Source organism: Comamonas terrigena NBRC 13299 (assembly GCF_006740045.1).
In the GTDB taxonomy this organism is placed as follows: domain Bacteria; phylum Pseudomonadota; class Gammaproteobacteria; order Burkholderiales; family Burkholderiaceae_C; genus Comamonas; species Comamonas terrigena.
Window position 1 is genome coordinate 3,070,190 of sequence record NZ_AP019749.1, and the last position, 223,673, is coordinate 3,293,862.

Genomic DNA, 223,673 nt, shown 5'->3' on the forward strand with positions numbered 1-223,673 from the left:
TCTTTCTCGCGCAAACCATCGCGGAAAAGACCAATGAACTTCAGTGCGTTCTCGACCCTCCGCTGACGAAGATTCTGAAGATAGGCCGCAAGGGCTACAAAGCCGCCCAGCACAACAAAGAGCAGTTGCAACCAATCGCGGAGGTCTTTGACATTCATGACGGCTAACGTACTTTAGACGGCACCAAGCCGCAGGCCATATCTGGCGTTTGCGGTCTAAATTGGCACGAAAAGAACGCGGAAAGGGGCTTGTAGCCAAGCTCTTCGGCATACATGCTGTATGAAAATAAAGTATTAAATTTAGCCATGAAACCCGCCGCCCCCCCCTGTGTTGCGCGCCACACGGTTGCGGGACCAGGTCCGTGAGCGAATTCGTTACAAACACTATAGCCTGCGCACCGAACAGGCCTATTTGTGAAATGGCACGGTTTGCGGCATCGCGTGATATGGGGCGCGGCAGTAAGCCGATGTTTTTCAGGCCGTGCTGGCTAATGAGTGACGGCTTTCGAGCTTGTAGCTGGAGGCGGCTCAGGGTCGACAGCCGCCACCGCTGAAGGCTGCTGTCGGCTATCCACCGCCAGCATTGGCACACACGCAACCGAGCCGCTGCAGGATGCCAAGACATATCTCCACCAAGACGAGGGCAGAACCTGCTGCCCTCGTCTTGATGGCTCAATTTCGCAGCCCACGGTTTGGTGCGTGCAGAGCACACCCAACCGGACGCCAATCAGGAGCCAAAGAAAACAAGGTGCGTTGAAATTTCTGAATCCAGTCGTGCCTGGGCAGCGTATTCACATCAGCCGCAGCATCGCGGCGTTTGTTCCACCTTCCCAGGAGCTTTCCATGACTTCGATTCACAGCACACGCACACTGGCATCTTTCGGTCTGGCTATCGTGGTGTCCGCCACTTCGGTGGCCGCCATGGCGGATGTCATGGTCGGCGGTGCCCCCATGCTGCCGTCCAAGGACATCATCGACAACGCGGTCAACTCCAAGGACCACACCACGCTGGTTGCGGCGGTCAAGGCGGCGGGGCTGGTGGAGACCTTGAAGGGGCCCGGCCCTTTCACGGTGTTTGCCCCCACCAATGCCGCTTTTGACGCCCTGCCTGCCGGTACGGTGGATACCTTGCTGAAGCCCGAGAACAAGGGGACGCTGACAACGGTACTTACCTACCACGTGGTCGCAGGCAAATGGGATGCCGCGGCCCTGGGCAAGATGGTCAAGGACGGCAAGGGCATGGCCAGCATCAAGACCGTCAGCGGTGGCACGCTGGTGGCCAAGGCCAAGGGCTCGAAGATCACGCTCACCGACGAAAAAGGCGGCACGGCCACGGTGACCATACCGAACGTCTACCAGTCCAATGGGGTGATCCATGTGATCGACAAGGTGCTGCTGCCTAAGTAAGGGCAAGGGCTAGCTGCTGCAACGGGCTCAAGGCCAGCCCTTGCAGCAGCTTCAGGGAGTACCTGGCCGGTTGCAGCGCAGGCGCCTTGCGAACCACGGGCAGCGGCCCTCTGAAGCGCTGCCTACCAAACGCCAGCCCACTGCGGCTCGGAAAGAGGCGTGGACCAGCAATGGGTGTCGCAGCGACGGATTCGCAGGAAAAAATATTTTTTGATCCCCTGCATCCAAACCGCTCGCTGACGGGTAGTACCTGCAGCAGAACAAAAAAACTGCTGATCAAGTCCTTCAACCACCCTGTCAGGAGAGCCGAAATGTCCACCACACGCACTGCGCCCCGCCTCGCCGTCCTCGCCACCGTTGCAGGAGCTGCGGCCCTGCTCACTGCCTGCGGCACGATGCACCAGCCAGCCAGCACGTTTTCGCAAGCTTCGCTGCCCGCCCCCATCCAGGTCCCTGCGGGTCACAAAGTCGCCTGGGAAACCGTGGGCAGCGGCGACATCACCTATGAATGCAAGGACAAGGCCGGGATGCCCGGGCAGACCGAATGGGTCTTCGTCGGCCCGGAAGCCGTGCTGAAAAGCCGCGCGGGCAAGGCGGTAGGCCGCTATTTCGGCCCCCCTGCCACCTGGGTCGCCAATGATGGCTCCAAGCTCACTGCGACACAGCTTGCCGTGGCGCCTTCGGGCCCTGGCAATCTGCCCTACCAATTGGTCAAGGCGAATCCGGCCATGGACAGCGGTGAGCTGGTGGGCGTGAGCTACATCCAACGTGTGGCTCTGCAGGGCGGTGTGGCGCCGGCAGACAAGCCCTGTACCGATGCCACCAAGGGCCAGAAAGCCGTAGTGAAGTACCAGGCTGACTACATTTTCTGGAAGCCCATGTAAGCCTTGGGGACGGCACGGATACACTGGGGAAGGAAAGCCCTTTACGTCCTCTACGTCCCTGGACCCTTCCTCTCTTCGTGCTGCCCTCCACCCTCAACGACGACGCCTTCGACCATGACGCAGCCCTGATGGCCTGCGCGCACGGTGACCGCGATGCCTTACGGCGCATCTATGAGCGCGAATCGCGCTATTTGCTTGGCGTGGCCTTGCGCATCGTGCGTGACCGTGCCGCCGCAGAAGATGTGCTGCATGACGCCTTTGTGTCCATCTGGAGCCGTGCATCCAGTTTTGATGCCAGCCGCGGGGCCGGTAGAGGCTGGATCTATAGCGTGGTGCGGCATGCAGCACTCAACCGGGTGCGGGACAGCGCCCGCGAGACAACCCTGGACGAGCCCGCCGCTGCACACCATGACACCCAGGCTGCGCTTGCGGCGTGGAACACCAGCGGCGATGAATTGGCGCGGCACGCTGCGCTGGGCCGCCTTGGCCACTGCCTTGACGGGCTGGAGCCGACCCGTCGCAGTTGCCTGCTGTACGCCTACATCGACGGTTGTACCCATGGCGAGATTGCGCAGCGGGTGCAAGCGCCGCTGGGTACCGTGAAGGCCTGGATACAACGCGGACTGCGCGCCCTGCGGGAGTGCATGCAATGAGCAACGATACAAGCCCGGAACCGCCGATGGGCAGCGGAGCTTACGACGACTTGCAGACCCAAGCCGGCGAGTATGTACTGGGCACGCTTGAGGCAGCCGAGCGCCGCGCCATCGAAGCCCGCCTGCCCCATGAGCCAGCCTTGCGCGCCGCCATCGAGGGGTGGGAGCAACGCTTGCTGCCGCTGACCACCTTGGCCAACCCCGTTGAACCCGGCGCTGGCTTATGGCCACGCATTGCAGCCAGCATTGCGCCGGCTCGCCGTGCACAGCCTGCCGCCGCAGGCCGCCACTGGTGGCAGTGGGACAGCCTCGCGCTGTGGCACGGCCTGGCTGGTGGCGGTTTCGCAGCCGCTGCCGTACTTGCCGCCGTGCTGGTGGTGCGCGAAGCCGCTGCGCCCCCGGCACCCCGCTACTTTGTGGTGCTTGCCGCGCCACAAAGCCAAGCCCCGGGCTGGCTGGTGCAGGCACAGACCGAAGGCCGGCTGCGACTGGTACCGCTGGGCATTGATGCCGTGCCGGCCGAAAAATCGCTGCAGTTCTGGACCAAGGCCGATGGCTGGAGTGCGCCCGTGTCTCTGGGCCTGGTCAAGCCGGGTGAGGCAATCGAAGTGCCGGTCGACCAGCTACCGCCGCTGCAGCCCAACCAGTTGTTCGAGCTGACGCTGGAGCCTGCAGGCGGATCCCCCATCGGGCGGCCGACAGGTCCGATCCAATTCATCGGGCGGGCCGTGAAAATCTAGGGCAGGCATGACCTAGCCAGGGGCTGTGCCCCGCTGCGGACCTCGCTGGAGGCCCGCAGAGAGCCTTTTGGCGCATGCCAGACCCGGATGGGGCTGCTCCCCGACCACTGCACGTTTGCCATTGCAAGAAGAACTCGCGGAGTGCCTATCCGCACCTGGCGATCGACCGCACTGGCATCACGATGCGGGACGAGGGCGAGTGGAAAACCAGAAAGCAGGGAAAGGACCTAGCTGCAGCGAGTCTGTGCAGCAGCGCCTCGCAAGCCCTCGCGCACCGAGGGCTTGGAGGCCACGGCTGTGCGAGATCAGTAGCGCGCCTTCCTTACCAGCACAGGCTCCTTGCGGTAGCTGTCCGGGAACAGGCGCCGGAGATTTTCCACCTTGGGCAGGTCGTTGATGGCGATGTAGGGATGGCGCGGGTTCTCGGTCATGAAGTCCTGGTGGTAGATCTCGGCCGGATAGAAGCTGGGCTTGTCTTCCAGGCGGGTCACGATAGGCTTGCGGTACACACGTGCCCCATCCAGCTGGGCGATGTACGCCTGTGCCACCTGGGTCTGCGCCGGGCTGGTCGTGAAGATGGCAGAGCGGTACTGCGTGCCGGTGTCAGGCCCCTGGCGGTTGAGCTGGGTCGGGTCATGGGCCACGGAGAAAAAGATCTGCAGCAGCGTGCCGTAGCTCACCTGGGCCGGGTCGAACGTGACTTCCACGGATTCCGCATGGCCGGTGTTGCCCCGGCCGACAAGCTCGTAGGAGGCCGTGGATGCGCTGCCTCCGCTGTAGCCAGAGACGGCACGCTGCACTCCCTTGACATGCTGAAAGACGCCTTGCACGCCCCAGAAGCAGCCGCCGGCGAAGATTGCGCGTTGCGGTGCAGTGCCGCCCGGCGGCAGATCCTGCACCGGTGCGGGGATGCGGACCGCCTCTTCCGCGGAAAGCGCCGTGCGCTGCCAGAGCAGGCCGCCGCCCACCACGACGACACTGGCAGACAGGGCTTGGAGCAAGGTGCGCCGGCTGGGCACCAGGGGGGATTGGGTAAGCGTTTTCATGGCGGTCATCCAAAGGTAAAGGCGTAGGCAGAGACGCCAGGGTCCAGAAACTCGATGCTGAAGGTGCGTTCGGCAATGTCGCCCGGCTGCCGCACCAGTTGGTACAGCCGCTGCGAGGTCACGGTGCCGCTGCCGTCGGCAGCGACATCCATGCCATGCGCGTCACCCGGCGGCTTGCCGTCGATACGGACCTTGAAGCGCACAGGCTTTCCATCGGCCCCCGGACCCAGCACCAGGTGCAGGTCACGCGCCTGGAAGCGGTAGACGATGCCGCCGGACGGTGCCGACAGCGTGGCGCTTTCCGGGCCCACCAACCACCGGCCCTCCAGGCCCCAGGCGTTCAAGGCGGGGCGTGTGGGGCCGGCATAGAGGGTGGCCTTGTCGTGCACTGCTGGTGGGGTGGAGACAAAGTGTTCGGCGCGTTCGTAACCCAGATAGGTTTCCGGCGAACGCATCGCATCGGTGCTGGCGGCCAGCTGCACCCCCGTGGCGTCCACCTCCGTCAGGCCCATGGCGGTCTGCGCAGTCCCGGCTTCCTGCAGGAGCTGCTGGATCACGCGTTCCGATTCCGCATAGCCGCCTTCGCCGAAGTGGTGGTGGCGGATGCGGCCTGTGGCATCGATGAAGTAATGCGCCGGCCAGTACTGGTTCTGGAAGGCGCGCCAGATCGCGTACTTGTTGTCCACGGCGACCGGGTAGGAAATGCCCAGGTCCTTCATGGCCTTGGTGACATTGCCGATGTCGCGTTCGAAGGCGAATTCGGGCGCATGCACCCCGACCACCACCAGGCCCTGGTCGCGGTACTTCTCGGCCCAGGCCTTCACGTAGGGCAAGGTGCGCAGGCAGTTGATGCAGGAGTAGGTCCAGAAATCGACCAGCACGACCTTGCCGCGCAGGTCCCGGGCGGTCAACGGGGCGGAGTTGAGCCAGTGCGTGGCCCCGTCCAGCGACGGCGCCAGTCCTTCGTCCGGCAGGGTCGGCGCTGCGGCCCTGCGCATGGCGCCGCCGGCGGCCATCATGGCTCCGTTGTCCGCAGGCGCCATGGCGGGCCCCTGCATCATCATGGTGGAGTTCCCGCGCATGGCCATGGCATCGCCGGCCTGTGGCTTCTTGAGGCGATCGACGAGCTTTTGCTCGATGCCGCCGGTGGAGGCGGTCGACAGCTGTGCCAGCACGCCCGTATCCAGGCCCAGGGCAATGGCGGCCACGCCGGCCAGCATGGCGGCGCCCAGGCCACGGCGCACCCATTCGCCAAAGCCCAGCGAGCGTTTGAGCGCGGCAAACACCTTGCCTCCCAGCAACAGAGCGGCTGCCATGGAGGTGGCGGCACCGGCGGCATAGGCCAGCAGCAGCAGTGTGGAGGTGGCGTTGGCGCCTTCCAGTGCTGCACCGGTCAAGATCAATCCCAGGATGGGGCCGGCACAGGGAGCCCACAGCAGCCCCGTGGCCACGCCCAGCAGGACGGAGGAGCCGATGCGGGGCGAGTCTTCTGTCTGCGCCGTGTCCGACAGGCGCGACCCCATGGCCACGAGCGGCCGGGTCAGCCGTTCGGAAAGACCGGGCCACAGCAGGGCCAGCGCAAAGGCGGCCATGAGCGCCAGGGCCAACCCGCGCCCCAGCTGGTTGGCGGCCACCACCCAGCCGCCGCCAACGGCGGCCAGCGAGGCGACCACTGCAAAAGTGAGTGCCATGCCCGCCAGCAGCGGCAGTCCGCTGCGCATGAAGGGCTGGCTGGCGCGGGAGAACACAAACGGCAGTACGGGCAGGATGCAGGGGCTGAGGATGGTCAGCGCCCCGCCGAGGTAGGCAAGAACGATGAGTAGCATGGCGTGCTCCTTTGGGCAGTCTGCGGCTCAGGCCGCTTTGGGCGTGAAGGTGAGCGACACGCCGTTCATGCAGTAGCGCAGGCCCGTGGGGGGAGGACCGTCGTCAAAGACATGGCCCAGATGCCCACCGCAGCGCCGGCAATGCACTTCGGTGCGCACGGTGCCGTAGCTCCGGTCCTGGCGCGTGGCCACGGCGTTGTCCAGGGGCTTCCAGAAGCTGGGCCAGCCGGTGCCGCTCTCGAACTTGGTGGTGGAGGCGAACAGGGGCAGCGCGCAGCCGGCGCAGGCAAAGGTGCCGGGGCGATGCTCCTTGTTGAGCGGGCTGCTGCCAGGGCGCTCCGTGCCCTCGCGGCGCAGCACCGCATACTGCTGGGGACTGAGCCGCTCCTGCCACTGCGCATCGGTGTAATTGACTTCAAAGATTTCCGCCGCGCCCGCCGCCGTGGCGCGGCGGGGAAACAGGCTGGCGGACAGCAAGGCGGCGGAGGCAGAGGCGACGGAGGCGACAGTGCCCAGCAGCAGGTGGCGTCGGGTGGTGGTCATGGCATTGGCTTTCTGGATGCGATGTGTCCAGATTACGAAGCCGCCCTCGCGAAGTCCTCACGCAAAGTTAAAAGATTCGTGATAACTCCCTGCCCCGGTATTGCGGACAATAGGCCAACGATCACCTAAACAAGCAGGCACCGGCAGCATTGCCATGGAGCCTTCCAGCCTGTCCCGGAACACACAGCCATGACCACCACCCGCCGCATCCTGCTGGTTGAGGACGACGCCCACATTGCCGATCTGCTGGCGCTTCACCTGCGGGACGAAGGGCTGGACGTGGTGCACTGCGCGCGCGGCGATGACGGGCTGGCGCAGCTGCAGCGCGGCGGCTGGGATGCGCTGGTGCTGGACCTGATGCTGCCCGGCGTCGACGGGCTGGAGATCTGCCGCCAGGCACGGGCCATGACGCGGTACACGCCGATCATCATCATCAGCGCCCGTTCCAGCGAGGTGCACCGCATCCTGGGGCTGGAAATCGGCGCCGACGACTACCTGGCCAAGCCGTTTTCCGTGCTGGAGCTGGTGGCGCGGGTCAAAGCCCTGCTGCGCAGGGTGGAGGCGCTGGCGCAGAGTGCGCGCATGGAGTCTGGCAGCCTGCTGATCGACGGCCTGGCGATGGACCCGGTGACCCGCGATGCACGGCTGCACGGCGACCGCCTGGATCTGACGCCACGCGAATTCGATCTGCTGTACTTTTTTGCCCGCCAGCCCGGCAAGGTGTTTTCGCGCATGGACCTGCTCAATGCCGTGTGGGGCTACCAGCACGAGGGCTATGAGCACACGGTCAACACCCACATCAACCGGCTGCGCGCCAAGGTCGAGGCCGATCCGGCGCAGCCTGTGCGCATCCTCACAGTCTGGGGCCGTGGGTACAAGTTTGCGCAAGCTGGGGGCGGACAATGAAGCTGACGCAACGACTGGCGATTGTGTTCGCCGCCCTGCTGCTGCTGTGCAGCGGTACCTCGGCGTGGCTGCAGGTGCGTTCCAACCGCATGCACGAACTGGAGGTGGTGCAGGCGCTATCGCGCGATGTGGCCGAGAGCATTGCCCGCAACGCCCAGCTCACCGACGCCAACGGCCTGATGCCCAATGCGGTGCGCGACCTGTTCAACCAACTGATGATGCTGAACCCCAGCGTGGAGGTTTACCTGCTGGAGCCGGACGGGCGCATTGCCGGCCATGCCGCGCCTGACGGCCGGCTGCGCCGCGACCGCGTGGATCTGGCGCCGCTGCAGCGCTTTCTCGAAGGCCGGATGCTGCCCATTCTGGGCGACGACCCTCGAAGCGCCGATGGCCGCAAGGTGTTCAGCGCCGCCCCGCTGAGCGTGAACGGCCGGCAGGTCGGCTACATCTATGTGGTGCTGCTGGGGGAGGCGCACGACCTGCTGGCAGCCCAGGGGTCTGCGGATGCGGTGCTGAAGACGGCGCTGCTGTCGATCGGGATGGTGGGCCTGCTGTGCCTGGCCGCGGGCCTGGTGGCCTTCACCTTGATCACCCGCCCTTTGCGGCGCCTGACCGAGTCGGTGCGCCAGTTCGACATCCACGGCGCGCCCCCTGCCCTGCCGGTGCTTCCGTCCGATGCCCGTGCCAACAGCCGCGACGAGATTGCCGTGCTGGATGCCGCTTACCGGCAGATGGTGCAGCGCATCGGCGAACAGTGGACCGCCCTGACGCGGCAGGACCAGGAACGCCGGGAGCTGATTGCGAACGTGTCGCACGATCTGCGCACGCCGCTGTCGTCGCTGCATGGTTATCTGGAAACCCTGCTGTTGAAGGATGCCACGCTGACGCCCCTGGAGCGCAGACGCTATCTGGGCATCGCGCTGGAGCAAAGCCGGCAGGTGGGTGCCTTGTCCCAGAGCCTGTTCGAGCTGGCGCGGCTGGAGTACGGCTTTGTGCAGCCCGCGCTGGAGTCTTTCTCGCTGGTGGATCTGGTGCAGGATGTGTTCCAGAAGTTCGAGCTGCGCGCGCAGGCGCGCCATGTCGCCCTGCACGCGCATTTTCCGCCGCAGCTTCCCTCAGTCAGTGCCGATCTGGGCATGATCGAACGGGTGCTGAGCAATCTGCTGGACAACGCCCTGCGCTACACGCCGGAAGGCGGGTCGATCACGGTCAGCATCGCAGTGGCCGGTGACGCGTGCGAAGTGACGGTGCGCGACTCGGGCCCGGGCATCCCGCCGGAGCTGCGGGAGGGCCTGTTTCGCCGGCCCTTCACGGTGGGCGGTGCACGCCGTGACGGCGGCCTGGGACTGCGCATCGTGCACAAGATGCTGGAACTGCATGGCCAGACCATCCAGTTGGTCGAAGGGGACGGGGACGATGACAGCGGTGGTGCAGGCACAGGCGCCACGTTCAGATTCTCGCTGCCCCGGTCTGCGGCGGCCTAGCCCGGGCTGAACCTGGCTGGGTCGGAGCCATCGGCCCGCAGCGGGATGTCCCCGTCGCAGGCGGGAGGGACCAGGAGCGGACGTTTGCAGAACGTGCCTGCTTTCTGCTTGAGCCCCCGCACGATGCTCCCCATTCCATCGCCCTGAAAAAAAACCCCTGCGGCCTCGACTGCAGGGGATTTTGAGCGGAGGTGTGGGCAGGGCTCAGAACGACCAGCGCACGCGCACCTGGGCGGAGTGGTCGCGGTTGCCGCTGCCGAATTCTCCCTTGTAGCCCAGCACCAGCGAGGTGCTGCGGTTCAGCGCCATCTCGGCCTCCAGGGCCATCACGGCCGTGTTGCGGGCCAGCGGCACGCCGGTCACCGTGAAGTTCTGGCCGCCGGCAAAGGACATGGTGGTCTGGTTGCTCACGTCGCCAAACGCATGGCGCCAGCCCAGCGTGGCACGCAAACGCCCTTCGCTGCTGCCCCAGGCAAAGCCGCTGTGCAGGCGGATACCCAGGATGCTGCTGCTGAGGTTTTCGCTGCTGCGCTGGCCGTGCAGTGCGGCAAAGCCCCCGGTTTCCTGGAAGCCGCGCGTGCGCTGGTGGGCCAGGCTGATGCCGGCAAAGGGCTCTATCCCCACCTCGCCGTATTCGCCCAGGGCATAACCGACTTCGGCAAACAGCTGGGTGGTGCTGCCGCTGTAGTCGGACTTGAGGGTCTGGCCCAGCGCTGCCACCTGGCGTTCGGAGTCGATGTCGTGCCAGGTATAGGACAGCCCGGCCATCACATTCAGCCGGCCGCTATCCATTTCATAGCTCTTGCCGCCGTATACAGCCAGGCTGTAGTTGTCCGTGGTGGCTTTGGAGCTGCGGTGCGACACCCTGGCATTGGCACGGGTGTAACCCACGGCCGCCCCCAGGCGCCAGCCGTTGCTGCCCACTTCGGTATCGGCCCCGGCGAACACCCCACCGATGTCCTGCTTCAGCCCTGCGGTGTCGCTGTTGCCCGAGAAGGTCTGCCATTGGCCCACCACCTCGGCCCAGGCCGGGTGGGTGGGCATGCAGGACCATGCCGACCCGGATGCCGATGCCTCTGCCGACACAGGCCGCTGCCGGTCACACTGGCCGGAGGTGGACGCACCCGAACGCGGGCTGGCGCTGAGGTTGTCGTGCAGCCGCTGCATGGTGGATGCGCCGAACATCCGGGCGCCCACCCCCATGCTGGCCTGGATGGAGGCATGGCTTTCGCCGGACAGGCTGTTGAACACCTGGGGCGGCGCACCGTTGGGCAAGCGCTCCACAAAGCTGTACAGCGCGTTGCCGGCCCCCAGGCTTTCCACCCCGTTGGCGACTGCGGCCTGGTTGCGCGTGGTGGCCAGATCGGCAAACCCGATCACCGAGCCGTCGCTGTTGGTCTTGCGTTGCATGAGCAGGTTCACATCGGTGGTGCTGTACTGCAACGTGGGCGACACAAAGGCGAAGTTGGACGAGACATTGCCGAAACTGCCGTTCAGCTGACCAGCACTCAGGATGGTGTAGGTCTTGCCCACCTCGAATGCCGGCTGCGACCCCAGGCCCACCGTGCTCCCGCCCAGGGTGGCGCTGCCGGCCACCTGCAGGCTGGTGCTGGCCGTGCTGCCCGCCGTGGCCTGCACCTGGTAGGTGGAGCCCTGCTGCAGCACCAGATCGCCGCCGATGGTCAGCGTGCCGCTGGCGTTGGACGCACCACCGGGGGCGATGGTGCCACCGCTTTGCACCGTGGTCACCGTGCCCGGCGCGCCCACGCTGCCGCGGCCTGCCAAGGTGGCCCCCTGCGCCACCGTCACCGTACCGCCCAGCTTGGCCATGGCGTCCAGTGCCAGGGTCCCGCTGCGTACCGTGGTTGTCCCCGAGAAGGCACTGCTGTCACCGCCCAGGGTCAGCGTGGCGGTACCGGTCTTTTCCAGGCTGCCACTGCCGATGATGGTTGGCGCCAGTGTTGCATCGGCGTTTTGCACCAGTGTCAGTGCGGCGTTGTTGACAACGGTGCCTGTACCCAGCGCACCGGCAGAGGCCGTCACCTGGCCCGCGTTGATGGTGGTGCCGCCGCTGTAGCTGTTGCTGCCGCCCAATGTCAGGGTGCCCGTTCCGTCCTTGGTCAGCCCGCCGGCACCGCCAATGCTGCCGTTCAGCGCCAGGTCGTGCGAGCCTGCCACTTGCAGCATGCCGTCCAGCACCACGGCATTGGAGACCGCCAGATTGGTGCTGGTGTCCAGCGTGGTGCCTGCGGCCGCCCGCAGCACACCGCTGCCCAGCGCCGTGCTGCTGCCCAGGATCAGCCCACCGGCTTGCAGCGAGGTTTCCCCGGCGTAGCTGTTGTTGCCGTTCAGGGTCAGGGTGGCGGCGCCCTGCTTGGTCAAGCCGCCGGGGCCCGTTACATCGCCGTTCAGGGTCAGCGCATGCGAGCCCGCCAAGGTCAGCCCCCCGGTCAGCGTCACGGCGTTGCCCAGGCTCATGTCGCTGAGGTTGTCCAGCGTGGCCCCCTGCGCTGCGGTCAGCCTGCCGCTGCCCAGCGCCCTGGCCGAGCCCAGCATCAGCGTGCCGGCATTCAGCGCCACCCCGCCCTGGTAGACGTTGTTGCCATTCAGCGTCAGCGCGGCGTTGCCGTTCTTCACCAGGCTGCCGCTGCCGCTGATGGTTCCGTCCAGCACCAGGTCGTGACTGCCCCCGACCGTCAAGGCGCCATTGAGCGTCACCGCATTGGACAGGCTGACCTCCGTACTACCGCCCAGCGGATTGGCGTCCAGCGTGGTGCCATTGGCCGCCGTCAGCGTGCCGGTGCCCAGCGCTGCATCATTGCCGACCACCAGCGTGCCGCCGTTCAGCGCCGTGCCACCGGTATAGCCATTGGCGCCGTTGAGTACCAGGGTGCCGGTGTCCAGCTTGGTCAACGTGCCCGTGCCGTTGATGGCGACGTTCAGGGTAGCGGTGCTGCCGCTGTCGACCCGTACATTGGTGGTGCCGGCCGTCAGCAGTTCACCGTTGACACCGCCGCTGAGCACATAGCCGTCGCCGACAAACTGCATGCCGGTGATGGTCTGCGCGCCATTGACGGTGACCGTGCCCGCAGCACCCTGGAAGACAGCGAAGGTGTCATTCCAAGCCTGGTTCGCGCTGCCAGCGGCATTGGTCCAGTTGGTGTTGGAGACATCCCAGACACCATAGCCGCCTTCGATGCTGCCGTTGCCGACGATCTGCCCGCCATCCCAGAACAGCACGTTGCTGGCGCCGCCCACCACCAGGTTGACCTGGTGGTTGATGGCGGTCTGCAGCTGTGCATCGCTCAGCGGCACGCTGCTGGGCAACGAGTTGATCACCAGACCGGTGTCGGTCAACGTGCCACCATAGTCAAACAGGCGGTACACCCCTGCCCCGAAGCCCCCCGCATCGGTCACGTTGAGCTGGCCGCCCAAGGTCAGGTTCCCTGCCACGCTGACCAGCGAAGGCTGGCCTGGCAGCGCCACGCCCAGGGCTGCGTTGATGGTGGAGTTCGGATCCAGCACCAGCGATCCAACGTTAAGGGTATTGCCCCCGGTCAGCACCAGCGTTCCTCCGTTGTTCACGGTCAGGGCCCCCGTGATGTCCCCGCTACCGCCCAGGCTGGCTCCGGTGCCCACCGTGACCGTGCTGCTGGTGAGCTGGCCATTGACTATCAGGCTGCCGCCACTGACGGTAGTTGCGCCGCTGTGGGTGCTGGCGCCAGCCAGGGTCAGGGTGCCGGCTCCGATCTTGTCCAGGGTGCCTGTACCGCCCAGCGCACCGGCAAAATTGCCACCGCCTACGCTCAGGGTGGTGCCTGTGTCAATTTCCACATCGCCGCTGCCGACCAGTTGGGCCAGGGTGATGCTGCCCCCCAGGTTGAGGGTGGCACCACTGCTCAGATTGATCTCCGATAGAGTGCCCAGGACGGTGCTGGTCACCGTGGACAAGGTCCCGGAGAAGATGTTGAAGATGCCCGTGAAGTTGTGGTTGTTGCCGCTGAGGGTCAGCTCCGCCAGCCCGTTCTTGTTGAGGGTACCAGCGCCGCTGAGAGTGCCGGACAAGGTCAGGTCGTTGTTGCCGGCGACGGACAGCACACCGCTGACATCGATATTGTTGGCCAGCGCCATGGGGTTAGTCACGTCCAGCTGCGAGGAGCCAGTGACACTCAGAGCACCGGTACCCAGGGCGCCGGCATTGCCCAGCGTCAGATTGCCGCTGTGGAGCACGACACCACCTCCGAAGGTGTTGGCGTTCATCAGCGACAGCCGTGCCGTACCGTTCTGGACCAGACCGCCCGCACCATCGATCACGCCATTGAGGGCCAGGTCGTAGTTGCCGTCCAGATTCAGTGTCGAAGACAGCTGCAGGTTGTTGTTCAAGGACAGCGCGCTGCTGGTGTCCAGCGACGACGGGTTGCTGACGGTGAGCGTGCCGCTGCCCAGCGCGCTGCTATTGCCCAGTCGCAGCGTGCCGCCCTGCAGATCCAGGCCACCAGTAAAACTGTTGACGCCGTTCAGGGCCAGGGTGTTGCTGCCTTGCTTGACCAGGCTGCCGGCGCCATTGACCTGGCCATTGAGCGTCAGGTCGTTGCTGCCGAGCAGGGTCAGTTCACCCGCCAGGTTGACGGTGTTGGCCACGGTGATGGCTGCACTGCTGTCCAGTTGCGTGCCATCGACCGCGTTGAGGGCACCCAGGCCCAGCGCCGTGTCGTTGCCCAGCACCAGGGTGCCGGCATTCAGGGCCAGCGGGCCGCCAAAGGTGTTGGCGCCATTGAGGGTCAGCACGCTGGTGCCATTATTTTTCGTCAGACCGCCCGTGCCGCTGACCACGCCATTCAAGGTCAGGTCGTAGCTGCCGGGCAGGCTCAGGGTACCGGTCACACCGATATCGTTGGCAAGGACCACGGCCTGGTTGCTGTCCAAGGTGGTGCCGTCGGCGGCGGTCAGGCTGCCAGTGCCCAGGGCACTGTCGCTGCCCAGCACGATGGTGCCACCGCTCAGAATGGTACCCCCCGTGTAGCCGTTGTCGCCGTTCAACACCAGGGTGCCCGTATCCAGCTTGTTCAGGGTGCCGGTGCCGTTGACATCCAGGTCCAGGGTGGCGGTCACGCCCGGGTCGACCCGCACGGCAAAGTCGCCGCCATTGCGGTTGACCGCGTTCAGCGCATCGCCGGTCAGCACATAGCCGTCGGTGATGAACTGCATGCCGTTGACCGTCTGGGTGCCGTCAACCGTGATCGTACCGGCCGCGCCTTGGAACACCGCAAACTGGCTTGACCATGTACCGTTTGCCGTACCGTTGAGATCGGTCCAGTTGGCGTTGGAGGAGCTCCACGTGCCGCTACCGCCTTCGACGTTGCCGTTTTGCAGGGGTCCGCTGCCATCCCAAAACTGGATGTCTTGACCGGGCGATGCCACGAGCAGGTTGATCTGGCCGGGGGTGACCGTCTGGATCTGCAGGTCAGCATTGGTCACCGCACCGGGCAAGTTGCCAAAGTCCAAGGTGTTGTTCACCAGCCCGCTGGTGTAGTCAAACAGGCGGTAGACGCCGTTGCCGAAGCCCCCCGCATCGGTGATGTTGAGGGTCCCGTCCAGGGTCAGGCTGCCATTGACCTTGAACAGCGCCGTATTGCCGGTGACCAGCGAGCCCAGGGCCACATTCACATTGGCGTTCGGCATCAGTACCAGATCGTTGGTAAAGGTCAGCGTGCTGCCGCTGGTGCCGGCCAGATGACCACCGGGGTTGATGGTGGTTGTGGCTCCAATCGTACCGAGATGGGTGCCGATATTGTTACCTGTCAGGGTCGCGCCGTTGTTGACGGTCACTCCGCCGCTGTTGAACGCGCCGGTGACATTCAAGGTGCCAGCGTTGACCTGGGTGGAGCCAGCAATGGTGCTGATTCCGCTCAGTTCCAGTACACCGCCGCCGACCTTGGTCAATGAACCGTCTCCGCTGAACATGCCGGCGAATAGACTGTTGGCATTGCTGCTGCCCACCGACAGCGCGCTGCCGATGCCAATATTGGTCTGGCCGCTGCCGCTCAAGGCGCCAATACTGGTGTTGCCATTGATGTTCAAGGTGGTGCCGCTGCCAAGGTTCACCGCCACCGGTGTGCCCAGGGCCGTATCGTTCAACGAGGTGACACTGCCGCTCTGGATATCCCAGGTTCCGCTGAAGCTGCTGTTGCCCGACAGAATCAGCTCGTCGCCACCGGCCTTGATCAGGTTGCCGCTGCCGCTCAATTGACCGGTGTACGCCAGCGTGGAAGGGGTGCTGATGGTCAAGTCTCCGTTGACCACGATGGCGTTGCCCACGATCGAGGCTGTGCTGAGCAAGATTGCGCTGCCGTTGGCGGTCAAGGCGCCGGAGCCCAGAGCGCTGCTGCTGTTGATCGCCAGGGTGCCGCCGCTCAGTGTCGTACCGCCAGTCCAGGTGCTGTTGTTGCCGCTCAGGGTCAGCGTGCCGGTGCCGGACTTGATCAACTGGCCGCTGCCACTGATCACGCCGCTCAGGCCCAGGTTATTGGCGCCGTTGACACTGAGGTTGGCGTTGAGGCCAATGTTGTTGCCCAGCACCACGGCACCGTTGCCGCTGTTGAGGGTGGAAGCACCGTTGACCTGCAATGCGCCGGACCCCAGTGCACCACTCTGCCCGGCGACCAAGGTGCCGGCGTTCAGCACGGTACCGCCGGTATAGGAATTGGTGCCGCTGAGGGTCAGCACGGTGCTACCGTTCTTGGTCAGCGTTCCGGCGCCGTCGATGGTGCCGGCCAGAGTCAGGTTGGAGCTGCCCGCCAGCGTCAACCCGCCAAGCAGGTGCAGGTTGTTGCCCACAGTCAGGGCAAGGCTGTTGTCGAGCACGGTGTTGTTGCCAGCGGTGAGGTCACCGCTGCCCAGCGCGCCGGTGCTGGCCAGGACCAGTTTCCCTGCACTGAGAGTGGCACCTCCGCTGTAGCTGTTGGTGCCGCTCAAGGTCAGGGTGGCCGCACCGTTCTTGGTCAGGCTGCCAGCACCATCGATGTCGCCGTGCAGCACCAGGTCCTGTGCACCGGCCAGGGTCAGGCTGCCGGTCAGGGTGAGGGCGTTGTTCAGGGCAAGCGTCGTGGTGTTGTCCAGCGTACCATTGGCGGCGGTCAGTTTGCCGCTGCCCAGCGCGGTGGCCGAGCCGATGGCCAGCGTGCCGGCGTTCAGTTGGGTACCACCCAGGTAGGTGTTGTTGCCGTTGAGGGTCAGGGTGCCGCTGCCGTTCTTGACCAGCCCACCGCTGCCGCTGACAACCCCATTCAGGCCCAGGTTCTGGGTGCCGAGCACGGTCAGGTTGGCGCCCAGGGTGATGTTGTTGGCAGTGGTGATGGCAGCGCTGCTGCCCAGACTGGACGCTCCAGTGACGTCCAGCGCGCCACTGCCCAGGGCAGTGGCGTTGCCCAGCACCAAGGTACCGGCAGCCAGGGTGGTACCGCCCAGGTATGTGTTGCCGGCGCTGAGGGTCAGCGTGCCAGCACCGGTCTTCAGCAGGCTGCCGCTGCCGCCGACCACACCGTACAGTGTGATGTTGTTGCCGCCATTGACGGTCAGCCCGGCCCCCAGATTGACTGCATTGGCCAGGGTCAAGCCGGTGCTGCCAGCCAGGGTGGACGCAGCACCCACATTCAGCGCACCCAGGCCCAGGGCCAGGCTGTTGCCCAAGGTCAGGGTACCGCCATTGAGGTTGGTGTTCCCCTGGTATCCATTGGCGCTGTTGAGCGTGAGGTTGCTGCTGCCATTCTTGGTCAGGCCACCGATTCCGTTGACCGCACCGTCAAGGGTCAGGTCGTTGCTGCCGGTGAGGTTGAGGTTGCCGGTCAGGTTGATGGCATTGGCCAATGTGGTGGCCGTCAGGGTGTCCAGCGTGGTAGCGCCAGCGGCGTTCAAGGCGCCCCCCCCTCCCAGCGCGGCACTGCTGCCCAGCACCAGGGTGCCTGCGTTGAGTGCCGTATCGCCGGTGTAGCCGTTGCTGCCAGAGAGCGTCAGAACCCCGCCCCCGTTCTTGATCAGCCCCCCCACACCGTTGACCTGGCCGGTCAGGGTCAGGTTGTTGCTGCCCCCGATGACCAGACCGCCCAGCAGGTTGACATCGTTGCCCAGGGTCACGGCGGTATTGCTATCCAGCGTAGTGTCGACCGCTGCAGTCAACAGGCCGGATCCCAGCGCCGTGTTGCGGCCAACCACCAGGGAGCCAGCCGCCAGGGTCGTGCCGCCTTGGTAGGTGTTGGCATTGTTCAGCACCAGGGTGCCGCTGCCGGTCTTGTTCAGGCCCCCGGAGCCGTCGATGGTGCCGTTGAGGGTCATGCTGGCATCGACGGGCAGGCTCAGGTTGGCGCCGAGGTGGATGGCATTGGCCAATGCCAGTGGGCTGGCGCTGCCGAGGCTGGATGCACCGGTGACGTTCAGGGCGCCGCTACCCAGGGCGCCGCCGTTGCCGATGACCAGGCCGCCAGCGGCCAGAGTGGTGCCACCGGCATAGGCGTTGACACCATTCAGTGTCAGGTTGCTGGCGCCATTCTTGACCAGCGCTCCGGCGCCGCTGATGCCGCCGTTGAGGATGAGGTTGTTGCTGCCCGGTAGGGTCAAGGTTGCGCCCAGGTCGATCTGGTTGCCCAGGGTCAGCGGGGCGCTACCGTCCAGGGTGCCGTTGCCCGCCACGTGCAGGGTCCCGCTGCCCAGCGACTGGGCGTTGCCCAGCACCAGGCCACCCGCATTCAAGGTGGTGCCGCCCTGGTAGCCGTTGGCAGCGCCCAAGGTGAGGATGCCGCTGCCGTTCTTGACCAGGCTGCCAATGCCGTTGATGGCACCGCCAAGGGTCAGCGCGTTGCTGCCGGCGATGTTCAGCACACCCAACAGGTTCACGCTGTTGGCCAGGCTGATGGCGGTGCTGCTGTCGAGGGTGGTGTTGTTGGCTGCGGTCAGCGCACCGCTGCCCAGGGCGGTGTTGCTGCCCACCACCAGGGAGCCGCCGCTGAGGGTGGTGCCGCCGCTGTAGTTGTTGCTGCCGTTGAGCACCAGGGTGCCAGTGTCGGCCTTGTTCAGCAGGCCGGTGCCGGTCAGCCCGAGGTTGAGGGTGGCGGTCGCGCCCGGGTCGACACGGAAGGTGGCGCTGCCGCTGTCGCTGTTGACCAGGTTCAGCACGCCGGCCGTACCGCTGTTCAGCACATAGCCGTCGGTGACAAACTGCAGGCCGGTGACGGTCTGGGTGCCGTCGATCGTGACGTTGCCCGCCGTACCCTGGAACACCGCGAAGTAGCTGCTCCAGTCACGGTTGCCGGTGCCGTTGACGGTGGTCCAGTTGGTGTTCAGGGCATTCCAGGTCCCGGTGCCGCCCTGGATTGCGTTGTCGCTGGTCTGCTGGCTGCCGTCCCAGAATAGCACGCTGCCGTTGGCGCCCCCCCACCAGCAGATTGACCTGGTTGGATATGGCGACCTGTACCTCGAGGTCGCCGGGCAACACGCCGCTGGGCAGGGTGCCGATGACCAGGCCGTTGTCGATCAGCACGCCGGTGTAGTCGATCACCCGGTAGATACCCGCGCCGAAGCCGCCGATGTCGCTGACGTTGAGCTTGCCGTCCAGGGTCAGGTTGCCGCCCACGGTGATCAGCCTATTGCCGCCGGTGGCGGGCGAGCCCAGGCCCAGATCGAGGTTGGAATTGCTGCTCAGCACCAGGGAGCCGAGACCCAGGTTGGCGCCGCTGTTGACTGCAAGGTGGCCGCCGTCGGCCACGCTGACCGCACCGGCAACCTGGCCACTGCCGGTCAAGGTGGCGCCGCTGTTGACCTGCACCACCGGGCTGGCCAGCGATCCGCTGACGTTCAGCACACCGCCATTGACCTGGGTGCTGCCGGTATAGACATTGATCCCGGCCAGCTCCAGGCTGCCGCTGCCGAGCTTGATCAGACCCGCATCGCCTGCCACTGCACCGCTGAACACGCCGCTGAGATTGCCCGTGCCGACGCTGAGGTTGGCACCGCTGCCGAGGTGGATGGCACCACTGCCACCCAGGCTGCCCACACTGCTGCTGGCGCCCAGGTTGAGGCTGGCGCCAGCGCCGACATTCACCAGCGGCGTGTTGCCAAGCGCCCCTGCGCCCACGGTGGTCACGCTGCCGCTGAGGATGTTCAGCGCACCGCTGAAGCTGTTGCTGCCGCTCAGCGTCAGATCGGCCAGGCCGGTCTTGACCAGACCGCCGGTGCCGCTGATGGTGCCGCCAAGGCTGAGGTCGTTGCTGCCGGCCACGGTCAGGTCGGCGCCCAGGGCAATGGCGTTGCCTAGGTTGAGCGGCGCGCTGTTGTCCAGTGTCGCTGCCCCCGTGACGCTGAGGGTGCCGGCGCCCAGGGCCTCGGCGTTGCCCAGGGTCAGGGTCCCGGCAGCCAGGCTGGTACCGCCCAGGTAGGTGTTGACGCCATTCAAAGTCAGGTTGCCGGAACCGGTCTTGACGAGCCCGGCCCCGCCGTCGATGACGCCATTGAGCGTCAGGTCGCTGTGGCCCACCAGGGTCAGGTTGGCCCCCAGGGTGATGGCGTTGCTGAGGGCAAAGGCCGAGGTGGTGTCCAGGTTGGCCGCACCGCTGACATTGAGTCGCAGCAAGCCGCTGCCCAGTGCGGAGGCATTGCCCAGGGTCAGGGTCCCGGCGGCCAAGGTAGTGCCACCGGCATAGGTGTTGGTGCCGGTCAGCGTCAGGTTGCCCGAGCCGGTCTTGATCAGGCTGCCGCTACCGCCGATGACGCCGCTCAGGGTCTGGTCGACGCTGCCACCGACAGTCAGGGCCGCATTCAGGTTGATCTGGTTGGCGAGGTTGATCACCGCGCTGCTGGCCACGGTGGCGGCACCATTGACGTTCAGTGCACCGCTGCCCAACGACAGACTGTTGCCCAGCGACAGGGTGCCCCCCAGCAGGGTGGTGTCGCCCTGGTAGGTGTTGGTCGCATTCAGGCTGAGCGTTGCCCCGCCCTGCTTGACCAGGCCGCCTGTGCCGCTGACCACGCCATGGAGCCCCAGGTCGGCGCTGCCGCCGATGGTGGTGGTGCCACCCAGGTTGACCAGATTGTTGGTGGCCACGGCGGTAGTGGCATCCAGGGTGGTGCCTGCCGCGGTGTTCAGGGTGCCCAGGCCCAGGGCGGTGCTGCTGCCCAGCTTGAGGATGCCTGCATCGAGGTGGGTGTTGCCCTGGTAGCTGTTGGTGCCGGACAGGGTCAGGGTGGTGCCGCCGGACTTGGTCAGGCCGCCGCTGCCGTTGATGCTGCCGGTCAGCGTCAGGTCATTGCTGCCCAGCACATTCAGGTTGCCGGCCAGGGCGATGGCGTTGGCGACGCTCAGCGTCTTGTTGGCATCCAGCGCGCCACCGGTGACGGTCAGGGCTGCGCTGCCCAGGGCCGTGTTCGAGCCCAGCACCAGGTTACCGCTGGCCAGAGTAGTGCCGCCAGAGTAGGTATTGGCCGCGTTCAGGATCAGGCTGCCGGTACCGGACTTGGTCAGCCCGGCGCTGCCGTCGATCACACCGTTGAGGGTGAGGTTGGCGCTGCCCGGCAGGGTCAGGCCGGCGTTCAGATGGATGGCGTTGGCCAGCGCCTGGGCGCCGGCGCTGGCAAGGTTGGCGGCACCGGCAACCGTCAGGTCGCCCGCGCCCAGGGCCAGGCCGTTGCCCACGGTCAGGGTGCCGCTGTTCAGCGTGGTACCGCCCTGGAAGGTGTTGGCGCCACTGAGCGTCAGGTTGGCGGCGCCGTTCTTGACCAGACTGCCCGTGCCGCTGACCACGCCCGACAAGGTCAGGTCGGAAGACCCTCCTACCGTGACCGCACCGTTGAGGGTGACGGAGTTGCCCACCGCCAGCGCCGAGCTGGCGTCCACGGTGGTGCCAGCTGCCGCCGTCAGAGCGCCCTGCCCCAGCGCGGAAGCATTGCCCAGCACCAGGCGACCGGCGTTGAGCATGGTATCGCCCAGGTAGCTGTTGGCGACGCTGAGCAGCAGGTCGGCGGTGCCGTTCTTGGTCAGACCACCGTTGCCGTCGATGGCGCCGGTCAGGCCCAGGTTGTTGCTGCCGCCAATGGTCAGTCCGGCATTCAGATGGATCTGGTTGCCGAGGTTGAGCGCCGCACTGCTGTCCAGCGTGGCCGCGCCGTTGACGCTCAGTGCGCCGCTGCCCAAAGCCAGCGCATTGCCCACCACCAGGGTGCCGGTGTTGAGCACGGAGCCGCCGGTGAAGTTGTTGGCGCCGTTGAGGGCCAGGGTGGCGGTACCGTTCTTGGTCAGGCTGCCCACACCGCTGACCACGCCGTTGAGACTGAGGTTGGCACTGCCGCCCACGGTGGTGCTGCCGCCAAGGATGACCAGATTGCTCAGCGCCACAGCGGTGCTGGCATCCAGGGTGGTGCCTGCAGCGGTATGGAGGGCACCCAGACCCAGCGCGGTGTTGCTGCCGACCACCAGGGTGCCGGCAGTGAGGTTGGTGTTGCCCAGGTAGGCGTTGTTGCCACTCAGGGTCAGGCTGCTGGCCCCGGCCTTGGTCAGGCCGCCGCTGCCGGTGATGTTGCCGCCCAGGGTCAGGGCATTGCTGCCGGCCAGGTTCAGGGTGCCGGTCACGCTGATGGCATTGCCTACGCTCAGACCTGCGGTGTTGGTATCCAGCGTGGTGCCATTGGCCGTACTCAGCGTCCCGGTTCCCAGCGCGGTGACGTTGCCCAGCACCAGGCGACCGGCGTTGAGCAAGGTGCCGCCCTGGTAGTTGTTGGCGCTGCTGAGTGTCAGGTCGGCGACGCCGTTCTTGGTCAGGCCACCGCTGCCACTGATGACACCAGTCAACCCCAGACTGTTGCTGCCGCCGATGGCCAGGTTGCCGCCGCTGCCCAGGCTGACGGCGTTGCCCAGACTCACCGCCGTGGTTGCGTCCAGGGTGGTGCCTGCCACGGTGGTCAGTGTGCCGCTGCCCAGGGCCAGGGCATTGCCCACCAGCAGAGTGCCAGCGCTGAGCGTGGTGCCGCCGCCGTAGGTGTTGGCGCCGCTGAGAGTCAGGGTTGCAGCCCCGCTCTTGGTCAGGCTGCCCGTGCCACTGACCACGCCATTGAGACTGAGGTTGGCGCTGCCACCCACGGTGGTGCTACCGCCGAGGGTGACCAGGTTGGCCAGTACCACGGTGGTGCTGGCGTCCAGCGCGGTGCCCGTTGCAGTACTCAGGGCACCCAGACCCAGTGCGGTGTTGCTGCCGACCACCAGGGTACCGGCATTGAGGTTGACGCCGCCCTGGAAGTTGCTACTGGCTCCGGCAAGGGTCAGGGTGGTGCTGCCGTTCTTGCTCAGTCCACCGCTGCCGGTGATGTTGCCGCCCAGGGTCAGATCATTGCTGCCAGCCAGGTTCAGGGTGCCGGACACGCTGATGGCGTTGCCGACATTAAGGCCTGCGGTGCTGGTATCCAGCGTGGTGCCGTTGGCCGTGCTCAGGGTGCCGGTCCCCAGCGCATTGGCATGGCCCAGGCTCAGGCTGCCAGCGCTCAGCACAGTGCCGCCGCTGTAGCTGTTGTTGCCGCTCAGCAGCAAGGAGCCTGCACCGGACTTGGTCAGGCCGGCGGCGCCGTCGATCACGCCACTGAGGGTGAGGTGGGCGCTGCCAGGCAGGATCAGGCCTGCGTTCAAATAAATCGCGTTGGCCAATGTCTGGGCACCGGTACTGGCGAGGTTGGCGGTGCCGGCGACGGTCAGGTCACCTGTTCCCAGGGCCAGGGCATTGCCAACGGTCAGAGTACCGCTGTTCAGCGTGGTCCCGCCCTGGTAGGTATTGGCGCCGCTGAGTGTCAGGTTGGCTGCGCCGCTCTTGGTCAGACTGCCCGTGCCACCGACCACGCCGCTGAGGCCGAGGTTGGCACTGCCACCGATACTGAGGTTTCCAGCCAAGTTGACAGCGTTGCCCAGCGTCACTGCAGTATTGGCATCCAGCGTGGTGCCTGCAGCGGTATGGAGGGCACCCAGACCCAGCGCGGTGTTGCTGCCTACCACCAGGGTTCCGGCATTGAGGTTGGTGTTGCCCAGGTAGGTGTTGTTGCCGGTCAGGGTCAGGCTGGCGCTGCCGGCCTTGGTCAGGCCACCGCTGCCGGAGATACTTCCGCCCAGGGTCAGGGCATTGCTGCCGGTCAGGTTCAGGGTGCCGGTGAGGCTGATGGCGTTGCCAACGCTCAGGCCTGCTGTGTTGGTATCCAGCGTGGTGCCGTTGGCGGTGCTCAAGGTGCCCGTTCCCAGCGCACTGGCGTTGCCCAGTACCAGGCGACCGGCGTTGAGCAAGGTGCCGCCCAGGTAGTTGCTGGCGCCGCTGAGTGTCAGGTCGGCAGTGCCGTTCTTGGCCAGGCCGCCGCTGCCGCTGATGATGCCGCCCAGGGTCAGGGCATTGCTGCCGGCCAGGTTCAGGGTGCCGGTGACGCTGAGGGCGTTGCCAACGTTCAGACCTGCGACGGAAGTATCCAGCGTGGTGCCGCCCGCCGTGCTTAGCGTACCGGTGCCCAATGCGTTGGCATGGCCCAGGCTCAGGGTGCCAGCGCTCAGCACGGTGCCGCCGCTGTAGCTGTTGTTCCCATTCAGCGACAGGGTGCCCGCACCGGACTTGGCCAGGCTGCCGAGCCCGTCGATGGTGCCGGTGAGGCCAAGGCTGCCGCTGACGGGTGTGGTCAGTGCACCGCCCGCGTTGAGGTGGATGGCATTGCCCAAGGTCATCGCGCTGGGGCCCACCAGGCTGGCGGTACCGCCGACCGTGAGAGCACCGACGCTCAGCGCCCCCGCATTCGCGAGGGTCAGGGTACCGTTGTTCAGGGTGGTGCCGCCCGTGTAGTTGTTGGCACCGCTGAGGGTCAAGTTGGCTGTGCCGTTCTTGACCAGACTGCCGGCGCCGGTGACCACCCCTGACAGAGTGAGGTCGGACGTGCCGCCGATGTTCACCGCGCCATTGACGGTCACGCCATTGGTGATGCTGACCGCGGTGCTGGCGTCCAGGGTGCTGCCGTCTGCTGCCGTCAGCGTGCCGGACCCCAGCGCTCCGTTACTGCCAAGCACCAGCCGGCCGGCGTTGAGCTGGGTGCCACCGCTGTAGTTGTTGGCACCGCTGAGGGTCAGGCTGCTGGCTCCGGCCTTGGTGAGGCTGCCTGCGCCGCTGACTACACCGCTGAGGCCCAGGTTATTGCTGCCACCAATGGTCAGGTTGCCGCCCAGGGTGACGGCGTTGCCCAGGGTCACCGCCGCAGAGGCATCCAGGGTGGTGCCGGCTGCGGCATTGAGGATGCTCCCTGCCGCACCCAGCGCAGTGTTGCTGCCAACCACCAGGGTGCCGGCATTGAGGTTGGTATTGCCCGTGTAGGCGTTGTTGCCGCTCAGGGTCAGGCTGCTGGCGCCGGCCTTGGTCAGGCCACCGCCGCCGGTGATGTTGCCGCCCAGGGTCAGCGCATTGCTGCCGGTCAGGTTCAGGGTGCCGGCCACGCTGATGGCGTTGCTGACGCTCAGACCTGCTGTATTGGTATCCAGCGTGGTGCCGGCTGCTGCGTTGAGGATGCTCGTTGCCGCACCCAGCGCGGTGTTGCTGCCAACCACCAGCGTGCCCGTGGTGAGATTGGTGCCACCCTGGTAGCTGTTGTTGCCGCTCAGGATCAAGTTGCCGGCACCGGACTTGGTCAGGCCGCCGCTGCCGGTGATGTTGCCGCTCAGCGTCAGGGCATTGGCGCCGCTCACGGTCAGCCCACCGGAGCCGAGGTTGACCGCATTGCTCAGGGCCAGGCTTGTTGCGCTTGCCTGCAGGGTCCCGCCATTGCCGGTGATCTGCCCAGTGCCCATACCCAGGGCGTTGTCGAAGGACAGGATGCCGCCGTTCAGCGTGGTGGTGGTGGTACCGGTCAGCACTGGCCCCGAAAGAGTCCAGGTACCGCTGTTGACGGTCAGATTGCTGAAGTTGATGTAGGTGGTGTTGGAGATGGTGCCGGTACCCGTGGTGCCGGAGCCGGTACCACTGGCAGCGTTCTGCAAGACAATGTTGTTGGCTGCGCCCGTACCGCCATCGACGGTGCCCGTGGCGGCAAAGGAGAGCTGCGGGAAGAGCGTGACCGACAGCACGGAGCCCACGCCCGTGCTCTTCAACACCTGGGAACTGGTGACTGCAGTGAAGGTATTGGCCACCGTGCTGTTGCCCATGTGCAGGCTGCCGGTCAGGGTGCCGGCGTTGATGAACTTGTTGCCCAGTGACGACCCCTGGAACGCGATACGCCCGGTAATGCTGCCTGTGGCGGCATTGGTGAAGGTGGTCGGGCTGCCACCACGCACGGAGATCACCGGGATATCGGCTTGCGCAATCGATACGCCGAGAAGTGCGGTAGACCCGATGATTCCGCTGTTGGTGATGACATTGGTTCCGCCTGCGCCGTTAGACACATCCAGGGCCAGACCGGTCAAATTTGCCAGCGGCAAGCCCAAGGCAAGGGTGGATGTGCCCTTGAGCGTTCCTACGTTGTTGACGACCAGCGAGCCGTTGGTGCCGCTGCCGAGTTGCACCCCCGAGGTCAACAAGCCCAGCCCCAGGAGCAGGGTCGGGTCCACCGTCCCGTTGTTGATGAACGTGGTGTTGACGCCTGTCAGGTTCACCGCATACGGCGTGAGGAGAACAGGTTTGACTTCCGCACCAGCGCCAACGGTGACCGTCATATTGTTGATCGGCGAATCGATGCCGACCACCGCAAGCAGCCCGCTGCCTGTGCAGAGCACATTGGCGCCGTCACTAAACGCAGTGCAGGCGGCCTGCGCTGCTGGGAGAAAGGCCATGCCCCCCCACGCCAGTGCGACGGCCTGCACACAACGCCGCAAGCGTGGCAGGCTGCGCTGCACGCCGGAGGCATTGCCTCTTCCTGACGAACCACCGCTGCGCGCAATCTCTGGAGCCGCCACCCAACTGGCCAAAGCCGCATTCCAGATCGTGCGGTAAGTGTGATTCATCTTTTGGCTCCTCCCGATACAGATTGGCAAAGCACTGCAGAAGGACTGCAGAGCTTTCTGACCTATGGATCGATGGCGGACCTGCTGTGGCTGGCAACCGTTCAACCGAACGGTCGGCTCACTTGGGGGAAATCACACGAAGAAACTGCAAGGACGATGGATGGGCAGGTCCACCTGCTGCTGTACTGCGTTGCAGCACAACTGGATGGCACGAAAACAATGACGTTGAGACAAAAGCATAGAGAGCAGAATCATTTTGTCTAGGCAACCTGGCCGGAAACTGCACCTGCTTTGGCGGCAATCGATGAACGGTATCGATGTGCTATGGGCCGGTGATTTCTGTGAAATGCCCAGCCGTGAATATGTTGCGGCGCACATGGATCAGAGCGGCAGGCGCACTGCTTCACAGGTATCGCCTCTGCATGCCGAACGCCCCATGCATCCACTGCGGAGTCGGTCGGTCAAGGTCGTCGCAGTTGCATGCGACATCACCGCAGCCCACAGATGGGATGAACGAATGAGATGCCCATACGGGATGACTGCAGCGAAGGAGCAGGAGCGGTCCATCGATTCAGGGCACGCTGGGCTGGGAGAAGCAAGAGACAGCCAAGACGGGAATCTCTTTGGTACGGTATGCCCTGCCATGCAGGCGCCAAGTGGCCGGACAGTGCCCCGGCGATTGCCTATAAGATGCAATTTACAAGTTGCATGAACCTACGCACCAGCGCATTGCGTTTGAGGCCCAACGGGCAGCAACCAGGGACGGTTCCCCCTTTTGATATTGCCAACCGGGACATATCAAAAATACCCCGTATCGGCACAACCGTTGCTCTGCATGGCGCTGCGATCACCCGGCCTGTGCCTGAGTACTTGGGGTGCCTGCCGGGGGCAACAGCGTGCACATACTCCAAATGAAAGGAAACTCATGACATCTCTGACCCGCCGCAACGGATTCAGCACATGGGGTTTGGCACTGGCCGTGCTGATGGGCAGCGGCACCATGGTGCAGGCTGCCGCACCGGCGGCAAAGTCGTCCGAGCCCGCCGTGGCCACGCTGGGCGCCATCCACATTTCTTCTGCCGAAGTCCAGCAGCTCTTGCGTGCCATGCCCGAGAGCGAGCGCGCCAAGGTCAAGAGCAACCGCGAAGGGTTGGAGAACTGGCTGCGCCAACGCCTGGCTGGCGAGGCGGTGTTGCGCGAGGCCCAGCAAAAGAAGTGGGCAGAACGCCCGGAGGTGCGGGCACGCATTGATGCCGCCGTCAAGGACGTGACAGCCCGTGTGGTGACCAGCAGCTACCTGGAGTCGATCGTGCAGCTGCCTGCGGGCTTCCCCAGCGATGCCGAGGTCAGCGCCGCCTACGAGCGTGCCAAGCCCCAGCTCAACATGGCGGCGACCTACCGGGTGGCGCAGATCTTTCTGCCCGTGACGCCCGATGCGGATGCCGCCGCCATTGCAGCCGTGCGCACCAGGGCCGCCGAACTGGCCGCTCAGGCGCGTACCGGTGACTTTGCGGCATTGGCCAAAGCCCACTCGCAAGACGCGGCCAGCGCGGCCCAGGGCGGCGAAGTTGGCAATCTGCCGCTGGCGCAGTTGTTGCCGGAAACCCGCGAAATGGTGGCCACCATGCAGCCCAACCAGATCAGCGATCCCGTGCGCTCCACCGCCGGCTTCCATGTGCTCAAGCTGCTGGGCAGCCAGCCCGCGCGTCCGGCCACCCTGGAGGAAGCCAAGCCCATGCTGCAAGCGGCCTTGCGCGAACAGCGCCAGCAGGAACTCATCAACGCCCACCTCAGCAAGCTGGCGCCCTCTTCCAGCGTGAGCATCGACAAGGCTGCGCTGGATGCCGCGCTGCAAAAAGTCAACTGACCGCTTCTGCAACGCCACCATCCCCTTCACCGACAAGGAGCCGACCGTGAGCACCAACGAATCCACCCCAGCGACCCCACTCCCCACCGGAGAACTGCTGTTCTCGATGAACGCCGACCTGGTGGCAGAGGCCATCAAGGCATCGGGCTGCGCGGTCACGGCCGTCCACGACAACGGCCTGGTGCGCCTGCACAGCGCCAGCCAAGGCATAGGCTTCCAGGTGATGTGGGGCAATGCGCTGCGCGAAGGCGAATATGTGGACCTGACCTTGAGCTGCCCGCTGCGGGTGCAAGGCGGCACCTTGCCCGAAGGCTTGCTGGGCGAGTGGCACCGCAGCAAGCGCTTTGTGCGCGCCTCCCAGCATGGCGACTTTGTGGTGCTGGAGATGGATGTCCTGGCCGCAGGCGGCATCACCCCACAGCATCTGGCCATGATGGTGCAGCTGTGGAGCCAGATGATGGGCCAGTTCTTCCAGCATGTGCGCACCTACGCCGCCCAGGCTGGTGCACAGCAAGCCGCCCAAAGCACACAGCAAGAGGCGACGGCGGAAGCGTGAGCCCGCGCCGCCCTGGTGGGCGGCATGGCGTGCGGCCCACTACGCGGGATGTGGCCCTGTCTGCTATGGGCCGATAGTGTCTGCCCGCCCCTGCAGCGCCTACAGATCAAGGGCAGTCCCAAAGCGCTGCGGCAGTAGCCAACATTGCGCAGCACCCGCATGGCTGCACCGGAGCTTGTCCCAGGCCAAACTCATTGACCTTTGGCGGTCAGCCGCAGCTGCCATGCGGCATCCGCTGGCAACGCTGCCCGCTATTGCGGCATCATGGGCAGATCAACTTATGGAGATAAGCCCATGCGCACTTCTGCCACCTTGATTGCCATTGCGATGTCCGCCCTGGCCTCCCAAGCCGTTCTGGCGCAACCCGCACCACCGGCATCACCGGTACATGCCACGTGCGAAAGCAAGCGGGCAGAGATTGCACGCGATATCGAACATGCCAAGGCCAAGGGCCAGTCCAGCCGTGTGCGCGGCCTGGAAAAAGCGCTGCGCGAAAACCAGGAGCATTGCAGCGACGCCAAACTTGCGCAGGAACATGCCGCCAAGATTGCCGCACAGGAGCGCAAGGTGCAAGAGCGCCAGCGCGAGCTGGACGAGGCACGGGAAAAGGGAAAACCCAGCAAGATCGCAGACCGTGAAGCCAAGCTGGCCAAGGAAAGGGCCGAACTGGAAAAGCTGCGCTGAGAGACCTCTAAATAGGAGGCGCATCGAGTGCGTGGGCCTACATGATTGCTTCTTATTGAATTCCTAAAACAACATCAGTGAGCTCGCTGACCACCTCCTGTGCTTAAAGGGTAAGGACAGGGCATCTATCCGACCGGAGGCTTATTTTTTTGCCCGTCTTTAGGCAAGCTGCGGCTAAAAGAAGTTTTCATCCTCCGGGAGGCTTGCATATGTGGAAACTTGGTCGGCTCCGCGCAGCAGGCGCGTTAGGCTTTGCCGTTGTTCTTACTTCGGGCTGCGCAAGTTTCCGCTGGCCATGGGAACCACCGCCACCACCCGGCTGCGAAGTTAACTATGTCAAGGGCGCAGAGTGGAACCTTGGCGGTTTGAAATTACCCATCAATGCTTATGGACTGGGAACGGTGGAAGTCGCGAATATTAAGTACACCGGTCCCCAGGCACAAACACTGTCTGACTCAGTGTCCGCGATGGACCAGGGCCGGCGAGGTCTGTGCACCATCATCGCCAGCCGAGCTTTCGAGACGATGTCTGAAAAGTATCGTGCGGAAAAGTTTGACGCCATGCTGGCCATCAACCGACTCATCGTCTCTTATGGCATTGACCTCTCGAAAGTCCAGACGGTGGAGGCAGGGTTGGCCCTGGCAAAAAGCACCAAAGAGAAGGCCGATGTGATAGTGCCACCAGAAACGTTCCCCCCACAATCAGAAACGGAGAAGTCATCGCACAAAGTTACAGGCTTGGTCGATGCCGTTGCCCGTAAAGATGTGGCGATCCTGCAATCGGACGTCAAAGTCCTCTATGCAGACGTCAAGGCACTGACGGCGTCAGGGCAGGTTCGCTTGCAGGTCCAACCCTTTGAACCTGGTGGATCAGCGCTACTTGCCGAGCAGCGTTCAGCGTTAGTCAACGACTTCCGCGACGCTCTTGCTCGCGTCCCGGCCGGGCGCACACCCAGCGTGCTGCTTATCGGTTATGCCGACGGGCAAGGGGCCGCGGACTACAACGTCGCCTTGGCCTTGCGTCGCGCTGAAACTGTCGCAGACCTCCTAAGACGACTGGACTTTGGCCGCAAGTTCCACACCGAAGTCACCAGTGGAGGAATCTCCAAAAGTACCCCCACCGACCAAGCGCGTCGGGTCGAAATTGTGGTTTCGCGCACGGCAGCGCCAGCGGGTCTGGCTGAAGGCTAGCTTCGCCCGCTGTGATGAGTCATCACTTTGAGTTTGCACAGCATGAAATAGTTACTCGCACGACTTGAATCGTGAAATACGTACGACCACAGGCACACAGTCTGGCTGGTGAAACAGCCTTACACCAATAGACCAGGCTACAAAACTGGACCGGAGATAGGACACCGCCCCTGCCTCCATTGCCCGCTCGGAACCCAGTCTTGATCAGTCTTAAGCTGGCCGGCGCCCCCAGTTCATCACCGCGGTCCCCGCCACTGCCATGGCCCCGCCCAGCAGCATGGAGGCATCGACGGATTCGCCCAGCAGCAGCGCGGAAATCACCACACCGATCACCGGCACCAGGGTGATGTAGCCGGAGGCTGCGCCGGCGCCCAGGGCTTTGACGCCGTCGAAATACCAGGCATATGCCAGGGCCGTGGCGCCCCAGGACAGGAACAGCAGCGCACCCCAGGCGGTGCCATTGCTGTGCACGGCGGCCTGCAGGCCGGCCGGGCCTTCCACCACCAGACTGGCCACCAGCAGCAGCACCGCGCCGATGGTGCTGGTGACGGCGGTGGTAGACAGCGCGTCCACCCCGGTCAGCATCACCCGGCCCAGCAGGGTGTAGGCCACCCAGCAGGCCACGCAGCCCAGAATCAGCAGCTCACCCAGGCCCACGCTGCCGTGCAGGATGTCCTGCGGCCGCCCGTGCGAGATGACCACCACTGCGCCCGCAGCCGCCAGCAGCATGCCCAGGGCAATGGTGCGGTTCAGCCTCTCCTTGAAGATCCGGACCGCCAGCAGCAAGGTGACCACCGGGTTGAGCGTGATCACCAGCGCCGCCTTGCCGGCCGGCAGGTACTGCAGACCGGACAGGAAGAAAGCCGCATAGCCGAACACGCCGGTGGCACCGGCGGCCACCATGCCCAGCCAGCGCTGCGCGCTCCATTGCCGCAGCTGGGCAAAGCCGCCGGCGTAGTACATCCACGGCAGCAGCACCAGCGCTGCCAGCACAAAGCGCAGGCAGGCCCCCGCCAGCGGCGGCATGTTCTGCGCAATCACCCGGCCCGCCGGCCATGAAGCCCCCCACAAGACCGCCATGCCCAACAGGCGCAGATGGGGGCCGAATACCGCTTGCTTGTTCTCTCGCATACCACTTTGCATTTCCATGGCGCCGCACTATGCACCATGCAGACCGGGGTTGCAGGCCATGGGCCCATGGCCCGCGACCTGCCGGCAGGTGCGTGCGGCAGGCCTGAGCACGGCTCTGCCATCGATGCCGGTCGGGTCGTGGCGCCCTCTCCGACCGTTGCCGTGTGCGTATGCCTATGCGACCCACTGCCAGCGGGTCAGCGGGTCAGCGGGTCAGCGGGTCAGCGGGTCAGGAAAGTGTGCCGTTTTGCTGTGCCACCAGGCACTCCACCAGCGCACGCACCTTGGCCGGGCGAAAGCGCGCGGGCGGAAACACCGCGTGGATGCCGCCCTGGGGCAAGGTCCAGCCGGGCAGCACCTGCACCAGGCTGCCCGCGGCCACGTCCTCGGCGATGGCGTAGTCCGGCAGCACCGACAGGCCGGCGCCGGCCAGCACTGCGGCGCGCACGGCCAGCGTGGCATCCAGCCGCATGACGGGCTGCCACTGCACGGTGTGGGGCGCAGCCGATGGCGCGGCCTGCGCACTGGTGAACTGCCAGCGCCCCGGTTCGCGCAATGCGGTGTTGGCCACAAAGGGCAACGCCGCCAGGTCCTGCGGGCCGGTCAAACGGTCCAGCTGCGGCTGCCACCGGGGTGCGGCCACCAGCAGTTGGCGAAAGCTGCCAATCTGCCGTGCCTGCAGCTGCAGATCGGTGAGCCAGCCGACGCGGATGGCCAGCTCCACATCGCCGGCCATCAGGTCGTGGGTCTGGTCGCTGAAACGGGCATCCACCTGACACTGCGGGTAGCGTGCGGCAAATGTGGCCAGGGCCGGCACCACCACGCTGATGCCATAGTCAAACGGAGCCGTCAGCCGCAGGGGACCGGCAATCTCAACCGCCGAGTCGGCCAGTTCGCTGAAGGCGTTTTCTGCATCGGCCAGGATGGCGGCGCAGCGCTGGTAGAAGGCCTGGCCCGCTGCCGTGGGCTGTACCTTGCGGGTGCTGCGCACCAGCAAGCTGCTGTGGAATTCGCGCTCCAGCCGGGCCACCTGCTGGCTGACCACGGCCTTGGTGATGCCCAGGCGTTCGGCAGCGGCGGTGAAGGAGCCGGTTTCCACCACGGCCGCGAAGTAGGCCAGGCGCTTGAGGTGGTTCCAGCCGCCGGGCATGGCTTGATTGTTTGCTTCAGACATACAAAGTGTTTGCTTCGTGTGTATTTTTCAATCAATGCAGTCTACCTACCATGCAGGCATTGCACCACCCCGCATGGGTTGCAGACGCAGCGCTCCCCGGCACACCCGCTGGCAAACCTTGCCCGCGCTGCCGCACCCATGCCCTACCACCGAGGAGTTGAAGATGAGCACACGCCGCCACTTTGTTCGCACTGCTGGCCTGGCCGGCATGGCCACCGCCTGGGCCGCCACCGGCGCAGCCGCCTGGGCCGCCGCACCCCGTGCATCCGGCGCACCGCTGCGCTGGCAGCACTTTCCGGCCAATGAACAGGGCTTTTCCCGGGCCCCGGTGCTGCTGACAGGCGCACGCGATGCCGTGCTGATCGATGGCGGCTTCACCCTGTCGGACGGGCGGGCGCTGGCCGATGCCATCCGCGCCACCGGCAAACGGCTGACCACCATCTACATCAGCCAGAGCGATCCGGACTACTACTTCAGCCTGGCACCCGTGCGTGCGGCCTTTCCGCAGGCCAGGGTGCTGGCCGCCTCCGACACCTTGCGTGCCATCCACGGCAATGTGGAGAAAAAACTGGCCACCTGGGGCCCGCAGCTCAAGGACAACGGCCCGCAGAAGCTGGCCGATGTGGTGATGCCCGAAGCGTTTGATGGCCCGGCGCTGACCCTGGAAGGCCAGCGCATCGAGGTCGTGCCGGCCGAAGGCCTGCCCAACCGCCGCTATCTGTGGGTGCCGTCGCTGCAGGCCATTTTCGGTGGGGTGATGGTGTTCTCCGGCCTGCATGTGTGGACGGCCGACACCCCGACCCCGGGTGCCCGCAGCGCCTGGGCCCACACGCTGGACCGCATGCTGGAGTGCCAGCCTGCCGTGGTGGTGCCGGGCCACATGGCCGCCGGCGCACCGCTGGGCGCCGCAGCGCTGGCCTACACCCGCGACTATCTGCGCCACTTCGAGCGCGAAGCCGCCAAGGCCGCCGACAGCAAGGCCCTGATTGCCGCCATGACGCAGCTGTACCCGCAAGCAGGCTCGCCCATGTCGCTGGAACTGGGGGCCAAGGTGGCCAAGGGCGAAATGCAGTGGGGGTGATGCAGAGCGGGTTGATGCAGACCGAAACGCGGCCGTCGCAGCGGCCATGACGGCAAGGACAGCGCGACTTGCTGCGAAAGCTGCGGCAGCGCCGCCGAGGTTCAGCCGTTCAGCCCGCCGCTGCGCGCCCGGTCATGCAACCGGCACGGGTGGGTGCGCAGCGGCGCGCGGCGCCCGCCGAGTTCCGCTGCTCACGCCTCCCGCCCAACCACCAGCCCACCTTCGGGCAGCGGCAGTGCCGTCTTGTAGCGCACCTGCTTGAGGGCAAAGCTGGAGCGGATATTGGCCACGCCGGGCGTGGTGGTCAGGTTGAGGATGAAAACCTCCAGCGCCTTGATGTCCGGCACCAGCACGCGCAGCAGGTAGTCGGCGTCGCCCGTCATCAGATAGCACTCCATCACCTCGGGGCGCTCGGCGATGGTGGCTTCAAAGTGCTGGAGCGCTCCCTGCACCTGGCGCTCCAGCGTGACGTGGATGAACACGTTCAGGTGCAGGCCCAGCAGGTCCGGGTCCAGCAAGGTGACCTGCTGGCGGATCAGGCCCATCTCTTCCATGGCCTTGACCCGGTTGTAGCAGGGCGTGGGCGACAGGTGCACGGCCTTGGCCAGCTCGGCGTTCGTGGTGCGCGCATCGGCCTGCAGCGCATTGAGGATACCGATGTCGATGCGGTCCAGCTTCTTCATGGGATAAAAATTCTCAGCTTCCGGTAAAGACCAGAATTATTCACCTGCTTGCGCCACATTCTGCAGTGAATGCAGAAACAAAATCTGGGCCTACGTGCGCAGAATTCCGGGTTTTCCCGTGGTGCGTGGTGCACCGCGTTCCCCTCCCGCCCTGCGGCGCTGCTGCGGCGCACCACGACAGGGGAAACCGTCGTACCACGCACACCGGACCCCGGTTTTCCGCTTCCGTCTTTTGCGTCCGCTGCATGTCGTCCCGCCCTTCTGGTCTTGCTTCCGGCACCCCGTCTGCCACGCTCTCCGCCGCCTCCCATCTGCCTGCCGCGCGGCACTTCGCGCTGCCCACCGCCTGGAAAAGCCATGCCGGCCTGCTCACGCTGCTGGCGGCGATCGCCATCTGGGGTTGCAACTGGCCGGTGATGAAGGCCGGGCTGAACCATGTGACGCCCATCTGGTTCTCGGCGCTGCGCTTTGCCACCGGCGGGCTGTGCCTGTTCGCCATCCAGATTGCCGGCGGCACCCTCAAGCTACCCACCCGGCGCGACTGGCCGCTGCTGGCCAGCATCGGACTGCTGCAGATGATGGCATTCACCGTGCTGGGCGCCATCGCCATGACGCAGGTGCCTGCAGGTCGTTCGGCCGTGCTGGCCTACACCACACCGCTGTGGGTCACACCGATCGCCGTGCTGGTGTTCGGCGAGCGCCTGTCGCGCCTGCAGACCACCGGCCTGCTGCTGGGCCTGCTGGGCCTGATGGTGCTGTTCAATCCGCTGGCCATGGACTGGAGCGACAGCGCCGGCGTGCAAGCCAATCTGATGCTGATGGGTGCCTCCTTCCTGTGGGGCATGACCATCCTGCACCTGCGCTATTACAAGGGTGACTCCAGCGCCTACCAGCTGGCCCCCTGGCAGATGCTGCTGGCCACGGTGCCGCTGCTGGCACTGGCCTATGCGGTGGAAGGCCCGTTCACCGGCGACGGCAGCTGGGCGTTGTGGGAAATCGTGCTGTATGTGGGCCCGGTGGCCACGGCGTTCTGCTTTTGCGCGGTGAACGCAGCCAGCATGCATTTGTCGGCCACGCGCATGTCCACCGCCATGCTGGGCGTGCCGCTGATCGGGCTGCTGGCGTCCACCTGGTTTCTGGGTGAAAGCCTGAGCCTGTCACTGGTGCTGGGCGGTCTGGGGATTGTGGGCGGCATTGCCGTGGTCAGCCTGGGCGCACGCCGCGCGGTGGCGCCGGTCGGCACACCCGCAGGCAAGGCCACACTACGCTAAGCCAAGGGGCAGTGGCCACAGAACCGTGGCCCCCTCTTCTCCTCCCGAATCTTCTCCCCTTAAGCCTGGCTCTCGCCGGGCACCCCGGCCCCCAGGCGCCCCAGCAGGCTGCCGGCAGCAAAGCGTGCCCGCGCGCAGCGCAGCTGGGCGGCAGCCTGCTCCAGCTGCAGCTGGCCCACCCAGGAACGGGCGGGGTCGTCCAGGCTGATGCTGTGCAGCCCGCAGGCCATGTGCACCACCCAGCCCGGTGCGGGGCCGGCGCTGCGGTCCTGGCTTTGTGTGTGCAGCAGGGGGCGGCCCATGGCCTGCACCACCCCGCCCAGTGACACGCGCTGCGCCCATCCGTCGGCATTCACCCGGCATGACAGCAGCTGCAGCTGCAACGCCCCCTCCACACCGCTGCGTCGGCGCTCCGGCAGCACAAAGGCGGCCACCCCGGTTCTGGCCGTCTGGTCGTTGATGGCCCGGCACAGCTGGGCCAGCCGCTCGCCCCCTGATGCGGCGGCAGGCAAGGTGCCCAATGCCACCGGTGGCTGGTCGCCCACGGCCAGGGTCAGCCCCGCCGCAGCGGGCAAGGGTGCCGCCACAGCGGCATCCAGCCCCCAGGACTGCACGGCATAGCGCAGGGCCGACAGGCTCTGCGCCCGCAGATTGGGCAGGCAGGCCAGCGCGACGCCGCCCGCCTGCCCGGCCAGGGTGTCCAGCAGCCCCTCCTGGCGGTGCAGGGCGCCGTCGAGCAGGCTGTGCCCGGCCACCACCGTGGTGCGGGCAATGCGGTCGATGTCCGCCACGCGCAGATTGATCTCCTGCTGGGCCCGGGCACGCGCGGGCCCGGCCACATCGCTGTTGCTGGCCTCCACGGCCAGCGCATGCATGCGGGCCAGGTGGGCCTGGACCCGGGCCATGGACTGCTCGGCCGTGTGGACCAGCACGCGGGCGTCCTGGCTGCGGTACACCGCTGCCATAAAGCCGTGCAGCGGCAGGCGCCGGTGGTGGGGGGCGTCCGCCCCCGGCCCGCTGGCTGCTGGCGGCAGTACAAAGCGGCCTGCGGGCGCAGGCGGGTTGATGGACATTGGCACGCTCCTGAAGACAAAAAACCGGTCGCTGCGGACAACCGCCGGAGGTGGTGCAGTGCAACCCCGATGGCGCCGGACGGGACGCATCGCACCCTTGGTCTCGACTTGGAACCATCATGCCGCGCGCGGCCTGCCCGGCCCCTGCCTCCAATCCGGCCCGCAGGGAGCAATGGCCTGCTCTGCGACCGGCGGGCACAAGGCCACCGGCCACACCAGGTCCTGCGCCGCAGGGCAAACCCCGCAAGACTCGTAAGCCGCCCCACCAGGCCGGCACATCCCCCGCCCGCCTGTCCATGCGTGCCCCGCGCAATGCCCAGTGGCCGTCCACGGGCATTGCCTGTGTCTGGCCACCGGATTTGTCGTACATACGTACGATTCGCCTTTTTCGTACAAGAGTACGAACATGCGAATTATTGACAATGGAAAGTGGAACCCATGGCTGAAACGGCTGCGGCGCTGCCCCCGGTGCGCCGACTGAGCGGCGCCCTGTATGGCGTCTTTGTACTGATTGGCATTGCCACCTCGACCTGGGTCACACGTACCCCGGCGCTGCGCGATGCCCTGGGCGCCAGCACCGAGCAGATGGGGCTGGTGCTGTTCGGCTTTTCCGTGGGCTCGATGCTGGGCATCCTCAGCGCCAACGCCGTCACGGCACGGCTGCAGGCACGGCGCACCATTCTGCTCGGCACCTGCCTGGTGCTGGGCGGCCTGGCGCTGATGGCGGCAGGCGCTGCCCTGGCCAGCCTGTGGTGTGCGTTTGCCGGCTTTCTGTGCTTTGGCCTGGGCATTGGCTGGTCGGACATTGCGATGAACGTGGAATGCGCGGCGCTGGAACGCCTGTACCAGCGCACGCTGATGACCACGCTGCACGGCTGCTTCAGCCTGGGCACGCTGCTGGGCGCCGCCCTGGGCATGCTGATGGCCTATCTGCAGGCCCCGCTGCTGCTGCATTGGCTGGGCGTGGCGGCGCTGGCGTTGCTGGGCGTGCTGCCGCTGGTGCGGCATATCCACAACCACAGCGCGGCGCCCGCGCCTGCTGCGTCCCATGCACATGCCGACACCGAACCCGCGCCCGGCCCGGTGCTGAGCGCGCTGCGCGAGCGGCGCGTGCTGCTGATCGGCCTGTTCATTCTGGGCATGGCGCTGGCCGAAGGCGCGGCCAACGACTGGCTGCCGCTGCTGATGGTGGACGGCCATGGCTTTGCCGAAGCCCAGGGCACGGTGATCTACCTGCTGTTCACGCTGGGCATGGTGGTGGGGCGTTTTTCCGGCCACCGCCTGCTGCAGCACTTTGCCCGCGTGCGCCTGATGCAGGCCAGCGCGCTGGCCGCCGCCCTGGGTGTGGCGCTGGCCATTTTTTCCCCGCTGCCCTGGCTGGGCGCGGCATCGGTGCTGTTCTGGGGCCTGGGCGCGGCGCTGGGCTTTCCGCTGGCCTTGTCGGCTGCGGGCGAAGGCCCTGCCGCCGACAGCGCGCGCCGCGTGGGCGCCGTGGCCAGCCTGGGCTATGTGGCGTTTCTGGTCGGCCCGCCAATGCTGGGCTTCCTGGGGGAGCACTGGGGCCTGCGCCTGGGCATGCTGCCGGTGCTGGCCATGGCGCTGGTGGCCACCGTGCTGGCCATGGTGCTGCAAGCCTGGGCGGCGCGCCGCACGGCCACCGGCGGGGCCGCGCAGCAGACGGCGTAACCCGCTGGCGGCGTGGGCACATGTGACTAAGTGAGAGCGCGAGTGACCGCATGACAAAGCGAACGCTCAGGATCCGGTGAGGCACATTGCGGCCCGGCACGGTGGCAGTTGCAGGCAGCACCAGCGGGGTGCCATGCAGCGGTCAGCGCTGCGGGGAGCCGCTGCCGGGATCTGCAACACCGCTACCGGCCCCGTCTTCTGCGCCTGCGGTCTGCCCCCCGCAATAGCCCGGCAGCGCCATGGCGGTGATGTGGGCCTGGATCAGGGTGCGCGGCAAGGGCTGGGCGCCCAGCACGTTGTGGATGGTCATGCCTTCGATGCAGGCATCCAGCAGCCGGGCCGTTTCGGCGTGGAACTGCAGCCGCAGCGCGGACTGGCTCTGCGCCATCCAGCGGTGCATCACGGCGCGGTAGTCGGCGCTGCGCGCTGCCATGGCATAGAGCTCGAACGACAGCAGCAGGTGCGCCGTGGTGGGCCAGACCTCGCCGCAGATCAGGTCCACCACGGCCTCGCAGGCTTCGGTGGCGTTGTGTGCTGCCCGCATGCGGGTGTGGAAACCGTCGCTGATGTGGTCGGTGAACTGGCGGAAGGCGGCCAGCAGCAGATCGTCGATGGTGGGAAAATGGTAGGTCAGCGTGCCCGGCGACAGCTGGGCCTGCGCCGCGATGCGGCGGTAGGTGGCGCCCTGCACGCCCCACTCGGCAATCACGTGGTAGGCGGCGTCAATGGCTTGCTGGCGGGTGTCGGTGGCGGGCATGCGGGGCGTTGCGCGGCAGGCCGCGGCGGGGAAACAGGTGGGGCCATGGTACTGCAGCACCCGAAGACCGCCACCGCTGGCGCGGATTGCGGCCGACGCTATGGTTTTGTGGGCATGTGCCCGACCGTTATCCGGGCATGCGGCCTGGTGTTCAGAACACCCCCAGCGCCAACCCGGTGGCCAGCGCTTCGCCCAGTACGCGGCAGGCGGCCAGATCGTCTGCCGCGATCTGCTTGGGCGCCAGAATGGCTTCCGGCGTCTGCGCATGGGTGCAGACAATGAGCGGTTCGGCCACGGCTTTGAGCCGCCAGCCGGTGGCGATGCGCGCCATCTGCCGCGCGGCATTGCTGCCGTCACTGCCGGCGCAGACCAGGCTGGCATAGGGCCGGCCCTGGATGCGGTCCAGCACCCCGTAATAGCTGCGGTCGAAAAAATCCTTCATCAGCCCGCTGATGGCGGCCAGGTTTTCGGGCGTGGCAAACAGGTAGCCGTCCGCATCCAGCAGATCCTGCGGGCCGGCGGCGGTGGCGTGCAGCAGGCGCACTACCACCTCGCCGCCGTTCTGGGCACCGTCGCGCGCGGCCTCCACCATCTGCAGGGTGCCACCGGTGAACGAGTGGTAGACGATGAGCAGGGTCTTGGGCGTGGACATGGCTGCCAGCATACGCCGTCGCGGGCGCAACGGCGGTGCGAGGCGGCCTACATTCAGTGCGCAATCCGGTGCACGCCAGACAAGGAAGCGGGTGCGTGGCGGGGGGGCCGGCGCCGTGACAGGCAACGCGCGCACCTTTACGGGGCTGCAGCACGCTGCCCGGCGGTGCGCAAACCCGCAGCCCGCACGGCATGCGGCCCTGCATCCGGTGCGTCGATCCCGTGCCGCCCCCTTGACCATCGACATCCCCTCCCATATGCCCACCTGCTTTGCGGTGCGCCATGGCATGGGGCCGTGCACTGCACCAAGATGGCACTGCGCAAGGTGGCACGTGGTTTGCATAGAGGCAGACATCACAACCAACTGAGGGACTTGCCCCATGAAACTGACCCGACTGTCCGCCTGCCTGGCTGCAGCCTGCCTGTGCTCCACCGCCTTCGCACAATCGTCTGTGCAACTGACCGGCCTGGTCGATATGTACGCCGGCTCCATGCAACTGGCGGGCGCCGACCGCGTGAGCCAGGTCGGCTCCGGCGGCCTGTCCACCTCCTGGTGGGGCATGAATGGCACGGAAGATCTGGGCAATGGCCTGAAGGCCGGCTTCATGCTGGGCGCCTTCTTCCGTGGCGACACCGGTTCTCCCGGCCGATACGACCTGGCCTTTGGCGAGTCCTTCTTTGCCCGCGACGCCAATGTGTCGCTGAGCGGCAGCTTCGGTGCCGTGAAGCTGGGCCGTTCCTCGGCCCCCAACTTCCTGCCCAGCGTGTTCGCCAACCCGTTCGGTGACTCGTTCACCCTCTCGCCGCTGATCCTGCACGGCAATATGTGGACGGGCTATACCGACGCCGCCCTCAAGACCTACAACACCACCGCTTCCGACACCGGCTGGAGCAACCAGATCGTCTACTCCTCGCCCAGCTTCGGCGGCCTGAGCTTCAATCTGCAGTACCAGTTTGGTGAAGTGGCCACGGCCAACAGCAAGAAGAACGTGGGTGCCAACGCCACCTACCGCAACGACGGCCTGATGCTGACCGGCTTCTACGAACGCGCCCAGGTGAAGAATCCCACTGGCGCCCTGCTCTACACCGATGGCGGTGCCAAGGCCAACTGGATGCTGGGTGGCTCCTATGACTTCAAGGTCGTGAAGGTCTACGGTACCTACGGTCAGTCCGAAACCAAGGACAACACCAGCTACGAAGGCAAGACCGCCACCCTGGGCCTGGATGTGCCTGTGACCAAGGCCGGCACCTTCAAGGCCGCCATTGCCCAGACCAAGATCGAAGCGCGCAACGCCACCACCGGCGTGCTGGTCTTCGACGGCAAGCGCACCACCACCACGCTGGGCTACGACCACTTCCTGTCCAAGCGCACCGACCTGTACGCTGCGCTGATGCACGACAAGCTGACCGGCTCCGATTACGGCACCAGCTTCGCCGTGGGCATGCGCCACCGCTTCTGAGCCTGTGAAGCCGGGCCTGGTGCTGCACCGCAGCGCCTGGCCCTTGCCTCTACCGCCGCCCTGCCCTGCAGGGCGGTGTGCTTTGGGGACCTACAGGACCGTCAGGCGGTTGTCTGACAGACGACAGGCGGCGTGCATGATGCAATAAGAGGCCTAGCCATCACCCGTGAGGTGTGACATGCATACCCCCAACGCTCCCCCTCTGCACCGCAAGCCCGACCGCGGCCAGGGCCGCCATCCTGTGCTGCTGTTCATCCTGGTGGCCGCCCTGGCCCTGGGCGCCGCAGCCTCGCTGCTGTGGGTGGATGTGGTGGCCCAGTCCGCCGACGCATTGAATGTGAAAGACCCGGCGACGCTGCTGCCACCGTGATCCGGGTGTGCGCTGCTGCACCACCCGCACAGGGACGCATCCCTGACCCCGCTCCCACTGCCTTGTACCGGCACCAGGCGGTGCACAGGCGCACCACGGCTTGCGCCATACCAATGTTGTGCATTCCGCACTGACGGGCACCATGGATCAAGCACGCGCGCGCTGTTGCACTGCCGTGGGGCGGTGAGGCAGCCGCATTGCAAAGTTTTTTTCAGCGCCTGAGCGCAGACCGGCGCCGGAAATGGCGCTATGCCATGCCTACCCGGACCTCTCAGCTCCTGCTCCCGCAGTGCCGCCGGGCGCGCGCCCTGCCTCGGCTTTCCGCTTCACCTCATCCACTGGCGCATGCGGCGCGCTGGCGACTTGCTGGTGCATGCCAGCGCTTGGCCGCGGTGGTCCCCAACGGCGGCAGGCATCTCAGGGCCGGGTTGGCTTGTCCTGCAGCACATCCAGGCGCCGCGCCAGGGTCTGTGCGGCGGAGGTAGCGCCGGCCGACTCCAGCCGGCGGCGTTCCAGTTCCATCCAGGCCATCAGCGGGCGGCGCCAGCCTTGCGGCGTGGCCGTGGCATCCACCACCGGCCACAGCGCTTCCACGGTGGTGCGCCCGGCACGCAGCGCCGCACCGCTGGCCACCAGGCGGGCCGTAGCATCCGGCACGGCCTGCAGCTGGGCTGCAGTGACTGCCTCCCCCTGCGCCAGCGTGGCGGCCACGCCCTGGTGCTGTGCGGGCAGCAGTGCCATATCGCCGCTTTGCAGCGCACCGTACAGGTAGCGGTGGTAGGCCTGCTCCGCCGGTGCGGCGTCCTGCGCATACGGTGTGTAGCCGCTGCAGTCGTCCCAGTCCAGGCTGGCCACCTGCAGGGCGCAGCGCATCAACGCCAGGCGGGCCATCAGTGCGGGCTGGCCGGTCTGGGCGGCTTCGCTGCGGGCCTTGCCCCATTCCAGATCGGCCACCCTGCTGGCGCCTTCCAGCTGGGCCTGCATGGCGCGGCGGGCGGCGTCACTGGCGTTCAGCGACCATTCCGGCACCGGCTTGGTGCTGCAGGCGGCCAGGGCCGCACAGAGGGCGAGCAGGCCGGTGCACAGCACCCGCTGCGGTGCACGGCAAAGGAAGCGGGTGGCGGTGCTCATGGCAGTTGCAACTCGGGTTGACGGGCAAACGGCCATTTGCGCTGCAGGTCGGTCATCATGGTTTCGATCTTGCGCAGATTGGCTTCCACTTCGGTGCGCAGCTCGCCCAGATCCTGGGTGGCGCTGTTCACATTGCTGCCGATGCTCTGGGCTTCCACCAGCACGGCGTCCATCTTCTTGAGGCTTTGGCGCGCATCGGCCAGCAGGCCGTTGAGCTCCAGCACCGTCACCTTGACCTGGGGCATCACGCCATCGGCATCGAACACCTGCCGGTCGGCCCGCTGCACCATGCGGTCCATGCGTGCCAGCACCTGTTCGGCCCGCTCCAGCACCTGGCCCACGCGCCGGGCATCGGCCTCGTTGCCCATGACGGCGCCCAGCACCCCGTTCGGACCCTGCATCTTGTCGGACAGGCTCTGGATATGTTCCAGCGACTGGCCCAGTGAGGAATCGGAGGCCGTCATCTGCGACAGATTGGCCAGCAGTTCCTTGGCACTGGCCATGATCTGCGGGATTTCGGCCGTGGCATCACCACGCAGCACCGGGCGCTCAGCGCCGGGCGGCAGCGGCGGATCGGTCAGGATGCCGCTGTAGGCCTTGATGGTGGTGCCGCCCACAATGCCTTTGACCAAGGTGAACACACTGCTCTCGCGCAGCCAGTGCGCGTCCTTGCTCTGCACATCGATCAGGATGCGCACCATGCCGTCCTTGGCCAGTTCGATCCGGTGGACCCGGCCTATGGGAAAGCCCGAGAAGGTCATGTCCATGCCCACCACCACGCCTTCGGAGTCATCGGCCGTCAGCACCAGCGACTGCGTGGGCTCGAACACGCCGCGGGCATACATCAGGTAGACCAGCGCACCCAGCACCAGCGCGCAGGTCAGCAGCAGCAAGGCGGCGGCCTTGCGCTCCAGATGGGCCACGGGGCGCAGCGGCGGGGTGGCGGGGCCGGCAGACGGCTGGTCCGGCGTCGGGCTAGAGGAAGGCGGAATAGGTTGCATCAGTAGTAGTTGCCCATCAGCGAGGCCATTTCAATCACCAGCAGCACAGCGAACATGCGCGCCAGGCCCGAGAGCTCCTGCCCCGGCTGGCCGGCGCGCTGCGCCGTCTGCTCGTACAGGCCCGAGGCCATGGGAATCAGGGCAATCGCCAGGCTGAAAAAGAAGGTCTTGAGCACAAACAAAACGGTGACCGGGGGTGTGAACACCTGGCCGAACAAGCGCGTGAAGATCGGCAGGCCGGCGGTGTTGAAACCGTAGACCGCCAGATAGGCGGTAACGGTGGCCACCGCACAGGACAGTGCCGCCAAGGTGAGGCTGGCATAGATGCTGGAGAGTACCCGCGGCAGCACTTCCTCCCGCAGCGGATCGCGCCCGGCGCGCTGCAGCGCCTGCAGATGCCCGTTCTCGCGCAGCAAGGCCAGTGCCGTGCCGTTGGGAATGGAGCAGCGCATGGCCACGAACAGCGCGGCAGTCAGCGGAATCAGCTCCAGCACCAGCACCCGGATCACCATTTCCAGCGCATAGCGCGACAGCCCGTAGCTGGCCGCCGTGACCACCACAATGCGCGTGATGACCAGGCAGATCAGCGCCGCCAGCACCGTGAAGCCCAGCAGAATGGGCACCGTGTCGGCATACACCTGCCGCAGCAGCAACTGCCTGCCCGTACGGCCATAGGAAGACGGCGAGAGCAGCAGCACCCCGCTGGCCGCACCCAGATAGAAAATGCGCCCCCAGGCCCGCACCGTGCGCAGTGCGGCCCGCCACGCGTTCAAACCCAGTCGGCCTGTGCTCAGGTGATGCTGCATGCGCCCATCATAGGCAAGTTGTGTGCAGGTACCAGCCAGACAGGATGCCGTCCCCCGGCGCTGGGGCACAGGCAACGCCCTGCTCGCGATCGACACCGTCACAAAATCCTCAAGAAACGGCGCCGTGTGCCGAAATAAGAGGTAATTCGTGTTCGCGCCAAGTCTAGGCGGTGCACGCGGCCCCGGTGCTCATCCCATCGGGGCCTTTTTCTGTGCGCTGTGCCAGCGGAGCGCGTCCACACCGGCCTGCCCCGGCCTGGTCTAGCCCTGCAGCGGGCTCCTGGCGCGCACCGCTGACACACACAAGGCACCAAGCGGTAAAGCATTGGCGCGTTTCCATCTGGAGTGGCGGGAGGAAAAGCCGTTCAGTGCCCCGACGCCACCGAGCACCCGTGAAGCCTGCACACCCTTTCGGGGTATCCAATCGGCTCCAACAGGCAGGCGTTCCGCAGACCACCGCACGGAAACGCCACCGCATGTGCAGCATGGCTTGCGAACGAGGGAGGCAAAAACAAAAAAGCCCCTTGACGAATCAAGAGGCTTTTTCTATTTGGGGTGGCTGATGGGGCTCGAACCCACGACAACAGGAATCACAATCCTGGACTCTACCAACTGAGCTACAGCCACCGGAAGAGGTTTGCCAAGAAGAGGCTTCTTGGGATTTTCTTTCCAGAGCGACCTGCAGACAGACCGCGCGGGAAAGAAGAAATTTTGGGGTGGCTGATGGGGCTCGAACCCACGACAACAGGAATCACAATCCTGGACTCTACCAACTGAGCTACAGCCACCGGAGGAGATTGCTATTGTATCGCGCTTTTCAGAACCCCCGGAGAGATTCTGAAATCTTTTCCATTTCTCAAGGGCGCGGCACCTTGATCTGCACCTTGAAGCGGTTCTTCAGCGTCTCGTAGTAGGCCGCACCTTCGGCGGAAGACCACAGCTGCACGTACTGCTGGGCAGCCTGGCGTTCGAACTCGGCATCGCGCTGCTCGGGCGCCAGCACCTTGTTGACCTTGACCACGGCATAGCCAGTCTTGCCCAGGGACACACCGGTCCAGGCGGCTGCACCGTCCTTGACCGGGGCCACCAGGGCGGCATCCACCACTTCACGCGGCAGGCCCTTGGGGTCGTTGCGGGAGATCACCTGGGCGGCGGCCAGCCCCTGCGCCTTGGCGGCATCGGCCTTCCATTCGGCCAGCTTGTCTTCGCCGGCCTTCTTGGCCAGCTCGGCGGCCTTGTCGGCCACCCACAGGCGCTTGACGTCGGCTTCCACGGCGGTCAGGGGTTCGGTGTGCGCTGGTTCGTAGCGGGTGATGCGGCCGGCCACCATCTGGCTGGTGCCGAATTCCACAGCTTCGGTGTTGCGCTTGGAGTCCAGCGATTCGGGCGTGAACAGGGCTTCCAGGAAGCGGGCGCTGGCCAGAGGGCCTTCGGCGCCCTGCTTGGGTGTGCGCTGCACGCCGGTGGCCTTGACCACCTTCAGGCCCAGCTTGTCGGCCGTGGGCTGCAGGCTGTCGGCCTGTTCGTAGACCAGGTTGGAGAAGCTGTCCGCCACTTCCGCGTACTTGCGCTGGGCTTGTTGCTGCTGCAGCTCTTCCACGATCTTGGGACGCATCTGTTCGTAGCTGGGCACGGGCGGCTGCTTGGTGTCGGTCACCTGGATGATGTGGAAACCGAAATCGGTCGCCACCACATCGCTGATGCCACCCTTGGGCAGGCTGAATGCCACTTGTTCGAACGGAGCCACCATGGCGCCGCGGCCGAAGAAGCCCAGGTCACCACCGTTGGCGGCCGAACCGGGATCCTGCGATTCCTTCTTGGCCACTTCGGCAAAGGTCTCGGGCTTGGCACGCACTTCGGCCAGCAGGGCCTCGGCCTTGGCCTTGGCCTTGGCGCGCTCTTCGGCGCTGGCGGATTGCGGGGCGTTGATCAGGATGTGGCTGGCGCGGCGCTCTTCCTGGACTCCGGCCAGGCGTGGCGCGTTTTCCTTGTAGTAGGTGCGCAGATCGTCTTCGTTCAGCTGGATGCCTTGCTTGACCGTGTTCAGGTCCAGCACCACGTATTCGATGTCGGCCTGCTCGGCCTTGCGGAACTGGGCCTGGTGGGCGTCGTAGTAGGCCTTGATCTCGTCGGCCGAAGGCTGCAGTGCGGCCTTGTACTGCTCTGCATTGAACAGGGCGACCTGGATTTCGCGGCGCTGCAGCACGGCGTTCATCGCGGCGTCGGTGGTGGCAGGCGTGGTCAGGGAGGTTTCCTGCAGGCTGCCCAGCACCTGGTTCAGGGCCAGGTTGCGGCGCAGATTGGCTTCAAAGCCTTCGGGCGTCATGCCTTGCGAGGCCACCAGGGCACGGTAGCCGTCGGCGTCCAGCGTGCCGTCGGGCTTGCGCAGCGAGGCAATGGCGGGAATGCCCTGCAGGGTGCGCACCAGCTGGGCGTCGCTGGTGGTCAGGTGCATCTTCTGTGCGGCAGCGGTCAGCACGCGGTCGCGCACCATGCGCTCCAGCGTGGCGTACTTGGCTTCGGGCGAGTCGAGCAGCTTGGGGTCCAGGTTCGGCATCTCCGCACGCATGCGGTCGCTTTCCACGCGGTGCGCGTTGTCCCAGTCGGACTGCTTGATGTCATTGCCGTCCACGCGGGCCACGGTCGGACTCGACTCCGTGAAATAGCTGCGATCGATACCGACAAAAATGAACGAGGGAATGATCAGCAGGAACAGCAAGATCATCACGATCTTGGAGTTCTTGCGGATGGATTCGAGCATAGTCAAACTTTCTGAAGCTGCTGCAGATGCAAGAAAAAAGGCGAACCGCAGGGTCCGCCTTGGCCTGCCAACCGGTTCGGCATGAACCGGTGGCGAAAGGGAATCACCGTCGCACGCAGTGCCCGCAGCCAGCAAGGCCGCAAGCAGGTGAGCTGGACTATTCTACTTGAGGGTTTTCGACTCCCCCAACAGCGGCGCATGGATGCCACCACGGGCGGACCTGCGGGCACCGCGCGGGAGCGCCTCCCGCAGCGCTGCGGCTTGGCAGCCGGCACCCTGCAGCCACACTGCGCAAGTGCAGTCCAACACTGGGCCAACGCTGCCACGCACCGCAACGCCTGCAGTACCAAAGGTGCAGACAAAGAAAAAGGACTTGGATCACTCCAAGTCCTTCCAGGATTTTTGTGGTGGGTCCTGACGGTCTCGAACCGCCGACCTACTCCGTGTAAAGGAGCCGCTCTACCAACTGAGCTAAGGACCCGACCGAAAACCTTGTATCAGTTCAGCGCATCCTTCAGGGCCTTGCCCGGACGGAACTTAGGCACCTTGGCAGCCTTGATCTTGATGGTGTCGCCAGTGCGGGGGTTGCGGCCGGTACGTGCAGCGCGCTTGCCGACGGCAAAGGTGCCGAAGCCCACCAGAGAGACTGTGCCGCCCTTCTTCAGGGTCTTCTTGACCGCATCGATGGTCGATTCCAGAGCGCGTGCAGCAGCTGCCTTGGAAATGTCGGCGTTGTTAGCAATGTGCTCAATCAGTTCTGTCTTATTCACAAGATGCCTCTCGAGAAAGTGGGTTTAAACGTCGTGAAAGCGGGCCACTCGTGTGACGCATGCTTTGCTACACCAGCGCAGCACAGAGTAACCTGACTGGCAGTACCGCGTTGGGGCAGATTCTAGACGCAATTTTTCGCGCTTTTTCGCAAGTGCCTCGGTTTTTTGCGCAAAAGGGTGACGCGTGACTTTCCGCATTGACAAACCGGCAGACCCCGCGTGCAGCAAGGATTTGTACAAACACAGCCCCTGCCGGTGGGGGTTGCAGCCGTTTTTTCGCCTGCAGCGCAGACGCCGCGCTGCACAAACCGCACCACATTGGAGCTTGCCGATGGCCCTGAAAGTCGCGGTTTGGTGCATGCCTGTGGGGCTTGGGGACGGGGTGCGCTGCGGGAGCGTGGCGCATCAGCGACGCTGCCACTGCCGTCTGTACAGAGCGCGGGTGCGGTACGCTGCACCGGCTGGCCGCTGCAGGGCGGCTGGGTGCGGCCGGGGCAAGCGGTGGCCGCATGTGGTGGATGCGTGCTGAGGCGGGGTGCAGCGACCGTGTGCACGCCCCGGGATTGCTATTGCATCAATAGCTGCCTGCACCCGCCTGGAGCGCCCGGGCGGTGCAGCGGCCTGTTTTCAGCGGCTCATTTGCAGCGGCTTATCTGTCCACGCGGGCGCGGATCTCGGGAATGGCTTTTTGCAGGTAGTACACCATGGACCACACGGTCAGCACGGCGGCCAGCCAGATCAGCCAGTGCCCCCAGTAGCCGGTGTCCACGCCGGCGACCTTGCCGTCGTACAGCAAGAAGGGAATGGCCACCATCTGCACCATGGTCTTGACCTTGCCGATCATGTGCACGGCCACGCTCTTGCCTGCACCGATATGGGCCATCCATTCGCGCAGCGCGGAGATGGCGATTTCGCGGCCGATGATGATCAGCGCCACAAACACATCGGCCCGCTGCAGGTGCACCAGCACCAGCAGCGAGGCGCAGACCAGGAATTTGTCTGCCACCGGGTCCAGAAAGGCGCCAAAGGACGACGTCTGGTTGAGCCGGCGGGCCAGAAAGCCATCCAGCCAGTCGGTGGCCGCAAAGACAATGAACATCACCGCCGCAATCAGGTTGCGCGTGGCGGGATCAAAAGGGGCGTAGAACACTCCGACGATCAGCGGGATCGCGACGATGCGCGTCCAGGTCATCACAGTGGGGATGGTGAAAAACATGGGGGCGATTGTGGCACGCCACCGTGGCTTTCACCGGTAGCCCTTGCGCATGGGCCTGCAGCGTCCACTGCCGGGCCGCTGCAGGGCCGACTCGCGCGCCGAAACCACCACAAACGAAGCCTGGTACGGCGCGAACCGGTGTGAACCGATGTGTTTGCGGCCGCCGCCGCGCCGCTTCAGTGCAGGGCGCGGTAAATATCCTCGGCCAGTGCGGCGGAGATGCCCTCCACCGTCATCAGGTCTTCCACGCTGGCATCGGTCACGCCGCGCACACCGCCAAAGCGCTGCAGCAGGCGCGCGCGCTTCTTGGGGCCCACGCCGGGAATCTCTTCCAGGCTGCTGCTGCCGGTGCGCACCTTGGCGCGGGCCGCGCGCATGCCGGTGATGGCAAAGCGGTGGGCCTCGTCACGGATCTGCGCCACCAGCATCAGCGCGGCGGAGTCGTGGCCCAGGTAGACCTTGGGCCGGCCATCGGCAAACACCAGCTCCTCCAGGCCCACCTTGCGGCCCTCGCCCTTCTCCACCCCCACGATGCGCGCCAGATCCAGCCCCAGCTCGGTGAACACCTCGCGCGCCATGCTGACCTGGCCTTTGCCGCCGTCCACCAGCACCAGGTCCGGCAGGCGCGGTGCGCCGGCCGGCAGTTCGGCGCCGCCGGCTTCGGCCAGGGCCTGGGCCACCGGCTTGTAGCGGCGGGTCAGCACCTGGCGCATGGCGGCATAGTCGTCGCCCGGTGTGATGCCGTTGATGTTGAAGCGCCGGTATTCGCTGCCCTGCATCTTGTGGTGGTGGAACACCACGCACGAGGCCTGGGTGCTCTCCCCGGCCGTGTGCGAGATGTCGAAGCATTCGATGAGCAGGTTTTCCAGCCCTTCCTGCGGCAGGTCCAGGGCTTCGGCCAGCGCACGGGTGCGGGCCTGTTGCGAGCCTTCTTCGGACAGCAGCCGCGCCAGCTGGATGGCCGCGTTCTGCTGCGCCATCTCCAGCCAGATGCGGCGCTGGCCGCGCGGCTGGTGCTGGCTGCCGACCTTGTAGCCGGCCTGCTCCGACAGTGCCTGGGTCAGTTGCGGGTCCATGGCCTCGCTGACCAGCAGCACCGGCGGCACCGGTACGTCGATGTAGTGCTGCGCCACAAAGGCTTCCAGCACCCGCACCTCCACGGCCTGGGTCTGCTCGGCCTCGTCTTCGGTGGCGTAGACCCCCATGGCATCGTCCAGCTGGCTGGGGAAGTAGGCGCGGTCGCCCAGGTGGCGGCCGCCGCGCACCATGGCCAGGTTCACGCAGGCACGGCCGCCCTGCACCTTGACGGCCAGGATGTCCACATCCCGATCGTCGGCGGTTTCGATGGCCTGCTGGTGCAGCACGGTGGACAGCGCCGAAAGCTGGTTGCGCACCTCGGCGGCCAGCTCGAATTCGAGCTTGTCGGAATATTCCATCATGCGCCGCTCCATGCTTTTGAGCAGGGAATCGGTCTCGCCGCGCAGCATGGCTTCGGCATTGCGCACGTCCAGCGCATAGGCTTCGGGCGAGATCAGGTCCACGCACGGCCCGGTGCAGCGCTTGATCTGGTAGAGCAGGCAGGGGCGCGAGCGGTTGGCAAACACCGTGTCCTCGCAGGTGCGCAGGCGGAACACCTTCTGCAGCAGCTGGATGGTTTCCTTGACCGCCCAGGCGCTGGGGTACGGACCGAAGTAGCGGTGGCGCTTGTCCACGCTGCCGCGGTAGTAGGCCATGCGCGGGAACATCTGGCCGGCGGACTCGCCTGCCTTGCCGTCCTTGCCGGCCACGCCGGTGATCTTCAGATAGGGATAGCTCTTGTCGTCCCGGAACAGGATGTTGTACTTGGGGTGCTGCGTCTTGATGAGGTTGTTTTCCAGCAGCAGTGCCTCTGCCTCGGAGCGCACCACCGTGGTGTCCAGTCGCACGATCTTGCCGACCATGTGGCCGATGCGCGTGCCGCCATGGTCTTTCTGGAAGTAGCTGCCCACGCGGCGCTTGAGGTTGCGGGCCTTGCCCACATAGAGCAAGGTGTCCGCCGCATCGAAATAGCGGTAGACGCCCGGCAGTGCGGGCAAGGCGGCCACCTGGGCCAGGAGTTCGGCGGAATGCACATCAGAAGCCATGGCCCGTATTGTGCGTTGGCGCGCACCGCGCTGCCGCGTCCGCCGGCCATGGGCATGCGCCCGCACCAAGAAAAAGGCTGCTGCAGCACTTTCCGTGCGCTGCAGCAGCCTTTGGTGCAGGGTCGGCCGCCCTGGCCAGCGCACACACCGTGCGGGCGGGCCTGTGGGGCCTGCGGCTTATTCCGCCTGGATGTTGGCGGACTTGACCACGCCGGCCCAGTTCTTCAGATCGCCGGCCACCATGGTGCCCAGCGCCTTGGGCGCCATGTAGTCGGCCGTGGCGCCCTGCTCTTCGGCCTTCTTCTTGAACGCCGGGTCCTGCACCACGGTCTTCACGTCAGCCGTCAGCTTGTCGATCACCGCCTGGGGCGTGCCGGCCGGGGCAAACAACGCGAACCAGGAGGTGGCGTTCACGCCGGGGTAGCCCATTTCGGCCGTGGTGGGCACGTTCGGCAGGCTGGGCAGGCGTTCCTTGCCGGTGACGGCCAGCACCTTGAGCTTGCCGCTCTGGATGTGGGGCATGAATGGCGGCGCGGTGCCGAAGGTCAGGTCCACCTGGCCGCCCAGCAGGTCCTGCAGCGCCGGGCCGGTGCCCTTGTACGGTACGTGCACCATGTGGATGCCGGCCTGCTGTTCCAGCATGGCGCCGGTCACGTGCTGCAGCGAGCCATTGCCCGAGGAGGCGTAGTTCAGCTTGCCGGCATGGGCTTTGGCATAGGCCACCAGTTCCTTCATGTCCTTGACCGGCAGGTCGCCGCGCACCACGATGATCTGCGGCGCCGACACCAGGTTGGCCACGGGAACAAAGTCGTTCTGCTGCCAGGTCTGGCTCTTGCTCAGGTGGGGCGAGATCACGTGATAGCCCGAGTACTGCATCAGCAGGGTGTAGCCATCGGCCGGCGCACGCTTGACCTGGGCGGCCGCGAGGTTGCCGTTGCCGCCGCCCTTGTTTTCCACGATGACGCTCTGGCCGATCACCGGCGCCAGGGCCTGGGCCACCATGCGGCCCGACAGGTCGGTGGTGCCGCCGGCCGCAGCCGGCACGATGAAGGTGATGGGCTTGCTGGGGTAGTTGCCCTGGGCCCAGCCGGCAGCCGGCAGGGCCAGCGCCATGGCCGCAGCCAGTGCCGCACCATGCAGGCGGCGGGTACAACGTGGGGACAGCGAAATGGAAGGCATACAAATCTCCTTGGGGTGTGCCGTTCAGGCTTGTTATCGGTGCAGGACGCCAGGGATCTGTTTCCCTGGGCACCTGCCGGTGCAGTGGCTGCTGGCCGGGTGGCTGCAGCTTCTTGGTGGAAGGCGGACAGTGCGTCCCTGCTCCATGCCCCCGCATGGAACCGGGCGTGCTGTCAGCCCATCAATGGATCTTAGGATCGCATCGGATCAGGCCCGCGCCAGGGCGCGCTCCCGCAGTGCGGCAAAGTCGGCCGGCGGCTGGTGCAGATCCAGGCGGCAGCCCGCCTTGGCAATCTGGCTGGGTGTGTCGTGGCCGATCAGCGCCGGCAGCGCACGCGCCGCCGCCACCACCTGCTCCAGGTCCACGCCGGTGTCATAGCCCATCAGCTCCAGTGCGTGCACGATCTCTTCGGTGCAGGCATTGCCGGAGGCGCCGGGCGCATACGGGCAGCCGCCCAAACCGCCGATCGATGCATCGAAGCGGTCGGCACCCGCGTCGATGGAGGCCAGCACATTTGCCAGCGCCATGCCGCGCGTGTTGTGGAAGTGCAGGGTCAGGCCCAGCTGGGGCCAGCGCGCCTTGTACGCGGCCACCAGGGCATGTACCTGGCTGGGATAGGCCATGCCCGTGGTGTCGCACAGGGTCACGCCCTGCACGCCCAGGTCGGCAAAGCGCTGCACCCAGGCCAGCACCTCGGCCTGCGGCACGTCGCCTTCCATGGGACAGCCGAAGCAGCAGGACAGCGATACATTCACCGGCACACCGGCCTGCTGCGCCGTGGCGATCACCTGCAGCAGCGCCGCGAAGGACTGGCTGCGCTGCATGCGCAGATTGCAGAGGTTGTGTGTCTCGCTGACCGACATCACCAGGTTCAGCTCGTCGGTGAGCGCTTCGATGGCGCGCTCGGCGCCGCGCACATTGGGCACCAGGGCGGTGTAAACCGTGCCGGGGCGGCGTGCGATCTCGCGCATCACCACCTCGCCGTCGCGCAGTGCCGGAATGGCCGTGGGCGAGACAAAGGCCGTGACCTCGATCTTGGACAACCCGGCCGCCGACAGCGCATTCACCAGCGCAATCTTGTCTTCGGTAGGCACGAACGCCTGCTCCATCTGCAGACCGTCGCGCGTGCCGACTTCATTCATGTAGATGCGGCGATCCGCACCCTGCCACAGGTTCTGGCTGTTCATTGGATGACTCCCTTGGCGCGCAACTGCGCAATCTGTTCGGCCGTCAGGCCGACTTCGGCCAGCACGGCATCGGTGTCGTCGCCCACATGCGGAGCGCTGCTGCGCACGGTGCCGGGCGTGGCGCTGAGCTTGGGCACGATGCCGGGCACTTCCACGGCATGGCCGTCGCGGGTGTGCTGGGTCAGGATCATCTCGCGGGCACGGTAGTGCGGGTCCTCGGCAATGTCCTTGGCGGTGTAGACCTTGCCGGCCGGCACGCGCGCGGCGCCCAGCTGGTCCATCACCTGCTGCACGGTCTGCTGCCGGGTCCAGTGGCCGATCACGCCGTCGATCTCGGCCACCCGCGCCACGCGGCCGGCGTTGTCGGCCAGATCGGGCGCATCGGCCAGGTCCTGGCGGCCGATCACGCCCATCAGGCGCTTGAAGATGGAGTCGCCATTGCCCGCCACCAGCACCCAGCCATCCTGGCAGGGGTAGGCATTGGACGGGGCAATGCCCGGCAGCGCGCTGCCGGCGGCTTCGCGCACGGCACCGAAGGCGCTGTATTCGGGCAGCAGGCTTTCCATCACGTTGAACACGGCTTCGTGCAGCGCCACGTCGATGACCTGGCCCGGGCCGCCGTTCACCTTGCGGTGGTAGAGGGCCATCATCACGCCGATCACGCCATGCAGCGCCGCCAGCGTGTCGCCGATGGACACGCCCACGCGCACCGGCACGCGGCCGGGCTCGGCCGTCAGATGGCGCAGGCCGCCCATGGCTTCCCCGATCACGCCGAACCCTGGCAGATCGCGGTACGGGCCGGTCTGGCCGTAACCGGAGATGCGCAGGATCACCAGCCCGGGGTTGAGGGCGTGCAGCGCCTCGGGCGACATGCCCCAGCCTTCCAGCGTGCCGGGGCGGAAATTCTCCACCAGCACATCGGCCTCGGCAATCAGCTTGCGCGCCAGGTCCTGCGCTTCCTGCTGGCGCAGGTCCAGTGCGATGGAGCGCTTGTTGCGCGACTGCACCTGCCACCAGACGGAGGTGCCATCCTGGATCAGGCGCCAGTTGCGCAGCGGATCGCCGGCGCCGGGTGCCTCGATCTTCACCACATCGGCGCCAAATTCACCCAGCGTCTTGCCGCAGAAAGGGCCGGCAATCAGTTGCCCCATCTCGACCACCTTCACCCCCTGCAGCGCGCGCGGCGTGGCAGTCTGGGTGGCGGGGTCCCGTATCCATTGCGTTGTGGACATCGCGTCTTGTCTCCATATCCCAGGCCCATGGTCTCCGGGCCTTTGTGCAGGCATCTTGCCGCCGGTCGCGCAGTGTGCAAAACGCTGAAATGCGAAGCTGCCATCGCATTTCGGCATAGCCGGACCGCGTGACGGGATAATGACACCCCTCTCCTGTTGCACCGTATGAAGCTCGACCCCGTCACCCTGCGCCTGTTTGTGGCCGTCATGGAAGAAAGCGCCATTGCCCGCGCCGCCGCGCGCGAGCACATTGCCCCGTCTGCCGCCAGCCGCCGCCTGGCCGAACTGGAAGCCCAGCTGCAGGTGGAGCTGTTCACCCGCAGCAACCGCGGCAGCCAGCCCACCGCCGCCGCCTATGCGCTGCTGCACATGGCGCGCAGCGTGCTCAACGAGCTGGACGGCATTGCCACGCAGATCAAGGACTACGGCCGCGACCACGGCAGCGGCCTGCGCGGCCATGTGCGCGTGGTGGCCAATATCTCGGTCATCACCCAGTTCCTGCCGGCGCAGCTGCAGCGCTTTCTGGCCCAGCACCCGCAGGTGGATGTGCGCCTGCAGGAGCGCGTGAGCACCGACATTGCCCGCGCCGTGGCCGACAACGAGGCCGATATCGGCCTGCTCAACCACGGCAGCTATGGCGAAAAAATCCAGCTGCGCCCCTACCGGCGCGACCGGCTGGCCGTGGTCGTGCCCCACGGCCATGCCCTGGTGCGACGGCGCAGCGTGCGCCTGGCCGAGCTGGTGCAGTACGACTGGGTGGGCATGCATGCCGGCAGCGCGCTCAACCACCTGGTCACGCGCGCGGCCGCCGACCAGGGCCTGCAGCCGCGCCTGCGCATGAAGGTGACCGGCTATGACGCCCTGTGCCTGATGGTGGCCTCCGGCCTGGGCATCGGCATCCTGCCCGAGGGCAGCGCCCGCCTGTACCTGGGCACGCTGCCGCTGCACTGCATTGCGCTGCAGGAGCCCTGGGCCGAACGCGAGCTGATGCTGTGCGTGCGCGCCACCGAAACCCTGTCCCCTGTCACCCAGCTGCTGGCCGAGCACCTGTGCCAGCCGGCCGCCGACTGAAGTTCCTGCATGCCCGACTTTCTTCCGCTTTCCCCCTCTGCCGTCCCCTCCAACGCAGCGCCACGCACCTGGGACCTGTTCTGCCAGGTGATCGACAACTTCGGCGATGTGGGCGTGTGCTGGCGCGCCGCGTCGGAGCTGGTGGCGCGCGGCCAGACCGTGCGGCTGTGGATGGACGACGCCAGTGCCCTGCAATGGATGGCACCGCTGCCGCACCCGCCGGGCCTCACGGTGCACCCCTGGCCCGCCAGCGCCGCCGATGTGCCTGCGCGCGTGGGCGAGGTGGTGGTGGAAGCCTTTGGCTGCGAGATTCCCGCACCGTTTCTGCAGACCCTGGCCGCCCAGGCGGCGGCCGACCGACCGCCGGTGTGGATCAACCTGGAATACCTGTCCGCCGAAGACTATGTGGCGCGCTGCCACCGCCTGCCGTCGCGCCTGATGAGCGGGCCGGCCAGCGGGCTGACGCGCTGGTTCTTCTACCCCGGCTTCACCGCCGACACCGGTGGGCTGATTGCCGAGCACGACCTGGCGGCGCGCCAGGCGGCTTTCGCCGCCCGGGGCCGCAGCGCCTGGCGTGCCGCCCACGGCCTGCAGGACGGCGACTGCGCCATCAGCCTGTTCTGCTATGAACCGCCGGCCCTGCCCCAGCTGCTGGCCCAGTTGCGGGAGCAGACCGCGTCTGCACAGGCCGGCTGGCAGCCCCAGCTGCTGACCACGCCCGGCCGCGCCACGGCGGCGGTGGCCGCCGCCCGGCAGGCCGATCCGCGCCTGGAAAGCCTGGACGTGCACGCACTGGACACCAGCCCCCAGCCGCAGTTCGACGAGATGCTGTGGGCCTGCGACCTGAACCTGGTGCGCGGCGAGGATTCGCTGGTGCGTGCGCTGTGGGCGGGCCAGCCACTGGTGTGGCACATCTACCCCCAGGACGACAATGCCCATCACGCCAAGCTGGACGCATTTCTGGACTGGCTGCAGGCCCCGGCGGCATTGCGGTCTTTTCACCACGCCTGGAACGGCCTGGCGCCGGCCGATTCCCTGCCCCGGCTCACCCCCGGTTTGCTGCGGGAATGGCAGGCCTGCACGCTTGCGGCGCGTCAAAAATTGCATGCCCAAACCGACTTGATCGCACAGCTGCTGCAGTTTGTGGCCGAAAAAAGTTAAAATCGACGTTTTGCCTTCTTGGGCCCGCCTTTTCTGAACAGGCTGTGGCCCTGAGGCTCCCGCCGCGGAACATGCGGCAGGCCCTCGTCATCGAACGCCATTGCAGCGCCACTGACGCCCTCGCCTGCCGCGTAGAGCGGCTCAACCTCCCGCAATCAGCTATGAAAATCGCTCAAGAAATCCGCGCCGGCAACGTGATCATGTTCGACAAGAACCCCATGATCGTTCTGAAGACCGAATACGCCCGTGGCGGCCGTGGCGCTGCCACCGTGCGCATGAAGCTCAAGAGCCTGATCGGCAACTTCGGCACAGAAAACGTGTTCAAGGCCGACGACAAGATCGACAACGTGATCCTGGACAAGAAGGATTGCACCTACTCCTACTTCGCTGACCCGATGTACGTGTGGATGGACGAAGAGTTCAACCAGTACGAAGTGGAAGCCGAAAACATGGCCGACGCCCTGAACTACCTGGAAGACGGCATGACCGCCGAAGTGGTGTTCTATGACGGCAAGGCCATCTCGGTCGAACTGCCCACCACCATCGTGCGCGAAATCACCTGGACCGAACCCGCTGTGAAGGGTGACACGTCCGGCAAGGTGCTCAAGCCCGCCAAGATCGCTACCGGTTTCGAAGTGGCTGTGCCCCTGTTCGTGGCCCAGGAAGACAAGATCGAAATCGACACCCGCACCGGCGAATACCGCAAGCGCGTGTAATGGAGCCGTAGCCCTGGCGGCTGCGCTCCATGCAAAAAGGCTTCCCTCGGGAAGCCTTTTTTTGTGCGCTGCGCTGGGCGCAGTGCGGTGGACGGCAGGTCTGAAGGGCGGCAGCGCCTGCGTGCCGCCTGCCTTCCGGAGGCCGTTGTCAGACCGTTTTCAGACCGGAATACCGACCAGATCGTGGCCTTGCGCGCCCAGGATGCGCACGCTGATCATGTCGCCCACCTTGTAGGTCTTGCTGGCCTTTTCGGGCGGCTGGATGTGGACCACGCCGTCGATTTCGGGCGCATCGGCATAGGTGCGGCCCACGCCGCCCTTCTTGCCCAGGCTCACAGCCTTGTCCACAACCACCTTCATGACCTGGCCCACGCGGCGCTGCAGGCGCTTGGCGGACACTTCCTCGGCCACTTCCATGAAGCGGGCGCGGCGTGCTTCGCGCACGGACTCGGGCAGCATGCCGGGCAGTTCGTTGGCGGTGGCGCCTTCGACCGGGCTGTAGGCAAAGCAGCCGGCGCGGTCGATTTCGGCTTCACGGATGAAGTCCAGCAGGTGCTCGAACTCTTCTTCGGTCTCGCCGGGGAAACCGGCGATGAAGGTGCTGCGGATGACCAGCTCGGGGCAGATGGCGCGCCATTCGCGGATGCGGTCCAGGTTCTTCTCGCCCGATGCGGGGCGCTTCATGCGCTTGAGCACATCGGGGTGGCTGTGCTGCAGCGGCACATCCAGGTAAGGCAGGATCTTGCCTTCAGCCATCAGCGGCAGGATGTTGTCCACCGTGGGATAGGGGTAGACATAGTGCAGGCGCACCCAGGCGCCGTGCTGTGCGGCCAGCTTGCCCAGCTCTTCGGTCAGCTCCAGCATGCGGGTCTTGACCGGCTTGCCGTCCCAGAAGCCGGTGCGGTACTTCACGTCCACGCCATAGGCCGAGGTGTCCTGGCTGATGACCAGCAGTTCCTTGACGCCGCCTTCGAACAGCGCCTTGGCTTCCTTGAGCACGTCACCAATCGGACGCGACACCAGGTCCCCGCGCATGCTGGGGATGATGCAGAAGGTGCAGCGGTGGTTGCAGCCTTCGGAAATCTTCAGGTAGGCGTAGTGCTTGGGCGTGAGCTTGATGCCTGCATCGCCAAAGCTGCCGGGCACCAGATCGACAAAGGGATCGTGGGGCTTGGGCAGGTGGGTGTGCACCGCATCCATCACCTCCTGCGTGGCGTGGGGGCCGGTCACGGCCAGCACGCTGGGGTGGATTTCGGCCACCATGGTGGCGCCGCCCTCTTTGCCGGCCTTGGCGCCCAGGCAACCGGTGACGATCACCTTGCCGTTGGCGGCCAGGGCTTCACCGATGGTGTCCAGGCTTTCCTTGACGGCATCGTCGATGAAGCCGCAGGTGTTGACGATGACCAGATCCGCGCCTTCGAAGGTCTTGGAGGTCTGGTAGCCCTCGGCGCTGAGCTGGGTAAGGATCAGCTCGGAGTCGGTCAGGGCCTTGGGGCACCCGAGTGATACCATACCTATACGCGGCAGGCGGTCCTGTTGGGAGATGGTTTCAGTCATGGGGCACGCAATCGAAAATGGTTTGGTTTATAGCTATCTGCGGTTCTCTGACCCTAAGCAATCCGCCGGCGGCAGCACGGACCGGCAACTGGCCTATGCCGCCAAGTGGGCGGCAGAGCATGGCCTAAAGCTGGACACGAATCTATCTCTGAGGGACGAAGGCCTATCGGCTTACCACCAGCAGCACATCAAGTCTGGGGCGCTGGGTGTGTTCTTGCGCGCCGTGGAGGACGGCCGCGTGCCCAGTGGGTCGGTGCTGATTGTGGAAGGTCTGGACCGCTTATCTCGCGCCGAACCGATCCAGGCACAGGCGCAACTGGCGCAGATTGTAAATGCCGGCATAACTGTGGTGACTGCCAGCGACGGCAAGACCTACAGCCGCCAACGGCTAAAAGACAATCCCATGGATCTGGTCTACAGCCTGCTGGTGATGATCCGCGCCCATGAGGAAAGCGACACGAAAAGCAAGCGGGTGAAGGCCAGCATCCGCCGCCTCTGCGAACACTGGATTGACGGCACGTACAAGGGCCGCATCAGACAGGGGAAAGACCCGCACTGGGTCAGGGAGCTGGACGAAGGCTGGGAGCTTGTGCCCGAGCGGGTGGCCGTGATCCGCCGCGTCCTGGCCATGTACCAGGACGGCATCGGCGGGCTCAAGATCATGGAGTCGCTGGAGCGCGAAGGCCTGCAGCTGCTGCCCGGTGCAGTCAACAACAGCCAGCAGGTCTACCGGCTGATAAAGCAGCACGCCCTGGCCGGCAGCAAAGAGGTCAGCGTGGACGGCGAGCTATTCCTGTTGCCCGACTACTACCCAGCAATCCTGACCGCTGAAGAGTGGAGCGAGCTGCAGCGCGTGGCGGCCGACAGCGGCCGCCGACGGGTGAAGGGAGAGCTGCCGCACCTTATTACTGGCCTGGGCATCACCACCTGCGGATACTGTGCCCGCCCCATGGCCGGACAAAATCTGGCGACAAAGCCACGCCTGCCTGATGGGCGCATTCGTGACGGCTACCGGCGCTTGCTCTGCGCTTCGGCCGCAGCCTACGGCGGTGGCTGCCCTGTGCCCGGGTCAACCAGTGTGGCGCCCGTGGAGCGGGCCATCATGTCCTATTGCTCGGACATCGTGAACCTGCAGGCCCTGTACGGCACGGACCGCAGCGAAGGTCCGCGCAAACGTGTGCACGCAGCAAGACAGGCTGTCAAAGAGCTGCGCGACCAACTGGACAAGCTGACGGATGCCATGCTGGCGACCGCCAGCGAAGGCACCCCATTGGTATTTGCCCGCCGGGCAAGGCAACTGGAAGCCGATCTGGAGCACGCGGAGAAGGCGGCAGCCCAGGCCGAGCGGGAGTTGGCCAACCTGGCCAGGCAGGACATCACGGGCGCAGACGCCCGCTGGGCAGAACTCGCTGCCGGCGTAGAGGCCCAGAAAGTGGCCCCCCGCCTCAAGGCGCGCCAACTAATTGCCGACACATTCGAGAAGATCGTTGTCTACCACCACGGGCTGCGCCCTGACCCAGACTCACTGCAGCGCGATTACCACATTGACTTGCTGCTGGTCGCCAAAGGCGGGAACACACGCATGCTACGCGTCGACCGGGAAGGCAATTGGATGGCGGGCGAAGAGACATCCACTATACAAAGCATCCACGAACGCAAATAAACACCCCCTCAAGTCTGCGAACACGTGCCTACACGGACTTGTTACATACCGACCCAGCCGAACCAATTGTGTAACCTTTATCATTAAGGGAAACAATAGGTGAATCGGTGACGAAAGAAAAAAAAGACCCTGATCTCAATAATGCTGTCACGAAGTACCAGCAGATACGAGTCGAGACCTACAGCGCTGCAGTCCGGCAGCTACGGATGACAACTACGGACAGTGCATTCGAGTCTCTAACAATTTCAGAAATTCGCGACCGTGCAGCCGAAGCCTATCTACAGCATTGGAATCACTCTCTCCGTCGCGTGCGCTGGAAGTGGCTCGAAATGCGTGAACAACTGAGGATGAAACGGCCAAGCTACTGGGAGATGGCCATATGGCATAAGAACACACTCTGCGGGCTCGTGCTTGGGAAGCCTTCGCAGAAGCGCACTCGCCTTTACATTGAAGGCATCGAAGGTAACCCTGCACAGCACCCGCTCAAAGGGAAGATCATTGCGATTGCACTGATCGCCTCCGAGATGTATGCTGACTCCATCGGATGCGATCAAGTTTGGCTTGTTGAGCCAGACCCTTTGCTTCTTGACACGTACAAACGTGCAGGATACAATCTCGTGCTCCCGAACAAACTCCTAAAAAGAGTCTTCAGACTTAAGAGTTTTGCAACTAAGGAACTGTGAGGCCACCATGACTGCAGCAACGTATAACGAATACTCTCAGACAAGTGGCCGCCAACACACGGGCAAGAGCACGGTAAATCATTGGACAAGTGGTCGTAGTGCTCATTGGACAAACGTCAAACGGAAGGCTCCTATCGATTGGAGCGCAAGAACAGCCGCAGTTCTTGCCGCATTTGACAATCCTGACGCACCGGAAACGAGCGGCAAACTTGGAACCTACCTCCCTTAACCACTCGTTAATAATATGAGTGATGAAAGCCCCGCATAGCGGGGCTTTTTCATTGTGCAACTTAGCATTGCTGCTAGCAGCAATGCCTCGTAGCCCCGCATAACTTGCACTACACAGACACGTGGTAACGGAATTATCAGCCAAAATACTGTATAAATTATCAGTATGTGGTGCACTGTCTACCCCCTCTATGCTCACGGCAAGCGGCTGTCGGCCGAGGCCGCGAAGGCCCGCGGTCACTACGGCTGGCTGTACATGCGCCCAAAAGTGCCGATCACAGGCCAGCCAGACCCGCGCGCATACCTCTTGCCAGCACCGCCTGCATCTACCGATGCCCCTATTCTTAGCTCCATTCTTGAACTTGAGTGCTGCACACTTCGCGCTATCAGTCGCGGCATCCGGCTAACAGGATTGGAGCCACGGCCGCCGTCCAGCTGGACCGTCCATCGGCAGTCCTGGTGGATCATCCCAGGGGCTCGGCCGTGACGCACCCCACCCTGCTTCGCATGCCGCCGTGGCTTGGGTTCCCCAAAGAACGTATCCTGCCGCAGCCGCCCGAGTCGTACACTGTCGAGGAAGAAGGCCAAGAATGGTGGTGCGTGCGCGATGCCGCCGGCGCGTTGGTCTACAGCGGCGTGGGTCCGGTGGAGGTTGTCAGATCCCCGTCGCCCTTCTAGCCCACCTGGCTGGCCACAAACGCAAAAAAACCCGCCCCAGTGCCGAAGCACCGGGGCGGGTTTTGCGTTCAAAGCCTCAAATCCAATCTAATCATTCAGCGGACAACTTAAGCAAATCAATAACTTCAATACCTTCGTTGTCACCCAAGCGTATCGTCATCGGTTTGGGCTCAGTAAAAGGGAGGAGCTTGGAGCAGTCCACTCCTTTAACCTCGCTGAGGTACTTTTTCGCGACTTCTATGGCGTTCCGGTCGTCAGTGCCAAGCGCACCTAACTGATGCTCAAGGACATCGCCTCTATGAAAGGACACGCGGTAGCGATTTCTCCGAACCATTTTCTCTTCCATGAATGCCTCCTAAATAATTCATCCTAGCATTCACTGGATAAATCATTTAACGGTGCCGGAATCCGCCGAGAGCGCAGCAGAGAGAAGGGGTAGAAATGGCATCAGTCCCGGAGCAGCAGCACTCTGTCGGCCCGGATCTGCCCCGCCAACAGCCCTATTTCTGTGTCCCGCTGGTGGACCAGGCCTGCAAGGCCTGCAACCACTGCTCCGCCCTCTCCAGCCAGGGCCGCGAGTCGCTGGTGTCGATCTGCGAGACTTCGGCAGGCAGCGGCGTCACTTGCAGCTTGGGCGCTGCGGGTGGCGGCAGAGCTGATGTCACGCTGCAGGCCTGCAATACGGGCAGCGTCAGCAGCGCGGCCAGCCTCCAGCTGAGCCATTTTTTGCGTGTAGTCATGGGTGTTGTCCTGCTGATCGCGGGCATGCTGCAGCAGCGCGCCCGCTTTGCTCTCCGTGGCCGCCTGCGATTGCTGCGCCTGCGTCACGTCCTTGCCTGATTGCTCGGCCTGCACCCGGGCCGCTGCGGCGTCTGCTCGCCATCCTTGTGCAGTCCAGCCGGCGGTGAAGGCCCCGGCCAGCGCCAGGGCGGCCAGGATGGTTTTGATGCGCCCCGTCATGCCAGGCCCCCTTCGCACAGTTGACGCTCGGCCGCCCGCCGGCGCACCAGGCCGGGCAGTTGTTTGCCGCCGGCATAGGTCCAGCGGCTCAGTTCGGCGCATGCCCCATCCATGTCGCCGGCATTGGCCTTGCGCACCAGGGTGGATCCACAGAAAGCCCCCTCCCCCACGTTGAAGGCGAACGACAGGAACGCAGCGCGCTGGCCATCGGTCAGCGGCTGGCGGATGCAGCCCAGGGCATCGGCATGCTGGGCCAGATCCTGATACAGCATCGCTTCGCACTGTTCACGCGTGAAGGTCTGTCCCATGCGCAGATCGGGCCCTGTGTGACCGGTGCACGCCGTCACGATGCCGATGGGGTCGCGGTAGGTGCGGTGCACGGTCCCTTCGTAGGTAGCCACGAACGGCACCACCGCAGCCGCTGCGGCCGCACCAATGGCAGCAATCAGTTTCTGCTTGTAGTTCATTTCGGGTAGATCCCTCCGCGTGCTGCATTCCATGCCGCTGTGAGCGCCACGCCCAGCGCAACGATGGCAGCCGCCGGACGGGCCAACATCCCGAACCAGTGAAACACCTTGATTGCACCCTTCATTGCAGTGATGAACTCCAGGAGGTCCACCAGTTGCTGATTGCGCTCATGCAACTGCTGCGTGACCGCTTTCAAATCGCGCTCGATTGCTGCCATACGCTCGCTCCCTTTGTCAAAACGCTCATTCACCTGCTGGGCTGATAGCGCCGGCAGCTCGTTTCCAAAGTCGTCCATCCCCCCCTCCCCGGACATAAAAAACCCGCCGGGTGGCGGGTTGTGTTTGGTTTTATCTGGCGGCTTACAGCGTTACCGCCAGCCGGAATGCGTCATCCAGGCCTTCGGAAGATCCGCCCAGAGACGCCCACAGTTGCTGCACGAATGCGTTCGAACGTTCCCAGGTGTCAGCCTCATATTCGATCTGCGCCTTCATGCGCTCGGCGCGATCCTCGATCGCCCCAATGGACGCCTCTGCCGCTTCCAGAAAACCCAGCTGGTGCAGGGCCAAACGGCCCTGCCGACGTGTGCAGAATGCGGGCACTGGCGCCGGCGGCGGGGTCAGAAGGGCGTATGCCTCGGCCTCGGTGATGGGCGTGAGTCCCTCGCGGATCTGCGCTTCCTGCACATCATCCGGATACGCCCACGGCACGTCATTGTTGTCTTTGAAATACTTCACTGCGATGTCTCCAGCCAGCTTGTGATTGCCGAAAATTTCCCTGCAGGAACCCGGTAAGACTTCCCCGGTGGGACAACTGCAGTTATCGCCATATTCAGCCCTTGGGTCGGCTGCGATGAACCAACAAACTCCAACCCCTCGACGATCAATGTCGCGGTGGCTTGAGCTGTAGCGGCCCCTCCAGCGACATTCACCTCTATGTCATCCTGTGTGTTGTTCGTGTAGGTCATGCCGGCCACCCGCGACGCCAGCACATTGCGCGGAATCCGCTTGGCCGGACTGCTGGCATTCAGCATGGCTTTGATCGCATCCCGGAGCTGGTAGTTTTTCTGCTCATCCGGCACCATGCCAGCCGCTTCGATAACCGCCAGGATTTCATCGGTCAGGGCGTTCACGGCCTGCGCCGTAATCAGGGTGCCCGGTTGCCCGGTGGCCTGGTTCTCGTCCACATACCGGCCCGCTACCAGGCCAACACCGGGGACACTTTTTGGAAAGTCCATCGCGTCTTACTCCTCACCAAAATTCACGTATTCCAGCGTGTGCGCAGGGGCAGCACGCCGTATCACACACACCAGCGCATTGCTGGGATTGCTGCCCAGGTGTTCGCCGCACACCGTCAAGCCAGCACGGCTGCCACCGGCAAGGCGTTCGCCGACATGCAGTACCCACATGAACTGCGCATTCCAGGTTCCCAGGTGTTGGCCGCAGCGCGTGCGGCCGGTGCGGCTGGCCCGCAGCTCTTGCACGCGGGCGTTGCGGTAGCCCAGCCGCGCTGCCAGCTGCACGTAGTAAGCGGGGGTCTGCCCGCCCAGCTCAACCAGGCGCAGCCGCACCATGGCTTTGCGCTCTGCCACCGTGCCGGTGGCACCCAGGCATTCATCGGGCAGATCCAGCACCCGCTCCCAGTCGGTCAGCAGTTCATGGAAGCCGTCCAGAAACGATTCGTTCTGCAGCTGCAGGCCCCGGGCGTCCACGCGGGCAAATTCGGCCGCAAAGGCTTTCAGCAGCGCGTGCAGCTCGGGCTGGTATTCCTCCTCCCAGGCAGGGCCAGGGGGCAGCAGCGCCACCAGCTGCTGGTGGTAATCGGCAGCGGTGCGTGCTACAGCCATTCCACCCCCCCGTACACCAGCAGCTCACCGGCCGCCGGCACCACGTCATCTGCCGGCTGCACCAGGGTGTGGTCCTTCTCCCCCGCCGCGCCGCTGATGGCTTCACCCATGTGCGTCCACAGCATGCGCGCCCCAAGGTCGCTTTCACGGTCATGCAACTGCTGCAATGCCTTCTCCACGGCCGCACGCACCCGGGGCTCATCTGGGGTCAGGTCGATGCGGTAGACCACCGGCCGCAGCACGGGGCTGCGCACCACCAGCTCAGGGGTGACAGGGCGCAACGCCTCCAATGCAGCCTTGATGCGGTCCAGATCCGCTGCCGGCAAGGTGATGTCAGCCGCCGCGTCGTTGACCACAAACACCCCCACGGTGCCCGGTCCCACCCAATTGCGACGGCACCAGGCCCGGGTGACGCCGGGCTGGTCCGTGGCCCAGCTCACGTAGTCGTCAGCGCTGCCGCCGTGGGGCACGTTCCGGAACCGCGCCATCACACGCGCACGACAGTCCTCCAGCTCCTCCACGTCTGTGCCGCCGGTGATTCCTACAGCGCCCACGGTCACGCTGCTTTCCACCCCCAGCACGGGGCTGACCAGCTGCAGCACAGCCCCTGCTGACTGGTTGCCCTGCACGCCGGCATCCACCGCCCGGATGGTTGCCACTGCGGCGCCGCCCACCAGGATGACCCCAGCCTGCACCTCATACAACACACCGTCACGCTCCAGGCGGGTGCCTGCATCCACCACGGCGTCGGTGCTGCCTACAAACAGTGCCACGCCGCCGGCATGGGTGGGTTCCTTGCGGTACACGCCCCGGCTGCTACCGTGGCGCAACAGGGCTTCTTCTTCGGCCGTATCGGGGAACAGCTGACGGTATTGCCAGTCCAGGTACTGGTACAGCCCGTATACCGCCGCAGGGTGCACCCGGGCCAGCACAGCGCTGTCGCTGCGGCGCAGGCCTGCGGAGCCTTCCAGGTCCGCGCTGGTGCGTGACACCAGCAAGGGCAGATTGGGGGTTTCAAACGGCATAGGCCACCTGCAATAGATCGTCGATGTTCAATTCGATAGGGTCGCCATCCGGGCGGTACAGCACGATGTGGGCAGCCAGGCGCACGGCGCTGGGCCGCGAAATGGTCACAGTCACCCCGGTAAGAAAGCCGTCATCCAGCAGCCACTGCAACGCCTCTTCGCAGAATCGCTGTGCATCGCGGATGGTTTGCGGCGTGATCTTTCGGCGCCGTAGCAGCCACAGCTTGCTGCCGATGCGGTCGCCGGCCACGCTGGGGAAGCTGTCGCCCCACCAGCCCTGCAGGTCCGCGTCGTCCACCTGGTCGCTGGGGTCTGCCCGGCGCCAGGTGAACAGACTGATATGCACGGCGCGCACCAGTGCACTGCGCTGAAGTTGCGCAGTGTCTATATAGGTCTGCATGGAATCTCCTAGATTGGGCCGCCGGTGCGGTCGCCGCCCTTCACCACGCCGCCGTGGCCATGGGTCGAACCGATGTTGACGCCGTTGTGCGTCAGCTCCGGAGACTGGATGTCCACCGAATCGGTGGCCTGAATGGTCAGCGTCGCCGTCACCACGGTCAGCTTGCGGCCCCGCTCAAAATGGATCTTGTCGCCCTCATCGGTGTAGAGCGCGACCTCCCCAGGCTTCAGGCCCTTCAGCCTGAATCGGCGGTCTGCCACCACCACCACCACGCCATGGCTGCGGTCACCGCCAGGGAACACTGCAACACCCTCCGCACCGGGGTGCGGCCTGCTGGTGTAGCCGTAGGGCTCCAGGTGCTCCACGTCATCTTTGAACGAGCCAGCCGTCAGGCCAATCTGCAGGCTCTGCATCTTGCGTGCCGCGTTCACCAGTGTCACCGTGCAGCGGCTGACTATGCTTTTCAGGCTCATTTCTTGTCCCAATCCGCAGGCAACAGGTATTCAAAGTTATCGGCCTTGCCGCCTTTTTTCAGCTTGCGATTGCGCTGCTTGTCGTTGGGCTCGGGCTGCACCGATTCCGGCGGGGCCACGTGCAGCGTCGCGACGGTGCCTTTCTCGTCCAGCACATACTCCACTTCCGTAATCAGCATGTCCCGCTCAAAACCAATGATGGGGTCACGCACCGGAACAATCAGGTTCGGCACCCACAACGCACCATTGCTTTGCCGCCAGCCCTGCACCTTGTACGTGGTGGCCAGGGCCTTGCCCATGCGGCTGTTGCGCTCCCAGTCCACCCGGTCCCGTGCCAGTTGCTTGGTCAGCTGGCCCTGCTGCTGAATCAGCAACGGCCGGTAGCGCGTGGCGCGGGCGTCTGTGACTTCGGCCGCCACCTCGTTGGTTTCCTGGCCCCAGCTTTCATCCGTGCCGCTTTTCTGCCCCACTACGCGGTACTGGCTCATGATCTGGGAGAAGTCCAGCCCGGCATCCGCACTGAGCACGTTCTCCCCCACCACCAGCGCGTCCACTGCGCGGCCGGCACTGCCCGGCTCCACAATCACGATCCGGCCCTGCGGGTCGTCAGTGCTCAGCAAGCGGCTGATGGTCAGCAGCCGGTCGATGCTGGCGAACACGGTTTCGCCGGGTTCAATGCTGTGGTCTGCCAGCGCCTGCGTTTCCGCCACCTGGCTGACCACCTGCAGGCCGAACGGCTGGGCCAGGGCCTGCACGATCTTCTGCACGCTTTGCCGCCGCCACTGGCCCGGCTTGTTCACCGCGCTGCAGTCCACCATGTCGGCAGTCAGGCTGCGGCCCGCAGCGCCACGGGTGATCTGGTCAGGGTCGTAGCTGATGGGCGTTGCAAACACCCAGCCCGTCATCACCAGATCCTGGCCGATCCACACCTGGGCCTTTTCGCCCTGCTTGATGGGGATGGGCCGGGCCTGCTGCCCCCAGCGCCAGGTAATGCCGAGGTCAAAGTCCCGGGCCTGGCGCTCGATGCCGGCGCCGATCTTGACGCGGGTCCACCCGTCGTAGTCCATGCCGGCCACCCGCAGGCGCACTTTGTGATCGTCTGCAGTAGCCGTCATGTGATCCTCTACTTACTCACGCGCCACCTGCAGCTGCTTGGGTGGCACAAAACCAGGGTGCGCAATGCGGTTGCGCTGCGCAATCTCAGGGGCGCGGGTGGCGTCCCCCCACTGCCGGTAAGCCAGCACCAGGGCCGGCAGCACAGCACCGGGCGTCACCACCACCAGCGGCACGCTGGCCGATGCGGCTTGCGCCATGTGCCGGCGGGCCGTGGTGCGTGCCTGCTGCAGTGCGTTGAACACCGCCACGGGTGGGCGGCCACCGCCTCCCTGCAGGGCATCCCACAGGGCTGCATCCAGCACATCCCGCCCAGCCAGCACGTCAGCTTGGTAGAGCACCTGGGCCCGCTCCACAGGCTGCACTGCCTGCTGCCACACGGGCGTGGCCACATCCGCGGGCACTGCCTGGCGCTGCGCCGGCACCTGCGCGCCCGCCTCCAGCGCCACGGCCAGCTGCGCATGCCGCACTAGTTCTTGCACCGCCTGCACGGCCGCCACGGTGTGCGCACCGCCGGCCGGGTTGACGCTGCCCATGCGCCGGCTACCGCCGGCCGCGCTGCGCAGGTTGGCCAGGGCGCCCGAAGGGTCCAGGGACTGCAAGCTGCCGCGCACGCTGCCCACCCCTGCACGCACTGCAGACAGCAGGTTTGCCGGGGCGTTGAGCACCATGTCCACCAGGGCGGTGGCGCTGGCCACCGTGCTGGTGATGCTGCCGATGGTGCTGGTGACCTGCCCGTATGCGGCGGCCACGCTGCCAGTCATGGCGGCGATGTTGACCCGGGCGGCGTCCACCTGGGCCATGGCGTCGGTAAACCAGCTGCTGCCGGCGTCCAGCACATCATCAGCGGCCATGCCCATTTGCGCGTCGGTCGCAGGGGTGGCGATGGGGTAGCCCTTTTCGCCGCTCTCCACAAACTGCAGATCAAAGCGGACCAGGCCGCCTTCATCCCGGGCATGACTCACATTGCCGGGCAGGGCCGTGACCTGCAGCGCACCCCAGGCCGGGAGGATCAATTCCCCCAGGCCCGGCACATCCACCGCAGCCATCAGCGCATCGCGCAGCTTGAAGCAGTCGTCACCGCCCACAAATCCGGTGACCGAAAAGGTGCGCGTCACGCGCCCCAGATCTTCGGCATAGGGCGTGTCTCGCTGCACGAATTCGTGCACCTGCACCCGGCGGCCGAAGGGGCTGCTTTCGTTCAGCACTTCAAAGGGCACCCCACGGAATGACGCGGGTTGCAGTTCTTTGCGCCAGTCGGCCATGGGGTTACCCTTCTTTCACTTCAACCGCCGGACAGGCTACGCCGCCCTACCTCAGTGAACATCTGCACCCCAGGCTGGCTGGATGTGGCAGATGTCACCCTCATTCCTGGCGGCGCGTTATCAAAGCGCACCACCATCTCGCCCTGCAGCTGCTGCTTGGTGGATCCACCACCCGGCATCAGCGGCGACTGGCGCGACTGGATAGGGCTGGTGGCGGCAGGCGGCACAGCCAGGCGCCGGTCGGAACCGTCTGCCTCGCCCTCTGCCACCGCAGCTGCCACCTTGCGGTCCGTGACAAAAGCCTGCGCCTTGCCGCCCAGCCACTGGGCCCCCTTCATGATCGGCTGAATGATGGGTTCAAGCTTGGCCCAGAAGGCCTTGAACCAGGCCATGATCGGCTCCCAGTGCTTCACGATCAAGCCCAGCGGGGACCAGTCGAAGGCCATTTTCAACAGCTCCCAGCCGGCTTCAAAGAGCGGGCCTACAGTGCCCCACATCCCTTCAAAGTACGGCCCGATGGTGCTCCAGTTGGCTATCACCACCCCCGCCAGCAAGGCGATGCCACGAATGGCAATACCCAGGGGCGACAGTGATCCCACCGTCAGCAGCGCCTTCAGCGCGAAGGTTGCACCCATGGCACCCAGCCGCAGGGCAACAAAGCCAGCAGCCGCGCCAATGACGGTCTTGACCAGCCAGGGATTGGCCTCGGCCAGCTCGGCAACGCCAGTGACCACCGGGCCGATGGTGTCCATGAAGTCATTGAACGGGGGCAACAACACGTTGCCCACCACAATGCCCACCTCCACCGCTTTATTGGTCAGCAGCTGCAGCGCATTGGCGGTGGTGGCTGCACGGGATGCATATTCCTTGCCCATGCTGCCGGCGTACTTGCTGGAGTCCGACACCTTGTCGAAGTTTTCCGCCAGCTTGTCCAGGTTGGTCAGCATGGGGGCGATGGCGCCCACGCTTTCCTTGCCGAACAGCTCGGTCAGCACGGCGGCCTGCTTGGACTTGTCCACCTTGCTCACGGCCGAGAGCACTTTCATGATGGTGCCCTGGGAATCCTTTTGCATGCCCGTGGCCATCTGCTTTGCGTCCAGGCGCAAGGCCTTGAAGGCGTTCTGCTGGCCCTTGGTGGCAGCACTGCCAGCCGTCAGCGTCAGCATGAAATTCTTCATGCCCGTGGCGGCCACGTCCTCCGCAATGCCCACCCCGGCCAGGGTGGCGCCCATGGCTGCAATCTGCGCGCTGGCCAATCCGGCCACCTCGCCCAGCGGCCCGATGCTGGTGACGATGGCGCTGATTTGCTTGGTGTTGGCCGGGCCGGTGTTGCCCAGGTAGTTGATCTGGTCGGCCAGGGTCACCACCTCGGCCTGCCCCATCTTGAAAGCGGTACGCCAGGTCGCCATCATCTGGCCCGATTGGTCGGCCGTCTGGTCGAAGGCCACCCCCATCATCACCGCATCTTTGGCAAAGCCTTTCAACTCTTCACGCGGAATTCCAGCCTGCCCCCCTGCAGCCACGATCTGTGCGATGCCGTTGGCAGCCATGGGCAGCTCACGCGACAGGCCCAGCACGTCCTTTTGCATCTTGGCAAAGTCGGCCGGGGTGTCGAAGTCCACCACCTTTTTGACATCGGCCATCTTGGACTCAAAGTCCATCGCCGCTTTGACACCACCAATGAAAGGGGCTGCAAAGGCACCAGCACCGGCCATATCGCCCAGGCTCATCTTGCCCAGGCCTGAAGACTCAAGCTGCTTTTTCAGGGTGTTGGCATTCTTCTGAATGCCCTTGAACATGGGGCTGAGCTTGTCGACCCCCGTTATCAGGGCCTTGAGTGTGAATTTATCTGCCATGCTCAATCCCCGTACAGCGTTTTGTTGATGCGCCCTGCCTGGTCCAGGTGCTCCACCAGCACATCCAGCGGCATGGACAGCACCTGGCTCGGCGGCAAGCGCCAGAACCAGGCAGCTTCATAGGCCAGGTCGACTAGCTGGTCGACGCCGTGGATTCCGCATTCAAAAAAAAACCAATGACTGCCCAGGTCAGTTTGTTGAGGTCCAGCAGTTCCAACTGGTCCACCGAGCTTTCAGGGATGCCCAGGCATAACACCAGGTAGTCCGAGATCACACCCATGTTCGGGGTCGGCTTGTTGTCATCGTCCAGCAAGTAAGGCATGCGCCCGATCTGCTTGACTTCCTTGGGCGTAGGACGCCGCAGCGTGACTTCGTTCACCTCTTCGCCGTGCGCTTTGATGGCCTTGACCAACGGGTGCACGCTGCTGCCCATAATTTGTTGCGCTTCGTTCATGACCAACGTCCTTTGTCGCCGTTGAATTCCAATGGGGCTTTGCCTTCTTCGCTGTCGAGGTTCGACTCACCGACCACATAACCGCCCGACAGGGTGTAGACCTTGCCATTGGCAAATTCCACAGTCACCGTCATGTTGGTGCCATCCATGATCTTTTGGACGGCCGTCCCCTTGGTCACCAGGAACTCGCTGACCTTCACAAAGGGAGCGACCTCCTCCTCCTTGTAGTAGCCCGGCGCGATGGTTTCGCGCTTCTTGTCGGACAGCGGAGCTTCCACATTCCCTTTGATGACCACCTGCTGCCCGTCCACCTTGACGTAGCAGACGCCACCGCTTTTTTGACCCATGGCGAGTCCTCCTCACAATAAAAATGCCCGCCGTGGCAAAGGCCAGGGCGGGCGGGTTACGACGGGCAGCGCTTACGCCGCTTCTTCCGGGTACTGCAGACGGAACTGGTTCACCAGCGCGAACACGCGCAGCTGGTTGACATAGTCCGGCGGGAACAGCACGTCCACGCGATTGGGGTTTGTTGCACTGCGCTCCACGATCAAGTGCGTTTCGAACGCCTCCATGTTCTCCACAATGCCCCGATCTTCCAGCTCTCCGTAGGCCCCAATCAGCTCACCACGAGCCACCACAGGGGTGAGGATTGCTTGGCCGGCCCCGTACTTGGTCCCATCGTTTGCCAGCTTGTGGCGCGGGTACTTGCTGGTGATGCGCGACTCCAGATAGCGCAGCACGTAGGAACTGGTGTGCAAGGTTTCGCTATCCAGGTAGCTGTCGTCCTCCACCCCGAAGCTGTTTTCTTGATAAGTAGTGACAGACCGCTCAATACGGTACGCACCTCCCTTTGCATTGGCAGTGGCAATGCCGCTGGTCAGCAGGCTCTGGCGTTCATTCAGCATGAACCGTTCACCCTCTGGCGCGGCATCGATGCCCGTCAGCACGCCGGTTTGCGTGGGCCGGGCCGGGTCAGCACCAATGAATACCGCAGTACGCGCCAGCCAGGCGCCGGCCACTTCCCATGCGGGCTGCGGCACACCAGGCTCAAAGCCATGCACCGTGGTGTGCTGGTCATTGCGCGTAGACCCGAAGGCCACCAGTTCACCCAGTTCACCACGGCGTGCACCGTACACGTGGCCGTAGATTTGCTGCGACCAGGACCAGCGGCCGGTGGAATCGTTCATCCAGTCGCGCAGCGCATTCAGGCTTCCGGCATCGGTGAAGGCGCAGCCGATGAACTCGAATGCTTCATCCCCCACGGCCGCCAGTGCATCCTGCAGCTCGGGGGAACCAGCGCCGCCAGCCATAGGCGTGAAGGCCACCGCAATGCCTGCAGGCGTGGACTCGCCACCGGCCGTGCCCAGGCGGTTGAGCTGCAGCTGGATGTCGTTGCCCAGCAGGCCCTTGAACTTGGCAGTCAGCGACACCACGCCCAACGCTGCCAGCGCCGTCACGTACATGCCCGCCTTGGCGTTGATGGCTGCGGCGGTCGCTGCGGCTACGGCCGTAGGCGTGTCACCGTTGACCACCGAAACCTGCACACGCACACCTGCGACGTACACATTCAACACCCCGCTGGCGGTTGCTGCGCCGGTGACGGTGATCTTGCCTGCAGCTGCAGCGCCCTGGGTCAGCTTGACCGGCAGGCACCACACTTCGCCAAAGGTGTCGTTCTTGCGGTAGGCCTGGTGCATGCCGTGCAGCACGCTGCCAATGCCGCCGATCTGGCCTGCCAGTTCGCTGCGGCTGACCAGGACCAGCTTGCCGATGCTGTCATGCTCCGCATCGTCGTTCACCTGGCCAATCACCAAGCTGCGCAGCGTGCTGCTGCCGCTGTTGGCCATGCTGCTGTCCATCTCTGCATAGAACAGAGGCACCCGCTGCGCGGGCGGGATGGTGCTACTGATTGCCATCGGACTTCACTCCCTTGGTTGCAGCGGCCTTGGCTGCGGGTTGAACAATCACCACATCGCCCACGGCGAGGCGGCGGCGCCAGTACACGTTGTGCGGCACCTCCATGCCCTCGGGCGGCATCAGCTGGTGCTGGCGCTCAGGCATGCGCACTGCACGCCCTTCGCAGGGTTTGACGTGCACACGTGTGCACTGCACGGTTTCAGTCATGCGGAAAATCCTTTTTCAGTTGGTGTTCAATGCGGCCGTCAGGGCCGTGGGTCTGACCGTGCGGCAGGAGGCTCCTGTCCACCATCGGATCAATCGCATCGACGCGGATGTCGATGCCTTGCAGTTCAGGCAGGCCCAGCAGCTCCAGGGCCTCCCAGGTTTCAGCGACAGCGGGATCGCTAGGCAGCTCGACATGGCCCAGCACCTCCACGGCCGAGAAGCTGAAGGCATAGACCGCTTTGGCACGGTCGGTATGCACAAAGCTGCGGCCCTCATAAATCAGCGGCTCGGTATTACCAGGGGGCTTCCAGCCCACCAGCGCGCGGCACAGTTCCTTGCGCACTTCGGAAACTTCGTCTGCCACCCCGTAGCCGCCTTCATCGCCCTTGGCCTGGGGGAAAGCCACCACGATGTCCACCCCCTCCACCAGCTCTTGCACTATCACGTTTTCATAGAGCGGGTCGCCTGCCTTTTCGTCCGTGGGCACCACGTAGGCAGCACGTGCTGGCAGCTGGGTGGACGCATGCAAGGCATCCCAGTTGATGCCTGCCGCCACATTGCGGCCAAAGCCAGGGCAGCGCGCACGCAGGTGCGCAACGATGTCGGAGGGTTTCATGGCGGCAACAAAAAAGCCGCCTGGCAATGCCGGGCGGCTTGGTGGTGAAAGCAGCTTGTGCTTACTTGAAGGCTGACATGGCAGCGCCAAAGTCAATGTCTTTGGGCAGCGGCAATGGCATCGTCTTGATGTGCGGCTGACCGGCCAGCTTGCCCTCGGCAAAGCCACGCGCTGTGCCGTTCAGGGACTTGAATACACCGCCCTCATACAGCCACAGCGAAACCTGGGAATTCCCGCCCAGGCTGCGGTTAAGGCAGCCCACGTACAGGCGGTCGCCAATTTCTTTGTCACGGCAGCTGACAGCGCCGCCTGCGTAGACCTTGGCATTCAGAAAGGACAGTGTGATCTTGTCCATGTCGGCCGAAGGCACCGAAGCGGCCATGGCCGCAGACGAAAGCAGCAGGCCCAGGGCCGTTCCAAGTAGTTTTCTGGTTCGCATCGCTCCTCCTTTTGAAGGGGAAATGCTAACGCAGTGCCGCAGCGAACCCCGCCGATAAGACCGACCGAACCCTTGCGCTTTCATCTTCCAGGGCATCAGCAATGTAGTTGTCACGCGGTGCGATGCGCCACCCTCCCGCCTTGCGGGCATTCACCAGGGCAGCACGTTCGCCCTTCTTGCGCCGCTGGCCGCCCGTGCCTTTAACCCGCCCACCTTGCTTCACACCGTAGTGCAGGAAGGCGGGGTAATACTCATCCATGCCGGCAATCTTGTCCGGCATGACCTTGACCATGAAGCCGCTGCGACTGACCCGCATCTTGATGGAGTCACGCAGCACGCCGCTGATTTTGCGCGGGTAGTTCCCAGCCCCGCCAGCCAGCGACAGGTTGAGCTGCGCACGTGACGCAACCAGGCGCCCCACTTTGCGAAAGGCAGCGCGCACCTTGCGCTTGTCGAAGCTGTCTTTGTGGAACTGGTCGAAGCCCTCCACGTGCATGTGGGCGGCAAGAGTGGCACGCTGGCTCATTGCAGTTGCTCCACTTCCAAGATGGTGAAGGCGTTGCCGCCGTCCAGGTCGGCGCTGCGCAGTACGCGGTACAGACTTTCCTTGTGCACCACTTCATGCGCCGTGGTGATGCCAGCGATCTTGCGCAGCCAGATGCGATGCGTAATCGCGTGGTCTGTCTGCTGCCCTTCGGCATACACCGCCGTGCCCACCGGCTGAATCCGCGCCCATCGGGGCTTGGGATCACTGAACACCTGGCCAAGATCGCTATCCCCCAGCGGCACGTCAGTGCGCTTGCGGATCTGCACTAGCTTGTTGAGCTTCTGGCTGGGTGGCGCCTCCAGCGTCGTGATGCTGGTAGCCATGCTATGCCCCCATGTTGCGATGGCGGCGCAACATATTGAATGCACGTGTGCGCTTGGTTTCCACAGCGTCCTCCCCGTTGTCAGCCACCAGCGCGTCCACTAAAAGCAGCTGCGCCGCGATGATGTCCGGCGTGCAGACGATGCCGCGCAGATCCTGCGCATCCGCCTTGGCCTGCGCTGTGGCGTAGAGCTTGCCATCCAGAAAGACCTCGGCCTCAGCCAGTGCCTGGGGAATGGCTGCTTCAACGTCTTCGGCCAGGTCATCATCCAGGCGCAGCCGGCGCATTGCATCCCCAGGGGTCGGAGCTACAGCACCAGGCCCTACGGCTTCCATGCTCACTCCTTAGCTGCGTCAGTTGCTGCGGAAGCGGGGCTTTCAGTGGTATCAGCCTTGGCGTCCGAGCCGGGGCCTGCAGGCGCATCGCCAGTGCTACCCGTGCCTGCTGCCTGTTGATTGCCCCCTGCATCAGCTGCCTGTGCGTCGGGAACAGCTGGCTTGCCTGCATCCTTCTTTCCACCCTTGCGGCCACCGCTGCGCCCCGCATCACTGGCTGTCACCTGCGGCACCTGGGCAATCAGTGCCTCCGGAACCTCTTCGTCCGCCACCGGCAACCGCACAAGTCCGCGAGATTGCAGTGCCTCGGCGTGCAGCGGCGAGACCAGAAAGCTTTCACCGCGCTGGCGCTTTCCGTTGTGCTCGAAGCCCCAAAGGGCCACGACTTCAACTTGATTCATGGTGTGTGTCCTCTGTAGAGGGTGTGCACACGTGTGCACACCCTTGATTGAAGATGCCGGCGCTATTAGCCGCCGTTTTGTGGCAGCGGATTGACGCCGTCAAAGTTGCCCTTCACGAAGGCTTCCGGACGGAAGACGGTGAGGCCCACGCGCTCTTCCACGAGGATCGTCACCATGTTCTTGGTGAAGTTGTCGCCGTCCGAATTGCTCACCGCAATGGATGCGCTTTCGCGGTCCCAACCCTGGGCACCCAGCTGGAAGGCGCCCACCAGGAAGTCGTTCGCGTCTTGGGCCTTGGTGCTCACCACCGGGCGACCCCACAAGCCAGGTGCGGCCAGGCCACGCGGTGTGGCGAACAGGTAGGCGTTATCGCTGGTCTTGGTCAGCTCGATCTGCGTCCAATCGATAGGATTGAGCACGATGCCGTCCGCCGTGTACTCGGCCAGCTCTGCCTGCAGCATGGCGATACGCAAGCGGTCCAGCATGGTTTCGTTCTGGACGACCACGCCGGGGTTGCCATACAGAACGGCCTGCGTCATGAGGCCCAGCAGGTTGGCGCCGACACCAGAGCCCTTGAGGATCTGTGCTTCGTCCTTGAGTTTCAGCCCGTACAGCAGGCGGCCGTCGATGTAGGACTGCAGCATGGGCACGTCGGCAAGCACCTGCTTGGAGGCGCGAATCCAGTGCGCGATCGTGGCGATCTTGGACGAGTCCAGCTCGAACGTAATGTCCGACTGAGGCTTGCCGGCGGCGGGGTTTTCGCCCACCACGTCGGCATTGTTGGAGAAACCAGTCTCGCGCACGTACTCCACTTCACCGGAGGCCACAGTGCCCCAGTTCAGCAGGTCACGGATGAACAGGCGTTGCTGGGGCGGCGCCACAACACCGGGAACGCGGTGAGGCTGGACCAGGTCACCAGCCGAGCCCGTGGTGCCGGTGATAGCCGCATGGATGCTGCCCACGGTCACAGCAACAGCACCCTTGAGGGTGGGGTTGAATCCTGTGATGGCCTCGTTCTCCACGACCATCTGGCCCAGAGACTTGACCGCCGCACCGCCGCCGCCCTGACCTTCCAGCTTGGCCAGCAGTTGCTCGGCAGCCTTGAGATTGGCGCGCAGCTCACCCTGTTCGGTCAGCAGCTTGTCCACGCTGGCCTTGGTTTCTTCGGAGAGCTTGGCGCTGGCCTTGACCTCCTTGTCGGTCTGCTCGGCATGGGCCTTGAGCTGGTCGCCCACCTTGGCCAGGCTGGCGTTGATTTGTTTGATGTCTTCGTCGATTTGAGCCATGGTGCGGCCTTTCAGTTGAGGATGGAAGCTAGGGATGCGGCAGCAGCCGCAGTGGCGCTCATGTCGGCCACATGGCCGCGCTCGGCGGGGTCGCCCCCACCGCTGCCGGCCGGTTTGCCCGCCCCGGCCTGAAATTGACTGAGCAGGCGCAGGGCCTCGCTCTTGGGCATGCCACCTGCACGCAATGCCGCTTCCAGGCGACGGGTTGCATGGGCTTGTGCCTTGGCCTCATCGCTCCCCACCTGGTCAGAGGCAAGCAGTTCGTCGGCGAAGCCTTGTTCGACCGCACTTGCGCCGTTGATCCACGATTCGGCATCCATCAGCTTTGCCATGGCATCTGCATCCCCGCCAGTACGGGCGGCGTAGATGTCGGCCATGGCCGCGTCGAAGGGCTTCAGCCAGGCAGCCAGTTCGATGTAATCGTTGCGGTTACCTGCGGCCACCACCCATGCGTTGTGGATCATCAGGAAGCCCGCACGCGCAATCTGCACCACATCGCCGGCCATGGCGATCACGCTGCCGGCCGACGCAGCTAGGCCCAGGACCTTGACCGTGACCTGGCCCTTGTGCTCACGCAGCATGTTGTAGATGGCCAGGCCCTCGAACATGTCCCCGCCGGGGCTGTTCACGTTCACGGTCACATCGCCCGGCCCCAACTGGCGCAAGGCGGCAGCAACATGCCGCGATGTCACGCCCTCGCCGGTCCAGTAGTCCACACCGATCACGTCATAGATGCTGATGGTTCGGCCTGCCTCTTCCTGCTTCTCCTCGGCCCGTAGGCCGGGGCTCCAGCGGGCGAAGGCATTCGGCAGAATCTCGCTGCGCACGCTGGCGCTCGGGCGGCCTGTTGGGGCGCCCGGTAGGTCTTTCAAACTCATGTTTCTGTCCTAGGTTTTGCCCGGATCTGCAGGCAGGCCGAGTAAGTCACGCAGTGCATCGCGTGCGGCGCCGCCGCTGTCCTGAACACCGATGGCATCCAGCGTGGTCATAGCCGACTGCACCGTCAGCACCGCAGCGTTGCCCCCCATGGGCTCGCGGTCCTCCAGCTCGCGCACTTCGTCGCGGGTCAGAATCCCCTTGTCCACCATCACCCCATAGAAGGCTGCACGCGCTGCACTGTCTGCGCGCAGCAGGCCCTCAACCGCATATTTGGGGTAGTAGCGCAGCCGCTCGGCAGGCGTCAGCAGATCCTTGCTGATGGCTTGCTCAATCCGTCGAATCCAGGGCGCCAGCGTGAAGACCAGGAAGGCAATCATTTGCTGCTCGATACCTGAGCCCCAACTGGTGGACTTCTCGGTGTGGCCGACCATCCAGGGCGGCACACGGAACCAGCGGCAAATTTCCTCCACGCTCCAGCTACGCGACTCCAGCAGCTGAATGTCCTTGGGACTGATGCTCAGAGCTTTGACGTCGATGCCCCCCTCCAGCAGCGGGGTTTGGCCTGTCTCAATCAGACCCAGCACGTTGTCGCGGAATTCCTGGCGCTGTTTCCCCGTGAGAAAGTCCTTGACCACGTAGTAAAGGTGCTGCAGCGCGCCGTTACGGAACGCACGGCTTGCAACCTTTTCTGCAGCCGCTGCCTGGCCAAACACACTTGCGCCATACCGAATCACGCTGACGCCGTTTTTGCCGTCCAGCGAGAAGCCCGGAATGGTCCACACCTTCTCTGCCGGGATGATGCGGCGCACGCCGGTGTCGCTGATGTATGCCCACTCACGCACCACGCGCCCCTGGCTCCGATGGGGTGTAAGCCGCTCGGGGTCCAGGAAGTCCAGGCCCACAAGGCGGTTGCCGATCATCAGCTTCTCAGCCCGGCCAGCACCGCGCAGCAGCATCGCCGCCACCATCGACTCCCAGAACACCGCCGCTGTCGTGTCGCTATTGGGCACGTCATGCAAGATGCTGTGCAGCGGGTGCTGGGATGCCAGCTTTTTGGAGCCACCAGAGCTGTCGTACATGCTCAGCGGCAGGGTCGCCAGTGTTTCCGAGATGAGCCGCACGCAGCCCCACACGGCCGACATGCGCAGCATGCCGTTGGCCGAGAGTGGTACACCGGCATCCGAATCAATGCGCAGGGCCGCAACACTTCCAGGGCCGTCGCTGATGGAGAAGCTATTCCCCGTCAACGCGGCCCAGATCGTACGCAACCGGCCAGTTCCGGCTTGGTTGGTGGTTTGCCTCAGTTTCATGCCGCTATCCCTTCGCCGGAGCGGCAAAGAAGCCGTCCTTGTCACCTGAGTCATCCGGCTGCTGGAATCGGCCCAGTGCCATCACCAAAGCCACCACGCCGTCAATTCGGCCGTTCTGCTTGCTCTTTTTCTTGTCCGGCCGGTAATTGCCATTGCTGTCGAACAGCAGCGACACATTGCCCGCGCAATAGCGCAGCACCGGGTTGCCCCCGTGCGCCAGCTGCCCGCCGTAAACCAACGCCTCCAGCGCCTTGCTGCCCGGCCCCATGCCGTGCGTGTTCTGCGGGATGTTGACCATGGGCAGGCCTGCCGCCAGCAGGTTGTTCACCAGCTGCGTCGCATTCCAGTCATCAAAGCCCAGCTCGACAATGTCGTACTCCAGGCTTGCGGCTTTGATGTCACGCTCTACGGTGTCGTAGTCCGTGACGTTGCCCGGCGTGACCTTCAACCACCCTTCATCTGCCCACTGCCTGTAGGCGGCTTCGTCCTCGGCCTCGGTCGCCAGCTTGGCCTCGGGGCACCAGTGCCACACCAGCACATGCACCGTGGTCTCCCCCTCCAGCGGGGGGAACACCAGCGCAAACGCTGTCAGGTCGCGCACGTTCGCCAGGTCAAGCCCACCAAAGCAGCGGCGCCCTCTGAGCATGGCCGGGTTGAAGGCCTTGCCGCGTGCGTCCCAAACCTGAATGTCAAACCAGCCTTCGGCGCTGTTGCACCAGATATTCAGGTCTTTGGTCAGGAAGTTGGCACGTGCACCTGGCAGCGCCTTTGCCTTGCGCGCCTGGGCGCGCATGTAGTCCCAGGTCTTGCTGCGGCCCAGCCCCGGGTTGGCCTTGATCCAGTTGCGTTCATCGTAGGGATCGTCCCCCACGTCCGGCGTGTAGATGTAGCCGAACAAGTCATCGTCCTGGCGCTTACCGTCCAGCACGCTGACCAGGTAGCTGCGTATCTCCACGCAAATGCCGTTCAGAATGAAGCCGGCAGTCGTGATGGCAGACAGCAGCGGCTGCAGTCGCGCGCCCAGTGCCGACTCCATCACGTCCCACACATCGCGGTCAGCCTGGGCGTGCAGTTCATCGAACAGGACCGCCGAAGGATTCAGGCCGTCCAGACTCTCGGCATTGGCAGGCAGCGGAGCAAACACGCTGGCGTCCATCTGCACGCGCTCTTGGTTCAAGCCCTCATGGATCTTGAAACTACGCTTGACCCCGGCGGAGCGCCGCGCCCAGCGTTTGATGTTGTCGAATGCCGGCTTGAACACCGACATGGCCTGCGCCCGGGTGGTCGCCACCGCATACACCTCGGCGCCTGCTTCGCCATCCATGGAGAACAGGTAGGCGCCTTGCGGCCCCGTCCATGTGCTCTTGCCGTTCTTGCGGGCCACCTCTTCATAGGCCCGCGTGAAGCGGCGGCGCATATCGTCTGCATGCCGCCAGCCGTACTTCACGGCCGTCCAGAACTTTTGCCAGGGGTCCAGCAGGATGGGTTTCCCAGCCAGCGGGCCTTTGATGTGCACAAAGAACCGCTCAATGAACTGGATCATGTGCCACGAGTAGCTGGGGGCAAACACCAGCCCACGGGCGCCGGCCTCCTGCAGGTCACGGTAGTGGCGCACCACCGCCAGGTAGGTGTAGCGGCCTGTGCAAATCTCATTGCGCAGCACGGGTAGCCCGTACTCCACATCCCACTGCTGCAGCTCCGCTGGAATCAGTGCGTCGGTCTGTTTCCGGGTGAGGCGGTACCGTGCGCGACGAGCGCGCCGAACAGGTCGTCCTGCCCGGCCTGCGCTCCCGTGTCCTTGCGCACTCGCGCCAAGGAGGGAATGGTCAAACATGCTTTGGGCAGCCATTGGCCAAGCTCCATCTTGAGGCGGACCTCATCCTTGGCCCAGGGCGTTTCCGTAGCCCACCCCGTCTTTGACGTTTGGGTGCGACCTTTTTCCTCGCACAGCGCCACCGCCTTGAGCCAGTCCGCGAAGGTGCGAACAATCACAGCGATGGGGATACCTGCGGTCATGTGCTCGATGCCGGCGTTGCGCAGCGAATCGCAGATGTAGTCGTACAGCTCTTGCTCATCGGCCGAGAACTGCAGCTGCTGGGGCGCAGCCGGAGATTCGATTTCTGTCTTGAGGCCAGCAACCTGCCCAGCCCCCACGGCTGGCGGCTGGACCGCAAAAGCCGGGGGCTTGTTGGTCATGGTCATCCTTGGTTAAACCCCCAGGGGGTAGTTTTTGTTTCCCATAAAAGTTCAGCTGGGCGCTCGGTTTCCGCAGGGCGCGGTCAGAAGTTTTGACCCTCCCCCTCCCCTTTGATGAGAATCCTTCTCATCTGTCGCGGTAGGCACCCCATGCCCGCCGCACCCCGCGTGCCCGCTCGGCTTTCGACTTCGCGTCGTGGCATGGCTCGCAGATGGGCTGCACATTGGCCTCCACGTCGCGCCCGCCTTCCTCCAGCGGCACGATGTGGTCACGCATGGTTGCCAGCACCACCAGGCCCAGCCTGCTGCATGGCCTGCACAGTGGCTCACGGTCGAACAGATCCTGGCGCAACTGCTGCAACCTGCGGCCGGTGATGCGCTTGGCGGCGGTGGGCTTCTTCACCCATGCCTGCTTCGGATGCTTGGCACACCGGCCACTGCCGTCATGCACCAGGGCACGGCAGCCAGGCTGGGTGCATAGGCGCGGGGCAGCAGATGGCACGGCGCGTCCTTTCAATTGGTGGCGGTTGCGTGCCGCCGATGCGCATTGCGCGCACCCGCTTAGGTGTTGACCAACTGCCGGCCGGTCGGCCAACAAAACAAAACCCCGCACAGCTTGCACTGGCGGGGTTCTGCCCTGGCTCTCAGTGGTTGGGGGCACTAAGCGCTAGGTTGCCTGAAATGTAGACCAACTCTACAAAATGTAAAACTCCCTCAGCCCCCATCCAAATGCCTCCGTGCGGCCCATTCACGGCCCTTCACGCGGGCTTGCTGTTCCTCTCGCACCCTAGCCTTATCCTCTAGCCACCGCGCAATGCAAAGGTCAGCCTGCCCAAGCTGCGCATGTATCGTGCTCGGGCTGCGCCTCATGATGCGCGCAGCCTCAGTCACACCCTTGTCCCGCAGGTAGATCAGCACCAGGGTTTCGTGCAGGTGACCGTGGCCCAGCTTCAGCGCCTGCACCGCCTGGTCCGTTTCTTCGGCCTCGATGTTCAGGATGGGCATGGTCGATTCCCTGCACTTCGACCCCGACTCACCCGCTGCCGCCATCCAATTTGCCAGCATGTTGCGCGATGGGAAGCCCAGGCCGTGGTTGTCGCTGCGCTCCCGCCACAGCGCCCAGTTACCCAGGCGGCGCTTGATGTACTCAATGCGTGCCATTCACACCTCCGGCTCCAGGCTCACGCATGAAGGCCGCAAAGGCCACACCACACACCACCACCACTCGCTGCAGCTCGGCAACCGATGGCCCAGCTGCAGTCACTTGTCCCAGCACCACATCGGCAGGCCATGGTGTGCCCACCGCCCGGCCGCCCTCAATCGCATAGAAGTACCCCGGCAAATTCCGCTGCACACCATTGCGCAGGCATTCATCCACATGCTCACGCCCCCAATCAACCCGGCGCTTATCAATCCAATCCGCCGTGTTCGGCATCGCATCCCTCAAGCTGGCTGGCTTATCCATTTCATGACCTCCCCAAACTGTGCATACGTGTGCACAGCGCCACCTCACCACGACCACCACCATGAAGGGGTGGACGGGGGGTGGACGCCGCAAACCCGCGCCAAATCACAATCCGTCCATCTGTCCATACCTCCCACCTACATGAGGTGTTCTGCACCCGTGCGCGTGCGCAGACACGCGCCCGCCTGCCTGCGCCCACGCCCATGTGTGAGAGATTGCTTGCAAAGGGGTGGACGGGTGGACGAAACACCACAAACCCCAACAAAATCAACCGCTTGCGCCGTCCACCCCCTGGTGGACGGATCGTGGACACGGTGGACGGCGGTGGCGACAGGACCAGCCAGGCAGGGGCAAGCGCCTCCCACCGGCTGGGGCGTGACCAGCTCGCAAAGCGCCCATAGCGCCACGCAAACGCGTTGAATTCAGAACGGCAGCGGTTCATCGCCCTCTGCCCATGCACCCGGCTGCGCCGGTGCGTTTGTCATTGCTCCAGGCTGCTGATCTGCAGGCTGCGCGTGCGGCAAGCCCGCACCAGGGCGCTGCCGCAAAAAGCCACGGCGCCGCATCAGCCCCTTGGTATCGCGGTGGGCCTTGAACCCAAGTACCTTCATGGCGTTGCTGATGCGGGTATCCATCTGGCCGTTACCGTCAATGCGGTCAGCCTTGATGCCCAGCACGTCATACAGCTCAACCCGGGGGAAGAAGTCGCGCCCGCTCGGTGGCAGATCGGCTGCTTTCAGCCCTTCCGACCCGTTCACATAGGCATCCAGCATGTCCTCCCATGGGTCGGACCGCTTGAACTGCTCTTGCGCCGGAAACACCAGCCGCCGTTCCTCTTCCGGGGTGGGCCAATAACGCTCCCCCTTCTCCAAACGGGCAAAGGCCTCGGCCAGGAGCTGGGCACGTTGCTGCCGCAGCTCCTCCACGTCCACCGAAAACACCTCAAGCGGCCAAAAGCGCCGGTCCCCGGTGGCATCACGCAAAAAGGCGTCGGCATTGGTCGTGCCCACATTCACGGAATGCCGGGGCGCCTTCACCATCTTTGAACCATAGGGCGGGCGGTACCAATCCTCTTGGGCAGACAGGTACTGCTTAATCGCCGTCGAATCCGACTTGTTCAGCGACTCCAGCTCGGCCGACTCAGCAATCCAGGCCAACTGGATCGCCATCTGGCTATCCTTCTCGCCCACCCGGATCGCGTTGTCCGTGAAGTACGGGTAGGCCAGCTCCCGGAACGCGCTGGACTTCTTCAGACCCTGCTCACCCTTGATGATGAGCATGTAGTCAAACTTGCAGCCAGGTCGCAGCGCACGGTTGACCAAACCCATCATGAAGCACTTGCCAATCAGGCGCACGTACTCCGAATCCTCCACCCCGTAGACATCCACCAGCCAATGCTCCAGGCGGTCTACCCCGTCCCATGGCTCGGCTTTAATCAGGTCAATGATCGGGTTGTACTTGCAGCCCCGCGCTGCCATCTGCACACCGTGTGAGATGGTGCTGGTGGCCCGCACAGCAAGGCCGTGGGTGCGCAACAGGTACTCACCCAGCATCCAGTCATCTTCCTCATCCCAGTCACCAGCGCCCCGGCCCCAAGGCACATCGCCGCCGCGCTCCAGCAAGCGGCTGAACTCGTTGAATCGCACAGCGCCCCGCAGCTCCGGGTCCCACTGCATGCAATACATCACGTTCTCGCGGCAATCCATGGGGCGGCCACGGGCAAGCACCAGCTTGCGCTCCAGCTCCGCCCGGCACTCTTCAGGCGTCAAGCCGTCAGCTGCATCACCATCCGTGGGCAACTTCGCCCCCCCAGCGGCAGCACCATCGTTCGATTTTTTTTCTTCCGGCTGGGCCTTCTCTGCTTCCGCCTCAGCAGGCGCGGGTGCAGGTGCCTGAACAGGCGCGGGGGCATGCTGCGGGGCCAAGGGCTGCAACTGCACACCCACCAAGGGGGCAAGCCAGCGCAAGGCATCACCTGGCTTCGCAGTGCCCGGCCCCCACTCCATCACCAGATCCACCGGCGTGCGCTTTCCTCCCCTGGCATCGCCCATATCGGCCACGCCCCAGTCCTTGATGCCCTCGGGGTGGATGACCAGATCCTCCTGCAGGTCGCGCCCCAGGTCCTTGCTGGTCACACGGTAGGACGGCCCCTTCTTGAACGCACGCCCCCCAAACAAGGCTGGCACCCATGCGTCAAAGTTCAGCATGGCTTCGTCGTTCACATACCGGAAGTCGTCGCGCCCCTGGCGGTCTGCAGCTTGTTTACGCTGGGCAGGCGCTGCGCAGGCGGCAGGCTTCAGCCGGTCCTTGGCCTCTTGAATCGTGGCATGCAGGCGCCGCAGCGCCGCTTCATCCACCGGCATCACATCAGCCGGTGTATTGGCCACCTGGCGCCCTGTCACAGTGAAATACTGGCGCTCGCAGAACATCTCCACGCCAATGTCATTGGACTTTGCCGTGGTCGTGTGTCCCTGCACATACAGGTGCACCCCAGTGCCACTGGGGGAAAGCTCCGTGTAGGTGTGGAACGCCTGAATAATCTTGGCGCACCGGTCATTCATTGCACCGGTGCTGGCATCCACCATCTTGTCCAGGTCAATGCCAATCAGGCCATCCCCAGGCAAAAAGCCAAAGCCCACACCACTCCAGGCATCAGGCTGCCCCTGCTTGCGCTCAAACGCCCTGCGCACCACCTCCAGGGTCGCCAGCCGCATGCGGTCGCGGTCGCTGCCCTGGTCACCAGTCCGTCGCCCGCCCATGGCGTAGTACGGCACCTTCAGCCAGGTGCTGCGCTTTGTGTCCCATTCATACTTCCACAGCACCCACTGCTGCCGCAGCGCCAAGCTGGCCGGGATGGCATCCCACAGCGGCGGCTCCACCACGGGTGGCACACGCACTTCATCAACCATGCGTCACCCCCGCAGCAGCCAAACCCAACACGCTGGCGTCCCCAACACCAGCAGCGTGCAATATCGCCATCCCGTTACCCCCAGCAGCGCTGCAGCTGCGTAAAACCATCCTGCGGGGCCACTGCCTTGCGGCAGGGCAACGCATACTCCGCCACCGGCTTTTTGCAGTGCGGCACCCGTCGCGTCCGGGGCACATCCAGGCGGCCATAGCGGCGCATGTTCAGCAGCGTCTGCTGGGCCACCTTTAGCCCCACCTGTGCAGCAGCGGCAATCTCTTGGGCAGTCAGGCCACGCTCGTCGGTAGCCAGTCGTTGCACAGCTTCCAGCAGTGCCTTGCTCACATCACCTGCGGGCCGCATTACTGCACCTCCAGGCCAGCGCTGCGGCGCACATTGCGGCGCAAGCGCAAGAGCAGCAATACAAATTCCATGATCTGGGCATCGGCCTCTTCCGCCTCCGGCACACTCATGTGGTGGTCATCCGTGGCCATGGTCAGGAACTGGGTCAGCACCCCCTTCTTCACGCTGGCCTGCAGCAACTTTTCCTTGATCGCGGTTATCTCGCAGGGCCACCCGCCAGCAGGGGGCGGGGGCAGCTCCATCGTCACCATCCCGTGCTGAATGCTCAGCGCCTGCAGCCACTGCAAAGCGTTAGGCTCGCGGATCTCTTGCAGCCACTCCGTCAGCAGCTCCAGCACTTCCACGTTCACCCATTGGCCGTCCACGCCGCGCAGGCGGGCACGCAGATATTCAGAGTGGATAGACACCCCCCGGCGGTCGGCCAGGAAGGCGGCGGCAGCCTTCACGCCGCCATTGGCGCCGCGCACCGTGTTGTAAAGAACGTCGCGCCAGTCAGTGGGCGAAAGTCGGCAGGTCATCAGCGGCCCCCTTGAAATGGAAATGAATCAAGCTGGTGCCCCAGGCGACCGCGGCCGACACTGCAGGCATGCACAACAAAAAGGAAACCCAGCACCACCAGCCACGCAAGCTGCACACACCGGCCCGTGTGGGCAGCACCTTTGCGATGGAGGACGGAGACAGAACCCCCGGCGGCGTGGCCGATATAGGGGTGGTGCTGGAGAAAGACAGCGCTCACGTCCAGCAGGACGGACCGCACATAGACAAAGCGCTTGCCCTGACCGCTCGCAGCGAATACAGGGGAGGCGCCAGACAAGCTGGACAAAGCAGACTCAAACACCGAGGGCCTCCGACGGGCCGATCTGTGCAGTTGCCGCAGTAGCCGCTACCGCATTCACGGACTGCAACTGCTGTTTCACAAGGTCGGTGCGAAAGATTGCCCGGACTGTCTCAATGCCCGGGTTCTTCGTGGTCCCCTGCCTGATCTTCACAAGGGTGGAGAAGGGAACACCAGACTGGCCCTCAATGGACTTCAGCTGGACCTGCCGGAACTTCAGCAGCAGGGCACGGACTTGCTCGGTACTTGGGATTTCGGTAGGCATGCACGAATCATATCGTATACGGAATAATCCATGCAAGATAATCAATCCGCATCCGGAATGGCATCGCAGTTAGATTCAGTCAGTCCTGACTTACCCAAAACTGTTACGTCTATGCCTCTCTTCGACAGCCGCCCAGTGCTGTGGAAAAACATCGCCGCGCTCATGCTCAAGAAGTACGGACGCGAAAATTTGAATCAGCTGGCCCGCGAAGCCAAGTTCGGCCCCGCCACAGCATCACGCATCAAAGCTCAGGACACCTCTGTCGGTATCGAAGTCATTGATCGCGTTGCCACAGTGCTGGGAGTGCACCCGTGGCAACTTCTGCACGAAGACTTCAATCCTGAATTTCCGAGCAACAGCACGAACCTCAGTCCGCTAGCGCTCGACCTTGCCCAGCAGCTCGACGCTATCCCAGATCAGACAGCCCGCGAAAAGGCACATGCTCTGGCAACTCAGGTGCTATCACTTGCGGCCGCCTCGATAACAGCACCGCCCTCGCCCGAAGAGCCACCCACGCAGCAGCCTGGCTAAGCTCCACGAAGCACCCCCTCACCTGCCCATTGCGCGCCCCAGCCATTGCAATCGCCTGCAATGCTGGGTGCGCCTCTTTGGGCGCCACATAAGCCAGCGCTGGAAACTCATAGCCCCACGGGCCTAGAGTGCGCGCGGCTGCCTGGCAGACCCCACCCCCAAGAAGAATGCACACACCGGCCCTCCCCTGGCCGGCGCTGTTGCGCGCACGCCACCGGCTCAGACATGCACCTACCGCATGCCCCTGCACTCCACGCAGATCAATGCAAAAAGCCTCGGCTGGCTCGCCCATTTCCACTCAGTGACCTCACTTGTGATGGTTTCTTATTGGCGCAAACTACTGTATGCCCATACATATTTTGACACCTAACAGAACGGAAAGGCAATGCAAATTTAACCGAATACGGATTGATCATTCCGTATTCGGTTGCGCATACATTCCGAATTAGATATGCTCATTCCATCAACGGAATGGCTTATGGCCATTTCTTGATGGGCTCCACGACATCAAACCGTGTACGCCCGCTTCATTTACCAACGCCGGCCCAGCCGGACAGGAGCGTGGAATGCAGACAGCGACCAGTGCACACGTGTGCACACAAAACACCCCCGGGGAATACATCAGCGGCCTGCCCGCGTGGGACCGCGTGCCGCGCCTGGATGCGTGGCTTCCCCACGTGCTGGGCGAATCGCCCCAAAGTGCCGGCATGCACCGCATGCAGTACCTCACCCTGGTGGGTCGGCAGTGGCTGATGGGCATGGTGCGCCGCGCACAAGAGCCCGGCAGCAAATTTGACTTCACGCCGGTGCTCCAAGGCCCTCAAGGGAAGGGCAAATCCGCCCTGCTGCGCGTGCTAGTGGGCAAAGCCTTTTTCAGCGATGACGCCGGCCCCATCAGCTGGGGCAAAGGCTCGCTGGAAGAAATACAAGGCGTGTGGCTCTACGAAATCAACGAGCTGACGGCATTCCGAGCTGCGGAGATGGATGGCATCAAAGCATTCATCAAAAGCACCACGGACAGCTACCGCCCGCCTTACAGCCAACAAGCCGAGTTCTACAAGCGCCAGTTTGTGGTGGCAATCACCACGGACAGCACCGTCCTGCACAAGGACCGCATCGGCCGCAGCTATTGGGTGGTCCCTGTGTGGAATCAAGTCAACACCCAATGGCTGGGCGAACACCGCGACCAGCTTTTTGCCGAAGCCCTGGCACGCAACAAGGCAGACCTGAACGGCCGCGTGCAAGACCTGAACTACCACCCCGGCAATCCTCTGTGTGGCCGGTAAGGAGAAGCAGCGATGAACACAGCTACCACTCCACGCCGCAACACCCCGGGCCGCGTGCCCATTCTGGGTGATCTGGTCCTGGCAGATGAAGCCACAGCGCGCCCCGCAGCCCACAAGGTGCCCATTACCCTGGACGGCCCCTACCCCAAGCGCCTGCGCCGCGTAGTCCGTGCTCGCCGCACCTGGGGCGCTGCCCTGGTGGTGATCGCCGTCACCCTGGCGTTGCATGGCCTGCGGCACTTCATGGGGTAGCCATGGCCCGCAAAACCATCAAGGCCATTGCCGCCCACCTGATGACCGTGGCACTGGCCACGGCCGCAGCTGCGGTCCAAACCCTGCCAGGAGCGCATCCATGACTACCGAACCTCTGGTGGAAGTTATCGGCACCTTGGCCGAGCCACCCCGGCCGCAGATGCAGCCCGTGGGCGAAGCAGGCGATGCCCTCCCCGTGCTGAAGCTGGTGCTGCAGGACTGCGGTGTCAGCAATAAGCGCCTGACCGCAACCCAAGTGTTCCCCGTGGGCGGAATGGCCGCCTGCCACCACCGCGCCGCACAGCTGCAAGTCGGCATGCGGCTGCGCCTGCAGACGCCGGCTTCCCACATCGAATGGCACATGGCCGATGTGCACCACATCCACATCATCAAACCCGAAACCCAGGAGCAAGCAAATGCCTGATCTGGACCGAATCAAATTCGTGATCGAAACCCTGCCCGGCGCCCGCGCTCAGGTATCCATCGACATGCCCGCACCCCACCCCGGCATGCGCATCGGCACGCCTGCCCACTCCCTGGCAATCGACGCCCTGGGCTGGCTGGGCAAGCAGCCGGCGGTGGCGGGCTTTGTGTACAGCCCCGACCCAGCAACCCACAGCGATGACCAGCAGATCCTGCTGGCCGCATCCAGCTTGCTGCAAGGCAGCGGCTATCACGCTGCCGCTGCCGCCGTGCTGCGCGCAATGGATGCCCCTGGACTCAAGCTGACAGCCGCAGCACACGATGTACTGAAGGAGCGTGCACGGCAGGTAGCGCAGGAAGGCTACGACACCGAGCACGACGACAGCCATGTGAACGACGAGATTGCCGCCATGGCAGCGCTGCTTGTCATGCCCGAGGCTGCACGTGACTGGGACGCCAGCAGCACCGGCTACGGCCGCACCTTTGGCGAAGCCATCCTGCCACCGGACTGGAACTATCCACGCCTTGGCGACCGCCGCGACCAACTGGTGAAGGGTGCAGCCATGGCGCTGGCCGAGATTGAACGCATCGACCGTGCCGCCCAGGCCAGCAATGGAGCCGCAGCATGACCACATCTCGCCTCACGCCTGAGCAACAGGCAGAGAACAGACGCCTTTGGACCATCGCAGTCGAGAACGCCAAACGCACTCTCAAGGCCGGCGACCGCCTCCGCGTCACAAAGTGCCCCGGCACAAAGCGGTGGATCACCTTCGCCGGATGGGACGGCAATTGGATCGTCTCCAAGTCAGGAATCAACGACTTCAGCCCACGCTGCGTGGACCGCGTCAACAGCTTGGCAGTTGACTTCACCCAGGAAGGCACAGCATGACCGACGCACACGACACCATCACCCATGCCATCCCGGCGGCCGGCGCCGGTGCTGGCTTCGCGCACCTGCCCGTGTTGAGCATTGCCCGTAGTCTGACAAACCCGCGCAAGCACTTCGACCCGGTATTCCTGCAGGAGCTGGCAGACAGCATCAAGGCCACGGGCGTGCACCAGCCTATTCTGGTTCGCCCTTTGCCCGCCCACCGCGTGGCAGATGAACAGGCATGGGCCAAGACCGAGAAGCGCGAGCGCGCACAGTACGAACTGATCGCCGGGGAACACCGCTGGCGTGCCTGCCAGATGGCGGGCATGGCCGAGATACCGGCGATGATCCGCGACATGACCGACGCCGAGGCACTGGAAGCCCAGGTGATTGAAAACCTTCAGCGCAAAGACGTGTCCGAGCTGGAGGAAGCCGAGGGCTTTCAGGTGCTGATGCAGCACCAGGGCATCAGCGCCGACCAGATGGGCGCCAAGATCGGCAAGAGCCGCGCCTATGTGTATGGCCGACTCAAGATACTGGACCTGTGCGAAGAGGGGCGCCAGGCATTGCGGGAGGGCAAGCTGGACTATTCCTGCGGCTTACCCATTGCCCGCATTCCCAACGAGCAACTGCAGCTCAAAGCCCTGCAGCGTGCAATTGCCCCTCATGGGGGCTGGAACGACGGTGGCCGCAGCCGCATGAGCGCCCGCGAAGTCCAGTATATGTGCCAGAGCGAATTCATGACCAAGCTGGAATATGCCCGGTTTGATCGTGAGGACGCCACCTTGTGCGCCACCGCCGGCGCCTGCTCCACTTGCCCTAACCGGACCGGAGCCAACCCCGATCTGTTTACGGACGTGGACAGTGCAGACGTGTGCACAAACCCACCCTGCTTCAAAGCCAAGGAAGAAGCCCACGCAGTGCGCGTGCGCAAACAAGCCCAGGACATGGGCTGCGAGATCATCGACGGCCGCGCTGCCAAGGAACTGGTGCCCAGCGCCTATTCCGGCGGGGTCACCGGCTACCTGCGGCTGGACAGCCCATCTGACAGCCCCGTCAAAGGCAAGACGCTGCGCAAGCTGACGCACAAGGCACTTGAGGAGTCAGGCATCAAGCCGACCATGGTGGTCAACCCCCATGACGAGAAAGAACTGATTGCCGTGGTGACGCCCAACCAGGCCGAAGAACTGCTGAAGATGGCCGGCAAGGCCGAAGCCCACAAGCAGCTGCTGGCCGACAACGAGCGCGACGCCAAACAGAACGAGCAGAACCAGAAAAAGCAGGCTGAAGAAACCTACGAGCGCGATTGGCGCACCGAGGTTGCCCGACAGATTGCGGTGCACACCAAAGAGCCAAGCGACGCCTGCCTTGTTACTGCCGCCCGCATGGTGACGCAGCACCTGGCCACATCCCTCAATGGCGAATATGCCAAGGAGCTGTGCAAGATGCTGGAGCTGGGCAAGGTAGCCCCCAAGGATGCGATACGCGACCTGGCGAACGATTGGGCGCACCCAATCGCCCTGGCGGGCGCAATCCTTGCCTTGCGCGATAAGCACTACTCCCCTTGGTACTACGAGCACAACCCCTCGGCACCGCGCAATCCCGAACTGATGGCAATGGCAGAGGCTTGCGGTGTTGATGTGGAAGCCATCAAGGCCCAGGTGAAGGCCAACATGCGCGCAGCGGCCAAGCAATCCGCCAACCCGGCGGAGGGCGATACACCCCTTCCTCCGGCTGCGCGTGCTGGCGCGGATGGCAAAGGTGGCAAAGCCAAAAAATCCAAAAATCCCGCTGCGCGTGCGGCCGAGGATGCGGAAAAGCTCAGCTCCGCTGCGGCCACCGCCGGCATCGCTGCCGCGCTGCAGTCGTTGTCCGGGGATGCAGCACCAGGCGCGGCCGAAGCCGCGCTAGGCGACGAAGCGGTGCCAGTCGCGGCTGCGGCCGCGCAGGCACCGGCACCCCTGGTGACATTGAAGCGACCCAAGCCGACCGCGCCCGCCGCTGACACCCCAGCCAGTGGGGGGCAGCAGGAACCTGCCGGCGATGCCCAGGACAGTGCAGACGCAAAGACTGCCACGGCGCCTAAGCAGGTTTACACGCCCGAAGAACTGCTGGCAAACCGCGTGACCGTGCTGCCCAATGCAACGGGCCGGGGCAAGAAAATCTACATCGGGGACGAAGGCACGGTGGTGGCCATCATGGGCGACGCTGCGGTGGACGTGTCTTTCCCTGGCCCCAAGGGCTGCAAGCCCGTGCGCGTGGCATTCCACGTAACCGAACTGGAGCTGGCGGAATGAAAGCCGTAGACCACAAGCTCTGCAAGAAATGCAATGAAGAGTGGCCGGCTGATACCGAGTTTTTCTACTCGCAGCCGGGCGGCTATCTGAACCTGGCGCACTGCTGCAAGGCTTGCTACAAGGAGCACGTGCGCCGGGCTGATAGCCGCCGCAAGGAGCCCGTTGCAGCCGCCGCCCCACGAATCACCGACTGCCTGCAAGGCCTGCTGACTGGCCTGCTGCACCAAGGAGCCCGCGCATGAGCCGCACCCGCTTTTTCCGCAGCGGTGGCAAGCCACAAGGCGATCCGCTGAAGGCTATCAACCACCACCACACCTTGCTCAAGGCCCAGGAAGTGGCGGACACCATGCAGCCCCTGCGCGATGGCTTCGGCGTGATGCGCGCCGGGGTGGCGTCCCATGACCATTACGTGGTGGTTTACACCATCTTCCGCATCGCCAGCGAGATTGAGAAGCAAGGCGTTGTGCGCGGCCTGGCTGAACACATTCAGCAAGCCCTGCAGGCATGCGACAGCTACTACAGCAGGTGCATGTGTGCAGACGTATGGACAGCGCACGAGCTGGAATTCTCCGAGCTGGACGCCATGGCCAACATGATCGAACTGCACGAGTTCCAGCTTAAGCAGTTGACGCTTGCAGAGCTACATGCTGCTGCCAGGAAGCTGATCGCCCGCACGCAAAGCACCGGGGGCGAGGTCTACCGGGCCGACATCGACCTGAAGAACATGAAGCCCATGCAACAACAAAAACAAGGAGTGCCGGCATGATTGGTGACCAACAAACTGGCGCCATCGATGGCGTCCACATCCACGCGGTAGTGTTTGAAGGACTGACCGTCACCGTCAATGGCGTGCCCGCCCAGTTGGCTATCGTTGCCGCAGACGGAACTATCGTGGCGGCCGGCAAAGATGTGGCCCGCGAAGTCGAAGCCGTGGCCGTCAACTGCCACCGAAATTTTCTCAAAGGTGAAGGACATCTGCGTGTACTCAGCAACCCCATCCCCACCAAGGTGCGCGCTGCCGCCTAATAGCAAGCCCCAAAAAAGAAAGCCGCCCGGTCAAGCCGAGGCGGCTTTTTTACGTCTGCAGCAGACGTATACATAAACAATCGCATGGGCAGCCCAGCGACACAAAGCCCACTTTGGGGGCGCTGGCTACAGGGGTGTTTGCTTCGCTTGTCATGGTGTTTCCGTGTGGGGAGGATTCCGTCCGCCGCAAGAAGCTTGCAGGCACTTTCCGGCCCTGCCAGACAAAATCGAACCGGGCATTCTATCGGCTCGCCCCACGGCATGTGCAAAGCAGGGCATCCTGGCGGCCCCGGCCCTCTGATCTACCCCTGGCTGCCCTCTGCCCGGTGCCCGACCAGAGGGCAGTCGGTGTCAGCCCGCGCGCGTCACGAACAGGGCGGCGCGCTGTTCCATCTATAGCTAGAAATCTGGCGGCTCTCGAAATTTCGGACCAAAGACCGGGAGGCATTACCAAGTTGACCGCTTCTAGCCTTATTCGCCTACCCGAGCGACTACCACGTCCAGTGCATTGCTTTGAATTGCGACATGCTTTATCAACAGCCACTAACCACTATGGGAGACCGGGTTGCAAATAGCCAGGGTGTATGAAAAATTCCACTGAACATCCGCCACGCCGCGTCCAACACATTCTTGCAATGTCGCAAGCAACAACCTGACTGCCAAGCCAGTTCCTTCCGACATTTTTCTGGCATCGCAAGATTCTTCAAGATTTGTTTTTCCATAAGCATGTCGATACGGCAATCGAGCTGCTCCATGAACAAATTTAGAACGAAGGTCGTACAAGTGGCCAACCAAATTCGCCTTGCTTGGCCACGCTCCTAACCACAAGCGCGCTTTGTCAGATAGCTGGCGACGAAGATCACCAACGCCATCACAGTAGAACGCCTCGAGACCTTGCATTGCGCGAAAGAGTGCTTCACCTTCACGATCGTAGTTTTGACCAATGCAATACGTATAAGCGGCAAACGCACGCTGAATTCTTGACTCAGCGAATGGCGCCTTGTCCATTTCACAATCGACAAACCAGTCCACAACATCAACCATAGCGAGCTGCTTCAACGATGGCCACGCGTCAGAATGAGGCAAGTCAATCAAGCTTGCTTTGCGGTCAAGAGAGACTAATGCCGTCTCGCCACTAGCAATCATGCCTTCTGAAGTCCATATACAGCCTGGCGCAGAAATTTCGGAGAGCTGCAGCGCAACACCGATTCCATCAGCCAAGCAATACGCTACCCCAGTTAGGATCAATAACTCTCGATCCGAATCACTTAAGTCACCCCAATCTTCGCCAGCACTAACCGCGACATGTGCTGAAACCCGAAAGAACTTGAACCATGGGGGGCGAGCTACAACTGATCGCCCTAAAAGCCATGGAGGAGCGTCTTCAGCAGAAATCTTCGCCGACTTAACTTCTTTGGCTAACTTTGGAAGCACATCTGGCAAGGACCAAATCCAGTCTTGAATCCCTTGCTCAAACTCCTTTTGGTACTCAATGTCAGGCAACCCTACACGGACTGGGATCCATGCATCGACAACTCTTTCAATCATCATCAACGCCCCTCACGATGCATCTGTGGCCTCATATTCTGAGTCTTCGAAAAAATCAGGCCAGCCACGCCATGGGTTATAGAGCACAACTCAGCCCGTGCGCGTCACAAACAGGGCGGCGCGCTGTTCCATCTGCTGGGTGTGGGCCTGCAGCATCTGCGCCGTGGCCAGGGACTGCTCGGCCAGCTCGGCATTCTGCGCGGTGGCCTGCTCCAGCTGGCCGATGGCGTCGCTGATCTGGGCAATGCCTTCGTGCTGCTGCACCGCCGCCTGGGCGATGTCCTGCATGCGCTCGGCGACTTCGCCGATGCGGCTTTCAAAGCCTTGCATCACGGACTGCACCTGGCCGCTCAAGGCTGCGCCCTGGGCCACGGCCTGCACGGAGCGGTCGATCTGGCGGCGGATGTCCTTGGCCGCTTCGCCGCTGCGCAGCGCCAGGCGGCGCACTTCCTCGGCCACCACGGCAAAGCCGCGGCCCTGCTCACCGGCACGGGCGGCTTCCACGGCGGCATTCAGCGCCAGCAGATTGGTCTGGAAGGCCAGGCTGTCCACCACGCCCACGATGCTGGCGATTTCGTCCGAGCCGCGCTGCACGGTCTGCATGTTCTGCACCAGCTGGTCCACCATGCTGCCGCCCTGGCGGGCGTCCTGCGCGGCCTGCCCCACCAGGCCGTGGGCATGCTGGGCGATCTGCGCCGTGCTGCCCACGGTCTGGCGGATTTCGTGGGCGGCGGTGGCGGTTTCCTCCACGCTGTGGCGGGCCTGTTCGGTGCGGGCCGACAGCTCCTGGCTGCCCGCCGCAATGCGGGCGCTCGCCGACTGCAGGGCCGCTGCCGTCTGCTTGACGCTGTCCACCGTGTCATGCACGCGCATGAACATCTGCTGCAGGCGCTGGGCCACGGCCGTGACCACGGGCGCAGCGGCCACATCCAGCACCATTGCCTGTGGCTGGTCCACCTGCTGCACCAGGGCATTGAGTTCCCGCCCTTGCGAGAACGCCTGGTTCATGCGGTAGACGATGAAGATCTCCACCCCGGTCTGCAGCACCACATAGGCGGCATGCAGCAGCACGCGCGGGAAGCTGGCTTCCGTCAGGCAGTACATGCCCAGGCCCCAGGCCTGCAGGCGGTCGAACAGCACATGGTGCACGGCAAAGAAGGCTGCGCAGGCCAGCACCACCCGCCAGTCGCGGTAGACCATGACCAGCGCCAGCGTGACGAAGACGCCGAAGTGGAATTCGATCATGCCCAGCGAGACCTGGATGTGCAGCGCCACGGTGGCGCTCAGCAGCAGCGGCAGCACAAAGCGCGTCCACTGCGAACCACGGGCCAGGGCGTACGAGGCCAGCGCCAGCGCCGCCACTGCGCCCCCGGCCACAGCGGGCAGCACCGCCGTGCTCATCACCGCACCGATGACCACGGCCACGGCGGCCGACACCAGGGTCAGCAGCAGCAGCAACAGATCCGCCTGCCGGCCGACCGCCTGCGCATCCAGCGGCACTTCCGCCTGGCTGCGCGCCTGTATCCCTGCAGAACCGCCGCGGGCCTGCTCCCGAATTTCAACACCGTACATATGACAACGGCGCCCGAAGGCGCCGACCTGCGTTCACCCGCGCACCGGCCCGCTGCCAGCACCTCCCGGGGTTCGTGTCAAATTGTATGAATACGGACAGAACCATCCGCCAGCCTGGCGCTTGCCCAATCCCTGCCTGGGCGTATGTGCCCCTGCGCTTGCACAGCCCGCGAAAATCGCCTATCGCGCGACTAATAGATACCTCAAAGAGGCAGAGCCAGGCTATCGACGCCCATGCAAAACGGACCCGAAGGTCCGTCGTGTGGGAGCAGCTCCCGGTCTATGCCCAGCCCGAGGCCGGCCGGATCACTGCGCCGATCAGCGCTTGAGGCCGAACATGGACATCATCTGCTCGGTCTGCTTTTGCATCTGCTCCTGCATCTTCTGCATCTGCTCGGTGTAGCCCGCCGGCATCATGGGGTTGGGCATCTGCATCATCTTGGCCCAGGCATCGGTGCCGCCCACACCGGACTGTTCGGATATCTTGTTCTGGAAGTCGGTGAACATCTGCACGTTCTTCTCGATGTAGCTGCCCATATAGCCCTGCATTGCATGGCCGTAGAAGCGGATGATGTTGGCCAGCATGGCTTCGCTGAACATGGGCGCGCCACCGGCTTCTTCTTCCAGAATGATCTGCAGCAGGATGGAGCGGGTCAGGTCCTCACCCGACTTGGCGTCACGCACCACCACGGGTTCGCGCTCGATCACCAGCTGGCGCACTTCGGCCAGGGTGATATAGGACGAGGTGTCGGTGTCATACAAGCGGCGGTTCGGGTACTTCTTGATGACGCGCTGCTTGGATGCGGACGGGTTGGTACTGTTTTCTGTGGTGGTCATCTGGGACTCCTCCGGGCCCGGGCCCGCTGCCTGTGTCGGTCTGTGTGTATTTGCAGCTGCCGATTCTAAGGACGCCAGCGCCTCCGGCTGCGCAGGGCCAACCCTGATCCCTGGACATAGCAGCACAGAATGCTCTTTTCGTGATAGCAGCCCATGCGCTTGCCGTCTGGGCATATAGGCCGGTAGCGCGCAAACTGTTGGTGCATGCCCTGCCACCGCTCCTGCTTTTGAGGGCAGCCACCATGCCTGCCTGCGCTTTGCCGGCGCACAGGCAACAAAAAAGCCTTTCATCTTGCGATGAAAGGCTTTTGAATTTGGTAGGCGCGATTGGACTCGAACCAACGACCCCCACCATGTCAAGGTGGTGCTCTAACCAGCTGAGCTACGCGCCTGTCGTTGAAGCTGCAAGTATAGCAGGCTGAAATGGGCACTTTGGAAAAATGCCGCAGATTTTGTGCGTAGCCGGTGCGCCGCCGGGCCTGGGGCGACAATGACCGCTTGCCCCACGCTTTCTGAACCATGCAATTTACCCAACCCGGTATCCTGGCCCCGCTGCCCGTTGTGGGCCGCTATGTCTTTTTCTCGCTGCAAGGCGATGCCGCCGCCCTGCGCACCGCGCTGGCACAGCTGCGCAGCCACGCCGATGGCGCGCGCACGGTGGTCGCCATCGGCACCCGCCTGGCCCAGGCGCTGGATGCCGATATTCCGGGCCTGCGCGATTTCCCGGTGCTGCAGGGCGTGGCTCCGGCGCAGTCGGTCAGCACCCCATCGGCGCTGTGCCTGTGGCTGCGCGGTGAAGAGCGCGGCGAGCTGCTGCTGCGCACGCGCCGCCTGGCCCAGTTGCTGGCGCCAGCGTTGACCGTGGAGCACATCGTGGACGCGTTCCGCCACGGCCACGGCCCCAATGGCTACGGCCGCGATCTGACCGGCTACGAGGACGGCACGGAAAACCCGGTGGATGCCGAGGCCGAAGCCGCCGGCTGCCTGCGCTGCGCCACCATGGGGCTGCACGGCTCCAGCTTTCTGGCGCTGCAGCAGTGGGAGCACAACATGCCCGCCTTCCATTCCCTGGCACCGGACGCACGCGACAACGCCATGGGCCGCCGCCTGAGCGACAACGAGGAGCTGGACGATGCGCCCGCCTCCGCCCACACCCAGCGCACCGCCCAGGAAAGCTTCACGCCCGAGGCCTTTGTGGTGCGCCGCTCCATGCCCTGGTGGAACACCAGCGCCCAGGGCCAGGACCGCATGGGCCTGATGTTTGCCGCCTTCGGCCATTCACTGGATGCCTTCGAGGCCCAGTGGCGCCGCATGCTGGGCCTGGAGGACGGGGTGAGCGATGCGCTGTTCCAGTTCTCGCAACCGCTGAGCGGCAGCTACTACTGGTGCCCGCCCGTGCACCAGGGCCAGATCGATCTGCGCCTGCTGGGCGCATAACACCACTGCGCGGCGCCAACGCATGGAGCCAAGGCATCACGCACAGCGAGCTGACAGCACAAAGGGCTTCCCGCAGGAAGCCCTTTTCCATGGTGCCGGAGATGGTGGGGACGCGCGATCTTGCACGGCCTTGCGCGGGCGTGCTCAGACCACCTTGGCGCGCTCCAGCATAGCGTGCATCAGCACATTGCAGCCGGCGGTGATGTCGGCCGGCGTGGCGTCTTCGATCTCGTTGTGGCTGATACCGTCCTTGCACGGAATGAAGACCATGCCTGCCGGGGCCAGCCGGGCCATGTAGACCGCATCGTGGCCGGCCCCCGACACCGCCGGCATGTGCGAATAGCCCAGTGCTTTGGCGGCCCGCGCCACCGCATCCACGCAGTCCGCATGGAAGGGCTGGGCCGGGTAGTTGGAGACCAGCGTGATCTCGATGGGCAGGCCGCTGGCCTGGCTGATGCGCGCGGCCACGGCGCGGATGTCGGCATCCATGGCGTCGCAGTCGGCATCGCTGGCATTGCGCAGGTCGATGCTGAACTTGACCTGGCCCGGGATCACATTGCGGCTGTTGGGGTGCACCTGCACCATGCCCACCGTGCCACGGCCATGCGGCGGATGGCGGTGGGCACAGGCCACCACTTCCTGCATCAGCTGCGCGGCCACCTGCAGGGCATCCTTGCGCAAGGCCATGGGTGTGGGGCCGGCATGGGCTTCCATGCCGGTGACCACACAGTCGTACCAGCGGATGCCCAGCACCCCGGTGACCACGCCGATGGTCTTGGCGTTGTCTTCCAGCACCGGGCCCTGTTCGATGTGCGCTTCGAAATAGGCGCCGATGGGGTGGTCGCCCGGCTCCTGGCTGCCCACATAGCCGATGCGCTCCAGCTCCCCGCCGACCGTCTTGCCTTCGGTGTCGGTGGCGGCATAGGCATGCTCCAGCGTGAAGGCCTTGGCGAACACGCCCGAGCCCATCATCACCGGGACAAAGCGCGAGCCCTCCTCGTTGGTCCAGAAGGCCACTTCGATGGGGGCTTCGGTTTCGATGCCGTGGTCGTTGAGGGTGCGCACCACTTCCAGGCCCGCCAGCACGCCGTAGTTGCCGTCGAACTTGCCGCCCGTGGGCTGGGTGTCGATGTGGCTGCCGGTCATGATGGGCGGCAGGCTGTTGTTGCGTCCGGGCCGGCGCATGAAGCCGTTGCCGATCTTGTCGATGGTCACTGTCATGCCGGCCTCGCGCGCCCAGCCGGTCACCAGGTCGCGGCCCTGCTTGTCCAGGTCGGTCAGGGTCAGCCGGCACACGCCGCCCTTGGGCGTGGCGCCGATCTGCGCCAGCTCCATCAGCGCGTCCCACAGCCGGGGGCCGTTGACGCGCAGCTGCGCGATGTCTTGCTTCTGCATCACTGGGGTGTCCATGGTGGTTCTCCTTGTCCCGCCGGCGTTCAGCGCAGCACGGGCGTGGGTTGCAGGGTGGCGGCGCGGCGCTGCACCGCGTCGAAATTGGGGCCGAAGGCCGGGCGCTTGATGTAGCGGCCCTTGCCCTGCACGGCGCGCAGATCGCCCTGGGCATAGGCCACCACGCCCTGGCTGATGGTGTGACTGGGCATGCCCTGCACGGTGCGCCCTTCGAAGATGTTGTAGTCGCCCTTGGAATGCTGGGTCTTGACCGACAGCGTGTGGCTGGCCTTGGGATCCCACACCACCAGATCGGCGTCCGCCCCCACGCCCACCAGCCCCTTGCGCGGGTAGATGTTGAACAGCTTGGCGGTGTTGGCCGAGGTGATGGCCACGAACTCGCTGGGCGTCAGCCGCCCGGTGTTCACGCCCGCATCCCAGATCACGGCCAGGCGCTCTTCCACGCCGCCCGTGCCGTTGGGAATCTTGGCGAAGTTGTCCTTGCCCATGGCTTTCTGCGCTGCGCAGAAGGTGCAGTGGTCGGTGGCCGTGGTGTGCAGCTGGCCCGACTGCAGGCCTTGCCACAGCGCTTCCTGGTGGCCCTTGGCGCGGAAGGGCGGGCTCATCACATGGGCGGCGGCCTTGGCGAAATCCGGGTCACGGTAGACGCTTTCGTCGATCACCAGGTGGCCGGCCAGCACCTCGCCGTACACGCGCTGACCGCGGGCACGTGCCGCGGCAATGGCCTGTGCCGCCTCCATGCAGCTGACGTGCACCACGTAGATGGGCACGCCCAGCACGCCGGCAATGGCGATGGAGCGGTTGGCGGCCTCGGCCTCCACCATGGGTGGCCGCGCCAACGGATGGCCTTCGGGCCCGGTGATGCCCATGCGCGCCACTTCCTGCTGCAGCAGGTAGACCAGCTCGCCGTTTTCGGCATGCACCGTGGGCATGGCGCCCAGCTCCAGCGCGCGCTTGAAGCTGTTCACCAGGGTTTCGTCGTCGCACATGATGGCGTTCTTGTAGGCCATGAAGTGCTTGAAGCTGTTGATGCCCTCCTCCCGCACCAGGATGCCCATGTCGGCGTGGACCTGCTCGCTCCACCAGGTGACGGCCACGTGGAAGGAATAGTCGGCGGCCGATTTCTCGGCCCAGCCGCGCCATTTCCGGTAGGCGTCCAGCAGCGGCTCCTGCGGATCGGGAATCACGAAATCGATGATGCTCGTGGTGCCCCCGGCCAGCGCCGCCGCCGTGCCGGTGTAGAAGTCATCGGCGGTCACGGTGCCCATGAAGGGGAGCTGCATGTGGGTGTGCGGATCAATGCCGCCGGGCATCACCAACTGGCCCGACGCATCGATCACCTCCGTCCCCGCCGGCGCCAGTGCGGCGGCATCGGCCCCCACCGCAGCGATCACGCCGTCCACACACAGCACATCGGCTTTTTCCTGCCGGTCTGCATTTACCACCGTTCCGCCACGTATCAGCAAAGCTCCATGCATTCCCGTCTCCTTGGTATCCACACGCACACGCTGTGCACGCGGGAAGGCGCTGTGCCCTCCCGCGTGCGTCCTCAACCGGCTTGCTCCACACCCTTCTTGGCCGTCAGGTAGTAGTAGGTGCTGGCCACTGCCAGACTGAAGAACCAGCCAAAGTCAAAGATGCTTTTCCAGATCTGTCCCACGCTGTTGGCGTCCACCACGCCCGACACCGCCAGATAGCCCGGCAGGCAGGGCAGCACGCCCAGCGCAAAGGCGGCCACGGCATGCATGTTCCAGCCATTGGTGTACTCATAGCGGCCGCCGCGCACATACAGGTCCTCGACCTTCAGCCGGGTCTTGCGGATCAGGTAGTAGTCCACCAGTAGCACGCCGGCAATCGCGCCCAGCAAGGTGCCGTAGCCGCCCAGCCAGGTGAACAGGTAGCCGCCCGAAGTGGCCAGCAGCTTCCAGGGCATGAACAGCAGGCCGAGGACGGCGGCAATCATGCCGCCCATGCGAAAGCTCACCTTGGACGGTGCCAGCTGGCTGAAGTCATACGAGGGCGACAGCAGGTTGGCCGCCACGTTGGTGGTGAGGTTGGCCAGCAGAATCACCAGCAGGCCAATCCCCGAGGCGAAGCTGCCCATCTTGGTCAGCAGCGCATCGGGAAACAGTTCGGCCTTGCCATACAGGATGGCCGAGGCCGAGAAGCCGATGACCCCCACCATGGAGAACAGCGCCATCGGGATGGGCAGGCCCACGGCCTGACCGATCGTCTGGTCCTTCTGCGAACGCGCAAAGCGGGTGAAGTCCGGAATGTTCAGTGCCAGCGTGGCCCAGAAGCCCACCAGGCCGGTCAAGGCCGCCCAGGTCTTGGGGCCGCCCTCCACCACCTTGGCCGGCAGGTTGAACAGCTGGCCGGCCGGAACGCGGTACATCAGCACCGCCACGAACACGATGGAGGCCACCACCATCAGCGGCGCGGCAATCACTTCCAGCTTGCGGATGGACTCCGGCCCGTGCCAGATGAACCAGATGTGCACCAGCCAGAAGGCCAGAAAGCACATGAACTGGGAGGTGCTGATGGTTTCACCCGCCGCCGGCCCCGCCAGATTGAAGCCCAGAATGTTCAGAAACCCGTGCAGCGCCAGCGCGCCAAAGTAGCAGTTGATCGAGAACCAGCCGCAGCCCACCAGGCCGCGCAGCACGGCGGGCAGGTTGGAGCCTTTGACACCGAACGAGGCCCGCGCCAGCACCGGGAAGGGGATGCCGTACTTGGGGCCCACCCGGCCGATCAGCGTCATGGGCACCAGCACGATGCAGTTGGCCAGGAACACCAGCCAGACCGCCTGCTGCCAGGAAAAGCCCTGGTCCAGCATGGAGCTGGCCATGGTGTAGGTGGGCACGCAGACCACCATGCCGACCCAGAGCGCGGCGTAGTCCTGCCATCGCCAGGTGCGATGCGCCAGAGGGGTGGGAAGCAGATCCGCATTGGATAGCGCCTGATCGGCGGGTGCGGATGGGTTGGATGCGCCGAGGGCGCCACTTGCACTACTGTTCATCTCCGAATCTCCTGTGGGGGTTCACTCACGGAACGACAAGAAACCCAGCCCGGTGCTACCGACTGCACGACATATCCCCTGAATCACCGGGTCTGGATCGCAAGTTCTTCTTCAGCATGATGTGTGCCAGTTGACAGTGCCGCGCACGCTGGAACACACCCTCGAAAACACCGCCAAAAGGCGTGGATTGCGCCTGTTCTGCCACTGCGTTGCACCAGAACAGGCACACACGCGCACCTCACACGGGCACCACCGCACGATGCGGGTTGTTGGGATGCGTTGTCCAGTTGGCGTATTCCCCGGTGACCGTCTTTCCGGTGCGCAGATCCACTTCGCCCGGCTGCAGGCTGCGCATGGAAATGCACTCCGGCACCGGACAGATGGAGACGCACAGATTGCAGCCCACGCACTCGGCTTCGTTCACCTCGAACTTGCGCACGCCGCCCTCTTTTTCGAAGGTGATGGCCTGGTGCGAGGTGTCTTCGCACACCACATGGCAGCGCCCGCACTGGATGCAGCTGTCCTGGTTGATGACGGCCTTGTCGATGTGGTTGAGGTTCAGGTCTTTCCAGTCCTTGACCGTGGGCACGGCCCGGCCCTGGAAGTCCTCGATGCGCGCAAAGCCATGCTGGTCCATGTAGTTGGACAGGCCGTCGCACATGTCCTGCACGATCTTGAAACCGTAGACCATGGCTGCCGTGCACACCTGCACATTGCCGCAGCCCAGTGCGATGTATTCGGCCGCATCCTTCCAGGTGGTGATGCCGCCGATGCCCGAGATGGGCAGGCCCGCCGTCTGCGGGTCGCGGGCGATCTCGGCCACCATGTTCTGGGCGATGGGCTTGACCGCCGGACCGCAGTAGCCGCCGTGCGAGCCCTGACCGTCGGTGCTGGGGTGCATCACCAGGGTATCCAGGTTCACCCCCATCAGCGAGTTGATGGTGTTGATCAGCGAGACGGCATCCGCACCGCCCGCCTTGGCTGCCCGCGCGGGATAGCGCACATCGGTGATGTTGGGCGTGAGTTTCACGATCACCGGCAGCTTGCTGTAGTGCTTGCACCAGGCCGTCACCATCTGGATGTATTCCGGCACCTGGCCCACGGCGGCGCCCATGCCGCGCTCGCTCATGCCGTGGGGGCAGCCGAAGTTCAGCTCCAGCCCGTCGGCCCCGGTGTCTTCCACCATGGGCAGGATGCGTTTCCAGCTTTCTTCCTCGCAGGGCACCATCAGCGAGGCGATCAGCGCGCGGTCCGGCCAAGCCTTTTTCACGCGGGTCATCTCCTCCAGATTGGTACGCAGCGGCCGGTCGGTGATCAGCTCGATGTTGTTGAGCCCCATCACGCGCCGGTCCTGCGCCAGCAGGGTGGAATAGCGTGGTCCGTTGACGTTGACCACATGCGGGTCCTCACCCAGCGTCTTCCACACCACGCCACCCCAGCCGGCTTCGAAGGCGCGGGTGACGTTGATCTCCTTGTCCGTGGGTGGGGCCGATGCCAGCCAGAACGGGTTGGGGCTTGCAATGCCCAGAAAGCGGGTGCTGATGTCTGCCATATCCATGCTCCTTGAAAAGCGCGGGCACTGCCGCTTACACCCCGGCACCCACGGCGCTGGTCAGCGCCTGGTGCATGGCACGCGCGGCCACTTTGCCGTGCTCCACGGCTTCCACCGTCAGATCCTGACCGCCGGCACGGCAGTCGCCACCGGCCCACACGCGGGGCACGCTGGTCTGGCCTTCGGCATCGGTGTCGATGCGGCCGTCGCGCAGCGCGATCGCGTTGCCGGCATGGGCGCTGACATAGGTCTGGCCAATGGCCTTGAGCACCATGTCGGCGGGCACGTCAAACACCTCGGGCCCCACCTGCAACTTGCCGTCCTGCAACTGCGTGTAGGCCATGCGGATGCCCGTCACCTTGCCGTCCTGCACCAGCACCTGCTGGGGCGCAGCCCACAACCGCAGGTTGACGCCATGGGTCTGGGCCCATTCCTGCTCCACGCCGGACGCGGACAGCGCGTCCTTGCCCCGGCGGTAGAACATGGTGACTTCTTCGGCGCCCAGCAGCTTGGCCTGCACGGCGGCATCCACCGCCGTCATGCCGCCGCCGATGACCACCACGCGCCGGCCCACCGGCACCGTGGCCTTGTCGCTGGCCTGGCGGATGTCGGCAATGAAATCCACCGCGTTGCGCAGGCCGTCGGCCTGGGGTTCGGCAATGCCCAGCGCGTTCACACCGCCCAGGCCCATGCCCAGGAACACGGCGTCGTAGCTGGCCAGCAGCGAATCCAAGGTGAAGTCGCGCCCCAGCCGCTGGTTGTTGTGCGGCGTGATGCCGCCCACCGACAGCAGCCAGTCGATTTCCTTCTGCGCAAAGTCGTTGGGGGTCTTGTAGCTGGCCAGGCCGTATTCGTTGAGCCCACCGAGCTTGGGCCGGGCATCCAGCAGCACCACGTCGTGGCCCTGCAGCGCCAACTGGTGGGCGCAGGTCAGACCGGCCGGTCCGGCCCCGACCACGGCCACCTTCTTGCCGGTGGCGGCGGCGCGCTGGAACAGCGGCGCGCCGCCTGCGGCCATGAAGGCATCGGTGGCATAGCGCTGCAGCGCACCGATTTCGACCGGCTTGTCTTCATTGGTGTTGCGCACGCAGGCTTCTTCGCACAGCTGCTCGGTGGGGCACACGCGGGAGCACATGCCGCCCAGCGGGTTGGCGGTCAGGATCTCCCGGGCCGCGCCGCGCACATTGTCCTGGGCGATGCGGGCGATGAAGGCCGGTACATCGATGCTGGTGGGACAGGCCGTGGTGCACGGCGCGTCATAGCAGTAGTAGCAGCGCTCGGCCTCGATCAGGGCCTGGGGGCGGTTGAGCGGGGGGTGGGCGTCGGAGAAATTGGCCGCGTACTCGGCCAGATTCAGTCGGCCGGCGGCAATGCCGCAGGTGCGGCTGGCGGGGCTGTCCATGGTGAACCTCCAAATTCAGGATTGAGGGCGTGAAGGGAACCCGGGCTCGCAGGGCGATGCCAGGCCAGATCGAACAACGCAAGGGGGCACGCAGGCTGTCCGCCTGCGCGTCCCCGAATCCAACAACACAGTCTTCGGAGGTTTCATCATGGTCCTCGTAGGTGCAATGTGGCGCCTCTTGCCGGGCGCACTGGGGTGGAGTTCAATGTACGCGGGTGAAAAAATTTACCAATCAGTAAAATCACCCAGAAAGTCGTGAGCAAGAAAGATGCCAGACAATCGCACCACAATGGCGCAACTTATCTCTACTTACCGCAGGCGCAATGGCGACTTTTTCTGACAACAGCCCCGTGAACAGCCCCATTAATAGCCCCGCCTCCCAGGCCCGATCGGCCACCCGCAAGCCCACGGCGGCGCGGCTGCGCAAGGAGCAGCACATCCTGCAGATGGCGGAGCTGCACTTCGCACAATATGGTTTCGAAGGCGCCTCGCTGGACCTGATCGCCCAGGACGCCGGCATCAGCCGCCACAACCTGCTGTACTACTTCGCCAGCAAGGAAGAGCTGTATCTGCGCGTGCTGGGCGATGTGCTGACGCAGTGGCTGGCAGGCATGTCCGACCTGCTGCGCGGCGACGACCCGGCCCAGGCCCTGCGCACCTATATCCGCGCCAAGCTGCAGTCCTCGCGCGAGCGGCCCCATGGCTCCAAGGTCTTCACCCGCGAGGTGATGGCCGGCGCCCCCCGCTTTGGTGATGCCATCCTGAGCCGGGTCGGCCCCGCGCTGGCGGCCGACACCCAGGCGTTCGAGCGCTGGGTGGCCCAGGGCAAGATTGCCCGCGTGGATTTCACCCACCTGATGTTCATTCTCTGGTCCGTGACCCAGGCCTACGCCGACCAGCAGGCCCAGTTTGCGCTGCTGCTGGGCAAGGATGCGCTGACGGCCCAGGATTACGACACGGCGGCCGAACTGATCTACCGCCTGGTGGTGCGCGGTCTGCAGCCAGACGGCCCGGCCGAAGGGCCGCTGCTGGCGCCAGCGCCAGCGCGCTAGGCGCCCTGCTGACGGCAAGCGGTGCAGGCCAGGGGGCATGGCGCAAGGCGGTAGTGCATGGGCGGCGGCCCCGGCGTCTTGCCTTATCCTTGTGCGCTCTGATTGCTCCTGCACGGCGCCCTGCACCAGGGCCCGGACCCGATTGCTGCCCATGACCGACATCCGCCCCGCCCGCTTTCCCGACGATCTGGACGCCGTGGTCCGCATCTTCCGGGAATACGTGGCCAGCCCCACCGTGAGCCTGGACTTCCAGGACTTCGAGGCCGAGTTCGCGGCCCTGCCCGGCAAGTACGCCGCTCCACACGGCTGCGTGCTGCTGGCCTGGAAAGACGGCCAGCCCGTGGGCTGCGCGGCCCTGCGGCAGGTGGATGCACAAATCGGCGAAATGAAGCGCGTCTACGTGCGCCCCACGGCGCGCGGCGAAAACCTGGGACGCCGCCTGGTGGAAGGCATTCTGGACGCAGCGCGGCACAGGGGCTACACCCGCATCTGCCTGGATGTGCTGCCCGAGTTCCAGGCTGCGCAGCGGCTGTATGCGTCGCTGGGCTTCGAGGACGCGCCGCCGGTGAGTTTCAATCCCGTGACGGGCACCCGCTACCTGGGACTGGATCTTCGGGCCACGCGCTCGCCCACAGACGCCCTGTAGCCTCCTATGGAGGCCTGCCACGCCCTTTAGCGCCTGCACGGCGCCTGGGGCGCAGCGATCAGCCATTGCCCCCGGAAAAAGAAAAAGCCTTCTAGACCGTGGATCTAGAAGGCTTTGTACCAATGGTTAGTTGGTAGGCGCGATTGGACTCGAACCAACGACCCCCACCATGTCAAGGTGGTGCTCTAACCAGCTGAGCTACGCGCCTGTGTTTGTTCGAGAAAGCGATTCTAGCACGGTTTTCAGCGTCGCCGCGCCGAACGCACGCCAGCCACCCCGGAAACAATGCCCAGCACCTTGTTCAGGCGGCCGGAGTCCGAGACTTCCACGGTGAACGTCATCCAGGCCACGCCCTTGACGGACTGGGTCTGCACGCCGATCACATTGGTCTTTTCACGGGCGAACACGTCGGAGATGTCGCGCAGCAGGCCCTGGCGGTCGGCGGCTTCCACCGCCACATCCACCGGATAGACCGCCGCTGTCGCGGCCGCCTTGGGCAGACCCCAGGCCACATCGATCACGCGCTCTTCGTAGCGCGCGGCCATTTCACGGAAATTGCTGCAGTCCGAGCGGTGCACGCTGACGCCCTTGCCGCGCGTGACAAAGCCGCGGATATCGTCGGGCGGCGCCGGCCGGCAGCACTTGGCCAGCTGGGTCATCAGCGAATCGATACCCACCACCAGCACGCCGCCCTTCTGGCCTTCGCCGCGGGGTTTGCGCACCATCTGCTGGATGTCCTCTTCGGCCGCCACCGGCTCGGGCGGCGGGCGCAGCACGGCTTCGATGTTGCGCAAGGAGTATTCGTCCTTGCCCACCACCTCGAACATGGCTTCGGCAGACTTGAAGCCCAGTTGCACCGCCAGCTCGTCCAGCCTGATGGCGGTCTTGCCTTCGCGCTGCAGCAGCTTTTCCACGGCCTCGCGGCCCCGGGTCATGGTCTCGTGCATGGCCTGGGCATTGAACCAGGCACGCACCTTGGCCTTGGCGCGGTTGCTGGTCAGATAGCCCAGCTCGGAGTTGAGCCAGTCGCGCGAAGGCCGGCCTTCCTTGACGGTGGTGATTTCCACCGTCTGGCCGCTTTGCAGCGGCGTGTTCAGCGGCACCATGGCCCCGTCCACCCGCGCGCCGCGGCAGCGGTGCCCCAGGTTGGTGTGCACGGCGTAGGCGAAGTCCACCGGCGTGGCGTTCTGCGGCAGCTCGATCACGGCCGCATCCGGCGTCAGCACATAGATGCGGTCGTCGAACAGGTTGCGGTGTTCCGGGCCTTCGGACAGGTCCTTGCCCCAGGCCAGCAGTTGCCGCAGCACGGCGATCTTGGCATCGTATTCGCTGGTGGCCGACACCCCGGCATAGCCCTTGGTGCCCGCTTCCTTGTACGCCCAGTGCGCGGCCACGCCATGTTCGGCATGGTCGTGCATGGCCTGGGTGCGGATCTGGATCTCGATGGCCTTGCCCTGCTCGTCCCGCACCACGGTGTGCAGCGACTGGTAGCCATTGGGCTTGGGCTTGGCGATGTAGTCGTCGAACTCCGACTCGATGGGGGTGAAATGCTCATGCACCCAGGACAGTGCGGTGTAGCAGTCCTTGACGTTGGGCACCACCACGCGCAGCGCGCGAATGTCGAACACCTGGGCAAAGTCCAGCGACTTGCCGCGCATCTTCTTGACGATGCTGTAGATGTGCTTGGGCCGCCCCTGCACGGTGGCGCTGATGCTGTAGGCACGCAGCTCGGATTCGAGCCGCGAGCGCAGTTGCTCCATGTAGATCTCGCGCTCGGCCCGCTTTTCATCCAGGTTCTTGGCAATCTGGCGGTAGGTCTCCGGCTCCAGAAAGCGGAAGGACAGGTCTTCCAGCTCCCACTTGAGCTGCCAGATCCCCAGGCGGTTGGCCAGCGGCGCAAACACATGCAGCGCCTCGCGCGCCAGGGTGGGCGACACCGGGCGCTTGCTGGCGGCGTAGTAGCGCAGCGTCTGCAGGCGCGATGCCAGGCGCAGCAGCACCACGCGCACATCGCGGGAAAAGCCCAGCAGCATCTTGCGCACGGTCTCGGCCTGGGTGGCCGGATCGTCCACGCGCTGGCTGTTGCTTTCCGCATCGCGCGCCTGCTGCTGCACATGCATCAGCTTGGTGGTTTCCACCGCCAGGGTGGCGAAGTTGGCGCCAAAGGCCTTGGTCAGCACCTCCAGCGGCTTGTTCAGGTGCATGCTGGCGTATACCAGATACACGGCCGCCTGCATGGTTTCCGAGCCACCGATGCCGTACAGGATGGCAGCCACCGCATCGGCGTGGGCCAGCATGTTCTCGCCGGTGGTCATGGTTTCGCCGGACAGCAGCGGCTCCGCAAACGAGCGGGCGCGCACCAGCGCATTGGCCTGGTCGGGCATGGCCTCCGAAGTGGCGGCGATCAGCGCCGGTGTCATGGGTACCGTGCCATGGGTTGGCGCACCGGCCTCCACCGTGGTGGGAGGCAAAGACGTCACACTTCTCATGGCCGCACTCCCCTGCCGGCCTGGCTGTTTGGTTGTTGTTCTTGCGTCATTCCTGGGCCAATACAAAGTCCCGCACGACCGCCACTTGGTCGGCTGAGACCAATGTGGGGGCGTGCCCCACATTTGCAAGCACCGCACATTGTGCCCGTGGTCCACGCTCCTGCATGGCCTGGGCGGTGGCGGCCGTCAGCAAATCGGACTGTTCCCCCCGCAAAAGCAAAGTCTGTGCCGTGATCTGGTCGTACAGCTGCCACATCAGCGCCTGGCCCTGTTCGGCCTCCTCCCGTGTCATGTCCCGCAGTGCCACGCCGATCGCCGGGTCGTAGTGCAGGCCCAGGCCGCCGTCGGGCAAGGGGGTCAGCATGGGCTCGGTCAGGGCCCGCCATTCGGCATCGGTGTGCGGACCGAACCCTGCCGAGATGACGCGCAGCGTGGCTGCGGCCTGCTCCACGCTGTCAAAGCGCACCGGCTGGCCCACATAGCTGCCAATGCGTTGCAGCGCCGCCCACTCCAGCGTGGGCCCCACGTCGTTGAGCACCAGGCGCCGGATGGCCACCGGCAGCGGCAACTGGGCTTGGCCGGCCAGCGCCATGCCGATCAGCCCCCCCATGCTGGTGCCTATCCAGTCCAGGGTCTGCAGCGGTGCCTGCGCCTGCAGGTGCTGCAACAGCATCAGCATGTCCAGCGCGTACTGCGGCACGGCGTAATGCTGGGGGTCGGCCAGCCATTCGCTGCGCCCACGTCCGGCCACATCCGGGCAGATCACCCGCGCATGTGACGCCAGCGCGCGGGCCAGCACATCGAAGTCCCGCCCCTGGCGCGTGAGGCCGTGGACGCAGACGATGACATGGGGGTGGGCGGGGTTGCCGGTGGCGTTCCACTCCCAGTACGCCATGCGGTGTTCGCTGCGCTCTGGTTCGTCCGCTCGGCGGGCCGCAGGACCGGGACAGGTTACGTAGTTCAGCGTAGGTTCAATCATGCAGAGCAACTTTCCAGGCGCACCCCATAATGGGCTTTTGACCATCGTAATGGATTCGGAGACCTCTATGCTCAAAGGCAAGACGGCACTGGTGACGGGTTCCACCAGTGGCATCGGTTTAGGCATTGCGCAAGCCCTGGCACGCCAGGGCGCGAACGTGGTGCTCAACGGCTTCGGCGACGCCGAAGGCCCGCTGGCTGCGGTGCGCGAAGCCGGCAAGGCCCATGGGGTGCGGGTGGCCCACCACGGCGCCGACATGAGCAAGGCCGCCGACATCGAAGCCATGATGGCGTTTGCCGCCACGACATTCGGCCGGGTGGACATCCTGGTCAACAACGCCGGCATCCAGCATGTGGCGGCGGTGCAGGACTTTCCGGTGGACAAATGGGACGCCATCATCGCCATCAACCTGACCAGCGCCTTTCACACCACGCGCCTGGCGCTGCCGGCCATGCAGCAGGCCAACTGGGGCCGCATCATCAATGTGGCCTCGGTGCACGGCCTGGTGGGCTCGGCCCAGAAGTCGGCCTATGTGGCGGCCAAGCACGGCATCGTCGGCCTCACCAAGGTCACGGCCCTGGAGAACGCCACCAGCGGCGTGACCTGCAATGCCATCTGCCCCGGCTGGGTGCTGACCCCGCTGGTGCAGAAACAGGTGGACGCCAAGGCGGCCGCCCAGGGCATCTCCAACGAAGAGGCCACCCGGCAGTTGCTGGGGGAGAAAGAGCCGTCGCTGCAGTTCACCACCCCGGAAGAATTGGGCGAGCTGGCGGTGTTCTTCTGCTCGGCCGCCGCCAACAATGTGCGCGGTGTGGCCTGGAACATGGACGGCGGCTGGGCGGCCCAGTAAGCCTGCGCCGCTGCGGGGCGGAAAGCCAAAAACGGTCACCGCGCCCTACCCCCTACAAAAAAAGCCCCTGGCAGCTGCCAGGGGCTTTTTGCTTGGCCGAAGCCTGGAGCCGCCCCGAGGGGCGGCTGGGTTACTGCAGCTGCACCGCGCCCGAGACCTGCACTTCCACCTGGGTCTTGCCGGCTTCCACCGCCAGCGGGGCACTTTCCGCGCCATCCGCCGCCATGGAAGATTTCATCATGGCCCCCGCCATATAGGGACGCATGCCGACTTCATTGCTGTTGACCGAGACCTCACGCAAGGTGTAGCCGGTAAAGCCGAACGCCTTGGCCAGGCTGGCGGCCTTGGCCTTGAACTGGTCGATGGCCTGCTGCTGCGCCTCGCCCTCGACCTTGGCCCGCCCTTCCTTGGACAGACCGAAGGCCACCTGGCCCACCTGCATGCCCTGCACCTTGGCGGCGGTGCTGGTGATGCGGTCGAAGTCCTTGCCCTGCAGCACCAGCTGCGCACGCCCCTGCCAGCCGGCGATCTTGCCGTCCTTGCTGGTGGTCCGCGGGAAAACGTTGAAGCCGCTGGTGCGCACTTCCATGCCGCCGGGCTGCGCCTGGGGGCGCACCGTGGCCAGTGCCGCACCCACCACCTGCTGCAGGCGTTTTTGCACGGCGGCGGCATTGCTGCCCTCTTCCGTGGCGGACAGGGTCAGCACCAGCAGGTCCTGCGCCACCTCCACGCTGCCGGCGGCCGTCAGCTGTACTACGTTCTGCGGTGGGGCCATTACGGCGGTCTGGGCCTGTGCGGCGGTGGCCGCAGCACCCCATACGATGGCGGCAGCCGCCAGGGCCTGGGTGTGACGGGGGATAAAAGGCATAGCATTCCTCCTTGACAGGTCAATGGGATGAAGACGAAATCGTCGGGAACAAGCGACCTTACCACCGCCTGGCGGAGGGGACTGCACTACGTCAATCAACACTTGCTCCGCAGGGCAACACTTGTAACACTTGGTCAAAGTACCGGGGTAATCCGGTTTTTCCGCCGCCAAGATGGTCAAAATTGGCTCTGTTACAAATTGGACTAGGGATATCCATGGCCTCTACGAACAACCGTACCGACAAGATCCTGGTGGTGGACGACGACGCCCGCATCCGCGATCTGCTCCGCCGATACCTGACGCAAGAAGGCTTTGAGATCATGATTGCCGAAGACGGCAAGGCATTGAACCGCATCTTGCTGCGCGAAACCGTGGATCTGATCGTGCTGGACCTGATGATGCCCGGCGAGGATGGACTGTCCATCTGCCGCCGCCTGCGCTCGGCCAACGACCGCACCCCCATCATCATGCTGACCGCCAAGGGCGAAGACGTGGACCGCATCGTCGGTCTGGAAGTCGGTGCTGACGATTACCTGGGCAAGCCGTTCAACCCGCGTGAACTGCTGGCCCGCATCCACGCCGTGCTGCGCCGCCGCCCCCCGGTGGAAGCGCCGGGCGCGCCGTCGGGCGAGAACGAAGTGGTCACCTTCGGCCCCTTCACCTTCGACCTGGGCACCCGCGTGCTGCAGAAGAATGGTGAAGAACTGGCGCTGACCACCGGAGAGTTCGCCATGCTCAAGGCGCTGGTACGCCACCCACGCCAGCCGCTGTCCCGTGAAAAGCTGGCCCTGCTGGCCCGCGGCCGCGAATTCGAGCCGTTTGACCGCAGTCTGGACGTGCAGGTCTCGCGCCTGCGCAAGCTGATCGAAGAAGATGCCGCCGCTCCGCGCTACATTCAAACAGTCTGGGGCGTTGGTTACGTCTTCGTACCAGATGGTGCGAATTAAGCACCGTAAGATAGCGCTTCCCCTGACACCGCCTGCTCGCCACCATCCGACCGATGGTGGTGTGCTGCGTTGCGGTTCAATGGAAGTCTTCTGACCATGCGCGCTTTTACCGCCAGCCCACTTTCCTCTTCCGACTCTGCCGTGGCCGACGAGCCGGAACCACAACGCCGCCCCCGTGCGGCGCATGCGCGTTCGCGCATGGGCCTGAACCTGTTCTGGCGCACCTTCTTCCTGCTGGCCCTGCTGCTGGTGGGCAGCATCCTGGCCTGGCTGCAGACGCTACGTGCTTTCGAGTTCGAGCCGCGCACCTTGCACACGGCCCAGCAGATCGCCTCGCTGGTCAACCTGAGCCGCGCCGCCCTGGTGCACTCGGACGCTATCAACCGCGTCTCGCTGATCAAGACCATGGCCGACCAGGAAGGCGTGCGTATTCTGCCGCGCGAGCCGGGCGACAAGTTCGAGGAAATGGACCATACGCCGCTGGGCCAGCGCCTGACGGAGGAACTGACCCAGCGCCTGGGCCCGGGCACCATCGTGGCGCGCAGCGTCAACGGCGAGCAGGGTCTGTGGGTGGGCTTTTCCATCAACGGCGACCGCAACTGGCTGCTGATGGACCGCTCGCGCTTCAGCCCTGCCGGCGGCCGCACCTGGCTGGTATGGCTGATCACCGCCGGCATTCTGTCGCTGGCCGGTGCCGCCGTGATTGCCCGCCTGATCAACCAGCCGCTCAAGCAGCTGAGCGATGCGGCCAACCGCGTGCGCGATGGCGACTTCGAGGCCAGCCAGCTCGACGAGCAGGCCGTGACCAGTGAAATCCGCGAGGTGAACATCGGCTTCAACCGCATGGCGCAGAAACTGGCCAAGCTGGAGCAGGAGCGCGCCGTGATGCTGGCCGGCATCTCGCACGACCTGCGCACCCCGCTGGCCCGCCTGCGCTTGGAAACCGAGATGAGCGTGAACGACGATGTGGCCCGGGGCCACATGGTGGCCGACATCGTGCAGCTGGATGCGACCATCGACAAGTTCCTGGACTACGCCCGCCCCGACCATGTGGCGCTGGCCACGGTCAATCTGCATGCGGTGGTGTCGTCCTGCGTCTACGCGGTGCAGGACCACCGCGAGCTGCAGATCAGCATGTCGGTGCCGGAAGATGTGTATGTGATGGCCGACGAGATCGAGCTGGCGCGCGTGATCTCCAACCTGCTGGAAAACGCCCGCCGCTACGGCAAGACACCGGACACCGAGACCACGCATGTGGACATCAGCGTCAAGCAGCGCGAGGCCTGGGTGGTGGTGCGGCTGCGCGACCATGGCGCAGGCGTGCCGCCCGAACAGCTGGCCAGCCTGATCCAGCCCTTCTTCCGGGGCGACACGGCCCGTACCGCTGCCGCCGGCGCCGGCCTGGGCCTGTCGATCGTGGACAAGACGGTGCAGCGCATGGGCGGCGTGCTGTCGCTGACCAATGCGCCCGGTGGCGGTCTGGCCGCGCATGTGCAGCTGCAGCGCGCAGCCAGCGGTGCCGACAGCGACACGCCCCAGCGCCTGCAGCGCCCGCAGGTCAAGCGCCAGCTACCGCCGCGCCGCCGCAGCACCGACCGCATGGACGAAGCGGAAGACCTGGGCGACGATTGACGCAGCGCTCTGCGCCCCTGCATGCAAAAAGCCGGCATCCGCCGGCTTTTTTTATGGGGTGACCAGGCCTGCAGGGCCGGCCGGGGCTGGTGCCAGTGCTCAGTCCTTGCGGAACAGCAGCGCCGCGGCCCGTGCCTCCATGGACTGCAGCTGGCCCACCGGGCCCAGTTTTTCGGCCGTCTTGGCCTTGACGTTCACCTGGTCCAGCGTCACCCCCAGGGCCTGGGCAATGCGCTCGCGCATGGCGGGAATGTGCGGCGCCAGCTTGGGGGCCTGGGCCACGACGGTGCTGTCCACATTGCCGATCTCCCAGCCTTTTTCCCGCACGCGGCGGGCAGCCTCGGTCAGCAGCACCACCGAGTTGGCGCCCCGGAACTCGGGGTCGGTGTCCGGGAAATGCCGGCCGATATCGCCCAGCGATGCACCGCCCAGCAAGGCATCGGTGATGGCGTGCAGCAGCACATCGGCGTCCGAGTGGCCCAGCAGACCGGTGACGTGGGGAATCTCCACCCCGCCGATGATGAGCTTGCGGCCCGGCACCAGGGCATGGGTGTCCCAGCCTTCTCCAATACGAAAATTCATAGCTTGCTCCGCAGGTGCTTCAGGCGCGACCTGCCCATAGGGTTGACATCAGAAAAACGGGTTGCCGCTGGCGGACGGCGGGTTGCGGCGCCCCTGGAAGCGCTCCGCCGTGGTGGCCCGGCCGCGCTGCGACAGCACGGCGGCGGCCAGCGCAAAGTCGTCCGGGTAGGTCACCTTGAAATTCTGCGCCCCGCCGGGCACCAGCTTGGGGCGCAGGCCCATGGCTTCCATGGCGCTGGCCTCATCGGTCACGGCCGCTCCGGCGCGGGAAATCGCATCCAGCAGCGGGCCGATGCGGAACATCTGCGGCGTCTGCGCCAGCCATTTGTCGCTGCGGTCCACCGTGGCCGCCACGCGCACCCCGGTCGGGCCGGTGACGGCGGTCTTGAGCGTATCGGGCAGCTTGTGGGCCAGCAGGCCGCCCACGGCATCGTCCACGCAGGCGTCGATCAGGTTGCGGATCTGCTGCGGCGTGATCAGGCAGCGCGCCGCATCGTGCACCAGCACCCAGTCATGCTGGGCTGCGCCCTGCGCCAGCAGGGCCTTCAGGCCGCCCCGCACGGTGTCGGCCCGGTTGGGGCCGCCACAGGGCACGACAAAGCAGCCGGTCACCGGGTGGTCGGCCAGAAACTGGTCGCCGGCCGCCACCGCCACCAAGGTACCCGCCAGCCCGGCCGTGCCGGCAAACGCGGCCAGGGTGTGCAAGACCATGGGCTGGCCGGCCACCAGCTGGTACTGTTTGGGCAGCTCCGGCGTGGGGCTGCCCGGCGCAATTGCCCGCAACCCCACCCCTGCGCAGGGCACCAGCCCCCAGAAACGGCCCTGGGGCGGATGGGGGACTGGGGAAGGGGCAAGCAGGTCGGTCATGGCAGGCATTCTAGAATCGGGATTTCCCCTTCGCAGACATCCTGGCGGCAAAAGGCCACGCCCATGGGGCCACCGTACCGCCACCTCCTCTCCCATGCAGCTGCCCACCCTCCGCTCCGGTCACCGTTTCACCCTCCCCCGCCCCACGGGCAGCGCCGATGCGCTGCTGCTGTCGCGTCTGGCGCAGCGCGAGCGGGCGGCGGGCCGCATCACGGCCATCGTCACGGCCGATGCGGGCGACGCCCAGCGGCTGATCGACGAGCTGGCGTTCTTTGCCCCCGAGCTGCGCTGCGCCCTGTTTCCGGACTGGGAAACCCTGCCCTACGACACGTTTTCGCCGCACCAGGACCTGATCAGCGAGCGCCTGGCCACGCTGTGGCGCATCCGCAGCCGCGAGCACGAGACCGGCGCCGACGTGGTGCTGGTGCCGGCCACCACCGCCCTGTACCGGCTGGCCCCCCCGTCGTTTCTGGCGGGCTACACCTTCCACTTCAAGCAGGGCCAGAAGCTGGACGAGGCCAAGCTCAAGGCCCAGCTGACGCTGGCCGGCTACCAGCATGTCTCCCAGGTGGTGAGCCACGGCGAATATGCGGTGCGCGGCGGCCTGATCGACCTGTTTCCCATGGGCTCGCCCGTGCCCTACCGGGTGGATCTGTTCGACAACGAGATCGACTCCATCCGTACCTTCGATCCCGACAGCCAGCGCAGCCTCTACCCCGTGCCCGAGGTGCGCCTGCTGCCCGGCCGCGAGTTCCCCATGGACGAGGATGCACGCGCCAAGTTCCGCTCGCGCTGGCGCGAGCTGCTGGAGGGCGATCCCACGCGCAGCCGCGTCTACAAGGACATGGGCAATGGTGTGGCGACGGCGGGCATCGAGTACTACCTGCCGCTGTTCTTTGACGCCACGGCCACCGTCTTCGACTACCTGGGCGGTGACGCCACACTGGTGCTGCACGGCGATCTGGAGCCGGCGTTCCAGCGCTTCTGGACCGACACCAGGGAGCGCTTCCGCCTGGTGCAGGGCGACCCCGAGCGCCCGGCCCTGCCGCCCGAAACCCTGTTCCTGACGGCCGACCAGTTCTACACCAGCGCCAAGCCCTACCCGCAGCTGGCCTTGCGCCCGGGGGTGGAAGATGTGGCCGACAGCGCCCTCTTCCAGCAGCTGCCGCCGCTGGCCGTGGTGCGCGGCGCCGAGGAGCCGCTGGCCCGGCTGCAGGCGCATATCGCCCACGCGGCACGCCGCGTGCTGGTGCTGGCCGAAAGCGACGGCCGGCGCGAAAGCCTGCTGGACTTTCTGCGGGCCTCCAACGTCAACCCGCCGGCCTTCGATTCGCTGGCGGAGTTCCAGGCCGACGACAGCGAACGGCTGGGCATTGCCACCTCCAACCTGGCCCAGGGCTTTGCCTGGACGGAGGAAGGCATCGACTTCGTCACCGAGACCGAGCTGTTCGAGACCAGCGGCGGCACGCGCCGGCGCAAGAAGCAGGAACAGGTCAGCGATGTCGATGCGCTGATCAAGGATCTGTCCGAGCTGAAGGTGGGCGACCCGGTGGTCCATGCCCAGCACGGCATCGGCCGCTACCACGGCCTGGTCAACATGGACGTGGGCCAGAAGAACACCGATGGTTCGCCCGCGCTGCAGGAGTTTCTGCACCTGGAATATGCCAAGGATGCGGTGCTGTACGTGCCCGTCAGCCAGCTGCACCAGATCAGCCGCTACACCGGCGTCACGCCCGAATCCGCGCCGCTGCACAGCCTGGGCAGCGGCCAGTGGGAAAAGGCCAAGCGCAAGGCCGCCGAGCAGGTGCGCGACGCTGCAGCCGAGCTGCTGAACATCTACGCTCGCCGCGCCGCGCGCCAGGGCCACGCCTTCCGCTACAGCGCCCAGGATTACGAGCAGTTCGCCCAGGACTTCGGCTTTGAGGAGACGGCCGACCAGAAGGCGGCCATCCACGCCGTGGTGCACGACATGATCAGCCCCCAGCCCATGGACCGCCTGGTCTGCGGCGATGTGGGCTTCGGCAAGACCGAGGTCGCCCTGCGCGCGGCCTTTGTGGCCGCCATGGGCGGCAAGCAGGTGGCCTTTCTGGCCCCCACCACGCTGCTGGCCGAGCAGCACTACCAGACGCTGGTGGACCGCTTCTCCAAATGGCCGGTGAAGGTGGCGGAGATGAGCCGCTTCCGCTCCACCAAGGAGATCAATGCCGCGCTCAAGGGCATCGAGGACGGGTCGGTGGACATTGTGGTGGGCACGCACAAGCTGCTGTCCGAGAAGACCAAGTTCCAGAACCTGGGCCTGCTGATCATTGACGAGGAGCACCGCTTCGGCGTGCGCCACAAGGAGGCCATGAAGGCCTTGCGCGCCGAAGTGGATGTGCTGACACTGACCGCCACCCCCATTCCGCGTACCATGGGCATGGCGCTGGAAGGCCTGCGCGACCTGTCGGTGATTGCCACCGCCCCGCAACGCCGGCTGGCCATCAAGACCTTTGTGCGTTCCGAGAGCAACGGCGTGATCCGCGAGGCGGTGCTGCGCGAGCTCAAGCGCGGCGGCCAGGTGTACTTTCTGCACAACGAAGTGGAGACCATCGAGAACCGCCGCCAGAAGCTGGAGGAAATCCTGCCCGAGGCGCGCATTGCCGTGGCCCACGGCCAGATGCCCGAGCGCGAACTGGAGCGCGTGATGCGCGACTTCGTGGCCCAGCGCTTCAACATCCTGCTGTGCTCGACCATCATCGAGACCGGCATCGACGTGCCCACGGCCAACACCATCGTCATCAGCCGCGCCGACAAGTTCGGCCTGGCCCAGCTGCACCAGCTGCGCGGGCGCGTGGGCCGCAGCCACCACCAGGCCTATGCCTATCTGATGGTGCCGGACATCGAGAGCCTGACCAAGCAGGCCGAGCAGCGGCTGGACGCCATCCAGCAGATGGAGGAGCTGGGCAGCGGCTTCTACCTGGCGATGCACGATCTGGAAATCCGCGGCGCCGGCGAGGTGCTGGGCGAGAACCAGAGCGGCAACATGATGGAGATCGGTTTCCAGCTCTACAACGAGATGCTGGCCGAAGCCGTGCGCAGCCTGAAGAACGGCAAGGAGCCCGATCTGCTGTCGCCGCTGTCGGCCTCCACCGACATCAATCTGCATGCCCCGGCGCTGCTGCCCAATGACTACTGCGGCGATGTGCACCTGCGCCTGTCGTTCTACAAGAAGCTGGCCACGGCCAGGACCAGCGACCAGATCGACAACCTGCTGGAAGAGATCGTGGACCGCTTCGGCAAGCTGCCGCCGCAGGCCCAGACGCTGATCGACACCCACCGCCTGCGCGTGCTCTCCGAGCCCTATGGCGTGCTCAAGGTCGATGCCGCACCGGGCGTGATCAGCATCACCTTCAAGCCGAACCCGCCCATCGATCCGATGCAGATCATCCACCTGATCCAGAAGAACAAGCACATCAAGCTGGCGGGCAACGACAAGCTGCGCATCGAACGCGCGCTGGAAGACCCCAAGGCCCGCGCCCAGATGGTGCGCGATGTGCTGAAAAGTCTGGGACAACCGTTGCGCGCGGAAACACCCGCCACGGCCTGAAGCTGGTCATACTGCTCGCAGGAGGTAGTCCCCCATGCTGCAAGCCTTGCTGGAAGCGGCCTTTGCCCTGGTGGCACTGGGGGTGGCGCTGTCCATGCGCCCCTGGCGCCTGCTGGTCGACCGCACGCTGCCGGGGCGCTATGCCACGCCCCAGGACGTGCCGCGCATCGCTTCGCCGCTGTGGACGCCGCTGCTGGCCACGCTGGTGATCCTGCCCTGGCTGTGGGCCATGCCCACGCTGCACAAGATGCCGCTGCAGCTGCAGTGGTCCGGCGCCTGCCTGGTGGTGCTGACCCTGGGCTGGCCGCTGGCCATGCCCACGCTGGCCCTGGTGGGGGTGATCGCCTGCCTGCTGTCGCCCGGGCTGGCCGGGCACGAGGCGCTGCGCCTCATCGTCTGGCACGGCATGCTGCCGGCCACGCTAGGCATGCTCTGGGGCGTGCTGCTGCGCCAGTGGTTGGGCACCAAGGTGTTTGTCTACCTGTTCGGGCGCTGCTTCATGGGCACCGTGTTCAGCCTGTTTGCTGCCAGCGTGCTGGCGAGCGCCACCGGCCAGCCGCTGCCGGGGGTCAACGAGGACCTGTCCCACATCGCCCACTGGCTGATGGCCTGGGGCGATGCCGTGGTCACCGGCATGATCTGCTCGGTCTGCGTGGCCTACCGTCCGGACTGGCTGGCCACCTGGTCCGACCGCCTGTACCTCTACGAGCAGGTGGCCGAGAAGCACGACCGCTCCGCCTGAGCTGGCCTGCCGGCGCCCGCCACGCACGCGGTCGCTGAGCCGACCGTCCATCCGCCCCCTTCCACCGGCGCTGTGCGCAACCGGCGGCCGGCCTCTTACCGCTGGCGCCCCCTCCGGCTTTCCCCTCTTTCGCGGTGCGGGGCGCGGCATTGAAATTGCTTGGGTGCAGCAGGCCACGGTCCATGCGATTCCGCCGTGACGCCATTCCACCGTGACGCCGCGGCACCACCGCCACTCCACCGCTTTGCAGGTCCCGGCCTGTGCAGCGCCCATCCGAGCAAGGGGTTTCATGTCTGTACTGCATCTCCGCCATCTCCCGCGCCATTCCCTGGGTCTCTCCACGCGCCATGCCCCGCGCCTGCTCTGTCTGCTGGCCTGCAGCGCCGCCGTGTGGGGTGCCGGCTGCCCTGCCGCCCAGGCCCAGGGCAGCTACCCCGAACGCCCTGTCAAGGTGATGGTGGCCCTGCCCGCCGGCGGCAGCGCGGACATGATTGCCCGCGTGGTCGGCCAGAAGCTGGCGGCCGAGCTGGGCCAGCCGTTCATCGTCGAGAACAAGCCCGGGGCCTCCGGCCAGATCGGCACGCCCCAGGTGGCGCGCGCGCCGGCCGACGGCTACCAGTTGATGGTCTCGCCAGCCTCGTTTCTCACCACCAACAAGAGCATCTTCAAATCCCTGCCTTATGACCCGGAGGCCGACTTCGCCCCGGTGGCCCAGCTGGTCAACCAGCCCATGGTGCTGGTGGTCAAGGACAGGCAGAAGTTTCCCAGCGTCGCCGCCGTGGTGGCCGCCGCCAAGGCCGCACCCGGCAAGCTGACCTATGCCAGCTCGGGCGACGGCAGCCCCCAGCATCTGGCGGCGCTGATGTTCAGCACCCGCACCCATGCCGACATGCTGCACGTACCCTACAAGGGCGGCGCACCGGCGATCAACGACACGCTGGCCGGCAATGTGGACATGCTGTTTGCGGTGCTGCCCGAGGCCCTGCCCCACATCCAGTCCGGCAAGCTGCACGCCCTGGGACTGATGAGCCCGCAGCGCAGCAAGATGCTGGCCGGCACGCCCACCATGGCCGAGAGCGGCTTTGCCAACCTGAACCTGTCGGCCTGGGTGGGCCTGTTTGCCCCGGCCAGGACACCGCAGCCGGTGATTGCCCAGCTCAACCGCGCCGTGCACAAGGTACTGCAGGGCGAGGTGGTGGCCAAGCTGGGGGACAGTGGCATGGAAGTGGCGCCCGGCACACCGGAGCAGCTGAAGCAGACCGTCCACCAGGACATCCTGCTGCATGCCGAGCTGGTGAAGGCCGCTGGCCTGGTGCCGCAGTGAGCGCTGCCCGCAGCGGCAGTGCCGGATACGCCGTGACACCGCAGATTCCCCGGCGTACGGGGATAATGCGGCCTGCGCAGCCGCGCCCGGCGCGGCCTGCTCCTCCTTCTACCCCCCTCGACTTGAGCTGCCATGAGCGTTGCCACCGAATTTGCCCCCGGCCTGACAATCCAGAACATCACCGCCCCCCAGAAGCTCAGCGCCTACAAGCTGATCGCGTTCGACATGGATTCCACGCTGATCACCATCGAGTGCATCGACGAGATCGCCGACGCCACGGGCAAGAAGGCCGAGGTGGCGGCCATCACCGAAGCCACGATGCGCGGCGAGATCACCGACTTCAAGGACAGCCTGCGCCAGCGCGTGGGCAAGCTCGCCGGGGTCACCCAGGCCGACATGGCCCGCGTGCTGGCCGAGCGCCTGCAGCTGTCGCCCGGTGCGCACACCCTGGTCAAGGCCGCCCAGAACGCCGGCCTGAAGGTGCTGCTGGTCTCCGGCGGCTTCACCTACTTTGCCGAGCATGTGCGCGACCTGCTGCAGATCGACTTTGTGCGCGCCAATGTGCTGGAGATGGACAACGGCGTGCTGACCGGCGGCCTGGTGGACCAGCCCTGGGGCGATATCTGCGACGGCGCCGAAAAGCGCCGCACGCTGCTGGAGGTGGCCAGCCTGCTGGGCATCGATGCCGCCCAGTGCATCGCCGTGGGCGATGGCAGCAACGACATTCCGATGATGCAGGCGGCCGGTCTGTCCGTGGCCTACCACGCCAAGCCCCGCGTGCGCGCGGAGGCCAAGGTGTGCATCAACCTGGGCGGTCTGGACCGCCTGCTGGAAGTGCTGCAGTAAGCAGCCCTGCGGCCTGCACCACGGCGCGCACGGCCGCATGCACTGTCACACGGTGCAGCGCATCCGGCATAGCATCTGACACGACGGCAGACACCCTGATGGGTTCGCCGTGGTGCATGGTGAGGCCACGATGGCGGCGGCCACGGCCCAGCAGCCCCGGCGCCAACCGAGGTCCTGCCCACGACCAGCCCGAACGGCTCGGAACGAGCGCTTACAGCGTGCCTGCCATCGGCTGCCAGCGCCCGTCGCCTGCGGCTTCGAACATGGGGATGTGGCCCACCGCCCGCACGCGCTGGTCCCAGCCCGCGCCCAGTTCGCCCACCACCGCACGCCAGGCATGGCCTTCGCTCAGCAGCACGGTCAAGCCCACCACCTCGGCGCCGGCGCGCTCCAGCAGGCGCACGGCCGACAGCGCGCTGACACCGGTGTTGATGACATCGTCCACCAGCACCACGCGCTTGCCGCGCACCCGCGCCACCAGGGCCGGGTCCAGGTAGACGCGCTTGCCCTGTGTGCTGGTGGACGAGGTGGCGGCTTCGCTCAGCGCCTCGTCGTACCAGAACTTGCGCGAGTGGCCCAACGCCACGTAGTCGGCCAGCCCCAGGCCGCGCGCCACCAAGCGGGCGTAGTCCAGGCCCATGGTGGGCACGGCGGCAATCACCTCGGGCTGCAGGCTGGCAGCGGCGGCCGTCACCAGCGGGGCCAGCGCGTCTTCCACCGCGAACGGGGTCTGGTTGCTCATCAGCAGCGCAATCGCCTTGTCGCCGCCGGGCAGCACGCGCAGCGGCAGCTCCAGGGCGCTGCCGCCTTGCAGCGCCACGGTGAAGGTGCCGGAAAAAGTGGGCCCCGCCGGCGGCAGTGCACGCGCTTGGGCGGCGGTGTACCAGCGGGCGGCGTAGGGGGTCAACAGGTCTGTGTTCGACATACTCATGTTCATCGTCATCCATGGCGGTGCACCGCCGCCCGGGAGGCCGCAGCGTTCCCGGGCGATCGGTGGTGCCGCACGGTTTACTGCGGCATGGCGCCGATCACGCCCTGCACCAGAAAGTTCATCTTCAGCTTGTCGGCGTCGGGCATGTCGCCGGCCTTGCTGCGTTCCTTGCCCGCCTGGTCGCGCAGCGGACCGTGGAACACCGGGCGCTTGCCCGAGACGATGTCCTTGCCGCGCTGCTCCACCGCAGCGCGCACCTTGGCCGGCAGGTTCTTGCTGAAGTGGTCGTAATGGATGGCGCCGTCCTTCATGCCGATCCAGACGTTGCCGGGCTTCCAGGTGCCGGCCATCACATCGGCCACGACCTTGCTGTAGTAGATGCTCCAGTCCAGGCGGGCGGCGGCCATCTGGGCATCGCCGCCCCACTGGGCCATGTCGGTGTCCCAGCCAAAGCCCACCTTGCCGGCTTCCTTGGCCACCTGCAAGGGGGCCGCCGAGTCGGTGTTCTGCATCAGCACGTCCACGCCCTGGTTCAGCAGGGTCTTGGCGGCTTCGGCTTCCTTGGGCGGGTCATACCAGGTGTTGACCCACAGGATGCGGGTCTGGATCGTGGGATTCACCTCCTGGGCGCACAGGGTGAAGGCATTGATGTTGCGCACGATCTCCGGGATCGGATGCGGCGCGACCACCCCGATGGTCTGGGTCTTGGACAGGTGCCCGGCAATCGTGCCGTTCAGGCAGGCGCCCTCGTAGGTGCGGATGTCGTAGATGCCCAGATTCGGGCCGGTCTTGTAGCCCGTGGCGTGTTCGAAAGCCACCTTGGGAAAGTCGCGGGACACGCGCTCCATGCCGTTCATGAAGCCGAAGGCACCGCCAAAGATCACCTTGGCACCCTGTGCGGCCAAATCGCGGGTCACGCGCTCAGCGTCGTTTTCGGCCACGTTTTCGACAAAGATGGTTTCGATCTTGTTGCCGAACTTTTTCTGCACTTCCTGGCGCGCCAGTTCGTGGGCATAGGACCAGCCAGCGCCGCTGGCGGGGCCGATGTAGAGGAAGCCGACCTTCATGGGGTCGGCCGCATGGGCCGTGGCCAGGGCGGTGGCGCAGCCCAGGGCAGCAGCCAGGGGGGTGAGGAGATGGCGGGGAGAGCGCATGGCAGTGTTCTTCGGAAAGGGGAAATGAACCGGAACCCGGCAGCCGTGGCGCGTGCTGCGCGCCATGCCGGGCACCTCTTGCACTTGCAACTTGCGTGCCACGGAGATCGGCGGAGCCGGCAGCCTCTGCACTCGACCGAATGCTTCCTTTTCAAGAGCATCCGGCAGACTTATCGCAGGCCTTTCGACGTATTCTTGTGGTGTACCGCGGCAAGCGCAGCGGTACCTGTCCGCCCGTGCCGTGCACGGCACGCCCCCGGTTTATCCCTGCATTCACCCCGGTGGGGCGCCGCAGGGCCTCCAAGAGTTCCTACAATAGCTGCTGCAGCCCCATAACGTCACACAACCAGCGGCTGCCCTGGTGTCCTCCCCCGTTCGTTGCCAACGGTTGCACGGAGGATCGCTTGGAATCCCCTCCTCCACCCCTACATACATACCAGGTCGGCGCCGCCATGGCGTTGCGGCCTGGCGGGCCTGTCCGCCCTGTATGACAACCATGATTGGATACTTTCTGTGAAGACTTCGTACCGTGCCACTGCCTCCGTGATTGCCCTGGCAATCGCATCGCTGACCGTGCCTTCGCTGGCCCAGGCCAAGCGCATGGGCGGTGGCAAGACCGTGCGTCCCGCCTCCATCGGCTCGGCCCCCGCCAAGCCAGCCACACCCGCCGCCCCCACGGCTGCGGCCAAGCCTGCCACCCCGGCAGCCGCCACGCCTGCGGCCGCCACCGCCGCAGCACCCGCTGCAGCCGCCGCACCGGCCCGCGCCGGCTCCGGCATGATGGGCACCATGGCGGGTGCCGCCGTGGGCGCCGTGGCCGGCACCATGGCCGGGAGCGCCATTGCCGGAGCCATGAGCGGCCCGTCGGCCGACAAGGATGCCGAAGCCAAGGCCAAGGCTGCTGCCGACGCCAAGGCCGCCGACGCCGAAGCCGCTGCCCTGCAAAAGCAGCTGGACGAAGCCAAGGCCAAGGCTGCCGCTGCCCACGCCGCTGCCAAGTAAAGCACTGCGCGCAAGCCGTCCTTCAGCCGTGCAGGCGGAAGGGACCGGACACAACGCCCCGTTGGCTGACGCCGCGGGGCGTTGTGCATGGTGGGCAGCCCTGGGCGGTGTGGTACCGCCCCGGGCTGCGGGGCAGCAGAGTCACTCGGTCACACGCGGCGTGCCGATGCGCGTGGCGCCGTGCGCAACGGATCGAGCAGGCCGCGCAGGTTGTTGTGGTCCAGCTCGTGCATCAGCGCCAGCAGCTGGCCCAGGCGCCCGGCGGGAAAGCCTTCCCGCGCAAACCAGGCCAGGTAGTTGCCAGGCAGATCGGCCAGCAGCATGTCCTTGTGCTTGCCAAAAGGCATGCGCAGCTGCACCAGTGCCTGCAGGTCGTCAGGCTGCATAACAGGCCTTTTTCTTAATTTGCATAAAAACCACGTTTTTTATAACTGAAATTGAAATTCTGCTGTCCAGCCGCTCCAGGGCTGCACTAAACTTGCCTTCAGCCAACGTCGCATGCCCAGGGCGCAGACGCTGGAAACCTCTGCTGATTTTCACCTTTGCCAAGGAATTCACACCACCATGCTGAAGAAGACGCTTACCGCCGTGGCCATTGCCGCACTGGCCCTGTCCGCCCATGCTGCTGACGTGCTCAAGGTTGCCGCAACCGCCGTGCCCCACGCCGAGATCCTGAATTTTGTGAAGCCCCAGCTCAAGGCCCAGGGCCTGGATCTGGAGGTCAAGGAGTTCAGCGACTACGTGCAGCCCAATGCCGCCGTGGAAGACAAGCAACTGGACGCCAACTTCTTCCAGCACCAGCCCTACCTGGACAGCTACAACAAGGACCGCAAGAGCTCGCTGGTGCAGGTGCCCAACGGCAAGATCCACGTCGAGCCCTTCGGTGCCTATTCCACCAAGATCAAGAACATCAAGGACCTGAAGAACGGCGCCACCGTGGCCATTCCCAACGATCCTTCCAACGGCGGCCGCGCCCTGCTGCTGCTGGCCAAGCAAGGCCTGATCGAGCTCAAGGACCCCAAGAGCCTGACCTCCACCGCGCTGGACGTGGTCAAGAACCCCAAGAAGCTGAAGTTCAAGGAACTGGAAGCGCCTCTGCTGCCCCGTGCCCTGGCCGATGTGGACCTGGCCCTGATCAACACCAACTACGCCATCGAAGCCAAGCTCAACCCCACCAAGGATGCGCTGTTCATCGAAGGTGCGGATTCGCCCTATACCAACATCGTGGCCGCCCGTGCGGACCGTGCCAACGATCCCAACATCGCCAAGCTGATCAAGGCCCTGCACTCCCCGGAAGTGAAGAAGTTCATCCAGGACAAGTACAAGGGCGCCGTGGTGCCCGCGTTCTGAACGCAGCGGCCACGCTGAACCGCTTCCAAGGCGCCGCTGGTCGGCGCCTTTTTTATGCATCTACACGTTTACATAGCGTATGGCAATGGGCTGCCGCCGGCTGTCGCCGCCAACCCACGCGAATGGTGCGCCCCATGGCGCGGGGCCGCAAAGCCCGCTGTAATGTGGGATACAGCACAGCTCTGGTGCAGATCAAGCCCGTTGTCAGCAGGTGGAAATTCGGGTTTCGCCTGACGGCATCTGCGGGCATGATGTTGCTTTTCTGTGCGCATGAACCGGTTGCGCACCTGTGCCACCGGCATTTTTCAACCAGCACCTGCACGTCCATGAGCCAAGAAGCTCCCGCCACCCCTTCCCTGGACAAAGCCATCAAGGATGGCCAGAACGAAGTCACCCACCCCAAGACCCTGGAAGTGTTTGCCAAAAGGCATGGCGACGATCTGGGCAAGCACCACATCAACTTCCGCGGCGACATTGCCGAGAAGTTCGGCTACGACAAGATCTTCCCGACCTCCCAGCCCAAGTCGTCCGGCTATCTGGTCTACATCCAGGGCAAGAGCGGCAAGACCGGCCAGGAGGCCTTCTACCAGATCATGGCCAACCAATGGGGCCTGCTGGAAGTGCTGGCCCGGCTGGACTGATCCCCGCCGTCGCGGCCTTCCCGCCCACGGAAAAGGCGCACCAGCGATGCTGGTGCGCCTTTTTTTGCGGGGGTGCACGCCAAGTTCATGCCTGGCTCACGCCAGGCTGCGGTCCAGCCCCTGCCACACCCACCAGGCCAGCGACAGCATCATGGCGCCGGTCAGGCCGTCCAGGATGCGCCAGGCCAGCGGCTGGGCAAACCAGTGCTTCAGGCGCCGGCCTGCGGCCGACAGGCCGGCAAACCACAGCGCACTGGCACTGGCCGCACCGGCCACGAACACCCATTTCAGGTCGCCTTCCTGCCGCGCACCGATGGAGCCCACCAGCAGCACCGTGTCCAGATAGACATGGGGGTTGAACAGGGTGATCACGGCCAGCGTACCCACCACGCGCCACAGGCTGCGCCCGCCTTCCCCTTCACCCTGCTGCACGCTGTGCTGGGCAAAGACCATGCGCCACAGGGCAAACAGGCCGTAGGCCAACATGAACAGCACGCCGCCCAGGCCCAGCCAGTAGGCCCAGTCCGGGCGTTCGGCCAGCAGGCGGGCCATGCCGGCCACACCCAGACCGATCAGCAGTGCGTCGCTGGCCACACACCAGGCCACGCAGGCGCGCACATGCTGGCTGTGCACCGCCTGGCGCAGCACATAGAGGTTTTGTGCGCCGATGGAGACGATGAGGGACAGGCAGACCGTGAAGCCTGCCAGCCATGCAGCCAGAAAAGGGGTGTAGAGAGTGCTGTGCGCCATGTCCCTGATTGTCCAAGGCGTACTTAAATTAGTAAAATTAAACTATCTGAACGATCTTCAATTTTTCTAAATGCTCGACTACGCTGGACTCGAAGCCCTGGCCGCCGTGCTGCGTGAAGGCAGCTTTGACCGCGCGGCGCGCAAACTGCATGTCACTCCCTCCGCGATTTCGCAGCGCGTCAAGCAGTTGGAAGAGCGCGTGGGCCAGGTGCTGGTGCTGCGCGGCCAGCCCTGCACCGGCACCGATGCCGGCCGCCGCCTGGTGCTGCATGTGGAGCAGGTGGCACTGCTGGAAAACGAGCTGCGCCGCCATAACCCCGAACTGGTGCCGGAAGGCCAGGTGGCCCGCCCCACGCTGAAGCTGGCGGTGAATGCCGATTCGCTCAACAGCTGGTTCATCGATGCGATGTCGGGCTTCACCAGCACCGGCAACGAGCTGCTGGACATCAGCATCGACGACCAGGACCACACGGCCAAGCGCATCAAGGAAGGCGATGTGATGGCGGCGGTCACCGCCTCGTCCAGCCACATCACCGGCTGCAACACCTGGCCGCTGGGCCGCATGCGCTATGTGGCGGCCGCCAGCCCCGACTTCGGGGCGCGCTACTTTGCCGACGGCGTGAGCAAAGAGGCCATGGCCATCGCCCCGGTGCTGACCTATGACCGCAAGGACGGCATGCAGGACAAATGGCTGCAGCAGCAGGGCCTGGCCTCGCGCACGGCCCCGCCGCGCCACTGGCTGCCGTCGGCACATGCCTTTGTGCGCGCCTGCGAAGCCAGCGTTGGCTGGGGCATGCACCCCACGGTGCTGATCCAGCGCTATCTGGATGCCGGCACGCTGGTGGAACTGCGCCCCGACACCGACATGGTGGTGGACCTGTACTGGGCCCATGCCCGCAATGCCCAGGCCGGGCTGGAGCGGCTGACCCAGTGCGTGATTGCCGCCGCACGCAACTGGCTGGACCCGCTGCCGGCGGCGGGCGAATAGGCCGCACTGACGGCCTGTGGTCTGGCTGGCAGGCTGCCCGTCCGCAGCCTGCGGTGCAACGCGCACTGCGTATTAGCTGCTCAGGGCTTGTCAGCGCCTTTCAGGGATTTTCAGGACTTTTCCGGCGGGATCTGCTCGGCCACATCGCGCTTCATTTCCAGCACGTGGAAGTCCAGCAGCTGGGTGGCCAGCACCGTCTCCCACATGAAGCCGGCCAGCGCGGCCAGGAAGGTGCCGATGCCCAGCAGGAAGCTGATCACGGCAAACAGCTGCTCTTCGACGCCCCAGGCCTGGCCCATGAACAGGAAGATGATGGTCAGGCCGATCAGAAAGCCGCACAGCGTCAGCAAGCCGATGCTGACATTGGAGATGCGCCCGCGCCGGCGCAGGTACTGCAGCTCGGTCAGGCCGCGCTGGATGAACTGCGCATCCTGGCTGGCACGCACCCGGTCTTCCACCACGCGTGCGCGGTCAATGATGCGCGCCAGCCGCCCGGCCACGGCGCCGATCATGCCGGCCACCGCCGTCAACAGGAACACGGGGGCCACGGCCAGCTGCACGCTGTGGGTGGCGGTGGCAACGTCAATCACTACGCTCATGGGAAAGCATTCAAAAGATGGGAACAGCGACATTGTGAGGGCTGTCCACCCTGCCCGGCGCCCTGCACGCCCGCAATATCGGCTTTTGCCGTGCGCAACGCTGCGCTGCAGACTGCGCAGGCCTGCCAAACAGGCGGCTTACCCCGTGCTAAACGAGCGCTCTGCGGGCGGTTTGCGGGCGGTTTGCGCTGGCACAAATCCGCCACCCCAGGCCTTTGACATGGCACAAACCGCACGCCGGCAGCGCAGGCGATAGTCCTGCCATCCCATTGATGTAGAAAGGCTTTTTTTCCATGAAGATGCTGATTGACCTGTTCTCCACCGACTACGGCCTGATGAGCATTTCCGTGATTTTCATTGTGCTCATCATGGCGGTGTACTTCACCATGCTGTTTCTGAACAAGATCAAGCTGGACGCACCGAAATCCAAATAACAAGCAAGCTGGACTTCCGCGTTGTTGCACCTTGAGCCCGCCCTGCGCGGGCTTATTTTTTGGGGGCAAGGCGCTGCCGCGCCCTCCCCCATCGTGCCGCCCTGCCGTCAGCGGCGTGGCATCAGCGGGTAGGCCGGGTCGGTATAGCCCGGCGTGGATGGGTGGCCTGCCGGCACCAGATCGTCCACCATGCGTTCTTCTTCGGCGCTGATGTCCAGATCGACGGCGGGCAGATAGTCCGTCCACTGGGCCAGCGTGCGTGGGCCGGCAATCACCGCGCTCACTGCCCGGTGGCGCAGCACCCAGGCGGTGGCCCATTGCGCCAGGGTGACGCCACGCGACTCGGCATGGGCCTTCAGGCGCTGGGCGATCTCCAGTGATTCGGTGCGGAACTCCGTCTCCGTGATGCGCTTGTCACCGCGGCCGGCACGGCTGCCGGCATCAGGGGCCTGGCCGGGCAGGTATTTGCCGGTCAGCACCCCACGCGCCACCGGGCTGTAGGGCACCACGCCCAGGCCATGGAATTCGCAGGCGGGCAGTATCTCGACCTCGGGCATGCGGTTGAGCAGGTTGTAGTACGGCTGGCAGACCACGGGGCCGGCCATGTTCAGGCTGCGCGCACCATGCACCAGTTCGCCGATGCGCCAGGCGCGGAAGTTGGACACCCCCCAGTAGCGCAGCTTGCCGGCGCGCACCAGATCGTCCAGCGCGCGCAGCGGCTCTTCCAGGTCCATGCCGTTGTAGTCGCGGTGCAGGTAGAGGATGTCCAGGTGGTCGGTCTGCAGGCGCTGCAGGCTGGACTCGACCTCCTGCACCATCCATTTGCGCGAGTAGTGGCCCTGGTTGGGCGCATCGCCCATCTTGTTGCCCAGCTTGCTGGCCAGCACCCAGTCGTGGCGCTGGCCGGCCAGCAGGGGCGCCAGCATGCGTTCGCTGGCGCCCTTGGTGTAGACATCGGCGGTGTCGATGAAGTTGACACCGGCCGCCTTGGCATGGGCGACGATCTCGCCGGCCTCCTGCGCGCCGGTCTGGTCGCCGAACATCATGGCGCCCAGGCACAGGTTGGAGACTTGCAGATTGCTTTTTCCCAGTCGACGGTAGTGCATGGCGTGGCCTGTTGTGTGCAAAAGCCGCACTATGACGCATGCCGCAGGCGGTGTCATGCCACGGAGGGGACAAGCAGGCCGCCCTCCCCACCGCAGGCAGTGGGAACGTGCAGGGGGAGCCTGTCCGCAGTGCGCCACCGCGCGGTGCATGGTGTGCGGTGCGGCGCCCGCAAGCCGCTCCAGGGCTGCTGCGTGCCCGTGCCCCTATCCCTGCCCGTCCCACACAGGCACAAAAAAACCTGCCATGCATGCACAGGGCAGGTTTTTCGTTGTTGGTGCCTCGGACCGGAATCGAACCGGTACGCCCGTTACAGGCGGCGGATTTTAAGTCCGATGTGTCTACCAATTTCACCACCGAGGCCACGCCAGCCAGGCTGTCGTGTGTCTGGTTCAGACAGCGGCCAAGCATACCGCAGCATGCACCGGCTGTTGCCCTTCTGCCAACCTTCAGGACAGATAGAAAAAAGGGAAGCCTGAGCTTCCCTTTTTCAAAGACCTGGAGCGGGAAAACGGGTTCGAACCGTCGACCTATACCTTGGCAAGGTATCGCTCTACCAACTGAGCTATTCCCGCAAATTTTTTGGAGGCGCGAACCAGAGTCGAACTGGTCTAACCGGATTTGCAATCCGGGGCATAACCGCTTTGCTATCGCGCCATCGCAGGATGTTTGCACACCCTTGTCCAACCTGGAGCGGGAAAACGGGTTCGAACCGTCGACCTATACCTTGGCAAGGTATCGCTCTACCAACTGAGCTATTCCCGCATTCGGAAGACTTGCGCCTTCCGATGCGAACCTGTATTGCTACAGGTTCTGAAAACCTGGAGCGGGAAAACGGGTTCGAACCGTCGACCTATACCTTGGCAAGGTATCGCTCTACCAACTGAGCTATTCCCGCATTCAGAAGACTTTTCGCCTTCCGATGCGAACCTGTATTGCTACAGGTTCTGAAAACCTGGAGCGGGAAAACGGGTTCGAACCGTCGACCTATACCTTGGCAAGGTATCGCTCTACCAACTGAGCTATTCCCGCATTCGGAAGACTTGCGCCTTCCGATGCGAACCTGTATTGCTACAGGCTCTGAAAACCTGGAGCGGGAAAACGGGTTCGAACCGTCGACCTATACCTTGGCAAGGTATCGCTCTACCAACTGAGCTATTCCCGCGTTTCCGCCGAAGCCTTGCATTCTATAACGAAGCAACGCTGCGATGGGATGAATTGTAGCGTAATTTTTTGGCCGCATTTTTCAAATGCGGCCAAAAAACTCAATGCTTCACCGCGCCCGAAGGATCGGCCGCCTTTTCGGCCTTGTCGGCCGCCGCTGCGGCCGCCGCTGCGGCTGCTGCCACTTCTTCGTCCGTCAGGGGCTCGGGCATGCGCTCGAGCGCCACCTTCAGCACCTGGTCGATCCACTTGACAGGGATGATTTCCAGACCGCTCTTGACGTTGTCCGGGATCTCCTGCAGGTCCTTGACGTTCTCTTCCGGAATCAGCGCTGTCTTGATGCCGCCACGCAGGGCCGCCAGCAGCTTTTCCTTCAGACCGCCAATCGCCGTGACTTCACCCCGCAGGGTGATTTCACCGGTCATGGCCACGTCGCTGCGCACAGGAATGCCGGTCAGCGCCGAGACAAAGGCCGTGGTCATGGCTGCACCCGCGCTGGGGCCGTCCTTGGGCGTGGCGCCGTCGGGCACGTGCACGTGGATGTCGCGCTTTTCAAACAGCTCGTCCTTGATGCCCAGCAGTCTGGCGCGGCTGCGCACCACGGTGCGAGCGGCTTCAACCGATTCCTTCATCACGTCGCCCAGCGAGCCGGTGCGCAGGATATTGCCCTTGCCCGGCATCACCACGGCCTCGATGGTCAGCAGATCGCCGCCCACTTCGGTCCATGCCAGACCCACGACCTGGCCCACCTGGTTCTGCTGCTCGGCACGGCCATAGGTGTACTTGCGCACGCCCAGGTAGTCCGGCAGGTTGTCGGCAGTCACCACCACCATGGGCTCGAGCTTTTTGAGCTGGATGCCCTTGACCACCTTGCGGCAGATCTTGGACAGCTCGCGCTCCAGCGAACGCACGCCGGCTTCACGGGTGTAGTAGCGCACGATGTCGCGCACTGCGGACTCTTCCACCTTCAGCTCGCCTTCGCGCACGCCGTTGTTGGTCAGCTGCTTGGGCAGCAGGTAGCGGATGGCGATATTGGTCTTCTCGTCCTCGGTGTAGCCCGACAGGCGGATCACTTCCATGCGGTCCAGCAGGGCCGACGGAATGTTCATCGAGTTGGAGGTGGCCACGAACATCACGTCCGACAGGTCGAAGTCGACCTCGACGTAGTGGTCGCCGAAGGTGTGGTTCTGCTCGGGGTCCAGCACTTCCAGCAGCGCGCTGGAAGGGTCACCGCGGAAGTCCATGCCCAGCTTGTCGATCTCGTCCAGCAGGAACAGCGGATTGCGCGTGCCCACCTTCTCCAGGCTCTGCAGCACCTTGCCCGGCATGGCGCCGATGTAGGTGCGGCGGTGGCCGCGGATCTCGGCTTCATCCCGCATGCCGCCAAGGGCCATGCGCACGTACTTGCGGCCCGTGGCCTTGGCGATCGACTGGCCCAGCGAGGTCTTGCCCACGCCAGGTGGGCCGACCAGGCACAGGATGGGCGCCTTGACCTTGTCCACGCGCTGCTGCACCGCGAGGTATTCCACGATGCGGTCCTTGACCTTTTCCAGACCGAAGTGGTCGGCGTTCAGCACTTCCTCGGCATTGGCCAGGTCGTGCTTGATCTTGGTCTTCTTGCTCCAGGGCAGACCGGTCAGGACGTCGATGTAGTTGCGCACCACGGTGGCTTCCGCCGACATGGGGGACATCAGCTTGAGCTTCTTCAGCTCGGCTTCGGCCTTCTTGCGCGCAGCCACCGGCATCTTGGCCAGCTTGATCTTCTTTTCGACCTCTTCCAGGTCGGCGCCGTCCTCGCCCTCACCCAGTTCCTTCTGGATGGCCTTGACCTGTTCGTTCAGGTAGAAGTCGCGCTGGTTCTTCTCCATCTGGCGCTTGACGCGGCCGCGGATGCGCTTGTCCACATTCAGGATGTCGACTTCACGCTCGAGCTGTTCGAACAGGTTTTCCAGACGCTCTTTCACGTCCGACAGGTTCAGCACCTGCTGCTTGTTCTCCAGCTTCAGCGGCAGGTGTGCGGCAATGGTGTCAGCCAGACGGCCCGGCGAGTCGATGCCGGAGATCGAGCTCAGGATCTCCGAAGGGATCTTCTTGTTGAGCTTGACGTACTGGTCGAACTGCTGGGTCACAGCGCGGCGCAGGGCCTCCACTTCGCTGGACTGGACGGCATCGTCCTGCACATCCAGCAGGCGGGGCTTGCTGGTGAAGTGCGTTTCGTGGTCGGTCACTTCCACCACCAGCGCACGCTGCTGGCCTTCCACCAGCACCTTCACGGTGCCGTCGGGCAACTTGAGCATCTGCAGGATGGTGGACACGCAGCCCACCTCGAACATGTCGTCCACCGACGGCTCATCCTTGGATGCTGCCTTCTGTGCCACCAGCATGATGCGGCGGTCGCCTTCCATGGCGAGTTCCAGCGCCTTGATGCTCTTGGCGCGGCCCACAAACAAGGGAATGACCATGTGGGGAAACACCACGACGTCCCGCAGCGGCAACAGCGGCAGGTCGAGCGGTGTATCGGTCTCGGGAGTTGTTCCTGACATGGGATTCCTCAGTAATACCGCAGGCAGCACCTGCGGCAGATATCAGCTACACGGGCACCACCAGTGTGCCCCAGGCTGCACGGCTTGTGCAGCAATTGCAGACGGGCCGGCGCCTGATGCGCACAGCCCATGCCGTCAGGCATGTCGCCCGCTCAGGCAGTCTTGGCGGCTTCGCGGTACACCAGCAAAGGTGCCTTGCCGTCGTCGATGGTGGCTTCTTCCACCACCACCTTGGCGACGTTGTCCATGTTCGGCAACTCGAACATGGTGCCGATCAGCGCCTGTTCAAGGATGGAACGCAGACCACGGGCGCCGGTCTTGCGCACCAGCGCCTTGCGGGCGATGGCCTTGAGCGCGCCGGGACGGATTTCCAGCTCCACGCCTTCCATGCCCAGCAGCTTGCTGTACTGCTTGACCAGGGCGTTCTTGGGCTCGGTCAGGATTTCCACCAGCGCGTCTTCGCTCAGCTCGGCCAGGGCGGTCATCACGGGCATACGGCCCACCAGTTCGGGGATCAGGCCGAACTTGATCAGATCCTCGGGCTCGATCTCCTGGAACACTTCGGACAGCGAGCGCTGCTTCTTGCTCTTGACCGCGGCGCCAAAGCCGATACCCGATGCTTCGGTGCGGTTTTCGATGACCTTTTCCAGACCGGCAAATGCACCGCCACAGATGAACAGGATGTTGGTCGTGTCGATCTGCAGGAAGTCCTGGTTCGGGTGCTTGCGGCCGCCCTGCGGGGGGACGCTGGCCATGGTGCCTTCGATCAGCTTCAGCAGCGCCTGCTGCACACCCTCACCCGACACGTCGCGCGTGATGCTGGGGTTGTCGGACTTGCGCGAGATCTTGTCGATTTCGTCGATGTAGACGATACCGCGCTGGGCACGCTCGATTTCGTAGTTGCAGCTTTGCAGCAGCTTCTGGACGATGTTTTCCACGTCCTCGCCCACGTAGCCGGCTTCGGTCAGCGTGGTGGCGTCGGCCATGACAAAGGGCACGTCCAGCTGGCGCGCCAGGGTCTGGGCCAGCAGCGTCTTGCCCGAGCCTGTGGGGCCGACCAGCAAGATATTGCTCTTGGACAGCTCCACCTCATCCTTGCCCGCCTTGTCCTTGTGGCGCAGGCGCTTGTAGTGGTTGTAGACCGCCACGGCCAGTGTGCGCTTGGCCTGCTCCTGGCCAATCACGTAGTTGTCCAGGTTGGCCTTGATTTCTGCCGGCGTGGGCAGATCACCGCGCGCCTCGCGGGCGGTATTGCCCGGCAACTCATCACGGATAATTTCGTTGCACAAGTCGATGCACTCGTCGCAGATGAAGACGGACGGCCCAGCAATCAGCTTCTTCACCTCGTGCTGGCTTTTGCCGCAGAAGGTGCAGTAGAGGTTTTTCTCGCTGGAAGTGCCTTTTTTCTCGGCCATGGGGGCAGTGCCTTGTTACAAATATGGGAAAAAGGATGATACCAACAGGAAAAACGGCGCTCCCCGTGGGGGATAGCGCCGTTACCCGTTTTTCGCCGGTTCAGGCGCGTTTTTCAATCACCTGGTCCACCAGACCATAGTCCTTGGCTTCGGCAGCGCTCAGGAAATAGTCGCGTTCGGTGTCGCGCTGGATCTTTTCCAGCGGCTGGCCGGTGCGCTCGGCCAGGATGTTGTTCAGCTGTTCGCGGGTCTTGAGGATCTCACGGGCGTGGATCTCGATCTCCGTCGCCTGACCCTGCATACCGCCCAGCGGCTGGTGGATCATGACCTTGGAGTTGGGCAAAGCATAACGCTTACCCTTAGCCCCTGCCGCCAGCAGGAAAGCACCCATGCTGGCTGCCATGCCGGTGCACAGCGTGGACACATCGGGCTTGATGAAGTTCATCGTGTCGAAGATGGCCATGCCGGCGCTGACCGAGCCGCCGGGCGAGTTGATGTAGAAGGAGATGTCCTTGTCAGGGTTCTCGCTTTCCAGGAACAGCAGCTGCGCCACCACCAGGTTGGCCGTCTGGTCGTTGACCGGGCCCACCAAGAAAATCACGCGCTCCTTCAGCAGGCGCGAATAGATGTCGTAAGACCGCTCGCCGCGTCCGGACTGCTCGATCACCATGGGGACCATGCCCAGACCCTGAATATCCAATGCGCTCATAGGTTCTCCTGTCAATTTCAGCAATGTAGCCTAGCCAAGAAATGAAATGGGGCTTGTGCCGCAAAGCACAAGCCCCGGTGTGTAAAGCCTAATGGGGGCGTTGCACCTGTGGCCCGCCCTCCGTCAGGTCAAGACCGCTCAGGCCTGACCCATCAGCTCTTCGAACGACACAGCCTTGTCGCTCACCTTGGCCTTGCTCAGCACGAACTCGGTCACATTATTCTCGATCACGACGGCTTCCACTTCGGCCAGACGTTGGCGGTCGCCGAAGTACCAGCGCACGACGTCTTCGGGCTTCTCGTAGGAAGCAGCCAGCTCGTCCACGTGGGCCTTCAGCTGCTCGGGCGTGGCTTCCAGCTTGTTGGACTTGACCAGCTCTGCCACCACCAGACCCAGGCGCACGCGGCGCTCGGCTTGGGGCAGGAACACGTCTTCAGGGATTTCCGCCTTTTCAGCGTCCTTGATGCCGCGTTGTTGCAGTTCGGCGCGGGCGCCTTGCAGCAGACGGCCGACTTCGGCCTGCACGGAAGCCTTGGGAAGTTCCAGCTCGGCCACAGAGACCAGAGCGTCCATGGCGGCTTGCTTGTTGCGAGCCAGCACGCGGAACTTCACTTCGCGTTCCAGGTTCTTCTTGATGTCGGCGCGCAGGCCTTCGACGGTACCGTCGGCAATGCCCAGGGACTTCACGAAGGTTTCGTTCACTTCGGGCAGGTTGGCAGCTTCGATCTTCTTGACGGTCACCAGGAAGTCGGCGGTCTTGCCGGCCACGTCCTTGCCGTGGTAGTCCTCAGGGAAAGCCAGGGGGAAAGTCTTGGACTCGCCAGCCTTCATGCCGCGCACGGCGTCTTCGAATTCCTTGAGCATCTGGCCTTCGCCGACCAGGAACTGGAAGTCTTCAGCCTTGCCGCCGGCAAAGGTTTCGCCGTCGATCTTGCCTTCGAAGTCCACGGTCACGCGGTCACCGTCCACAGCGGCTTCGGCAGCGGGACGCTGGGCGAAGGTGCGGCGTTGCTTGCGCAGGATGTCCACGGTCTTGTCGATGGCGACGTCGTCCACTTCGGCGGTCAGCTTGTCCACGGAAGCGGCAGCCAGGTCGCCCAGCTTCACTTCGGGGAACACTTCGAAGATGGCGTCGAACTGGGCTTCGCCTTCGGCAGCGCCTTCCTTCTCGGAAATGCGGGGCTGGCCGGCCACGCGCAGACCGGCTTCATCGACGGCCTTGGCGAAAGCTTCGCCGACCTTGTCGTTCAGCACTTCGTACTGCACGGAGTAGCCATAACGCTGGGCCACCACGTTCATGGGCACCTTGCCAGGACGGAAACCGTCCATCTTCACGGTGCGAGCAACCTTCTTCAGACGGGTCTCGACTTCGGACTGGATTGCGGCGAGCGGCACGCTCAGCGTGATCTTGCGCTCGAGCTTCTCAAGGGTTTCAACAGTAACGGCCATGGTTGTTCCTAAATCTCGGGGAAAGATGTGGACCGTGCCGGCTGCAGTACAGCCTGCACCGTATTCCGCAAAGTCTCACATGAAGAATGGTGCGCAAAGCCGGACTCGGCACACCAGAAAATTCAAATACTTAGCTGGTGTTCACGCCAACTCACCCGGAGCGAATCGGCGCTGACGGTCGCGCATTCAATCCAACATTATATCCAGCCGGGAACGGGCGAACCCTGTCCCCGCCCCGGACCACCCGCTTATCAGGGCTTGCTCCCACTGCAGCGCAGCGCCCGGGCAGCCCTGCAGGGCCGGTAAAAAAGTGCAAAGCGCGGTTTGCCCGGTCGCGCCGGCAGCAGGGTCCGGGTGCCTGACACCAGCGGCACAGGCTGCCCATTCCACGGTCTGCTGGAGGGGCTGGAGGGGCTGGAGGGGCTGGAGGGGCTGGAGGCGTTGCCAGCCCTGCCGGCCCTGCCGCGCCCCATCCAGCAGCGTCCGGCAGCATCCGCCCCCGGCGCTCAGGCAAGAAAAAAGCCTGTCCCCAGGTGGGGACAGGCTTTCAAGGCTTCGCCTGGATCAGGCGATGTGTTCGTGGTGCGCGGAGCCGGACTCGCTGCACAAATAAATTCAACGATTTAGCACTCAAAAGCGGGATTCACGCGGGATGCGGTAGCACTGTCAGTGAGGCTTTCATCACTGCTTTCTAACCGGTCGACAGCTACTGAATCCTGCCCCGGCCTTGGATTGCATGCATTTCACCACTCTCAACGCCCTAGAGTGAAACGATAACCGTCAATTCCCGTCATTCAAAAATCGGAACCTCTTGTGCGCTGAGCCACGCCAGTGCAAGACCTACGATTACCGACACCTACGTCGAAACCGACATATTAAGCGGGCAGGCGCGGCGGGGTCTCGATCGCGCGCCGAGGGGGATGGTTGGGGTGCCCGCCGGTCGCCCCCCTGGCCCCCTGCCCCCTCCTGCCCCCTCCTGCCCCCTGGTGGCTCCTGGTGGCCCTGGCCGACCCCTGCTGGGCCCGGGTGGCCCCTGGTGCGCAGGTGGCGGGCTGGTGGCTATGCGTGCTTCATACAGTAGAAAAAGCGTTTGCTCACATGTAGTTAGACTGCATATACTGTATAAATATACAGTGTTTAGAGAGCATCCATGCCTTCCAAGAACTCAGCAAATGAGCGGCTACAGAGAGAGATAGACGACGTGAGCGCGGCCGTGGGGGCCTTGTGCGAGCTGCTGGCCGCAGCCCAGCAAGGGCAGATCAGTGCAGATGCACTTCACACCCTGCTGCAGCCGCTCTCGCGCAGGCTGGATCTGGCCGCCGGCACACTGGCAGACTGCGCCGCCGTCGGCTGAAAACAAAAAGCCCCGCGGTGCGGGGCTCTCTGTCATATCTTGGGTTGGGCCGTCAATGCATCACACCAGCCCGCCCTGCCCAGCCTGGTCCACCCCAGGCAACACATAGGGCGTCCAGCGGCAGATCTCTTCGCCCATGTAGTCGTTGATCGCACTGCCGATGTGCGCCTGCAGCGGGTACACCTCATTGCGCGCAAACACCCGGGCCGCGTCCACCACATTGCCAAAGCCGCCGGCGTTGGCCGGCACCACGCCCATCAACTGGGGCGGCACCCGGTGCGCGGCGAGCTGGTCGTCCCGGCTCACGTTCTTGATGTTGAAGAATTCGTCCTTGGCTGCGGCTTCACCAATCGGAATCAGCTGGATGCCCTTCTCCTTGCCATTCGGACTGTGGAAAAACAGGTTGCGGAAGTTGCCAAGCCCCTTGCTGCTTTTCAGCGCCTGCCGCAGCGCGTCCACGTCGCCCTGGCTCGTTTCCGGGTCGGTCAGGTAAAGGATGTAGCCCGCATGGCTGCCGTTCGTGTAATAGCGCCGGCGGAACAGTGTGGCGCTCTCGTTCAGCAGCGCAGCCTGCAGGGATGACAGGTACTGGGGCAGCCCATACACCTCCTGGTGTACATCCGGCTCCAGCACATGGCAGATGCTGCCCTTGGCAAAGTAGTGCGCCTGCTGCCAGGTGCGCACAAAGCCAAAGCGCTGCAGATCCTGGTGGCGCCGCACATACTTGGCCAGGGCGTGCTTCAGTTGCATCCCGTCGCCCAGCATGTTGCGCGGTCGCTCCAGGTAGGAATTACCAAACACAAGAAAGTCCGTGCCCAGCTGGCGCATGGTCGCCCGGCTCAGCAGCTTGTGTGGGATGAACGTGCTAGCCAGCACCTGGGCCTTGAAATGGATGGCGCTTTCATGGTGCGTGGCCGCGCGGAACGACCGGGCCAGTCCGTCAAAGCTGACGGGCGGGTCATACCACTCCCCATTCACCCAGCATTCCACATAGTCCAGGATCTCCCGACGGTCCAACACCGCTTCCGGGTCACCAAAAGAGAAAGCCTCAGTCCGGGCCGGGCTGGTGGTGGTGGTCAAAGCTGTGGCTTCCGCGGCTGCGGGCATCAGGGTGGTCATCAGTAAAACTCCATGGTGGCGCCACCGCCGTTGCCGCCCAGGGCAACCGCTTCCAGTGGCTCATTGTCCAAAGCATTCATACAGGCCCAGGCCAGGTCAGAGTGGCCGGCCTCCTCGCTGCGGCCGCCGGCGTAGGTCACATTGCGGCCGCTGGCCGTCATCTCGCGCTTGATCGCCATAAAGCTGCGCTGCAGGTCCACATCCCCGGCATCAAACTCCAGGCGGCCCGCGCGCATCACGCTCTGCGCCTTCAGCACCAGGCGGGTCTTCACCTCCACGCTGTACTGCAAGGCCTTCACGCTGGGGAAGAACTTCTTCACGATCTGGTAGACCCCTTGGCCCAGGCCTGTGGTGTCGATGCAGATGTGCTGCACGTTGTATTTTTCGGTCAGCTTGCGGATCTGCTCTGCCTGCCCTTCAAAGTCCGCACCCTTAAACTGCAGGCGCTCCAGCACGCGGAACTTGCCGCCCGGCGCGTCTGGCGGTGCCAGCACAACCAGGCCGGCGGCGTCGCCCGTGTGGCTGGGGTCATAGCCAATCCACACCGGCTTGCGCCCGTAGGGCCGCAGGGCAAAGGGTTTGAAGTCGTGCGCCCATGCATCCCAGCTGTCCACATGGCAGCCCATCAGCATGCTCAGCGGGAACACGGCAAAGCTCTCGTCCACAAACCCGCACATCAGCAGGTTGTCCCATTCCTCGTCGCTGTATTCAAAGCGCAGCTCGTCCAGGTCGAACAGATCGCAGCCCCCTGCAACGGCATCCAACACCGTCACAATCTGGCGCCAGATCTTGTCCTCACCGGTGAAGCCGCCTGCCAGCCAGTCGTGGGTCAGATTCAGCTCAATGCGATCCGCCTTGGCGCGCTTGCGGTTGATGCGCGCCCCGCTCCAGAAGGCATAGGCCTGGTGCTGCAAGCTGCTGGGCGTGCTGAAGTAGGTCTTGCGCCAGTGCTTGTGCATGGCCATGCCGCTGGCTACCTTGTTCAGTTCTTCAAAGCGGTGCGTCCAGAAGAACTCGTCAAAGTAGAAATTCCCGTGGTAGCCCTGGGCCGTGCGCGCATTCGTGCCCAGGAAATAGAGCGTGGCACCGTTGGGCAACACAATCGGGTCGCCCTTCAGCTCAATGTCCAGCACCTCCTGCACAAACGCCACGATGTACTGACGGAAGATCTGCGCCTGCGCCCGGCTGGCAGACAGAAAGATCTGATTGCGCCCAGTCTCCAGCGCATCAATCAGCGCCTCGCGGGCAAAGTACCAAGTCGCACCAATCTGCCGACTTTTCAAAATCACCCGGGTGCGTTCCTGGCTGTTCTGCCACCAGGTCAGCTGGTACTTGAACAGGCTGTCAATGAAGGCGGCTTTCAGCTTCTCCAGCGCCGCTTCACCCAGTGGGTTGCGTTCCGGCTGGCGCTTCGGCCCGGCATTGCGCTCCAGAATGTTCGGGTTCAGGTCGGCTTCCTTGCCCGTCTTCTCGTAGCGCTGCACGCGCGCCAGGCGCTCAATCTGGCGCCCCAGCAGGTCAATCTCTTTGAAGTCGCCGCCGGTCTTGCTGTCCTTGTTGATCAGCGTGCACAGGCGCATCTCCAGCGTGCCTTCCACCCGCTGCACTGCAGTGGCCTGCTCCCAGGCATCCGCCTTCTTCCATTCGTGCACCGTGGTGCGCGGCACCTCCAGGTGCTCGGCAATGTGCGTCACCCGCCAGCCCATCCAGTACAGCGCGCGGGCTGAACGGCGCTTGTCCTGGCTGCGGTCCGTCAGCGCGCGCAGCACATCCAGCTCCTGCGCCGGGGCATCAGGCTGCTGGGTGTTGGCAATGGGAAAAGGGTTGTGCTGACCGCTGCGCACACGCGCCCGCCGGTCCTTGGTGGCCGTCATAGGGCTGCAGTTTGGGCGGCATAACGCGCGGGCGCACCCACGCATTTATGTGCAGTGCGCCGCTACAGCGCCAAGCGCTGGCCGCCTACAGGCAAGGCTCAGACCATAGAGGGACCGAACAACCACCCTCTAAGCAGCACACACATGTCCAAGTCCAAATGGTTCCGCGTGGCCACCGAAGGTGCCACCACTGACGGCCGCAAGATCGAGCGCCACTGGATCGACCAGATGGCCAAGAACTTCAGCCCCGCCAAGTACGGCGCCCGCGTCTGGATCGAGCACATGCGCGGCATGCTGCCCGAAAGCGCTTTTGCCGCCCAGGGCGACGTGCTGGGCGTGCAGGCCCGCACCGTGGAGGACGGCAAGCTGGCCCTCTTCGCGCAGATCCAGCCGCTGGAATCCCTGGTGGCAATGAACAAAAAGGGCCAGAAGCTCTACACCTCGATCGAGGTGGACCCTGAGTTCGCCGGCACCGGCGAGGCCTACCTGATCGGCCTGGCCGTCACCGACTCCCCGGCCAGCCTGGGCACTGAAATGCTGCAGTTCGCAGCCCAACACCCCAACGCCAACCCGCTGGCAGGCCGTAAGACCAACCCCAACACGCTGTTTACGGCTGGCGTGGAATTCGCCCTGGAGCTGGAGCCCGAGCAACCCGCCAGCCCGGATACCGGCGTCCTGACCGCAGCTTTGGCCAAGTTCACCGCCCTGCTGGACAAGTTCCAGTCCGCGCCTGCTGCGCCTGCCGCCCCGGCCGCCCCTGCCGTTCAGCAACACAGCGCCCTGCCAGCCGAAGTGGTCGCAGCACTGGCCGCCGTGCCCCAGACCCTGCAGGCCTTTGCCGATGCATCGGAAAAGTTCAGCCAAGGCCTGGCCAAGCTGGAAGGCAAGCACGACGCCTTGGTGCAGCAACTCAGCACCCAGTCCGCAGACCCGCATCGCCCTGCCGCCACCGGTGGCGCTGGTCGCGACGTGGCCGATTACTGAGCCCGGCCCGCCACCCTCCACACCCCATTCCAAGGAACCCTATGCACAACGATACCCGCCAGCACTTCGCTGGCTACATGGACCAGCAAGCCCGCAACAACGGCGTGGGCAGCGCTGCCGACAAATTCAACGTCGCCCCCAGCGTTCAGCAAAAGCTGGAAGGCAAGCTGCAGGAATCCAGCGCGTTCCTGGGAATGATCAACATCATCGGCGTGAAAGATATGAAGGGCGAAAAGCTTGCCCTGGGAGTGAACGGCCCCATCGCCAGCCGCACCAACACCAGCGGCAACAAGTCTCGTCAAACGCGTGATGTCGCCGGGCTGACCGGTGAGCAATATGAGTGCGTCCAAACCAACTACGACACCCACCTCCGCTACGCCACGCTGGACGCATGGGCTCAGTTCAAAGACTTCCAGCCCCGCATCAGCAACTACGTGATGCAGCAGTGCGCCCTGGACCGCATCATGACTGGCTGGAATGGCGTTCGTGCCGATGCAGATACCGACCGCGAAACATACCCCCTGCTGCAGGACGTGAACATCGGCTGGCTGGAGCACATCCGCACCAAAGCCCCGGAACGGGTGCTGAAAGACGGTGCAGTGCAAGGCAAGATCACGGTAGGCAACGGTGGCGACTACGCCCACCTGGATGCCCTGGTCTATGACGCCACCAAGACCCTGCTGGATCCCTGGTGCCAAGAGGATCCACGGCTGGTCGCCATCGTGGGACGCGACCTGATGCACGACAAGCTCTTTCCCCTGATGGAAAAGAACGACGCCCCCACCGAGCGCCTGGCCGCTGACATCGTGGTCAGCCAGCGCCGCCTGGGGGGCCTGCAGGCTCTCGTGGCGCCCTACTTCCCCCCAGGTTCCGTACTGGTGACTCGCCTCGACAACCTATCCATCTACTTCCAGAACGGTGCTCGCCGCCGCGGCATCAAGGATGTGATGGAACGCGATCGCGTCGAGTTCTATGAATCCAGCAATGACGCTTATGTGGTCGAGAAATATGGCCAATGCGCCCTGGTGGAAAACATCCAGTCCGCTGCCTGACGCCCCCGCTGTCCCCTTGGGCCGCTGCCGCCACGGCGCGGCGGCCCTTTTTTGACCCGCACACACCAACACCATGCCCCAGACACCCGCCCAGCGGCACCGCGCCCGCATCCTTGCTGCCCAGCAGGCCGCCCAGGCGGCGGCTGCAGACCCCCATGGCCCCATGCAGGGGGCTGAACACGAACTGATGCTGGCCCAGCTCCACGCCCACCTACGCACACTCAAGGCCATTCAGTCCGTGGAAAAGAAGATCGAAGCCAAGCGCACCATGCTGGCCGACTTCGATAACTACCTGGATGGCGTGCTGGAGGCCGACGCCGGCGCCCAGGACCCCGTGGTCACCACCCTGCTGGTGTGGCACCTGGACGTGGGGAATTGGCGCCAGGGCCTGCAGCTGGCCGGCTATTGCCTGCGCCACGGCCTGCAGCTGCCCGACCAGTACCAGCGCAACCTGCCCACCCTGCTGCTGGACGACATCAGCGAAGCCGCCATTGCCGGCAAGCTGGCCGGTACCGACGCCATGGTGGCGCTGGCCCAGGTGGATGAACTCACCAAAGACCACGACACCCATGACCAGGCCCGCGCCAAGCTGCACAAGGCCATCGGCTGGGCCGCCATGGGCAAGACCGCCACGCATGACGTGGACGCCAAACAGCTGCAGCGTGAGCAAGTGGCCATTGCCCTGCCCCAGCTGCAGCGCGCCATCGCCCTGCATGTGCAGATCGGCGTCAAAAAAGATGTGGAACGCCTGGAACGCCGCTGGAAAGAACTGCAAGCGCAGACCCCAGCCGACCAGGCACCCGACTGAGCGCACCCCGCGCCGGGCGGCTCCAGGGCCGCGGCCACGCCGGCGCCGCCGCGCACGGCCAACGTCCTGGACCACCGCCCACCCGCTCAACCCGCCGCCCCACCAGCCCCTCTGCAACACAGCGCCCTGCACCATGAATGGATTCATCGTCACAGCCAACCCGCCAGCGGCCACGCAAGAGCCCGTGGTCAGCAATGGCACCTGGTTCCCAGACATGGACCCGGTCAAGGTGCGCAACGCCTGCCGGCTGGATGGCACTGTCACGGCCGACCGCCTGCGCCCTGCCCTGATGGACGCCATGCTCAGCGTCAATGCAGAGCTGCAGGAATGGGCGGACGAACAGCGCACCCGCTGGGGCTATGCCTGCCTGGCCAATGTGCCTGCGCCCCAGATGGATGGCGAAAGCGCCAAAGTCCTCTACTACCGCCGCGCTGTGCACGCCTGCCTGCAGGCCGATCTGGCAGAGGCCTACCGCAACCTCTCCACCATCCCTGCGGGCTCCGGTAAGGCAGACCGCGTGCTGGAAGACCTGGCCATCCAGGTAGACCAGCACCGCCGCAACCAGCGCTGGGCCATTGCAGATCTGCTGGCCCGCCCGCGCTGCACCGTGGATCTGCTGTAACCCCGCCAGCCATGGCCACGCAAATCCGCACCCAACAAGGCGAAACGGTAGACGCACTGTGCTGGCGCCACTACGGCCGCACCCGCGCCTTGGTGGAAGCCGTCATGCAGGCCAACCCTGGCCTGACCCGCCACGGCCTGGTGTTGCCGCAGGGGCTGCTGGTCACCATGCCGGACATTCCGGTGCCCCAAACCAAACCCACCGTGCAGCTGTGGGACTGAAAGCAACCATGGGACTCAAAACAGACACCGTTGTGGAAGCCGCTGGCAGCGCCGCCTTTGGCCAGAAGATCACCGCCGGTGGCGCAGTGGGCGCCGCAGGTGGCTGGTTCTTCTCCAGCGAATTCGCTGCCGTGGCCGGCCTGGTCATTGCCGTGGTGGGCCTGCTCATCAACTGGCACTACCGCCGCGTGGAAGCCGGTTTCAAGCGCGAAGAAAACGCCCGCCAGCAGCGGGAACACGAAGCCCGCATGCGCAAACTTCAGGGGGAATGCCATGAATAAGCGCACCCCTGCCTCCGCCCTGGGCCTGACCGCCGCCATCCTGCTCGCCTGGATCGGGCATGAAGGCTTCACCGCCGCCCCCACCATCCCCACCAAGGGCGATGTGCCCACCATCGGCCACGGCGCCACCCACTATGAAGACGGCCGCCGCGTCACCATGGCAGATCCGCCCATCACCCGCCAGCGTGCGGGTGAGCTGGCCGCCAACCTGCTGCAGAACACCTACGTGGCCTGCGTCAAGCGCAGCCTGGGCGAAACGCCCATGCACCCCGTGGAGTTTGAACAGGCGGTGGACTTCGCTGGCCAGTACGGCTGCACCAACTGGTGGAACAGCACCATGCGCGCCCAGTACGTGGCCGGCAACTACGGCCCGGCCTGCCAGGCCTACCTGCGCTACAAGTTCGCAGCCGGGTATGACTGCAGCACCCCGGGCAACAAGCGCTGCATGGGGGTGTGGACCCGCCAGCTCGCGCGCCACGCCGCATGCACGGGGGTGCTGTGATGCTGCGCCCCTCTACCGACCGCCTGGCCGTTACCGTCCTGCTCTGCGCCGTGCTGCTGGCGTCCTTCTACGCTGGCGTGCTGTTTGAAGGCCGCCGCGTGGCCCGTGCCGCCGCGGTCGAACTGCAAGACCTGCAGCGCCGCCACGCCCGCACCACCGCCTGGCTGCGTGGCGAACGCACTGAGGCAGAAGCCAGCCTGCGCCACCGCATCACCACCTTGGAAAACCAGCTGTCCAATGACCAGAAAGAAGCCGATGCAGCCCACAACACCCATCTTGCTGGCCTTGGTGCTGGCACTGTCCGCGTGCACGTCCCTGTCGTCCTGCCCGCCAGCTGTCAGCCCGCTGGAATACAGCCCGCCGGACATCCCGCCGCTGAACCTGGCCCCACGTACGCCGAACTTGACCCAGCGGCAGCAGCAAATCTTGCCGGTATCAGCCACGACGGGGACCAGGCCATCCGCGAACTCAACCACTGCATTGCCCAGTACGGCGAAGTAAAGCAGGCCTTCACCGCCTGGCGCCAGAAGCTGCAGGAGCTGGACCATGCGCAAACCCCCTAGCCTGCGCGCCCACCTCACCGCCGCGCTGCCGGAATTCGCCCGCGACCCCGAACGGCTGATGATGTTCGTGCTCGATGGTCGCATTGCCACCACCGGCACCGCCGCCCTGGGCTGGCAGTGGCACTACACCCTGCGCACCGTGCTGTGCGACTTCACCGGCCACCCGGACGCGGCGGTGGGCCCCATCCTTGTCTGGCTCCGTGCCCACCAGTCCGACCTGCTGAACAATCCCCAGTCCAAGGGGCAGGCCATCCGCATCCAGGCGGAATACCTCAATACCCAGGCGCTGGATCTGGTGCTGGATCTGCAGCTCACCGAATCCGTGCACGCCTGCACCCTGGAAGGCGGTGCACCTGGTGCGTTTGAGCTGCTGCACCGGGCAGAGCCACCCGGCCCGGCAGACATGCCACACGACCCGGTCACCTCGCTCTACCTCAACGGCCAGCAGTTGGCGGCCTGGCCACCGCTGGCCCCCTGACCCATGGCAGACGATCTGCTCCGGCTGGAGGATTGGCTCAGCCCCCTGATTGCGCGCCTGCAACCAGCAGAGCGCCGCCAGCTTGCCCGGGAAGTGGCCATCAGCGTGCGCAAGGCCAACCAGCAATCCATGGCCGCCCAGCAAAGCCCGGACGGTCAAGCCTGGGAACCACGCAAGAACCGCAGCCGTGATGCCAAAGGCCGCCTGCGCCAAGGCCCCATGTTCCGCCGCATGCGTATGGCGCGCCACCTGCGCACCAAGGCATTTACAGACTCTGCCGTGGTGCAGTTCATTGGCCGGGCAGAACGCATTGCCCGTGTGCACCACTTTGGCCTGCGCGACCGCGTGACACCAGGCGGCGCCGAGTACAGCTACCCGGAGCGACCGCTTATAGGCATCAGCCAGGACCAGTTGGAGCAACTGCGCGACATCATCCTGAACCGCCTCGCCGGCAGCTGATTGTGTAGACCTTGCCGCTACATGCGCGCGCGCTGGCGCCCGCGCGTAGCGCTGGGCACCATGGCTGGCATGTCCGATCAAGCGCCAGAACACAGCCCGGTAGAGCTGTACCGCCTGCTTGCCAACCTCATCCGTGAGGGGCGTGTGGAAGAAGTGCGCCCTGGCCGCCCTGCGCGCTGCCGGGTACGCGCCGGCGAACTGCTGACCAACTGGGTGCCCTGGATCAGCCTGGCCGCCGGCGGCGGCCAGCAGACCCGCCACTGGCGCGTTCCGGCCATTGGTGAGCCCTGCCTGCTGTTTTCTCCGGAAGGCGATCTGGGCCAGGCGTCCGCCCTGGTGGGCAGCTTCAGCGAAGACATGCCCCAAGGCTCCGAGAGTGCTGATGTGGAGCGGCACGACTTCAGCGCCACCGACTACTGGGAACACAATCGCCAGGACGACACCCTGGTGCTGGACATTGCCCAGGCCATCACCCTGCGGGTGGGTACATCCACCCTGCATATCACGCCGGAAGGCACCACGCTGACCACCCCCGAGTACACGGTGGACAGTGCGCAAACCACCTTCACCGGCGCAGCCACCGTGGAGGGTTTGTTCACCTTCAACGCAGGCATCGCAGGCAAAGCAGGCGCCAGCGGCAAAAACTCTGTGCAAGGCGGCATGGACTTTGAAGGCGGCCAGATCAACCACGACGGCAAGAACATCGGCGGCACCCACGCCCACCCAGATCCGCACGGCGGCAACACCGAGGGCCCGCAATGATGGACCGCACCACAGGCCGCCGTATCACCGGCATTGCGCACCTTCGCCAATCCATTGTGGACATCCTGACCACGCCGCTCGGCTCCCGGCTGGAGCGGCGCACCTACGGCAGCATCCTGCTCAGCCTGATGGATGCCCCTGCCAACTCCATCACCCGCCTGCGCTGCTATGCCGCCATTGCCAGCGCGCTGATGAACTGGGAACCCCGCTTGCGCGTCACCCGGGTGGGATTGGACTTTGGCCCGGACCCCGGCCAGGCCACCCTGGCGCTGGAGGGTGATTACAAAGGCCGCAGCGTCAGCCTTTCCGCCGCCCTGCCGCTACGGGGTGCTGCATGAGTGTGGATCTGTCCCAACTTCCAGCCCCCAATGTGGTGCTGCCGCTGGACTTTGAAGCCGAATTTGCGCGCCTCAAAGCCCAGGTGGTCGCCGACATGGCAGACGACTATCCAGAAATGGCCGACGTGCTGGAACTGGAGTCCGAACCCGCCACCAAGATCCTGCAGCGCTGGGCCTATGAAAACGTGGCCATGCAGGCACGCATCAACGACAGCGCAAAGGCCGTCATGCTTGCCTATGCCGTGGGCGAAGATCTGGACGTGGCCGCCGCCAATAACGGCGTGCAGCGCCTGGTGGGTGAAACCGACGGCCAACTGCGCCGCCGCGCACAGATGGCGTTTGAAGGGCTGACCGTCGCCGGCAGCCACGGCAGCTACATCTTTCACGGTCTGGGCGCGGATGCCGATGTGCTGGACGCCATGCCCATCACCACCACCCCGGGAACCGTCCGGGTATATGTGCTCTCCCGCGTGGGCGATGGAACTGCCAGCCCGGAACTGCTGGAGAAAGTCCTTGCAGCCCTGAGCCCGGACGATGTGCGCCCCCAGAACGACACCGTCGAGGTCGCCTCGGCCGAAGTACTGCACTTCACCGTCAAGGCGCTGCTGCGCCTGTATCCCGGCCCCGCCAGTGCTTCCGCGCTGGAACGTGCGGGCGCCGTCCTGGCTGCCTACCTGGCCAGCTGCCGCCGCCTGGGGTATGACGTGGCAGAAAGCGGCATCAAGGGCGCCTTGCATGTCCAAGGCGTACAAAAGGTGGCACTCGAAACGCCGGTTGCCGACGTGGTGGTCGAACCCCATCAGGTGGCCTACTGCACCAGCGTGGACATCCAGCCTGCAGAGGGCAGCTATGTCTGATGCCCACCTGTTGCCCCCCAACGCCACCCCGCTGGAGCGTGCCATGGCCAGGGCCGGCCGCCTGCGGCACACGCCGGAAGTCATCCGCACGCTGTGGAGCCCCTGGGACTGCCCCCTCCTCCTGCTGCCCTGGCTGGCCTGGGCCTGGAGCGTGGACGAATGGGACTTGGCCTGGACCGAAGCCCAGCAACGCGCCATGGTGGCCGCCTCCATGCGCCTGCACCAAAAGAAAGGCACCACCTGGGCCGTGCGCGAAGCCCTGCTGCGCAGCGGCCTGGAAAGCGTGCGCGTCATTGAACACCCCGAGGGCGCCCACTGGGCCGAATTCGATGTGGATGTGGCCGTGGTGGACCGCCCGCTCACCCAGGCCGCCATGGAACGCGCCGCTGCGCTGATCCAGGAATACAAGCGCCAGGCCTGCGTGCTGCGCACCCTGCGCACCAGCCTGCAAACCCGCGGCACCGTCACCGTGGGCATGCAGCTGCTGGCTGGCGACACCACCACCGTCTACCCCATGCAGTCAAAAGACATCACCCCCGCAGCGCTTGCGCAGGGCTGGGCCTTTGCCGCACATGACGCCCTGACCACCACCATCTACCCCATGCACTAAGCCGTGAGCACCTATTACACCCTCCTCACCAACCTGGGCGCAGCGCTGCATGCCAATGCCCAGGTCATGCAAACCACCGTGCCCTGGACACACATGTGCCTGGGCGACGGCGGCGGCGCCCCCGTGGTGCCGGTGCAAACGCAGACCGCCCTCAAGCGCGAAGTGCACCGCCTCGCCATCACCGACATTGCCCAGCACCCGGACAACCCCAACTGGCTGATTGTGGAAGCCGTGGTCCCCAGCGACGTGGGCGGCTGGACCGTGCGCGAAACCGCCATCTACGGCGGCGCCAATGGCGCGCAATGCATTGCCGTGGGCAACTACCCGGAAACCTACAAGCCCGTGCTGGCCGAGGGTGCCGCCCGCGAGATGGTCATGCGCATGGTGGTGGAAATCAGCAGCACCGCCACCGTCAAGCTCACCATCGACCCGGCCGTAGCCATCGCCAGCCGTGCCTGGGTGGAAAGCCTGGTGGCCACCCCGCAAAAGCGCGGCCTGATCAAACTGGCAACGGTGGATGAATCCAAGGAAGGTGTGCGCCCGGATGTGGCCGTCACGCCGGAGGGGCTGAGCGCTGCACTGGAGACTCGGCAAAAAGCCCTGGGTGACGGGCAAACCCGCTCAGCCGGCGCCGGGTACCTTGAAAACATCACATACCCCAACCCCGTGCAGCGGACTTGTGAGGTGCGTGTAACGGGAACCACCAATGCAGCCAATGGCGGCGCACAGATTCAAGTCAATGGCGTGGCTAAAGCCATTGCCTCCAGCCCTCTGACCGTGGGCTTTGTTTCCACATCCGTCATCTTGCTCAAAGGCGAGACTTTCAAAGTCGTCCGCTCGAGCATGGGTGAATTTCAGATCGAGGTCATCGCATGAATCCGGTGCACAAATTTTTCAACTCTCCAGACGGAGAAGTGTTTGCCCTTCTGGCAGACGGTTCGCAGGATGCAGAAATTGCAGCCCGCAACCTCACACCTATGACTGCTGATGAACTTGACGCACACTGCAACCCCATCCACCCTATTCCTGTGATTGCTGCGGGCCTGCAGGCCTTGGTCGATGCGGAATACAAGCGCCAGATGGGCCTCATCACTGCGAAGTACCCCGAGGAAGAGCGCAGCAGCTGGTACATCCAGACGGCCCAGGCCCAGGCCGTTATCTCCGGCTCAGCAGCAGCTACGCCATGGCTGGATGCGTGCGCACAGACCCGCGGCATGCCGCGTGAGGAACTGGCCCAGCGCATCATTGCCCTGGACGCGCAATTCCAGGGCATGCACGGTTTTCTGACCGGTGTTCGCCAGTGGCATGAAGAAGCAATTGGCGCCATCGTCGCGGCGGCGCAATCCGACGAAGCGCAGGCGCGTGCAGAGCTGGCTGGCTACGACGTAATGCAGGGCTGGAGCAACGACCAAACGGAGCCCGCCCCGGCTTTGTGATGTAGACCCATCCCCTACACCCTCCCGCGCTGGCGCGCACGCGGGGGGATCGCGACCATTGAGGGGTCGCAAACTCCAGCCCCTCAAGCGCCCATGTCCACCGAATACCACCACGGCGTGCGTGTCCTCGAAGTCACCGAAGGCATCCGCACCATCCGCACCGTATCCACGGCTGTGATTGGCATGGTTGCCACCGCATCCGATGCCGATGACGCAACCTTCCCGCTGAACAAGCCAGTCCTCATCACCCATGTGCGCAACGCCATCGCCAAGGCGGGCGTGCTGGGAACCCTGGCCAAGTCGCTGGATGCCATTGCCGAGCAATGCCTGCCCATCACCGTGGTGGTGCGCGTGGCCGATGGCGTGGGCGAAACCCCGGAAGAAAAGGCCGCCAGCCTGACCAGCAACGTCATTGGCGGCGTGGCGGCAGACGGCACCTACACCGGCATGAAGGCCCTGCTGGCGGCGCAGGGCAAGCTCGGCGTCAAACCCCGCATCCTGGGTGCACCCGGTTTGTCCACCCAGCCGGTGGCCACGGCCCTGGCCACGCTGGGGGAACAGCTGCGCGGCATGGCCTATTGCGGCACCTACCAGGACACCGTGGGCGACGCCATCCTGTACCGCGGCGAATTCGGCAAGCGCGAACTGATGCTGATCCATGGCGACTTCCAGCGCTGGGACACCGTATCCAACGCCACCGTGGATGCCTGGGCCGAAGCCTACGCCCTGGGCCTGCGCGCCAAGATCGACCTGGAAACCGGCTGGCACAAGACTCTGTCCAACGTGGCCGTCAACGGTGTCACCGGCATCAACAAAGACATCTACTGGGATCTGCAGAACCCAGCCACCGATGCCGGCCTGCTCAACGGTGCAGACGTCACCACCCTCATCAACCGGGACGGCTATCGATTCTGGGGCAGCCGCACCTGCAGCGACGAACCCCTGTTTGCCTTTGAAAGCGCCGTGCGCACCGCGCATGTGCTGGCCGACAGCATTGCAGAGGCCCACATGTGGGCCGTGGACAAGCCCCTGCACCCCAGCCTCATCAAAGACATCCTGGATGGCGTCAATGCCAAGTTCCGCGAACTGATTGGCGGCGGCTACCTGCTGGGCGGCAGCGCCTGGTTTGACGCCACGGTCAATGAAGCGCCCACCCTGAAAGAAGGCCAGGCCCTCATCGACTACGACTACACCCCCGTGCCGCCGCTGGAAAACCTCACCTTCAAGCAGCGCATCACAGACCGCTACTTCGCTGACTTCGCGGCCAACGTCCAGGCCGCGGCCTGACTGCCCACCACCGATTAGCAGGAGAACACCACCATGGGCATGCCCAAAGTCCTGAAGAACTTCGCCGTCTTTGTTGACGGCATCAACTACACCGGTGAGGTCGAGGAATTCACCCTCCCCAAGCTCACACGGAAGCTGGAGGACTACCGCTCCGGCGGTATGAACCTGCCCGCCAAGACCGATCTGGGCATGGAAGGGCTGGAATCGGAAGTTTCCTCCGGCGGCTGGCTGAAAGACGTGATCCGCCAGTTTGGCGCCGCCGGCGTGAACGCCGTGCCTATCCGCTTTGTGGGCGTCGTGCAAAGCGACGACACCGGCCAATACAGCGCGGTCGAAGTCTCCATGCGTGGCCGCTGGGAAGAGATCGACATGGGCGGCGCCAAGGCCGGTGAAAAGTCCGAATTCAAGTGCAAGGTCGCGCTCAACTACTACCGCCTCTCCTGGGACGGTGAAGAGCTGATCGAGATCGACGCCATCCGCATGATCGAAAAGTTGGCCGGCGTGGACCAGTTCGCCATCGTCCGCCAGCTGCTGGGCATCTGATGCCTGCCCTCCCCTGAATCCCATTTTTCCCGAAAGCACCAACCATGCGCGTCCAAGACTCCGACACCCAAGACACCACCACCCAAGCCATCGACTCCGCCCAGTCGGCCGCCGCCCAGGACGACAAGATCCGCACCGTCACCCTGGAAGAACCCATCACCCGCCCCAGCGGCCAGAAGATCGAAGTCATCACCATCCGCAAGCCAATGGGCGGCGCCCTGCGCCGCGTCACCCTGTCGGACCTGCTCAGCCTGAACACCGACGCCCTGCAGACCGTGCTGCCCCGCGTGACGGAACCCGTGCTGGTCAAGCCTGACTTTGACCTGATCGACCCCGTGGACCTGGTCAAGCTGGGTACGGAACTGGTGAGTTTTTTCGTGCCGAAGAAGGAGCGCAGCTAAAGCTCCCCGACCGGATTGAAGAGGCCATGGACGTTGTGGCCTTCTTCTTCCACTGGACCCCGGCGGTCATGGACGCCATGGACCCCGCCGAGCTGATGCGCTGCCGTGAAAGCGCCATTGCCATCCACAACCGCCTCAACACCCCGGAGAAATAAGCAGTGGCCGACCAAAACATGCGCCTGCGCGTGGTCCTTGACCTGGTGGACAAGGCCATGGCCCCGCTCAAGCGCATCGGCCAGGGCAGCAAGGAAACCGCGGCCACCCTGAAGGCTGCGCGGGAACAGCTCAAACAGTTGAACCAGACCCAAAAGGATGTGGGCGGCTTCCGTGAAGCCCGGACCGGCCTGGCGGAAACGCAGACCAAGCTCAAGGCCGCTCGGGACCAGGTGCGCCAGCTGGCAGCTGCCTTTGCACAGGCTGGGCCTCCCACCAAGGCCATGGCCCAGCAAATGGCTACAGCGCGTGCGGCTGCCAGCCAGTTGGGTGCACAGTTCAACGCTCAACGCCAGAGCGTGCAGCAACTGCGTGACAAGCTCAGCGCCGCCGGCATCAGCACCCGCAACCTCTCCACCCACGACCAGCAACTGCGCAACAGCATTGCTACGACCACAGCCCGCATCAAGTCGCAAACCGAATCGCTCAAGCGCCAGGGCGACCAGCAGCGCAAGCTGGCCCAGATCCAGCAGCAAGCCGCCAAGGGTGCGGCCATTGGCGGCGGCATGGCCGTGGCAGGCGCCGCGTCCATCTATGCCGGCAAGCAAGTGGCCCGCCCGGTGTCGGCGGCCATGGGTGCGTTTGCACCGCAGGAAAACGCCACCACCCAGCTCAAGGCAAGCATGATGAAGGCCGACGGGTCGGTGCCGGAAGAGTTTGAAAAGATCAACGACCTGGCCACCAAGCTGGGGGACCGCCTGCCCGGCACCACGGCGGACTTCATCGAAATGATGACCATGCTCCGCCGCCAGGGCCTGTCCGCCCAAAGCATCCTGGGCGGCACGGGCGAAGCCGCCGCCCTGCTGGGTGTGCAGCTGCAAATGCCGGTCACCGCGGCGGCAGAGTTCGCCGCCAAGATGCAGGATTCCACCCGCACCAGCGAAAAAGACATGCTGGGCCTGATGGACACCATACAGCGCACCCACTACCTGGGCGTGGACAGCGGCAACATGCTCAACGGCTTCAGCAAGCTGTCGCCCATCATGTCCATCACGCGGCAGGAAGGGCTGGAATTCGCCAACAGCATGGCCCCGCTGCTGGTGATGATGGACCAGACCGGCATGGCCGGCGAATCCGCCGGCAACGCCATCCGCAAGGTGTTCCAGGGTGGCCTGGACACCAAAAAGCTGGACAAGGCCAACGACCTGCTGGGCGACGCCAAGGCAGGCTTCAAGCTGAAATTCACCGGCGACAAAGGCGAATTCCTGGGCATGGACAACCTGTTCGCCCAGCTGGACAAGCTCAAGGGCCTGGGCGACAACGCCGTGCTCAAGACCTCGGTGATGAAGCAGCTCTTTGGTGATGACGCCGAAACCCTGCAGGTGCTCAACACCATGATGGACAAGGGCAAAGCCGGGTATGAAGAAATCGCCGCCAAGATGGGCGACCAGGCCGACCTGCAAAAGCGTGTGGACGAACAGCTGGGCACCTTCACCAATGTGGTGGAAGCCGCCCAAGGCTCTGCCACCAACGCCCTGGCCAGCATTGGCAAGGCCATGGCCCCGGATCTGAAGGATCTGGTGAACTGGCTGGGCGAAGCCAGCGGCAACTTCAACAAGTGGGTGCAGGAAAACCAGCAGCTGGTGCGCTGGCTGGGCATGGGCGCGCTGGCCCTGGCCGCCTTCCTGGCAGCCACGGGCGCCCTGCTCATCCCCCTGGGTTTGATCGTCGCCAAGGGCATGGCCGTGCGCTGGATGTTGGCCCAGATCGGCGTTACGTCCGGCCCGCTCACCTTGCTGCGCGGCATGTTCACCTGGGGCGCCAAGCTGCTGCCCGTGCTCATGCGCTTTGGCCCTGTGCTGCTGCGGTTCCTGGGGCCCATTGGCCTGCTCATTACCGCAGGCATGCTCATTTATCAGAACTGGGATGCCATTGCGGCCGGCGGCCTGCGGCTGTGGACCGGCCTGGTCTCCGCGCTCAGCACCCTGTGGAATGGCATGGTCAGCATGGTGCAGGGCATCTTTGCCGGTGGCGTCAGCGCCTGGCTGCAGGCCCTGCTCAACTTCAGCCCGCTCGGGGTGCTGTGGTCCGCCATCACCACGGCGCTGGGGGCGCTGGGCATCCAGGTTCCGCAGCAGTTCATGTCGCTGGGCGGCTTCATTGTGGATGGGCTCATTGGCGGCATCACCAACAAGCTGGGCGCCCTCAAAGACACCGTGGTGGGTGCTGCCACCGCCGTGGCTGGCTGGTTCAAAGAAAAGCTGGGAATCGCCAGCCCATCCAAGGTGTTCACAGAATTCGGCGGCTGGATCAGCGAAGGCGCCGCCGTGGGCATGGAAAAAGGCCAGGCCGCCGTGCGCACTGCCGCCCTGGCCGTGGCCGGTGCCGCCCTGGTGCCCGTGGCCCAGGCAGACGGCCCGATTGTTGGCCCTGGCGGGCCAGACGGCGCAGGTGCCATGCCCATGGTCAGCCGCGGCACGCCCATGGCACCCAGCCTGTCGGCCGCGCCGGCGGCGGGTGGCAGCGGCCCCATCAGCATCACCATCCACGCAACCCCAGGCATGACACCCGAGGACGTTGCCCGTGCCGTGGCTGCAGAGCTGGACAAGCGCGAACGCGCTGCCGGCGCCCGCCGCCGCAGCGGCCTGTATGACCAAAACTGACGCAGGCCCACCCACATGACCCAATCCATGCTCATGGCCCTGGGCCAGTTCGTGTTTGGCCTGGACACCCTGGCCTATGAAGAATTCAAGCGCAGCAACACCTGGCGCCACCCCAGCACAAGCCGCGTAGGCGCCCGGGCGGCCCGCCAGTTTGTGGGCGTGGGTGACGACACCATCAGCCTCAGCGGCTGGGTGTCGCCCGAGCTGTGCGGCACCTACGCCAGCGTGGCCGAACTGCGCGCTATGGGCGACAGCGGCCAGGCCTTTGCCGTGGTGGCCGGCACCGGTGAAGTGTTTGGCCAGTACGTGATCGAAAGCCTGAACGAAACCGGCACCCTGCACTTTCCAGACGGCACGCCCCGCCGCATCGTCTTTGACCTGCAACTCACCCGCGTGGACGACGAAGCCGGCGGCCAGCAGGTAGACGTGGACGAAACCGGCCAATACGTGGCCACCGGTGAGGAATAACCCAGCACCACCATGGCAGACCAGGAACGCTACCGCCACCCCGCCCCCACCTACCGCCTGGTGGTGGCCGGCAAAGACATCACCCCCGCCGTCGATGCCCGGCTTATCAGCCTCACGCTCACCGAGGGGCGCGAAAACACCGCCGACCAGCTGGACCTGGAGCTGGACGACAGCGACGGGCAGCTCACCCTGCCCCGCAAGGAAGCCGAAATCGAACTGCAGCTAGGCTGGCAAGGCCAGCCGCTGATCGACAAAGGTACCTTTGTGGTGGACGAGGTAGAGCACACCGGCGCCCCGGACAAAGTCACCATCCGCGCCCGCGCGGCAGACCTGGGCGGCGAGATCCGCAAACGCGCTGAAAAAAGCTGGCACAGCACCACGCTGGGTGCCATCCTGGCCGAAGTGGCCAAGCGCAACAGCCTCAGCCACAAGGTAGACGCCAAGCTGGCCGCCACCAAGGTGGACCACGTGGACCAGACCAACGAAAGCGACATGCACTTTTTGACCCGCCTGGCACGCAAGTACGACGCCGTGGCCACCGTCAAGAAAAAGCACCTGCTGTTCATGCCTATCAACGGCACCACCACCAGCAAGGGCGAAAGCCTGCCCACCATTCACATCACCCGGGCCAGCGGGGACCAGCACCGCTGGAGCAGCAGCACCCGGGAGGCGCTCGACGGCGTGCGCGCCTGGTGGTCAGACCGCGTCAATGGCAAGCGCAAGGAAGTGGTTGCTGGCGACAAAACCCGCAACGTCAAAACCCTGAAAGAAACCTACGCCAGCGAACAAGACGCCCTGACCGCTGCCCGCGCCGAACGCCAGCGCCTGGAACGCGGCATGGCCACGTTCGAACTGACCCTGGCGCTGGGCCGCCCAGAACTGATGCCCCAAAGCCCCGTGCGCGTGACCGGCTTCAAGGAAGACATCGACGGCCAGGGCTGGCTGGTCAAAGAGGTCTGCCACACCCTCAGCGACGGAGGGCTAGGTAGCAAGGTGCAGATGGAACGGGGTGGCAGCGAAAAAAGCGAATAGCTGCCGGTGTCGCAAATCTCGGTGGTAGAAATAGCTTGCGAATGTGCAAACTTTGCACTACAGTGGAAACCATGGACAGCAACCCTGCACATCCGACCAGGCGGACCCTGGAATCCTCTGAAGGAACACATCATGAACGCCTACGAACTCTTCGATGCAGCATTCGACTCCGCATGCGATAACGCCGAAGCAACCATCCAGTACATCCAGGCATATGCAGATGGCGCATTCGGTCTGACAGTGAGCGATGAAATTGCGCAGAAGATGCTGGCCTGCAAGGCGGCTTGCGCGAAGGCCAACGACGCAAACGGTGAGTGGGGATTCAACCGCGATCACTACATTCGCCGTGAACTGGAAGAAATCGAACTGTAAACACAAGGCCCCTCGGGGCCTTTGCTCATATGACAGACAAACCCATAGTTTTATCGGTGCCTGCTGAGCTCAAGGGGGCGTGGATTGCGGCCTCCCGTGCTCAAGGCATGAAGCTCTCGGACTGGATCATTCAAAAGGTGGGTGTCATGGATTACGACTTCAACGGCTTTTCACTCAACATCGCAGTCTTTGTGCCATTCGAACGTTACGTGCGTGCACTTCCAGACGCTGATGCCCGTGCGCTGTTCAAGCGCGTACGCGATCTGAATGCAAGGCAGGTGGATGCTGTGGCCGCCCTCAAGATCGTCAGCACCTATCTGGAAAAGCGCATGGCCATTGCAGACGGGATTGCAGACCGTGAGCTGTTCCATGACATCAATGCAGACGCACTCGGCTACTTTGCCGCCGCCCCTGAATTGACACATACAGACTTGATCGCTGTGCTGGCCGATGCCACGTAAGCGCACGCCAAAGGTGCGCATCTGCGAATGGTGCGGGCACTTGATCGGCGCAGAACGTGGGCCGGCATCCAAAACGTGCAGCCCTGAATGCCAGCGCGACCGCAACAACGACAAAGAGAAAAAGCGCTACCAGCGCGTCAAGCTCACACCGGCTTGGCAAGAAACTCGCACCGACTACCTTGCCCGGCTCAAAGACAGGCTGCAGAACGATGCAGCCTTTGCAGCCCGCTACGTGGCAGGTCGCAGGGCTGCTGTGCGCAAGTACCGCGCCGAGCTGGAAAAAGATCCGGTGCGTTGGGCGAAGTACCAGGAAAGGCACAGAGCCTGGTTCCACAACCTGACGCCTGAGCAGCGCGACAACGCCCGCGCCCAGAACCGCGCTTGGTACGCCAACCTCGATCCCGAATTCAAGCGACTGTTTCTGCTGCAGCTGCGTGAAAAACGGGCACACAAAAGACTGCAAGAACTGGAAGGCCTGCATGGACAAGAATGATTTTGTGCAGTGGCACAAGCGCCTGGGCTTTGCCTCTCAATCAGAAGGCGCCGCGGCGCTCGGCGTCAAGCGCAGCACCTACGCCAACTACATGGGCGGCATATCGCGTACCACGGGCAAGCCGGTGGATTACGACCTGCGGCTGGCCTACGCCTGCGCCGCCATTGAGGCGGGCATCAAGCCGCTCGGCTACCAAGACTGACCGGCAAGAGCCCCGCATTTTTGCTGCCCTACTTTGTTGAGAGCACGCAAGCGGCTGCAAATCTGGCTCCGGTGTAAAGGCGGCGCATCGGCGCCCGGCGTGGTGCCTCTCTCGCATACACTGTATGCATGTACAGCAATCGTTTACTTGCCGGCATTCCCGTGCCAGCCATCGTGAGCCCCATGCCGCTGCCTATGGCGGTATCGTCCGTGCGCGGCGGCTTCCCCAGCCCGGCGGCAGACTTTGCTGTGACTCGCATCGACCTGGCCAGGGAGCTGACCCAGCACTCCCTGTGCACCTTCATCCTGCGGCTGGCCGGCGACAGCATGGAAGGCGCCGGTATCTTTGACGGCGACCTGCTGGTGGTGGACAAGTACCTCAAGCCAATACACGGGGACATCGTGATTGCCGAGCTGGACGGGGAATTCACCTGCAAGCGCCTGCACATTCGCAACGGCCAGTTCATGCTGCGCCCGGAAAACCCCACCTACCCCGACATACGCCCCAAGGACGGGCAGAGCATTGAGGTGTGGGGCGTTGTCACCAGCGCCGTAAAGCGCTTTCGCACGGTATGAAGCCATGCACATACCAGCCCGCCGCCGGCCGGAGTTCGATCAGGCCCGCATCTACGAATACCCCGAACACCTGCGCGCGTCCCTGCTGGACATGCCGGCCAAGCCCGGCGTGTACATCTTCCACCCCGCAGAAGGCGCCCTGCCGCTGTACATAGGCAAAAGCGTCAACCTGCGCTCACGCCTGCTGTCCCACCTGCGCAATCCAGATGAAGCCCGCCTGCTGCGCCAGGCCGCGCGCATCAGCCACATCCGCACGGCAGGCGAAATAGGCGCCCTGCTGCTCGAGGCCAAGCTCATCAAGCAGCAGCAGCCGCTGTACAACCAAAAGCTGCGCCGCAACCGCCAGCTGTGCGCGCTGCAGCTCAATGACGGCGTGCCCGAAGTCGTCTACTCCAAAGACATGGACTTTGCCGCCACGCCCAACCTGTACGGCCTGTACGCCAGCCGCACCGGTGCCCTGCAGGCGCTGCGCGAACTGGCAGATGCACACCAGCTCTGCTATGCCGAACTGGGCCTGGAAAAGCTCCCCCAGGGCCGCCCCTGCTTTCGGCACATGCTGCGCAAGTGCAACGGCGTGTGCTGTGGCCTGGAAAGCGAAGCCACCCATGCACAACGCCTGCGCATCGCGCTGGAAACCCTGCGCGTAGCCACCTGGCCCTACCCCGGCGCCATTGGCCTGGAAGAAGTGTGCGACGACATGCGCCAGATCCACGTGGTGCACAACTGGTGCTACCTGGGCAGCGCCCCCGGCCTGCGCGATGCGCGCAAGCTGGCCAAAGTCGCCGCCGGGTTTGATGCGGACGGCTACAAAATCCTGTGCCGCCCCATCCTCACCGAACAAACGCGCATCATCACCCTGTAGGTCATGCCATGTTTGCCCTGCTGGATGGCAACAACTTCTATGTCAGCTGTGAGCGTGTCTTCCGCCCCAGCCTGAAAGGCCTGCCCGTGGTGGTGCTGTCCAACAACGACGGCTGCGCCATCGCCCGCAGTGAAGAGGCTAAAGCCCTGGGCATCAAAATGGGTGCCCCCTACTTCCAGATCCGCCACCTGCATGACCAGGCCGGGCTGGTGGCTCTGAGTGCAAACTTCACGCTCTACGGCGATATGAGCGACCGCATGCACAGCCTGGCCGCCGGCATGGGGCCGGAGCAAGAGATTTACAGCATTGATGAGTGCTTCATCAACCTGCAAGGCGTGCGGGACGCCACGCGCCGCGCCTGGGCCATCCGGGACCGCGTGCTGCGCGGCATCGGCATCACCACCTGCGTAGGCATTGCGCCCACCAAGACCCTGGCCAAGCTGGCCAACCACATCGCCAAGGATGCAGAGCGCAAGCCCGGCAGCTACCCTGCAGAGCTGGCCCGGGTGTGCAACCTGGCAGAGCTACCGCCCGCCACGCTGCAGCAGCTACTGCAGCAAACCGCCGTGGGTGAGGTGTGGGGCGTAGGCCGCCGCATTGCAAAGCGCCTGGCAGAGCACAGCATCTGCACCGCCCTGGACCTGGCGCGCATGCCACCGGCCATGGCCCGGGCCCAGTTCAGCGTGGTGCTGGAACGCACCGTGCTGGAGCTGTGCGGGCAAAGCTGCATCAGCCTGGAGCTGGCCCCGCCCCCAAAGCAGCAGATTGCATGCACTCGCTCTTTCGGGCGGCCGGTGACAGACCTCGCGCCCCTGGTGGAAGCTGTTAGCCACTTTGCCCAGCGTGCAGCAGAAAAGCTGCGCGCCCAGCAAAGCCGCTGTGGCGCCGTGCTGGTGTTTGCGCACAGCAGCCCATTCAGGGCCAATGACCCACGGTTTTCCGAAAGCGCCACGGTGCAGCTGGTGCAGCCCAGCAGCGATACCACCGTGCTGGTGGCCGCCGCAGAACGCGGCATACGCAAGATCTACCAGCCCGGCTACCGGCTGGCCAAGGCCGGCGTAATGTTGCTGGACCTGAGCCCACAGACACGGAACCAGCCCTCACTGCTGCCCGAAGAGGCAGAGCCCACGGGCCGGGATCACAGTGCACTGATGGAAGCCATGGACCGAATCAATCAGCGTTGGGGCAAAGGCGCCGTGGCGGTGGGCAGTGCTGTGCAAGTGAGTGTCTGGGGAATGCGGCAAGAGCGCCGCACCGGCATGTGCACCACCCAGCTGGATCAAGTGCCGGTGGCGCGCTAGGGTGAAACTTGACACATCCTCCATTGAGGATCCCTGCCCCATCGATTGGTCTGCTGGCTGCAATCGACAATTAGCGACCATAAGTAGCTTGGCGCAGTGGTCATAACGACTCTGCCTCCACCACCGGTATGTGTGTTCAGGCTGGTACTCAATGAGCTGCGACGATATTCGCAAGTTTTGTGCACGCAGCATCAATGTTGTCGCGGTGCAGGTTCGTCACGCTCAGCAGCAAACCGTGCTGCGCATGGGTGCGGTCCAGATACCAGGCAGAGAGGGCCGAAGGCGCTAAGCCTTGCGCTTTGGCAAGGGCGACAAAAGACCTGTCGTTGGTGAGCCCTGGAAGCGGTGCAATCACGCCTAAGCCTGCCGCCATTGAGCCCGGCAGAAACTCGCTGACATGCGCCAGCGCAAGCTCGCGCCGCTCGGTGTATAGGTCCTTCATCTGGCGTAGGTGCCGCAGGAAATGCCCGTCCGCCAGAAACTCCAGAAGTGTCAACTGCGTGCTTCGATTTGGAGCCGGTGACAACGCGGCGCAAACCTCCACGAATCGCTCAGCTAAAGAGAGAGGTGCGACCACAAAACCAAGACCCAGCGCCGGGCTTAACGTCTTGCTGAACGAGCCGACATGAATCACACGCTCGGCACCTTCACCAGCGGCAAGAGCCTGTGCGGCACGCCCATCGAGTTGAAGTTCTCCGAGATAGTCGTCCTCGATGATCCAGGCCTCCCTTTCAGTCGCCCAACTCAGCAGTGCGTGTCTGCGGGCCGGCGATAGGGTCACGCCCAGAGGCGCATGTTGACCAGGTGTGACCAACGCTAGTCGAGCCTCGGGTGCACGTGCGATGCCGTCGCTCACGCGCAGACCCTCTGCGTCAACAAGTATGGGCTCTAACGCCACCCCAAACAGCTCCAGCGCACGCCTTCCAAGAGGATAACCAGGCTCCTCTATCCACGCCTTGCGCCCGTGCGCGCACAGCGCCGTCAGCACGACCATCATGCCCTGCCGATACCCACTGGTGACGATGATCTGATCCGGATGACATCGCATTTGTCGGCTGACGGCCAAGTGGCTCGCAATCTGCGTGCGCAACGCTGGTTCGCCGCGCGGGTCAGAGTAGGTCGTGTAGCTGTTGGCATCGGCACGGACGGCCCTCGCCCTCATTCGGGCCCAGAGCTTTGCTGGAAATGCATCGTCAGCGGGTACACCCATTTGGAATGGTTGCGGGGCACTCGAATATGGGCGGGTGAATCCAGCCAAAGGCCCGGCAAATGAAGACTCGTCGTCACTTCGGTCAGTAAACTGCCGAGCGCATACACGTGTGCCTGCAGAGCCCGCGCCGTAGACCAAGTTCTCGGCAATCAGCCGGTCGTAAGCCACACGGATGGTGCCTCGAGCGACGCCAAGTTGCCTGGCAAGGTCTCGACCGGAAGGTAAACGTTGGCCCGCTCCAAGCCTTCCATCCATGATCGCCTGACGTAGGCTTGCATGAATCTGATCGCCGATATGTACGACGGAGGAGCCGTCCAGCTGGATGGAAAGCACTTCGGGCGTATTTTGGGCAGTCATCTTGGGTCAGTCATTTCAGCAGTTTTTGGGCCTGTTTTTCCGCTGCCTGCAAGGGTAACTTAGCGGTGAGGTACGAGGCTGTGGTGACTTCGAGCACCGGCCGCGATTTGACAAACCTTCAACAACAGAAAGCACAGAAATGACTCGCTTGAATTGGCAAGAACTTGCACCTGATGGCGCGAAGGCGTTATTTGGCATCCACCACTACATCACGAGTAAGACGAACCTTCCAGAGGAGCTCGTGCACCTCGTATTTCTACGCGTTTCGCAGATCAACGGCTGTGCCCATTGCATCGACAAGCACAGCCGCGATCTGAGAAAAACCATGTCAATCGAAAAGATTGCCTTGCTTCCCGTATGGGACGAAGTGCACCATCTATTCTCTGAAGAGGAACGCGCTGCGCTGGCCTGGGCCGAGGAAGTGACGAATGTCAGCGAAACACATGCATCAGATGAGGCATATGCCGCAGCCTCGGCACATTTCGCGCCCAAAGACCTGGTTGACCTCACGATTACGATCGCCGCAATGAACGCGTTCAACCGACTGGGGGCTCCGTTTAGGCTTCCAGTAGAAGCCAAGTCGTGATTTGTCATGAACATACGCACAACAAATCATGGTTTTAGCCATAAGAGGTTTCGCCTCTGACTGAGCTTGACCGTGCAACTGGCAGAAAGCGTAAGCAAGCCCGCTCGGATGATCCGCGTCGGGCTTCACCTTTCATCGAAGATTGTCTGCTTTTGGCAGTAAGCAACCTTTTCCCTTTGCCTGAAGAAACCTCCGCCAAGTGTCGCAACCACAGCGCGCTGATGGAGGCCATGGACCGCATCAACCAGCGCTGAGGCAAAGGCGCCGTGGCGGTGGGCAGTGCAGTGCAAGTGGGTGCCTGGGGCATGCGGCAAGAGCGCCGCACAGGCATGTGCACCACGCAGCTGAATCAGGTGCCGGTGGCGCGGTAAGGTGAATGTTGTGTTCAAGCCTGTGTCCAGGCTTGGAAGGAATTTCTGCAATTAAAGTGAATTTAATTACTTAACACTATTATTTATCAACGTGTAGAAATTCACTAACACAATTAGCATCGTTAAAGTAACCAGAACACCGAAAAATATCATCAAATAATGACCTATGATATTTATGTAGCAGTTATCCGTCAAATTTAACAATGCAGCGATCACTAGCACAATACTAGCCAATATGCAGAATGCAATGTTGGCAATCGTTTCATTGCCTATTTCTTCAAGTATTGCAATGTTAGATCTTGATATTCTTAGTCTACCTGTCACAAGAGTGTAGATTAACACCATCAAATTCAACAGCAAGCCTGCAATAATTGAAGCAACTGAAACTACAATACTAACAACATCGTCAGAAACTTTAAAATACAAAACATGAACGCTAGCGAGAATAACAGCTAAGGCGATCTGAAATATTACACTAACCCAATCAAATTTATTTCCACGATCTCTGCGAAAAGTCTTAAAGTGCGAAACAATAATTTCGCTTGGATTTATTTTACTTATCATAAACCCTCCTTCAACGATAATTATACAGCCACAGCTTCAGCTTGGGTAGCTATTTTCTCGTCATTCTGGTCAATCGTTCCTCTATCGTACTTGATTAGAGTAACATCATTTTTCCATTCAGGAATTTTAAGACCTAACTCCAGAAAGCAATCATCTGCCAGAATGTCAGCTTCCTCGAACCAGCAATCCTTAAGGATATGGTTGCCTCCTGTTGTCACAGGATTAGTAATTTCAATATTGGCAGCCATCCTATCCACATTGGCAACATTGATTGTTCGCGTGCGCCCCTTGCCTGTAGACACTTCAATCTTCAGCCTACTAATTTCTACATCTGGTAAAGATATGATCGTGTTCAGTGGTACGCCTTTTGCCATCGAAGAAATCCAACCTGGCTTAGAGAAAAAGGAACGCGGTTTCGGCTTAATAACTGTTTCTACTTCATAAACGTTATCAAAATCTTCCTTGGTAAGAACTCCTCGATAACTTTCAGGAAGTTTGTTGGTGCTAAGGCGTATCTTTTTAATTTCACTTTTACTAATCACCGCATTAACAAATGAAGTAGGCACAATCTTCTCCACTTTTAATTGAAGTCCAGGATAAGCAGACTCGAAATGCGTTACCAAGTGTGGAAGTACAATACTTCGGATACCATATTTATTAAATCTAGAAAGCAGCAAGATACCTAACATTCGCTCTAAAATATTAGACGAATGTGGTGTGTAGAAGCCAAAATAAAATGGCAGCATTGTGGATTCGTGAAACTCCCTCTTTCCGGTATAAATCTTTTGCTGCACATCCAGGATAGGGGCCTCAACCCCAAACTCTCCAGTGCTAAATCGCCCACAGGCGGAGTCTGAGGTACTTTCATATATCTCGTCAAGAATATAATTCTTCCCAATAACCCCTGGCATGGCCTGCTGCGTTATGCGTGAAACGTCGAAAATATCCCGAAAATAGCCTTCTTTCAAATATTCCAGAAACGAGATACCTTGAATGTTCCACAAATCTTGTGAAACACCTTCTAAATCAGTCACTTTGAAAATATAAGGAGAAATTCCGTGCATTATTTAATTCGCTTAATAATAATTCACAATTTAACTAATAAGCTAACGCTCTAGCTGCCACGCCTGCAACAGCTCGCGCACCGCAGGCGCTAGCGTGGTTTCAGCCATGCCGGCACGTTGGCCTCTCACAGCGCAGAACCGATGCCCTTTCGCCCAAACAGCGGTGTGTGTCATTGAAGGGGCTACTCGCCCTGGTCCCCTGACACCCAAGGTATGCGGCAACTGCGTTGTAACATTTCAATACCAATAATACATGAACGGATTTTCGGACTGATTTGCCACCTGACTTCTGGCTCTGGCATGCGCTGAAATCACTTTGCCGACCGTAAAACGACGTGCACAAAAAAGCCCCTCATAAGGGGCCTTTTCTTTTGGACGCTAGTTTCATGCGTGCAAGGCGACCTCGCTCGGCTGTGTGGACCCTGCACCGTCACCGTTTCAGATAGCTCTTGTTCCCTGCATCCGTCATGCAGTAGCGCCCGCCGCGCGGGCCGGTGCAGACATTGCCGCTGCGGCAGCTGCAATCACCTGGTGCGGCGCTGTTGCGCTGGGGTTGGGTAAACAGTTGGCGCGGGCTGTTGCCGCCGCCCATCTCAGCGCTGCAACTGCGCTTGCTGCCGCTGACAGATCCGTCATTGCACACAAAGGTGTCGCCGGCGCAGTGCGAAACACCGCCCTTCTTTCCAGAGCAGGGGTAGTTCGCAGCGTGGGCAGAAAAGCAGGTCAGCAGCAGCAAGGCTGCAATCAGTCGATACAGCATGTCCGCAGTGCTAGTGGCTGAAGTCCACATCCAGATCGTCAGCAAGCTTGTGCAGACCTGGCTTGCGATTCACGTACCGGCCGTTTTCCATCTTGTCGGTCCACATGTCGTGTGCATCGACCAGTTGGGAAAAGCTGGTCACTTGCAAAGTCTGCCTGGCCACTTCAAGGGCCTTGGCACGAGAGACGCTCACGGTGGCCGAAGGCTTCTTCAAAAGCACAAACTCTCGGTGTTCCCCGTTGATGACCATCAGCAAAGGTCGGGCTGTGACCTGAACTCTGTCCACATGGGTGTGGATGAAAGTGCGGTACACGCCATAGGTGGCAGCACGCAGCAACTCGGTTTTCACGGATTCCGACGTTTCGGCAGCCACCATCTTGGGAGATAGTCGAATGTGCAGCGGCTGCTTGCTCAAGACCTGGAAGGTATTGTTGCTGGCCGAGTAGTCCCTCATCTTTTCGATGACCTGCTCAATGGTTCCCTTGAACGGCTCTGCGTGCGCAGCCGATACGCAGGCAGCAAACGCCAAAGCCATCAAAGCGCTCTTCTTTTTCATACACCCTCCGTTCCCCGGCCTCTGTGTGCCGTGGGTCAGTAAGTCACCGGTGACTTACTGCTTGGATGAAAAGAAAGCCAGCTTGGCTACGGCCTGTATGGCCTCTTTACCTTGTTCAGAACCTTGGCGCCACGCCTGCAGCAGTTCTCGCTCCGCAGGCGCCAGCGTAGATTCAGCCTCGCCAGCACGTTGACCTGTCACAACGCAGCGCAATGCACCTCTTCCCAGCCATCACAGCAAACACTGCGGCCTTGAAAGGTCTGCCTACCCTCGCCCCTAGGCGACCATGGTGCGCTGCAACCACGCTGTAACATTTCAATACTAATAATACATGACCGGGATTTCTGACTGATTAAACACCTGTCATCAGGCTCTGGAAAAGCACACCAGAGAGGTATGCTGACCAGATATCGACGTGCGCAAAAAAGCCCCTCATGAGGGGCTTTTTTCTGTCCTAAGGCTTGGGGCATCCTGGAAGTAAGCTGCACGCCCAAAGCTAGTCGGTTTGACTGGATAGCAAGGCCCAAACACCAAATGGGGAAGCGTCTTGCTGGGCAATCCTCATACCCGGATAGTGAGATGGCTGCCGCCAATACGGGCCAGTTGCTCTAGCGTCTGTGGCAAAAGATTTGTCGAATGAATCGTTATGTGAGCACCAGATCCAACGACTAAACGAACCAAATTTTCTAGAGTTTGGGGCATGTAATTATTGCCAGCTCCAATTTCAAGATTGGCGCCGATACGCGCAAGTTGCTCCAAAGTTTGTGGCGAGTAAGCCATTGAAATCACCTTTCTGACTATGTCAACCCAGATTAAGTCAACCATTCAAACACGGCTATCACTCGGATACTAGGAGCTTTGACCGTAGCAAAGCCCGCAAGGACGCAGATGATCAACCAATACACAACATGCTGCTAGGTTAATCTCACTCAGGCTTCAAAGCAGCCGCAATGGCTGCCAGGGCAGCACGCCCCTTCTCACCGCCAAGGCGCCACGCCTGCAGCAAGTCACGCTCAGCAGGCGCCAGCGTGGATTCAGCCTCGCCAGCACGTTGACCTGTCACAACGTAAAGCACATCTACGCCCAAGGCGGACATCGCCGCGAGTGCGGCTGCATTGGGTGATGCCTCGCCCTTCTCCCACTTCAGTAGACCGCCACGCGAAACCCCGCATGCCTCTGCAAAGGCCAGCTGCTGGATATCGAGGCGAAGGCGCTCGGACTTGATCCGTTCGCCATATGGATTACTAAAGTTATCCGTCATCTATTGACACGCTCACAATTGTGAGCAATGATCCGCTTACGTTGTAACAATTCAATCCCAATAGTACATGACTGCCACCGCTAGTCCTGCGCGTCGTACGCGCCGCCGCACCGGCTCGCTGGACCTGCTCCAGCATGACAGGCCCATTCCCCTGCGTTTGCCCAAGGCAGACACCCAGCGCGCCCATGAAGTGGCGGATGGCCTGGACCTCTCCACATCCGCCTATGCGCGCCTGCTGTACCGCATGGGCGAGCAGCTACACCGCCGCACCGGTGTGCTGCAACTGCCCGAGCATGTGATGGAACGCCTGGCGGCCGATGTGCTGGCCTGGACCGTGCAATCCGCCCAGGCTGCACGGGTGTGATGGAGGCCGCAGTCATGAAAGCTATCTCTCCCTCTGGCAATCATTCTGGTGCCGTCACCCGCACGGTCTACGTCGGTGGCAAGCCCGTAGCCCAGGTAAAGGCGCCTACGCAAACTGTGGGCAAAGCCTTGCATGGCTGTAACAGTGCGTTGCGATCTGCTGCCGTGGGCGCCCGTGCCCGCGCCGGCCACAAAGAAGCCATGCGCCTGCAGTGCCCGCACTGCAAGGAACCCAGCTTCATCCGAACCAGCGCGCAGATGACCGTGCTGACCCGCGAATCCACCTATGCCTGCACCAACCCCGAATGCGGCCACACCTTTGTGGCGCTGACCGAAGTGGTGCGCACCCTCAGCCCCAGCGCCACGCCAGACCCCAGCGTCAACCTGCCCCTGTCCAGCCACGTCCGCCGCGACATGCTGCGCGCCACCCTGGACCACGCAGCCAGCGCAGAACACGCCACGCAGTTCACCCGCCCCGTGACAGGCGACCTGTTCCCAGTCGGAGGGCCGCCCCCTGACTGACGCCACCAGCGCCTAAAGCGCCCTCCCCCGTCCCATTTCCCACCCCATCCGACAGAGCCTGTTTGCAGGCGCTGCGGGGTTTCTTACGCCCAAAAACCTGTGGAGCCTTCATGAACCGCTACCGCATCACCCACATTGACCACAACCACCAGTGCCGCCGCATGCGCGTGCAGGCCGATAGCCGCCTGCAGGCATTGGCCCAGGTGGAAAGCAAATTCGGCCTCGGCTGGTACGTGGCTGCGGTGCGCGTTGGGGGTGCAGCGTGAACCTGTCTCTCGCAGAACTGCATGCCGCCGCGCAGGAAGCTGCAGAAGAAGCACTGGCACGCGAAGCCGATGCAAAAGCCGCAGATGAAAACGCTGCCGCGCTTGCCGCAGAACGGGCACAAGAGGCCCGCGAAAAACTGCGTGTGCAAAGAGACGAGCTGCTGGAGAGTGCAACCGGTGGCATGTACCGCGACAAAGCATCCCAGGAATGGCGTGAGATGCCCGTGCAGTGGCGCATGGCCTTGCTGATGTTGGCAGGCATTGGCGGCCCTGCTGCGGTGCGTGCAGGCCTTCAGCTGCAGCCGCTGGCACTGCGCAACTGGCGGGAACTGCCGCCCGCTGAGCGCAATGCTGTGAGTTCGATCGTTCGGACCGGCCGCCCCCACATTGCGCGCCTGATCGCGCTGTCTGCACGGGTGTAAGGGCCGCGCCATGCCTAAGTTCCTGGGTCAGGCCAAGTCCCCCATTGCGCGCAAGCTGCCAAGTGGCAACTTGAGCCAGTGGAAGGACAACATCCCCCAACTGCACCATGTGGACGAACATGTGCAGCGGGTAATTGCCTGCGCCCCCGCCAGTTGGCGGGCAGTGATTGAAAAGCGCTTTGCCTATGCCAATCCGCCACTGGTGGACACCGCCATGTCAGCGCAGGAATTTTGTGCGCAGCAGCCAACCTGGGTCCAGGCCTGGGACTTGTTGCAGGCCATTGCCGACTTTGAAGACATGTACGGCGGCGCCGGCCTGTGGGAGCTGAGCGACCACGACATACGCGACATGGCGCAGGCCCTGGCTGATGACGTAAGCAAGAAGGATGCATTGGCTGTGCGCTGTGGCACCGGCCTGCGCAAGCGCCTGGATGACGTGAAGCATTTCATCCGCCGCGTCGGCGTGCTGGAAGACACGCCTTTGGAGGGTGAACCAGCCATTGCCCGAGCATCCTGCCCCCTGTGGTGGCGCAAGCGCCTGCGGGTGCATGTGGCACGCACGGTGGAGGCCGGCTCTATCAGCCTGGGCCGCGTGCACAAGGGCACGGGCGGCTATGTCAGCCGCGAAGGGCTGGTGCGGCGCCAGGGGCAGAAAGAGCGAAGCGCTGAAATGCTGGCGCACACCCTGGTGCGCAATGAGGCTGGCCAGCACTTTGCCCTGGCCGATCTGGCCGCGCTGAGCGTGTCGAACCCGGTCATACGTGGCGGGGAAATGATGACGCGCATCCGAGGCGCCGAGGAATACGCCGATGCCCATGGCCATGTGGGCCTGTTCATTGCGCTGACAACACCCAGCAAATACCACGCGGTAAGAACAGCAGCCCAGGGCCGCGTGGTGCGCAACAGGAAGTACTGCGGCGCCAACCCTCGTGAAGGGCAGATGTGGCTGCGCAAGAACTGGAGCCGCGTCCGTTCCGCCCTGACGCGTGCAGGTATTAAGCGATACGGCGTACGCGTGGCAGAGCCCCACCACGATGGCACTCCGCACTGGCATTTGCTGGTTTGGTTGGAAACCGAGGCGGAAGCCAAGGAGTTTGAATCCATCGTGCGCCAGTACTGGCTGAGCGAAGACGGCGACGAGCCCGGCGCACAGCAGCACCGCGTGGACTTCAAGCGCATGGAGGCCGGTGGCGCTGCAGGCTACGTTGCAAAGTACATCGCCAAGAACATTGGCCACCATGCATTGGCCGAGCACCAAGACATGGTGAACGGGCACCAGCTGAACATGGACTTTGCCCAGGACATGCAGCCCGATGCCAAGGCGCTGGAGTCTGGCCAAGGTGCTGAAACCTTGCATGACCTGAACGCTGGCGCCCGCCGCGTGGATGCGTGGGCCGGGCACTGGGGGATTCGCCAGTTTCAGTTCTTTGGCATGCCGCCCGTGACTGCATGGCGTGCGCTGCGCCGTGTAACGCCCGACCAGTTGGATCTGTTCCACGACGAAGGCGACAAGCAAACGCTGCTGGCCTATCAGGCATGCCACCGGCACGGCGACATGCGCGCCGACTGGCGCATGTTCATGGAGGCCATGGGCGGGCATGCCCTGCACCGCTCGAAATGGCATTTGCGCACAGAGCACCGCGTGCCCGAACCTGGGCAGGCCAACCGCTACGGCGAAGAAATCAAGCGCGGTTGCGTGGTGGGCGTGGTGCCGCAACGCGGCCGCATGCGCGGGCACCCGCTGATTTCTCGCCGCATGGGCTTTCAGAGCGTGATGCGTTCGCCGGAAGCGCTGGCCCAGGCAGAGCCCGGTTCCCGGGCGGCTTTGCCGCCCCCTTGGACTGGTTTCAATAACTGTACGACTGGCCGCCTGAGCAGCGGCTTCGACCTGGTCGCCAGCGGGCAAATCACCCCCTGGTCAGCACCAAAAAGCGAAGACCGGCCGGAAATCAATCCCTGGCTCACCCCATTCGAGGCTTGCCAGTGATGAAAAAGCAAGCACTCCACCCAGTTCCAGCCTGCCAGGTGCGCCGCCGCATGGGCAGCACGCTGGCCACACCACTCCATCCCCTGCATTCACACCCACAGGAGGCCCCACCCATGCCCGCAAAACGCACCGAGCCCAGCAAAAACGCCACGCACCAGAAAGCCGGCTTCAAGTACGTCAACTCCGTGAGCACTGACCTGCGCAAGACGTTTGCCGCCGCCCGCCGCCGCCTGACCCTGGCCAAGAAGGCCGCCCAAGGCGCCCAGGCCCGCCTGGATCTGGACAGCGGCGCCCAGGTGCTGCACTTCAAAGCGGCCGGCGGAGCCTGACACCACCCATCCCCTAACGCCCCAAACCACAAAACCCAAAAGAGGATTCACATGCAACCCGCACACCACGTCCAAGAACTGAAAAGCTACCGCGCAATCCTGATCCCGGCCAACGCCGACGCCACCGCCCTGGAAGGCCTGGCAGAGGACGGCCTGCTGCCCACCATCCGCGTCAAAGCGGCCAACGCCACCCACGCCGAAGCGCAAGCCCACATCGCCAGCGGCAAGGGCGTGTTGCGCGTGGAGCGCATCGAACCGCTGACGGTCTGAGCCATGAAACAAGAAAAAGGAGAAAGAACCATGAGCGACCAACTGAAGCACCTGCAACTGGATGCACCACCGGGCGGCGCCGTGGCTGTCTTCATGGAGAGCATGTCCATGGCGAAGCTGGCAGAGCTGCGCACAGCCCGGCAGGGCCGGAATCGCGTACCGCAGATATTCGCAGGGTGCACCGCTCCGGCGCTGCCCTACGTGATCAAGTACCTGACAAAAGAGCAAATCCGGATCGCGTCCGAGCTGAATTCCATGGAGCCGGAAGACTTGCTGAGCGACCAAGGCCGAGCCCTGACCAACCGCGAGCAGGAACTGCACACAACCCTGCGCGTGCTGCATGGCCTGGTCCAGCAGCCGCTGCAAATCATGGAGCCCGGGCAATGAACCGCCGCCAGCGCCAAGCCGCGCGCCGGCGAGCTGTGCAGGCCTGGCGCAAGCCAGCCCCCGCCCCGCTGCAGCCGCTGAACGCGGAAGCCGTAGTCCTGGCAGCGCTGAAAGCCACCAGCCAGCTGCTGGCCGGTTTTCTGGCTGTCAGTGCTGCAGCCCAGCAAGCCCAACACCAAACCAAACACTGAGGAAGGCCCCATGTTCGTCATGATTTTTCGTGCAGCACTGATGCCTGCAATGATCTTCTTGAGCTTCTTCACAGGTTGGCGCATGGCCCACCGTGTGATCGTGGACGAATGCCAGCGCCTTGGCGGCTTCTTCGTCCGACGCGGCGAATTCCACTGCATCAGCACGCTGCAAATGTGGCTGATGCACGAAAGCCCGCACCAGCGCATCTATGTAGCCGGCCCCATGTCTGGCCTGCCGGATATGAACTACCCCGCATTCCACGAAGCGGCAGCCCGCCTGCGCGCCAAGGGCTGGCATGTGGAAAACCCGGCCGAAAACCCCGACCCGCACGTAGACGCCAGCTGCCACTGGACCGCCTACATGCGCATGGGCGTCAGCCAGCTTATGACCTGCCACGCCATCTACCTGCTGCCCGGCTGGCAGCAGTCCAAGGGCGCCAGCCTGGAATACCTGATCGCCCAGCGCCTGGGCCTGCAGGTCATGCAGCACCACCAGCAAGAGGACGTGCTCCAAGAGTGGCTGGGCGAACTGGTGCAGAGCGCACCGGCCCTGGCCCCCGCTGCCGCCGAGCCAGCAACACCAGGCCCAGCCGCAACAACTACGCCTGGCCGCGACGCCAAGACCAACGATTTTCAAGACGCGATCTGCGCCTAAAGCCATGAATACAGGAGTGCATCAGATGAACACCATCATCACCCAAGACCGCCAAGCTATGGCCAGCAGCGTGCCGCGCCTGGACACCGCCGGCATCGCCGCCCTGCTGGGCGTGACACGCGAACACGCCACCGACCGCATCACCAAGCGTCCGGACTTCCCCAAGCCCTACATCAACGTGAGCCGCCGCCTGCGCTTCTGGCGCGCCAGCGAGGTACAGGCTTGGCTGCATAAAAAATAAGGTTGCAATGCAACCTGTTTGTACGTATAGTCCAACCAAGCAATAGGTTTCATTGAAACCTCATTGCTTTATTGAGGGTTCTATCAACACCTCATAAATATCAGTAACACATCAATTAAGGAAACAACATGTTTTCACTAAGACTCTCACCTGCTCTCGAAGAGCAATTAGAAAACCTAGCGTTGATGCAGGAGACCACCAAGACAGCATTAACTATCAAAGCTATTGAGGTTTTAGTTGCACAAATGCAGCCTAGTCAAGATGCATTGCAACAAGAGACTGGCGAGAAAAAAGACATTAATTCACTTCGCAACCAAGAATTTCAAAAGCGACTGAATTATGAGAAGGAAATCACCAATCCTCAAATTAACAAGATTTTTAGCTGGATGAGCAGAGGGAATATTTGGACCAAAAAGCGAGGGATTTTTGAATCTGATGGTTGCCCGCATGGTGACAACTTCGTAAAAGGCTATACGATCTTGAATGAAGGAGATGCTGATCAACAAGTAGCGGTTATTGCTCAGCATCGTGATAGTTATCGCGCTATTGAGTCACGCTACCACTATGTAATTCCATTCGACACTTGGAAAGAAAAAATGGTGGAGATTGCAGCTACAAACTGAATTCTCAGATACGTGCGGCAATATCCTCTGCACTTTCACGGTAGTACGTATTGAACAACTCATTGATGTTGACGTGCCCGCTGATGCGGGCCAGCGTCATTACATCCACTCGTTTGCTGAGCAATGTCAGCGACGTGGCGCGCAGGTCGTGAAAGCGCAGCCCTTCCACCATGGTGCGGTCGCGTAGCTTGCGATACAGAGCATCCCGGCTGGCATCGGTGATAGTGAAATAGCGGTCCCGCCCTTCTTGCGCGGCCTGGGCCTCCAGCACGCGCAGCAGGCGCACAGCGCGGCTGGTGAGAGGAACGCGGCGGGCACCCACGGTGGCTTCGGTCTTGTGGTGCGGCAGCTCATAGACCTTGCGGCGCAGGTCTGCCGTGCTGCGCGACAGCTTCAAAATTTCACCACTGCGCATAGCGGTGTGCAGTGAAATCATCAGCGCCCAACCTGTCTCCTGCATCGCAGTCGTAGGTGCCACGCGCAACGAAACTCCAGCAGATCGCAAGATGCGGCGAATCTCCATCCAACGGCTGACCCGCCGACGGGCATACGACGGCGCTGGCAGCGTGATTTCCTTCCAAGGGCTGCTGCCTGCCCACTTCCACTGCTTGATGGCCAGCGTCCAGATGGGCCGGAACTGTTGGGCCTGGCGCAGCACACTGGCGCCGGTGACTTGCTGCAACCGGGCATCCCGCCACTTGGCCAGGTCGTCGCCAGTGATCTGGTGGAACACCTTGTTCGCCAGCTCTGGAAAGTCGCGCAACCAGGCGTCAAAGCGCAGGTTGTCTGCCCGTGCAGTGCTGGCCGGCTTCTTGTCGGTCACTTCCTTGCGGTAACGCTCCACAGCCTCGGCCAACGTGCGCTGCGGATAGTCACCGCGGGCGCCGGCCAAGATGGCTGCCTCTTCGGCCACCGCCCAGGCCTGAGCCTCAGCCTTCGTGGCCCGCGTAGCCGTCTTGCGAATGCCCGCACGCTCCACCTCAGCGCGCCAGCCGTTCTTCACTTTTCTCAGGTAAGCCATACCCCTCCTTCGTCCGACTGAAATCCCGCGCGGGATTCCAGACGGGAACGACGCGGGATGAGGATGTAGTTTTGCGCAATTTTGCGCCGGATTCGGTAGGTTGGCTTACGACAAAATGGGCAAGAAAAAAGCCCGTTTTCAAAGGAGAAAACGGGCTTTTGCAGGGTTCGCTTGGATCAAGCGGTTTTTGTTCGTGGTGCGCGGAGCCGGACTCGAACCGGCACGGTGTTGCCACCGTCAGGACCTAAACCTGGTGCGTCTACCAATTTCGCCACCCGCGCGGTCTCTCCAACTACAAAGCCGGCAGGGGACTACCGGCTTTGCGTTAGGGGTCAACCCTGGATTTTAGCGTGGAATCGCAAGCCACCATGTATTTTTTGGCCTTCCCTGCGCCAAATTTATGCACCGTGTTCCACCTCGGGCTTGCGCACACGGAACCAGGCCGCGTACATGGCGGGCAGCGCCAGCAGGGTCAGCACCGTGGCGACCACCAGACCGCCCATGATGGCCACGGCCATAGGCCCCCAGAACACGCTGCGCGACAGCGGAATCATGGCCAGCACGGCGGCAGCCGCCGTCAGCACGATGGGGCGCAGACGGCGCACCGCCGCTTCCACGATGGCATCCCAGGCAGGCACGCCCCGGGCGCGGTCCAGCTCGATCTGATCGATCAGGATCACCGAGTTGCGCTGGATCATGCCCATCAGCGCAATCACGCCCAGCAGGGCCACAAAACCGAAAGGCCGGTTCAGCAGCAGCAGCGCGGCGGCCACGCCGGCAATGCCCAGCGGACCGGTCAGGAAGACCAGCATGGCGCGGCTGAAACTGTGCAGCTGCAGCATCAGCAGCGTGAAGGTGAGGAACAGCATCACCGGCACGCCGGCCGCGATCGAGGACGAGCCCTTGGAGCTTTCCTCCACCGCGCCCGCCACTTCGATGCGGTAGTCCAGCGCGCCCTGGGCGTGCCACTGCGCTTCCAGCTTGCGCAGCTCGGGCAGCAAGGCGTTGGTTACGGTGGCGCCCTGCAGGCCTTCGCGCACATCGCCCTGCACGGTGATGGCGTAGTTGCGCCCTTCACGCCACAGCACGCCCGGCTCCCAGGCCATGGCGGGCTTGGCGATCTGGGTCAGCGGAATGGATTTGCCGCTGGCCGTGGGGAGGTAGGCGTTGGCCACATCGGAAATCGCATCGCGCTCGTGCTCCGGCACGCGCAGCAGGATGTCGATCAGCTTATCGCCTTCGCGGTACTGCCCGATGGTGGAGCCGCTGAACCAGATCTTGGCGGCCTGGGCAATCGACTGGCTGCTCACGCCCAGTGCGCGCGCCTTGTCCTGGTCCACTTCCAGGCGCATCACCTTCACGGATTCGTTCCAGTTGTCGTTCACGCCCCGCATGTCGGCGTTGGCGTGCATGACGTCCTTGACCGCATCGGCGTAGTGGCGCAGCTGGACCGGGTCGGTGCCGATCACGCGGAACTGCACCGGATACGGCACCGGTGGCCCGCTGGGCAGCAGCTTGACGCGACCGCGCGCCTCGGGGAATTCCTGGGCCAGCAGCGCCGGGAATTCCTGCATCAGCCGGTCGCGCAGCTTCAGGTCCTTGGCCAGCACGATGAACTGCGAGACGTTGGTCTGCGGGAACACCTGGTCCAGCGGCAGGTAAAAGCGCGGCACGCCCGAGCCCACCCAGACGGTGACGCTCTCCACCCCCTGCAGCTGCATGAAGCGCTGCTCCATGCGCTTGACCACGGCCTCGTTGGCGGCATAGGCCGTGCCTTCGGGGAACCAAGCGTCCACCAGGATTTCCGGGCGATTGGAGTCCGGGAAGAACTGCTGCTGCACCCTGGTCATGCCGACGATGCCCAACGCAAACACCAGGGCCGTGGCGCCGATGGTCAGCCAGCGGTGTTCCACGCACCAGTACACGGTCTTGCGGAAACGGTTGTAGAACGGGCTGTCAAACACCTCGTGCGGGTCGGCGGTGATGCCCGGGTGGTCTTCGTGCTTGGGCTCCTTCAGGAACAGCGTGCCCAGATAGGGCACGAAGTAGACCGATGCGAACCAGCTGAGCACCAGCGCCACCACCGTCACGGCAAAGATGGCGAAGGTGTATTCCCCCGTCATGGACTTGGCCATGCCGATGGGCAGAAAGCCGGCCGCCGTGATCAAGGTACCGGTCAGCATGGGCTTGGCGGTAATTTCATAGGCGAAGGTGGCCGAGCGCAGCTTGTCGTAGCCCTCTTCCATCTTGCGCACCATCATCTCCACCGCAATGATGGCGTCGTCCACCAGCAGCCCCAGGGCGATGATCAGTGAGCCCAGCGAGATCTTGTGCAGCCCCACGCCCCAGTACCACATGACCAGGAAGGTAGCGGCCAGCACCAGCGGAATCGTCACCCCCACCACCAGGCCGGGGCGCGGGTCGATGTACCAGCGCTTCCACCACACGGTGGCCTGGGCGCGCTTGTGCAGGCCCAGGCTGACAAAGCTCACGGCCAGCACCACCACCACGGCCTCGATCAGCACCTTGATGAATTCGTTGACCGAATCGGCCACTGCCTTGGGCTGGTCCTGCACATTCACCAGCTGCATGCCTGCCGGCAGCGCGGTGCCCAGGTGTTCGACCGCCGCGTGCAGGTTCTTGCCCAAGCGGATGATGTCCCCGCCCTTGGCCATGGAAATGCCCAGCGCGATGGTCTCCTGCCCCTGGAAACGCACCTTGGTGCTGGGCGGATCCACATAGCCGCGGGTGATTTCGGCGATGTCGCCCAGGCGCAGCTGCGCGCCGGAGGCCCCGCGGATGGGCATGGCGCGCAAATCCTCCAGCGCCGTGAACTGGCCGCCCACGCGCACCTGGATCTGCTCGCTGGGCGTCTGCAGCACGCCCGTGCCTTCCACCGCGTTCTGCTGGCTGAGCTGGCTGAGCACCTGGTTCATGTCCAGCCCCAGCTGGGCCAGGCGCTGCTGCGACAACTGCACAAACAGCTTTTCGTCCTGCGCGCCAAACAGCTCCACCTTGGCCACATCCCCCACGCGCAGCAGCTGCTGGCGCACGTCGTCGGCCACGGTCTTGAGCTCGGCATAGCTGAAGCCATCGCCCTGCAGCGCGTAGATCACGCCATACACATCGCCGAACTCGTCATTGAAGAACGGCCCTTGCACGCCCTGCGGCAAGGTGTATTTCATGTCGCCGATCTTCTTGCGCACCGTGTACCAGAGCTGGGGCACGTCGGCGGGGCGGGAGTTGTCCTTGACCTGGAAGATGACCTGCGACTCCCCGGGCTTGGAATAGCTGCGGATCTTGTCGGCGTACGGCACTTCCTGCAGCGCGCGCTCGATCTTGTCGGTGACCTGCTCGGCCACCTGCTGGGCCGTGGCGCCGGGCCAGTAGGTGCGGATCACCATGGCGCGGAAGGTGAACGGGGGGTCCTCGTCCTGCCCCAGCTGGAAGTAGGCGATTCCCCCCAGCAGCAGGATGACGATCAGCAGATAGCGCGTGAGCGGAATGTGCTCCAGCGCCCAGCGCGAGAGGTTGAAGCCGGCTTTCGGTTCTTGGCGTGCCATGGTCGGTCCCCGCCCTTATTGCGCTGCTGCGGCCGGCTTGCCGTCCGCCTTGGCGGGTATGGCCGCTGTAGCGGGTGCGGTCGGCTGCTCTGCCGCCGGCTTGGGCGCGTATTTGTCCTGGTAGACCGTCACCTGCTGGCCTTCGCTCAGCACATGCACGCCGGCCGCCACCACCTGCATGCCGGGTGTCAGGCCCTCGGCAATCACGGCGTCGTTGCCGTCGGCCGTGGCCACGGTCACCTTGCGGCTGGTCACCGCCTTGGTCTGCGGGTCGTAGACCCACACCGCCGACTGCCCGCCCAGCTCGCGCACCGCGGCGGTGGGCAGCTTGATCACGTCCAGCCCGGCGGGGCCCATGCCTTCGGGCAGCACATGCACGGTGGCGCCCAGCGGCGGCACATTGCCCCCGGCCAGCGCCACCTTCACGGTGTAGGTGCGCGTCACCGGGTCGGCACTGGCCGCCACCTCGCGCACCTTGCCTTGCAGCAGGGCTTCACCATCCGCCCAGGGGCGCACCTGCACGGCCTGGCCGATGCGCACCAGGCTGCGCTTGTCCTCGGGCACGGCAAACACCACATCGCGCTCGCCGTCCTGGGCGATACGCACCACCGGGGCGCCGGCGGACACCACCTGGCCGGGCTCGGCGTCCACGGCCGTGACGATGCCGGCCACATCGGCCAGCAGGCGGGTGTAGCCGCTCTGGTTGGATTGGGAGCTGGCGTTGGCCTTGGCCTGGTCCAGCTGGGCCTGGGCGGATTTCAGCGTGGCGGAGCGGCGGTCCAGCTCGGCGCCGCTGATGAAGTTCTTGTCCTTCAGCGCCTGGTAGCGGGCAAAGTCGGCCGCCGCCAGATCGCGCTGCGTGGTGGCAGCCGCCACCTGGGCCTGGGCGGCCTGCGCGGCCAGGGCGTAGTCGTTGCCGTCCAGCTGGGCCAGCACCTGACCGGGCTGCACATGCTGGCCCACATCCACCTGGCGCTGCACCAGCTTGCCGGCGACACGGAAGCCCAGGCGCGATTCGATGCGGGCGCGTACCTCACCGGAATATTCCAGCACCGCCGTGGCCTGCGAACTGCCCACGGTGACCAGCTTGACCGCACGGACCGGCTCCTCGGCCGCCGGCTTGGGCGAACAGCCCACCAGCGACAGCGCCGCCACCACACCCACCAGCACACCAGACACAGGCATGCGCACCACAGCAGAAGACTTCATGGGATTTCCCACCCGAAAAATTACTGACTAACCGGTTATTAATTACCCGGCATATTAACTGGTGGCAGGCGACAATGACCAAGTGCCTACCTCCCCACCCGCTCCCACCTCGGCCGCACCGGTCACCCATTACGAGAATTTTCCGGTCGCCTCCATCCTGTGCCCGCCTGCGCTGCGCCCGCCGATCGCCGCGCTGTATGGCTTTGCACGCACCGCCGACGACCTGGCCGATGAGGGCGACGCCAGCCCGGCCCAGCGCCTGGCCGATCTGGCCGCCTACCGCCAGGAACTGCACGCCATGGCCGCCGGCGGCACACCCGACCCGCGCTGGGCGGCGGTGTTTGGCCCGCTGCGCCATGCCACCGCGCAGCATGGCCTGCCCGTGGCGCTGATGGACGATCTGCTCAGCGCCTTTGTGCAGGATGTGGACGTGACGGCCCGCGCCGCCACCTATGCCGACCGCGACCAGTTGCTGGACTACTGCCGCCGTTCGGCCAACCCCGTGGGCCGGCTGCTGCTGCACCTGTATGGCGTGGACGATGCGCGCAGCCTGCAGCAAAGCGATGCCATCTGCAGCGCGCTGCAGCTGATCAACTTCTGGCAAGACCTGAGCGTGGACCTGCCACGCGGGCGCCACTACCTCACAGACGCCGACCTGGCGCGCTGGGGCGTGGCCCGCACTGAATTGCTGCAGCCGCACACCACGGCCGCCAGCCGTGCGCTGGTCATGGACTGCGCTGCCTGGGCCCGCCAGCTGATGGTGTCCGGTGCGCCGCTGGTCCACCGCCTGCCGGGGCGCATCGGCTGGGAGCTGCGCCTGGTGGTGCAAGGCGGGCTGCGCATCCTGGACAAGGTGGACGCCCTGCAGGGCGACAGCCTGCTGCAGCGCCCCACCGTGGGCAAGGCCGACCTGCCGCGCATGCTGTGGCGGGCGCTGGCGATGTAAGCCCGGCTGCGCACCCGCACCGGGCCCAAAGCCCCCGCACATCCCTCCCCCTGGCGCGGCCCTGCCCACGCCCGCACCCGGCCATGCGTACCATGCCGGGACAAGGAGTTTTTTTCGTTATGCATGTCAGCGTGTTCGACCTGTTCAAGATCGGCATCGGCCCGTCCAGTTCCCACACCGTGGGGCCCATGGTGGCGGCCCAGCACTTTGTCCAGGCGCTGCCCGCCCGCAGCCAGTTGCAGCAGACCGCCAGCGTGACGGTGGAGCTGTTCGGTTCGCTGGCGGCCACCGGCATCGGCCACGCCACCGACACCGCCGTGCTGCTGGGTCTGGCCGGCCACAGCCCCGACAATGTGCCCCCCGAAGCCGCCCAGCAGCTGCTGCATCAGGTCCACGCCAGCGGCCAGCTGCCGCTGCTGGGATCGCACCCCACGCGCTTCACTACCCAGCGCCAGATGCTGCTGCGCCGCAAAAGCCTGCCGCGCCACCCGAATGCCATGCGCCTGGCCGCGCACGATGCGGCCGGCGGCTTGCTGCATGAAGCCACCTACTACTCGGTGGGCGGCGGCTTTGTGGAAGATGAAGCCGGCCTGCGCGTGGGCACCCCGCCCGGCCCGCCGCTGGCACAGCCCGACGCCGCCGTACCCTACACCTACCGCACTGCCAGCCAGCTGCTCAGCATCTGCCAGGCGCACGGCCTGTCCATCGATGCGCTGGCCTGGGCCAATGAATGCGCCCAGCGCGAACCATCTGCCGTGACCGAGGGGCTGGACCGCATCTGGCAGGTGATGGACGGTGCCATCGTGCGCGGCTGTGCCACCAGCGGCCTGCTGCCCGGCCCGCTGCGCCTGCCCCGGCGCGCCGGGGCGCTGATGGCCCACCTCAAGACCCAGGCCGGCGAGCGACCGCCGGATCCGCTGGCTGCCATGGACTGGGTGAATCTGTATGCCATGGCCGTCAACGAAGAGAACGCGGCCGGCGGCCGCGTGGTGACCGCCCCCACCAACGGGGCGGCAGGCGTGATACCGGCCGTGCTGCGCTACTACCAGCGCTTCATCCCCGGGGCCGATGCCGCCGGGGTGCGCCGCTTTCTGCTGGCGGCCGGTGCCATTGGTGCCATCTACAAGCTCAACGCCTCGCTATCGGGCGCCGAAGTGGGCTGCCAGGGGGAAGTGGGTGTGGCCTGCTCCATGGCCGCGGCCGGCCTGGCCACGGTGCTGGGCGGCACGCCGGCCCAGGTGGAGAACGCGGCCGAGATCGGCATGGAGCACAACCTGGGCATGACCTGCGACCCGGTGGGCGGCCAGGTGCAGATTCCCTGCATCGAGCGCAATGCCATGGGCGCCGTGAAAGCCATCAACGCCGCACGCATTGCGCTGCTGGGCAATGGCACGCACTTTGTGTCGCTGGACCAGGTGATTCGCACCATGGTGCAGACCGGCGCCGACATGAAGACCAAGTACAAGGAAACGTCACGCGGCGGCCTGGCCGTCAACGTGGTCGAGTGCTGAAGCGGGACTGAAGCCGGGCCGGGCCAGGCCCGTCTGTTCAGGGTGCGCGGTGCAGGCGCGGCGCGGCCAGCATGGCGCGCTCTTCTTCCACAAACTGCTGCAGCTGGCGCAAGGCGGGCGTGGACGGCAGCTGCTCCAGCAGGGCCTGCAGCCGCGTGACATCGCCCACCGTGGGCGCCACCTTGATCTGCGCCACCGCGGCGTCGGTGTTGCCGGAGCGCACCAGCATCAGCACCTTGTTGGCCCATTCGTTTTTGTTGCGTGCCATATTTGCCATCGTGTTGGCCGTCGACTGCGGCCCCTGCAAAGAAAGCGCGGATTGTCCCTGCCCTGCAGGCTTTGCGGGGCGCTGGGGCTTCTTTTTTTGTACGACCGGCGCTGCCTGAGCGCCGAAAGCCGCAAAAAAGCCCCGCACAGGGCGGGGCTGGAGGGAGCTTGCCGCAGCCCTTACACCAGGGCCGCCGGCGCCTTGGCGGAAGACGGCGCCGCCGCCCGCGGCTGGGGCTGGGGCTGGCTGCGCGGGGCTGCCACCGACTGACCGCCACCACCACCGCCCAGACTGGCCGGGCCGCGCGGGCCGGCATCTACTGCCGGGCGAGCATAGCCCACCGCGCCGCCTTGCAGCACGAACTTGGCGGCCATGCCGGCCAGCTGGCGCGCCTGCTCCTGCAGCGAAGAAGACGCAGCCGATGTCTCTTCAACCAGCGCCGCGTTCTGCTGCGTCACATCGTCCAGATTGGCCACGGCCAGGTTGATCTGTTCCAGCCCGCGCGATTGTTCGCGGCTGGCTTCGGCGATCTCGCCCACGATGTCGGCCACGCGCTGGATGCCGCTGACGATGTCCTGCATGGTGGCGCCGGTGCGGTGCACCTGCTCGCTGCCCACACGCACCCGGTCCACCGAGGCGGTGATCAGCGTCTTCACTTCCTTGGCCGCTTCGGCGCTGCGCCCGGCCAGCGACCGCACTTCGCCGGCCACCACCGCAAAGCCCCGGCCCTGCTCGCCCGCACGGGCGGCTTCCACCGCGGCATTCAGCGCCAGGATGTTGGTCTGGAAGGCGATGCCGTCGATCACGGCAATGATGTCCTCGATCTTGCGCGAGGAGGTGTTGATGTCCTCCATGGTCTGCACCACCTGGCCCACCATGGCGCCGCCGCGCTGGGCCACGTCGGTGGCGGTGGAGGCCAGTTCGCTGGCACGCACGGCGCTGTCGGCGTTGTGCTGCACGGTACTGGACAGCTGCTCGGTGGCCGCCGCCGTCTGCTCCAGCGAGGCGGCCTGCTGCTCGGTGCGGCTGGACAGGTCCTGGGTGCCGGCCGCCACCTGGGTGGATGCGCCGGCAATGGCGTCGGCCCCGCTACGCACCTGGGCAATGATCTGGTGCAGGTGGGCGCGCATGTCTTCCATGTGGCCCAGCAGGTCGGAGATTTCATCCTTGCCGCTGGCACGCACCTGCTGCGACAGATCCCCCTTGGCAATGGACTGTGCCGAAGCCTGGGCCTGCTGGAAGCCCTGGCGCATGCGGCGCAGCAGCGATATCGACAGCAGCGTGGCCGGCACGCCCCCCAGCACGATGGCGGCGATGAACACCAGAATGCCTACGTGGTAGTGCTGCTCGGCTTCCTGGTAGGCGATATCGGCCTTGCTCACCTGCAGGCCCTTGAAGGCCCCCACCAGGCCCACCAGCATCTCGCCCTGCTCGCGGCCGGTGGCCAGGAAGCGGGCCATCAGGTCGGGCGAGAAATCCCCGGCGCCCATGCTGCGCACGTAGTCGGTCAGTTGGGCGGACCAGGCCTGGTCAACCTTCACCACCTCGTCCAGCATGGCCAGGTCCTGGGGGTCATCGGTCAGCGCACGCAACTCCTTTTGCACCGTGGCGCCGCGCTCCAGGCTTTCGCGCACCGTGTCCAGGTGGGCACTCACCGGGTGGTCGTGCAGGGCGGCCAGCGGGCTGTCGGGGGCATGCTGGTAGGCCAGCAGCAGCTGCGCACGGCTTTGCAGCGCGCTTTCGGTCATGGCATCGGCCAGCAAGATGCGCTGCAGCGACTGGTCGTGCAGATTGCGCAGGCTGTCGCGGGCGGACAGCAATCCAAACCAACTCATGCCAATCACGGCAATCAATGAAACCCAATAAGCCACAAACACCAAGGTGTAGCGTTGGGTCAACTTCAATGCATTGAAGCTCCACATGCGGATCGTTCCCTGTATCAACTTGTTGCTATCAGGGCATCCTAGGAGGTCTTCCGCGCTTTCCCTAGGGCCTGCACACAGCATCTGCAGCCCGCTTGATGCACATCAAGCGACGAAAGCTTTGGCCGCCCAACGGCAATGCCATCCGGGCATGGGACAATGCCGCCCCTATGACACCGGAACAGTACGTCCAGCAAAAAGCCGCTTCCTCGGGAAGCAGCTTCTACTACGCCTTCATGTTTCTGCCGGCGCCGCGCCGCGCCGCCATCACGGCGTTCTATGGCTTTTGCCGCGAGGTGGACGATGTGGTGGACGAGGTGCACGATGCCGGTGTCGCTGCGACCAAGCTCGCCTGGTGGCGCAAGGAAGTGGCCCAGGCCTTTGCCGGCCAGCCCAGCCACCCCACCATGCAGGCGCTGATGCCGCATGTCCAGGAGTTCGGCATCGAGCCACGCCACCTGCTGGCCGTGATCGAAGGCTGCGAGATGGACCTGGAGCAGACCCGCTACCTGGACTACCCCGGCCTGCAGCGCTACTGCCACCTGGTGGCCGGCGTCGTGGGCGAGGTGGCGGCACGCATCTTCGGCCAGACCAGCGACGCCACCACCCAGTACGCGCACAAGCTGGGCCTGGCCTTCCAGCTGACCAACATCATCCGTGACGTGGGCGAGGACGCGCTGCGCGGCCGCATCTACCTGCCCATCAGCGAGCTGCAGCAGTTCGATGTGAAGGCGCACGAGATCACCAAGCGCGAGTATTCCGACCGCTTCACCGCACTGATGCGCTTTCAGGCGGCCCGCGCCCACCAGCTGTACGACGAAGCCTTTGCGCTGCTGCCCGATGCCGACCGCCGTGCGCAGAAGCCCGGCCTGATGATGGCCAGCATCTACCGCACGCTGCTGCGCGAGATCGAGGCGGACAACTTCCAGGTGCTGCACCAGCGCATTGCACTGACACCGCTGCGCAAGCTGTGGCTGGCCTGGAAGATGCAGGCCCTGGGCCGCATGTAAGCCGGTGGCCGCACCCGTGGCCGCTGCGCCCGCCCCCCATTCCCTGCACACGGCGCCCCGGCGTATCGCCGTGGTCGGCGGTGGCTGGGCCGGCATGGCCGCCGCCGTATCGCTGGTACAGCGCGGCCATCAGGTGAGCCTGTGGGAGACCGCCCGCCACTGGGGCGGCCGGGCCCGCGCCCTGGTGGTGCAGGACCTGCAAGGCCAGCCGCTGACTGTGGACAACGGCCAGCACATCCTGATTGGGGCCTACACCGACAGCCTGGCGCTGATGCGCACCGTGGGGGTCGATGTGGAGCAGTCCCTGCTGCGCCTGCCGCTGGACCTGCGCGATGCCCATGGCCACGGCCTGCAACTGCCCGATCTGCCCCCGCCCTGGGACACGGCCCTGGGCATTGCCCGCGCCCGGGGCTGGTCATGGCGCGACAAATACGCCCTGCTGGCACGCGCTGCGCACTGGAAGCGCAGCCATTTCCGCTGCAACGCCCATGCCACCGTGGCCGACCTGTGCCAGGGCCTGCCCCAGCGGCTGCTGCAGGACTTCATCGATCCGCTGTGCATTTCGGCGCTGAACCTGCCGGCTGCGCAGGCCAGCGGTGTGGTGTTTCTGCGCGTGCTGCACGACAGCCTGTTTGCCGGCCGGGGCGGCTCGAACCTGCTGCTGGCGCGCACCGACCTGGGCACGCTGTTCCCCACCACCGCCGCCCGGTGGCTGATAGCGCAGGGCGCCACCTTGCACCTGGGCCAGCGCGTGCACAGCCTGCAGCCCCGGGGGCGCGATGCCCAAAGCGGCTGGCAGGTGGACGGCGAGGCGTTTGACGGCGTGCTGCTGGCCACCACCAGCGCCGAAGCCGCCCGCCTGGCGCTGACCGCTGCATCCGCCTTGCACGACACCCGCAGCGTCTGCGAGCACTGGGCCGGCCTGGCCGACGCCCTGCCGCACACTGCCATTGCCACGGTCTATGCCCAATGCCCCGCCGGCAGCGGCCTGCCGGCGCCCATGGTGGCGCTGCGCAGCGGGCCCGGGGCCCCGGCCCAGTTCGCCTTCGACCGGGGGCAACTGGGCGGGCCGGCGGGACTGATGGCCCTGGTCATCAGCGCCAGCGACGCGCTGCCGGTGGACCGCGTCACGCTGCAGGCCCAGACCCTGGCGCAGGCGCGCCAACAACTGGGTCTGCCGGGCCTGGAAGCACTGCGCACCGTGGTGGAAAAGCGCGCCACGTTTGCCTGCACACCCGATGTGCAGCGCCCTGCGGCCCATGTAGCGCCGCTCCTGTGGGCCTGCGGCGATTATGTGGAAGGCCCCTACCCTGCGACGCTGGAAGGTGCTGTGCGCAGCGGACTGGAAGTGGCCCAGGCTTTCTGAGCTTGCGAGCGGGCGCGGGAGTTCAGCCTGCGTTGCACTGCAGCACCGGGTATCTCCCGATCTGCCGGCACAGCGGATTGACAGCTTTCCGCGCCAAGATCGGCGGTGCGCGCCCGGATGCGGCGCTTTGCTGGAGACTGCCCCCATGGCCTTGCTGCCCACCTTGCCCACCACCCCGTCCCTCACCCGCCGCCAGTTGCTGCAAAGCGGCAGCGCCCTGGGTCTGGCCACCACCTTGCCCGGCCTGCATGCCCAGGCCAACTGGCCGACCAAGTCCATCCGTTTCGTGGTGCCGTTCGCGCCGGGCGGCAGCTCGGAAATCGTGGCCCGCTCCACCGCCGCCGAGCTGAGCAAGAGCCTGGGCCAGAGCGTGTATGTGGAAAACAAGCCCGGCGCCGCCGGCAACATTGCCATGCAGGAAGTAGCCCGCGCCGATGACCAGCACACCGTGGTCCTGGGTCACATTGGCACGCTGGCCGTGAACCCCTACATCTTTCCCAAGCTGCCCTACGACCCGAACAAGGACTTCCAGCCCGTCAGCCTGCTGGCCAAGGTGCCCAGCCTGTACGTGGTGCATCCGGATGTGCCGGCCAAAAACCTGAAGGAGTTCGTGGCCTATGTGCGCGCCAACCCGGGCAAGTTCAGCTATGGCTCGGCCGGCAACGGCAGCGCCGGCCATCTGGCGTTCGAGTACCTGAAGATGACCGCCAATCTGTTCATGCTGCATGTACCCTACAAAGGCACCGGCCCGATGATGACCGACCTGCTGTCCGGCCGACTGGATGCGGCGTCGGTGGGCGCGTCGGCCCTGCTGCCCTTCATCAAGAGCGGCAAGGTGCGTTGCATTGCCACCGGTTCGACCAAGCGCCTGGCCCAGCTGCCCGATGTACCCACCGTGGCCGAGCAAGGCTTTCCCGGTTTCGAGATGACGCAGTGGTACGGCATGCTGGCACCGGCCAACCTGCAGGCCGGCCATGTGGAGCGCCTGGCCGCCGAATGCAAAAAGGCCGTGCAGGCACCCGATGCGCTCAAGCGCCTGCAGGGCGATGCCGCCGATCCGATTGGCAGCTCCCCCGCCGAGTTTGCCCGCTTCATCGCCACCGAGCAGGCCCGCTGGAAACAGGTGCTGCTGCGCGCCCAGGTCAAGCCGGACTGAGATGACGCTGGCGCTCTCTCTCCTTGCCGGTAGCAGGTGGGGAGGGCGCCATGCAAGGAAACCGGGGAATCAGAGGCGCTCGGCGCCGGGCTGGGCATTGCCGGGGAGCACGGCCAGCGGCGGAGGCGGCCGTTTCAGCGTCAGCGTTCCATCCACCACTGGATGACGATCTTGGCCAGGTAGCCGACAAAGCCCACGCCCAGGCCCAGAAAGATCACGAACGTGCCGAACTTGCCCGCCTTGGAGTCGCGCGCCAGTTTCCAGATGATGAACACCATGAAGGCGATGAAGGCGCCCACCCCGTAGGTGAGGAAAAAATGCGCCAGCTGCTCTTCCGTATAGCCAAAGATCACAACGTTCTTCTTCTACAAACCCCTGCTGCGGCCCTCCTCCTCGGCGGCTGACGGCCCGCGTGCTTCAAACGCGGAGGCGTCCACCAGAGCGCGGTAGGCATGCCAGCTGGCATGTCCCAGCATCGGCATGACCAGCACCAGTCCGATCAGCAGCGATCCCAGCCCCAACAGGGTAAACAACAAAATCAGACCCGCCCACCACGCCATGGCGACCGGGTTTTCCACCACCACCAGCCAGCTGGTCAGCACCGCCTGGAACACGCCGATGCGCCGGTCCAGCAGCAGCGGCATGGCCACCACGCTGGACGCAAAGATCGGCGCTGCCAGCACGCTGCCCAGGCCCAGCCACAGGGTGAACAAGCGGCCGTCGGGCGCCAGCACTACCTGCTGCAGAAAGTCCATCGGCGTGGCAATGCGCACCGGCGAGAGCACCGTGATCAGCGAAGCCGACACCACCACCCAGCCCGTAGCCGCCAGCGCCAGCAGCAGGCCGAAGCGGACCAGGCACCAGTAGCCTCCGGCCTGGCTGCCCCGCCCGCTTTGCCAGCGCGACCAGGTGCTGCGCGCCGTCTGCCAGGACACGGCTTCCCCGCGCTCCAGCGCACGGCTGATGGCATACAGGCTGGTGGCGACCACCGGCCCCACGATCAGGAAACCGGACAGCGCCCCGGCCATCAACCAGAAGCGATTGTGCCCCAGCGCCAAAATGGCCAACCCGACCAAAGTCAAGAAAACGCCATGTGCCAGGCTGAGCCAGGGCGCGCGACAGATGTCTTTCCAGCCCAGCGCCAGCCATTCCAGCGGGGTGAGCATGCTGATGGAGCGCACCGTGGGCAGGTCCACGGTGGCAGTGGGTGTCAGGATACCGGGCATAGGCATTGTTCCTGTGGAGTGGCACACCACAGAGGCCGCCCGGACCCACGCACGGCGGGGAACGGGTGTTAGCTGCCCTGTTCCAGCAAGCGGCACAAGCTGTGCAGGCTGTCCACCGTGGCGTGGGGGGCCGGCCCCTGTGCAGGCCAGTCTACGCCCTTGCGATTGAGCCAGACCGCGTGCATACCCGCACCCAGGGCACCCATGGCGTCCAGGTGGGCGTCGTCGCCGACGTGCAGCACCTGCTCGGGCGCCACGCCCGCCGCCTGCGCCGCCGCATGGAACATGCGCACGTCCGGCTTGGCAAAGCCGGTGCTGCCCACATTCAGGCTGGCCTGGAAATACCGGCCCAGGCCGATGGTGTGCACATTGGCGTTGCCGTTGGACAGGGCGATCACCGGCCAGCGTGCGGACAGGAATTCCAGCGCCGGCAGCGCGTCGTCGTACAGATCCACCTTCTGGCGATGGGCAAAGAACAGATCGAAGGCGGGCTCCGCCAGCGCAGTGTCTTCGCCGGCATGGCCCAGCGCCTGGCGGATGGATTCGCGGCGCAGACCGCTGAGGTCGTGGCGCAGATCGGGGCGTTCGCGCTCCACCTGCAGGCGGATGGCACGCACTGCCTCGGTGGTGCCCAGCATGGCGGCCGTGCGCGGCGCATGCGTGGCCAACCATTCCAGCAGCACGGCTTCGGCGCGGGCAATGGCCGGCCACACGGGCCACAGGGTGTCGTCCAGATCCAGGGTGACGGCGCGAATGTGTCGAGAGTCCAGCATAGCCGCTGAGCATACTGCAGCCTCGGAGCCGGTGCGCGGGTACCAACGGCCACCCCCGCAGACCGCAAAAGAGGCTTCAAGGAGGCCTTCAGGAGGCTTCCAGGCGTGCTGATGTGTCAGCATATGTCACAAGACCCGGCCTCCTGCCCGGCTGCAGGGACAAGCTTGTCCGACAGGCCCTCAGGATTTGCCACAATCGGGGCATGCCCTCACGCTTTGCACCTGAACCCACCTTGCCCGCAGGACAGCCCGAACGCCTGGCCGTGCTGCTGTGCAACCTCGGCACCCCCGACGCCCCGACCCCCTCGGCGGTGCAACGCTATCTGGCTGAATTTCTGTCCGATGACCGCGTGGTGGAAATTCCCAAGCCGGTCTGGAAGCTGATCCTGCACGGGGTCATCCTGCGCAAGCGCCCCAAGGAATCGGCCGCCAAGTACGCCACCGTCTGGGATGCGGAGCTGGGCTCTCCCCTGCTGCACTGGACGCGCCGCCAGGCCGAGATCCTGCAGGAGTGGATGCAGGGTGCGGGCTACGACGTGCTGGTGGGCTTTGCCATGCGCTATGGCAAGCCGTCGATTGCCAAGCAGCTCGATGCCCTCAAGGCCCAGGGCGCCACGCGCATTCTGATTCTGCCGCTGTACCCGCAGTACTCCGGCACCACGACGGCCAGCGTCTGCGACGCCGTGTACGACTGGGCCAAGACGCAGCGCCACATTCCCGAGCTGCGCTTTGTGCACCGCTACCACAACGACCCGGGCTATATCCAGGCCCTGGCCCAGCGGGTGGTGCAGCACTGGCAGGCCCATGGCATGGGCCGCCACCTGGTGATGAGCTTTCACGGCGTGCCCGAACGCACCCGCGACCTGGGTGACCCCTACCAGTCCGAATGCCTGGAAACCGCCCGCCTGCTGGCCGAGTGCCTGGGGCTGCCGCAGGAACGTTTCACCGTGACCTTCCAGTCCCGCTTTGGCAAGGCCAAGTGGCTGGAGCCCTATACCGAGCCATCGCTGGTGGCGCTGGCCCAGGCCGGCATCCAGGGCGTGGACGTGATCTGCCCCGGTTTCACCAGCGACTGCCTCGAGACGCTGGAAGAAATCGGCCAGGAAGCACGCCACGCCTACCTGCAGGCCGGTGGCAAGCAGTTCCACTTCATTCCCTGCCTGAACGACACGCCGCACTGGATCGACGCGCTGCGCACGCTCACGCTGCGCCACACCGCCGGCTGGCCGGTCCAGCCCTATACGGCCCCCGTGCAGGAGCCTGCGGCTGCGCCCGAACCGGCACCGGCGCCTGCGGCCGAGCACAGCGCTGCCGCCGAGACCGCGCAGGCGGCGCCCACTGCGCCCACCGTCCCCGCGGCACCGTCGTCTGCCCAGCCCTCCACCGAGGCCTGATGCGATCGCGGGGCACCCGCCCCGTACCACCCTAGCCTAGCGCGCCCTGCCGCTCCCAAAGCCACAGCCCTTGCCCACCGGACAAGGGCTGTTTTCATTGCCGCCCACAGGGCCGCCCACCACCGCGGCACGGCCGTGCGCATGTGCACTGCCACGGAATGGCGCCGCGCGCAGCCCCGCTGCGGCATGTCCTCCTGCGGCGTAGCGGTGCCGCCTGCGCCGCCTGCAGGGCTACGCCCGGCCTGCCAGAATCGCGCCCGCAGTCCTTGCCTTGCCCGTGCCCCGTGTGCGCGGGAGGCGGCCATGGACTGCCGGCACAGGGCCAGGGCGGTCCCTGTCCGTGCACATCCTGCGCCGCAGCGCGCTGACCGCCACCGCTGCGTGGCCTGTCATCCACCACCACCCCGCCCCTGTGACCCTGCCCGGCCTTGTCCGGGGAAGCTGCTTTTTGTGAGGGCGGCGCATGCGCCGCCCCCTGCCCCTCGCCCTTTCCCCACCTGTCCATTGGCGCCTGCCCCGGCTTTGCCGTGCGCGGGCGGCTGCGGCGGGCGGTGGAAACGCATTCATGCCACAACACAAGGACAACGACACCCCATGAACGCAGTCTCCCCTGCTGGCACCGGCCAGCCCACCGAAATCAACGGCTACAGCTGGAAGGCCCTGGCCGGCTCCGCCGTTGGCTATGCCATGGACGGTTTCGATCTGCTGATCCTGGGCTTCATGCTCAGCGCCATCTCGGCCGATCTGCAGCTGACGCCCGGCCAGGCCGGCTCGCTGGTCACCTGGACGCTGATCGGCGCCGTGGCCGGCGGCATCTTCTTTGGCGCACTGTCCGACCGCTACGGCCGCATCCGCGTGCTGACCTGGACCATCATGCTGTTCGCAGTGTTCACCGGCTTGTGCGCCCTGGCCCAGGGCTACTGGGATCTGCTGATCTACCGCACCATCGCCGGCATCGGCCTGGGCGGCGAATTCGGCATCGGCATGGCGCTGGCCGCCGAAGCCTGGCCGGCCCGCCACCGTGCGCGCGTCTCGTCGTACGTGGCCCTGGGCTGGCAGGTGGGCGTGCTGGCGGCGGCCTTGCTGACCCCGCTGCTGCTGCCGGTGATCGGCTGGCGCGGCATGTTCCTGGTGGGGGTGATTCCGGCCATCGTGGCCTGGGTGATCCGCAACAAGCTGCACGAGCCCGAGGCCTTTGTGCGCAAGCCCGCTCCCGCCAAGGGCCAGCGGTTTGCCGCCTTCAAGCTGCTGGTCAAGGACAGGGCCACCACCAAGACCAGCCTGGGTGTGATTGTGCTCACTTCGGTCCAGAACTTTGGCTACTACGGCATCATGATCTGGATGCCCAGCTTTCTGTCCAAGCAGCTGGGTTTCAGCCTGACCAAGTCCGCCATGTGGACGGCCGTCACCATCGTCGGGATGATGGTCGGCATCTGGGTCTTCGGCCAGCTGGCCGACCGCATCGGCCGCAAGCCCAGCTTTCTGCTCTTCCAGCTGGGCTCCGTCGTCATGGTGGTGCTGTACGCCCAGCTGTCCGATCCCACGGCCATGCTGTGGGCCGGCGCCGTGCTGGGCCTGTTCGTCAACGGCATGATGGGCGGCTACGGCGCCGTGATGAGCGAGGCCTATCCCACGGAAGCCCGTGCCACCGCGCAGAATGTGCTGTTCAACATCGGCCGTGCCGTGGGCGGTTTCGGCCCCGTGGTGGTGGGTGCGCTGGCCATGGGCTACGGCTTCCAGGTGGCGATTGCGCTGCTGGCGGCGCTGTATGTGATCGACATGGTGGCCACGGTGTGGCTGATCCCCGAGCTCAAGGGCCAGGCCCTGCAATGACCTGCTGAGGCGCTGCGCGTCCCTCCCCCTGCCCGGCCATGCCACAGGGGAAGGTTGCAGCACCGTTGCGCCGCACGGCCGGGGGGACCTGCACCGCAAGTGCCCACTCCCGCCGCCCGCCTGATCCTGCGCAATGGCCCTGGCTGCATCTGCATCAAACGCAGGGTGCGTTGAAGCCTGGGCCCAGGGATCGGACAATATCTGCCTCTTTCCACTCCCATCCGCAGCTGCCTGCGCGCGCTGCGGCGGATGCCATGAACCACAAACTGATCGCCCTGGCCCTGTCCCTGGGCAGCACCGGCTGGAGCCTAGCCGCCCAGCCCCTGCTGACACCGGCTGCGCTGCAGCCCCTGCTGAAAGACCCGCAAGTGCGCGTGATCGACATCCGCGAACCCAAGGGCTTTGACGCCGCGCATATTCCGGGCGCAGTGAACGCTCCCTACGGAAAATGGCGCGGCCCGGCCAGCAACCCGGGCGAGCTGCCCGACCAGGCCAAGCTGGTGGCACTGGTGCAGTCGCTGGGCCTGACGCCCCAAACCCACGCTGTGGTGGTTTCCACCGGCAAGGACGCCACCGACTTCGGCGCCATGGCCCGGGTCTACTGGACGCTCAAGTCGCTGGGGCTGACCGAGCTGTCCATCGTCAACGGCGGCATGCAGGCCTGGGATGCGGCCAAGCTGCCCACATCGACCACGGCCGTGCAGGTCGCCCCCAGCACGTATGCACCCACTTTCGATGCGCGCTGGCTGGCCACGCGCGACGATGTGCAGCAGCATGTGAAGCTGAGCAACGCCGTGCTGGTGGATTCGCGCCCCGATGCCTTCTACCAGGGCAAGACCCAGGCGCCCGCCGCCAAGCTGGCCGGCACCCTGCCCGGTGCCGTGCAGCTGGACTTCAACCAGTGGTTCGTGCCCGGCTCCTCCACCTTCGTGGAGACCGCCAAGGCCAAGAAAGTGGCTGCCCACATCCAACACCCTGAGGGCCAGGACGCCGTGGCGTTCTGCAACACCGGCCACTGGGCGGCCACCGACTGGTTCGGCCTGAGCGAAGTGGCCGGCCTGCCGAATGTGAAGCTGTACGCCGGATCGATGGTGGACTGGACGCAGTCGCCCGACATGCCCCCGATGCAGAACATGCCCGGCCGTGGCGAGCAGCTGCTGCGCGCCACCCAGCAGTGGTGGCAGAAAAAGCTGAACTGAGCCCGTACTTCCCGCTGAAGCCGTGCACGGCTTCAGCCCCTGCACTGCCGATTCCCAGAACCACACTCTATGAAACGACTCCCCCTGGCCGTTCTGATGGCCCTCTTTCTTGGCTGGCTGCTGTGGACCGTGTCCCTGCGCCAGGCCGCACTGTTTGCCGTGGGCATCGGCCTGGGCGCCGTGCTGGCCGGCAAGCGCTTCGGCTTCACCACCGGCTGGCGCATGCTGATCGAAGACAAGGACCCTTCCGGGGTCTTCGGCCAGTTGCTGCTGCTGGCGCTGGCGGCCGCCATGGCCATGCCACTGCTGGGCCATTTTCCGGAACTGACCGCCGCCCTGGGCCCGCCCAGCATCAGCCTGCTGGTGGGCGCTTTTGTGTTCGGCCTGTGCATGCAGATTGCCGACGGCTGCGGCAGCGGCACGCTGTACAAGGCCGGCATGGGCATTCCCATGAACACGGCCATCCTGCCGCTGTTTGCCATTGGCAGCTTTCTGGGCAGCCTGCACCTGGGCTGGTGGCTGGACCTGGGCCGCGCCGCGCCCGTGGGCCTGGTCACGGTCTGGGGCTGGGATGCGGCCCTGGCCGCCACGCTGGCCGGTCTGGCACTGGTAGCAGCCGGTGTGAGCCTGTACTGCAAGCGCAGCAACCTGCAGGCGGGCATTGCGCCCAAGCCGCTGTTTGTGCGCAAGTGGGTGATGGGCGCCGTGCTGCTGGCCCTGCTGGCCACAGCCAACCTGCTAATTGCCGGCCAGCCCTGGGGCGTGGTCTACGGCTTCGGCCTGTGGGCCGCCAAGGTGGCCAACGCCACCGGCGCGGTGGACCTGGCGCACAACTGGTTCTGGAGCCAGCCCGGCAATGCCGCGCGCCTGCAGGAGACGGTACTGCTGGATGTGACCAGCATCACCAACATCGGCATTCTGGCCGGCGCACTGTGGGTCAGCGCGGGCAAGCCGGCATCTGCCAAGCCGCTGACCGGCACGCAGTGGGCCGTGGCCCTGACCGCCGGCCTGGTGCTGGGTTACAGCTCGCGCCTGGCCTTTGGCTGCAATGTGGGCGCCATGTTCTCCGGAATTTCCACCGGCTCCATCCACGGCTGGATCTGGGTGCCGCTGGCGTTTGCCGGCACCATCTTCGGGCTGCGCATCCGCCGCCGCTTCGGCTTCTAAGCAAGGGACCACTCCATGACGCAAAAAACCATTCTGCGCACCGCTTTCTGGGTGGTCCTGCTGGGCTTCATCGCCTGGGACTACCAGCATTCCAAGCCCGTGGACCTGCGCTTCGAAGCGCCACTGATCGCGGCCGGTTCCGGCCAGGCCGTGCAAGGCGGCCACTGCTCCATGCCGGACTGACAGACGCGCCCCGCTGGGGCGTGCCGGCACACACCGCCCCCTCGGCTGCGAGGCGGGCGGTTTTTTTATGCCGGAGCGAACCCTTGTCCTCTGCGCGCAGAGACGGACGAAAGCGCAGCGAGGCGCAAGGATTCGCACCGATCAGCACCCAATAGCGCCGATTCGCGCCAGCATCGCCAAAATACTGACAGCATCCTGACAAATACATAGCACCCGCAAACTACAAAAACAGGAGCATCAATCGACAGCCTCATAAGGAATTTAAAGCCGCCTCATATGAATTCTCTATCACGGAGTGTTTTTCAGGGGACAGATCAAATGTTTCATTTCGTGAATTGACTGACAGAATTTGCCGGCTCTATTGACGAACGGACTGGACAGACTTGCCAGCCAGCACCCGCCGCCACGCACCGGCCAGCCGTTCCCCCTCTCCCCCCTCAGGAATTCCGTATGAAACAAGTCAGCATCCGCGCCCGCCTGTGGCGTCTGGTGATCTCGCTTCTGGTTCTGGTTGCGACCTCCGCCCTGGCGTTGATGTGGCAGTTGCAGGTGGCCAACCAGCGCCTGTCCACCATCTACAACGACCGCGTCCTGCCCATGCAGCAGCTCAAGGTGGCGGCGGACAGCTACTCGGTCAAACTGATCGAAGTGGCCACCAAGGTCTATGTGCAGCAGATCCTGCCCGAGCATGGCCAGCAGATGCTGGCCGAGCAGCGCCAGCGCATGGACGGCATGTGGGCCGCCTACCTGGCCACGGACTTGCTGGACAGCGAGAAAGAGCTGATCCAGCGCATCGAGGGCCTGAAGGAAGCGGCCCAGCCGCGCCTCAAGGAGCTGGACTCCATCCTGACCAACTATGACATGGAGCGCATGAGCGCCTTCATCGAATACCGGCTGTTCCCCACCGTCACCCCGCTGGCCAAGGCGTTTGACGAGCTGATCGACATCCAGACCACCGAAGCCCAGGCCGCCTACGAACACGCCAACGCCGACTACCAGCGTCTGCTGGCTGTCAGCGCCGCCGTGCTGCTGGCCGCGATTGCACTGGCCCTGTGGACGGGTCGCCGCCTGATCCGCGCCATCATCGAGCCGCTGAACGAGGCGGTGCAGGTGGCGGAAACCGTGGCCCGGGGTGACCTGACGGCCCACATCAGCCACCAGGGCAATGACGAAGTGGGCCGCCTGCTGTCTGCGCTGCGCACCATGAACAGCAACCTCTCCCAGGTGGTGGGCCGCATCCGTGCGGGCAGCGAATCGATTGCCACCGGCGCCTCGCAGATCACCATGGGCAACAACGATCTGTCGCAACGCACCGAGACCCAGGCCAGCAACCTGCAGCAGACGGCAGCGTCCATGGAGCAGCTCACTGCCACCGTGCGCCACAACACCGATGCCGCCGCCCAGGCTTCCCATCTGGCGGTGCGCGCCGCCGACACGGCGCGCCAGGGCGGCGATGCCATGCAGCAGGTGACCCGCACCATGCAGAGCATCTCGGCCAGCTCCAGCAAGATTGCCGACATCATCGGCGTGATCGACGGCATCGCCTTCCAGACCAACATCCTGGCGCTGAACGCGGCCGTGGAAGCGGCCCGCGCCGGTGAGCAAGGCCGTGGCTTTGCCGTGGTGGCAGGCGAAGTACGTTCTCTGGCTGGCCGCAGTGCCGAAGCCGCCAAGGAGATCAAGGCCCTGATCCAGCAAAGCGTGGACCAGGTCGGCAGTGGCGCCCGTCTGGTGGACAGCGCCGGCGGCACCATCCAGGACATCGTGGAGCAGGTGCAGCAGGTCTCGGCACTGATCAACGAGATCAACAGCGCCAGCCAGGAGCAGGCGCGTGGCATCAGCCAGGTCAGCGATGCCGTGAACCAGCTGGACCAGGTGACGCAGCAGAATGCCGCGCTGGTGGAGGAAAGCGCCGCCGCCGCCTCCAGCCTGAACCAGCAGGCCCACCAGCTGACCGATGTGGTGGCCACGTTCACGCTGGACCAGAGCCAGAGTTCTGCGCAGGCCGTGGAGCTGCCGGGCTCTGCCCTGCAGGCCCCAGCACTGGCTCCGGCCGCCCTGGCACCCGCCACCCCACGCGCCTTGCCGCGCCAGGAAGCGGTAACGGCCGAAGCCTGAACGCCGCGCTGGCAACTGCCAGCGCAGGCACCAAAAAAAGGGAGCGCCATGCGCTCCCTTTTTGTTGGGCCGTGTGCAACCGATGATGCCGTGGTGGCGAGGGGTGCCCGACTGCAGCCCGACAACCCACACTCCCTGCACTGGCACTGGTACTGGCACTGGTACTGGCACTGGTACTGGCACTGGCACTGGCACTGGCACTGGCACTGGCACTGGCACTGGCACTGGCACTGGCACCCATGATCGGGTCTTTGCCATCGCGTGCGCTGCACCACGGCACAGCACAGCACAGCACAGCACAGCACGATCAGGACCAGGTTCTCAGCCAGGGTGCCTGGCGCGGTGGCCCACGCTCCAGCCTATCCAGACATGAAAAAAGGGAGCGCCATGCGCTCCCTTTTGGTGGACTGCCGTGCCCCGCTAGACCGTGGGGGTGGCAGCATGGTGGGCCATGCGCCGTTCGGCCCAGTGCTTGAGCGCACGCGGCAGGATCAGCACCGCCAGCACGATGACGATCAGCGTCAGCGACATGGGGCGCTGCAGGAAGATGCTGAAACTGCCTTCGCCAATGGCCACGGCGTTGCGCATCTGCGCTTCGGCCAGCGGGCCCAGGATCATGCCCACCACCACCGGGGCAGTGGGGAAGTCGAAGCGGCGCATCAGCACACCCAGCATGCCGATGCCGTACAGCAGGAACAGGTCGAACGTGCTCTGGCGCATGCCGTAGGCACCCACGGTGGCGAAGATCAGAATGCCGGCGTACAGCTGCGGACGCGGCACGCGCAGCAGCTTGACCCATATCCCCACCATGGGCAGGTTCAGCACCAGCAGCATGATGTTGCCGATGTACAGCGAGGCAATCAGTGCCCACACCAGCGCTGCCGAGCTGGTGAACAGCTGCGGGCCGGGGTTGATGCCGTAGTTCTGGAACGCGCCCAGCAGCACTGCCGTGGTGTTGCTGGTGGGAATGCCCAAGGTGAGCAGCGGGATCAGCGCGGCGGTCACCGTGGCGTTGTTGGCGGCTTCGGGGCCGGCCACGCCTTCGATGGCGCCCTGCTTGCCGAACTCGTCCTTGTTCTCGCCCTTGGCCAGCTTCTTTTCCATCGCATAGCTCAGGAACGTGGGGATCTCGGTGCCACCGGCCGGCACACAGCCAAAGGGCGTGCCGATGATGGTGCCGCGGATCCAGGCGGGCCAGGAACGCTTCCAGTCGCGTGCCGACATGTGCACCCGCGTCAGCTTGTTCTGCGAGTCCTCCACCTTGCCTTCATACAGGGCGGCGTACAGCACTTCGGCCACGGCAAACAGGCCCACGGCCACCAGCACGATGTCGATGCCGTCCAGCAGCTCCATGCGGCCGGCCGTGTAGCGTGCGGCGCCCGAAATCTGGTCCATGCCCACGCAGCCCAGCGCCAGCCCCAGGAACAGGGCGGTCATGCCGCGCAGACTGCTCTGGCCCAGCACCGCGCTCACGGTGGTGAAGGCCAGCACCATCAGCATGAAGTACTCGGGCGGGCCCAGCTTGACGGCAAAATCGGCCACGGCCGGGGCGAACAGGGTCACCACCACGGTGGCGATCGTGCCGGCCACAAAGGAACCGATGGCCGCCGTGGCCAGCGCCGCGCCGGCGCGGCCACTCTTGGCCATCTTGTTGCCTTCCATGGCCGTGACCATGCTGGCGGTCTCGCCCGGCGTGTTCAGCAGAATGGAGGTGGTGGAGCCGCCGTACATGGCGCCGTAGTAGATGCCGGAGAAGAAGATCATCGAGGCCGTGATCTCCACCTTGCCGGTGATGGGCAGCAGCATGGCCACCGCCACCGCCGGGCCGATACCGGGCAGCACGCCCACGGCCGTGCCCAGGGCGCAGCCCAGCAGGGCCCACAGCAGATTGATGGGAGTGACGGCCGTGGCAAAGCCCGCCATCAGTGCATTGAAAAGTTCCATCACAGCCACCCTGTTTCCGTCAGTCCTGGCAGGTTGATGGCCAGGAATTGCGTAAAGGCCCAGAACACCGGCGCGGCAATCGCCAGGCCCACCAGCAGGTCTTTGAACAGACCCCGGCCCGACAAGGTGTGGGTCTGTTTGGCCGCGCGGCGCAGGCCCTGCACAGCCAGCAGGTAGCACAACGTGCAGCTGAGGATGAAACCCAGGTGCTCAATCAGGCCGGCATTCAGCAGCATGCCGGCCGAGACCCAGACAAAGGCGCCGAGGTCGGCCTTGGCCTGTCCGCCCGGATCGGCTGCATGGCGGTAGCCGCCGGTCCTGGCTTCCCAGATCAGCCACAGGCCGCAGATGGCCAGCACCACGGCGCAGACCCAGGGGATGAAGCCCGGACCGACACCGCCATAGCCGGCATCACCGGGTACATGGCTAGCGCCCCAGCCCATGCCAATGGCCAGCAGCACCACAGCGCCGCCGACCCGCGCCTGCCAGGCCGCAGAAGGGATGGCGCCGCCTTCGTTCGGCGGCTCGGCGGACGGCATGGTGCCGTCCGCAGGATTGGTTTGGTTCATGAGAGATTCCCTCCTTCCACAGGAGTGCGCCATGGCGGCCCGCAACGGGCGGGCGCGCCAGGCAGGCCTGCGCGGGACACACTGCGTGTCACCGCGCCCGGCCAAGGGTCCGGCAGGGCCTGCCGGACGGTTTCACCGGTCAGACCATGCCGGAGCGGGTCATGGTGTCGCGCAGGCTGGCGAATTCCTTGTCCACAAAGGCGGCAAAAGCGTCGCCCGCCAGCCAGGCCGGGGTCCAGCCGTTCTTTTCCATGGACTCGGCCCAGCTCTTGCTCTTCAGGGCCTTGTCCAGCTTGGCGATCAGCTCGTCGCGCTGCGCCTTGCTGATGCCGGGCGCGCCGTAGATGCCGCGCCAGTTGCCGATGGACACGTCAATGCCCTGCTCCTTGAGCGTGGGCACGTCGATGCCCTTGAGGCGTTCGTCGGAGGTGACGCCCACCGGCTTCATCTTGCCGGTGGTGATGTACTCGGCAAACTCGCTGTAGCCGCTGCCGCCGATGGTCACGTTGCCGCCCAGGATGGCGGAAATCGCCTCGCCGCCCCCACGGAAGGCCACGTAGTTGATCTTGGCCGGGTCCACGCCCACGGCACGGGCGATCATGGCGGCGGCAATGTGCTCGGTGGAGCCGCGCGAACCGCCGCCCCACTTGATGGAGCCGGGGTCCTTCTTGAGCTGCGCCACCACCTCGGCCATGCTCTTGAACGGCGAATTGGCCGGCAGAACAAACACGTTGTATTCGCTGGTCAGGCGGGCCAGCGGCGTGGCCTGGGACAGGTTCACCGGCGGCTTGCCGGTGATGATGCCGCCCAGCATCACCGCGCCCATCACCATCAGCGCGTTGGCATCGCCCTTGCTGCCGTTGACGAACTGGGCCAGACCGATGGCGCCGGCCGCACCGCCCTTGTTGTCGTAGGTGACGGTGGAGGCCACGCCGGCATCGATCAGGGCCTTGCCCACGGCACGGCCGGTGGTGTCCCAGCCGCCGCCGGGGTTGGCCGGCAGCATCATCTTCATGGCGGTGGCGGCCTGGGCCGACAGTGGCAGGGCGCCTGCGGCGGCCAGTGCCATCATGGACTTGAGGAAGGTGTCGCGTCGCATGTCTGTGTCTCCTTTGTTGGTGTGAATCGCCCCGCTGACCGCATGCACGCAGGGGGCGCTGCATTGCATCATGCGCCGCCAGCCTGTCAAACCGCTGTCCGCCCGTCTCAGTGAAAACCCCAGCACCACCACCCTGTCAGGCCCTCTGCACGGTGCTATGTTCCTGCGCCATGCACATTCTCCTGGTCGAAGACGATCCCGCCATGCACACCACCTTGCAGCGCGCCCTGGCGCGGCGCGGCATGCAGGTGCACTGGGTGGGAGACGGCCTGCAGGCCCTGGCGCAGTGGACGGCCCAGCCGCCCGACGCCGTGGTGCTGGACCTTAGCCTGCCCGGCATGGACGGCCTGGATGTGCTGGCCCAGGCGCGCCGCCAGGGACTGCGCACCCCCGTGCTGGTGCTCACCGCCCGAGGCACCGTGGGCGACCGGGTGCTGGGACTGAACGCCGGCGCCGACGACTACCTGGCCAAGCCCTTCGATCTGGACGAACTGGAAGCCCGGCTGCGCGCACTACTGCGTCGCAGCGCCCCGGCGGCGGCCGATGGAGGCGACGGCCAGGTGGTGCAGCTGGGCCTGATGCGCTATGAGCGCGACAGCGGGGCCATCTACCACCTGGGCGAGCCGCTGGAGTTCACCCGGCGCGAACGCGCGCTGATGCACGCGCTTCTGGCCAGACCCGGCCAGGCTGTGGCCAAGGAGCGCCTGTATGACCTGGTGTTTCCCGGCGCTGCCGAGGTGCAGTACGAGGCCATCGAGGTGGTGGTCTACCGCCTGCGCAAGAAGCTGGCTGGCACCGGCGTGGACCTGGTCACGCTGCGCGGCCTGGGCTATCTGCTGAAAGTGGCGGCTGCGCCTGCAGCCTGATCCCATGCCCCTGCGCACATCGTCCTCCACCGCCCGCACCACCTGGTCGCTGCGCCGCCAGTTGCTGGTGGGCATTCTGGTGCCGGTGCTGGCCTTCATCGGTTTCAACACCTACAGCCTGTACCGCGAATCGCTGCAGACCCTGCATACAGCCTACGACCGCACGCTGCTGGCCTCGGCCAAGAGCATCAGCGAACAGCTGGACGTGCATGGCTACGACCAGCAGGCACAGTTGCGCGCCACCGTGCCCTATTCGGCGCTGGAGATTTTCGAGGCCGACAACCAGAGCCGCATGTACTACCGCGTCTCCAGCCTGGACGGAGCCCTGGTCTCCGGCTTCCCGGATCTACCCATGTGGCGGGGCCGCATCCCGGCGCGCCCGCCCTACAGCGCGCTGGTGGATTTCTACGATGCCTCCTTTCGCGGGGAGCCGGTGCGCGTGGCCGTGCTGCTGCAGCCCGTGGCCAGCGCCACCGGACGCAGCATGGCGGTGATCCAGGTGGCCGAGACCCTGCAGTTGCGCCAGACACTGGCGCTGCACCTGCTGCGCGACACGCTGTGGCGCCAGGCCCTGCTGGTGGCGCTGGTGGTGCTGACCGTGCTGGTGGTGGTGCAGCGCGTCACCCGGCCGGTGCGCCGCATCAGCGATGCCATCGAGCAGCGCCCGCAGGGCGACCTCAGCCCCTTGCAGCCGTCCGCCGTGCCGCGCGAGCTGCAGCCGCTGCTGAACGCCACCAACCAGGTCATGGACCGGCTGCGCCCGCTGCTGGCCCACCAGAAGCGTTTTGTGCGCGATGCCTCCCACCAGTTGCGCACACCGCTGGCCGTGCTCAAGACCCAGGTGCAGTCCGCCCGGCGCGGCGACATGCCGCCGGAGCAGGCGCTGGCCGAAATCGAAGCCACGGTGGACCGCGCCACCCGTCTGGCCAACCAGATGCTGGCCCTGGCCAAGGTGGAACAGCTGCGCCAGCAGGCCGAAGCACCCACGCCCCAGCCCTGGGAGCAGATCGTGCGCGATGTCGCGCTGGACCTGGCCCCGCTGGTGGCGGACAAGGGGCTGGACTTCGAGCTGCAGGCCGACCAGCCGGTGCAGGTGACCGCCCCGGAGTGGATGCTGCGCGAACTCACCCGCAACCTGTTGCACAACGCCATCCGCCACGCGCCGCCGGGCACGCCGCTGCAGGTGCGGCTCACCCATAGCGCCAGCGATGCGCTGCTGTGCATTGCCGACAGCGGACCCGGCATCAGCCCCGAGCTGGAACGCCGGCTGTTCCAGCCCTTTGCCGCAGGCGACCGGCACAGCGGCTCCGGCCTGGGCCTGGCCATCTGCCGCGAAATCGTCCAGGCACTGCACGGCGAGCTGCGGCTGACCAACCGCCTGCATGCCACGCACGGCAGCGTGGTCGGCCTGGATGCCATGGCGCAACTGCCGCTGTACCACCCGGCCGGGCGCTGATGCGCTGATGCACTGCAGCACCAACGCGCCCTGCACCCAGGCAAAATAAGGGCTATGAGCGAACTGCTTTCGATGCGATTGGACAAATGGCTGTGGTGTGCACGGTTTTACAAGACCCGCAGCCTGGCCGTGGAGGAAATCGGCAAGGGCCGGGTCAGCCTGAACGGCGCCCATGCCAAGCCGGCGCGCGAAGTGAGGGTGGGTGACACCATTGCCCTGCGCCAGGGCCAGGTGCCGCGCACCGTGGTGGTACGGGGCCTGAGCGGCATGCGTGGCCCGGCCCCCGTCGCCCAGCAGCTGTACGAGGAAACCGCCGACAGCCTGGTCCAGCGCCAGCAACTGGCCGAACAGCGCCGCCTGGCCCCGGAGCCGGCCGACGCCATTGCCGGACGGCACGACGGCCGGCCCACCAAGCGCGACCGCCGCAGCATCGACCAGGTGCGCAGCAGCTGGGGCGAGCGCTGGAGCGCCTCCCTGGACGATCTGAAACGCTGACCCCGGCCATGGCGGTCGGCACGGCCGCCGGTGCCGGACTGCCCCACAGCGCCCCCACCCGAGCGGGGCCTGATCTGCTCAGCTTTGCATAGCTGTCTGCACCGGACCGGCAGGCCCTGGCGGCAATTCCTGTGCCCCGGAAGGAGAAAGCGATTGGTGTTCCAATCGGCGCACTCTCTTCGCTTGTGACAAGGGGCCTGGTGCCCCAGGTATTCCGTGAAATTCGCTTTGCTGTGGGCGCGCCGGGTGCGCGCCATCGCCGCCGCCGCCCTGCTGGCCGCGGCACTCCCCTCTTCCCTGCTGCAGGCCAAGACGCCGCTGCTGCCCGCCACCGCAGCGGCCATCAGCGGTGACTTTGCCGAATGCCCCAGCTTCTTTGCCAACGGCACGCCGCCGGCCGTGCAGCCCCTGCCGCGCCTGCGTGCCCTGTGCTATGACGCGTTTGCGGTGCTGCACAACGGCAGCACCAAGACACCGATGTTCGTGGCCCAGCGCCTGAACCGTGCGCTGGTGGAAGACGCTGACGAAAAGCGCAGCAACCGCTTCTATGCCGATGCCCGCCTGCCCCGCGCCGAACGCGCCGAGCTGGAGGACTACAAGCGCTCCGGCTACTCCCGCGGCCACATGGCGCCGGCCGGCGACATGCCCACGCCCCAGGCCATGGCACAGAGCTTTTCGCTGGCCAATATGGTGCCCCAGTCCATCGAGCAGAACGGCGGTCCCTGGGCACGCATCGAGCAGGACACGCGCCGCTATGCCCGCCGTGCGCAAGGCGATGTGTTCATCATCACCGGCCCGGTCTACCAGGGCGAGGAACATTCCGTGGGCGCCAACCATGTGCGCGTGCCGTCCCACCTGTTCAAGCTGGTCTATGACGCCCAGACCCACCGCGCCTGGGCCCACTGGCAGGCCAATGCGGACCACGCCACGGTGACCCGCCCCATCAGCTACCAGGAGCTGGTGCGCCGCACCGGCATTGAATTCCTGCCCGGCATCCAGGTCCGCTGAACCAGCCCCCTCCTCCGCCCAGGGCCGAGCGGAGGGTGAGGGATAGCGCGCAGCGCCACAGCGCACCTTGCGCTGCGGGCGCCGGTCAAGCGCTTTTCAGGCGCTTTTGACGGACACCCCTGCCGTGCTGAAACTGGCCATCTCGCGCAGCACCGCACAGGCCGCCACCAGCAGCGGCCAGGCCGTGGCCGCACCCGAGCCTTCACCCAGGCGCATATGCCAGTCCAGCAGCGGCTCGGCCCCCAGCTCCAGCAGCATCAGCGTGTGGCCGCGCTCGCCCGAGCGGTGGGCATACACGCAGCGCTCCAGCACCGCTGGGCACAGCCGGCTGGCCACCAGCACGGCGGCCGAGGTGATGAAACCGTCTACCAGGATCACGCGGCTTTCGGCCGCGGCCTGCAGCACCGCCCCGACCATGGTGGCCACTTCCAACCCGCCCATGGCGGCCAGCACCGCCAGCGGCTCGGTCACCCCGGCGTGCAGATCCAGCACGGCGCGCAGCACTTCCACCTTGCGGCGCACGCCTTCGGCATCAAGGCCGGTGCCCATGCCGCTGACGCTGGCCACATCGATGTTGGCCAGCCGCGCCAGCAGCAGCGATGCGCAGGAGGTGTTGCCGATGCCCATTTCGCCCAGCAGCAGCGCATTGCCCGGGAGCTTCTTCACCAGCGCCATGCCGTTCTGGATGGCCAGGCGGCATTCGGCATCGGTCATGGCGGGACCGACCGAGCTGTCCTGCGTGCCATAGGCCACCTTGCGGCGCCACAGGCGCGGCTCGCCGGGCTTGGGCAGCTTGTCTTCCGGGTCCTGTTCGCGGCGGGCAATGTCGCGCGCCACGCCGCAGTCCACGATGTTCAAATGGATGCCGTTGGTGCGCGAGAGCACGCTCACCGCCGCCCCCCCGGCCAGAAAGTTCTCCACCATCTGCCAGGTGACATCGGTGGGATAGGCCGAAACGCCCCGCGCGGCCAGACCGTGGTCGGCCGCGAAGATCACCATCTGCGGGTCCTGCAGCAGCGGCTGGTCCTGGCCCAGGATGGTCGCCACGCGCAGCGCCAGGCGCTCCAGAACGCCCAGCGAGCCCACGGGCTTGGTCTTGTGGTCCAGCAACTGCTGCACATGCTGGGTGAAGGTGTCGTCCTGGATGGAGGGGATGGCGGGCAGAAAGTCGTACATGGCGAAGCGGTTCCTACGCGGGGCACGGGCTGCGTGCCACGCTCACAAAAGAAGCGTCCAAGTATCCTCCTGCGCCCGCACCGGCGGCTTTGCCATGGCACAAGACCATAAAAAAATCTCTTCCGCGCGGGCGGAAGAGATCGGGGGCCTGCGCAGGCAGCAGGCGGCAAGCGCAGGGGCCGGACCGGGCTGCGGGCTCACGCCAGCGCCCGTGTCTGCCCCATGGGGCTGCCGTGGCCTACTGCGGCACAGGGACCTGCTGGGTGTACTCGGTGATGGTGCCACCATCTTGCACCGAGCCGCTGACCTGACCGCTGCGCACACGGCCCACGCAGGCCTGGCGGTCCAGATCGGTCTTGAACACTTCGCAACGCGCCAGGGCATTGCGCTGGAACTGGTCTTCCGGTGTCTTGGTGTCCAGCTTGCCGCGGCGGGCCTCTTCGCGTGCCGCGCCCGCTTCGCGGGTGGCCGGATCGCGGTCCCCGGAGTGCTGCGCCTTGTCGCCGCGGTGGTGCGGACGGTGGTGCTTGCCCATGGGCGGTTTGTCAGGGGCCTTTTTCATCATCGCCGGCGGCGGTGGCGGGGCATCGGCCGGGGCGGCGGTTTGTGCGCCGGCCCAGCCAGCCATGCTCAGCGCCAGCGCGCTCAGGCCCAGTTGGACGGGACGAATCCAGGTGCGTGTCATCAGCAACTCCTTTCCAGAGTGGGTACACAAGAGTCAAAGCTTGCTGGTGTTTTCCCGGACGGCTTATCGGCCCAGCCCGTCAACGCATGCAGGCCACCGCCTACAGTGCGACTGGCCGCCGCCGTTCATTCCACCGCCTGGAACCAGCGCCCCACCCCTTCGGCCATGCGCGCAAACACGGTCTCCAGCGACGGTGCGGCCGTGCCCCACAGCGCCTGCAGCACGGCCTGGTTCTCGAACAGGCCATGCCAGTAGCAGCCCAGGACGACACCGTCCGGGCTGTGCCACAACAGGCCGGGCACGGCCTCGACCACCGTCTGTCCGGCCGCCTGCATGGCGGTGTGCGGTGCGGTCCGGCCATGGTGGATTTCATAGACCGATGCCGCCATGCCTTCCAGGGCCTGCCAGGGTGCGGGCAGTGCCGGCAGCCGCACCTCGGTGCGCTGCACCGTCTTCTCCTGTGCGAACAGCGTGGTCACCGGCAACAGGCCCAGGCCGGCCGCATTTCCGTCCACGCCGTGCAGGTCGATCAGGGCCTCGCCCAGCATCTGCAGACCGCCACAGATGCCCAGCACCCGCTTGCCCGCAGCGGCATGGGCCACCACGGCGGCATCCAGCCCCTGGCTGCGCATCCAGGCCAGGTCGGCTGCGGTGGCCTTGCTGCCGGGCAGGATGACCCAGTCGGCCCCGGCCAGCTGCGCCGGTGTGCGTGCCCAAACCACGCGCACGCCGGGCACCTGCAGCAAGGGCTGGAATTCATCCAGGTTGCTGATGCGCGGATAGGCGACGATGGCGATGGTGGTGTGGACGGCCTGGCCGGCACCCGCGCTGCTGCGGTCGTCGAACACACCGTCTTCTTCCGGCAGGCCGTGCTGGAACTGCATGGGAATGCAGGCCACGGTGGGCACGCCCGTCCTCTCCTGCAGCATCTGCGGGGCCGGCGCCAGCAAGGCGGCATCGCCGCGGAATTTGTTGAGCACAAAGCCTTGAATGAGGGCCTGCTCGTCTGCAGGCAACAGCGCCCAGGTGCCGTAGAGGTGGGCAAACGCCCCACCCCGGTCGATGTCCGACACCAGCAGGCAGTGCGCGCCGCAGTGCCGGGCCACGCGCATGTTCACCACATCGCTGCTGTGCAGATTGATTTCGGCGGGCGAGCCCGCGCCTTCGATCACCACCACATCGTTTTCGGCGCGCAGCGCATCCAGCGCCTGCGCAATCTGCGGCCAGACCCGCAGGCTGCGGCCGCGCCAGGGCAGCTGGGAAAGGGCCTCGTCCACCTGCCCCAGCAGCACCACCTGGCTGCGGGTATCGGCCTCGGGCTTGAGCAGCAGCGGGTTCATGCGCACATCGGGCACCACGCCGGCGGCCAGGGCCTGCAGGTACTGCGCCGTGCCGATTTCGCCCCACTTGCCGTCGGGCGTGGCCACCACGCGCGCGTTGTTGCTCATGTTCTGCGCCTTGAAGGGCGCCACCCGGTAGCCCTGCGCGCGGTACCAGGCGCACAGCGCCGTGGCCACCCAGCTCTTGCCGGCGCCGCTGCTGGTGCCCAGCACCATCACGCACAGCGCCGGGCGCTGGCCGGGCACGGGGCGCGGCAGTTGAATCGAGGCGGTCATGTTCTAGTTCTCCAGAAGGTTCCAGGCCTGCGCCAATGCGGCCTGTGATGCCGGCGGCAGCACGCCCAGGCGCACATGGCCGGGCAGCCCGAAGCTGGCACAGTCGCGCAGCTTGACGCCGTAGGTCCGCAAGGCAGCCAGGCTGCGCCCCAGGTCCTGCGGCGGCAGCGGCAGGCGTGCGACCAGGTAATTGGCCTGGTGGCCCGGAATCACCTGCCAGCCGAGCTGTTCGCACAGCGCCAGCTGCTGCGCTTTCCAGGCACGCAGCGTCTCCAGGCTCTGCGCCAGCCATTGCTGCACCGGCGGGGTCACCCAGGCCTGCAGCATGGTCACACCGTGCGCGCCCACGACCCACGACGGGGCCAGCAGGTGCAGGGCTTCCAGCTCCTGTGCCGCCGCATGCAGCGGCGCTATCGCATAGGCGGCGCGCACGCCGGTCATGCCCAGCGCCTTGTTCGGCGTCCACAGCTGCCAGACGGTGTCCAGATCGCGCTGCGGCGCGGTGCCTTCCAGCCACAGCGGACGGTAGGCACAGTCCAGCATGCGCCATGTGGGGCCGCCGGCCGGCGGCTGCGCCCAGTCGGGCCAGACCTCGTCCAGCACCCCCAGCGGGCTGGAGGGCTCGCAGGCCCAGTGCAGGCCCTGCGGCCCGGGGACGGAGCGGGACTGCGCCGCCAGCCCCCAGACCTGTGCGGCCTGCAGGTAGTCGCCGTAGTGGTGCGGGGGCAGCGTTGCACGGCGCGCTCCACTGCGCACGGCGTGCTGGGTGAAGCGGTGGATCAGCTCGCTGCTGCTGCCGCCCACCAGCACCCGTACCAGCGCCACGCCATGGAAGGCGGCCAGCTGCGCGCGCAGATCGGTATAGAGCGGATCGGGGTACTGCGCCGCATGCGCGGACTGCAGTGCCGCCACTGCCGCGGGGCAAGGCCCGCAGGCATTGCGGTTGGTGGAAAAATCATGGGCGGGCACGCCCAGCGCATCGGTGCCGCCGTGGGAAAAACTAGCCATGGAAAGCCGCCCTCCACAGCCAGAGGCCCAGGCAGGCCAGCGCTGCCAGCGCCATTCCCACCTGCAGTGTCACCACCCGGGAGGCCAGAGCCACGGCACGCTGCACATCGTCCGCCTGCGGCGCCCTGCCCGCCGGGTTGAGCTGGTAAACCCCCGGCTTGGACAGGTGCACCCCCAGGGCCTGTGCCATGCACCCCATGGGCCAGCCACCGTTGGGCGACGGCGTCACCGCCGCATCGCGGCGCAGGCCGGCCCATGACACGCCTCCGGCCAGCAGCGCCAGCCAGGCGGCGGTGATGCGTGCCGGAATCCAGTTCAGCACATCGTCCGCGCGCGCCGCCCATTTGCCCGCCCATTGCCAGTGGCGGCGCTGGGCGCCCGTGCCGCGCCAGCCGGGGTAGCCCCACATGGCGTCGGCTGTGTTGGCAAAGCGGTAGATGGCTGCCCCCGGCAGGCCCGCCACCAGAAACCAGAACAGCGGGGCGATCACCGAATCGTTCAGATTTTCAGCCAAGGTTTCGATGGCGCTTTCGCGCACTGTGGCGGCATCCAGCTGCGCGGTATCGCGGCTCACCAGCCAGGTCAGGCGTTCGCGCCCTGCCGGCAGGGACTGCTGCAGGGCGGCTTCCACCGCCAGCACCTCGTCCTTGAGCATGCGCCAGGACAGCAGCGGCTTGAGCAGCACGCCGGCCAGCGCACCCGCCAGCCACCAGGGCTGGGGCGGCAGCAACAGCTGCAGCACGGCATAGATCAGTCCCACCAGGGCGGCCTGCGCGCACCAGGCCAGCATGCCGGCGGCAAACCGCATCCCGCCCCGGGACACCGGCGCGCGGGGCGCGATCCACCGGCCGGTGGCGCCCAGCAGGCGGCCCATCCAGACCACCGGGTGCAGCCACACGGGCGGCTCGCCCCACAGCCGATCCAGCGCCAGCGCCACCAGCACGGCCAGGGCGGCGCCCATCAGGTCCTGGGCCCACAGCTGGGGTGCACCGCCGCTGGCGGTGCACAGCTTCCACAGCCAGGCCAGCGGGCTCACGGCCGTGGTCAGCAGCTCGATCAACGGTATCGCAGTCATTCAGTCACAGATCACCCGCCCCCGCCAGCCAGGGCCTGGGCACAACAAAGAAACAGGCACGCCGGCTCAGGGCTGGACGCCGTCCGGCGCGGCCTTGGGGGCGACCACCGATGGGGCGGCATCCGATGGGGCGGCACCCGACGGTGCAGGCGCTGGCGGCGTGGCCGCCACCGGCAGTGGGCGCGAGGCATCCCACAGGTCCTCCATCAGCATGTCTTCCAGCGGTGCGCGGCAGGCCCACTTTTCCTGCTGCAGCATGGGCTCGGCGTAATAGGCATCCACCGGCCCCAGGCACAACACGCCCAGCGGGTGGGCGCCTTCGGGCATCTGCAGCAGCCGGGCCAGTTCCTGGGGGTCGAAGATCGACACCCAGCCCAGGCCCAGGCCTTCGGCCCGCGCGGCCAGCCACATGTTCTGGATGGCGCAGGCGGTGCTGGCAATGTCCATCTCCGGCAAGGTGCGGCGGCCGAAGATGTGCGCCTCGCGGCCCGGCGGCATGGCCACGACCAGCACCTCGGCCGCATCCAGCACGCCCTGCACCTTCAGCTTCATGAAGTCTTCTTCGCGCACGCCCAGGGCCTGGGCAGTGCGCAGACGTTCCTGCTCCACCAGCGCATGGATGCCCTGGCGCAGCGCCGGACTGCGCACGCGCAGAAAGCGCCACGGCTGCATGAAGCCCACGCTGGGCGCATGGTGCGCGGCACGCAGCAGGCGCAGCAGCACGTCTTCGGCCACCGTGCCGCCGGCAAAGTGGCGCATGTCCCGGCGCTCATAGATCGCACGGTAGACGGCGGCACGCTCGGCCTCGGTGAACGGCGTGGCCGCAATGGTGGGGGTGGTGGGAGCTTCAGACATAGGGGGATTGTGGGCCTTTGGCGCAGCGACAGCCAGCGGCAGCGGCGCAAGACCCGGGCAGCGCAAAAAATGCTGCACTGCGGCCGGATGCTGCGCCGCTGGCGGCGTTCAGTCCTCGATGCCGCGCTGCGCCGGCACGCCCGCCTGGAAGGCGTGCTTGATCAGCTTCATCTCGGTCACGGTGTCGGCAAGGTCGATGATTTCCTGGGGACAGCGGCGGCCGGTCAGGCAGACATGCACGTCCTTGGGGCGATTGCGCAGGGTCTCCAGCACATCTTCCAGCGGCAGCCAGCCGTAGATCAGCGGGTAGGTGATTTCGTCCAGCACCACGAGGAAGAACTCGCCCGAGAGGATGTCGGCCTTGGCCTTTTCCCAGCCATCGCGCGCCAGCTGGCCCGATTGCTCCAGGTCCTTGCTCTTCCAGCTGAAGCCGTCCCCCAGGCCCACCACGGGCAGGTCCACGCGGTCGGCCAGGCGGTGTTCGCCAAAGCGGGCGGTCGGCACCTTCATGAACTGGTAGACCTTGACGGCCTTGCCCCGGCCGGTGGCGCGGAAGGCCAGGCCGAAGGCGGCCGTGCTTTTGCCCTTGCCGTCACCGGTGTTGACGATGACCAGACCGCGGCGTTCGCCCTCGGGCTTTTCGTAAGGCTTTTCGGAAGGAGGTGTTTCGATTTGCATAAGGCGAGAGTGGACGTTCAAGGTCCGGGAGATTCCCAAAAAAGGGGCCACCGCGGTGGCCCACGAGCAGGCAGCCGGCGCCAGCGGGCCGGTCAGCCGAGTCAGGCGGCCTGGTACATGCGGCGCTCCACCAGGGCGCTGCCCTGCAGGCGCTGCCAGGCCTTGGCGATGGCCAACACGCCCAGGTCGATCAGGGGCTCCAGCAGCACCACTGTCATATAGGCGCCGCCAAAGCGGCCGATGTCCGCCAGATTGGCGGCGCCGGCACCCTGGCCATAGATGGCCCAGAAGCCCACCCACAGCACGATGCCGCCCTGGTAGGCCACCGACAGCTTGAAGGTCTGGGCGTAGCCCAGGTCCACATAGGCCATGTCGGCGGGGATCACCCGGCGCGCCAGCGCGGCCGTGGCGAACAGCGGCACCAGCAAGGTGGTCACGTTCATGCCGTACTGCGGCAGGTCCTGGGGCGCAAAGAACAGGCTCTGCACCAGCAGGCCCGCCGCCAGCCCGATCGCCGCCGGTGCGGCGCCGAAGATCAGCAGCAAGGTGGTACCCAGGATCAGGTGCACCTCCGACACGCCCACGGGGTGGTGCGGGAACACCTCGAAGAAGGCGAACACCAGCGCAGCGGCCACGGCCGAGCGCAGCAGCAGCGCCGACGGGCCGTTGTGCCGCAGCATGTCCCACGCCAGTTTGGCGGTGTAGCCCAGCGCGGCCGTGGCCGTGGCATAACTCAGCAGCATCTTGCTTCCATCCACCAGTCCCGGTTCGATATGCATGGCAGGTCTCCTTCCAAGGGGCATTGCGGGCAATGCAGGTTAAAAAATCGGTGCGTCCATCAGCGCGGCAGCGCTATCCACAGGTCTTCCACCTGGCAAATGCGGATGCGGTGGTCGAACACGGCTTCCAGTGCCGCGTGGGTCTCGGGGGCGTGGCAGGCACCGTGGTGCACCACCTGCCCGGCCGCCATCACCACCATCTCATCGGCCAGCAAGGCAAACGAGAGCTCGTGCAGCACGCTGACCACCGTGGTGCCCTGCGCCACCAGGGCGCGCACGGCGTGCATCCAGTCGGTCTGGTGCGGCGGGTCCAGATTGGCCAGCGGCTCATCCATCAGCAGCACGCTGGCTTGCACGGCCATGGCCCGGGCCAGCAGCACCCGCTGGCGCTCGCCGCCCGAGAGTTCGGCCACCGGACGGTGGCGCCATTCCCAGGCCTGTGTCTGGCGCAGGCAGTGCTCCACGATCGCGTGGTCCGCGCTGTTGGGCGCAGCCAGCCAGGACTGGTGCGGCAGGCGGCCCAGCAGGGCCACGTCCAGCACGGTCAGGTCTTCGGTGACCACCTCGCCCTGGCCCAGCCAGGCCAGGGTCTGGGCGCGCTGCCGGCGCGGCCAGCTGTGCAGCGGCCGGCCCTGCAGCGCCACCTGGCCCTGCAGGCTGTGCGCGGGCCACAGACCGCTGAGCACCTTCAGCAGGCTGGACTTGCCGGCACCGTTGGGGCCGACGATGCTGGTCCAGCGCCCCTGGGTGAAGTCCACGGACAGGTCCCGCAGAATGGGTTGGGCGTGCACGCTGGCGTGGATCCGGTGCGCGCTGAGGGCCAGGTTCGGCGACTGGGACGGCATCACATCGCCCCCCCTGCACGCGTGCTGCGGTGCATGCGCCACAGCAGGTAGCTGCCGCCCAGGGCCGCGGTGAGCACGCCCACGGGCAGCTCCTGTGGCGCCACCAGCCAGCGCGCCAGGATGTCGGCCGCCAGCAGCAGCACGCCCCCCATGGCGGCGGCCAGCAAGGTGCTGCGGCCATGGCCCACACGCACCAGGCTGCGCACCAGGTGCGGGGCCGCCAGGCCCACAAAGGCAATCAGACCGGTCTGGGCCACCGAGGTGCCGGTGGCCAGCGCCAGCACCGCGACCAGGCCATAGCGCAGCTGCGCCAGCGGCAGGCCCAGGCTGGCGGCCGTGGCCTCACCCAGGGTCAGCCCGTCCAGCACGCGGGCGCAGGCCCAGGTGGCCAGGCCGCACACCAGCAGCACCGCGGCCATCAGCACGCAGCCTTCCCAGCCCACAAAGGCGGAGGTCCCCAGGGTGAAGGCCTGCATGGCCTGCAGGATGTCGGGGTGGCGCAGCTCCAGCAGGTCACGCACAGCACCCAGCACCACGCCCACGATCACGCCGGCCAGCAGCAGGCGCAGCGTGTTCTGCACATTGCGCGCCAGCACCACGGTCAGCGCCACGGCGCAGGCGGCGCCGACAAAGGCCATGCCGGTCATGCCCAGGCGGTACAGCAGGTTCAGGCTGGTCACCGACGAGCCCATCAGCACCAGACCCACGGCACTGCCCAGCGAAGCGCCGGAGGCGCTGCCCAGCAGGTAGGGGTCGGCCAGCGGATTGCGGAACAGCCCTTGCGCCACCGCGCCGGCCAGGCCCAGCAATGCGCCGGCCAGCCACGCCCCCAGGGAGCGCGGCAGGCGGATGTCCACAACGATCTGCCATGACACCGGGTCGTCTCGCATGCGCAGCACGCTTTCCCAGCCGGTGCTGCCCACGCTGGCGCCCCCCATCAGCAGGACGACGGTCAGCGCCAGCAGCACCAGGGCCAGCACGGTGCTGCGGCGCTGGCCCGGGGCATGGGCGTGCCGGTGCGCGGAAGAAGACGGCAGAGGCTGCACCATCAGCGGTTCCCCCCCGAGGCCGGCGCTTTGGGCGCCTTGTCGATCAGGCAGCGCGCAATCAGCTGCGCCGCTTCGGCCATGCGCGGGCCGGGGCGCACGATGACATTGGATTCCTGTTCGCTGAATGTGCACACCTGGTTGCCGCGCACGGCCTTGAGGCTGTTCCAGCCGGGGTAGCTGGTGGCCACCTGCATGCTGCGGTTGCCCAGCATGATCACATCGGGCTGGGCGCGCAGCAGGAATTCGGGGCTCAGGCGCGGGAACGGACCCAGATCGGCCGGCACCACATTGCGCACGCCCAGCTGGGTCAGCGTTTCACCGATGAAGGACTGGGGCCCTGCCGCATACGGGCCGCGGCTCACTTCAAAGTACACACGCACCTGCTTGGCGCTGTCCGGCATCTGCCGGGCAATGTCGGCCACACCGGTCTGCAGTTCGCGCCAGACCCGGTCGGCGCCCTGGGCCTGGTGCACGCCCAGCAGCCGGCCGAGTTTGTCCAGCACCTGGTGCACGCCGGCCTGCGATTTCACTTCCAGCGCAGCAACCTTGATGCCCAGCGACTCCAGACGCTCCGCCACCTTGGAGGCGTTGGACAGCAGCACCAGATCGGGCTTGAGGGCGACGATGGATTCCACGCTGGGGTCCAGCCCGCCGCCCACTACGGGCAGCTTCTGCACCGAGGCCGGCCAGTCCGAGTAGCGGTCCACGCCCACCAGCCGGTCGCACAGGCCCAGGGCGCAGGTGCTTTCGGTCAGCGACGGCAGCAGGCTGACGATGCGCTGCGGCGGCTTGGCCAGTTGCACGGTCTTGCCCCGGTCATCGGTGATGGGCAGTGGCGCCAGGCGCGCACTTTCCGCCAGCGGCGGCGGCACGGCAGCGGCCTGTACGGGCATGGACGGCAGCGCCGCCCACAGGACCAGGCAGGCGATGGCCGCTGCACGGTGGCGCAATCCCTGGGCCGCGACGCGCAGCAGTGCCATGGAAGAAGCCATCCCGGTCATTTCAGCTGCAGCGGCAAACCCGCGGCCATCAGGGTCACGCGGCTGCAGGCAGCGGCCACGTCCTGGTTCAACACCCCGAGCGCATCGACAAAGGCGCGCACCTCGCGCCCCATGGGGATCACGCCCAGCCCGATCTCGTTGCCCACCAGCACCACCGGGCCGGGGCAGTGCGCCAGCACCTGCAGCAACCGGCTGCGCTGTGCACCCCAGTCCGGCGATGGCTCTGCGGACGTGGAGGACGCGGCGGCCTCCATGGGCATCATCCAGTTGGTCAGCCACATGGTCAGACAGTCCACCACCACCAGCGTCCGGGGGCTGCTGTGGGCCTGCAGGGCCTGGGCCAGCTGCAGCGGCGCTTCCACCGTCTGCATGCCCGGGACGCGCGCGGCCCGGTCCACCTGGTGGCGGGCAATGCGGGCGCGCATCTCGTCGTCCAAGGCCTGGCCGGTGGCTAGGTAGGTGGCGCTGCGCCCGGGTGCGGCATCCAGCCAGTCACGCGCAGCCTGTTCTGCACGGCGGGTCTTGCCACTTTTCTGGCCGCCCAGGATGAGTTCCTGCCAGGCCACGGGGGAAGAAAGGGAATCGCTCATGGTGGCGTGGATTATGAAAGCTCTGCCGGCCCGTCCCAGCACACCGGCTCGGCCCCCAGCAAGGCGGCCACCGCACGCGGGTGCGAAGGGAACCAGGCGTGGAAGTAGCTGGCGTGTACGCTGCCTTGGCGATAGACCGCCTCGCCCTTGCCGGGCTCCACCGGCTGGCGTGCACGGCTGGTGCGCCCGACCTCCGCTGCGCTGCAGTCAAAGCGCGAGTAGTGGAAGGTGTGGCCGCGCAGCACGCTGCCTTGCAGCACGCATTGCTGCATGCCCAGCCCGGCCAGCCGGGTCTGCATCTGTGCCGTGCCCGGCAGGATGTCCCACAGCGGCCGGGATTGCCCTTGCGCATCGGTGATCTGCCGGCCCAGGGCC

220 protein-coding genes and 13 tRNA genes (2 of these 233 running past the window's edge) are annotated in these 223,673 nt (G+C 64.9%); 105 read left to right on the top strand and 128 right to left on the bottom strand.

Annotation, left to right across the window (positions count from 1 at the left end; genetic code table 11):
• Nucleotides 1–158, bottom strand: partial view of a hypothetical protein gene (locus tag CT3_RS13935; RefSeq protein WP_127446237.1) — the start only. It extends 190 nt beyond the left edge of the window; 158 of the gene's 348 nt are visible here — the first part of the coding sequence; the start codon lies at nt 156–158; its stop codon lies beyond the left edge, outside the window.
• A gap of 684 nt (nt 159–842) precedes the next feature.
• On the opposite strand from CT3_RS13935, the gene CT3_RS13945 reads away from it, so the two are divergent.
• From CT3_RS13945 to CT3_RS13960, 4 genes are all read left to right on the top strand, one after another.
• Entirely contained in the window at nt 843–1,406 is a 564-nt protein-coding gene (locus CT3_RS13945) for a fasciclin domain-containing protein (protein ID WP_066533531.1), read from the top strand.
• A gap of 311 nt (nt 1,407–1,717) precedes the next feature.
• Nucleotides 1,718–2,290 carry a DUF3455 domain-containing protein gene (locus CT3_RS13950; protein WP_066533532.1) on the top strand — a complete coding sequence of 191 codons (573 nt, stop codon included), beginning with the start codon at nt 1,718–1,720 and terminating at the stop codon, nt 2,288–2,290.
• Nucleotides 2,291–2,418: 128 nt separating this feature from the next.
• Nucleotides 2,419–2,943: a sigma-70 family RNA polymerase sigma factor gene (locus tag CT3_RS13955; RefSeq protein ID WP_370510804.1), complete on the top strand. Its 525-nt coding sequence runs from the start codon at nt 2,419–2,421 to the stop codon at nt 2,941–2,943.
• On the top strand, nt 2,940–3,683 hold the full coding sequence (locus CT3_RS13960; protein ID WP_066533533.1) for an anti-sigma factor: 744 nt from the start codon (nt 2,940–2,942) through the stop codon (nt 3,681–3,683). The genes CT3_RS13955 and CT3_RS13960 overlap by 4 nt, the downstream gene beginning before the upstream one ends.
• Nucleotides 3,684–3,988: 305 nt before the next feature.
• Here CT3_RS13960 and msrA read toward each other — a convergent pair whose 3' ends face one another.
• The 3 genes from msrA to msrB are packed head-to-tail and all read right to left on the bottom strand — an operon-like array spanning nt 3,989 to nt 7,098.
• Nucleotides 3,989–4,738 (bottom strand): peptide-methionine (S)-S-oxide reductase MsrA, encoded by a 750-nt coding sequence (gene msrA / locus CT3_RS13965; protein WP_066533535.1) that lies wholly within the window; start codon nt 4,736–4,738, stop codon nt 3,989–3,991.
• The gene (locus CT3_RS13970; RefSeq protein WP_066533537.1) at nt 4,735–6,555 is read right to left on the bottom strand and encodes a cytochrome c biogenesis protein DipZ; all 1,821 of its coding nucleotides are present in this window, start codon (nt 6,553–6,555) and stop codon (nt 4,735–4,737) included. Before CT3_RS13970 ends, msrA begins: the two co-directional genes overlap by 4 nt.
• A gap of 27 nt (nt 6,556–6,582) precedes the next feature.
• Entirely contained in the window at nt 6,583–7,098 is a 516-nt protein-coding gene (gene msrB, locus CT3_RS13975; protein WP_066533540.1) for a peptide-methionine (R)-S-oxide reductase MsrB, read from the bottom strand.
• 189 nt (nt 7,099–7,287) lie between these two features.
• Between msrB and CT3_RS13980 the strand changes: the two genes are divergently transcribed.
• A complete protein-coding gene (locus CT3_RS13980; protein ID WP_066533541.1) occupies nt 7,288–8,004 on the top strand; it encodes a response regulator transcription factor in 717 nt (238 codons plus the stop codon).
• A complete protein-coding gene (locus CT3_RS13985) occupies nt 8,001–9,488 on the top strand; it encodes a sensor histidine kinase (protein WP_066533543.1) in 1,488 nt (495 codons plus the stop codon). Before CT3_RS13980 ends, CT3_RS13985 begins: the two co-directional genes overlap by 4 nt.
• Before the next feature lie 204 nt (nt 9,489–9,692).
• Here the strand turns inward: CT3_RS13985 and CT3_RS13990 are convergent, their stop codons facing one another.
• Nucleotides 9,693–18,896 (bottom strand): autotransporter-associated beta strand repeat-containing protein, encoded by a 9,204-nt coding sequence (locus CT3_RS13990; protein ID WP_066533545.1) that lies wholly within the window; start codon nt 18,894–18,896, stop codon nt 9,693–9,695.
• Complete coding sequence (locus CT3_RS13995) at nt 18,781–26,472, bottom strand: autotransporter-associated beta strand repeat-containing protein (protein ID WP_098066184.1); 7,692 nt, start codon at nt 26,470–26,472, stop codon at nt 18,781–18,783. Before CT3_RS13995 ends, CT3_RS13990 begins: the two co-directional genes overlap by 116 nt.
• 925 nt (nt 26,473–27,397) lie before the next feature.
• Here CT3_RS13995 and CT3_RS14000 point away from each other — a divergent pair.
• The 4 genes from CT3_RS14000 (at nt 27,398) to CT3_RS14015 (ending at nt 30,769) form a co-directional block, all read left to right on the top strand.
• Complete coding sequence (locus CT3_RS14000; RefSeq protein ID WP_227657902.1) at nt 27,398–28,339, top strand: peptidylprolyl isomerase; 942 nt, start codon at nt 27,398–27,400, stop codon at nt 28,337–28,339.
• Between the two features lie 46 nt (nt 28,340–28,385).
• Nucleotides 28,386–28,895: a YbjN domain-containing protein gene (locus CT3_RS14005; RefSeq protein WP_227657903.1), complete on the top strand. Its 510-nt coding sequence runs from the start codon at nt 28,386–28,388 to the stop codon at nt 28,893–28,895.
• A 294-nt stretch (nt 28,896–29,189) separates the two neighbouring features.
• Nucleotides 29,190–29,579 (top strand): DUF1090 domain-containing protein, encoded by a 390-nt coding sequence (locus CT3_RS14010; RefSeq protein WP_066533547.1) that lies wholly within the window; start codon nt 29,190–29,192, stop codon nt 29,577–29,579.
• A 365-nt stretch (nt 29,580–29,944) separates the two neighbouring features.
• A complete protein-coding gene (locus CT3_RS14015; RefSeq protein ID WP_172591784.1) occupies nt 29,945–30,769 on the top strand; it encodes an OmpA family protein in 825 nt (274 codons plus the stop codon).
• Between the two features lie 210 nt (nt 30,770–30,979).
• Here CT3_RS14015 and CT3_RS14020 read toward each other — a convergent pair whose 3' ends face one another.
• The gene (locus CT3_RS14020) at nt 30,980–31,900 is read right to left on the bottom strand and encodes a DMT family transporter (RefSeq protein ID WP_066533992.1); all 921 of its coding nucleotides are present in this window, start codon (nt 31,898–31,900) and stop codon (nt 30,980–30,982) included.
• A 229-nt stretch (nt 31,901–32,129) separates the two neighbouring features.
• Nucleotides 32,130–33,074, bottom strand: a complete 945-nt coding sequence (locus CT3_RS14025) for a LysR family transcriptional regulator (RefSeq protein ID WP_066533550.1) — start codon at nt 33,072–33,074, stop codon at nt 32,130–32,132.
• Nucleotides 33,075–33,237: 163 nt separating this feature from the next.
• On the opposite strand from CT3_RS14025, the gene CT3_RS14030 reads away from it, so the two are divergent.
• On the top strand, nt 33,238–34,155 hold the full coding sequence (locus tag CT3_RS14030) for an MBL fold metallo-hydrolase (protein WP_066533995.1): 918 nt from the start codon (nt 33,238–33,240) through the stop codon (nt 34,153–34,155).
• Nucleotides 34,156–34,346: 191 nt separating this feature from the next.
• On the opposite strand, the gene CT3_RS14035 is transcribed toward CT3_RS14030, so the two are convergent.
• Nucleotides 34,347–34,838: an Lrp/AsnC family transcriptional regulator gene (locus tag CT3_RS14035; RefSeq protein WP_066533551.1), complete on the bottom strand. Its 492-nt coding sequence runs from the start codon at nt 34,836–34,838 to the stop codon at nt 34,347–34,349.
• Between the two features lie 245 nt (nt 34,839–35,083).
• Between CT3_RS14035 and CT3_RS14040 the strand changes: the two genes are divergently transcribed.
• Nucleotides 35,084–36,109: a DMT family transporter gene (locus CT3_RS14040; RefSeq protein WP_083520262.1), complete on the top strand. Its 1,026-nt coding sequence runs from the start codon at nt 35,084–35,086 to the stop codon at nt 36,107–36,109.
• Between the two features lie 59 nt (nt 36,110–36,168).
• On the opposite strand, the gene CT3_RS14045 is transcribed toward CT3_RS14040, so the two are convergent.
• Nucleotides 36,169–37,182, bottom strand: a complete 1,014-nt coding sequence (locus CT3_RS14045) for a flagellin N-terminal helical domain-containing protein (protein ID WP_066533555.1) — start codon at nt 37,180–37,182, stop codon at nt 36,169–36,171.
• Nucleotides 37,183–37,620: 438 nt separating this feature from the next.
• Here CT3_RS14045 and CT3_RS14050 point away from each other — a divergent pair, with 438 nt between their 5' ends.
• On the top strand, nt 37,621–38,868 hold the full coding sequence (locus tag CT3_RS14050; RefSeq protein WP_083520264.1) for an MFS transporter: 1,248 nt from the start codon (nt 37,621–37,623) through the stop codon (nt 38,866–38,868).
• Nucleotides 38,869–39,010: 142 nt separating this feature from the next.
• On the opposite strand, the gene CT3_RS14055 is transcribed toward CT3_RS14050, so the two are convergent.
• Both CT3_RS14055 and CT3_RS14060 read right to left on the bottom strand, forming a co-directional pair.
• Nucleotides 39,011–39,625 (bottom strand): TetR/AcrR family transcriptional regulator, encoded by a 615-nt coding sequence (locus tag CT3_RS14055; RefSeq protein ID WP_083520265.1) that lies wholly within the window; start codon nt 39,623–39,625, stop codon nt 39,011–39,013.
• A 151-nt stretch (nt 39,626–39,776) separates the two neighbouring features.
• Nucleotides 39,777–40,277 (bottom strand): flavodoxin family protein, encoded by a 501-nt coding sequence (locus CT3_RS14060; protein ID WP_066533999.1) that lies wholly within the window; start codon nt 40,275–40,277, stop codon nt 39,777–39,779.
• A gap of 379 nt (nt 40,278–40,656) precedes the next feature.
• Here CT3_RS14060 and CT3_RS14065 point away from each other — a divergent pair, with 379 nt between their 5' ends.
• Together CT3_RS14065 and CT3_RS14070 are read left to right on the top strand one after the other, a co-directional pair.
• Nucleotides 40,657–41,736: a porin gene (locus tag CT3_RS14065; RefSeq protein WP_066533557.1), complete on the top strand. Its 1,080-nt coding sequence runs from the start codon at nt 40,657–40,659 to the stop codon at nt 41,734–41,736.
• Between the two features lie 178 nt (nt 41,737–41,914).
• Nucleotides 41,915–42,106, top strand: a complete 192-nt coding sequence (locus CT3_RS14070) for a hypothetical protein (protein WP_066533559.1) — start codon at nt 41,915–41,917, stop codon at nt 42,104–42,106.
• A gap of 417 nt (nt 42,107–42,523) precedes the next feature.
• Here the strand turns inward: CT3_RS14070 and CT3_RS14075 are convergent, their stop codons facing one another.
• The 13 genes from CT3_RS14075 to CT3_RS14135 all read right to left on the bottom strand — a co-directional run bounded on the left by CT3_RS14075 (nt 42,524) and on the right by CT3_RS14135 (nt 55,513).
• Complete coding sequence (locus CT3_RS14075) at nt 42,524–43,237, bottom strand: hypothetical protein (protein WP_066533561.1); 714 nt, start codon at nt 43,235–43,237, stop codon at nt 42,524–42,526.
• Entirely contained in the window at nt 43,234–44,238 is a 1,005-nt protein-coding gene (locus tag CT3_RS14080; protein WP_083520266.1) for an MlaD family protein, read from the bottom strand. Before CT3_RS14080 ends, CT3_RS14075 begins: the two co-directional genes overlap by 4 nt.
• Nucleotides 44,238–45,044: an MlaE family ABC transporter permease gene (locus tag CT3_RS14085; RefSeq protein ID WP_083520267.1), complete on the bottom strand. Its 807-nt coding sequence runs from the start codon at nt 45,042–45,044 to the stop codon at nt 44,238–44,240. The genes CT3_RS14080 and CT3_RS14085 overlap by 1 nt, the downstream gene beginning before the upstream one ends.
• Before the next feature lie 551 nt (nt 45,045–45,595).
• Nucleotides 45,596–45,671 (bottom strand) — tRNA-His (locus tag CT3_RS14090).
• Nucleotides 45,672–45,756: 85 nt separating this feature from the next.
• Nucleotides 45,757–45,832: transfer RNA gene (locus CT3_RS14095), tRNA-His, on the bottom strand.
• A 68-nt stretch (nt 45,833–45,900) separates the two neighbouring features.
• Nucleotides 45,901–47,805 (bottom strand): peptidylprolyl isomerase, encoded by a 1,905-nt coding sequence (locus CT3_RS14100; RefSeq protein ID WP_066533563.1) that lies wholly within the window; start codon nt 47,803–47,805, stop codon nt 45,901–45,903.
• A 405-nt stretch (nt 47,806–48,210) separates the two neighbouring features.
• Nucleotides 48,211–48,286 (bottom strand) — tRNA-Val (locus CT3_RS14105).
• 16 nt (nt 48,287–48,302) lie between these two features.
• On the bottom strand, nt 48,303–48,575 hold the full coding sequence (locus tag CT3_RS14110; protein ID WP_043387285.1) for an HU family DNA-binding protein: 273 nt from the start codon (nt 48,573–48,575) through the stop codon (nt 48,303–48,305).
• 649 nt (nt 48,576–49,224) lie between these two features.
• Nucleotides 49,225–49,791, bottom strand: coding sequence for a CDP-diacylglycerol--glycerol-3-phosphate 3-phosphatidyltransferase (gene pgsA / locus CT3_RS14115; RefSeq protein WP_066533565.1), 567 nt, complete (start codon nt 49,789–49,791; stop codon nt 49,225–49,227).
• A 176-nt stretch (nt 49,792–49,967) separates the two neighbouring features.
• Complete coding sequence (uvrC, locus tag CT3_RS14120) at nt 49,968–51,914, bottom strand: excinuclease ABC subunit UvrC (RefSeq protein WP_066533566.1); 1,947 nt, start codon at nt 51,912–51,914, stop codon at nt 49,968–49,970.
• A gap of 177 nt (nt 51,915–52,091) precedes the next feature.
• On the bottom strand, nt 52,092–53,027 hold the full coding sequence (locus CT3_RS14125; RefSeq protein WP_066534006.1) for a Bug family tripartite tricarboxylate transporter substrate binding protein: 936 nt from the start codon (nt 53,025–53,027) through the stop codon (nt 52,092–52,094).
• A 273-nt stretch (nt 53,028–53,300) separates the two neighbouring features.
• On the bottom strand, nt 53,301–54,281 hold the full coding sequence (locus CT3_RS14130; RefSeq protein ID WP_066533567.1) for a hydroxymethylglutaryl-CoA lyase: 981 nt from the start codon (nt 54,279–54,281) through the stop codon (nt 53,301–53,303).
• Nucleotides 54,278–55,513, bottom strand: a complete 1,236-nt coding sequence (locus CT3_RS14135) for a CaiB/BaiF CoA transferase family protein (protein WP_066533572.1) — start codon at nt 55,511–55,513, stop codon at nt 54,278–54,280. The genes CT3_RS14130 and CT3_RS14135 overlap by 4 nt, the downstream gene beginning before the upstream one ends.
• A gap of 165 nt (nt 55,514–55,678) precedes the next feature.
• Here CT3_RS14135 and CT3_RS14140 point away from each other — a divergent pair, with 165 nt between their 5' ends.
• The 3 genes from CT3_RS14140 to efp all read left to right on the top strand — a co-directional run bounded on the left by CT3_RS14140 (nt 55,679) and on the right by efp (nt 58,461).
• Complete coding sequence (locus CT3_RS14140) at nt 55,679–56,584, top strand: LysR family transcriptional regulator (protein WP_066533574.1); 906 nt, start codon at nt 55,679–55,681, stop codon at nt 56,582–56,584.
• A gap of 9 nt (nt 56,585–56,593) precedes the next feature.
• Nucleotides 56,594–57,745 (top strand): elongation factor P maturation arginine rhamnosyltransferase EarP, encoded by a 1,152-nt coding sequence (gene earP, locus CT3_RS14145; RefSeq protein WP_066533578.1) that lies wholly within the window; start codon nt 56,594–56,596, stop codon nt 57,743–57,745.
• Between the two features lie 161 nt (nt 57,746–57,906).
• On the top strand, nt 57,907–58,461 hold the full coding sequence (gene efp / locus CT3_RS14150; protein WP_066533580.1) for an elongation factor P: 555 nt from the start codon (nt 57,907–57,909) through the stop codon (nt 58,459–58,461).
• 159 nt (nt 58,462–58,620) lie between these two features.
• On the opposite strand, the gene rimO is transcribed toward efp, so the two are convergent.
• Nucleotides 58,621–60,018 (bottom strand): 30S ribosomal protein S12 methylthiotransferase RimO, encoded by a 1,398-nt coding sequence (rimO, locus tag CT3_RS14155; protein ID WP_066533582.1) that lies wholly within the window; start codon nt 60,016–60,018, stop codon nt 58,621–58,623.
• Here rimO and CT3_RS14160 point away from each other — a divergent pair.
• Nucleotides 60,017–61,681 (top strand): recombinase family protein, encoded by a 1,665-nt coding sequence (locus CT3_RS14160; RefSeq protein WP_066533584.1) that lies wholly within the window; start codon nt 60,017–60,019, stop codon nt 61,679–61,681. The genes rimO and CT3_RS14160 overlap by 2 nt on opposite strands.
• 107 nt (nt 61,682–61,788) lie before the next feature.
• On the top strand, nt 61,789–62,364 hold the full coding sequence (locus CT3_RS14165; RefSeq protein WP_115594640.1) for a hypothetical protein: 576 nt from the start codon (nt 61,789–61,791) through the stop codon (nt 62,362–62,364).
• Between the two features lie 997 nt (nt 62,365–63,361).
• Here the strand turns inward: CT3_RS14165 and CT3_RS14175 are convergent.
• From CT3_RS14175 to CT3_RS14345, 35 genes are all read right to left on the bottom strand, one after another.
• The gene (locus CT3_RS14175; protein ID WP_066533589.1) at nt 63,362–63,616 is read right to left on the bottom strand and encodes a hypothetical protein; all 255 of its coding nucleotides are present in this window, start codon (nt 63,614–63,616) and stop codon (nt 63,362–63,364) included.
• Between the two features lie 101 nt (nt 63,617–63,717).
• A complete protein-coding gene (locus CT3_RS14180) occupies nt 63,718–64,230 on the bottom strand; it encodes a hypothetical protein (RefSeq protein WP_066533593.1) in 513 nt (170 codons plus the stop codon).
• A complete protein-coding gene (locus tag CT3_RS14185) occupies nt 64,227–64,697 on the bottom strand; it encodes a lysozyme (RefSeq protein ID WP_066533595.1) in 471 nt (156 codons plus the stop codon). The genes CT3_RS14180 and CT3_RS14185 overlap by 4 nt, the downstream gene beginning before the upstream one ends.
• Complete coding sequence (locus CT3_RS14190; protein WP_066533597.1) at nt 64,694–64,993, bottom strand: hypothetical protein; 300 nt, start codon at nt 64,991–64,993, stop codon at nt 64,694–64,696. The genes CT3_RS14185 and CT3_RS14190 overlap by 4 nt, the downstream gene beginning before the upstream one ends.
• A 64-nt stretch (nt 64,994–65,057) precedes the next feature.
• The gene (locus CT3_RS14195) at nt 65,058–65,432 is read right to left on the bottom strand and encodes a hypothetical protein (protein WP_066533599.1); all 375 of its coding nucleotides are present in this window, start codon (nt 65,430–65,432) and stop codon (nt 65,058–65,060) included.
• The gene (locus CT3_RS14200; RefSeq protein WP_066533602.1) at nt 65,429–65,932 is read right to left on the bottom strand and encodes a hypothetical protein; all 504 of its coding nucleotides are present in this window, start codon (nt 65,930–65,932) and stop codon (nt 65,429–65,431) included. Before CT3_RS14200 ends, CT3_RS14195 begins: the two co-directional genes overlap by 4 nt.
• Before the next feature lie 6 nt (nt 65,933–65,938).
• Nucleotides 65,939–66,541, bottom strand: coding sequence for a YmfQ family protein (locus CT3_RS14205; RefSeq protein ID WP_066533604.1), 603 nt, complete (start codon nt 66,539–66,541; stop codon nt 65,939–65,941).
• Nucleotides 66,532–67,566, bottom strand: a complete 1,035-nt coding sequence (locus CT3_RS14210) for a baseplate J/gp47 family protein (RefSeq protein ID WP_066533605.1) — start codon at nt 67,564–67,566, stop codon at nt 66,532–66,534. The genes CT3_RS14205 and CT3_RS14210 overlap by 10 nt, the downstream gene beginning before the upstream one ends.
• Nucleotides 67,556–67,966 carry a phage GP46 family protein gene (locus CT3_RS14215; RefSeq protein ID WP_066533607.1) on the bottom strand — a complete coding sequence of 137 codons (411 nt, stop codon included), beginning with the start codon at nt 67,964–67,966 and terminating at the stop codon, nt 67,556–67,558. The genes CT3_RS14210 and CT3_RS14215 overlap by 11 nt, the downstream gene beginning before the upstream one ends.
• Nucleotides 67,967–67,974: 8 nt before the next feature.
• Complete coding sequence (locus tag CT3_RS14220; RefSeq protein WP_066533609.1) at nt 67,975–68,439, bottom strand: phage baseplate assembly protein V; 465 nt, start codon at nt 68,437–68,439, stop codon at nt 67,975–67,977.
• Complete coding sequence (locus CT3_RS14225; RefSeq protein ID WP_066533613.1) at nt 68,436–69,554, bottom strand: phage baseplate assembly protein; 1,119 nt, start codon at nt 69,552–69,554, stop codon at nt 68,436–68,438. Before CT3_RS14225 ends, CT3_RS14220 begins: the two co-directional genes overlap by 4 nt.
• 12 nt (nt 69,555–69,566) lie before the next feature.
• Entirely contained in the window at nt 69,567–70,817 is a 1,251-nt protein-coding gene (locus CT3_RS14230; protein ID WP_066533617.1) for a DNA circularization protein, read from the bottom strand.
• Between the two features lie 20 nt (nt 70,818–70,837).
• Nucleotides 70,838–72,673 (bottom strand): phage tail tape measure protein, encoded by a 1,836-nt coding sequence (locus tag CT3_RS14235; RefSeq protein ID WP_066533618.1) that lies wholly within the window; start codon nt 72,671–72,673, stop codon nt 70,838–70,840.
• A gap of 133 nt (nt 72,674–72,806) precedes the next feature.
• Nucleotides 72,807–73,127, bottom strand: a complete 321-nt coding sequence (locus tag CT3_RS14240) for a phage tail assembly protein (RefSeq protein WP_218568106.1) — start codon at nt 73,125–73,127, stop codon at nt 72,807–72,809.
• On the bottom strand, nt 73,124–73,474 hold the full coding sequence (locus CT3_RS14245; protein ID WP_066533622.1) for a phage tail tube protein: 351 nt from the start codon (nt 73,472–73,474) through the stop codon (nt 73,124–73,126). Before CT3_RS14245 ends, CT3_RS14240 begins: the two co-directional genes overlap by 4 nt.
• Before the next feature lie 72 nt (nt 73,475–73,546).
• Nucleotides 73,547–75,043 (bottom strand): phage tail sheath subtilisin-like domain-containing protein, encoded by a 1,497-nt coding sequence (locus CT3_RS14250; RefSeq protein ID WP_066533623.1) that lies wholly within the window; start codon nt 75,041–75,043, stop codon nt 73,547–73,549.
• A complete protein-coding gene (locus CT3_RS14255) occupies nt 75,030–75,251 on the bottom strand; it encodes a DUF2635 domain-containing protein (RefSeq protein WP_066533625.1) in 222 nt (73 codons plus the stop codon). Before CT3_RS14255 ends, CT3_RS14250 begins: the two co-directional genes overlap by 14 nt.
• Nucleotides 75,244–75,867 carry a phage tail terminator protein gene (locus tag CT3_RS14260; RefSeq protein ID WP_098066191.1) on the bottom strand — a complete coding sequence of 208 codons (624 nt, stop codon included), beginning with the start codon at nt 75,865–75,867 and terminating at the stop codon, nt 75,244–75,246. The genes CT3_RS14255 and CT3_RS14260 overlap by 8 nt, the downstream gene beginning before the upstream one ends.
• Before the next feature lie 61 nt (nt 75,868–75,928).
• On the bottom strand, nt 75,929–76,306 hold the full coding sequence (locus CT3_RS14265; RefSeq protein ID WP_127446239.1) for a hypothetical protein: 378 nt from the start codon (nt 76,304–76,306) through the stop codon (nt 75,929–75,931).
• Between the two features lie 25 nt (nt 76,307–76,331).
• Nucleotides 76,332–76,832 (bottom strand): hypothetical protein, encoded by a 501-nt coding sequence (locus CT3_RS14270; RefSeq protein ID WP_066533630.1) that lies wholly within the window; start codon nt 76,830–76,832, stop codon nt 76,332–76,334.
• Complete coding sequence (locus CT3_RS14275) at nt 76,829–77,176, bottom strand: head-tail adaptor protein (protein WP_066533632.1); 348 nt, start codon at nt 77,174–77,176, stop codon at nt 76,829–76,831. The genes CT3_RS14270 and CT3_RS14275 overlap by 4 nt, the downstream gene beginning before the upstream one ends.
• 1 nt (nt 77,177) lies before the next feature.
• Complete coding sequence (locus CT3_RS14280) at nt 77,178–77,462, bottom strand: hypothetical protein (protein WP_066533634.1); 285 nt, start codon at nt 77,460–77,462, stop codon at nt 77,178–77,180.
• 50 nt (nt 77,463–77,512) lie between these two features.
• Nucleotides 77,513–77,911, bottom strand: coding sequence for a hypothetical protein (locus CT3_RS14285; RefSeq protein ID WP_127446241.1), 399 nt, complete (start codon nt 77,909–77,911; stop codon nt 77,513–77,515).
• Between the two features lie 65 nt (nt 77,912–77,976).
• Nucleotides 77,977–79,197 (bottom strand): phage major capsid protein, encoded by a 1,221-nt coding sequence (locus CT3_RS14290; protein ID WP_066533639.1) that lies wholly within the window; start codon nt 79,195–79,197, stop codon nt 77,977–77,979.
• A gap of 11 nt (nt 79,198–79,208) precedes the next feature.
• Nucleotides 79,209–80,075 carry a head maturation protease, ClpP-related gene (locus tag CT3_RS14295; RefSeq protein WP_066533641.1) on the bottom strand — a complete coding sequence of 289 codons (867 nt, stop codon included), beginning with the start codon at nt 80,073–80,075 and terminating at the stop codon, nt 79,209–79,211.
• Between the two features lie 9 nt (nt 80,076–80,084).
• Nucleotides 80,085–81,440 (bottom strand): phage portal protein, encoded by a 1,356-nt coding sequence (locus tag CT3_RS14300; protein ID WP_227657904.1) that lies wholly within the window; start codon nt 81,438–81,440, stop codon nt 80,085–80,087.
• Complete coding sequence (locus CT3_RS14305; RefSeq protein WP_066533643.1) at nt 81,391–83,049, bottom strand: terminase large subunit; 1,659 nt, start codon at nt 83,047–83,049, stop codon at nt 81,391–81,393. Before CT3_RS14305 ends, CT3_RS14300 begins: the two co-directional genes overlap by 50 nt.
• Before the next feature lie 44 nt (nt 83,050–83,093).
• Entirely contained in the window at nt 83,094–83,582 is a 489-nt protein-coding gene (locus tag CT3_RS14310) for a hypothetical protein (protein WP_127446242.1), read from the bottom strand.
• 127 nt (nt 83,583–83,709) lie between these two features.
• A complete protein-coding gene (locus tag CT3_RS14315) occupies nt 83,710–83,985 on the bottom strand; it encodes an HNH endonuclease signature motif containing protein (protein ID WP_227657905.1) in 276 nt (91 codons plus the stop codon).
• A gap of 311 nt (nt 83,986–84,296) precedes the next feature.
• The gene (locus CT3_RS14320; RefSeq protein WP_066533648.1) at nt 84,297–84,743 is read right to left on the bottom strand and encodes a hypothetical protein; all 447 of its coding nucleotides are present in this window, start codon (nt 84,741–84,743) and stop codon (nt 84,297–84,299) included.
• The gene (locus CT3_RS14325; protein WP_127446243.1) at nt 84,730–85,047 is read right to left on the bottom strand and encodes a hypothetical protein; all 318 of its coding nucleotides are present in this window, start codon (nt 85,045–85,047) and stop codon (nt 84,730–84,732) included. Before CT3_RS14325 ends, CT3_RS14320 begins: the two co-directional genes overlap by 14 nt.
• A 422-nt stretch (nt 85,048–85,469) precedes the next feature.
• On the bottom strand, nt 85,470–87,956 hold the full coding sequence (locus CT3_RS14330; protein WP_066533653.1) for a VapE domain-containing protein: 2,487 nt from the start codon (nt 87,954–87,956) through the stop codon (nt 85,470–85,472).
• A gap of 74 nt (nt 87,957–88,030) precedes the next feature.
• Nucleotides 88,031–88,315 carry a hypothetical protein gene (locus CT3_RS14335; protein ID WP_066533657.1) on the bottom strand — a complete coding sequence of 95 codons (285 nt, stop codon included), beginning with the start codon at nt 88,313–88,315 and terminating at the stop codon, nt 88,031–88,033.
• Nucleotides 88,315–88,833, bottom strand: a complete 519-nt coding sequence (locus tag CT3_RS14340; protein ID WP_066533659.1) for a hypothetical protein — start codon at nt 88,831–88,833, stop codon at nt 88,315–88,317. The genes CT3_RS14335 and CT3_RS14340 overlap by 1 nt, the downstream gene beginning before the upstream one ends.
• A 312-nt stretch (nt 88,834–89,145) precedes the next feature.
• On the bottom strand, nt 89,146–89,415 hold the full coding sequence (locus tag CT3_RS14345; protein ID WP_066533662.1) for a hypothetical protein: 270 nt from the start codon (nt 89,413–89,415) through the stop codon (nt 89,146–89,148).
• A 30-nt stretch (nt 89,416–89,445) separates the two neighbouring features.
• Here CT3_RS14345 and CT3_RS14350 point away from each other — a divergent pair, with 30 nt between their 5' ends.
• The 10 genes from CT3_RS14350 to CT3_RS14395 all read left to right on the top strand — a co-directional run bounded on the left by CT3_RS14350 (nt 89,446) and on the right by CT3_RS14395 (nt 96,101).
• Nucleotides 89,446–89,946, top strand: a complete 501-nt coding sequence (locus tag CT3_RS14350; protein ID WP_127446244.1) for a helix-turn-helix domain-containing protein — start codon at nt 89,446–89,448, stop codon at nt 89,944–89,946.
• 566 nt (nt 89,947–90,512) lie between these two features.
• Complete coding sequence (locus CT3_RS14355) at nt 90,513–91,232, top strand: VapE domain-containing protein (protein WP_083520271.1); 720 nt, start codon at nt 90,513–90,515, stop codon at nt 91,230–91,232.
• Nucleotides 91,233–91,244: 12 nt separating this feature from the next.
• Nucleotides 91,245–91,484, top strand: a complete 240-nt coding sequence (locus tag CT3_RS14360; protein WP_066533667.1) for a hypothetical protein — start codon at nt 91,245–91,247, stop codon at nt 91,482–91,484.
• A 100-nt stretch (nt 91,485–91,584) separates the two neighbouring features.
• Nucleotides 91,585–91,908, top strand: a complete 324-nt coding sequence (locus CT3_RS14365) for a hypothetical protein (protein WP_066533668.1) — start codon at nt 91,585–91,587, stop codon at nt 91,906–91,908.
• Entirely contained in the window at nt 91,901–92,536 is a 636-nt protein-coding gene (locus CT3_RS14370) for a hypothetical protein (RefSeq protein ID WP_066533669.1), read from the top strand. The genes CT3_RS14365 and CT3_RS14370 overlap by 8 nt, the downstream gene beginning before the upstream one ends.
• Entirely contained in the window at nt 92,533–92,796 is a 264-nt protein-coding gene (locus CT3_RS14375; RefSeq protein WP_066533670.1) for a hypothetical protein, read from the top strand. Before CT3_RS14370 ends, CT3_RS14375 begins: the two co-directional genes overlap by 4 nt.
• Entirely contained in the window at nt 92,793–95,075 is a 2,283-nt protein-coding gene (locus CT3_RS14380; RefSeq protein WP_066533671.1) for a ParB/RepB/Spo0J family partition protein, read from the top strand. The genes CT3_RS14375 and CT3_RS14380 overlap by 4 nt, the downstream gene beginning before the upstream one ends.
• Entirely contained in the window at nt 95,072–95,317 is a 246-nt protein-coding gene (locus tag CT3_RS14385; RefSeq protein WP_066533673.1) for a hypothetical protein, read from the top strand. Before CT3_RS14380 ends, CT3_RS14385 begins: the two co-directional genes overlap by 4 nt.
• Nucleotides 95,314–95,841: a hypothetical protein gene (locus CT3_RS14390; RefSeq protein WP_066533674.1), complete on the top strand. Its 528-nt coding sequence runs from the start codon at nt 95,314–95,316 to the stop codon at nt 95,839–95,841. The genes CT3_RS14385 and CT3_RS14390 overlap by 4 nt, the downstream gene beginning before the upstream one ends.
• Nucleotides 95,838–96,101 (top strand): hypothetical protein, encoded by a 264-nt coding sequence (locus CT3_RS14395; protein ID WP_066533675.1) that lies wholly within the window; start codon nt 95,838–95,840, stop codon nt 96,099–96,101. The genes CT3_RS14390 and CT3_RS14395 overlap by 4 nt, the downstream gene beginning before the upstream one ends.
• Before the next feature lie 543 nt (nt 96,102–96,644).
• Here CT3_RS14395 and CT3_RS14400 read toward each other — a convergent pair.
• The 4 genes from CT3_RS14400 to CT3_RS14415 form a co-directional block, all read right to left on the bottom strand.
• Nucleotides 96,645–97,652 (bottom strand): hypothetical protein, encoded by a 1,008-nt coding sequence (locus tag CT3_RS14400; RefSeq protein ID WP_127446245.1) that lies wholly within the window; start codon nt 97,650–97,652, stop codon nt 96,645–96,647.
• Nucleotides 97,653–97,739: 87 nt separating this feature from the next.
• Nucleotides 97,740–99,221 carry a methyl-accepting chemotaxis protein gene (locus CT3_RS14405; RefSeq protein ID WP_083520272.1) on the bottom strand — a complete coding sequence of 494 codons (1,482 nt, stop codon included), beginning with the start codon at nt 99,219–99,221 and terminating at the stop codon, nt 97,740–97,742.
• Nucleotides 99,222–99,539: 318 nt separating this feature from the next.
• Complete coding sequence (phaR, locus tag CT3_RS14410; RefSeq protein WP_066533679.1) at nt 99,540–100,058, bottom strand: polyhydroxyalkanoate synthesis repressor PhaR; 519 nt, start codon at nt 100,056–100,058, stop codon at nt 99,540–99,542.
• 315 nt (nt 100,059–100,373) lie between these two features.
• Nucleotides 100,374–100,450, bottom strand: a tRNA-Val gene (locus CT3_RS14415).
• A gap of 127 nt (nt 100,451–100,577) precedes the next feature.
• On the opposite strand from CT3_RS14415, the gene CT3_RS14420 reads away from it, so the two are divergent.
• Nucleotides 100,578–101,495, top strand: a complete 918-nt coding sequence (locus tag CT3_RS14420) for a Dyp-type peroxidase (protein ID WP_066533681.1) — start codon at nt 100,578–100,580, stop codon at nt 101,493–101,495.
• Between the two features lie 144 nt (nt 101,496–101,639).
• On the opposite strand, the gene CT3_RS14425 is transcribed toward CT3_RS14420, so the two are convergent.
• The 5 genes from CT3_RS14425 to CT3_RS14445 form a co-directional block, all read right to left on the bottom strand.
• Nucleotides 101,640–102,905, bottom strand: a complete 1,266-nt coding sequence (locus CT3_RS14425; RefSeq protein WP_066533683.1) for a Zn-dependent hydrolase — start codon at nt 102,903–102,905, stop codon at nt 101,640–101,642.
• A 26-nt stretch (nt 102,906–102,931) separates the two neighbouring features.
• The gene (hydA, locus tag CT3_RS14430; RefSeq protein WP_066533686.1) at nt 102,932–104,383 is read right to left on the bottom strand and encodes a dihydropyrimidinase; all 1,452 of its coding nucleotides are present in this window, start codon (nt 104,381–104,383) and stop codon (nt 102,932–102,934) included.
• A gap of 71 nt (nt 104,384–104,454) precedes the next feature.
• Nucleotides 104,455–105,924, bottom strand: a complete 1,470-nt coding sequence (locus CT3_RS14435) for an NCS1 family nucleobase:cation symporter-1 (protein WP_066533688.1) — start codon at nt 105,922–105,924, stop codon at nt 104,455–104,457.
• Between the two features lie 238 nt (nt 105,925–106,162).
• A complete protein-coding gene (gene preA, locus CT3_RS14440; RefSeq protein ID WP_066534014.1) occupies nt 106,163–107,476 on the bottom strand; it encodes an NAD-dependent dihydropyrimidine dehydrogenase subunit PreA in 1,314 nt (437 codons plus the stop codon).
• A 34-nt stretch (nt 107,477–107,510) separates the two neighbouring features.
• Nucleotides 107,511–108,878 carry an NAD(P)-dependent oxidoreductase gene (locus CT3_RS14445; RefSeq protein WP_066533690.1) on the bottom strand — a complete coding sequence of 456 codons (1,368 nt, stop codon included), beginning with the start codon at nt 108,876–108,878 and terminating at the stop codon, nt 107,511–107,513.
• Between the two features lie 323 nt (nt 108,879–109,201).
• Here CT3_RS14445 and CT3_RS14450 point away from each other — a divergent pair, with 323 nt between their 5' ends.
• Both CT3_RS14450 and CT3_RS14455 read left to right on the top strand, forming a co-directional pair.
• Nucleotides 109,202–109,930, top strand: a complete 729-nt coding sequence (locus tag CT3_RS14450) for a TetR family transcriptional regulator C-terminal domain-containing protein (protein ID WP_066533692.1) — start codon at nt 109,202–109,204, stop codon at nt 109,928–109,930.
• A gap of 151 nt (nt 109,931–110,081) precedes the next feature.
• Nucleotides 110,082–110,576, top strand: a complete 495-nt coding sequence (locus CT3_RS14455) for a GNAT family N-acetyltransferase (protein WP_066534018.1) — start codon at nt 110,082–110,084, stop codon at nt 110,574–110,576.
• Between the two features lie 131 nt (nt 110,577–110,707).
• On the opposite strand, the gene CT3_RS14460 is transcribed toward CT3_RS14455, so the two are convergent.
• From CT3_RS14460 to CT3_RS14470, 3 genes are all read right to left on the bottom strand, one after another.
• Nucleotides 110,708–110,784: transfer RNA gene (locus CT3_RS14460), tRNA-Val, on the bottom strand.
• Between the two features lie 34 nt (nt 110,785–110,818).
• A complete protein-coding gene (locus CT3_RS14465; protein ID WP_225608678.1) occupies nt 110,819–112,996 on the bottom strand; it encodes a RelA/SpoT family protein in 2,178 nt (725 codons plus the stop codon).
• A 115-nt stretch (nt 112,997–113,111) separates the two neighbouring features.
• A complete protein-coding gene (locus CT3_RS14470) occupies nt 113,112–114,044 on the bottom strand; it encodes an alpha/beta fold hydrolase (protein WP_066533697.1) in 933 nt (310 codons plus the stop codon).
• A gap of 67 nt (nt 114,045–114,111) precedes the next feature.
• On the opposite strand from CT3_RS14470, the gene CT3_RS14475 reads away from it, so the two are divergent.
• Nucleotides 114,112–114,894, top strand: a complete 783-nt coding sequence (locus CT3_RS14475) for a 3-hydroxybutyrate dehydrogenase (protein WP_066533700.1) — start codon at nt 114,112–114,114, stop codon at nt 114,892–114,894.
• Nucleotides 114,895–115,024: 130 nt separating this feature from the next.
• On the opposite strand, the gene CT3_RS14480 is transcribed toward CT3_RS14475, so the two are convergent.
• The gene (locus CT3_RS14480; RefSeq protein ID WP_066533701.1) at nt 115,025–115,762 is read right to left on the bottom strand and encodes an SIMPL domain-containing protein; all 738 of its coding nucleotides are present in this window, start codon (nt 115,760–115,762) and stop codon (nt 115,025–115,027) included.
• 215 nt (nt 115,763–115,977) lie between these two features.
• On the opposite strand from CT3_RS14480, the gene ompR reads away from it, so the two are divergent.
• The gene (ompR, locus tag CT3_RS14485; RefSeq protein ID WP_066533704.1) at nt 115,978–116,709 is read left to right on the top strand and encodes an osmolarity response regulator transcription factor OmpR; all 732 of its coding nucleotides are present in this window, start codon (nt 115,978–115,980) and stop codon (nt 116,707–116,709) included.
• Between the two features lie 96 nt (nt 116,710–116,805).
• Nucleotides 116,806–118,341 (top strand): ATP-binding protein, encoded by a 1,536-nt coding sequence (locus CT3_RS14490; RefSeq protein WP_083520273.1) that lies wholly within the window; start codon nt 116,806–116,808, stop codon nt 118,339–118,341.
• A gap of 99 nt (nt 118,342–118,440) precedes the next feature.
• Here the strand turns inward: CT3_RS14490 and ispF are convergent, their stop codons facing one another.
• Together ispF and CT3_RS14500 are read right to left on the bottom strand one after the other, a co-directional pair.
• Nucleotides 118,441–118,923, bottom strand: a complete 483-nt coding sequence (ispF, locus tag CT3_RS14495; protein ID WP_066533708.1) for a 2-C-methyl-D-erythritol 2,4-cyclodiphosphate synthase — start codon at nt 118,921–118,923, stop codon at nt 118,441–118,443.
• A gap of 48 nt (nt 118,924–118,971) precedes the next feature.
• Complete coding sequence (locus CT3_RS14500) at nt 118,972–119,790, bottom strand: IspD/TarI family cytidylyltransferase (RefSeq protein WP_066534019.1); 819 nt, start codon at nt 119,788–119,790, stop codon at nt 118,972–118,974.
• 94 nt (nt 119,791–119,884) lie between these two features.
• Here CT3_RS14500 and mfd point away from each other — a divergent pair, with 94 nt between their 5' ends.
• The 4 genes from mfd (at nt 119,885) to serB (ending at nt 126,288) form a co-directional block, all read left to right on the top strand.
• Nucleotides 119,885–123,376: a transcription-repair coupling factor gene (gene mfd, locus CT3_RS14505; RefSeq protein WP_066533710.1), complete on the top strand. Its 3,492-nt coding sequence runs from the start codon at nt 119,885–119,887 to the stop codon at nt 123,374–123,376.
• Nucleotides 123,377–123,410: 34 nt separating this feature from the next.
• Nucleotides 123,411–124,118 carry a hypothetical protein gene (locus tag CT3_RS14510; RefSeq protein ID WP_066533711.1) on the top strand — a complete coding sequence of 236 codons (708 nt, stop codon included), beginning with the start codon at nt 123,411–123,413 and terminating at the stop codon, nt 124,116–124,118.
• 289 nt (nt 124,119–124,407) lie between these two features.
• Entirely contained in the window at nt 124,408–125,442 is a 1,035-nt protein-coding gene (locus tag CT3_RS14515; protein ID WP_066533713.1) for a Bug family tripartite tricarboxylate transporter substrate binding protein, read from the top strand.
• Nucleotides 125,443–125,574: 132 nt separating this feature from the next.
• On the top strand, nt 125,575–126,288 hold the full coding sequence (serB, locus tag CT3_RS14520; RefSeq protein WP_066533714.1) for a phosphoserine phosphatase SerB: 714 nt from the start codon (nt 125,575–125,577) through the stop codon (nt 126,286–126,288).
• A gap of 211 nt (nt 126,289–126,499) precedes the next feature.
• Here the strand turns inward: serB and CT3_RS14525 are convergent, their stop codons facing one another.
• Complete coding sequence (locus CT3_RS14525) at nt 126,500–127,219, bottom strand: phosphoribosyltransferase (protein ID WP_218568104.1); 720 nt, start codon at nt 127,217–127,219, stop codon at nt 126,500–126,502.
• A gap of 77 nt (nt 127,220–127,296) precedes the next feature.
• Nucleotides 127,297–128,373 (bottom strand): BMP family ABC transporter substrate-binding protein, encoded by a 1,077-nt coding sequence (locus tag CT3_RS14530; protein ID WP_066534023.1) that lies wholly within the window; start codon nt 128,371–128,373, stop codon nt 127,297–127,299.
• A 513-nt stretch (nt 128,374–128,886) separates the two neighbouring features.
• Between CT3_RS14530 and CT3_RS14535 the strand changes: the two genes are divergently transcribed.
• A complete protein-coding gene (locus CT3_RS14535; RefSeq protein ID WP_066533716.1) occupies nt 128,887–129,375 on the top strand; it encodes an ABC transporter substrate-binding protein in 489 nt (162 codons plus the stop codon).
• Between the two features lie 149 nt (nt 129,376–129,524).
• Here CT3_RS14535 and CT3_RS14540 read toward each other — a convergent pair whose 3' ends face one another.
• Together CT3_RS14540 and CT3_RS14545 are read right to left on the bottom strand one after the other, a co-directional pair.
• Entirely contained in the window at nt 129,525–129,761 is a 237-nt protein-coding gene (locus tag CT3_RS14540) for a DUF3820 family protein (protein WP_066533718.1), read from the bottom strand.
• Nucleotides 129,751–129,933: a hypothetical protein gene (locus CT3_RS14545; protein WP_127446246.1), complete on the bottom strand. Its 183-nt coding sequence runs from the start codon at nt 129,931–129,933 to the stop codon at nt 129,751–129,753. Before CT3_RS14545 ends, CT3_RS14540 begins: the two co-directional genes overlap by 11 nt.
• Nucleotides 129,934–129,939: 6 nt before the next feature.
• Here CT3_RS14545 and CT3_RS14550 point away from each other — a divergent pair, with 6 nt between their 5' ends.
• Both CT3_RS14550 and CT3_RS14555 read left to right on the top strand, forming a co-directional pair.
• Nucleotides 129,940–130,725 carry a MetQ/NlpA family ABC transporter substrate-binding protein gene (locus CT3_RS14550; protein WP_066533720.1) on the top strand — a complete coding sequence of 262 codons (786 nt, stop codon included), beginning with the start codon at nt 129,940–129,942 and terminating at the stop codon, nt 130,723–130,725.
• A 326-nt stretch (nt 130,726–131,051) separates the two neighbouring features.
• Nucleotides 131,052–131,366 (top strand): hypothetical protein, encoded by a 315-nt coding sequence (locus CT3_RS14555; RefSeq protein ID WP_066533724.1) that lies wholly within the window; start codon nt 131,052–131,054, stop codon nt 131,364–131,366.
• Between the two features lie 96 nt (nt 131,367–131,462).
• Here CT3_RS14555 and CT3_RS14560 read toward each other — a convergent pair whose 3' ends face one another.
• Nucleotides 131,463–132,116 (bottom strand): LysE/ArgO family amino acid transporter, encoded by a 654-nt coding sequence (locus tag CT3_RS14560; protein ID WP_066533726.1) that lies wholly within the window; start codon nt 132,114–132,116, stop codon nt 131,463–131,465.
• Nucleotides 132,117–132,186: 70 nt separating this feature from the next.
• On the opposite strand from CT3_RS14560, the gene CT3_RS14565 reads away from it, so the two are divergent.
• Nucleotides 132,187–133,104 (top strand): HTH-type transcriptional regulator ArgP, encoded by a 918-nt coding sequence (locus tag CT3_RS14565; RefSeq protein WP_066533728.1) that lies wholly within the window; start codon nt 132,187–132,189, stop codon nt 133,102–133,104.
• Between the two features lie 110 nt (nt 133,105–133,214).
• Here CT3_RS14565 and CT3_RS14570 read toward each other — a convergent pair whose 3' ends face one another.
• Nucleotides 133,215–133,703 (bottom strand): DUF2721 domain-containing protein, encoded by a 489-nt coding sequence (locus tag CT3_RS14570; protein WP_066533730.1) that lies wholly within the window; start codon nt 133,701–133,703, stop codon nt 133,215–133,217.
• A 293-nt stretch (nt 133,704–133,996) separates the two neighbouring features.
• Between CT3_RS14570 and CT3_RS14575 the strand changes: the two genes are divergently transcribed.
• Nucleotides 133,997–134,137 (top strand): DUF3149 domain-containing protein, encoded by a 141-nt coding sequence (locus CT3_RS14575; RefSeq protein ID WP_172591783.1) that lies wholly within the window; start codon nt 133,997–133,999, stop codon nt 134,135–134,137.
• Nucleotides 134,138–134,244: 107 nt separating this feature from the next.
• Here the strand turns inward: CT3_RS14575 and CT3_RS14580 are convergent, their stop codons facing one another.
• The 12 genes from CT3_RS14580 to tig all read right to left on the bottom strand — a co-directional run bounded on the left by CT3_RS14580 (nt 134,245) and on the right by tig (nt 142,521).
• Nucleotides 134,245–135,243, bottom strand: coding sequence for an aldo/keto reductase (locus CT3_RS14580; RefSeq protein ID WP_066533732.1), 999 nt, complete (start codon nt 135,241–135,243; stop codon nt 134,245–134,247).
• A gap of 273 nt (nt 135,244–135,516) precedes the next feature.
• A tRNA-Leu gene (locus CT3_RS14585) sits at nt 135,517–135,604 on the bottom strand.
• Between the two features lie 136 nt (nt 135,605–135,740).
• Nucleotides 135,741–135,816: transfer RNA gene (locus tag CT3_RS14590), tRNA-Gly, on the bottom strand.
• 8 nt (nt 135,817–135,824) lie between these two features.
• A tRNA-Cys gene (locus tag CT3_RS14595) sits at nt 135,825–135,898 on the bottom strand.
• A 32-nt stretch (nt 135,899–135,930) separates the two neighbouring features.
• Nucleotides 135,931–136,006 (bottom strand) — tRNA-Gly (locus CT3_RS14600).
• A 57-nt stretch (nt 136,007–136,063) separates the two neighbouring features.
• Nucleotides 136,064–136,139 (bottom strand) — tRNA-Gly (locus tag CT3_RS14605).
• A gap of 58 nt (nt 136,140–136,197) precedes the next feature.
• A tRNA-Gly gene (locus tag CT3_RS14610) sits at nt 136,198–136,273 on the bottom strand.
• Between the two features lie 57 nt (nt 136,274–136,330).
• Nucleotides 136,331–136,406, bottom strand: a tRNA-Gly gene (locus tag CT3_RS14615).
• Nucleotides 136,407–136,506: 100 nt separating this feature from the next.
• Nucleotides 136,507–138,948: an endopeptidase La gene (lon, locus tag CT3_RS14620; protein ID WP_066533734.1), complete on the bottom strand. Its 2,442-nt coding sequence runs from the start codon at nt 138,946–138,948 to the stop codon at nt 136,507–136,509.
• A gap of 152 nt (nt 138,949–139,100) precedes the next feature.
• Nucleotides 139,101–140,363 (bottom strand): ATP-dependent Clp protease ATP-binding subunit ClpX, encoded by a 1,263-nt coding sequence (gene clpX, locus CT3_RS14625; protein ID WP_066533738.1) that lies wholly within the window; start codon nt 140,361–140,363, stop codon nt 139,101–139,103.
• A 100-nt stretch (nt 140,364–140,463) separates the two neighbouring features.
• Nucleotides 140,464–141,072, bottom strand: coding sequence for an ATP-dependent Clp endopeptidase proteolytic subunit ClpP (clpP, locus tag CT3_RS14630; RefSeq protein WP_066533739.1), 609 nt, complete (start codon nt 141,070–141,072; stop codon nt 140,464–140,466).
• A gap of 138 nt (nt 141,073–141,210) precedes the next feature.
• Complete coding sequence (gene tig, locus CT3_RS14635) at nt 141,211–142,521, bottom strand: trigger factor (protein WP_066533741.1); 1,311 nt, start codon at nt 142,519–142,521, stop codon at nt 141,211–141,213.
• Nucleotides 142,522–143,671: 1,150 nt separating this feature from the next.
• Between tig and CT3_RS14640 the strand changes: the two genes are divergently transcribed.
• The gene (locus tag CT3_RS14640; protein WP_115594639.1) at nt 143,672–143,875 is read left to right on the top strand and encodes a hypothetical protein; all 204 of its coding nucleotides are present in this window, start codon (nt 143,672–143,674) and stop codon (nt 143,873–143,875) included.
• Between the two features lie 60 nt (nt 143,876–143,935).
• Here the strand turns inward: CT3_RS14640 and CT3_RS14645 are convergent, their stop codons facing one another.
• Both CT3_RS14645 and CT3_RS14650 read right to left on the bottom strand, forming a co-directional pair.
• Complete coding sequence (locus CT3_RS14645; RefSeq protein ID WP_098066200.1) at nt 143,936–144,994, bottom strand: phage portal protein; 1,059 nt, start codon at nt 144,992–144,994, stop codon at nt 143,936–143,938.
• On the bottom strand, nt 144,994–146,700 hold the full coding sequence (locus CT3_RS14650; RefSeq protein ID WP_428042566.1) for a terminase large subunit domain-containing protein: 1,707 nt from the start codon (nt 146,698–146,700) through the stop codon (nt 144,994–144,996). Before CT3_RS14650 ends, CT3_RS14645 begins: the two co-directional genes overlap by 1 nt.
• A 312-nt stretch (nt 146,701–147,012) precedes the next feature.
• Here CT3_RS14650 and CT3_RS14655 point away from each other — a divergent pair, with 312 nt between their 5' ends.
• From CT3_RS14655 to CT3_RS14800, 30 genes are all read left to right on the top strand, one after another.
• Nucleotides 147,013–147,852 (top strand): GPO family capsid scaffolding protein, encoded by an 840-nt coding sequence (locus tag CT3_RS14655; RefSeq protein WP_066533745.1) that lies wholly within the window; start codon nt 147,013–147,015, stop codon nt 147,850–147,852.
• Between the two features lie 41 nt (nt 147,853–147,893).
• Nucleotides 147,894–148,904 (top strand): phage major capsid protein, P2 family, encoded by a 1,011-nt coding sequence (locus CT3_RS14660; protein WP_066533746.1) that lies wholly within the window; start codon nt 147,894–147,896, stop codon nt 148,902–148,904.
• A 73-nt stretch (nt 148,905–148,977) separates the two neighbouring features.
• Nucleotides 148,978–149,712 (top strand): phage terminase small subunit, encoded by a 735-nt coding sequence (gene gpM, locus CT3_RS14665; RefSeq protein WP_066533748.1) that lies wholly within the window; start codon nt 148,978–148,980, stop codon nt 149,710–149,712.
• Nucleotides 149,713–149,845: 133 nt separating this feature from the next.
• Nucleotides 149,846–150,334 (top strand): head completion/stabilization protein, encoded by a 489-nt coding sequence (locus CT3_RS14670; RefSeq protein ID WP_066533749.1) that lies wholly within the window; start codon nt 149,846–149,848, stop codon nt 150,332–150,334.
• An 11-nt stretch (nt 150,335–150,345) separates the two neighbouring features.
• Nucleotides 150,346–150,555 carry a tail protein X gene (locus CT3_RS14675; protein WP_066533751.1) on the top strand — a complete coding sequence of 70 codons (210 nt, stop codon included), beginning with the start codon at nt 150,346–150,348 and terminating at the stop codon, nt 150,553–150,555.
• Between the two features lie 8 nt (nt 150,556–150,563).
• Entirely contained in the window at nt 150,564–150,836 is a 273-nt protein-coding gene (locus CT3_RS14680; protein ID WP_083520276.1) for a holin, read from the top strand.
• Nucleotides 150,829–151,338: a glycoside hydrolase family protein gene (locus CT3_RS14685; RefSeq protein ID WP_066533754.1), complete on the top strand. Its 510-nt coding sequence runs from the start codon at nt 150,829–150,831 to the stop codon at nt 151,336–151,338. The genes CT3_RS14680 and CT3_RS14685 overlap by 8 nt, the downstream gene beginning before the upstream one ends.
• Nucleotides 151,338–151,901 carry a hypothetical protein gene (locus CT3_RS14690; protein ID WP_066533756.1) on the top strand — a complete coding sequence of 188 codons (564 nt, stop codon included), beginning with the start codon at nt 151,338–151,340 and terminating at the stop codon, nt 151,899–151,901. Before CT3_RS14685 ends, CT3_RS14690 begins: the two co-directional genes overlap by 1 nt.
• A complete protein-coding gene (locus tag CT3_RS14695; RefSeq protein ID WP_066533757.1) occupies nt 151,885–152,379 on the top strand; it encodes a phage tail protein in 495 nt (164 codons plus the stop codon). The genes CT3_RS14690 and CT3_RS14695 overlap by 17 nt, the downstream gene beginning before the upstream one ends.
• A gap of 3 nt (nt 152,380–152,382) precedes the next feature.
• Entirely contained in the window at nt 152,383–152,838 is a 456-nt protein-coding gene (locus tag CT3_RS14700) for a phage virion morphogenesis protein (protein ID WP_066533758.1), read from the top strand.
• Between the two features lie 69 nt (nt 152,839–152,907).
• Complete coding sequence (locus CT3_RS14705; protein WP_193761059.1) at nt 152,908–153,600, top strand: phage baseplate assembly protein V; 693 nt, start codon at nt 152,908–152,910, stop codon at nt 153,598–153,600.
• Nucleotides 153,597–153,938 (top strand): GPW/gp25 family protein, encoded by a 342-nt coding sequence (locus CT3_RS14710; RefSeq protein WP_345890519.1) that lies wholly within the window; start codon nt 153,597–153,599, stop codon nt 153,936–153,938. Before CT3_RS14705 ends, CT3_RS14710 begins: the two co-directional genes overlap by 4 nt.
• Nucleotides 153,935–154,795 carry a baseplate assembly protein gene (locus tag CT3_RS14715; protein WP_066533762.1) on the top strand — a complete coding sequence of 287 codons (861 nt, stop codon included), beginning with the start codon at nt 153,935–153,937 and terminating at the stop codon, nt 154,793–154,795. Before CT3_RS14710 ends, CT3_RS14715 begins: the two co-directional genes overlap by 4 nt.
• Nucleotides 154,788–155,405, top strand: a complete 618-nt coding sequence (locus CT3_RS14720; protein WP_066533765.1) for a phage tail protein I — start codon at nt 154,788–154,790, stop codon at nt 155,403–155,405. The genes CT3_RS14715 and CT3_RS14720 overlap by 8 nt, the downstream gene beginning before the upstream one ends.
• A 3-nt stretch (nt 155,406–155,408) precedes the next feature.
• Nucleotides 155,409–156,281 (top strand): phage tail protein, encoded by an 873-nt coding sequence (locus tag CT3_RS14725; protein ID WP_066533766.1) that lies wholly within the window; start codon nt 155,409–155,411, stop codon nt 156,279–156,281.
• Between the two features lie 101 nt (nt 156,282–156,382).
• Nucleotides 156,383–156,841 carry a hypothetical protein gene (locus CT3_RS14730; protein ID WP_127446248.1) on the top strand — a complete coding sequence of 153 codons (459 nt, stop codon included), beginning with the start codon at nt 156,383–156,385 and terminating at the stop codon, nt 156,839–156,841.
• A 93-nt stretch (nt 156,842–156,934) separates the two neighbouring features.
• Nucleotides 156,935–158,128, top strand: a complete 1,194-nt coding sequence (locus CT3_RS14735; protein ID WP_066533771.1) for a phage tail sheath protein — start codon at nt 156,935–156,937, stop codon at nt 158,126–158,128.
• 33 nt (nt 158,129–158,161) lie between these two features.
• A complete protein-coding gene (locus tag CT3_RS14740) occupies nt 158,162–158,671 on the top strand; it encodes a phage major tail tube protein (protein WP_066533773.1) in 510 nt (169 codons plus the stop codon).
• A gap of 44 nt (nt 158,672–158,715) precedes the next feature.
• Nucleotides 158,716–159,072 carry a phage tail assembly protein gene (locus CT3_RS14745; protein ID WP_083520278.1) on the top strand — a complete coding sequence of 119 codons (357 nt, stop codon included), beginning with the start codon at nt 158,716–158,718 and terminating at the stop codon, nt 159,070–159,072.
• 26 nt (nt 159,073–159,098) lie between these two features.
• The gene (locus CT3_RS14750; RefSeq protein WP_083520279.1) at nt 159,099–159,227 is read left to right on the top strand and encodes a GpE family phage tail protein; all 129 of its coding nucleotides are present in this window, start codon (nt 159,099–159,101) and stop codon (nt 159,225–159,227) included.
• A gap of 3 nt (nt 159,228–159,230) precedes the next feature.
• Entirely contained in the window at nt 159,231–161,888 is a 2,658-nt protein-coding gene (locus CT3_RS14755) for a phage tail tape measure protein (RefSeq protein ID WP_066533775.1), read from the top strand.
• A gap of 27 nt (nt 161,889–161,915) precedes the next feature.
• A complete protein-coding gene (locus CT3_RS14760; RefSeq protein ID WP_066534031.1) occupies nt 161,916–162,356 on the top strand; it encodes a phage tail protein in 441 nt (146 codons plus the stop codon).
• Between the two features lie 12 nt (nt 162,357–162,368).
• Nucleotides 162,369–163,388 (top strand): contractile injection system protein, VgrG/Pvc8 family, encoded by a 1,020-nt coding sequence (locus CT3_RS14765; RefSeq protein ID WP_066533777.1) that lies wholly within the window; start codon nt 162,369–162,371, stop codon nt 163,386–163,388.
• 132 nt (nt 163,389–163,520) lie between these two features.
• A complete protein-coding gene (locus CT3_RS14770; RefSeq protein WP_066533778.1) occupies nt 163,521–163,760 on the top strand; it encodes a hypothetical protein in 240 nt (79 codons plus the stop codon).
• 29 nt (nt 163,761–163,789) lie between these two features.
• Entirely contained in the window at nt 163,790–164,221 is a 432-nt protein-coding gene (locus CT3_RS14775) for a hypothetical protein (RefSeq protein ID WP_127446249.1), read from the top strand.
• Nucleotides 164,211–164,714 carry a hypothetical protein gene (locus CT3_RS14780; protein ID WP_282597777.1) on the top strand — a complete coding sequence of 168 codons (504 nt, stop codon included), beginning with the start codon at nt 164,211–164,213 and terminating at the stop codon, nt 164,712–164,714. Before CT3_RS14775 ends, CT3_RS14780 begins: the two co-directional genes overlap by 11 nt.
• On the top strand, nt 164,701–164,916 hold the full coding sequence (locus CT3_RS14785) for a hypothetical protein (RefSeq protein WP_066533784.1): 216 nt from the start codon (nt 164,701–164,703) through the stop codon (nt 164,914–164,916). The genes CT3_RS14780 and CT3_RS14785 overlap by 14 nt, the downstream gene beginning before the upstream one ends.
• Before the next feature lie 128 nt (nt 164,917–165,044).
• Nucleotides 165,045–165,491: a LexA family protein gene (locus CT3_RS14790; protein ID WP_066533785.1), complete on the top strand. Its 447-nt coding sequence runs from the start codon at nt 165,045–165,047 to the stop codon at nt 165,489–165,491.
• 4 nt (nt 165,492–165,495) lie between these two features.
• The gene (cho, locus tag CT3_RS14795; protein ID WP_066533786.1) at nt 165,496–166,353 is read left to right on the top strand and encodes an excinuclease Cho; all 858 of its coding nucleotides are present in this window, start codon (nt 165,496–165,498) and stop codon (nt 166,351–166,353) included.
• 8 nt (nt 166,354–166,361) lie between these two features.
• Nucleotides 166,362–167,654 carry a Y-family DNA polymerase gene (locus tag CT3_RS14800; RefSeq protein ID WP_066533788.1) on the top strand — a complete coding sequence of 431 codons (1,293 nt, stop codon included), beginning with the start codon at nt 166,362–166,364 and terminating at the stop codon, nt 167,652–167,654.
• 148 nt (nt 167,655–167,802) lie between these two features.
• Here the strand turns inward: CT3_RS14800 and pdxR are convergent, their stop codons facing one another.
• Entirely contained in the window at nt 167,803–169,221 is a 1,419-nt protein-coding gene (gene pdxR, locus CT3_RS14805; RefSeq protein WP_066533790.1) for a MocR-like pyridoxine biosynthesis transcription factor PdxR, read from the bottom strand.
• Between the two features lie 139 nt (nt 169,222–169,360).
• Between pdxR and CT3_RS14810 the strand changes: the two genes are divergently transcribed.
• Nucleotides 169,361–169,807: a carboxymuconolactone decarboxylase family protein gene (locus CT3_RS14810; protein WP_066533791.1), complete on the top strand. Its 447-nt coding sequence runs from the start codon at nt 169,361–169,363 to the stop codon at nt 169,805–169,807.
• A gap of 305 nt (nt 169,808–170,112) precedes the next feature.
• Nucleotides 170,113–170,178 carry a hypothetical protein gene (locus tag CT3_RS21595; protein WP_428042569.1) on the top strand — a complete coding sequence of 22 codons (66 nt, stop codon included), beginning with the start codon at nt 170,113–170,115 and terminating at the stop codon, nt 170,176–170,178.
• Nucleotides 170,179–170,244: 66 nt separating this feature from the next.
• Here the strand turns inward: CT3_RS21595 and CT3_RS14820 are convergent, their stop codons facing one another.
• The 6 genes from CT3_RS14820 to CT3_RS14845 form a co-directional block, all read right to left on the bottom strand.
• Nucleotides 170,245–170,742: a hypothetical protein gene (locus CT3_RS14820; RefSeq protein ID WP_127446250.1), complete on the bottom strand. Its 498-nt coding sequence runs from the start codon at nt 170,740–170,742 to the stop codon at nt 170,245–170,247.
• Between the two features lie 20 nt (nt 170,743–170,762).
• Nucleotides 170,763–171,776 (bottom strand): hypothetical protein, encoded by a 1,014-nt coding sequence (locus CT3_RS14825; protein WP_127446251.1) that lies wholly within the window; start codon nt 171,774–171,776, stop codon nt 170,763–170,765.
• A 460-nt stretch (nt 171,777–172,236) separates the two neighbouring features.
• A complete protein-coding gene (locus CT3_RS14830) occupies nt 172,237–172,566 on the bottom strand; it encodes a YdcA family protein (RefSeq protein WP_066533793.1) in 330 nt (109 codons plus the stop codon).
• Between the two features lie 10 nt (nt 172,567–172,576).
• Nucleotides 172,577–173,122 carry a hypothetical protein gene (locus CT3_RS14835; RefSeq protein WP_066533795.1) on the bottom strand — a complete coding sequence of 182 codons (546 nt, stop codon included), beginning with the start codon at nt 173,120–173,122 and terminating at the stop codon, nt 172,577–172,579.
• A 561-nt stretch (nt 173,123–173,683) separates the two neighbouring features.
• On the bottom strand, nt 173,684–173,947 hold the full coding sequence (locus CT3_RS14840; RefSeq protein ID WP_127446252.1) for a hypothetical protein: 264 nt from the start codon (nt 173,945–173,947) through the stop codon (nt 173,684–173,686).
• A 100-nt stretch (nt 173,948–174,047) separates the two neighbouring features.
• Nucleotides 174,048–174,383, bottom strand: a complete 336-nt coding sequence (locus tag CT3_RS14845; protein ID WP_066533797.1) for a helix-turn-helix domain-containing protein — start codon at nt 174,381–174,383, stop codon at nt 174,048–174,050.
• A gap of 67 nt (nt 174,384–174,450) precedes the next feature.
• Between CT3_RS14845 and CT3_RS14850 the strand changes: the two genes are divergently transcribed.
• The 12 genes from CT3_RS14850 to CT3_RS14900 all read left to right on the top strand — a co-directional run bounded on the left by CT3_RS14850 (nt 174,451) and on the right by CT3_RS14900 (nt 180,639).
• Nucleotides 174,451–174,747, top strand: a complete 297-nt coding sequence (locus CT3_RS14850) for a hypothetical protein (protein WP_066533799.1) — start codon at nt 174,451–174,453, stop codon at nt 174,745–174,747.
• Nucleotides 174,748–174,911: 164 nt separating this feature from the next.
• On the top strand, nt 174,912–175,268 hold the full coding sequence (locus tag CT3_RS14855) for an Ogr/Delta-like zinc finger protein (RefSeq protein WP_227657906.1): 357 nt from the start codon (nt 174,912–174,914) through the stop codon (nt 175,266–175,268).
• 110 nt (nt 175,269–175,378) lie between these two features.
• Complete coding sequence (locus CT3_RS21430) at nt 175,379–175,534, top strand: hypothetical protein (protein WP_172591781.1); 156 nt, start codon at nt 175,379–175,381, stop codon at nt 175,532–175,534.
• Nucleotides 175,531–175,956 (top strand): hypothetical protein, encoded by a 426-nt coding sequence (locus CT3_RS14860; RefSeq protein ID WP_066533803.1) that lies wholly within the window; start codon nt 175,531–175,533, stop codon nt 175,954–175,956. Before CT3_RS21430 ends, CT3_RS14860 begins: the two co-directional genes overlap by 4 nt.
• 10 nt (nt 175,957–175,966) lie before the next feature.
• Nucleotides 175,967–177,943 carry a replication endonuclease gene (locus tag CT3_RS14865; protein WP_066533804.1) on the top strand — a complete coding sequence of 659 codons (1,977 nt, stop codon included), beginning with the start codon at nt 175,967–175,969 and terminating at the stop codon, nt 177,941–177,943.
• Nucleotides 177,944–178,056: 113 nt separating this feature from the next.
• On the top strand, nt 178,057–178,272 hold the full coding sequence (locus tag CT3_RS14870) for a hypothetical protein (RefSeq protein WP_066533806.1): 216 nt from the start codon (nt 178,057–178,059) through the stop codon (nt 178,270–178,272).
• A 51-nt stretch (nt 178,273–178,323) separates the two neighbouring features.
• Nucleotides 178,324–178,542 carry a hypothetical protein gene (locus CT3_RS14875; protein ID WP_066533807.1) on the top strand — a complete coding sequence of 73 codons (219 nt, stop codon included), beginning with the start codon at nt 178,324–178,326 and terminating at the stop codon, nt 178,540–178,542.
• Nucleotides 178,543–178,572: 30 nt separating this feature from the next.
• On the top strand, nt 178,573–178,929 hold the full coding sequence (locus CT3_RS14880; RefSeq protein WP_066533808.1) for a hypothetical protein: 357 nt from the start codon (nt 178,573–178,575) through the stop codon (nt 178,927–178,929).
• Nucleotides 178,926–179,120 (top strand): hypothetical protein, encoded by a 195-nt coding sequence (locus tag CT3_RS14885; RefSeq protein ID WP_066533810.1) that lies wholly within the window; start codon nt 178,926–178,928, stop codon nt 179,118–179,120. The genes CT3_RS14880 and CT3_RS14885 overlap by 4 nt, the downstream gene beginning before the upstream one ends.
• A 10-nt stretch (nt 179,121–179,130) precedes the next feature.
• Nucleotides 179,131–179,775: a DUF4406 domain-containing protein gene (locus CT3_RS14890; protein ID WP_083520280.1), complete on the top strand. Its 645-nt coding sequence runs from the start codon at nt 179,131–179,133 to the stop codon at nt 179,773–179,775.
• 25 nt (nt 179,776–179,800) lie between these two features.
• The gene (locus tag CT3_RS14895) at nt 179,801–180,016 is read left to right on the top strand and encodes a helix-turn-helix transcriptional regulator (protein ID WP_227657907.1); all 216 of its coding nucleotides are present in this window, start codon (nt 179,801–179,803) and stop codon (nt 180,014–180,016) included.
• 128 nt (nt 180,017–180,144) lie between these two features.
• Nucleotides 180,145–180,639 (top strand): hypothetical protein, encoded by a 495-nt coding sequence (locus CT3_RS14900; protein WP_127446253.1) that lies wholly within the window; start codon nt 180,145–180,147, stop codon nt 180,637–180,639.
• A gap of 4 nt (nt 180,640–180,643) precedes the next feature.
• Here CT3_RS14900 and CT3_RS14905 read toward each other — a convergent pair whose 3' ends face one another.
• The 4 genes from CT3_RS14905 to CT3_RS14920 all read right to left on the bottom strand — a co-directional run bounded on the left by CT3_RS14905 (nt 180,644) and on the right by CT3_RS14920 (nt 186,432).
• Nucleotides 180,644–181,618 carry a tyrosine-type recombinase/integrase gene (locus CT3_RS14905; RefSeq protein WP_282597778.1) on the bottom strand — a complete coding sequence of 325 codons (975 nt, stop codon included), beginning with the start codon at nt 181,616–181,618 and terminating at the stop codon, nt 180,644–180,646.
• A 236-nt stretch (nt 181,619–181,854) separates the two neighbouring features.
• Nucleotides 181,855–181,941, bottom strand: a tRNA-Leu gene (locus CT3_RS14910).
• A gap of 117 nt (nt 181,942–182,058) precedes the next feature.
• Nucleotides 182,059–185,223 carry an efflux RND transporter permease subunit gene (locus tag CT3_RS14915; protein WP_066533814.1) on the bottom strand — a complete coding sequence of 1,055 codons (3,165 nt, stop codon included), beginning with the start codon at nt 185,221–185,223 and terminating at the stop codon, nt 182,059–182,061.
• A 15-nt stretch (nt 185,224–185,238) separates the two neighbouring features.
• Nucleotides 185,239–186,432 (bottom strand): efflux RND transporter periplasmic adaptor subunit, encoded by a 1,194-nt coding sequence (locus CT3_RS14920; protein ID WP_066533816.1) that lies wholly within the window; start codon nt 186,430–186,432, stop codon nt 185,239–185,241.
• 82 nt (nt 186,433–186,514) lie between these two features.
• Here CT3_RS14920 and hpnC point away from each other — a divergent pair, with 82 nt between their 5' ends.
• Nucleotides 186,515–187,378 (top strand): squalene synthase HpnC, encoded by an 864-nt coding sequence (gene hpnC, locus CT3_RS14925; protein WP_066534035.1) that lies wholly within the window; start codon nt 186,515–186,517, stop codon nt 187,376–187,378.
• A gap of 119 nt (nt 187,379–187,497) precedes the next feature.
• Nucleotides 187,498–188,889 (top strand): L-serine ammonia-lyase, encoded by a 1,392-nt coding sequence (locus CT3_RS14930; protein WP_066533819.1) that lies wholly within the window; start codon nt 187,498–187,500, stop codon nt 188,887–188,889.
• A 37-nt stretch (nt 188,890–188,926) separates the two neighbouring features.
• Here the strand turns inward: CT3_RS14930 and CT3_RS14935 are convergent, their stop codons facing one another.
• Both CT3_RS14935 and CT3_RS14940 read right to left on the bottom strand, forming a co-directional pair.
• On the bottom strand, nt 188,927–189,157 hold the full coding sequence (locus CT3_RS14935) for a hypothetical protein (RefSeq protein WP_066533824.1): 231 nt from the start codon (nt 189,155–189,157) through the stop codon (nt 188,927–188,929).
• Between the two features lie 179 nt (nt 189,158–189,336).
• Nucleotides 189,337–191,061 carry a methyl-accepting chemotaxis protein gene (locus CT3_RS14940; RefSeq protein ID WP_280024681.1) on the bottom strand — a complete coding sequence of 575 codons (1,725 nt, stop codon included), beginning with the start codon at nt 191,059–191,061 and terminating at the stop codon, nt 189,337–189,339.
• A gap of 188 nt (nt 191,062–191,249) precedes the next feature.
• On the opposite strand from CT3_RS14940, the gene hpnD reads away from it, so the two are divergent.
• From hpnD to CT3_RS14955, 3 genes are all read left to right on the top strand, one after another.
• Nucleotides 191,250–192,089 carry a presqualene diphosphate synthase HpnD gene (hpnD, locus tag CT3_RS14945; protein WP_066533826.1) on the top strand — a complete coding sequence of 280 codons (840 nt, stop codon included), beginning with the start codon at nt 191,250–191,252 and terminating at the stop codon, nt 192,087–192,089.
• A gap of 16 nt (nt 192,090–192,105) precedes the next feature.
• Complete coding sequence (gene hpnE, locus CT3_RS14950; protein WP_066534036.1) at nt 192,106–193,455, top strand: hydroxysqualene dehydroxylase HpnE; 1,350 nt, start codon at nt 192,106–192,108, stop codon at nt 193,453–193,455.
• A gap of 145 nt (nt 193,456–193,600) precedes the next feature.
• Nucleotides 193,601–194,611: a Bug family tripartite tricarboxylate transporter substrate binding protein gene (locus CT3_RS14955; protein ID WP_066533827.1), complete on the top strand. Its 1,011-nt coding sequence runs from the start codon at nt 193,601–193,603 to the stop codon at nt 194,609–194,611.
• Between the two features lie 140 nt (nt 194,612–194,751).
• Here the strand turns inward: CT3_RS14955 and CT3_RS14960 are convergent, their stop codons facing one another.
• The 3 genes from CT3_RS14960 to CT3_RS14970 form a co-directional block, all read right to left on the bottom strand.
• Nucleotides 194,752–194,964: a DUF2788 domain-containing protein gene (locus tag CT3_RS14960; protein WP_066533829.1), complete on the bottom strand. Its 213-nt coding sequence runs from the start codon at nt 194,962–194,964 to the stop codon at nt 194,752–194,754.
• Between the two features lie 12 nt (nt 194,965–194,976).
• Nucleotides 194,977–195,837: a DUF2189 domain-containing protein gene (locus tag CT3_RS14965; RefSeq protein ID WP_066533830.1), complete on the bottom strand. Its 861-nt coding sequence runs from the start codon at nt 195,835–195,837 to the stop codon at nt 194,977–194,979.
• 68 nt (nt 195,838–195,905) lie between these two features.
• Nucleotides 195,906–196,610, bottom strand: coding sequence for an HAD family hydrolase (locus CT3_RS14970; RefSeq protein ID WP_066533831.1), 705 nt, complete (start codon nt 196,608–196,610; stop codon nt 195,906–195,908).
• A 203-nt stretch (nt 196,611–196,813) separates the two neighbouring features.
• Here CT3_RS14970 and hemH point away from each other — a divergent pair, with 203 nt between their 5' ends.
• From hemH to CT3_RS14995, 6 genes are all read left to right on the top strand, one after another.
• Nucleotides 196,814–198,004: a ferrochelatase gene (gene hemH, locus CT3_RS14975; protein WP_083520282.1), complete on the top strand. Its 1,191-nt coding sequence runs from the start codon at nt 196,814–196,816 to the stop codon at nt 198,002–198,004.
• Nucleotides 198,005–198,598: 594 nt separating this feature from the next.
• Entirely contained in the window at nt 198,599–199,837 is a 1,239-nt protein-coding gene (locus CT3_RS14980) for an MFS transporter (RefSeq protein WP_066533835.1), read from the top strand.
• A 254-nt stretch (nt 199,838–200,091) separates the two neighbouring features.
• Nucleotides 200,092–201,036, top strand: coding sequence for a sulfurtransferase (locus CT3_RS14985; RefSeq protein ID WP_066533837.1), 945 nt, complete (start codon nt 200,092–200,094; stop codon nt 201,034–201,036).
• Between the two features lie 69 nt (nt 201,037–201,105).
• Complete coding sequence (locus tag CT3_RS14990) at nt 201,106–202,203, top strand: YeeE/YedE thiosulfate transporter family protein (RefSeq protein ID WP_066533839.1); 1,098 nt, start codon at nt 201,106–201,108, stop codon at nt 202,201–202,203.
• Between the two features lie 15 nt (nt 202,204–202,218).
• Entirely contained in the window at nt 202,219–202,386 is a 168-nt protein-coding gene (locus CT3_RS21435) for a hypothetical protein (RefSeq protein WP_172591780.1), read from the top strand.
• A 450-nt stretch (nt 202,387–202,836) separates the two neighbouring features.
• Nucleotides 202,837–204,504 carry a methyl-accepting chemotaxis protein gene (locus tag CT3_RS14995; protein ID WP_083520283.1) on the top strand — a complete coding sequence of 556 codons (1,668 nt, stop codon included), beginning with the start codon at nt 202,837–202,839 and terminating at the stop codon, nt 204,502–204,504.
• Nucleotides 204,505–204,924: 420 nt separating this feature from the next.
• Here CT3_RS14995 and CT3_RS15005 read toward each other — a convergent pair whose 3' ends face one another.
• From CT3_RS15005 to CT3_RS15015, 3 genes are all read right to left on the bottom strand, one after another.
• Nucleotides 204,925–206,448, bottom strand: coding sequence for a tripartite tricarboxylate transporter permease (locus CT3_RS15005; protein ID WP_066533841.1), 1,524 nt, complete (start codon nt 206,446–206,448; stop codon nt 204,925–204,927).
• The gene (locus CT3_RS15010) at nt 206,448–207,017 is read right to left on the bottom strand and encodes a tripartite tricarboxylate transporter TctB family protein (protein ID WP_066533843.1); all 570 of its coding nucleotides are present in this window, start codon (nt 207,015–207,017) and stop codon (nt 206,448–206,450) included. Before CT3_RS15010 ends, CT3_RS15005 begins: the two co-directional genes overlap by 1 nt.
• A 139-nt stretch (nt 207,018–207,156) precedes the next feature.
• Complete coding sequence (locus CT3_RS15015; RefSeq protein WP_066534037.1) at nt 207,157–208,116, bottom strand: Bug family tripartite tricarboxylate transporter substrate binding protein; 960 nt, start codon at nt 208,114–208,116, stop codon at nt 207,157–207,159.
• Nucleotides 208,117–208,286: 170 nt separating this feature from the next.
• Between CT3_RS15015 and CT3_RS15020 the strand changes: the two genes are divergently transcribed.
• From CT3_RS15020 to CT3_RS15035, 4 genes are all read left to right on the top strand, one after another.
• Entirely contained in the window at nt 208,287–208,982 is a 696-nt protein-coding gene (locus CT3_RS15020) for a response regulator transcription factor (protein ID WP_066533844.1), read from the top strand.
• Between the two features lie 4 nt (nt 208,983–208,986).
• Complete coding sequence (locus tag CT3_RS15025) at nt 208,987–210,438, top strand: sensor histidine kinase (RefSeq protein WP_066533845.1); 1,452 nt, start codon at nt 208,987–208,989, stop codon at nt 210,436–210,438.
• 54 nt (nt 210,439–210,492) lie between these two features.
• A complete protein-coding gene (locus CT3_RS15030) occupies nt 210,493–210,933 on the top strand; it encodes an RNA-binding S4 domain-containing protein (protein WP_066533847.1) in 441 nt (146 codons plus the stop codon).
• A gap of 216 nt (nt 210,934–211,149) precedes the next feature.
• Nucleotides 211,150–211,941 carry a DNA/RNA non-specific endonuclease gene (locus CT3_RS15035; protein ID WP_227657909.1) on the top strand — a complete coding sequence of 264 codons (792 nt, stop codon included), beginning with the start codon at nt 211,150–211,152 and terminating at the stop codon, nt 211,939–211,941.
• A 96-nt stretch (nt 211,942–212,037) separates the two neighbouring features.
• Here CT3_RS15035 and cobT read toward each other — a convergent pair whose 3' ends face one another.
• The 13 genes from cobT to CT3_RS15100 all read right to left on the bottom strand — a co-directional run.
• On the bottom strand, nt 212,038–213,117 hold the full coding sequence (cobT, locus tag CT3_RS15040; protein WP_066533848.1) for a nicotinate-nucleotide--dimethylbenzimidazole phosphoribosyltransferase: 1,080 nt from the start codon (nt 213,115–213,117) through the stop codon (nt 212,038–212,040).
• A 238-nt stretch (nt 213,118–213,355) separates the two neighbouring features.
• Entirely contained in the window at nt 213,356–213,802 is a 447-nt protein-coding gene (locus CT3_RS15045) for a hypothetical protein (protein ID WP_083520300.1), read from the bottom strand.
• 125 nt (nt 213,803–213,927) lie between these two features.
• On the bottom strand, nt 213,928–215,418 hold the full coding sequence (locus CT3_RS15050) for a cobyric acid synthase (protein ID WP_066533852.1): 1,491 nt from the start codon (nt 215,416–215,418) through the stop codon (nt 213,928–213,930).
• A gap of 3 nt (nt 215,419–215,421) precedes the next feature.
• The gene (locus tag CT3_RS15055; RefSeq protein WP_066533853.1) at nt 215,422–216,426 is read right to left on the bottom strand and encodes an aminotransferase class I/II-fold pyridoxal phosphate-dependent enzyme; all 1,005 of its coding nucleotides are present in this window, start codon (nt 216,424–216,426) and stop codon (nt 215,422–215,424) included.
• Nucleotides 216,419–217,501, bottom strand: coding sequence for an adenosylcobinamide-phosphate synthase CbiB (cbiB, locus tag CT3_RS15060; protein WP_066533855.1), 1,083 nt, complete (start codon nt 217,499–217,501; stop codon nt 216,419–216,421). Before cbiB ends, CT3_RS15055 begins: the two co-directional genes overlap by 8 nt.
• 66 nt (nt 217,502–217,567) lie before the next feature.
• On the bottom strand, nt 217,568–218,356 hold the full coding sequence (gene bluB / locus CT3_RS15065; protein ID WP_083520284.1) for a 5,6-dimethylbenzimidazole synthase: 789 nt from the start codon (nt 218,354–218,356) through the stop codon (nt 217,568–217,570).
• Nucleotides 218,357–218,464: 108 nt separating this feature from the next.
• Nucleotides 218,465–219,034, bottom strand: coding sequence for a cob(I)yrinic acid a,c-diamide adenosyltransferase (gene cobO, locus CT3_RS15070; protein WP_066533857.1), 570 nt, complete (start codon nt 219,032–219,034; stop codon nt 218,465–218,467).
• 101 nt (nt 219,035–219,135) lie between these two features.
• Nucleotides 219,136–219,813, bottom strand: a complete 678-nt coding sequence (locus tag CT3_RS15075) for an energy-coupling factor ABC transporter permease (protein WP_066533859.1) — start codon at nt 219,811–219,813, stop codon at nt 219,136–219,138.
• A 59-nt stretch (nt 219,814–219,872) separates the two neighbouring features.
• Nucleotides 219,873–220,658, bottom strand: a complete 786-nt coding sequence (locus CT3_RS15080) for an ABC transporter ATP-binding protein (RefSeq protein WP_066533861.1) — start codon at nt 220,656–220,658, stop codon at nt 219,873–219,875.
• Complete coding sequence (locus CT3_RS15085; RefSeq protein WP_083520285.1) at nt 220,658–221,707, bottom strand: FecCD family ABC transporter permease; 1,050 nt, start codon at nt 221,705–221,707, stop codon at nt 220,658–220,660. Before CT3_RS15085 ends, CT3_RS15080 begins: the two co-directional genes overlap by 1 nt.
• Nucleotides 221,707–222,687: an ABC transporter substrate-binding protein gene (locus CT3_RS15090; RefSeq protein WP_370510788.1), complete on the bottom strand. Its 981-nt coding sequence runs from the start codon at nt 222,685–222,687 to the stop codon at nt 221,707–221,709. The genes CT3_RS15085 and CT3_RS15090 overlap by 1 nt, the downstream gene beginning before the upstream one ends.
• A 17-nt stretch (nt 222,688–222,704) precedes the next feature.
• Entirely contained in the window at nt 222,705–223,298 is a 594-nt protein-coding gene (gene cobU, locus CT3_RS15095; RefSeq protein ID WP_066533863.1) for a bifunctional adenosylcobinamide kinase/adenosylcobinamide-phosphate guanylyltransferase, read from the bottom strand.
• Nucleotides 223,299–223,309: 11 nt separating this feature from the next.
• Nucleotides 223,310–223,673, bottom strand: the final stretch of a protein-coding gene (locus CT3_RS15100; RefSeq protein ID WP_066533864.1) for a cobyrinic acid a,c-diamide synthase CobB. Its footprint extends 1,046 nt past the window's final position; only the last 364 of its 1,410 coding nucleotides appear in the window; the start codon falls outside the window, past its right edge — the gene reads right to left on this strand; its stop codon occupies nt 223,310–223,312.

What these genes read in the sequence shown, in the direction of transcription:
- cho (WP_066533786.1), top strand. Translation starts at nt 165,496, where the DNA reads ATGCACATACCAGCCCGCCGCCGGCCGGAGTTCGATCAGGCCCGCATC.
- CT3_RS14360 (WP_066533667.1), top strand. Translation starts at nt 91,245, where the DNA reads ATGAACACAGCTACCACTCCACGCCGCAACACCCCGGGCCGCGTGCCC.
- CT3_RS14935 (WP_066533824.1), bottom strand. Translation starts at nt 189,157, where the DNA reads ATGGCACGCAACAAAAACGAATGGGCCAACAAGGTGCTGATGCTGGTG.
- CT3_RS14200 (WP_066533602.1), bottom strand. Translation starts at nt 65,932, where the DNA reads ATGGACTTTCCAAAAAGTGTCCCCGGTGTTGGCCTGGTAGCGGGCCGG.
- gpM (WP_066533748.1), top strand. Translation starts at nt 148,978, where the DNA reads ATGCCCCAGACACCCGCCCAGCGGCACCGCGCCCGCATCCTTGCTGCC.
- CT3_RS14210 (WP_066533605.1), bottom strand. Translation starts at nt 67,566, where the DNA reads ATGCCGTTTGAAACCCCCAATCTGCCCTTGCTGGTGTCACGCACCAGC.
- CT3_RS14380 (WP_066533671.1), top strand. Translation starts at nt 92,793, where the DNA reads ATGACCGACGCACACGACACCATCACCCATGCCATCCCGGCGGCCGGC.
- CT3_RS14400 (WP_127446245.1), bottom strand. Translation starts at nt 97,652, where the DNA reads ATGATGATTGAAAGAGTTGTCGATGCATGGATCCCAGTCCGTGTAGGG.
- CT3_RS14070 (WP_066533559.1), top strand. Translation starts at nt 41,915, where the DNA reads ATGCATACCCCCAACGCTCCCCCTCTGCACCGCAAGCCCGACCGCGGC.
- CT3_RS14830 (WP_066533793.1), bottom strand. Translation starts at nt 172,566, where the DNA reads ATGCTGTATCGACTGATTGCAGCCTTGCTGCTGCTGACCTGCTTTTCT.
- tig (WP_066533741.1), bottom strand. Translation starts at nt 142,521, where the DNA reads ATGGCCGTTACTGTTGAAACCCTTGAGAAGCTCGAGCGCAAGATCACG.
- CT3_RS14740 (WP_066533773.1), top strand. Translation starts at nt 158,162, where the DNA reads ATGGGCATGCCCAAAGTCCTGAAGAACTTCGCCGTCTTTGTTGACGGC.
- CT3_RS14350 (WP_127446244.1), top strand. Translation starts at nt 89,446, where the DNA reads ATGCAAGATAATCAATCCGCATCCGGAATGGCATCGCAGTTAGATTCA.
- CT3_RS14435 (WP_066533688.1), bottom strand. Translation starts at nt 105,924, where the DNA reads ATGAACAGTAGTGCAAGTGGCGCCCTCGGCGCATCCAACCCATCCGCA.
- CT3_RS14820 (WP_127446250.1), bottom strand. Translation starts at nt 170,742, where the DNA reads ATGATAAGTAAAATAAATCCAAGCGAAATTATTGTTTCGCACTTTAAG.
- CT3_RS14285 (WP_127446241.1), bottom strand. Translation starts at nt 77,911, where the DNA reads ATGAATCAAGTTGAAGTCGTGGCCCTTTGGGGCTTCGAGCACAACGGA.
- CT3_RS14375 (WP_066533670.1), top strand. Translation starts at nt 92,533, where the DNA reads ATGACCACATCTCGCCTCACGCCTGAGCAACAGGCAGAGAACAGACGC.
- CT3_RS15045 (WP_083520300.1), bottom strand. Translation starts at nt 213,802, where the DNA reads ATGACACGCACCTGGATTCGTCCCGTCCAACTGGGCCTGAGCGCGCTG.
- CT3_RS14850 (WP_066533799.1), top strand. Translation starts at nt 174,451, where the DNA reads ATGACTGCCACCGCTAGTCCTGCGCGTCGTACGCGCCGCCGCACCGGC.
- CT3_RS14655 (WP_066533745.1), top strand. Translation starts at nt 147,013, where the DNA reads ATGTCCAAGTCCAAATGGTTCCGCGTGGCCACCGAAGGTGCCACCACT.
- CT3_RS14275 (WP_066533632.1), bottom strand. Translation starts at nt 77,176, where the DNA reads ATGGCTACCAGCATCACGACGCTGGAGGCGCCACCCAGCCAGAAGCTC.
- CT3_RS14290 (WP_066533639.1), bottom strand. Translation starts at nt 79,197, where the DNA reads ATGGCTCAAATCGACGAAGACATCAAACAAATCAACGCCAGCCTGGCC.
- uvrC (WP_066533566.1), bottom strand. Translation starts at nt 51,914, where the DNA reads ATGGCTTCTGATGTGCATTCCGCCGAACTCCTGGCCCAGGTGGCCGCC.
- CT3_RS14340 (WP_066533659.1), bottom strand. Translation starts at nt 88,833, where the DNA reads ATGACCTGCCGACTTTCGCCCACTGACTGGCGCGACGTTCTTTACAAC.
- ispF (WP_066533708.1), bottom strand. Translation starts at nt 118,923, where the DNA reads ATGAATTTTCGTATTGGAGAAGGCTGGGACACCCATGCCCTGGTGCCG.
- CT3_RS14395 (WP_066533675.1), top strand. Translation starts at nt 95,838, where the DNA reads ATGATTGGTGACCAACAAACTGGCGCCATCGATGGCGTCCACATCCAC.
- CT3_RS14065 (WP_066533557.1), top strand. Translation starts at nt 40,657, where the DNA reads ATGAAACTGACCCGACTGTCCGCCTGCCTGGCTGCAGCCTGCCTGTGC.
- CT3_RS15090 (WP_370510788.1), bottom strand. Translation starts at nt 222,687, where the DNA reads ATGGCACTGCTGCGCGTCGCGGCCCAGGGATTGCGCCACCGTGCAGCG.
- CT3_RS14555 (WP_066533724.1), top strand. Translation starts at nt 131,052, where the DNA reads ATGAGCCAAGAAGCTCCCGCCACCCCTTCCCTGGACAAAGCCATCAAG.
- CT3_RS13945 (WP_066533531.1), top strand. Translation starts at nt 843, where the DNA reads ATGACTTCGATTCACAGCACACGCACACTGGCATCTTTCGGTCTGGCT.
- CT3_RS14640 (WP_115594639.1), top strand. Translation starts at nt 143,672, where the DNA reads ATGCCTTCCAAGAACTCAGCAAATGAGCGGCTACAGAGAGAGATAGAC.
- clpX (WP_066533738.1), bottom strand. Translation starts at nt 140,363, where the DNA reads ATGGCCGAGAAAAAAGGCACTTCCAGCGAGAAAAACCTCTACTGCACC.
- CT3_RS14030 (WP_066533995.1), top strand. Translation starts at nt 33,238, where the DNA reads ATGAGCACACGCCGCCACTTTGTTCGCACTGCTGGCCTGGCCGGCATG.
- CT3_RS14890 (WP_083520280.1), top strand. Translation starts at nt 179,131, where the DNA reads ATGTTCGTCATGATTTTTCGTGCAGCACTGATGCCTGCAATGATCTTC.
- CT3_RS14325 (WP_127446243.1), bottom strand. Translation starts at nt 85,047, where the DNA reads ATGGATAAGCCAGCCAGCTTGAGGGATGCGATGCCGAACACGGCGGAT.
- CT3_RS14180 (WP_066533593.1), bottom strand. Translation starts at nt 64,230, where the DNA reads ATGACGGGGCGCATCAAAACCATCCTGGCCGCCCTGGCGCTGGCCGGG.
- CT3_RS14675 (WP_066533751.1), top strand. Translation starts at nt 150,346, where the DNA reads ATGGCCACGCAAATCCGCACCCAACAAGGCGAAACGGTAGACGCACTG.
- CT3_RS14870 (WP_066533806.1), top strand. Translation starts at nt 178,057, where the DNA reads ATGCCCGCAAAACGCACCGAGCCCAGCAAAAACGCCACGCACCAGAAA.
- CT3_RS14900 (WP_127446253.1), top strand. Translation starts at nt 180,145, where the DNA reads ATGTTTTCACTAAGACTCTCACCTGCTCTCGAAGAGCAATTAGAAAAC.
- CT3_RS21435 (WP_172591780.1), top strand. Translation starts at nt 202,219, where the DNA reads ATGACGCAAAAAACCATTCTGCGCACCGCTTTCTGGGTGGTCCTGCTG.
- CT3_RS14185 (WP_066533595.1), bottom strand. Translation starts at nt 64,697, where the DNA reads ATGAACTACAAGCAGAAACTGATTGCTGCCATTGGTGCGGCCGCAGCG.
- CT3_RS14875 (WP_066533807.1), top strand. Translation starts at nt 178,324, where the DNA reads ATGCAACCCGCACACCACGTCCAAGAACTGAAAAGCTACCGCGCAATC.
- CT3_RS14085 (WP_083520267.1), bottom strand. Translation starts at nt 45,044, where the DNA reads ATGCAGCATCACCTGAGCACAGGCCGACTGGGTTTGAACGCGTGGCGG.
- CT3_RS14470 (WP_066533697.1), bottom strand. Translation starts at nt 114,044, where the DNA reads ATGATTGAACCTACGCTGAACTACGTAACCTGTCCCGGTCCTGCGGCC.
- CT3_RS14580 (WP_066533732.1), bottom strand. Translation starts at nt 135,243, where the DNA reads ATGCACTACCGTCGACTGGGAAAAAGCAATCTGCAAGTCTCCAACCTG.
- CT3_RS14810 (WP_066533791.1), top strand. Translation starts at nt 169,361, where the DNA reads ATGACTCGCTTGAATTGGCAAGAACTTGCACCTGATGGCGCGAAGGCG.
- CT3_RS14330 (WP_066533653.1), bottom strand. Translation starts at nt 87,956, where the DNA reads ATGGTTGATGAAGTGCGTGTGCCACCCGTGGTGGAGCCGCCGCTGTGG.
- CT3_RS14515 (WP_066533713.1), top strand. Translation starts at nt 124,408, where the DNA reads ATGTCTGTACTGCATCTCCGCCATCTCCCGCGCCATTCCCTGGGTCTC.
- CT3_RS14335 (WP_066533657.1), bottom strand. Translation starts at nt 88,315, where the DNA reads ATGCGGCCCGCAGGTGATGTGAGCAAGGCACTGCTGGAAGCTGTGCAA.
- pdxR (WP_066533790.1), bottom strand. Translation starts at nt 169,221, where the DNA reads ATGACTGCCCAAAATACGCCCGAAGTGCTTTCCATCCAGCTGGACGGC.
- CT3_RS14965 (WP_066533830.1), bottom strand. Translation starts at nt 195,837, where the DNA reads ATGCCCGGTATCCTGACACCCACTGCCACCGTGGACCTGCCCACGGTG.
- CT3_RS14060 (WP_066533999.1), bottom strand. Translation starts at nt 40,277, where the DNA reads ATGTCCACGCCCAAGACCCTGCTCATCGTCTACCACTCGTTCACCGGT.
- cobU (WP_066533863.1), bottom strand. Translation starts at nt 223,298, where the DNA reads ATGAGCGATTCCCTTTCTTCCCCCGTGGCCTGGCAGGAACTCATCCTG.
- CT3_RS14790 (WP_066533785.1), top strand. Translation starts at nt 165,045, where the DNA reads ATGTACAGCAATCGTTTACTTGCCGGCATTCCCGTGCCAGCCATCGTG.
- CT3_RS14270 (WP_066533630.1), bottom strand. Translation starts at nt 76,832, where the DNA reads ATGAGCCAGCGTGCCACTCTTGCCGCCCACATGCACGTGGAGGGCTTC.
- CT3_RS14370 (WP_066533669.1), top strand. Translation starts at nt 91,901, where the DNA reads ATGCCTGATCTGGACCGAATCAAATTCGTGATCGAAACCCTGCCCGGC.
- CT3_RS14295 (WP_066533641.1), bottom strand. Translation starts at nt 80,075, where the DNA reads ATGAGTTTGAAAGACCTACCGGGCGCCCCAACAGGCCGCCCGAGCGCC.
- CT3_RS13980 (WP_066533541.1), top strand. Translation starts at nt 7,288, where the DNA reads ATGACCACCACCCGCCGCATCCTGCTGGTTGAGGACGACGCCCACATT.
- CT3_RS14650 (WP_428042566.1), bottom strand. Translation starts at nt 146,700, where the DNA reads ATGGGCTGGCGGGTGACGCACATTGCCGAGCACCTGGAGGTGCCGCGC.
- clpP (WP_066533739.1), bottom strand. Translation starts at nt 141,072, where the DNA reads ATGAGCGCATTGGATATTCAGGGTCTGGGCATGGTCCCCATGGTGATC.
- CT3_RS14450 (WP_066533692.1), top strand. Translation starts at nt 109,202, where the DNA reads ATGGCGACTTTTTCTGACAACAGCCCCGTGAACAGCCCCATTAATAGC.
- CT3_RS15025 (WP_066533845.1), top strand. Translation starts at nt 208,987, where the DNA reads ATGCCCCTGCGCACATCGTCCTCCACCGCCCGCACCACCTGGTCGCTG.
- CT3_RS14235 (WP_066533618.1), bottom strand. Translation starts at nt 72,673, where the DNA reads ATGGCAGATAAATTCACACTCAAGGCCCTGATAACGGGGGTCGACAAG.
- CT3_RS14575 (WP_172591783.1), top strand. Translation starts at nt 133,997, where the DNA reads ATGAAGATGCTGATTGACCTGTTCTCCACCGACTACGGCCTGATGAGC.
- CT3_RS14230 (WP_066533617.1), bottom strand. Translation starts at nt 70,817, where the DNA reads ATGGCCGACTGGCGCAAAGAACTGCAACCCGCGTCATTCCGTGGGGTG.
- CT3_RS14670 (WP_066533749.1), top strand. Translation starts at nt 149,846, where the DNA reads ATGAATGGATTCATCGTCACAGCCAACCCGCCAGCGGCCACGCAAGAG.
- CT3_RS14480 (WP_066533701.1), bottom strand. Translation starts at nt 115,762, where the DNA reads ATGCCTTTTATCCCCCGTCACACCCAGGCCCTGGCGGCTGCCGCCATC.
- CT3_RS14385 (WP_066533673.1), top strand. Translation starts at nt 95,072, where the DNA reads ATGAAAGCCGTAGACCACAAGCTCTGCAAGAAATGCAATGAAGAGTGG.
- CT3_RS14660 (WP_066533746.1), top strand. Translation starts at nt 147,894, where the DNA reads ATGCACAACGATACCCGCCAGCACTTCGCTGGCTACATGGACCAGCAA.
- serB (WP_066533714.1), top strand. Translation starts at nt 125,575, where the DNA reads ATGAGCGTTGCCACCGAATTTGCCCCCGGCCTGACAATCCAGAACATC.
- CT3_RS15010 (WP_066533843.1), bottom strand. Translation starts at nt 207,017, where the DNA reads ATGAACCAAACCAATCCTGCGGACGGCACCATGCCGTCCGCCGAGCCG.
- CT3_RS21430 (WP_172591781.1), top strand. Translation starts at nt 175,379, where the DNA reads ATGAACCGCTACCGCATCACCCACATTGACCACAACCACCAGTGCCGC.
- CT3_RS13950 (WP_066533532.1), top strand. Translation starts at nt 1,718, where the DNA reads ATGTCCACCACACGCACTGCGCCCCGCCTCGCCGTCCTCGCCACCGTT.
- CT3_RS14035 (WP_066533551.1), bottom strand. Translation starts at nt 34,838, where the DNA reads ATGAAGAAGCTGGACCGCATCGACATCGGTATCCTCAATGCGCTGCAG.
- rimO (WP_066533582.1), bottom strand. Translation starts at nt 60,018, where the DNA reads ATGACTGAAACCATCTCCCAACAGGACCGCCTGCCGCGTATAGGTATG.
- CT3_RS14525 (WP_218568104.1), bottom strand. Translation starts at nt 127,219, where the DNA reads ATGAGTATGTCGAACACAGACCTGTTGACCCCCTACGCCGCCCGCTGG.
- CT3_RS14140 (WP_066533574.1), top strand. Translation starts at nt 55,679, where the DNA reads ATGAAGCTCGACCCCGTCACCCTGCGCCTGTTTGTGGCCGTCATGGAA.
- CT3_RS14125 (WP_066534006.1), bottom strand. Translation starts at nt 53,027, where the DNA reads ATGGCGCTGGCCCTGCCGGCTGCCGGCTGGGCCCAGGGCAACTACCCC.
- efp (WP_066533580.1), top strand. Translation starts at nt 57,907, where the DNA reads ATGAAAATCGCTCAAGAAATCCGCGCCGGCAACGTGATCATGTTCGAC.
- CT3_RS15020 (WP_066533844.1), top strand. Translation starts at nt 208,287, where the DNA reads ATGCACATTCTCCTGGTCGAAGACGATCCCGCCATGCACACCACCTTG.
- CT3_RS14405 (WP_083520272.1), bottom strand. Translation starts at nt 99,221, where the DNA reads ATGTACGGTGTTGAAATTCGGGAGCAGGCCCGCGGCGGTTCTGCAGGG.
- CT3_RS14760 (WP_066534031.1), top strand. Translation starts at nt 161,916, where the DNA reads ATGCTCATGGCCCTGGGCCAGTTCGTGTTTGGCCTGGACACCCTGGCC.
- CT3_RS14780 (WP_282597777.1), top strand. Translation starts at nt 164,211, where the DNA reads ATGCCACGTAAGCGCACGCCAAAGGTGCGCATCTGCGAATGGTGCGGG.
- msrB (WP_066533540.1), bottom strand. Translation starts at nt 7,098, where the DNA reads ATGACCACCACCCGACGCCACCTGCTGCTGGGCACTGTCGCCTCCGTC.
- CT3_RS14445 (WP_066533690.1), bottom strand. Translation starts at nt 108,878, where the DNA reads ATGGACAGCCCCGCCAGCCGCACCTGCGGCATTGCCGCCGGCCGACTG.
- CT3_RS14055 (WP_083520265.1), bottom strand. Translation starts at nt 39,625, where the DNA reads ATGCCCGCCACCGACACCCGCCAGCAAGCCATTGACGCCGCCTACCAC.
- CT3_RS14985 (WP_066533837.1), top strand. Translation starts at nt 200,092, where the DNA reads ATGAACCACAAACTGATCGCCCTGGCCCTGTCCCTGGGCAGCACCGGC.
- CT3_RS15080 (WP_066533861.1), bottom strand. Translation starts at nt 220,658, where the DNA reads ATGCCGTCCCAGTCGCCGAACCTGGCCCTCAGCGCGCACCGGATCCAC.
- CT3_RS15005 (WP_066533841.1), bottom strand. Translation starts at nt 206,448, where the DNA reads ATGGAACTTTTCAATGCACTGATGGCGGGCTTTGCCACGGCCGTCACT.
- CT3_RS15050 (WP_066533852.1), bottom strand. Translation starts at nt 215,418, where the DNA reads ATGACCGCCTCGATTCAACTGCCGCGCCCCGTGCCCGGCCAGCGCCCG.
- CT3_RS14215 (WP_066533607.1), bottom strand. Translation starts at nt 67,966, where the DNA reads ATGCAGACCTATATAGACACTGCGCAACTTCAGCGCAGTGCACTGGTG.
- CT3_RS14220 (WP_066533609.1), bottom strand. Translation starts at nt 68,439, where the DNA reads ATGAGCCTGAAAAGCATAGTCAGCCGCTGCACGGTGACACTGGTGAAC.
- CT3_RS14310 (WP_127446242.1), bottom strand. Translation starts at nt 83,582, where the DNA reads ATGACCAACAAGCCCCCGGCTTTTGCGGTCCAGCCGCCAGCCGTGGGG.
- CT3_RS14205 (WP_066533604.1), bottom strand. Translation starts at nt 66,541, where the DNA reads ATGGCTGTAGCACGCACCGCTGCCGATTACCACCAGCAGCTGGTGGCG.
- hydA (WP_066533686.1), bottom strand. Translation starts at nt 104,383, where the DNA reads ATGCATGGAGCTTTGCTGATACGTGGCGGAACGGTGGTAAATGCAGAC.
- CT3_RS13970 (WP_066533537.1), bottom strand. Translation starts at nt 6,555, where the DNA reads ATGCTACTCATCGTTCTTGCCTACCTCGGCGGGGCGCTGACCATCCTC.
- CT3_RS14075 (WP_066533561.1), bottom strand. Translation starts at nt 43,237, where the DNA reads ATGAGCACCGCCACCCGCTTCCTTTGCCGTGCACCGCAGCGGGTGCTG.
- CT3_RS15085 (WP_083520285.1), bottom strand. Translation starts at nt 221,707, where the DNA reads ATGGTGCAGCCTCTGCCGTCTTCTTCCGCGCACCGGCACGCCCATGCC.
- cobO (WP_066533857.1), bottom strand. Translation starts at nt 219,034, where the DNA reads ATGCAAATCGAAACACCTCCTTCCGAAAAGCCTTACGAAAAGCCCGAG.
- cobT (WP_066533848.1), bottom strand. Translation starts at nt 213,117, where the DNA reads ATGTACGACTTTCTGCCCGCCATCCCCTCCATCCAGGACGACACCTTC.
- CT3_RS14700 (WP_066533758.1), top strand. Translation starts at nt 152,383, where the DNA reads ATGGCAGACGATCTGCTCCGGCTGGAGGATTGGCTCAGCCCCCTGATT.
- CT3_RS14250 (WP_066533623.1), bottom strand. Translation starts at nt 75,043, where the DNA reads ATGGCAATCAGTAGCACCATCCCGCCCGCGCAGCGGGTGCCTCTGTTC.
- CT3_RS14080 (WP_083520266.1), bottom strand. Translation starts at nt 44,238, where the DNA reads ATGCAACCTATTCCGCCTTCCTCTAGCCCGACGCCGGACCAGCCGTCT.
- CT3_RS14420 (WP_066533681.1), top strand. Translation starts at nt 100,578, where the DNA reads ATGCAATTTACCCAACCCGGTATCCTGGCCCCGCTGCCCGTTGTGGGC.
- CT3_RS14955 (WP_066533827.1), top strand. Translation starts at nt 193,601, where the DNA reads ATGGCCTTGCTGCCCACCTTGCCCACCACCCCGTCCCTCACCCGCCGC.
- CT3_RS15015 (WP_066534037.1), bottom strand. Translation starts at nt 208,116, where the DNA reads ATGCGACGCGACACCTTCCTCAAGTCCATGATGGCACTGGCCGCCGCA.
- CT3_RS14045 (WP_066533555.1), bottom strand. Translation starts at nt 37,182, where the DNA reads ATGTCCATCAACCCGCCTGCGCCCGCAGGCCGCTTTGTACTGCCGCCA.
- CT3_RS14705 (WP_193761059.1), top strand. Translation starts at nt 152,908, where the DNA reads ATGTCCGATCAAGCGCCAGAACACAGCCCGGTAGAGCTGTACCGCCTG.
- msrA (WP_066533535.1), bottom strand. Translation starts at nt 4,738, where the DNA reads ATGACCGCCATGAAAACGCTTACCCAATCCCCCCTGGTGCCCAGCCGG.
- CT3_RS14240 (WP_218568106.1), bottom strand. Translation starts at nt 73,127, where the DNA reads ATGAACGAAGCGCAACAAATTATGGGCAGCAGCGTGCACCCGTTGGTC.
- CT3_RS14425 (WP_066533683.1), bottom strand. Translation starts at nt 102,905, where the DNA reads ATGGACACCCCAGTGATGCAGAAGCAAGACATCGCGCAGCTGCGCGTC.
- hemH (WP_083520282.1), top strand. Translation starts at nt 196,814, where the DNA reads ATGCCCTCACGCTTTGCACCTGAACCCACCTTGCCCGCAGGACAGCCC.
- CT3_RS14040 (WP_083520262.1), top strand. Translation starts at nt 35,084, where the DNA reads ATGTCGTCCCGCCCTTCTGGTCTTGCTTCCGGCACCCCGTCTGCCACG.
- CT3_RS14770 (WP_066533778.1), top strand. Translation starts at nt 163,521, where the DNA reads ATGAACGCCTACGAACTCTTCGATGCAGCATTCGACTCCGCATGCGAT.
- CT3_RS13995 (WP_098066184.1), bottom strand. Translation starts at nt 26,472, where the DNA reads ATGAATCACACTTACCGCACGATCTGGAATGCGGCTTTGGCCAGTTGG.
- CT3_RS14190 (WP_066533597.1), bottom strand. Translation starts at nt 64,993, where the DNA reads ATGGACGACTTTGGAAACGAGCTGCCGGCGCTATCAGCCCAGCAGGTG.
- CT3_RS14685 (WP_066533754.1), top strand. Translation starts at nt 150,829, where the DNA reads ATGAATAAGCGCACCCCTGCCTCCGCCCTGGGCCTGACCGCCGCCATC.
- mfd (WP_066533710.1), top strand. Translation starts at nt 119,885, where the DNA reads ATGCAGCTGCCCACCCTCCGCTCCGGTCACCGTTTCACCCTCCCCCGC.
- CT3_RS14025 (WP_066533550.1), bottom strand. Translation starts at nt 33,074, where the DNA reads ATGTCTGAAGCAAACAATCAAGCCATGCCCGGCGGCTGGAACCACCTC.
- hpnD (WP_066533826.1), top strand. Translation starts at nt 191,250, where the DNA reads ATGACACCGGAACAGTACGTCCAGCAAAAAGCCGCTTCCTCGGGAAGC.
- CT3_RS14560 (WP_066533726.1), bottom strand. Translation starts at nt 132,116, where the DNA reads ATGGCGCACAGCACTCTCTACACCCCTTTTCTGGCTGCATGGCTGGCA.
- CT3_RS14000 (WP_227657902.1), top strand. Translation starts at nt 27,398, where the DNA reads ATGACATCTCTGACCCGCCGCAACGGATTCAGCACATGGGGTTTGGCA.
- CT3_RS14455 (WP_066534018.1), top strand. Translation starts at nt 110,082, where the DNA reads ATGACCGACATCCGCCCCGCCCGCTTTCCCGACGATCTGGACGCCGTG.
- CT3_RS14225 (WP_066533613.1), bottom strand. Translation starts at nt 69,554, where the DNA reads ATGACGGCTACTGCAGACGATCACAAAGTGCGCCTGCGGGTGGCCGGC.
- CT3_RS15075 (WP_066533859.1), bottom strand. Translation starts at nt 219,813, where the DNA reads ATGCATATCGAACCGGGACTGGTGGATGGAAGCAAGATGCTGCTGAGT.
- CT3_RS14690 (WP_066533756.1), top strand. Translation starts at nt 151,338, where the DNA reads ATGCTGCGCCCCTCTACCGACCGCCTGGCCGTTACCGTCCTGCTCTGC.
- CT3_RS14530 (WP_066534023.1), bottom strand. Translation starts at nt 128,373, where the DNA reads ATGCGCTCTCCCCGCCATCTCCTCACCCCCCTGGCTGCTGCCCTGGGC.
- bluB (WP_083520284.1), bottom strand. Translation starts at nt 218,356, where the DNA reads ATGTCTGAAGCTCCCACCACCCCCACCATTGCGGCCACGCCGTTCACC.
- CT3_RS14260 (WP_098066191.1), bottom strand. Translation starts at nt 75,867, where the DNA reads ATGAAACCCTCCGACATCGTTGCGCACCTGCGTGCGCGCTGCCCTGGC.
- pgsA (WP_066533565.1), bottom strand. Translation starts at nt 49,791, where the DNA reads ATGTTTTTCACCATCCCCACTGTGATGACCTGGACGCGCATCGTCGCG.
- CT3_RS14550 (WP_066533720.1), top strand. Translation starts at nt 129,940, where the DNA reads ATGCTGAAGAAGACGCTTACCGCCGTGGCCATTGCCGCACTGGCCCTG.
- earP (WP_066533578.1), top strand. Translation starts at nt 56,594, where the DNA reads ATGCCCGACTTTCTTCCGCTTTCCCCCTCTGCCGTCCCCTCCAACGCA.
- CT3_RS14920 (WP_066533816.1), bottom strand. Translation starts at nt 186,432, where the DNA reads ATGAAGTCTTCTGCTGTGGTGCGCATGCCTGTGTCTGGTGTGCTGGTG.
- CT3_RS14990 (WP_066533839.1), top strand. Translation starts at nt 201,106, where the DNA reads ATGAAACGACTCCCCCTGGCCGTTCTGATGGCCCTCTTTCTTGGCTGG.
- CT3_RS14730 (WP_127446248.1), top strand. Translation starts at nt 156,383, where the DNA reads ATGACTGCTGATGAACTTGACGCACACTGCAACCCCATCCACCCTATT.
- CT3_RS14390 (WP_066533674.1), top strand. Translation starts at nt 95,314, where the DNA reads ATGAGCCGCACCCGCTTTTTCCGCAGCGGTGGCAAGCCACAAGGCGAT.
- ompR (WP_066533704.1), top strand. Translation starts at nt 115,978, where the DNA reads ATGGCCTCTACGAACAACCGTACCGACAAGATCCTGGTGGTGGACGAC.
- CT3_RS14895 (WP_227657907.1), top strand. Translation starts at nt 179,801, where the DNA reads ATGAACACCATCATCACCCAAGACCGCCAAGCTATGGCCAGCAGCGTG.
- CT3_RS14845 (WP_066533797.1), bottom strand. Translation starts at nt 174,383, where the DNA reads ATGACGGATAACTTTAGTAATCCATATGGCGAACGGATCAAGTCCGAG.
- CT3_RS14765 (WP_066533777.1), top strand. Translation starts at nt 162,369, where the DNA reads ATGGCAGACCAGGAACGCTACCGCCACCCCGCCCCCACCTACCGCCTG.
- CT3_RS14720 (WP_066533765.1), top strand. Translation starts at nt 154,788, where the DNA reads ATGTCTGATGCCCACCTGTTGCCCCCCAACGCCACCCCGCTGGAGCGT.
- CT3_RS14710 (WP_345890519.1), top strand. Translation starts at nt 153,597, where the DNA reads ATGATGGACCGCACCACAGGCCGCCGTATCACCGGCATTGCGCACCTT.
- CT3_RS14245 (WP_066533622.1), bottom strand. Translation starts at nt 73,474, where the DNA reads ATGGGTCAAAAAAGCGGTGGCGTCTGCTACGTCAAGGTGGACGGGCAG.
- cbiB (WP_066533855.1), bottom strand. Translation starts at nt 217,501, where the DNA reads ATGACTGCGATACCGTTGATCGAGCTGCTGACCACGGCCGTGAGCCCG.
- phaR (WP_066533679.1), bottom strand. Translation starts at nt 100,058, where the DNA reads ATGACCACCACAGAAAACAGTACCAACCCGTCCGCATCCAAGCAGCGC.
- CT3_RS14500 (WP_066534019.1), bottom strand. Translation starts at nt 119,790, where the DNA reads ATGACCGACCTGCTTGCCCCTTCCCCAGTCCCCCATCCGCCCCAGGGC.
- CT3_RS14135 (WP_066533572.1), bottom strand. Translation starts at nt 55,513, where the DNA reads ATGTCCACAACGCAATGGATACGGGACCCCGCCACCCAGACTGCCACG.
- CT3_RS14885 (WP_066533810.1), top strand. Translation starts at nt 178,926, where the DNA reads ATGAACCGCCGCCAGCGCCAAGCCGCGCGCCGGCGAGCTGTGCAGGCC.
- CT3_RS14735 (WP_066533771.1), top strand. Translation starts at nt 156,935, where the DNA reads ATGTCCACCGAATACCACCACGGCGTGCGTGTCCTCGAAGTCACCGAA.
- preA (WP_066534014.1), bottom strand. Translation starts at nt 107,476, where the DNA reads ATGGCAGACATCAGCACCCGCTTTCTGGGCATTGCAAGCCCCAACCCG.
- CT3_RS14995 (WP_083520283.1), top strand. Translation starts at nt 202,837, where the DNA reads ATGAAACAAGTCAGCATCCGCGCCCGCCTGTGGCGTCTGGTGATCTCG.
- CT3_RS14565 (WP_066533728.1), top strand. Translation starts at nt 132,187, where the DNA reads ATGCTCGACTACGCTGGACTCGAAGCCCTGGCCGCCGTGCTGCGTGAA.
- CT3_RS14490 (WP_083520273.1), top strand. Translation starts at nt 116,806, where the DNA reads ATGCGCGCTTTTACCGCCAGCCCACTTTCCTCTTCCGACTCTGCCGTG.
- CT3_RS14930 (WP_066533819.1), top strand. Translation starts at nt 187,498, where the DNA reads ATGCATGTCAGCGTGTTCGACCTGTTCAAGATCGGCATCGGCCCGTCC.
- CT3_RS14800 (WP_066533788.1), top strand. Translation starts at nt 166,362, where the DNA reads ATGTTTGCCCTGCTGGATGGCAACAACTTCTATGTCAGCTGTGAGCGT.
- CT3_RS14915 (WP_066533814.1), bottom strand. Translation starts at nt 185,223, where the DNA reads ATGGCACGCCAAGAACCGAAAGCCGGCTTCAACCTCTCGCGCTGGGCG.
- CT3_RS14835 (WP_066533795.1), bottom strand. Translation starts at nt 173,122, where the DNA reads ATGAAAAAGAAGAGCGCTTTGATGGCTTTGGCGTTTGCTGCCTGCGTA.
- CT3_RS14345 (WP_066533662.1), bottom strand. Translation starts at nt 89,415, where the DNA reads ATGCCTACCGAAATCCCAAGTACCGAGCAAGTCCGTGCCCTGCTGCTG.
- CT3_RS14750 (WP_083520279.1), top strand. Translation starts at nt 159,099, where the DNA reads ATGGACGTTGTGGCCTTCTTCTTCCACTGGACCCCGGCGGTCATGGAC.
- CT3_RS14100 (WP_066533563.1), bottom strand. Translation starts at nt 47,805, where the DNA reads ATGCTCGAATCCATCCGCAAGAACTCCAAGATCGTGATGATCTTGCTG.
- CT3_RS14745 (WP_083520278.1), top strand. Translation starts at nt 158,716, where the DNA reads ATGCGCGTCCAAGACTCCGACACCCAAGACACCACCACCCAAGCCATC.
- CT3_RS14510 (WP_066533711.1), top strand. Translation starts at nt 123,411, where the DNA reads ATGCTGCAAGCCTTGCTGGAAGCGGCCTTTGCCCTGGTGGCACTGGGG.
- CT3_RS13960 (WP_066533533.1), top strand. Translation starts at nt 2,940, where the DNA reads ATGAGCAACGATACAAGCCCGGAACCGCCGATGGGCAGCGGAGCTTAC.
- CT3_RS14570 (WP_066533730.1), bottom strand. Translation starts at nt 133,703, where the DNA reads ATGAGCGTAGTGATTGACGTTGCCACCGCCACCCACAGCGTGCAGCTG.
- CT3_RS14465 (WP_225608678.1), bottom strand. Translation starts at nt 112,996, where the DNA reads ATGACACCGGCGCTGATCGCCGCCACTTCGGAGGCCATGCCCGACCAG.
- CT3_RS14970 (WP_066533831.1), bottom strand. Translation starts at nt 196,610, where the DNA reads ATGCTGGACTCTCGACACATTCGCGCCGTCACCCTGGATCTGGACGAC.
- CT3_RS14680 (WP_083520276.1), top strand. Translation starts at nt 150,564, where the DNA reads ATGGGACTCAAAACAGACACCGTTGTGGAAGCCGCTGGCAGCGCCGCC.
- CT3_RS14365 (WP_066533668.1), top strand. Translation starts at nt 91,585, where the DNA reads ATGACTACCGAACCTCTGGTGGAAGTTATCGGCACCTTGGCCGAGCCA.
- CT3_RS14050 (WP_083520264.1), top strand. Translation starts at nt 37,621, where the DNA reads ATGGCTGAAACGGCTGCGGCGCTGCCCCCGGTGCGCCGACTGAGCGGC.
- CT3_RS14785 (WP_066533784.1), top strand. Translation starts at nt 164,701, where the DNA reads ATGGACAAGAATGATTTTGTGCAGTGGCACAAGCGCCTGGGCTTTGCC.
- CT3_RS14475 (WP_066533700.1), top strand. Translation starts at nt 114,112, where the DNA reads ATGCTCAAAGGCAAGACGGCACTGGTGACGGGTTCCACCAGTGGCATC.
- CT3_RS15055 (WP_066533853.1), bottom strand. Translation starts at nt 216,426, where the DNA reads ATGGCTAGTTTTTCCCACGGCGGCACCGATGCGCTGGGCGTGCCCGCC.
- CT3_RS14265 (WP_127446239.1), bottom strand. Translation starts at nt 76,306, where the DNA reads ATGCGAACCAGAAAACTACTTGGAACGGCCCTGGGCCTGCTGCTTTCG.
- CT3_RS14320 (WP_066533648.1), bottom strand. Translation starts at nt 84,743, where the DNA reads ATGGCACGCATTGAGTACATCAAGCGCCGCCTGGGTAACTGGGCGCTG.
- CT3_RS13955 (WP_370510804.1), top strand. Translation starts at nt 2,419, where the DNA reads ATGGCCTGCGCGCACGGTGACCGCGATGCCTTACGGCGCATCTATGAG.
- CT3_RS14880 (WP_066533808.1), top strand. Translation starts at nt 178,573, where the DNA reads ATGAGCGACCAACTGAAGCACCTGCAACTGGATGCACCACCGGGCGGC.
- CT3_RS14020 (WP_066533992.1), bottom strand. Translation starts at nt 31,900, where the DNA reads ATGCGAGAGAACAAGCAAGCGGTATTCGGCCCCCATCTGCGCCTGTTG.
- CT3_RS14280 (WP_066533634.1), bottom strand. Translation starts at nt 77,462, where the DNA reads ATGCGCCGGCTGCGCCTGGATGATGACCTGGCCGAAGACGTTGAAGCA.
- CT3_RS14175 (WP_066533589.1), bottom strand. Translation starts at nt 63,616, where the DNA reads ATGGAAGAGAAAATGGTTCGGAGAAATCGCTACCGCGTGTCCTTTCAT.
- CT3_RS14130 (WP_066533567.1), bottom strand. Translation starts at nt 54,281, where the DNA reads ATGAACAGCCAGAACCTGTGGCAGGGTGCGGATCGCCGCATCTACATG.
- CT3_RS14775 (WP_127446249.1), top strand. Translation starts at nt 163,790, where the DNA reads ATGACAGACAAACCCATAGTTTTATCGGTGCCTGCTGAGCTCAAGGGG.
- CT3_RS14645 (WP_098066200.1), bottom strand. Translation starts at nt 144,994, where the DNA reads ATGACCACCCTGATGCCCGCAGCCGCGGAAGCCACAGCTTTGACCACC.
- CT3_RS14840 (WP_127446252.1), bottom strand. Translation starts at nt 173,947, where the DNA reads ATGGTTGACTTAATCTGGGTTGACATAGTCAGAAAGGTGATTTCAATG.
- CT3_RS14300 (WP_227657904.1), bottom strand. Translation starts at nt 81,440, where the DNA reads ATGACTCAGGTGACAAGGACGGCTTCTTTGCCGCTCCGGCGAAGGGAT.
- CT3_RS15030 (WP_066533847.1), top strand. Translation starts at nt 210,493, where the DNA reads ATGAGCGAACTGCTTTCGATGCGATTGGACAAATGGCTGTGGTGTGCA.
- CT3_RS13985 (WP_066533543.1), top strand. Translation starts at nt 8,001, where the DNA reads ATGAAGCTGACGCAACGACTGGCGATTGTGTTCGCCGCCCTGCTGCTG.
- CT3_RS14980 (WP_066533835.1), top strand. Translation starts at nt 198,599, where the DNA reads ATGAACGCAGTCTCCCCTGCTGGCACCGGCCAGCCCACCGAAATCAAC.
- CT3_RS14355 (WP_083520271.1), top strand. Translation starts at nt 90,513, where the DNA reads ATGCAGACAGCGACCAGTGCACACGTGTGCACACAAAACACCCCCGGG.
- CT3_RS14715 (WP_066533762.1), top strand. Translation starts at nt 153,935, where the DNA reads ATGAGTGTGGATCTGTCCCAACTTCCAGCCCCCAATGTGGTGCTGCCG.
- CT3_RS14540 (WP_066533718.1), bottom strand. Translation starts at nt 129,761, where the DNA reads ATGCAGCCTGACGACCTGCAGGCACTGGTGCAGCTGCGCATGCCTTTT.
- CT3_RS14010 (WP_066533547.1), top strand. Translation starts at nt 29,190, where the DNA reads ATGCGCACTTCTGCCACCTTGATTGCCATTGCGATGTCCGCCCTGGCC.
- CT3_RS14865 (WP_066533804.1), top strand. Translation starts at nt 175,967, where the DNA reads ATGCCTAAGTTCCTGGGTCAGGCCAAGTCCCCCATTGCGCGCAAGCTG.
- CT3_RS14255 (WP_066533625.1), bottom strand. Translation starts at nt 75,251, where the DNA reads ATGACTGAAACCGTGCAGTGCACACGTGTGCACGTCAAACCCTGCGAA.
- CT3_RS14695 (WP_066533757.1), top strand. Translation starts at nt 151,885, where the DNA reads ATGCGCAAACCCCCTAGCCTGCGCGCCCACCTCACCGCCGCGCTGCCG.
- CT3_RS14160 (WP_066533584.1), top strand. Translation starts at nt 60,017, where the DNA reads ATGGGGCACGCAATCGAAAATGGTTTGGTTTATAGCTATCTGCGGTTC.
- lon (WP_066533734.1), bottom strand. Translation starts at nt 138,948, where the DNA reads ATGTCAGGAACAACTCCCGAGACCGATACACCGCTCGACCTGCCGCTG.